At 38.9% G+C, this 230686-nt stretch carries 204 protein-coding genes and 1 riboswitch (2 of these 205 only partly in view); of the genes, 153 read left to right on the forward strand and 51 right to left on the reverse strand.

Annotated features, from left to right (window positions below; all coding sequences use genetic code 11):
• The 14 genes from CEY16_RS07715 to CEY16_RS07775 form a co-directional block, all read left to right on the forward strand.
• On the forward strand, positions 1–373 hold the 3' portion of the coding sequence (locus CEY16_RS07715) for a glycosyltransferase family 4 protein (RefSeq protein ID WP_238378796.1). The gene continues 890 nt to the left of window position 1, outside the view; the window shows 373 of its 1263 coding nt (coding positions 891–1263); its start codon lies off the left edge, out of view; it ends in the stop codon at positions 371–373.
• A gap of 22 nt (positions 374–395) precedes the next feature.
• Entirely contained in the window at positions 396–2300 is a 1905-nt protein-coding gene (locus CEY16_RS07720; protein WP_101331416.1) for a heparinase II/III domain-containing protein, read from the forward strand.
• Positions 2297–3517: a nucleotide sugar dehydrogenase gene (locus CEY16_RS07725; RefSeq protein ID WP_101331417.1), complete on the forward strand. Its 1221-nt coding sequence runs from the start codon at positions 2297–2299 to the stop codon at positions 3515–3517. Before CEY16_RS07720 ends, CEY16_RS07725 begins: the two co-directional genes overlap by 4 nt.
• A gap of 150 nt (positions 3518–3667) precedes the next feature.
• Positions 3668–4801, forward strand: coding sequence for a glycosyltransferase family 4 protein (locus tag CEY16_RS07730; protein WP_101331418.1), 1134 nt, complete (start codon positions 3668–3670; stop codon positions 4799–4801).
• Positions 4802–5015: 214 nt separating this feature from the next.
• Positions 5016–6329, forward strand: a complete 1314-nt coding sequence (locus CEY16_RS07735) for a nucleotide sugar dehydrogenase (protein ID WP_101331419.1) — start codon at positions 5016–5018, stop codon at positions 6327–6329.
• Between the two features lie 169 nt (positions 6330–6498).
• Positions 6499–7704 carry an O-antigen ligase family protein gene (locus CEY16_RS07740; RefSeq protein ID WP_101331420.1) on the forward strand — a complete coding sequence of 402 codons (1206 nt, stop codon included), beginning with the start codon at positions 6499–6501 and terminating at the stop codon, positions 7702–7704.
• 18 nt (positions 7705–7722) lie between these two features.
• The gene (locus CEY16_RS07745; RefSeq protein WP_162297892.1) at positions 7723–8955 is read left to right on the forward strand and encodes a glycosyltransferase family 4 protein; all 1233 of its coding nucleotides are present in this window, start codon (positions 7723–7725) and stop codon (positions 8953–8955) included.
• Positions 8956–9382: 427 nt separating this feature from the next.
• Positions 9383–10582 (forward strand): glycosyltransferase, encoded by a 1200-nt coding sequence (locus CEY16_RS07750; RefSeq protein ID WP_101331422.1) that lies wholly within the window; start codon positions 9383–9385, stop codon positions 10580–10582.
• A gap of 218 nt (positions 10583–10800) precedes the next feature.
• Positions 10801–12288, forward strand: a complete 1488-nt coding sequence (locus tag CEY16_RS07755; protein ID WP_101331423.1) for a flippase — start codon at positions 10801–10803, stop codon at positions 12286–12288.
• Between the two features lie 13 nt (positions 12289–12301).
• The gene (locus CEY16_RS07760; protein ID WP_101331424.1) at positions 12302–13144 is read left to right on the forward strand and encodes a sulfotransferase domain-containing protein; all 843 of its coding nucleotides are present in this window, start codon (positions 12302–12304) and stop codon (positions 13142–13144) included.
• Between the two features lie 34 nt (positions 13145–13178).
• Positions 13179–14156: a sulfotransferase family protein gene (locus CEY16_RS07765; RefSeq protein ID WP_101331425.1), complete on the forward strand. Its 978-nt coding sequence runs from the start codon at positions 13179–13181 to the stop codon at positions 14154–14156.
• Between the two features lie 48 nt (positions 14157–14204).
• On the forward strand, positions 14205–14351 hold the full coding sequence (locus CEY16_RS15210; RefSeq protein ID WP_162297876.1) for a hypothetical protein: 147 nt from the start codon (positions 14205–14207) through the stop codon (positions 14349–14351).
• Positions 14351–14515: a hypothetical protein gene (locus CEY16_RS15625; RefSeq protein WP_476625128.1), complete on the forward strand. Its 165-nt coding sequence runs from the start codon at positions 14351–14353 to the stop codon at positions 14513–14515. The genes CEY16_RS15210 and CEY16_RS15625 overlap by 1 nt, the downstream gene beginning before the upstream one ends.
• A gap of 126 nt (positions 14516–14641) precedes the next feature.
• Complete coding sequence (locus CEY16_RS07775) at positions 14642–17770, forward strand: M14 family metallocarboxypeptidase (protein WP_101331427.1); 3129 nt, start codon at positions 14642–14644, stop codon at positions 17768–17770.
• Positions 17771–17807: 37 nt separating this feature from the next.
• On the opposite strand, the gene CEY16_RS07780 is transcribed toward CEY16_RS07775, so the two are convergent.
• From CEY16_RS07780 to CEY16_RS07790, 3 genes are read right to left on the reverse strand one after another with little or no spacing between them, the layout of a single operon-like run.
• Positions 17808–18575 carry a tyrosine-protein phosphatase gene (locus CEY16_RS07780; protein WP_101331428.1) on the reverse strand — a complete coding sequence of 256 codons (768 nt, stop codon included), beginning with the start codon at positions 18573–18575 and terminating at the stop codon, positions 17808–17810.
• A 15-nt stretch (positions 18576–18590) separates the two neighbouring features.
• The gene (locus CEY16_RS07785) at positions 18591–19280 is read right to left on the reverse strand and encodes a CpsD/CapB family tyrosine-protein kinase (protein ID WP_101331429.1); all 690 of its coding nucleotides are present in this window, start codon (positions 19278–19280) and stop codon (positions 18591–18593) included.
• Positions 19281–20006, reverse strand: coding sequence for a YveK family protein (locus CEY16_RS07790; protein ID WP_101331430.1), 726 nt, complete (start codon positions 20004–20006; stop codon positions 19281–19283).
• An 880-nt stretch (positions 20007–20886) separates the two neighbouring features.
• Here CEY16_RS07790 and CEY16_RS07795 point away from each other — a divergent pair.
• The 16 genes from CEY16_RS07795 to CEY16_RS07870 all read left to right on the forward strand — a co-directional run bounded on the left by CEY16_RS07795 (position 20887) and on the right by CEY16_RS07870 (position 44175).
• Complete coding sequence (locus tag CEY16_RS07795) at positions 20887–22104, forward strand: ROK family protein (RefSeq protein ID WP_101331431.1); 1218 nt, start codon at positions 20887–20889, stop codon at positions 22102–22104.
• A gap of 21 nt (positions 22105–22125) precedes the next feature.
• Positions 22126–23001: a carbohydrate ABC transporter permease gene (locus CEY16_RS07800; protein ID WP_101331432.1), complete on the forward strand. Its 876-nt coding sequence runs from the start codon at positions 22126–22128 to the stop codon at positions 22999–23001.
• Positions 23001–23843 carry a carbohydrate ABC transporter permease gene (locus CEY16_RS07805; protein WP_101331433.1) on the forward strand — a complete coding sequence of 281 codons (843 nt, stop codon included), beginning with the start codon at positions 23001–23003 and terminating at the stop codon, positions 23841–23843. Before CEY16_RS07800 ends, CEY16_RS07805 begins: the two co-directional genes overlap by 1 nt.
• A gap of 32 nt (positions 23844–23875) precedes the next feature.
• The gene (locus CEY16_RS07810) at positions 23876–25132 is read left to right on the forward strand and encodes an ABC transporter substrate-binding protein (RefSeq protein ID WP_101331776.1); all 1257 of its coding nucleotides are present in this window, start codon (positions 23876–23878) and stop codon (positions 25130–25132) included.
• 67 nt (positions 25133–25199) lie between these two features.
• Positions 25200–28541 carry a glycoside hydrolase family 31 protein gene (locus tag CEY16_RS07815; protein ID WP_101331434.1) on the forward strand — a complete coding sequence of 1114 codons (3342 nt, stop codon included), beginning with the start codon at positions 25200–25202 and terminating at the stop codon, positions 28539–28541.
• Between the two features lie 8 nt (positions 28542–28549).
• Positions 28550–30835 (forward strand): glycoside hydrolase family 31 protein, encoded by a 2286-nt coding sequence (locus CEY16_RS07820; RefSeq protein ID WP_101331435.1) that lies wholly within the window; start codon positions 28550–28552, stop codon positions 30833–30835.
• Positions 30835–32511 (forward strand): glycoside hydrolase family 13 protein, encoded by a 1677-nt coding sequence (locus CEY16_RS07825; RefSeq protein WP_101331436.1) that lies wholly within the window; start codon positions 30835–30837, stop codon positions 32509–32511. Before CEY16_RS07820 ends, CEY16_RS07825 begins: the two co-directional genes overlap by 1 nt.
• Positions 32512–32860: 349 nt before the next feature.
• Positions 32861–33643 (forward strand): hypothetical protein, encoded by a 783-nt coding sequence (locus CEY16_RS07830; RefSeq protein ID WP_143484604.1) that lies wholly within the window; start codon positions 32861–32863, stop codon positions 33641–33643.
• A 1-nt stretch (position 33644) separates the two neighbouring features.
• Entirely contained in the window at positions 33645–34091 is a 447-nt protein-coding gene (locus CEY16_RS07835; RefSeq protein ID WP_101331438.1) for a GIY-YIG nuclease family protein, read from the forward strand.
• A gap of 133 nt (positions 34092–34224) precedes the next feature.
• Complete coding sequence (locus CEY16_RS07840) at positions 34225–35259, forward strand: Wadjet anti-phage system protein JetD domain-containing protein (RefSeq protein WP_101331439.1); 1035 nt, start codon at positions 34225–34227, stop codon at positions 35257–35259.
• 13 nt (positions 35260–35272) lie between these two features.
• Positions 35273–36772 (forward strand): hypothetical protein, encoded by a 1500-nt coding sequence (locus CEY16_RS07845; RefSeq protein ID WP_101331440.1) that lies wholly within the window; start codon positions 35273–35275, stop codon positions 36770–36772.
• 2 nt (positions 36773–36774) lie between these two features.
• Complete coding sequence (locus CEY16_RS07850) at positions 36775–37491, forward strand: DUF6063 family protein (RefSeq protein WP_143484605.1); 717 nt, start codon at positions 36775–36777, stop codon at positions 37489–37491.
• The gene (locus tag CEY16_RS07855; RefSeq protein ID WP_101331442.1) at positions 37491–41897 is read left to right on the forward strand and encodes a coiled-coil domain-containing protein; all 4407 of its coding nucleotides are present in this window, start codon (positions 37491–37493) and stop codon (positions 41895–41897) included. Before CEY16_RS07850 ends, CEY16_RS07855 begins: the two co-directional genes overlap by 1 nt.
• Before the next feature lie 189 nt (positions 41898–42086).
• Positions 42087–42557: a YkvA family protein gene (locus tag CEY16_RS07860; protein ID WP_101331443.1), complete on the forward strand. Its 471-nt coding sequence runs from the start codon at positions 42087–42089 to the stop codon at positions 42555–42557.
• Between the two features lie 404 nt (positions 42558–42961).
• Positions 42962–43861 carry a DMT family transporter gene (locus CEY16_RS07865; RefSeq protein ID WP_101331444.1) on the forward strand — a complete coding sequence of 300 codons (900 nt, stop codon included), beginning with the start codon at positions 42962–42964 and terminating at the stop codon, positions 43859–43861.
• A gap of 71 nt (positions 43862–43932) precedes the next feature.
• Positions 43933–44175, forward strand: coding sequence for a hypothetical protein (locus CEY16_RS07870; RefSeq protein ID WP_101331445.1), 243 nt, complete (start codon positions 43933–43935; stop codon positions 44173–44175).
• Between the two features lie 70 nt (positions 44176–44245).
• Here CEY16_RS07870 and CEY16_RS07875 read toward each other — a convergent pair whose 3' ends face one another.
• On the reverse strand, positions 44246–44659 hold the full coding sequence (locus tag CEY16_RS07875) for a DUF6438 domain-containing protein (protein WP_101331446.1): 414 nt from the start codon (positions 44657–44659) through the stop codon (positions 44246–44248).
• 187 nt (positions 44660–44846) lie between these two features.
• On the opposite strand from CEY16_RS07875, the gene CEY16_RS07880 reads away from it, so the two are divergent.
• Entirely contained in the window at positions 44847–45521 is a 675-nt protein-coding gene (locus CEY16_RS07880; RefSeq protein WP_101331447.1) for a hypothetical protein, read from the forward strand.
• On the forward strand, positions 45521–46753 hold the full coding sequence (locus tag CEY16_RS07885; protein ID WP_101331448.1) for an efflux RND transporter periplasmic adaptor subunit: 1233 nt from the start codon (positions 45521–45523) through the stop codon (positions 46751–46753). Before CEY16_RS07880 ends, CEY16_RS07885 begins: the two co-directional genes overlap by 1 nt.
• 126 nt (positions 46754–46879) lie before the next feature.
• Here CEY16_RS07885 and CEY16_RS07890 read toward each other — a convergent pair whose 3' ends face one another.
• Positions 46880–47581 (reverse strand): EAL domain-containing protein, encoded by a 702-nt coding sequence (locus CEY16_RS07890; RefSeq protein ID WP_162297893.1) that lies wholly within the window; start codon positions 47579–47581, stop codon positions 46880–46882.
• A gap of 293 nt (positions 47582–47874) precedes the next feature.
• On the opposite strand from CEY16_RS07890, the gene CEY16_RS07895 reads away from it, so the two are divergent.
• On the forward strand, positions 47875–48996 hold the full coding sequence (locus CEY16_RS07895; RefSeq protein ID WP_101331450.1) for a M14 family metallopeptidase: 1122 nt from the start codon (positions 47875–47877) through the stop codon (positions 48994–48996).
• A 135-nt stretch (positions 48997–49131) separates the two neighbouring features.
• Here the strand turns inward: CEY16_RS07895 and CEY16_RS07900 are convergent, their stop codons facing one another.
• From CEY16_RS07900 to CEY16_RS07920, 5 genes are read right to left on the reverse strand one after another with little or no spacing between them, the layout of a single operon-like run.
• A complete protein-coding gene (locus CEY16_RS07900) occupies positions 49132–49497 on the reverse strand; it encodes an AbrB/MazE/SpoVT family DNA-binding domain-containing protein (RefSeq protein ID WP_101331451.1) in 366 nt (121 codons plus the stop codon).
• A gap of 40 nt (positions 49498–49537) precedes the next feature.
• A complete protein-coding gene (locus CEY16_RS07905) occupies positions 49538–50494 on the reverse strand; it encodes an SDR family oxidoreductase (protein ID WP_101331452.1) in 957 nt (318 codons plus the stop codon).
• A complete protein-coding gene (locus tag CEY16_RS07910; protein ID WP_101331453.1) occupies positions 50491–51405 on the reverse strand; it encodes a bile acid:sodium symporter family protein in 915 nt (304 codons plus the stop codon). Before CEY16_RS07910 ends, CEY16_RS07905 begins: the two co-directional genes overlap by 4 nt.
• 2 nt (positions 51406–51407) lie before the next feature.
• Positions 51408–53255, reverse strand: coding sequence for a thiamine pyrophosphate-binding protein (locus CEY16_RS07915; RefSeq protein ID WP_238378797.1), 1848 nt, complete (start codon positions 53253–53255; stop codon positions 51408–51410).
• On the reverse strand, positions 53173–54327 hold the full coding sequence (locus CEY16_RS07920) for an iron-containing alcohol dehydrogenase (RefSeq protein WP_238378798.1): 1155 nt from the start codon (positions 54325–54327) through the stop codon (positions 53173–53175). Before CEY16_RS07920 ends, CEY16_RS07915 begins: the two co-directional genes overlap by 83 nt.
• Positions 54328–54570: 243 nt before the next feature.
• Here CEY16_RS07920 and CEY16_RS07925 point away from each other — a divergent pair, with 243 nt between their 5' ends.
• Both CEY16_RS07925 and CEY16_RS07930 read left to right on the forward strand, forming a co-directional pair.
• The gene (locus CEY16_RS07925) at positions 54571–55173 is read left to right on the forward strand and encodes a DUF2628 domain-containing protein (protein WP_101331456.1); all 603 of its coding nucleotides are present in this window, start codon (positions 54571–54573) and stop codon (positions 55171–55173) included.
• A 441-nt stretch (positions 55174–55614) separates the two neighbouring features.
• Entirely contained in the window at positions 55615–58194 is a 2580-nt protein-coding gene (locus tag CEY16_RS07930) for an EAL domain-containing protein (protein WP_162297894.1), read from the forward strand.
• Between the two features lie 229 nt (positions 58195–58423).
• On the opposite strand, the gene CEY16_RS07935 is transcribed toward CEY16_RS07930, so the two are convergent.
• Positions 58424–59782 carry a hypothetical protein gene (locus CEY16_RS07935; protein WP_101331458.1) on the reverse strand — a complete coding sequence of 453 codons (1359 nt, stop codon included), beginning with the start codon at positions 59780–59782 and terminating at the stop codon, positions 58424–58426.
• A gap of 238 nt (positions 59783–60020) precedes the next feature.
• Here CEY16_RS07935 and CEY16_RS07940 point away from each other — a divergent pair, with 238 nt between their 5' ends.
• From CEY16_RS07940 to CEY16_RS07990, 11 genes are all read left to right on the forward strand, one after another.
• Positions 60021–60482 carry a flavin reductase family protein gene (locus CEY16_RS07940; RefSeq protein ID WP_101331459.1) on the forward strand — a complete coding sequence of 154 codons (462 nt, stop codon included), beginning with the start codon at positions 60021–60023 and terminating at the stop codon, positions 60480–60482.
• A gap of 116 nt (positions 60483–60598) precedes the next feature.
• Complete coding sequence (locus CEY16_RS07945) at positions 60599–62266, forward strand: 4-hydroxyphenylacetate 3-hydroxylase N-terminal domain-containing protein (protein ID WP_101331460.1); 1668 nt, start codon at positions 60599–60601, stop codon at positions 62264–62266.
• A 29-nt stretch (positions 62267–62295) separates the two neighbouring features.
• A complete protein-coding gene (locus CEY16_RS07950; protein ID WP_238378799.1) occupies positions 62296–63063 on the forward strand; it encodes a dioxygenase family protein in 768 nt (255 codons plus the stop codon).
• A 75-nt stretch (positions 63064–63138) separates the two neighbouring features.
• The gene (locus CEY16_RS07955; protein ID WP_101331462.1) at positions 63139–64257 is read left to right on the forward strand and encodes a muconate cycloisomerase family protein; all 1119 of its coding nucleotides are present in this window, start codon (positions 63139–63141) and stop codon (positions 64255–64257) included.
• Positions 64258–64262: 5 nt separating this feature from the next.
• A complete protein-coding gene (locus CEY16_RS07960; RefSeq protein ID WP_101331463.1) occupies positions 64263–64730 on the forward strand; it encodes a DUF3237 domain-containing protein in 468 nt (155 codons plus the stop codon).
• Positions 64731–64741: 11 nt separating this feature from the next.
• A complete protein-coding gene (locus CEY16_RS07965; RefSeq protein ID WP_101331464.1) occupies positions 64742–65590 on the forward strand; it encodes an alpha/beta fold hydrolase in 849 nt (282 codons plus the stop codon).
• The gene (locus tag CEY16_RS07970) at positions 65590–66276 is read left to right on the forward strand and encodes a CoA transferase subunit A (protein ID WP_101331465.1); all 687 of its coding nucleotides are present in this window, start codon (positions 65590–65592) and stop codon (positions 66274–66276) included. Before CEY16_RS07965 ends, CEY16_RS07970 begins: the two co-directional genes overlap by 1 nt.
• Positions 66269–66922 carry a 3-oxoacid CoA-transferase subunit B gene (locus CEY16_RS07975; protein ID WP_101331466.1) on the forward strand — a complete coding sequence of 218 codons (654 nt, stop codon included), beginning with the start codon at positions 66269–66271 and terminating at the stop codon, positions 66920–66922. Before CEY16_RS07970 ends, CEY16_RS07975 begins: the two co-directional genes overlap by 8 nt.
• Before the next feature lie 432 nt (positions 66923–67354).
• Positions 67355–68329, forward strand: coding sequence for a Bug family tripartite tricarboxylate transporter substrate binding protein (locus CEY16_RS07980; RefSeq protein ID WP_101331467.1), 975 nt, complete (start codon positions 67355–67357; stop codon positions 68327–68329).
• A gap of 72 nt (positions 68330–68401) precedes the next feature.
• A complete protein-coding gene (locus tag CEY16_RS07985) occupies positions 68402–68887 on the forward strand; it encodes a tripartite tricarboxylate transporter TctB family protein (protein WP_101331468.1) in 486 nt (161 codons plus the stop codon).
• A 24-nt stretch (positions 68888–68911) separates the two neighbouring features.
• The gene (locus CEY16_RS07990) at positions 68912–70417 is read left to right on the forward strand and encodes a tripartite tricarboxylate transporter permease (protein ID WP_101331469.1); all 1506 of its coding nucleotides are present in this window, start codon (positions 68912–68914) and stop codon (positions 70415–70417) included.
• A gap of 415 nt (positions 70418–70832) precedes the next feature.
• Here CEY16_RS07990 and CEY16_RS07995 read toward each other — a convergent pair whose 3' ends face one another.
• Positions 70833–71960: a M20 family metallopeptidase gene (locus CEY16_RS07995; RefSeq protein WP_101331470.1), complete on the reverse strand. Its 1128-nt coding sequence runs from the start codon at positions 71958–71960 to the stop codon at positions 70833–70835.
• Between the two features lie 192 nt (positions 71961–72152).
• On the opposite strand from CEY16_RS07995, the gene CEY16_RS08000 reads away from it, so the two are divergent.
• The 12 genes from CEY16_RS08000 (at position 72153) to panD (ending at position 86513) form a co-directional block, all read left to right on the forward strand.
• Positions 72153–73502 (forward strand): M20/M25/M40 family metallo-hydrolase, encoded by a 1350-nt coding sequence (locus CEY16_RS08000; protein WP_101331471.1) that lies wholly within the window; start codon positions 72153–72155, stop codon positions 73500–73502.
• Between the two features lie 11 nt (positions 73503–73513).
• Positions 73514–74704: a M20 metallopeptidase family protein gene (locus CEY16_RS08005; protein WP_238378800.1), complete on the forward strand. Its 1191-nt coding sequence runs from the start codon at positions 73514–73516 to the stop codon at positions 74702–74704.
• Between the two features lie 51 nt (positions 74705–74755).
• Positions 74756–76366, forward strand: coding sequence for an ABC transporter substrate-binding protein (locus CEY16_RS08010; RefSeq protein WP_238378801.1), 1611 nt, complete (start codon positions 74756–74758; stop codon positions 76364–76366).
• A 405-nt stretch (positions 76367–76771) separates the two neighbouring features.
• On the forward strand, positions 76772–77689 hold the full coding sequence (locus tag CEY16_RS08015; protein ID WP_101331472.1) for an ABC transporter permease: 918 nt from the start codon (positions 76772–76774) through the stop codon (positions 77687–77689).
• A gap of 15 nt (positions 77690–77704) precedes the next feature.
• Positions 77705–78619, forward strand: a complete 915-nt coding sequence (locus CEY16_RS08020) for an ABC transporter permease (protein WP_101331473.1) — start codon at positions 77705–77707, stop codon at positions 78617–78619.
• 30 nt (positions 78620–78649) lie between these two features.
• Positions 78650–79657 (forward strand): ABC transporter ATP-binding protein, encoded by a 1008-nt coding sequence (locus CEY16_RS08025; protein ID WP_101331474.1) that lies wholly within the window; start codon positions 78650–78652, stop codon positions 79655–79657.
• Positions 79626–80636 (forward strand): ABC transporter ATP-binding protein, encoded by a 1011-nt coding sequence (locus CEY16_RS08030; protein ID WP_101331475.1) that lies wholly within the window; start codon positions 79626–79628, stop codon positions 80634–80636. Before CEY16_RS08025 ends, CEY16_RS08030 begins: the two co-directional genes overlap by 32 nt.
• 78 nt (positions 80637–80714) lie before the next feature.
• The gene (locus CEY16_RS08035) at positions 80715–81905 is read left to right on the forward strand and encodes a M20 metallopeptidase family protein (protein ID WP_101331476.1); all 1191 of its coding nucleotides are present in this window, start codon (positions 80715–80717) and stop codon (positions 81903–81905) included.
• 12 nt (positions 81906–81917) lie between these two features.
• Complete coding sequence (locus tag CEY16_RS08040; RefSeq protein ID WP_101331477.1) at positions 81918–83237, forward strand: amidohydrolase; 1320 nt, start codon at positions 81918–81920, stop codon at positions 83235–83237.
• A complete protein-coding gene (locus tag CEY16_RS08045) occupies positions 83234–84469 on the forward strand; it encodes a M20 family metallo-hydrolase (protein WP_101331478.1) in 1236 nt (411 codons plus the stop codon). The genes CEY16_RS08040 and CEY16_RS08045 overlap by 4 nt, the downstream gene beginning before the upstream one ends.
• A 1-nt stretch (position 84470) precedes the next feature.
• Positions 84471–85772 carry a helix-turn-helix domain-containing protein gene (locus CEY16_RS08050; RefSeq protein WP_101331479.1) on the forward strand — a complete coding sequence of 434 codons (1302 nt, stop codon included), beginning with the start codon at positions 84471–84473 and terminating at the stop codon, positions 85770–85772.
• 357 nt (positions 85773–86129) lie between these two features.
• Complete coding sequence (gene panD / locus CEY16_RS08055) at positions 86130–86513, forward strand: aspartate 1-decarboxylase (protein WP_101331480.1); 384 nt, start codon at positions 86130–86132, stop codon at positions 86511–86513.
• 57 nt (positions 86514–86570) lie between these two features.
• Here the strand turns inward: panD and CEY16_RS08060 are convergent, their stop codons facing one another.
• Positions 86571–87278: a metallophosphoesterase family protein gene (locus CEY16_RS08060; RefSeq protein ID WP_162297895.1), complete on the reverse strand. Its 708-nt coding sequence runs from the start codon at positions 87276–87278 to the stop codon at positions 86571–86573.
• A gap of 154 nt (positions 87279–87432) precedes the next feature.
• Between CEY16_RS08060 and CEY16_RS08065 the strand changes: the two genes are divergently transcribed.
• Positions 87433–88002: a hypothetical protein gene (locus CEY16_RS08065; RefSeq protein ID WP_101331482.1), complete on the forward strand. Its 570-nt coding sequence runs from the start codon at positions 87433–87435 to the stop codon at positions 88000–88002.
• Between the two features lie 43 nt (positions 88003–88045).
• Here CEY16_RS08065 and CEY16_RS08070 read toward each other — a convergent pair whose 3' ends face one another.
• Together CEY16_RS08070 and CEY16_RS08075 are read right to left on the reverse strand one after the other, a co-directional pair.
• Positions 88046–88849: a hypothetical protein gene (locus CEY16_RS08070; protein WP_101331483.1), complete on the reverse strand. Its 804-nt coding sequence runs from the start codon at positions 88847–88849 to the stop codon at positions 88046–88048.
• Between the two features lie 18 nt (positions 88850–88867).
• On the reverse strand, positions 88868–90298 hold the full coding sequence (locus CEY16_RS08075; RefSeq protein ID WP_101331484.1) for a TcaA NTF2-like domain-containing protein: 1431 nt from the start codon (positions 90296–90298) through the stop codon (positions 88868–88870).
• Positions 90299–90494: 196 nt separating this feature from the next.
• On the opposite strand from CEY16_RS08075, the gene CEY16_RS08080 reads away from it, so the two are divergent.
• The 3 genes from CEY16_RS08080 (at position 90495) to CEY16_RS08090 (ending at position 92741) form a co-directional block, all read left to right on the forward strand.
• Entirely contained in the window at positions 90495–90770 is a 276-nt protein-coding gene (locus CEY16_RS08080; protein WP_101331485.1) for a YhdT family protein, read from the forward strand.
• Positions 90767–92224 (forward strand): sodium/pantothenate symporter, encoded by a 1458-nt coding sequence (panF, locus tag CEY16_RS08085; protein WP_101331486.1) that lies wholly within the window; start codon positions 90767–90769, stop codon positions 92222–92224. Before CEY16_RS08080 ends, panF begins: the two co-directional genes overlap by 4 nt.
• 61 nt (positions 92225–92285) lie before the next feature.
• Positions 92286–92741, forward strand: a complete 456-nt coding sequence (locus CEY16_RS08090; protein WP_101331487.1) for a DUF2188 domain-containing protein — start codon at positions 92286–92288, stop codon at positions 92739–92741.
• 193 nt (positions 92742–92934) lie between these two features.
• Here CEY16_RS08090 and CEY16_RS08095 read toward each other — a convergent pair whose 3' ends face one another.
• On the reverse strand, positions 92935–93138 hold the full coding sequence (locus CEY16_RS08095) for a zinc ribbon domain-containing protein (RefSeq protein ID WP_101331488.1): 204 nt from the start codon (positions 93136–93138) through the stop codon (positions 92935–92937).
• A 166-nt stretch (positions 93139–93304) separates the two neighbouring features.
• Between CEY16_RS08095 and CEY16_RS08100 the strand changes: the two genes are divergently transcribed.
• Positions 93305–94927 (forward strand): gamma-glutamyltransferase family protein, encoded by a 1623-nt coding sequence (locus CEY16_RS08100; RefSeq protein ID WP_101331489.1) that lies wholly within the window; start codon positions 93305–93307, stop codon positions 94925–94927.
• Between the two features lie 318 nt (positions 94928–95245).
• On the opposite strand, the gene CEY16_RS08105 is transcribed toward CEY16_RS08100, so the two are convergent.
• Positions 95246–95695: an Lrp/AsnC family transcriptional regulator gene (locus CEY16_RS08105; RefSeq protein WP_101331490.1), complete on the reverse strand. Its 450-nt coding sequence runs from the start codon at positions 95693–95695 to the stop codon at positions 95246–95248.
• A gap of 110 nt (positions 95696–95805) precedes the next feature.
• Between CEY16_RS08105 and CEY16_RS08110 the strand changes: the two genes are divergently transcribed.
• From CEY16_RS08110 to CEY16_RS08205, 21 genes are all read left to right on the forward strand, one after another.
• Entirely contained in the window at positions 95806–96366 is a 561-nt protein-coding gene (locus CEY16_RS08110; RefSeq protein WP_101331491.1) for a chromate transporter, read from the forward strand.
• A complete protein-coding gene (locus CEY16_RS08115) occupies positions 96359–96892 on the forward strand; it encodes a chromate transporter (RefSeq protein ID WP_101331492.1) in 534 nt (177 codons plus the stop codon). Before CEY16_RS08110 ends, CEY16_RS08115 begins: the two co-directional genes overlap by 8 nt.
• Positions 96893–97191: 299 nt before the next feature.
• Positions 97192–98022 carry an aldo/keto reductase gene (locus CEY16_RS08120; RefSeq protein WP_101331493.1) on the forward strand — a complete coding sequence of 277 codons (831 nt, stop codon included), beginning with the start codon at positions 97192–97194 and terminating at the stop codon, positions 98020–98022.
• A gap of 101 nt (positions 98023–98123) precedes the next feature.
• The gene (locus CEY16_RS08125; RefSeq protein ID WP_101331494.1) at positions 98124–98372 is read left to right on the forward strand and encodes a DUF5683 domain-containing protein; all 249 of its coding nucleotides are present in this window, start codon (positions 98124–98126) and stop codon (positions 98370–98372) included.
• A 52-nt stretch (positions 98373–98424) separates the two neighbouring features.
• A complete protein-coding gene (locus CEY16_RS15505; protein ID WP_274379932.1) occupies positions 98425–98553 on the forward strand; it encodes a hypothetical protein in 129 nt (42 codons plus the stop codon).
• 261 nt (positions 98554–98814) lie between these two features.
• Positions 98815–99498: a CoA transferase subunit A gene (locus tag CEY16_RS08130; protein ID WP_101331495.1), complete on the forward strand. Its 684-nt coding sequence runs from the start codon at positions 98815–98817 to the stop codon at positions 99496–99498.
• Positions 99485–100138: a 3-oxoacid CoA-transferase subunit B gene (locus tag CEY16_RS08135; RefSeq protein ID WP_101331496.1), complete on the forward strand. Its 654-nt coding sequence runs from the start codon at positions 99485–99487 to the stop codon at positions 100136–100138. The genes CEY16_RS08130 and CEY16_RS08135 overlap by 14 nt, the downstream gene beginning before the upstream one ends.
• Before the next feature lie 13 nt (positions 100139–100151).
• The gene (locus tag CEY16_RS08140) at positions 100152–101210 is read left to right on the forward strand and encodes a TAXI family TRAP transporter solute-binding subunit (RefSeq protein ID WP_101331779.1); all 1059 of its coding nucleotides are present in this window, start codon (positions 100152–100154) and stop codon (positions 101208–101210) included.
• Between the two features lie 40 nt (positions 101211–101250).
• The gene (locus CEY16_RS08145; protein WP_101331497.1) at positions 101251–103221 is read left to right on the forward strand and encodes a TRAP transporter permease; all 1971 of its coding nucleotides are present in this window, start codon (positions 101251–101253) and stop codon (positions 103219–103221) included.
• A 20-nt stretch (positions 103222–103241) separates the two neighbouring features.
• Complete coding sequence (locus CEY16_RS08150; protein ID WP_101331498.1) at positions 103242–104087, forward strand: 3-hydroxyacyl-CoA dehydrogenase; 846 nt, start codon at positions 103242–103244, stop codon at positions 104085–104087.
• Between the two features lie 11 nt (positions 104088–104098).
• Entirely contained in the window at positions 104099–104878 is a 780-nt protein-coding gene (locus CEY16_RS08155; RefSeq protein WP_101331499.1) for an enoyl-CoA hydratase/isomerase family protein, read from the forward strand.
• A 14-nt stretch (positions 104879–104892) separates the two neighbouring features.
• Positions 104893–106041 (forward strand): acyl-CoA dehydrogenase family protein, encoded by a 1149-nt coding sequence (locus tag CEY16_RS08160; RefSeq protein ID WP_101331500.1) that lies wholly within the window; start codon positions 104893–104895, stop codon positions 106039–106041.
• Between the two features lie 15 nt (positions 106042–106056).
• Positions 106057–107244: a thiolase family protein gene (locus CEY16_RS08165; protein WP_101331501.1), complete on the forward strand. Its 1188-nt coding sequence runs from the start codon at positions 106057–106059 to the stop codon at positions 107242–107244.
• A gap of 96 nt (positions 107245–107340) precedes the next feature.
• Entirely contained in the window at positions 107341–108348 is a 1008-nt protein-coding gene (locus tag CEY16_RS08170) for an NAD(P)-dependent oxidoreductase (protein WP_238378802.1), read from the forward strand.
• A complete protein-coding gene (locus CEY16_RS08175; protein ID WP_101331502.1) occupies positions 108338–108724 on the forward strand; it encodes a PaaI family thioesterase in 387 nt (128 codons plus the stop codon). Before CEY16_RS08170 ends, CEY16_RS08175 begins: the two co-directional genes overlap by 11 nt.
• Positions 108725–108738: 14 nt before the next feature.
• Positions 108739–109713, forward strand: a complete 975-nt coding sequence (locus CEY16_RS08180) for an NAD(P)H-dependent flavin oxidoreductase (protein ID WP_101331503.1) — start codon at positions 108739–108741, stop codon at positions 109711–109713.
• Positions 109710–110474: a 3-oxoacyl-ACP reductase FabG gene (gene fabG, locus CEY16_RS08185; protein ID WP_101331504.1), complete on the forward strand. Its 765-nt coding sequence runs from the start codon at positions 109710–109712 to the stop codon at positions 110472–110474. Before CEY16_RS08180 ends, fabG begins: the two co-directional genes overlap by 4 nt.
• Before the next feature lie 16 nt (positions 110475–110490).
• Positions 110491–111561: a tartrate dehydrogenase gene (locus tag CEY16_RS08190; RefSeq protein WP_101331781.1), complete on the forward strand. Its 1071-nt coding sequence runs from the start codon at positions 110491–110493 to the stop codon at positions 111559–111561.
• Between the two features lie 107 nt (positions 111562–111668).
• Complete coding sequence (locus CEY16_RS08195; RefSeq protein ID WP_143484607.1) at positions 111669–112928, forward strand: hypothetical protein; 1260 nt, start codon at positions 111669–111671, stop codon at positions 112926–112928.
• Between the two features lie 64 nt (positions 112929–112992).
• Entirely contained in the window at positions 112993–113757 is a 765-nt protein-coding gene (locus CEY16_RS08200; RefSeq protein ID WP_101331506.1) for an IclR family transcriptional regulator, read from the forward strand.
• Positions 113758–113821: 64 nt separating this feature from the next.
• Positions 113822–114721, forward strand: coding sequence for a DMT family transporter (locus tag CEY16_RS08205; protein WP_101331507.1), 900 nt, complete (start codon positions 113822–113824; stop codon positions 114719–114721).
• A 136-nt stretch (positions 114722–114857) separates the two neighbouring features.
• On the opposite strand, the gene CEY16_RS08210 is transcribed toward CEY16_RS08205, so the two are convergent.
• The 3 genes from CEY16_RS08210 to CEY16_RS08220 all read right to left on the reverse strand — a co-directional run bounded on the left by CEY16_RS08210 (position 114858) and on the right by CEY16_RS08220 (position 118278).
• The gene (locus CEY16_RS08210) at positions 114858–115844 is read right to left on the reverse strand and encodes a nuclease-related domain-containing protein (RefSeq protein WP_162297897.1); all 987 of its coding nucleotides are present in this window, start codon (positions 115842–115844) and stop codon (positions 114858–114860) included.
• Between the two features lie 107 nt (positions 115845–115951).
• Complete coding sequence (locus CEY16_RS08215; protein ID WP_101331509.1) at positions 115952–117286, reverse strand: short-chain fatty acid transporter; 1335 nt, start codon at positions 117284–117286, stop codon at positions 115952–115954.
• 236 nt (positions 117287–117522) lie between these two features.
• Complete coding sequence (locus tag CEY16_RS08220) at positions 117523–118278, reverse strand: helix-turn-helix transcriptional regulator (RefSeq protein ID WP_101331510.1); 756 nt, start codon at positions 118276–118278, stop codon at positions 117523–117525.
• 297 nt (positions 118279–118575) lie between these two features.
• On the opposite strand from CEY16_RS08220, the gene CEY16_RS08225 reads away from it, so the two are divergent.
• From CEY16_RS08225 to CEY16_RS08240, 4 genes are all read left to right on the forward strand, one after another.
• Positions 118576–121503 carry a Cna B-type domain-containing protein gene (locus CEY16_RS08225; protein WP_162297898.1) on the forward strand — a complete coding sequence of 976 codons (2928 nt, stop codon included), beginning with the start codon at positions 118576–118578 and terminating at the stop codon, positions 121501–121503.
• A 67-nt stretch (positions 121504–121570) separates the two neighbouring features.
• Positions 121571–123184 carry a SpaH/EbpB family LPXTG-anchored major pilin gene (locus CEY16_RS08230; RefSeq protein ID WP_101331512.1) on the forward strand — a complete coding sequence of 538 codons (1614 nt, stop codon included), beginning with the start codon at positions 121571–121573 and terminating at the stop codon, positions 123182–123184.
• A 68-nt stretch (positions 123185–123252) separates the two neighbouring features.
• Positions 123253–124107 carry a class C sortase gene (locus CEY16_RS08235; protein ID WP_101331513.1) on the forward strand — a complete coding sequence of 285 codons (855 nt, stop codon included), beginning with the start codon at positions 123253–123255 and terminating at the stop codon, positions 124105–124107.
• Between the two features lies 1 nt (position 124108).
• Entirely contained in the window at positions 124109–124819 is a 711-nt protein-coding gene (locus CEY16_RS08240) for a class C sortase (RefSeq protein WP_162297899.1), read from the forward strand.
• Positions 124820–124929: 110 nt separating this feature from the next.
• On the opposite strand, the gene solA is transcribed toward CEY16_RS08240, so the two are convergent.
• Positions 124930–126057 (reverse strand): N-methyl-L-tryptophan oxidase, encoded by a 1128-nt coding sequence (gene solA / locus CEY16_RS08245; protein ID WP_101331514.1) that lies wholly within the window; start codon positions 126055–126057, stop codon positions 124930–124932.
• 138 nt (positions 126058–126195) lie between these two features.
• On the opposite strand from solA, the gene CEY16_RS08250 reads away from it, so the two are divergent.
• Both CEY16_RS08250 and CEY16_RS08255 read left to right on the forward strand, forming a co-directional pair.
• Positions 126196–127803 carry a glycoside hydrolase family 13 protein gene (locus CEY16_RS08250; RefSeq protein WP_101331515.1) on the forward strand — a complete coding sequence of 536 codons (1608 nt, stop codon included), beginning with the start codon at positions 126196–126198 and terminating at the stop codon, positions 127801–127803.
• Positions 127804–127903: 100 nt separating this feature from the next.
• On the forward strand, positions 127904–128773 hold the full coding sequence (locus CEY16_RS08255) for an ROK family protein (protein WP_338015911.1): 870 nt from the start codon (positions 127904–127906) through the stop codon (positions 128771–128773).
• Between the two features lie 94 nt (positions 128774–128867).
• Here CEY16_RS08255 and CEY16_RS08260 read toward each other — a convergent pair whose 3' ends face one another.
• Together CEY16_RS08260 and CEY16_RS08265 are read right to left on the reverse strand one after the other, a co-directional pair.
• Positions 128868–130142 carry a glucose-6-phosphate isomerase gene (locus CEY16_RS08260; RefSeq protein WP_101331517.1) on the reverse strand — a complete coding sequence of 425 codons (1275 nt, stop codon included), beginning with the start codon at positions 130140–130142 and terminating at the stop codon, positions 128868–128870.
• A gap of 70 nt (positions 130143–130212) precedes the next feature.
• On the reverse strand, positions 130213–131961 hold the full coding sequence (locus CEY16_RS08265; RefSeq protein ID WP_101331518.1) for a glycoside hydrolase family 13 protein: 1749 nt from the start codon (positions 131959–131961) through the stop codon (positions 130213–130215).
• 351 nt (positions 131962–132312) lie between these two features.
• On the opposite strand from CEY16_RS08265, the gene CEY16_RS08270 reads away from it, so the two are divergent.
• The 5 genes from CEY16_RS08270 (at position 132313) to CEY16_RS08290 (ending at position 139537) form a co-directional block, all read left to right on the forward strand.
• Entirely contained in the window at positions 132313–133653 is a 1341-nt protein-coding gene (locus tag CEY16_RS08270) for an extracellular solute-binding protein (RefSeq protein WP_238378804.1), read from the forward strand.
• A gap of 98 nt (positions 133654–133751) precedes the next feature.
• Positions 133752–135035: a sugar ABC transporter permease gene (locus tag CEY16_RS08275; RefSeq protein WP_101331519.1), complete on the forward strand. Its 1284-nt coding sequence runs from the start codon at positions 133752–133754 to the stop codon at positions 135033–135035.
• Complete coding sequence (locus CEY16_RS08280; RefSeq protein ID WP_101331520.1) at positions 135036–135878, forward strand: sugar ABC transporter permease; 843 nt, start codon at positions 135036–135038, stop codon at positions 135876–135878. It begins immediately after the preceding gene.
• A 37-nt stretch (positions 135879–135915) separates the two neighbouring features.
• The gene (locus tag CEY16_RS08285; protein WP_101331521.1) at positions 135916–138297 is read left to right on the forward strand and encodes a glycoside hydrolase family 31 protein; all 2382 of its coding nucleotides are present in this window, start codon (positions 135916–135918) and stop codon (positions 138295–138297) included.
• Positions 138298–138514: 217 nt separating this feature from the next.
• Positions 138515–139537: a LacI family DNA-binding transcriptional regulator gene (locus CEY16_RS08290; protein ID WP_101331522.1), complete on the forward strand. Its 1023-nt coding sequence runs from the start codon at positions 138515–138517 to the stop codon at positions 139535–139537.
• Between the two features lie 78 nt (positions 139538–139615).
• On the opposite strand, the gene CEY16_RS08295 is transcribed toward CEY16_RS08290, so the two are convergent.
• The 4 genes from CEY16_RS08295 to CEY16_RS15215 form a co-directional block, all read right to left on the reverse strand.
• Positions 139616–141244, reverse strand: coding sequence for an amidohydrolase (locus tag CEY16_RS08295; protein WP_101331523.1), 1629 nt, complete (start codon positions 141242–141244; stop codon positions 139616–139618).
• Positions 141245–141246: 2 nt separating this feature from the next.
• Positions 141247–142689 (reverse strand): sodium:solute symporter family protein, encoded by a 1443-nt coding sequence (locus CEY16_RS08300; RefSeq protein WP_101331524.1) that lies wholly within the window; start codon positions 142687–142689, stop codon positions 141247–141249.
• Positions 142690–143003: 314 nt separating this feature from the next.
• Positions 143004–144467 carry a sodium/proline symporter gene (locus tag CEY16_RS08305; RefSeq protein WP_101331525.1) on the reverse strand — a complete coding sequence of 488 codons (1464 nt, stop codon included), beginning with the start codon at positions 144465–144467 and terminating at the stop codon, positions 143004–143006.
• Positions 144464–144622, reverse strand: a complete 159-nt coding sequence (locus CEY16_RS15215) for a hypothetical protein (RefSeq protein WP_162297900.1) — start codon at positions 144620–144622, stop codon at positions 144464–144466. The genes CEY16_RS08305 and CEY16_RS15215 overlap by 4 nt, the downstream gene beginning before the upstream one ends.
• A 240-nt stretch (positions 144623–144862) precedes the next feature.
• Here CEY16_RS15215 and CEY16_RS08310 point away from each other — a divergent pair, with 240 nt between their 5' ends.
• The 5 genes from CEY16_RS08310 to CEY16_RS08330 all read left to right on the forward strand — a co-directional run bounded on the left by CEY16_RS08310 (position 144863) and on the right by CEY16_RS08330 (position 150480).
• Positions 144863–146575: a M28 family peptidase gene (locus CEY16_RS08310; protein ID WP_101331526.1), complete on the forward strand. Its 1713-nt coding sequence runs from the start codon at positions 144863–144865 to the stop codon at positions 146573–146575.
• The gene (locus CEY16_RS08315) at positions 146559–147569 is read left to right on the forward strand and encodes an NADH:flavin oxidoreductase/NADH oxidase (protein ID WP_101331527.1); all 1011 of its coding nucleotides are present in this window, start codon (positions 146559–146561) and stop codon (positions 147567–147569) included. Before CEY16_RS08310 ends, CEY16_RS08315 begins: the two co-directional genes overlap by 17 nt.
• A 120-nt stretch (positions 147570–147689) precedes the next feature.
• Positions 147690–148730 carry a ketopantoate reductase family protein gene (locus tag CEY16_RS08320; protein WP_101331528.1) on the forward strand — a complete coding sequence of 347 codons (1041 nt, stop codon included), beginning with the start codon at positions 147690–147692 and terminating at the stop codon, positions 148728–148730.
• Between the two features lie 102 nt (positions 148731–148832).
• A complete protein-coding gene (locus CEY16_RS08325) occupies positions 148833–149324 on the forward strand; it encodes an Lrp/AsnC family transcriptional regulator (RefSeq protein WP_101331529.1) in 492 nt (163 codons plus the stop codon).
• A 94-nt stretch (positions 149325–149418) separates the two neighbouring features.
• Positions 149419–150480 carry a M42 family metallopeptidase gene (locus tag CEY16_RS08330; protein ID WP_338015912.1) on the forward strand — a complete coding sequence of 354 codons (1062 nt, stop codon included), beginning with the start codon at positions 149419–149421 and terminating at the stop codon, positions 150478–150480.
• 166 nt (positions 150481–150646) lie between these two features.
• On the opposite strand, the gene CEY16_RS08335 is transcribed toward CEY16_RS08330, so the two are convergent.
• Positions 150647–151756, reverse strand: coding sequence for a M20 peptidase aminoacylase family protein (locus CEY16_RS08335; protein ID WP_101331530.1), 1110 nt, complete (start codon positions 151754–151756; stop codon positions 150647–150649).
• A gap of 130 nt (positions 151757–151886) precedes the next feature.
• On the opposite strand from CEY16_RS08335, the gene CEY16_RS08340 reads away from it, so the two are divergent.
• A complete protein-coding gene (locus CEY16_RS08340) occupies positions 151887–152612 on the forward strand; it encodes an AraC family transcriptional regulator (RefSeq protein WP_162297901.1) in 726 nt (241 codons plus the stop codon).
• A gap of 73 nt (positions 152613–152685) precedes the next feature.
• On the opposite strand, the gene CEY16_RS08345 is transcribed toward CEY16_RS08340, so the two are convergent.
• Positions 152686–153408 (reverse strand): Crp/Fnr family transcriptional regulator, encoded by a 723-nt coding sequence (locus CEY16_RS08345; RefSeq protein WP_162297902.1) that lies wholly within the window; start codon positions 153406–153408, stop codon positions 152686–152688.
• A gap of 489 nt (positions 153409–153897) precedes the next feature.
• Between CEY16_RS08345 and CEY16_RS08350 the strand changes: the two genes are divergently transcribed.
• From CEY16_RS08350 to rbsB, 6 genes are read left to right on the forward strand one after another with little or no spacing between them, the layout of a single operon-like run.
• Positions 153898–154890, forward strand: a complete 993-nt coding sequence (locus tag CEY16_RS08350; RefSeq protein WP_101331533.1) for a LacI family DNA-binding transcriptional regulator — start codon at positions 153898–153900, stop codon at positions 154888–154890.
• Between the two features lie 4 nt (positions 154891–154894).
• Positions 154895–155818, forward strand: coding sequence for a ribokinase (gene rbsK / locus CEY16_RS08355; RefSeq protein ID WP_101331534.1), 924 nt, complete (start codon positions 154895–154897; stop codon positions 155816–155818).
• Positions 155793–156185 (forward strand): D-ribose pyranase, encoded by a 393-nt coding sequence (gene rbsD / locus CEY16_RS08360; RefSeq protein ID WP_101331535.1) that lies wholly within the window; start codon positions 155793–155795, stop codon positions 156183–156185. Before rbsK ends, rbsD begins: the two co-directional genes overlap by 26 nt.
• Entirely contained in the window at positions 156185–157678 is a 1494-nt protein-coding gene (locus CEY16_RS08365; RefSeq protein WP_101331536.1) for a sugar ABC transporter ATP-binding protein, read from the forward strand. Before rbsD ends, CEY16_RS08365 begins: the two co-directional genes overlap by 1 nt.
• The gene (locus tag CEY16_RS08370) at positions 157656–158621 is read left to right on the forward strand and encodes an ABC transporter permease subunit (RefSeq protein WP_101331537.1); all 966 of its coding nucleotides are present in this window, start codon (positions 157656–157658) and stop codon (positions 158619–158621) included. The genes CEY16_RS08365 and CEY16_RS08370 overlap by 23 nt, the downstream gene beginning before the upstream one ends.
• Before the next feature lie 45 nt (positions 158622–158666).
• Positions 158667–159602 (forward strand): ribose ABC transporter substrate-binding protein RbsB, encoded by a 936-nt coding sequence (gene rbsB / locus CEY16_RS08375; protein ID WP_101331538.1) that lies wholly within the window; start codon positions 158667–158669, stop codon positions 159600–159602.
• An 83-nt stretch (positions 159603–159685) separates the two neighbouring features.
• Here the strand turns inward: rbsB and CEY16_RS08380 are convergent, their stop codons facing one another.
• The 8 genes from CEY16_RS08380 to CEY16_RS08415 all read right to left on the reverse strand — a co-directional run bounded on the left by CEY16_RS08380 (position 159686) and on the right by CEY16_RS08415 (position 166198).
• Complete coding sequence (locus CEY16_RS08380; protein WP_101331539.1) at positions 159686–160120, reverse strand: hypothetical protein; 435 nt, start codon at positions 160118–160120, stop codon at positions 159686–159688.
• A 294-nt stretch (positions 160121–160414) separates the two neighbouring features.
• On the reverse strand, positions 160415–161176 hold the full coding sequence (locus CEY16_RS08385) for a putative hydro-lyase (protein WP_101331540.1): 762 nt from the start codon (positions 161174–161176) through the stop codon (positions 160415–160417).
• Positions 161177–161194: 18 nt separating this feature from the next.
• A complete protein-coding gene (locus tag CEY16_RS08390) occupies positions 161195–162469 on the reverse strand; it encodes a TRAP transporter large permease (RefSeq protein WP_101331541.1) in 1275 nt (424 codons plus the stop codon).
• Complete coding sequence (locus CEY16_RS08395) at positions 162466–162924, reverse strand: TRAP transporter small permease (protein ID WP_101331542.1); 459 nt, start codon at positions 162922–162924, stop codon at positions 162466–162468. The genes CEY16_RS08390 and CEY16_RS08395 overlap by 4 nt, the downstream gene beginning before the upstream one ends.
• Before the next feature lie 67 nt (positions 162925–162991).
• Positions 162992–163984 carry a TRAP transporter substrate-binding protein gene (locus tag CEY16_RS08400; protein WP_101331543.1) on the reverse strand — a complete coding sequence of 331 codons (993 nt, stop codon included), beginning with the start codon at positions 163982–163984 and terminating at the stop codon, positions 162992–162994.
• Positions 163985–164002: 18 nt separating this feature from the next.
• A complete protein-coding gene (locus CEY16_RS08405) occupies positions 164003–164800 on the reverse strand; it encodes a carbon-nitrogen family hydrolase (RefSeq protein ID WP_101331544.1) in 798 nt (265 codons plus the stop codon).
• Between the two features lies 1 nt (position 164801).
• Positions 164802–165485 (reverse strand): DUF2848 family protein, encoded by a 684-nt coding sequence (locus tag CEY16_RS08410; RefSeq protein WP_101331545.1) that lies wholly within the window; start codon positions 165483–165485, stop codon positions 164802–164804.
• 47 nt (positions 165486–165532) lie between these two features.
• On the reverse strand, positions 165533–166198 hold the full coding sequence (locus tag CEY16_RS08415; RefSeq protein WP_101331546.1) for a GntR family transcriptional regulator: 666 nt from the start codon (positions 166196–166198) through the stop codon (positions 165533–165535).
• 135 nt (positions 166199–166333) lie between these two features.
• Between CEY16_RS08415 and CEY16_RS08420 the strand changes: the two genes are divergently transcribed.
• Together CEY16_RS08420 and CEY16_RS08425 are read left to right on the forward strand one after the other, a co-directional pair.
• Entirely contained in the window at positions 166334–167179 is an 846-nt protein-coding gene (locus CEY16_RS08420; RefSeq protein WP_101331547.1) for a fumarylacetoacetate hydrolase family protein, read from the forward strand.
• Positions 167180–167208: 29 nt separating this feature from the next.
• Entirely contained in the window at positions 167209–168102 is an 894-nt protein-coding gene (locus CEY16_RS08425; RefSeq protein ID WP_101331548.1) for an AEC family transporter, read from the forward strand.
• A gap of 172 nt (positions 168103–168274) precedes the next feature.
• Here CEY16_RS08425 and gltC read toward each other — a convergent pair whose 3' ends face one another.
• Positions 168275–169180, reverse strand: a complete 906-nt coding sequence (gene gltC / locus CEY16_RS08430; protein ID WP_101331549.1) for a glutamate biosynthesis transcriptional regulator GltC — start codon at positions 169178–169180, stop codon at positions 168275–168277.
• A gap of 163 nt (positions 169181–169343) precedes the next feature.
• Between gltC and gltB the strand changes: the two genes are divergently transcribed.
• From gltB to CEY16_RS08490, 11 genes are all read left to right on the forward strand, one after another.
• Positions 169344–173864, forward strand: coding sequence for a glutamate synthase large subunit (gene gltB / locus CEY16_RS08435; protein ID WP_101331550.1), 4521 nt, complete (start codon positions 169344–169346; stop codon positions 173862–173864).
• Positions 173865–173936: 72 nt separating this feature from the next.
• Positions 173937–175433 (forward strand): glutamate synthase subunit beta, encoded by a 1497-nt coding sequence (locus tag CEY16_RS08440; protein ID WP_101331551.1) that lies wholly within the window; start codon positions 173937–173939, stop codon positions 175431–175433.
• 135 nt (positions 175434–175568) lie between these two features.
• Positions 175569–176357, forward strand: coding sequence for a pyrroline-5-carboxylate reductase (gene proC / locus CEY16_RS08445; protein ID WP_101331552.1), 789 nt, complete (start codon positions 175569–175571; stop codon positions 176355–176357).
• Between the two features lie 1402 nt (positions 176358–177759).
• A complete protein-coding gene (locus CEY16_RS15220) occupies positions 177760–177897 on the forward strand; it encodes a hypothetical protein (protein ID WP_162297903.1) in 138 nt (45 codons plus the stop codon).
• A 310-nt stretch (positions 177898–178207) separates the two neighbouring features.
• Positions 178208–179995, forward strand: coding sequence for an SLC13 family permease (locus CEY16_RS08460; RefSeq protein ID WP_101331555.1), 1788 nt, complete (start codon positions 178208–178210; stop codon positions 179993–179995).
• 16 nt (positions 179996–180011) lie between these two features.
• A complete protein-coding gene (locus CEY16_RS08465; RefSeq protein WP_101331556.1) occupies positions 180012–180509 on the forward strand; it encodes a VanZ family protein in 498 nt (165 codons plus the stop codon).
• 112 nt (positions 180510–180621) lie between these two features.
• Entirely contained in the window at positions 180622–181584 is a 963-nt protein-coding gene (locus CEY16_RS08470) for an N-acetylglucosamine kinase (RefSeq protein ID WP_162297904.1), read from the forward strand.
• 172 nt (positions 181585–181756) lie between these two features.
• A complete protein-coding gene (gene murQ, locus CEY16_RS08475) occupies positions 181757–182662 on the forward strand; it encodes an N-acetylmuramic acid 6-phosphate etherase (protein WP_101331558.1) in 906 nt (301 codons plus the stop codon).
• 79 nt (positions 182663–182741) lie between these two features.
• The gene (locus CEY16_RS08480; protein WP_101331559.1) at positions 182742–184109 is read left to right on the forward strand and encodes an ABC transporter substrate-binding protein; all 1368 of its coding nucleotides are present in this window, start codon (positions 182742–182744) and stop codon (positions 184107–184109) included.
• 93 nt (positions 184110–184202) lie between these two features.
• Positions 184203–185096, forward strand: coding sequence for a carbohydrate ABC transporter permease (locus CEY16_RS08485; protein WP_101331560.1), 894 nt, complete (start codon positions 184203–184205; stop codon positions 185094–185096).
• A 15-nt stretch (positions 185097–185111) separates the two neighbouring features.
• Positions 185112–185954 (forward strand): carbohydrate ABC transporter permease, encoded by an 843-nt coding sequence (locus CEY16_RS08490; protein ID WP_101331561.1) that lies wholly within the window; start codon positions 185112–185114, stop codon positions 185952–185954.
• Between the two features lie 55 nt (positions 185955–186009).
• Here the strand turns inward: CEY16_RS08490 and CEY16_RS08495 are convergent, their stop codons facing one another.
• Complete coding sequence (locus CEY16_RS08495; protein WP_101331562.1) at positions 186010–186666, reverse strand: class I SAM-dependent methyltransferase; 657 nt, start codon at positions 186664–186666, stop codon at positions 186010–186012.
• A 169-nt stretch (positions 186667–186835) separates the two neighbouring features.
• Here CEY16_RS08495 and CEY16_RS08500 point away from each other — a divergent pair, with 169 nt between their 5' ends.
• The 9 genes from CEY16_RS08500 to CEY16_RS08540 all read left to right on the forward strand — a co-directional run bounded on the left by CEY16_RS08500 (position 186836) and on the right by CEY16_RS08540 (position 196551).
• A complete protein-coding gene (locus CEY16_RS08500; protein WP_238378805.1) occupies positions 186836–188005 on the forward strand; it encodes an anhydro-N-acetylmuramic acid kinase in 1170 nt (389 codons plus the stop codon).
• A 33-nt stretch (positions 188006–188038) separates the two neighbouring features.
• Positions 188039–188956: an N-acetylmuramic acid 6-phosphate etherase gene (murQ, locus tag CEY16_RS08505; RefSeq protein ID WP_101331563.1), complete on the forward strand. Its 918-nt coding sequence runs from the start codon at positions 188039–188041 to the stop codon at positions 188954–188956.
• 122 nt (positions 188957–189078) lie between these two features.
• On the forward strand, positions 189079–190146 hold the full coding sequence (locus CEY16_RS08510; RefSeq protein WP_101331564.1) for a serine hydrolase domain-containing protein: 1068 nt from the start codon (positions 189079–189081) through the stop codon (positions 190144–190146).
• Positions 190147–190164: 18 nt separating this feature from the next.
• Positions 190165–191745 carry an ABC transporter substrate-binding protein gene (locus CEY16_RS08515; protein ID WP_101331565.1) on the forward strand — a complete coding sequence of 527 codons (1581 nt, stop codon included), beginning with the start codon at positions 190165–190167 and terminating at the stop codon, positions 191743–191745.
• Between the two features lie 58 nt (positions 191746–191803).
• Positions 191804–192748 (forward strand): ABC transporter permease, encoded by a 945-nt coding sequence (locus CEY16_RS08520; protein WP_101331566.1) that lies wholly within the window; start codon positions 191804–191806, stop codon positions 192746–192748.
• Between the two features lie 35 nt (positions 192749–192783).
• Positions 192784–193614, forward strand: a complete 831-nt coding sequence (locus CEY16_RS08525; protein ID WP_101331567.1) for an ABC transporter permease — start codon at positions 192784–192786, stop codon at positions 193612–193614.
• A gap of 41 nt (positions 193615–193655) precedes the next feature.
• Positions 193656–194651 (forward strand): ABC transporter ATP-binding protein, encoded by a 996-nt coding sequence (locus tag CEY16_RS08530; RefSeq protein WP_101331568.1) that lies wholly within the window; start codon positions 193656–193658, stop codon positions 194649–194651.
• Positions 194644–195621, forward strand: a complete 978-nt coding sequence (locus tag CEY16_RS08535; RefSeq protein WP_101331569.1) for an ABC transporter ATP-binding protein — start codon at positions 194644–194646, stop codon at positions 195619–195621. The genes CEY16_RS08530 and CEY16_RS08535 overlap by 8 nt, the downstream gene beginning before the upstream one ends.
• A 51-nt stretch (positions 195622–195672) precedes the next feature.
• Entirely contained in the window at positions 195673–196551 is an 879-nt protein-coding gene (locus CEY16_RS08540) for a MurR/RpiR family transcriptional regulator (protein ID WP_101331570.1), read from the forward strand.
• A gap of 159 nt (positions 196552–196710) precedes the next feature.
• Here the strand turns inward: CEY16_RS08540 and CEY16_RS08545 are convergent, their stop codons facing one another.
• A complete protein-coding gene (locus CEY16_RS08545; RefSeq protein WP_338015914.1) occupies positions 196711–198012 on the reverse strand; it encodes a (Fe-S)-binding protein in 1302 nt (433 codons plus the stop codon).
• A 23-nt stretch (positions 198013–198035) separates the two neighbouring features.
• Entirely contained in the window at positions 198036–199442 is a 1407-nt protein-coding gene (gene glcD / locus CEY16_RS08550; RefSeq protein WP_101331571.1) for a glycolate oxidase subunit GlcD, read from the reverse strand.
• A gap of 138 nt (positions 199443–199580) precedes the next feature.
• On the opposite strand from glcD, the gene nagA reads away from it, so the two are divergent.
• Together nagA and nagB are read left to right on the forward strand one after the other, a co-directional pair.
• Positions 199581–200741, forward strand: a complete 1161-nt coding sequence (nagA, locus tag CEY16_RS08555; protein ID WP_101331572.1) for an N-acetylglucosamine-6-phosphate deacetylase — start codon at positions 199581–199583, stop codon at positions 200739–200741.
• A gap of 4 nt (positions 200742–200745) precedes the next feature.
• A complete protein-coding gene (gene nagB / locus CEY16_RS08560; RefSeq protein ID WP_101331573.1) occupies positions 200746–201450 on the forward strand; it encodes a glucosamine-6-phosphate deaminase in 705 nt (234 codons plus the stop codon).
• 45 nt (positions 201451–201495) lie between these two features.
• Here the strand turns inward: nagB and CEY16_RS08565 are convergent, their stop codons facing one another.
• The 3 genes from CEY16_RS08565 to CEY16_RS08575 all read right to left on the reverse strand — a co-directional run bounded on the left by CEY16_RS08565 (position 201496) and on the right by CEY16_RS08575 (position 204787).
• Positions 201496–202593 carry an ABC transporter ATP-binding protein gene (locus CEY16_RS08565; RefSeq protein ID WP_101331574.1) on the reverse strand — a complete coding sequence of 366 codons (1098 nt, stop codon included), beginning with the start codon at positions 202591–202593 and terminating at the stop codon, positions 201496–201498.
• Positions 202594–202708: 115 nt separating this feature from the next.
• Positions 202709–203563, reverse strand: coding sequence for a PucR family transcriptional regulator (locus CEY16_RS08570; RefSeq protein ID WP_162297905.1), 855 nt, complete (start codon positions 203561–203563; stop codon positions 202709–202711).
• Between the two features lie 129 nt (positions 203564–203692).
• On the reverse strand, positions 203693–204787 hold the full coding sequence (locus CEY16_RS08575; RefSeq protein WP_101331576.1) for an AI-2E family transporter: 1095 nt from the start codon (positions 204785–204787) through the stop codon (positions 203693–203695).
• Between the two features lie 225 nt (positions 204788–205012).
• Between CEY16_RS08575 and CEY16_RS08580 the strand changes: the two genes are divergently transcribed.
• Positions 205013–205450 (forward strand): IDEAL domain-containing protein, encoded by a 438-nt coding sequence (locus CEY16_RS08580; protein ID WP_101331577.1) that lies wholly within the window; start codon positions 205013–205015, stop codon positions 205448–205450.
• A 98-nt stretch (positions 205451–205548) separates the two neighbouring features.
• On the opposite strand, the gene CEY16_RS08585 is transcribed toward CEY16_RS08580, so the two are convergent.
• Positions 205549–205692, reverse strand: a complete 144-nt coding sequence (locus tag CEY16_RS08585; protein ID WP_101331787.1) for an anti-repressor SinI family protein — start codon at positions 205690–205692, stop codon at positions 205549–205551.
• 18 nt (positions 205693–205710) lie between these two features.
• Positions 205711–205794, reverse strand: a riboswitch (cyclic di-GMP riboswitch).
• Between the two features lie 152 nt (positions 205795–205946).
• Complete coding sequence (locus CEY16_RS08590; protein WP_101331578.1) at positions 205947–206558, reverse strand: hypothetical protein; 612 nt, start codon at positions 206556–206558, stop codon at positions 205947–205949.
• A 330-nt stretch (positions 206559–206888) separates the two neighbouring features.
• Here CEY16_RS08590 and CEY16_RS08595 point away from each other — a divergent pair, with 330 nt between their 5' ends.
• The gene (locus CEY16_RS08595; protein ID WP_101331788.1) at positions 206889–208349 is read left to right on the forward strand and encodes an APC family permease; all 1461 of its coding nucleotides are present in this window, start codon (positions 206889–206891) and stop codon (positions 208347–208349) included.
• Positions 208350–208453: 104 nt separating this feature from the next.
• Here CEY16_RS08595 and CEY16_RS08600 read toward each other — a convergent pair whose 3' ends face one another.
• Positions 208454–209908 (reverse strand): S8 family peptidase, encoded by a 1455-nt coding sequence (locus CEY16_RS08600; RefSeq protein ID WP_101331579.1) that lies wholly within the window; start codon positions 209906–209908, stop codon positions 208454–208456.
• 549 nt (positions 209909–210457) lie between these two features.
• On the opposite strand from CEY16_RS08600, the gene CEY16_RS15040 reads away from it, so the two are divergent.
• Positions 210458–211420: a CAP domain-containing protein gene (locus CEY16_RS15040; protein ID WP_238378806.1), complete on the forward strand. Its 963-nt coding sequence runs from the start codon at positions 210458–210460 to the stop codon at positions 211418–211420.
• Positions 211421–211571: 151 nt separating this feature from the next.
• Here CEY16_RS15040 and CEY16_RS08610 read toward each other — a convergent pair whose 3' ends face one another.
• Both CEY16_RS08610 and CEY16_RS08615 read right to left on the reverse strand, forming a co-directional pair.
• Positions 211572–212552: an LCP family protein gene (locus tag CEY16_RS08610; RefSeq protein WP_101331580.1), complete on the reverse strand. Its 981-nt coding sequence runs from the start codon at positions 212550–212552 to the stop codon at positions 211572–211574.
• A 22-nt stretch (positions 212553–212574) separates the two neighbouring features.
• Positions 212575–213213: a YigZ family protein gene (locus CEY16_RS08615; protein WP_101331581.1), complete on the reverse strand. Its 639-nt coding sequence runs from the start codon at positions 213211–213213 to the stop codon at positions 212575–212577.
• 223 nt (positions 213214–213436) lie between these two features.
• Between CEY16_RS08615 and CEY16_RS08620 the strand changes: the two genes are divergently transcribed.
• The 15 genes from CEY16_RS08620 (at position 213437) to hag (ending at position 225975) form a co-directional block, all read left to right on the forward strand.
• Positions 213437–214576, forward strand: a complete 1140-nt coding sequence (locus CEY16_RS08620) for a sensor histidine kinase (protein ID WP_101331582.1) — start codon at positions 213437–213439, stop codon at positions 214574–214576.
• Between the two features lie 118 nt (positions 214577–214694).
• Positions 214695–215381: a response regulator gene (locus CEY16_RS08625; RefSeq protein ID WP_101331583.1), complete on the forward strand. Its 687-nt coding sequence runs from the start codon at positions 214695–214697 to the stop codon at positions 215379–215381.
• Between the two features lie 561 nt (positions 215382–215942).
• Positions 215943–216827 (forward strand): nuclease-related domain-containing protein, encoded by an 885-nt coding sequence (locus CEY16_RS08630; protein ID WP_238378820.1) that lies wholly within the window; start codon positions 215943–215945, stop codon positions 216825–216827.
• Positions 216828–216862: 35 nt separating this feature from the next.
• Positions 216863–217708, forward strand: a complete 846-nt coding sequence (locus CEY16_RS08635; protein ID WP_101331585.1) for a DegV family protein — start codon at positions 216863–216865, stop codon at positions 217706–217708.
• Positions 217709–218068: 360 nt separating this feature from the next.
• A complete protein-coding gene (locus CEY16_RS08640) occupies positions 218069–219166 on the forward strand; it encodes a helicase-related protein (RefSeq protein ID WP_238378807.1) in 1098 nt (365 codons plus the stop codon).
• Positions 219167–219456: 290 nt separating this feature from the next.
• Entirely contained in the window at positions 219457–219885 is a 429-nt protein-coding gene (locus tag CEY16_RS15225; RefSeq protein ID WP_162297907.1) for a ComF family protein, read from the forward strand.
• A 75-nt stretch (positions 219886–219960) separates the two neighbouring features.
• A complete protein-coding gene (locus tag CEY16_RS08650; protein ID WP_101331588.1) occupies positions 219961–220386 on the forward strand; it encodes a TIGR03826 family flagellar region protein in 426 nt (141 codons plus the stop codon).
• A gap of 104 nt (positions 220387–220490) precedes the next feature.
• Positions 220491–220760, forward strand: coding sequence for a flagellar biosynthesis anti-sigma factor FlgM (gene flgM, locus CEY16_RS08655; protein WP_101331589.1), 270 nt, complete (start codon positions 220491–220493; stop codon positions 220758–220760).
• Positions 220761–220775: 15 nt separating this feature from the next.
• The gene (locus CEY16_RS08660) at positions 220776–221273 is read left to right on the forward strand and encodes a flagellar protein FlgN (protein ID WP_101331590.1); all 498 of its coding nucleotides are present in this window, start codon (positions 220776–220778) and stop codon (positions 221271–221273) included.
• 16 nt (positions 221274–221289) lie between these two features.
• Positions 221290–222840, forward strand: coding sequence for a flagellar hook-associated protein FlgK (gene flgK, locus CEY16_RS08665; protein ID WP_101331591.1), 1551 nt, complete (start codon positions 221290–221292; stop codon positions 222838–222840).
• A gap of 10 nt (positions 222841–222850) precedes the next feature.
• Positions 222851–223747, forward strand: a complete 897-nt coding sequence (flgL, locus tag CEY16_RS08670; RefSeq protein ID WP_101331592.1) for a flagellar hook-associated protein FlgL — start codon at positions 222851–222853, stop codon at positions 223745–223747.
• Positions 223748–223803: 56 nt separating this feature from the next.
• A complete protein-coding gene (locus CEY16_RS08675; RefSeq protein ID WP_101331593.1) occupies positions 223804–224358 on the forward strand; it encodes a DUF6470 family protein in 555 nt (184 codons plus the stop codon).
• A gap of 15 nt (positions 224359–224373) precedes the next feature.
• Positions 224374–224805, forward strand: a complete 432-nt coding sequence (gene fliW, locus CEY16_RS08680) for a flagellar assembly protein FliW (RefSeq protein WP_101331594.1) — start codon at positions 224374–224376, stop codon at positions 224803–224805.
• Position 224806: 1 nt separating this feature from the next.
• Positions 224807–225031 carry a carbon storage regulator CsrA gene (csrA, locus tag CEY16_RS08685; RefSeq protein WP_101331595.1) on the forward strand — a complete coding sequence of 75 codons (225 nt, stop codon included), beginning with the start codon at positions 224807–224809 and terminating at the stop codon, positions 225029–225031.
• 116 nt (positions 225032–225147) lie between these two features.
• Positions 225148–225975 (forward strand): flagellin Hag, encoded by an 828-nt coding sequence (hag, locus tag CEY16_RS08690; RefSeq protein ID WP_101331596.1) that lies wholly within the window; start codon positions 225148–225150, stop codon positions 225973–225975.
• Between the two features lie 723 nt (positions 225976–226698).
• On the opposite strand, the gene CEY16_RS15230 is transcribed toward hag, so the two are convergent.
• Positions 226699–226839, reverse strand: coding sequence for a hypothetical protein (locus tag CEY16_RS15230; RefSeq protein ID WP_162297908.1), 141 nt, complete (start codon positions 226837–226839; stop codon positions 226699–226701).
• Positions 226840–226962: 123 nt separating this feature from the next.
• Between CEY16_RS15230 and flaG the strand changes: the two genes are divergently transcribed.
• The 4 genes from flaG to fliT are packed head-to-tail and all read left to right on the forward strand — an operon-like array spanning position 226963 to position 229706.
• Complete coding sequence (gene flaG, locus CEY16_RS08700) at positions 226963–227337, forward strand: flagellar protein FlaG (protein ID WP_101331598.1); 375 nt, start codon at positions 226963–226965, stop codon at positions 227335–227337.
• 13 nt (positions 227338–227350) lie between these two features.
• Positions 227351–228919 (forward strand): flagellar hook-associated protein 2, encoded by a 1569-nt coding sequence (locus tag CEY16_RS08705; RefSeq protein WP_238378808.1) that lies wholly within the window; start codon positions 227351–227353, stop codon positions 228917–228919.
• Positions 228920–228957: 38 nt separating this feature from the next.
• On the forward strand, positions 228958–229356 hold the full coding sequence (gene fliS / locus CEY16_RS08710) for a flagellar export chaperone FliS (protein ID WP_101331599.1): 399 nt from the start codon (positions 228958–228960) through the stop codon (positions 229354–229356).
• Positions 229356–229706: a flagellar protein FliT gene (gene fliT / locus CEY16_RS08715; RefSeq protein ID WP_101331600.1), complete on the forward strand. Its 351-nt coding sequence runs from the start codon at positions 229356–229358 to the stop codon at positions 229704–229706. Before fliS ends, fliT begins: the two co-directional genes overlap by 1 nt.
• A 116-nt stretch (positions 229707–229822) precedes the next feature.
• Here fliT and CEY16_RS08720 read toward each other — a convergent pair whose 3' ends face one another.
• Positions 229823–230686, reverse strand: partial view of a YheC/YheD family protein gene (locus tag CEY16_RS08720; RefSeq protein WP_101331601.1) — the 3' portion only. It continues 1605 nt past the right edge of the window; the window shows 864 of its 2469 coding nt (coding positions 1606–2469); its start codon lies off the right edge, out of view; the stop codon is at positions 229823–229825.

The raw sequence follows: 230686 nt of genomic DNA on the forward strand, positions 1-230686 counted from the left end.
AAAAGGTTTTGTGAATAAAAGTTTAATACCGAATATACTGAGTAAATCATCTGTTAATATCCTTAATTATTCACAGACTCAGTATAACTGGACTAGGGGAAATAGCTCAAATAAATTATTTGAGTATATGGCTTCAGGGAAGCCGATTATTTCCACTGTAAAAATGGGTTATTCAATACTAGATAAATACAAATGTGGAATAGAACTTGAAAACAGTACACCTCAAGAATTGGCTAATGCAATTTTACAGATTAAAAAAAGTTCAGAGGAACAGTATGAATTGATGGCGAAAAACGCAAAAAAAGGTGCAGAAGATTTTGATTTTAAGTATTTAACAACAAAATTAATTAATGTTATTGAAAGTGTTAAATAATTATAGAAATTGAGGTATTGCAATGATTAAAGCACTAATAAATGAATATGGGTTGTCGTGGCTCATTAATCGCTCACTTTATTCAGCAAAGCTGAAAATGTTGAGAGCAATACCAACCAGTGATAGATTGTTTGAAAAAAGAGTCAATGTTAATAGGGTTAATATTTTTGATTTGAATGTAATGTGGATTGAAGAATTCATAAGAGGACTTTCAAGTGAAAAGAAAAAAGAAATTGAATCGATTGCTGACAAGGCTTTGATTGGAAAAATTATGGGTTTTTCTTCAGTTGAGCTGGACTATGGAAATCCGATCAACTGGCATATAAATCCAATAACAAAATTTGAGGTTAGTAAAGCATTAAAATGGTATCAAATTCCTGACTTTGACCCTCAGCGTGGAGATATTAAAGTGGTTTGGGAAGCATCACGCTTTACACATTTTTTCTATTTTACAAGAGCTTTTATGATAACTAAGAATACAAAGTATTATGACGGATTTTCACAACAACTTGAAAGTTGGTTGCAGAATAATAGTTATTCGTTTGGGTCGCATTATAAATGTGGTCAAGAGGCAACATTAAGAATGATTAATGCAATAATAGCGTTTGAAATTTTCAAGTCTTATAAATTAACATCGAAAAAAGATGAATTAAACATAAAGAAACTTATAGAAGGTAGTTATAAAAAAGTCCTTTCAAATTTTTTCTATGCCCATAAGTGTATAAAAAACAATCACACACTTACAGAAATAGTGGGTCTAATAATTGGTGCATGGAGTTGTAATGATCAAAAACGATTAAAAAAAGCGTACGAATTGTTAGATAAAGAGATTCAAAAACAATTCCTTTCTGATGGTGGTTATATTCAATATTCATTTAATTATCAAAGGTTTGCCCTTCAAATTTTAGAGTTAGTGATGAAAATTAGTGAAAAAACGCAATTAGCCATTTCAGATAGAAGTAAAAGTTTAATAAGAAACAGTGCTACTTTGATGTATCAAATGCAAGATGAATCAGGAGATGTACCTAATTTTGGCTCTAATGATGGAGCACTGATATTCCCTGTAACCACTTGTGGGTATAGAGATTTTAGAGCTGTAGTTAATACGATTTTTGTATTGGTTGATAGCAAGAGAGTATACAATCCTGGAGATTATGATGAAGAGCTGCTCTGGTTTGGAGATAAAAGACTAGAAGAAATACCGGTATCCATAATGGAGAAAGAATCCTCGGCATTTAATGCATCAGGATTTTATTCATTACGTACAGACACTAGTTTTATAATGACAGCCCTACAAAATTTTAATACTCGGCCAGCACAGATGGATCAGTTTCATATAGACCTTTGGCATAAAGGAAAAAATATTTTTTGCGATAGTGGGACATATTCCTATGCAACAGATATTGGGAAAGAGATGGCTTTAACAGCTGCACATAATACAGTTAAGGTCGATGGAAAGGAACAAATGAAAAAGTTTGGTCCTTTCCTTATATATGATTGGACTAAACGTAAATATGCCCTTTTAAGTAATGGTTTATTCAAAGGGAAAATGGTGTCTCAAAACGGTTATGAACATACAAGGCATATTGAAAAAAACGAGCAAGGATTTATTATTCTAGATGAAATATCAAGTGAAGGTGAACATTGTGAATTTTTTTTCCATACCCCATGCGAAGTAAAAAGAATCGAAAATGGTTTTGAACTATTTGATAAAGATAAGCTGATTTGCTTCGTTTCTATAGATGGAGATGCAGATATGGATGTGGAGTTTAAAAAATCCTATAGAAGCTTATTTTACCTTAACAGAGAAGAGATTAATTGTGTGATTATTAGAGGTTCACTAAACAAAAAATGCAATATTCAATTTAACATTCGATTGAAAAATTTAAATACGAATGGTGAAGTAGAAGGGGCGAATACTAAATGATTAATATTGTTGGACTTGGCTATATTGGTTTACCGACAGCTCTCATGTTTGCAAAAAGTGGAATTAAGGTAATAGGAACTGATTACAATGCAAATTTAGTAGACACATTGAACGATGGAAAATTAACTTTTGAAGAAAATGGATTAGAAGAACTTTTTCAAGAAGCACGTTCTAAGGGCATTGAGTTTTCAACAAAATATCAAAAGACACATACATATATTCTTGCAGTTCCAACTCCATATATAAAAAATAGTAAAAAACTCGATCCCAAGTATGTTATTTCAGCAATAAGTAGTGTCCTCGATGTTTGTGAAAAAGGTGCAGTAATAATTATTGAATCGACCATATCACCAGGTACAGTTGATAAGCATATTCGACCATATATAGAAAAGAGAGGCCACATTATTGGAAGCGATATACATTTGATGCATGCTCCTGAGAGGATTATTCCGGGGAATATGATTTACGAACTTGAAAACAATTCAAGGACCATTGGGGCGGATAATTTAGAAATAGGTGAAAAAGTAAAGGGTTATTACTCGAGCTTCTGTAAAGCAGATATCGTTGTAACTGATATTAGGTCAGCTGAAATGTCTAAAGTTGTAGAAAATACTTATAGAGATATCAATATTGCATTTGCTAATGAATTAGCTAAAATATGTCGAACTGATAATATGGATGTCTATGAAATTATCAAAACTGCTAATATGCACCCAAGAGTAGATATACTACAGCCAGGACCAGGGGTGGGGGGGCATTGTATTTCGGTAGATCCATGGTTCTTAGTTGGAGACTATCCGGATCTAACAAACCTTATTTTAACAGCAAGAAAAATAAATGATTCTATGCCAAGACATGTACTGGGACGTATTAGAGATATTATGAGAGAGCATGGTATTAAGGATATATCAAAAGTAGGCCTTTATGGATTAGCGTATAAAGAAAATGTTGATGATACAAGGGAGAGTCCATCACTTCAACTACTAGAAAGAATGGACGAGCATTTGGCTTTTGGCGTTAAAGTGTTTGATCCATTCGTAAAGGAAAGAATGGTAGATCACCAGTTTATGAATTTTGAGGATTTTATAAATGAAATAGAGATAGTTGTTGTCATGGTAGGGCATGATCATATCAAAAATAATATGGATCTCATTAAGAACAAACTTGTACTTGATACTAAGAATATATGTACTATTGACGCCGCGTATAAATTGTAAAATGAATAATATAATCATTAGATCATTGATAATTGGAATGCTTTTAAATGGGCTAAATGTAGTCTAAAAGATAAGCTTTTCATGAAAATTTATAACGAAGAATTTATTCTATTTAGTGACTATAGTTCCTAAAGTGTTTAGTAGGTGAAAATGTTGAAAAAAGCAACCATATTATTGTCACATATTCCTAATCCAAGAATGCTCAAAAGAATCAAAGCTGTGGAAAATGATTTTAATGTAGTATTAATTTATTGGGATAGAGGACAATTAGAAAATGAAACATTTGAAATTAACCACAATCATAAAGTTTTAAAGGTAAGCATAAAAGCTCCTCAAGGAAAGCCAATTAAAAAGTTAATACCGTTAGTGAGATATATGTTTAATGTCTTAGCTAAATTAAAAAATGAAAAACCTGATATAGTCCATGCAGGGAATTTAGATATGTTAATGATAGCTGCAATTTATCAAAAACATTTTAATAAGAAAACCAAGATTATATATGAAGTAGCCGATCTTCCTAAGTATTCCTTTATAAAGAAGGCTAATTCTCCTAAGACTATTCTAGCTAAACTATTACAAAGTCTAGAAAAAAAGCTTACATCTAGAGTATCTAAGATAATTTTAACATCTCCGTATTTTTGGGAGGAATATTTTTCAAAGTTTATTAAATTAGATAAATATCTATTTATACCAAACTCCCCCTCAAAAAAATTGTTTAGCAAATATGTAAAAAAGAAACATGATAACTTCACAATAGGATATATTGGATCAGTTAGATATATTGAACAACTTAAAATGTTAATTGATGTTGTAGAAGAAATGGACAAAAATATAAAAGTATTAATTGCTGGGAGCGGTCCGGGATACAGTGAAATTAAAGAGTATTCAAAAGATAAGAAATTTGTAGAAGTGTATGGCCCATATAACTACGAAGAAGAAATTGTTAGATTATATGAAAAGGTTGACTGCACATATGCTGTGTATAATACTAAGTTAAATAATGTAAAAATCGCTTTACCAAATAGACTATATGAGTCAATTGTGTGTGAGATACCTATAATAGGAACCAAAAATACTGAGCTTGGAAGTTTTATAGAGCAAAACCAAATTGGAATCAATATCAATGAGGATAAGCAAGAATTGAAAGAGGCGTTAATTATGCTGAAAAATTCCTCCGAACTTAACAATTTATATCAGAAAAATTGCAATAAGATAAAATCAGACTATTATTATGAAAAGGATAGTGAAAGACTACTGAATGAATATATAAAACTTACATCATAGATGGTGAACTAAATTATATGTCTATTTCGCTAAATTAGATATAGAGTAGGTTATAAAAAAATATTAAGAGAGACATTGATTTATAGATATGGTTAGTTAATTACAATAATAGAATAAATGTCTAAAAGTAATTAAACTAATAAGGATCGAATATGTCACTATTCCAAATTATCAGACAAGATATCAAATCAGATTAGTCGGAGGGAATAATTAAATGAACTTTACTAAAATAACCAACAAGGAAGAAGCAATTTCTATTATTGGTTTAGGTTATGTAGGACTTCCTCTTGCCATAGAGTTTGCAAAAAAGTTTGAAGTTGTTGGCTTTGACACTAATGATAACAAATTGGACAAGTACCTAAGTGGAATTGATGTAACAAATGAAGTTGGGGATGAGGCGGTCAAAAATACAACACTAGAATTTACTAATGAAGAAAGTAGAATAAGAAATTGTAAGTTTCACATAGTTGCTGTCCCTACCCCAATAAATAGTGATAAAACCCCTGACTTGAACCCTGTAATTAGTGCAAGTAAGACGGTGGGACGAAATCTGACTAAAGGGTCTGTAGTAGTATTTGAGTCAACTGTTTATCCTGGAACAACTGAAGAGATATGTATCCCTATCCTAGAAAAAAATTCTGGTTTAAGGTTTGGAATTGATTTTAAAGTAGGCTTTTCGCCTGAACGTATAAACCCAGGTGATAAAGTTAATACATTAACCAAAATTATTAAAGTTGTTTCTGGATCCGATCAGGACGCTCTTGAAATTATTTCGAATGTATATGAATCAATTATAGAAGCTGGTGTTCATAGAGCTGAATCAATAAAAGTAGCAGAAGCTTCAAAAGTTATTGAAAACTCTCAAAGAGATATAAATATTGCTTTTATGAATGAACTCTCTATGGTTTTTAATAAAATGAATATTGATACAAAAGCAGTATTAGAAGCGGCTGGTACTAAGTGGAACTTCTTGAATTTTACACCAGGTCTAGTAGGCGGTCATTGTATTGGTGTAGATCCATATTACTTCACATATAAGGCTGAACAACTGGGTTATAATTCACAAATAATTCTTGCTGGTAGAAAAATCAATGATGATATGGGTAAATATGTTGCAAGTAACATTATAAAAAAATTAATTAAAGCAGACCAGCCAGTTAAAGGAGCAAAAGTGGCAATATTAGGGATTACCTTTAAAGAAGATTGCCCAGATGTTAGAAATACAAAAGTAATAGATATTATTAATGAATTAGAAGATTTCGGAGTAGAAGTTCTAGTTCATGACCCAGTTGCTAATAAAGAAGAAGCTTGGGATGAGTATCGAATTAATTTAGTTGAAAAAGATACTTTAACAAGTTTAAATGGTATAGTACTTGCCGTTTCACACAAAGAGTTCAAAGAAGGTTATGGATTAGATTTCTATAACGACATATATGCAGATGATAATAATAAAGTTATGGTTGATGTAAAAAGTGTATTGAATAGAAAGGAATATGAAGGTAACGGTTTTACTTATTGGAGGTTGTAACATTTATTCAATCTTTTAAATTATAAATAGGGGTGTTTTACTTGGACGACGAGTGTTTCAAATTGTAATAAAGGTTATAAATGGTAAGTATAATGGAATTCCTTTTAGTGATTATCTGGAAATATAAGTAATAAAACTAATTAAGTGCAATCAATCAAGGAGATTAGCTATGGATCGAGCCCTTTATTATAAGGAAAACCAAATATCGACAAGACTGTTGAATACTCTATTTACATTAGTAGTTTTAATGACATTTTTCGCACCAAATTTATTCGGAAGAGATTATTTAGGGATCATATCATTAATAGGTTCGTTTTTAATAGTTTTGTTATTCGGGAGAATTAATATAAATAAATTAACAATCATGATTTTCTTATATGTAATATTTACAATATTTGTTGATCTTATTAATAATTTTATTTACCCAACATCGACTGTTTCTATTTTAAGAACGTTTGTTTATAGCTTGATCCCTTTGATGGCATTTTTATTAGGAAGTTACTTTAATAATCGTTTAAACAAAAACCTAGTAAATAAATTAATTCTAATTACGGGGTTTGGTCAAGTTTTAATAGGGATAGCACAAGTTTATAATAAGCCCTTTAGAATCGCTAGTTTAACTTATTACTCTGATTTCGAAAAATACAATTATGGGTTTGAAGCGTGGGAAGTAGGAAGAATTGTTGGTACAATTGGAAACCCCAATACTTTTGGTGTTTTTGTGGTGATATTTATTACTTACATATTAACAACATTGCTTTCAAATTATAAATATAGTACCAAATATAATATTATATTGATATTTATTTTATTGACTTCTTCATACGCAATAATTCTGTCTCAGTCAAGAACTGCATATTTATTGCTTGCTGTTAGTGTAGTGTTATCTTTACTATTAAGTAAAATAAACATCTTAATAAAATCAATGTTATTGTTAGCAGTTGTACTATCTTTTATATTAATTTTTACTAATAGTCTTTTGGGTACGCAAAGGTTTTTGGCGGAAAATACCAGTACGTTGGGTGGCAGAATACATATATGGACTACGTTTATAGAAAATCACCTTTCACCATTTACAATTCAAAACCTATTTGGTTATGGATTCTTTTATGTGCGTGATATTGGAAAAGCGGTAGATAATTATTATCTGCAACTTGTATTACAGTATGGGTTGATTGGTTTATTACTATATCTAAATATATTCTTGTATGCTATAAAGTCATTTTTGTCTACAGTAAGAGTTTCGGAAAATAGTATATTCATAATTGTTTCTATAATTATTATATTGATTTCAGACATCACAGGAACAATAAATATGTCTCTTAATATATCTATCTTCTTTTTCTTAATAATGGGATATTTCTTCAAAAAATAATTAATGGGAAGTGCTAATATGAAAATATTGATGATTACAACTTTATTCCCTAGTTACGATGGGCAGTCGAGAAAAGAAATATCATATGCATTACATTATTTTGCAAAAGATTGGGTCAGTATGGGGCATGATGTAAGTGTAATGAAGATTCATCCGAAATATCCAACTCTGTTTAATATTACAACAAAAGGTCAAGAAGCTAGAAGGTATGGTGAAGATACTACTTTTAAATTACAAGACGTAGAAGTGAATAGATTAACAATAAATAAATACCCAAAAATTGATTATTTTCAAAAAGATTTACGACTATTATATAGTAAGTTGCTAGAGAATATTAATAATTCTCCTGATATTATTGTTTGTCATATGATAAACCCTTCTCTTTATATATCTAAAATGTTAAAAGATAAATTGGATATTCCTTTGATTTTAACACTTCATCAGTCAGACATCTCTCAATTAACTAATATGAAGAAAAGGCTCAAAAAATATTCAGAGGTTGAGTCATTTATTGATAGGATTGGTTTTAGAAGTCAAAATCTAATGAATAAATACAAAAAATTACACCTTGCTTCAAAAAGTAACTTTATAATCCCCTCTGGAATAAATAGGGATTTAATTATTTCGGATTGCAAGCTTCAAAAGAAAATAAAGTCCAAATCGCAAGTTATTTTCATTGCATCCAGTATGATAGCGTTGAAAAATATAGATATAGTTATTAAGGCTTTTGAAAAAATAGCAGTTAGTAAAGAAGTGTATTTAAAGATAGCCGGCGATGGGCCAGAGAAAGATAGACTAAAAAAATTAGCTAAGGCTTCTAGGGTGAGCTCTCAGATAGAATTCCTGGGATATATTACACGAGAGTCAGTAATTGAGAAAATGGAGGAAAGTGATATTTTTGTAATGGTCAGTTCCCCTGAAACTTTTGGATTAGTATATATTGAAGCGATGTCTAAGGGCTGTATAACTATTGGTTCTATTGGAGAGGGGATAGATGGTGTTATAAAAGACAATCAGAATGGCTATTTATGTGAACCTAGAGATTTAGACGGATTAGCAAATAAGTTAACTAAAGTCTTAAATTTAAATAGGGATCAAAAAGAAAAGATAATTACTAAAGCTGTTGAAACTGCTCGGGGTATGACACAAGAAGCGTTGTCGAGGAATTACTTGGATGTATTGCAAGAAACCATTACTAGGTATCCAAAGAAAAGCAATATAAATGAGGTTCATATTAAACAACAAGAATAAGGTAACTGGAAAACTACTAAGAATGAAGTACAACCAAGTATACAAAGATCACTGTAATAAGCAAAGAACCTATATTAGCCTTCTCATAATAAGCAGTGTCTCAACCTTGTTCCTTATGAGAAGGCTAGCAAGCGAAATGCAGGAAAAATAGCACGCTATTAAATAATTGAAGTACGAAAATTATTTTGCCAAACACCGTAAATCTGGTTTGTAATGAATAGGTACACTTTATTAATGGTTACGCTATTAAAATTATTGGCTCACTAGAGTTCCATGATTATTTTAAAATCTCGGTATAATATGAAGTGCTCTAGATGTATGAATTAAAGTAGTGTTGAACACTTCTCTAATTATCTCTGTAATGGGATATATTTGCAGGTGAAAACATAATGCTTGAAAGGTAAACTCAAAAAAGAGTGGGGATTATATGAATATTTTTTTCATTACGAACATGGATATTGACAAAAGTAGTGGTGGTTTATTTAATGCGACGTACGAGCGTATTAAAAGGCACAAGAAAAAAGTTAACCAGATTTTTATTATTAACAATAATGTGTACCACAGCAAATTCATAAGATTTTCAGCTAAATATTTGTTTAAGAAAAATATTGAAAAAAAATCTTATGTTTATAAATGGAAGTACTATAATGACAACATTATATATAATCTCAATTTTAAGCATAGTGTATCTAGCTATTTTAAAAGGTACGTGTTAAAACAAAAAATAGAAGGTCTACTGTTAGAACAATATATCAATCGTTTTGATAATTTTCTTAAAAATTCAGATGCTATTCATGCGCATTGGGGGTGGCCTAATGGTTACATTGCTTACAGACTAAGTGAAAAGTACTCAATTCCCTATTATATTACATTCCATGGTAGCGACTTAAATTATTTAAGTGGAGAAAGGAAAGAAAAAGCACTGAGCGCCATGAAATTTGCCGAGAAATGTTTTTTTGTAAGTGAAGGTTTATATTCTACTGCATTGCAAATTGGTTATTCAGGACAAAATGCTGCAATTACTTACAACGGCGTTGATTTGGGAGCATTTCGGATCATGGACAGTAAAGTAGGTAAAAAAAAGACTGTCGGATATGTTGGCACACTTGAAGAAAAAAAAGGTGCGGATTATCTTATTGATATTTTTAGTGAGATTAATAGAAGGAAAGATGGGGTCGATTTCTTAATCGTGGGTGAAGGCAAACTGTTGTCTTACCTAAGAGGACAATTTAACCGTAGAGATTCAAATATTGATGTTAGATTTACAGGAGGACTCCCTCCTGAAGAAATTCCTGGTATAATGAACCAGTTAGACATTTTAGTAGTTCCAAGTAGAAATGAAGGCTTTGGTATGGTGGTACTTGAAGCGAATGCTTGCGGTGTACCTGTTGTTGGTTCTAATGTTGGTGGTCTTCCAGAAGCAATTGGGTACACTGAAAATATTATAAATATAGATGATCGATTTGCTTTTAATATAGCTAATAGAATCATTCAAATTCTTGAAGGAGATTGTCTAAGTAAAGAAGAATATCGAGAGAGAGTCGGAAAAAAATTTAATTGGGATCATATAACTGATCATGAATTTAAAATATATAACTCCGGAAAAATTAGTGATAAGGACATTTAATTTTAATGAGTGTTGATCTGTGAATAAAGAAAAAAATCTCCAATAAGCCTATTTTTTCTATAATAAGGCAAACAAAGGTAGGTATGTGACATATTTGAGGGTGACGATACTTAAAGTGAATTATATGTTTATGCTTTATAATTATTCTTCTATATAGGAAAAATGCTAGAAAATGACGAATCAGTTTTTAGTGAATTAATGTTAATAGGGATGTTAAAATGGATAAAGAACTAACAAATGTTACAAAACAGTCGGGTATAATATTTATTGGGAAAATAATTGGCCTTACATTTGGTTTGCTTTTTAATTTTGTAGCAGCCCGATTTTTGGGGGCAGAAGTATATGGGCAATTCATTTTTATTTTTTCGTTTATAGGCTTTTTCCCACTTTTAGTTTTATTGGGTTTACAACAAGGGTTAGTATACTTTATACCGAAATTTAACGAGAATGAAGAAAAAGATAAACGAAATAGTATAATTACCTTTAGCTTCCTATTGGTTCTTTTTTTCAGTTGCGCAATATCAATATTAATATTGATGAAGAGTGATTTTATTGCGAAAACTATTTTAAACAAGCCTGAATTGAACAACCTAATTAAGTTATTGTCTCCATTGATAATATTTACAGCTCTTAATCAGCTTTCTAAAGGAGTTTTTCAGGGGATAAAGAGGATAAATTATTTTGTTTTTAGTCAGGATTTATTAATACCTGTAATAAAACTTACAGTACTTTTAATCACTGTTTTGATTGGATATGAAATTTATAGTTTAGCTTTAGCAAGTTACATCGGTACTATCATAGGCACCGTATACTTGGTAACTGTAATCTATAAAGAGGGTCTATTTAGTAGGATTAGATTCAGGAAGCCAAGTCAATATAAAGAATTGATTAAGTTCTCTCTTCCGTTATTACTCACTGGTTATTTAGGCTTAATAAGTAATAAGACTGATATTATTATGATCGGCTATTTTCACAGTGAAGACCAGGTAGGTATATATAATATAGCATTAAGAATTGGAACTTTAAGTAGTTTTATTCTTGTTGCGTTTAATACTATGTTTGCTCCTACAATATCATCTTTGTATAGTAAGCGTGATATGGATACATTAGCAAATATGTATAAAGTTATTACAAAATGGATAGTCGGGGTAAATCTAATTGCTTTTGGTTTAATCCTAATTTTCAGTGAAGAAATTATGAGGGTTTTTGGTAGTGAATTTATTGTAGGCTCAACAACATTAATTTTAATAACGATAGGGCAGGTTATGAATGCAGGTGTGGGATCTGCGGGTTATATACTTATTATGACGGGTAATTCCCTTTATGCATTGTACATTAATTTTATGGCTGTAATAATAAATATTACTTTGAATTTTTTGCTTATACCAATATATGGAATAGAGGGTGCAGCATTTGCATCATTGATTTCAGTATTTGTTATAAATATATTAAGGTTACTATTAGTTTATAAACTACATAAAATTCATCCTTACGATGTTAGCTACTTTATATTATTAAAGACATTTATTATCTCTTTTGTAATTGTGTACTTATTAAATAACTGGATAAGTTTAATTTGGATTAGCCAACTAATCGGATTATCAATTACTTTTATAATATTATTTTGCCTAATTTATTATTACTTTGGTTTAACTAAACAGGACAATATCATTTTAAATGCGGTGTTAAAAAAAATAAAGAAATGAGGCTTTTAATTAAATGAATTTAATTAGTAAACAAGTTAGGAATATCCCATTCAAAGCAAAAAGGGTAGCTTGCACTTTCGGTTTAGGAAATCATCCTGATTTTCTCATTATTGGTGCTCAAAAGGCAGGAACTACATCTCTATTTAATTATATTAATGAATATGCACAAAACTTTATTTCACCAAAAACAAAAGAATTACAATTTTTTAGCGAAAAATATCAAAAAGGCGATTCGTGGTATAAAGCGCAATTTCCTTTAAAAATTAAAAATGGTTGTCTAACAGGTGAAGCTACTCCTGATTATTTGTTTTATCATAGATGTCCCGAGAGAATCTATGCCAAATATCCTAATGTAAAGTTTATTGTACTTTTAAGGAATCCAATTGACAGGGCATACTCTCAATATAATTTTCAACGAAACTCTAATAAAACAAAAGCATATAACCCTCTATCTTTTGAAGAAGCACTTCAAGAAGAACTTCAAGAAGAACTTCAAGAAGAACAAAGTCAAACTATAACAGAAGAATTCACTTACAAGTATAAGTATAGGTCCTATTTAAAAAGAGGGCACTATTATGAACAACTGCAAAAATGGCTCGAGTACTATCCTAAAGAACAGTTCCTCTTTATAGAATCCGAAGATTTTTATAAGAACACCGAAACTCATCTAAATGAAGTTTTCAGTTTTTTAGGTTTAGAATTTAAAGAAGGGATTGAACTTAATCTCAAAGCTCAGAACAAGACAGGTTACTCTGAGAGACTCAAAGGGGACACAAGAGAGTATTTACAAAACTATTTTAAACCACATAATGAAAAATTGTATTCATTAATACAGCGTAATTTTGATTGGGACTAAGTAATATTAAATTAATATAAGGGATTGAGAAAATATGAATCAAGAACCTATTTTTATTTTGGGTGCACATAAATCAGGAACTAGCTTATTAAGAAACTTATTTGACGGTCATAGTGAGCTTTTTGTTGTCCCTATAGAATCTCATTTTTTTCAGCATAATGGATATTGGGTTGATTATGGTATTAGAAGAAAGCTTCCGAAAGCCCTAGTTGGAAATGAAATAATAGAAAATTATATAAATTGGATAAAATATGTTAATTCATTGTCAGATCAGTATGCTGATAGTGACACCAAGGGTTTTTGGAACATTGAAAAATTTATAAATGAAATTAAAAGCTATTCTGATTATATGTATTTGAAAACATCAATCGAAAATTATATTCATGCTATGTATTATTCACTTAATAATAAGAAATTGGCTGACAATCTGAGAGTAATTGAAAAATCAGTTGAGAATGCAGAATTCGCAAATATTTTAAAAAAATTGTATCCAAATGCGAAGTTCATTCATATCATTAGAAATCCTTATTCAAATATTGTTTCAATGAGAAAGTTTAAATCTAGAAGTGGTTATCCTTTTTTAAAGCCAATAATTCAATCCCTTTATAACAATTATTATTACTTAGAAAAAAATCAGGTAACATTAGATAAAGATTATCTAGTAATTAAGTATGAAGACTTAGTTATGAAACCTAAAGAAAAGATTAAAGAAGTCATAGAATTTGCTGGAATTTCTAATGAAGAAATTACTTATACCCCCACTGTTAATGGTGAAATATGGGGAGGTAATAGTACAACAGATGTTAAATTTAAGGATCTTTCTAGCAATGGATTGTCTAGATGGATAACTGAAATAGAACCAATAGAGGTAAACTTGGTAAATAAGTTATTTAAATATACGTTAGACCGATATGGTTATGAAACGATTGAAAATAAGAGTTTGGTTAAGTTTGCAAAAGCAGAAAAGGTTAAGGTGTTTATTGGTAATAGACTTTTGATTAAATATTTATAACATATTGTAAAAAAATACATAAATGTTGTCCTCCATCGAATTGAATTGATGGAGAAAGACGAAATCTACTCAGCAGAATTGATTCGATGGGTGAATGAGGAAGTCGATCTTCCTTATATGGAAAAAAGTGGAGTAAACGAAGTGGGGTTAAAGCGGGTGAATCAGAAGTTATGGATATACCTAAAGCAAATGTAATGGAATTCAACGAAGATTGCTGGTGCTGCTTGCGCCCTTCTGGAACTGAACCGAAAATAAAATTTTATATCGGCGTTAAGGGAGCAGACAAAAAAGAAGCAGAGAATCGGCTGATCTCTTTAAAATCCTGTTTACTTCAGCGCATCGACAACATATTGAATTAAAGATTAGCGCCTAAATAAAGGTGCTAATTTTTTTGAAGTTCATTTGAAGTTTTTTACTATTATTCTTTTTATCTACTAAATTATTGATATACTAGTATTAATTAAATATTTTTAAGGAGGATTCGTTTGTACTCTAAATTATGTAAGATTTTTATTGGATTATTGCTTCTTAGCACGATATTTTCTAACGATTCTCATATTCAAGCTGAAGCTGACATGCGAGCGGTGGTCCAACAAGAGGGAACGGAAGTTTATGAGGAGAAAGATAACAAGTTTACTGTATTACAAGAGTATGAAGTAGGAGACATCATACAATATAAACAAGATTCTGAGGATTCAGAGTGGCTAGTTGTCAATCTAGATAATGATGAATCGACAGAAGGTTACATACATAGTGAGAATGTGGATGTTGTATCCGATGAGAGAGCTTCTTTTGAAGGGGCGGCTGTGGATGGTGAAGTCCAAGTTTTTAATAAGCCGAGTAGTAATGGAGACGTAATTAAAACTATTATCCAAGGTTCTGTGCTCGAAGTTCAAACTTTTGTCTCTGGATGGTACGAAATCAATGTAGATGTAGAAGGCGAACAGATCAAAGGTTATATCTCTCAAGGAACTATTGAGATTGCTGGTGATGACCAAGTCAGCTTAAGTGGAATAGCACAACAAAATCAGACCCATGTATATTCTCAAGTTTCTGGATCATCTGATGTTATAAAAAGTTACCCTAAAGGTAGTAAGTTATTGTACCGTTCATTCTTGTCTGGATGGTATGAAGCAATTGTTTACGTAGACGGTACTAAACACACAGGTTATATCTCTCAAAACGATGTAGAGGAACCAGTGGAGAAACAGGCCTCCTTGACAGGGGTGGCTTTAGGGAAGACTTCTGTTTATTCAAGTACGAATAAAAATAGTTCAGAAATAAAGAATTATAGTAAAGGTTCAATTCTAAAATACAAGACGTTTATCGAAGGTTGGTATGAAGCAACAGTTTTTGTTGACGGTGTGAAGTACACCGGGTATATACACTCTGGTGATGTCGAAGAACCAACGAGTAATCCTAAATCTTTAAGTGGTGTCGGAACTAAGCAAAAAACGAAAGTCTATGCAAAAGCTAGTGAAAGCTCGAGTGTTCTAAAAGACTATGGACAAGGAAGTACATTAAAATATAAGACATTTATCAATGACTGGTATGCAGCAGAAGTCATTTTAGATGGGAAGCGCCACACTGGTTATATTCATGTGAATGACGTACAAGAACCAACAAACGATCCTGTGTCTTTAAAAGGAGTAGCATTAAAAAATAAAACAAATGTATATGTTAGTGCCAACAAGGACTCAAGAGTTCTTAAAGATTACTCCCAAGGAAGTACACTGAAGTATAAGACATTCATAGATGGCTGGTATCAAGCGAGAGTAATTTTGGATGGCGAAGCACAGACAGGCTATATTGCAGCGTCTGATGTTGAACAACCAGTTGAGGACTCCGAAAACCTTCGAGGAGTATCAGTAAATTCTTCAACCAAGGTTTATGTCAGACCAAGCAAAACAAGCTCTGCTCTAAAATCATATAATGCAGGTAAAGTCCTTTATTATGAAACTTATTTAAATAACTGGCATGTCGCAGAGGTGATCCTGAATGGAAAACGCCAAACGGGTTATATACATGAAAAAGATGTGGAAGAGCCAGTGGCGGAACAAAAAAAATCATCAGGATATGCTTTGAAGAGTGAAACAGAAATATACTCAAACCCAACAAAGGATAGTAACGCTATAAAATCCTATGAACAGGGACAATTGCTATACTATAAAACATTTTTGAATAATTGGTATGAAGCGACAGTATATACTAATGGAAAAAAACGAACTGGATATATTTACGCTGGAGACGTGGAGGAGCCAATTAAGGATCAAGAGAACCTTAAAGGTTACTCCTATCACTCAAAAATCAATGTTTATTCCGCACCGAGCAAGAGACAGACGGTGCTCAAATCTTATGGAGAGGGCAGACTTTTAAAATACAAATCTTTTATGGATGATTGGTATGAAGCCGAAATTATCGTAAATGGTAATAGAAAAACAGGGTTTATACACAAAAATGATGTAATTGATCAGAATGCTTCTCAAGAGAGCTTTGACGGAATGGCTTACAGAGATGAGACATTTGTGTATTCTGCTACTAGTAGAGACTCAAAAAAGCTTAAAGGATATAGTTTTGGGTCTAGGATGGTTTATAAGACCTTTACATCAAATTGGTATGAGGCGACAGTATATGTAGAAGGTAAAAAACGTACTGGTTACATTCATAAGAACGATGTGATAAATGCAATGAAAGATTTAGGACCAATCGTTAATCCGAAAAGTGTTTATTCTTATAATCAAATGGTAAAAGACATCAATAAGCTTAAAAATGCTTATTCAGGGATTATTCGAACTGAAGTTATTGGCCAATCTCTACAAGGTCGAGACATTCATGTCGTGAAAATTGGAAATGGAGATAAGAAAATCACAATTAATGCTTCTCACCATGCTCGGGAGTGGATTTCTACTAATCTAGTTATGAATCAGATTGATGAATATAGTCGAGCATATGTGAACGGTTCTAAAATAGACGGTTATAATGTTCGTGATATCTTGGAAAAAGTAACAATTTACTATGTACCTATGGTTAATCCAGACGGTGTTACTTTAAACCAGTTCGGGCCGGATGGTTTCAGCAATCGGTCACAGTTAATTCGTTTGAATAATGGAAGTACAGATTTTACCTCTTGGAAAGCAAATGCTAGAGGGGTGGACCTGAATAGGCAGTACCCAGCTGACTGGGAAAATATCACGAAAGTTGCGTCAAACCCAGGTCCATATAATTATAAAGGGACTAACCCTTTAACAGAACCAGAAGTTAAAGCTTTATATAACTTCACAAAAAATAACAATTTTGAATCACATGTAGCATATCATTCATCTGGTGAAGTCCTTTATTGGGCATATAACTCGACAGGTAAGAAGAGAGAGGAGTATAGGCAGTTAGCCGATAAGGTTAGTAATAAAACAGGTTACAGCCTCGTACATCCTTCTTCTAACCCTAGTGGTGGAGGTTATACCGACTGGGTCATAGATTCAATTCAAAAACCTGGATTGACACCCGAGTTATCACGACATGTAGGGAGCCGCCCGGTACCGTTAAGTAATTACGAACGTATATGGAGACAAAATGATTCAGTAGGGCTCATGTTGGCAAAAGAAGCTTTGAATTAGAGTTAAGCAAAAACCCATCCAAACATTGGATGGGTTTTTAAAATAGATTGAAAAACTTGTTCGATGCAACTTTTTCCGGAATATTTCCAACGACTAATTCACTATTATGGAGAAGATTAGCATTTTCAATTAATTCTTCTTTTTTATACATTCCAAATTTCTGTTCAATCAAGCTATAAGCTTCTGGTAAGTTAAAGCTTCGAGAATTAGAGTTGTGAGCGTCTGATGCAATAAAGTGAGCCAAATTAGATTCAATCAATTTAAAACAAAACTTTTGAATCTTTTTTCCAGCGTATCCGCAAACACTTGAGGCAGTTAGTTGAGTTAATGCTCCGTTTTTAACTAACTGATAAAGCTTACTTGGATCTTGAATGATATCTTTATTTCTTTCGGGGTGGGCAATGATAGGTCTATGATTGTTTACTTGTAATTCGAAAACAATTTTTGATGTAAAACGGGGTACATTGTTTGATGGAAATTCAAGTAGTAGGTAGCTGGATTTATTATTTAAAAACAAAATTTCATCACGGTCGATTCTTTCTATTAAATCTCCGACTATACGAACTTCTTGTCCAGGTCTGACGGTAAGTGGAATCTGTTCGTTTTCTAAGTGTATTTGGAACATCTCTATTTCTTTTAAAATCTTGTCCTTTGGATTTTCAAATTGCGGGTTTAAATGGTGCGGCGTGACGTAGACCGTGTTGATTCCCATGTTTACAGCATCTGTTGCAAGCGATAAACTTTCATAAAGAGAAGAGGGTCCGTCATCAATGTTGGGTAATAAGTGATTGTGAATATCAATCAATATAATCGTCCTTCCCTATCTTCCATAGTAGTAATAATAATTGTCTTTTTTTACTTCGACATCATTTAATACTGTGCCTAATATGTTGGCATTGGCCTGATCAAGAAGCTCTTTTGCTTTTACTGCTACCTGTTTATTAGTTTGGCCGCTTCTGATAACTAATAATGCGCCATCAACATAGTTTGCTAAAAGCTGTGCATCCGTAACTGCAACCACAGGCGGAGTATCAAATAATACTAGGTCATAGGTTTTAGTAGCCTCCTCGATGAATCTACTCATTCTTCTGGAACCAATTAGTTCTGAAGGGTTGGGTGGGATAGGTCCACTTGGAAGTAAGTCCAGGTTAGCAATATGATCATGTTCAACTACTTCATCTAGCGATTGCTTTCCAATCAATAGACTACTTAAACCAGAAGTGTTACTTAAACGAAAGGTATAGTGCATAGTTGGTTTTCGAAGGTCTGCATCGACGAACAGAACCTTTAAACCTTGTTGTGCATATACAATTGCTAAATTGGCTGAAGTGATACTTTTACCCTCTTCTGGAGCAGTAGAAGTGACAATCATACTTCTTAATTCATTGTCGACAGAAGCAAATTGAAGGTTCGTTCGTAATGTTCTGAATTGCTCTGAAATAGGGGATTTTGGTTGATCTTTAGCAATTAGTGTTCTCTTCACATTCTTTTTTTTTCTTTTTCCAAACATTTATAAGATCCCCCTTCTATGCTTTTGATTCCGCTTCCTAATCTCTCTCTCATTAATTGTAGAAATACGCCCCATAATAGGTAGAGCCAATGTTCTTTCTATATCTTGTTCCTCTTTTAATGAAGTATCTAGAACCTCTTGCAAAAATGCTATACCCATGCTAATCATGAGTCCTAAGACAAATGCAATTGCAAGATTCAACTGAGTATTTGGACTTACTTTGTTAGGATTGGAGGTGTATTCAGCCTTGGAGAGAACGCTGACATTATCAACATTCAAAATATCTGGAATTTCGTCGCGAAAAGTTTCCACAGTTAAGTTTGCGATATGAGCGACTTGAGCCGGATCTGAGTCAGTAACTCTTACATTAACAACTTGGGACCCACTGGCGCTCGATACATTGATTTTAGAAGCTAGTTGGTTGCTAGTAATATCTAAATCTAGTTTGTTTATTACTTCGTTCAGAATAACTGGACTAGTAAGGATTACATTATAAGTATTTATTAGTTCAACGCTGGATCTTATTTCATTGACATCATAACGAGTAGATTCCTGTTCGACTGACTGGTTGACGATGAATTGTGAAGATGCTTCGTACTGAGGAGTTGTGAAAAATAAAGTATAGACTAAGCCTATTAATACAAAACTTAAAGTGATGATTATGATAATACCTAGTCGTTTCTTTAATGCTGCAAAAATCTCTTGAAGTGAAATTGATTCTTCCATTTTATGCCTCCAATTCTATGTTAGATATTAATTGTAACATATTGTCATTATAAGTGGTGCTATTTATCTACTTATTTCATAATTTACCTTTTTAAGTGGTTAAATAGTATTTTTGGGTTTTATACGTAAAGAATATTCTTAATTAAGAGACAGAGAATTCTATGTTGCAAGTTATAGAGTTTAGTCTGAATACTAAATTCTTATGATCATGACCACTTGATATCGAAAAACAGAGCCATAGTTCTCCTGATGAAAAATTTCAGTCGGCTTGCATGTCGTCTTATATTCCCTTCCTTAACGTGGCAAAAACTAAAGGTCCTTTCTGTGTTCGGTTTTGAACAAATATTGATTAACCATACAAAGGCTACCTTTGATTGAATAATGTTTTCAAAGGAGATATTGAAATTGCTAATAACTGTAATATAGATACAATTGGTATCATGCAGAAAATCTTAATGAAATTACAGAGAATACTGTTTGTCGGCCATTGGGGTCTTATTAAGTGTGGTAAGAGATTCATAGTTGATTGAAATCAGGGGCATTAACAGCCTCTTTAAGTGACCCCATAAACTATGAAATAGAAAACGAAAAGAAATACGGAAGCAAGATATTTTTACTGAGAGGGAAGAAGCGAATCAATTAAGCAAAGCAGAAATCCAGGACGTTAGCGGAAGAGAATTTAACTTTAGTGCTGTGGGGAACCCGTAGGATTTTTTCGGTTTTAAAGTTGCATGTTTAAACTTCACCACAAGAAAAGCCTAACAAATAGTTTTCAAAATTTTGTTGCAATTATATTTAAGATGATTTATATTATACATATACTTTATTCGTTCAATGAAAGAAGTAAGTTTGAATAACTTCTTGAGTCAGGAGTGATCGTTTGCGTGTACTTAGAAATGGCAGTAAAAAACTAATTAAGGAAATCAACCGCTTCAAGGTGCTGAACATCATTCGGCATCAGCATCCTATCAGTCGAGGGGAAATATCTAAACAGTACAAATTGGGTGTTTCAACGTTGTCGTACATAATCGAAGATTTGAAAAGCAGTGGCTTAATTTATGAAGTGGGTGAATCCACTTCTACAGGTGGAAGAAGAGCGAAGTTGATTGAATTTAATAAAGACTTTGGATCGATCATCAGTGTAAAAATTGAAGAAAAGCAAGTTTTGTTAGCGCTTACAAATATGGATGCAGAGATAATTGCTGAAAAAGAAATCTCTTTTGGTGACGATTCATCACCGGAATCAGTAGTAAATATTCTTGAAAAAGGTATCCATAAGGTTTTTGAAAGCTGTGATAAAGATATCAACAACTTATTAGGAATAGGGATTTTATCTTCTGGTTTAGTTAGTCAAAACGATGGAAGCATCATCCGCTCTTCCATGCTTGGCTGGAGTAATGTACCAATCACCAATATGCTTCAAGAGAAATTTGAAGATGTTCAGATTTTTGTTGATAACAATATCAACGGCTATACATTGGCTGAATTGTCTAATGGCGAAGGGCAAAAAAGTAATAATTTTCTAGTGGTTTCAGTAGGGGCTGGTATTGGTTTATCAGTAGTGATTGACCGGAAAATTTACTACGGTGCATTAGGTGGTGCAGGTGAATTTGGTCATACAAGCATCGTAATAGACGGATATGATTGCCATTGTGGACAAAGAGGTTGTTTGGAGATGTATGCTTCGGAGTTTTATTTTGAGAACAAGGGCAGAGAGTTAATTGAAAAATATCCAGATTCAAAAATAGAGAACTTTAATTTTTCAGAAGTTGCTGAAGTTGCAGAACAAGACGATGAACTTGCGAAAGTGTTGGTTGGTGAAATGAGCCACTACCTGGGGTATGGCGTACGCAACCTGATCAATACATTCAATCCTGAAAAGATTGTTATAGCTGGTGAAGGAATGAAATATGGTCATTTGTTCATGGACCATGTACAAGAGATTGCTCAAAAGAACTTTTTCTCGAAAGTTGACATGCCGACACAAATCGTAGCTTCCAAACTTTCGAAAGAATCTTGGCTCACTGGTGGGGCACTGTTGGCGATTAATCATATTTTTCAAGAGCCAGTTTATGAGAAAGAACAGACAATTATTTGATTCAACCAGGGGGTGCTTTAAATGGTAGGTATGACTAAGAAGAATACAATCTTTTGGTTGTGTATTTTCTTGTTACCAAATCTATTAGGATTTCTGATATTTATCGCAATCCCTATTGCGTCTTCTCTTGTTGTTAGTTTTACAGACTGGGATTTAGTAGGGTCGATCAATTTTACCGGTCTGGATAATTATATCAGGTTAATGGGAGATTCTGAGTTTTGGATTGCTCTTAGGAATACATTCTTCTTTATTTTGGGATACATACCACTTGTGATGATTTTTGGGTTACTATGTGCTCTTCTTTTAAACAAAAAGATGAAATTCAGAGCTTTTTTCAGAGCTACATACTTTTTACCGGTAATTACAAGCTGGGTTGCTGTTTCACTTGTTTGGAAATGGTTATACAACCCAAACTTCGGTTTAATCAATTACTTTTTATCGTTAATCGGAATAACAGGTCCAGAGTGGTTGAACGATCCTAATACTGCGATGATTGGGATTATTCTCACAAGTGCATGGAAAGATATTGGATTTGTGATGGTCCTTTTCCTAGGTGGGCTGCAGAATATATCTCCTACCTATTATGAAGCTGCATCGATTGATGGGGCGAGTAAAATTAGGGAGCTATGGAGCATAACGATTCCATTACTTGCTCCGACAACATTCTTTGTCACGATTATTTCTCTGATTAATTCTTTTCAAGTTTTCGATCAGGTGATGATTATGACGGAAGGAGGGCCAGGTGGTTCAACGACGGTTCTCGTTCAGAACATTTACAACTATGCCTTCCGCTATTATGAGATGGGTTATGCATCCGCGATGAGTTGGATTTTGTTCTTGATTATTTTCATAGTGACCCTGGTTCAAATGAAGTTTCAGAGCAAGGGGGTTAACTGATGAATGAACAACAATTGAAGAGACGAAATCTAATTAAGAAAATCTTATTTTATTTGGTTCTTATTGGAGGCGCTTTCATCATGTTGGTGCCGTTTCTCTGGATGTTGTCCACTTCCTTTAAACCGAGTGGAGCTACCATGGTTTTCCCTCCAGAGTTCATACCGGAAAATCCGACTACAGAAAATTATAAAGAAGTGACTGAAGTGTTCCCGATGATGCGGTTCTTGTGGAACTCCATATTCGTTGCCGTTCTTACAACCATCGGACAGATTATATTAAGTGCAATGGCAGCTTACGCTTTTGCTAGGATGCATTTCAAAGGTAGAGATAAGTTATTCCTATTGTATTTAGCGACTATGATGGTTCCTACGCAGGTGACTATGATCCCGCAATTTATCTTAATCAAGGAATTTGGTTGGTTGGATTCGTACCAAGCATTGATTATCCCGACGATGTTCGGGGTGTTTGGAACATTCTTAATGCGACAAGCCATGTTGAGTGTCCCTAGAGAACTAGAGGAGGCGGCATTTATGGATGGTGCCAATCATTTCAAAGTGTTTTTGAATGTTTGTTTACCAGCAGTCAAACCGACGATTGCAACTTTAGCTATATTTACTTTTATGCAATCCTGGAATAATTTCTTATGGCCTTTGATAGTGGTCAATTCGAATGACAAGGCAACTTTACCATTAGGTTTATCCCTTCTGGAAGGTAGGTGGGGAACTGACTGGAGCTTGATGATGGCAGGTGTGGTCATCAGTATAGTTCCAATATTAGCAGTCTATCTTTTCGCTCAGAAGTATTTCATTCAAGGAATGACGATGAGCGGAATGAAAGAATAAATAAAAGAAATGGAGTGGTTTTAGTGAGATCGATTAAAGTAGGGTGGTTATTGATACTTAGTTTACTTGCTGCAGTGGCATTATATGGTTGTTCATCTGACGAAGAGGGTGGAGGCGAAGAAGGAACGGAAATAACTTATTACAGCTTTTCAGCTTCACCGAACTATGAAGAAGAACTGGATCAAATGGTAAGTGATTTCGAGGAGCAAAATTCAGACATCACGGTCAATGTTGAGTTGGCCGCGTATGATGATTACTTCACAAAGCTTCAGACCCAAATTGCTGGAGATAATGCGCCAGATGTTTTCGAATTGAACTACGAAAACTTTGTACAGTATGCATCGAGAGGTTCGCTTGCTGATCTATCATCTTTTATTGAAGAGGACGAGGATTTTGACCCAAGTCAGCTGAATGAGGAAGCATACAAAGCGTTTCAGTATGATGGTAAGCAATACGGAATGGTTGAAAGTTTCTCGAATGTCTTAACTTTTTACAACAAAGAATTATTTGATGAAGCTGGAGTAGATTACCCAAGTGCAGATTGGACATGGGAAGATGAAATTGCAGCTGCTGAACAAATTACAGATGCTGACAACAACGTTTGGGGAACATTCGCACCTGTTACAATGAATGAATTTTTCAAAATAGCAGCTCAAAACGGTGGTCAGATTTTCAATGAGAATGGTGAACCGACGATTAATTCACCAGAAAATTTAGAAGCCCTTGAGTATATGGTTGGTAATGTAACAGAGCGTGGCATTGCCCCTTCACCTTCAGATATGTCTGGTCAATCGCCAGAAGACTTGTTCTTGAATGGTCAGTTAGGGATTGTTCACACAGGTATCTGGATGTTTGATGCTTTTGCAGATGCATCATTTGAATGGGATGTACAGCTTGAGGCTGGAAATACTCAAAAGGCTCACCATTTCTTTGCGAATGGAATTGCCGTTTCTGAAAACACAGAAAAGAAAGAAGCTGCATATAAGTTCGCTTCATTCATGAGTGCAAGCCAAGAAGTTGCAGAGGCACGAGTGGACGCATCATGGGAGCTACCGGCAATTACTGATGAGGAAATATTAGCTCCTTACCTAGAGCAAAGTCCTCCTGAAAATCGTCAGGCTGTATTCGATGCATTAGACTCTCTAGTATTACCTCCTGTAGTAGATAACTGGGGTAGAATCAGTGACACAACAAACCAAGAATTCGAAAAAGCACTGAATGGAGATAAGACACCACAAGAGGTACTAGAAACACTAGAATCTGAAATCGATAGTATTATGAGTGAATAAAATAATTAACAGAAGGATATATGTGTATTTATCTCGCATATATCCTTTGATTTGAGAGGAGCTAATTATGCATCCAGATCATAAATACACAGAATTAATGAATTTGTATGTGAGCCATCTTAAAGGTGAAAAAGAAAATGTAGAGAAAAACCTGATTGCATATACACCTAATGTAAATAATGATTCGATTTATATGATTGCTACTTGGTTATGGGTCTATCAAAAGCACGACGTTGATTCAATTTCTAATGTTAAAGGAGTAGATACCGGGCTTTTGATTGATTATTTAGTCAACCAATGGTCGAGGCCTCATTCGAATATATGGGAAAATAGTAAGGGCGATATCTATTTATCCAATATTTCTATGGTCTACGCTGCTCTTCAATCTACTAAAAATACACAAGGTCAATCCTATTTACAAAAAACGATAACGGAATTAAGAGATTATGTGTTCGATCACTTGCTAAGTGGGGGAACCGTCCTAGCTGGCGCTAACACACGTGAAGTTTCGGCGGATGAGCTTCTGGCAGTGGTTCCGTATGGATTATTTTCTCCAGAGGATTTGGTTATGGTAGAAGCAGTAGAAAAAATGGTTGATCAATTAGATAGTCCGGGGGGACTTTACCCCACTGCTGAAGCTGATGCTAATTCAGCTTCAGCAACAGCTATGTTAGCTCTTTATTATTTAGAGAAATCGGATAAAGAAAGGTCTTTATATTATGCAAACATCGCTCGCATACAAATGGAAAGCGATGAACTAGCAAAAGTGCTGATGGAATTATTCGATTTTTATGAACTAGCAAATAGAGAGAAAGATTATATTTTTCATGATCCTCTCGGAAACGAGAACGTATATATTTCTCAACTGACAGAACGGAATCCTCATTATCCAACTTTGGACGAATCACTGAATCTGAGGTGCCAAGTTGAGTCTGACGAGGAAATAAAAAATGTTCAACTCTTTATATCGAGTGAATCGAGGAAATGGGAAAAGCAAGAAGACATGAAGAGGGTAGAAGAAGAGAACATTCATTATTATGAAACGACGATTGATCCTCTTCCTGATCATGGAAAGTATCAGTATTACTATTCTGCAGAACTAGTTAATGGCAAGGAAGTCGTATCTGAAAAATTCCTTGTAACAACGAGATTAAATCAGCATTCAAGGAGTTTTAAGTTACTCAAGCAATCAGAGGAAGAAGTGATGATAGGATTTGGCCAGAATCGTAATTTAAACGGATTATCGTTTTCTTTTAGAGGAGAAGGTTTGGATTTCAACATTGTAAGAAATGTAGAATTGGAAGAGATCCCTCATCAAGGTTCAGTTGAACTATCTTCTGGTAACTACAAACTTATGATTGATATAGAAAGTCCTTCTATCAATCTATATAAGAATGAGGAGAGGATTATCGCAACCCACCCATCATCACCGGCTCTGGAGTGGAAATTGAATGTGAATGATGAAATAGAAGAACTAACCTTCAATTGGCACAGCCCTGAAACCGAGAAATTCTATGGTTTCGGTGAACGTTTCAATGCGATCGAACAACGTGGAAATGTGATCGATTGTTATGTATATAATCAGTACCGTGACCAAGGTACTCGTACGTACATACCGATTCCATTCTATATGACAAATAATCAATACGGTTGTTTTATTGATACGAATTTATATACTTCTTTTGACCTTGCGTCAAAAGAAAATGATCGATGTTCAGTCACGATTGAGCAAGCACCAGAAGTTTCAGAGACGAATATTCACTTCTACTTTGGCGAAATGAAGAAGCAAATTGCGTCTTATGTTCAAGACACAGGGGAGCCTACGATGGTCCCTGCGTGGGCACTCGGTCCATGGATGTCCAGTAACAATTGGGATCGTCAGTCAATCGTTACAAATGAAGTAGAGTTAACGAATGAGTACGACATCCCTGCAACAGTGATTGTGCTAGAACAGTGGAGTGATGAAGCGACTTATTACATGTTCAATGATGCAGAGTACGATTTGAAGCATCCAAGTGAGGCTCACCAATATGAAGAGATGCATTTTCCAGAGTGGGGTAGATGGCCAGATCCTAAAGGAATGGTAGAGTACCTTCACGAAAATAAATTAAAACTATTACTCTGGCAAATTCCAATCCAAAAATACTTGAACAAACAATATCATCCTTTAAATGCGCAAGACGAAGCATTCATGATTGAAAATGACTTCCTTGTGAAAAACGAAGACGGCACCCCATACAGAATTCCGGAAAACTGGTTCACAAAAAGTTTTCTGATGGATTTCAGTAATGAAGAAGCTTCTGAATGGTGGTTTAAGAAGCGTCAATATTTAATAGACATTGGGGTCGATGGTTTCAAAACGGATGGTGGAGAGTTCGTTTTTGGCAAAGGCTTGAAGTTTAGTAATGGTCAAACTGGTAAAGAAATGAGAAATCTTTACCCGAATGATTATATCGAAGCGTATTATGATTTCGCTCAACAGAACAATGGCATCACATTTAGTCGAGCGGGCTACATTGGTGCTCAAAACTTTCCGGCGCATTGGGCTGGGGATGAGCGCTCTACATTTGATGCATTCAAGAGATCGTTGATTGCTGGAATTAATGCTGGATTTGCAGGAATTACCTTCTGGGGCTGGGACTTGGCAGGTTTCAATGGGGAAATCCCGAGTGCAGAACTATTCATGCGATCATCATCAATGGCTGCGTTTTGTCCGATTATGCAATACCACGCAGAAAGTAAGGCTGAATTCAGCCAGGACCGAACGCCATGGAATATTGCTAAGAGAACAGGGCAGGAGCAGGTTATCGATGTATATAGATATTTTGCTAACTTGCGAATGAATCTATTGCCTTATATTTATCAGGAAGCAGAGAAATCCAGTTTTACAGGTATACCGATGATGAGGTCACTACTAATCGAATATCCTGAAGATAAAAATGTCGAAGGTCTGTATGATGAATATTTATTTGGCGATTCCCTATTAATTGCTCCTGTTATTGAAGAAGGAGCTGTTTCAAGAAAAGTATATTTGCCGGAAGGAACATGGTTTGATTTTTGGACAGGTGAGAAGTTCTTAGGTCCTATAACCATTGAAGCTGAAGCGGGAGTAGACCAAATCCCTGTTTACGTGAGAAGTAATCAAGCGATGTTACTGAATGTAGATAAAAGCGAGAAGTTAGGATCTTCAGTCGGAAATGATATAACAACATACGAACAACCACTTTGTAAAATTTATTATGAAAAAGCTTTTCGTCAAAAAGTTAGCGATCACTTAGGGAATCAATTAGAGTTGTCTGTTGAAGAAACTGAAGAAGATATCATTATTCAAGCTCAACATTCGATTGAACATCTTAAATTTGAAGTAATCGGTACTAATAAGAACGTTCAAATCAAGAATACAAGGTAGGTGACCACATGCTAGAAACAACAAGTTACGCTATATCACCTTCGAAGGTCAATGAGCCAAAGCTGGTCAATCATTCGGTGGGATCGATTCAATCCTTTGAATGGGATGGTGAAAAACTGAATGGAACTCTGTCTAAAGGTACATTTTTACTTTACTTCATCAATGAAAAAACCTTGAGATTTCACGTCAACCCATTTGGGGACCCTAAGACTGAATCCTCTGTCGCAGTAGTAGGTGATTCGGGTTCTATGGAAGGAGAATTGACCGAAGATGAAGTGTCTCTTTCTATTGATTATGGATTTGCAAAAGCCATTATGAATAAAAATCCATTCAATTTGGTTGTAAAAAGAGACGAAGAAGTCGTTTTTGAAACGTCATCGACTTGTGTTGGTTATACCTCGGAGAAGCATGTATTTTTTAACGTAAAAAAAGAATCGGATCGTCCTGTGTACGGACTGGGTGAAAAGAGTGGCTTTTTAGATAAAAGCGGATCGAAAATCAGTAATTGGAACACCGATGTCTATGCACCTCATAATAAAGATACGGTTGAATTGTATCAGTCGATTCCATTCGCTATTCTTCATCGACCCAAAATGCCAGTGGGTATATTTTTTGACAACAGCTACCGTACCGAATTCGATATGCAAACGTATCAAAACTCGGTTTCCATTATGGGTGAAGGTGGCGAGGTGAACGCGTATATCATACTAGGAACGGACATAAAAGATGTCGTCAAACTCTATACTGATTTGACAGGTAATACCCCCTTACCTCCAAAATGGTCTTTAGGCTATCACCAGTCAAGGTATAGTTACACCTCTCAGGATGAAGTAAAACAAGTAGTGGATTCTTTTAAGAAATACGAGATTCCATTGGATTGTGTTTTTCTAGATATTCATTATATGGATGGTTATCGTGTGTTTACGTTCGATGAAGAACAGTTTCCCGAATATGAAAAACTGATCCAAGAATTGCGTGAACAACAAGTGGATGTCGTTCCAATTGTTGATCCTGGGGTGAAGAAAGATGTTGAATATCCCATATATAGAGATGGTATTACCAACGATTATTTTTGTAATTATATCGATGGAACGATCTATCATGGGGAAGTCTGGCCAGGTGAGAGTGCATTCCCCGACTTTATGAATGAAAATGTTCAAAGATGGTGGGGCGACTTACATGCTTTTTACACGAAACTTGGCATCCGTGGGATATGGAATGACATGAACGAACCATCTGTTTTCAATGATACGAAAACGATGGATGTAAATGTGATGCACCGAATGAATGGAGAACTGATCTCTCACAGAGAAGGCCATAATTTTTATGGGCTCTATATGAGTATCGCAACCTTCAATGGACTGAAAGAACAAATGGAAAATACACGACCATTTTCACTAACAAGAGCTGGCTATGCTGGGGTGCAGCGATACTCTGCTGTTTGGACAGGAGATAACCGAAGTCACTGGGAGCATTTAGAGATGTCGATCCCGATGATAATGAACTTAGGCATGTCAGGAGTCGCATTTTCAGGAGCAGATATCGGTGGATTTTCCTCAGATACCACGCCAGAGCTTCTCATTCGATGGACCCAGGTAGGAGCGTTTTTACCTTACTTCAGAAATCATAGTGTTCAAGACTCTATTTACCAGGAACCTTGGGTCTTCGGCGAAAGCACCCTGCAATCAGTAAAAAAGTACATTGAGATACGCTATCAATTCATGCCTTATTTATATACTTTGTTTTATGAATCAGAGCAAACGGGGGTGCCGGTGGTTCGACCGTTAGTCATGGAATATCCCGAGGATGAGAATACCTTTCAAATTAGCGATGAGTTTATGTTAGGTTCACAAGTACTAGTTGCACCAATCCTCCGACCAGGGCAAACACACCGTTCAGTCTATCTTCCCCAAGGAGTTTGGTATGATTTTTGGACCAATGAACAATATCTTGGCGGACAACATCATCTGATTTCTGCTGATTTAGATACATTGCCTATCTTTATAAAAGGCGGTACGATTTTGCCTCTAGGTAGCCAGGTGCAAAATACGAAAGAAAAACAATCGGTTTCCCTACATGTGTATTTCGATGAAAATCGGCAAGCTTCTGGATTGTTATATGAAGATGACGGTATTTCCTATGATTATCGTGAGGAACATTATAGCCTAAGCACTTTTACCATGAAAAAAGGTGAAAAGTTGATTACTAAGCAAGGAGGACTTTTAGAGGCGGATACTACATTTGACCAAATAGTAATTGCTGAAACGAACAACGATGAAATGGGTGAGAGTTAATGGCAAAAAGTAGAAGTGATTGGTGGAAAACAAGCATCGTTTATCAAATCTATCCCAAAAGCTTTAATGACACCACCGGTAATGGAATGGGTGATATTCAAGGGATCATAGAGAAACTTGATTATCTAAAAAAACTAGGTATCGATGTCATATGGTTATCCCCAGTATATGACTCGCCCCAAGAGGATAACGGATATGATATTCGAAATTACCGAGAAATCTATGAACAATATGGTACGTTAGAAGATTTGGATCAACTTTTAGATGAGGTTCATGCTAGAGGGATGAAACTAGTCATGGACTTAGTTGTCAATCATACCTCTGATGAACATCCGTGGTTTGTAGAATCTCGCAAAGACAAGGGCAACCAATATAGAGATTACTATATTTGGAGAGATGGAAAGGAAGACGGGTCACCACCCACAAATTGGGGTTCTATATTCGGCGGTTCTGCTTGGGAATTTGATGAAGAAACTGAACAATACTATCTTCACTTATTTGCTAAAAAGCAGCCTGATTTGAACTGGGAAAATGAAGATGTAAGAAAAGACATTTATGACATGATGAAATTTTGGCTTGATAAAGGTGTAGATGGATTTCGTATGGATGTCATTAATTTTCTTTCTAAAGATACAAGATATCCAGACGGACAGATAGGGGAAAATGACACATATGGAGATGGAGGGCCATTTTTTGTTAATGGACCTAGGATTCATGAATTCATGAAAGAAATACATCAGGAAGTATTGTCTGATTATGATGTCATGACCGTCGGAGAAATGCCAGGAGCTTCACCTGAGGATGCGAAAGAATATACCGATCCTCAAAACGATGAACTGAATATGATCTTCACGTTTGAGCACATGAACCTTGATTGTGTGAATGAGGACAAATGGAATTTGAAAGACATTGACTTAGTTGAGCTGAAAGAGAACTTCGAGAAATGGCAAAAATCTCTGTATGGTGTGGGATGGAACAGTTTATATTGGAATAATCATGATCAGCCAAGAATTGTGTCGCGGTTTGGTGATGACGGTCAGTATAGAGAGAAATCTGCAAAAATGTTGGCTACTTGCCTGCACATGATGCAAGGCACACCATACATTTATCAAGGCGAAGAACTAGGAATGACGAATGTTCGTTTTGATCAATTAGAAGACTATCGAGATATAGAAATCTTCAATATGTATGACGAGAAGCGGGCTATCGGGTGGTCTCACGAGCGTATTATGGAAGCGATTCATGCTAAAGGGCGAGATAATGCTCGAACCCCTATGCAGTGGGATGACTCCAAGAGTGCTGGTTTCACTGATGGTGAGCCATGGATTGCAGTGAACCCACGCTTTAAAGAGATTAATGCAAGAGCTGCATTAGAAGACGAGAACTCTAATTTTTACCATTATCAAGCATTGATCGATTTAAGGAAAAAGCATGAGGTAATTACTGAGGGAAAGTTTGAATTAGTCTTACGTGATGACCCAAATGTTTTTGCTTATAAACGAGTTGGTAAAGATGAGGCATTATATGTGTTGTGTAATTTTTCGGATCGTACTGTGAAAATTGATGATGAAGGATTGGTTGAGAGCTTACGTGATGCTGAGGTATGGATCACAAATGAAGATCAAGGTGAGATCGGAAAGTTACAGCCGTATGAAGGTGTTGTATATGGAGTATAGTTAGAGTGAGAGCTTTTTTTGAAATTTTAGAAGTTAAATCCTGTGGGAAACCGCAGGATTTTTCTGAAAGAATGTTATATGGGCAACTAATTAAACTCACTACAATTCAATTGTGATTGGACCTAAAAGTACTTTATTAGAAATAATAAATAGTAAAATTATCTTAATTGATCTTTCATCTTTGGGAGGTAAAGAATATGTACACGTTCTAGATGACCATTTATTTGGTTAATATCAGAAGGTTTCTCAATCTGGCCCTATAAAAATTACATATCATCCGTGTCTCTGCAAATACTAAGATGGGTGAAGGCTCATGACATATAAAATAACAAGTAGACAGCAAGCGATATTGGATGAATTAAAAGCATTTCATTTTGATGAGTGTCCTTCTATTAATTGGAAAAGCAAAATCATGGAACCATTTCCATGGGATTCTGTTGGACCAAATGAACAAACTTGGATCCAGAAAGATAAGAAATTTGAATCAAATTTCTTTTCACAAATAGTAGTGATCAACTCAGTCATTAATAATTATTTCAGATTAAATAAATACAAATCAAGAAAAAGAGATACCCTTCTTTATCAACAATGGAAAGAGAACTATCCTTTTGCTAAAACTGTGGTGGAGGGTCATGAAGGAGCATGGAGAGAAGTAGTAAAGAAACATGCTTCGTTCCATCAGAATGGTGATATTGCACAAGCTTATGGTTTATATGTTTTTGATTCGAGAACAGTAGAGTGTGATGTTTTTCTTCATACTATAGAAAAAATAATTCCAAGTAAAATTGAAAAAACAACGAAACGTGGAAAAATTCGTTTTCACGATATGCCGAAAACAAAACGATATGATTTATACCAATATTATGTGTACAGTAGCTTAAACAAGATTATAAATGATTTATTTGCGGTTTTACCTTGTGAAAGAGTGTTTATCAATGGATTAATTGATTCTCATGAAAATCATCAGCCCGTTTTATCTTGTGTTGTGGAACGGAAGGAACATAAACAAAAGAGGTGTCCAAAACGAACACTAGAAAAACACCGAAACATGGTAACGTTTAAAAAGAGAAGTGGTTTCTATCCTTTAAATAGCGTTTATTCACCAGAGATCCTATTAAAGGAGAAAGAATAATATGGGCTTATTTGACTTAGCATGTGTGGTTATCATCGTTTTTTTCATTTACAAAGCACATACCGCATTTGTTAAAGAGAAAACCATTACGTCTAAAATACAAGAATGGCACCATTTAGCTCCTATAAGTCTGAGGTATGATTCAAAGGGACTGAACACTAGTTATGTTTATTTTATAAAAGAATCAGGGATGAATCGTATTAAAATAGGAAAAGCAATTGATCCTGAACAGCGGATAAAAGAGCTTAGCACCGGTTCTGCACACAATTACGAAATCGTCCACCTTATAAAAAGTGAAAACCCGTATAAAACAGAAAATTTATTCCACAAATATTTTAACGAGAAAAGGTGTAAAGGGGAATGGTTTGATCTAAGTGAGAAGGAGTTAAGGTGGATTCAAAGAGAAGATTATACAAGAGAAATTGAAGATTCAATAAAAGGATACTGAAGAGCGAATACTATGGTGTTCGCTCTATTTAGAGAAATTCAATAAATAAGAGAACACATCAAAGTATTGAAGCATCTGTCACTATTACATAAATTATGGTACAATAATCCAAATTACCGAAAGGGTGTTTTGTTTGTCGTCTACATATGATCTATTGAAAACTATATTGTTAAAAAGACGATCTAAAAAGTCACGAAAAAAGATAGATTTATCATCACTAGAGTGGGAAATTTCCGAACAATCGAATGATTACATGAATGAAGGAGGTTATTATGCCTTCTACATTGCAATTCAACGATTAGAGGAAGAATCGATCCTCACACCTCTTCAAAAGAAATCTACTAATGGGCGCTCCCCCTCTTTGAATAAGTATTATTGGTTGCTCCCAGCAACCGTGGAACCTACTTGGTCTAAACTTCAGTTTTTACAAGTGGAAGACCTTTTGAACTTAGCCTTCTACCATGACCATCCAGAATACCAGACAGATGAAGAATGGAAGAGAATACTTACTATTTATCAATTCATGAAAAATCGGGAAAGTCGTCGATACGTATCAGTTCCTGAGCGCAGTTTAGAGTTATTTGGTGACGAAAAAGCAATTACCAAAAGCAAACTTGGAACGGTTACAAGATTGGGATTAAACCTACAAGACTTGAAAGCTGTTTCTCATGGGGAACCTTTTGTAAGTTGGTTAAAGCCAGGAACTGAATTGAAAGGGATACAAAACATTTTAATTGTAGAGAATCTCTCTTTCTATCACACTGCAATTCAACTTCAGCTAGAGAACCGTCTTAATAGAGAATATCAATTGATTATATATGGAGAAGGAAACAAAATTAATAAGAGTTTTTCTTTTATGTACCATATGTATCCCGAAGGTGAGCATACCTTTTATTATTGTGGTGACATGGATCCAGAAGGTTTTAATATTTTTTCTCGCTTAGCAAACTCGTATGACGTAAGATTCACTTTGGCTGAAGAGTTCTATGTGTTTATGGTTAAAAAAATAGAGTGTGCTAATTCATACACAGATCAAGTGGAAAATGTAATCAACAGAAATCATTTCTTGTCTTTTGCCGAGTCTCATAAAATCGAAGAAACGGTAATGAAACTATGGCATAAGCGAAAAAGAATTCCCCAAGAGGTAATCACGGTAGAAAGCTGGTAGAGGTGAAGAAATTATGGATGGAGCATGGAAATCCTTTAGTGAACGGGTCGGAAGACTTAATCCACTAATGATGCTCGGAAGAGGTATGGATTTAGGAGAGGTGACCTCACTTGCTCCTCAAATTCTATTTCGGGTAATCATGGAAGTCTTTTTCAGAGAATTAAATGAGGATGAAAGACGTGATCGAGCTTCGATACATATAATCGTTAAAGAAACATGTGAGAGAATGCAGATTAAGGTGGAAGAATCGGTAGTTCAACGTTTATCCAGTGGCTTGCTTTATCGTGGTGATGAGAAAATGTCCGAGCCATTTAGAAGTCCATTATTTAATGAAATAGATAATCAATGGACAGAACAAATATACCGGTATTTGGAGATGGATCCTTTACATACCCATTTGGAATCCGGTGGTAATATTGTCTATCAATTAACGGATGTGTCTCAGGAAATAATTTTTATGAGTCGCGAAATATCAGAAGAATTTTCAATTAGTATTGAACAACTTTATAGTATGCAGTTGATTAGGAATGGTAACTTCCAAAAAGCTTCTGATAACTTGAACCATTTAATTGCTAAAGTTAGAAAGTTGAGTGATGAGGAAAAAAGATCGATTCAACAAATTCAACAAGATCCTAAGATTCTAGTGTTAGGAGGAGTTAAACAAAGACAATTTCATCAAGAAGAAATTGAATCCCAATTTGAAGATGAAAAGAAATACTTCCGACAAATTTTCTCTCTTATTCATAAAGTTAGCGGGGAGCAAGAAGATCCGGCTATTAAACATGAACTGTCAATCCTACTAGAAAGGGTTGAACATTCAAGAAAATTACATGATCGATTTGCGAATTTGGTCTTTCAACATATTTCCCTGGAAATGGAATTGAAAACGAAGAATCCCGCACTTTTTTGGGACAAATCAGTTGTTTCTTTTAAAGAGAACATTTATGAAGGTTGGGTAATGAAAGAAGGCATACATGACTTTGGTGTCGCCGAAGAGATTGTTAATGGTTTATTTTCACCTATAACAGAGTTTATGTTGCCGTTGGAATGGGTCTGGGGAGAACAGAAAAATATTTATATTATAGAGGAAACAGAAGAGGGAGAAGAAGAATTTGAAGAGGAATTTGAAAGAACCTCTGTTGATTGGAAGTCTGTTGCAAAAGCTTGGAATCCTGTGTTTGAACAACTCAAGGAGATTGGTGAATTCTCTTTGCACCAATTAAAAGAGTTACCACGGGAGGAACAGGACAACTGGTTCGAAGAAAGGATTACATATGATTTGTGGATGTTATTTGACCGGAAAGCATTCTCGATCGAACCCTTGGAAGGTGGAGTATGGAATGATGAGCGGGAGAAATTGTTTCAAGAGCTACTTAAATTGGATGAATCTTATCAGAAGTTAATCGGTAAAAAGATAGTGGCCGAGTATTCGGATGAAGAGCCAGATTTTGCTTGGTATGGTACTAGGATGACTCCATATAAATTGATTTTGAAGGGCCGTGACGAAGTATGAGTATGGAAAATTTGAAAAAAGCATCCGAACTCTATTTTCGATTATTAGAACAGAAAGTGATTAACGATGAAGAAGAGTGCTTTCATTATTTTTTTGAATCTGAAGTACGTGATCATCTACTCGTATTATTGGATGAATCAAATACTAGAATTGTCGAAGCAGAAAAACGCCTCCACTTGGTGACAAAACCAGAGGGGTCTACATTTGCTACACATTTCACCCATATGAAATCTAAATATAGCGAAATGGAGAGCAAGAAACGTTTTAATCTTATTACCATCATTATTATGACTTATTTAGCCGAAGTCGATCGAAGTAGTGTGGTTCAGGTGAAGTCTTCGAGGGAGGGGTTGACGTATCATTATTTGCATTCAAAAGTTCAGAAGCTGGTAGATCATTGGATTAGACAATTGGATGATAACCCAAACTTTGGTGTGGAAGAAGGCCTTGCTCTTAAAGAGATTATTGAGGAATGGACCAATATGGAAGTCACGCATGACCGAGAAAGTCATCGACCCAATAAACGGACAAGAATTGGTTTAATTCGATCAGCTATGAAGTTGTTGGAGAATGAAGGGCTGGTCTATATAGCGGATAAAGAGCAGATTGTTGAGATATTTGCAAGACAGGAATTGTTTGAACGACTTGAATACCTTTATCATCATCAAGAACGATATCAACTTATTAAAGAAATGATTGAACAGGGGAGGAATTCCTAATGCCTCGTATCAACCGGTTACGCATATCGGGTTTGCATTATGATTCGATGAAGAAAAAATATTTGGATCGGACATTTGATTTTAATGATGGATATGAAGCGGCAAACACCCTTATCTCCATGATTAATGGAGGCGGAAAAGGTGTTTTACTTCAGACGATTTTTCAGGTGCTTATGCCTGGTACCGCTTGGGGTGAAGAGGGAAACCGTAAATATCAACAATTCTTTTACAATGAACGTGAAACCTTCAAGCCTTATACGTTCCATGTACTGATTGAATGGCAGTTGGATGATGTAGAACAACAATCTTACTTAATGACTGGCATCGCCTGTTCTGCAGAAAAATATGTGACTTCAGATGAGGACGAAAATGATTATAAAATTGAAAAGAAATTTCTTTTTTATAACCAAGATTATACTCAGTTGAAAGGTAGCTTCATGAGTGGTGGTGAGTTATTAATCAATCAATCAGGAAAATCTGCCACTCAGCTGGAAGCTGAACTAGCTGTTTATGGTATCAAACCATATCGTAATGAAAAACAACATCGGAATGTTTTAGATAGCTATGGAATTCGAAGAGAGGACTGGAACATTCAGAAACAAATCAATAGAGCGGAAGGAGGGGTTGGGAAATACTTTGAAGGTGCGGAGAATGACCATGCATTATTTCAGAAAAAGATTATTCCCGCCATCAGTCAACGATTGAAAGAAGACTTTACTGGTGACGATTTGGTCGAAATTTTCATCAGCCAAGCTAAAATTGCTCAAAACTTACCAATCCTTCTCTCCAGAGAAACTTCCCATAGAAAATTCATAGATATCATATCTCCTTTTTTAGAGGCCGTGGAGAAAGGTGAAAATGTCGAGAATAACTCAGAAGTCCATGTTCAACAAGGAAAGTACTTAATGAATGCGTTACAGCATGTGTTGGAAAAAGAATCAACAGATTTACAGGACTATCAAAGTGAATTGAATAGACTGCAAGAAAAGGAGTCACAGTTTCGATTTGAATTGATGAATTTGGATTACGCAAAAAAAGAAACAGAGCACTTAGGTATTGATAAGGAAATTGAAGAAATTCAAAAGTGGCAAGAAGATATCCGACAGAAACACAAAATAACAGATGAAGAAGTACAGAAAATTAGTGCTTTAATCAAAAAGCTTAAATGGATGGAATTACAAAAAGAAGTGAAGGAACTAAAGAAAAGTGAGCTAAACATTCAAAACTCTCGTCAATTAAAAGACATTGAAGATAAAAAGCAAGAGATAGAAAAGAAAGCGATTCAAATCTGGGAAGAAGATGCAAAATCACAAATCCAGCATAACGATTGGTCTTTTGGGCAAAAGATGGAGGAGCTTGATGAGCAGGAAGATGAAAATACCAGAAAGTTAGATACTCTAAAAGATCAGAAAACAGATTTATTGTCTAATCAAAATAATTTAAAACAAAATGCATCAGAATTCCAGCAATATGAAGAGGAAATGATCGATCGATTTACAGCTTCTTTGCAGCTCGACCCTGAATATATATTAGCAGCTACTGATAAGGAATTAAATGAAACGTTGGCGAAAAAGAATCATTATACTGAATTAATTGAATCAGAAGAGCAGTATTTAGATGAAATGAAACAAGAAAAAACGGAAGTTATAAGCTTGATGCAAACTAAAGATGAAAAAATAAAAGAAGTGAGTTCTGAGCGTATTGACCGAGAACGGATAGAGGCCGAATTAGCTACGGAATTAGCGAAAGTAATTCATCAGGATTTCCAAGGCAACAGCCGAGTGTGGTTCAATAGAGCTAAAAAAGATGTGGGAGTAAAACTGGAAGGGTTACAAAAAAGGTTACATGAGGAACAAAAAGCTTTGTGGCAAAAGCAATTGGATAAATCCCTGAATAATAACGAATTTTGGATTGCAAATAAAGACTTAAAAAGAGTAAAAGAAAAACTGGATTCATATATGGACGTCACATATGGTACTGAATTTCTACAAAGCCTGCCAGAGAATCAAATGCTTCATGAATTAAAAGCTAATCCTTTGCTTCCTTATAGTTTAATAGTAGAGCAAGAGTATTCTGAAATCACTCATGGGAATGTGGAAGTGTTCCATTCGCCTGTTCCGGTTTATGTAAGAAGTCAAATGAACAAATCGGGAATAGAGAATCACTTTTTAGTGACGGGGCAAGAGACAAGTATTATAAAAAATCAATTCATTTTTTTAGAATGGAAAAATCAGTTAGATGAAGAACTGAAGACTAATCTTAGTTTGGTTGAAGAATTAGAGAAACAGATTACTTACTTGGAAGATTTAGGTGAACAAATTAGGATACGAGAGTCCATTGGGTTTGCAATTGATTTGATAGAGCAGGAAGAACAATTGCAAGAAGAGATTGAGGGATTTAGACTCAAACATGATGATCTACTTCAACAAATAAATAAATGTAAACAACAAATTTATGAAGCTGAGAAAACCTGTAAGAATCTAGCCGAGAAGGAAGAAAAACTTTTAAAGGATCAAGATGACCTGCGAAATTACCTAATTAAATTGAAAGGTTATGAAGTACAAAAAAAAGAATTGAAGAGATTAATTGAAGAAATAGAACGATTAGAAGACTCAATATTAGAACATAAGCATACGACTAAACAAATTCGTGAAGAAAGTAAAAGCTGGTCCGGAGAGTATCACAGCTGGAAAGCAATGGTTCAAAGTGATTTAGAGCGATTAAAGATACTTTCTAGTGAATTCAAATATCCAGAACCACTGGAAGTGACAGAAAGAACATTAGACCATTCAATAACTTTTTTACATGGTTTAAATGGATTAGGGGAACAATACCATGAATTGCTTAACCAACAAAATAGTGAAGATGCTCGTTTGATGGAAATTCGCGGTAAAATTACTATGTTAGGTAACCAGATCAATGATAGTGAAAAGGAATTAAATCATGAATTTAAGGATTGGAAGCGACTTGAGGTAACTACCTATTCGGAACTGGAATTAAGGAACCAAAAAGAGAGGGCTAATGATCGGTTAAAAAAATTAGCTGAGAAAGACAGGGAATTATACGGTCAGATATCAGCATCTCAAACAAGAAAAGAAAAAACTCAAGAAGAACTAACGGAAATCAGCGAGCAAGTTAGAGCAAAGTTTGGTAGAGAGCCAGAACCTGTTAAAGGAGAGTTACAAGTCCTAGAAAAGGATTTGAACAAATCACTACGAACTTTGGAGAATGAAATTGGTGAAGCAACAGCTGAAATTGAGCGTTTGGATAATTTGGTGACAATATATGAAAGAGAGAAGAATAGATTGATAGACCAAGGAATTAAAGAAGGTGATCACGGCTCTTTTGAACGAAGTCATACTTTACAAATTCAGCAGAATGCCGAGAAAACAACCACTAACTGGATAAATAACCATCATATATTCAGAAAGAAATTGAATGATATGAAAAAAGACGTATCTAGAAAACAACACTGGGTTCATCTCGAAATAGAACCAACAAACTGGGATTCTATGTTCAAAAATAGTGTGATGAATTCACTACAACGTTTAGATTTAAACAATTTACAACATGTTAAATCAACTGTAGAGGATATGGTTCGATTTTCACAAGAAAGTTTATTACAGCTACAAAAAGATAAGAAGAAGGGAGAAGATGCTAAAGACATATGGGCTTCCAGAGCTGCAATGAAGGTAATGAGTATTAGCGAAAATATTCGCAAAATGCTTGCTAAAATGAAAGTTCGAAATGAATTGGGCTTATTCCCACTCGTTCATTTAAAGGAAGATATCTTACCTCAAAATCAAGAAGAAGTAGAAGGATACTTGAAAGATTATTTTGTAACCACCATTGAGCAAATTCTGAATCGCTATCACGAGATAAATGAGATGAATCTTGAATTGAAGAAGGATATAAAAAATGAAGTCGGTGATGAAAAGTTATTCTATATCGCTTTAAGACGACGATATCCAGTATTGAATGTCTATAATATGCAAACCAATAATGCTTTTTCTTATGGACGTCCCAAAAAGGAATATTATTCAACTTGGAAAACTATCAACAAAGGATCCGAAACCAAATCGGATGGGAGTGGTGGTCAAAAACTTGCTGCACGCACAATAATTATGATGATGCTGTTATCGATGAAACATGAGACGGAAGAGTTTTGGACCCCATTGATCAACGATAATCCGTTCGGACAAGCTGCATCTGAGCACGTTTTAGATCCAATTTTTTCAGTTGCTAAGGAGTTAAAGTTTCAATTGATTATGGTCACTCCGCCTGAGCTTGTCAAAACGGAAATCAGTAAAAGGTTTCCAGCTTATTACAAGCTTGAATTTGAAAGAATAAAAGGTAAGGACGTTGTTACTGAAGTAGTTAGGGAAAGCCATCGTATATATGGGTGATATTATTCTGCAGCCTAAAATAGTTACTAAGGTATTCGTTTTTAAGTTTTTATTAGCCTGGGAATTCTATCTCCGAGAGCTCAAAAGCTTCCTTTCAATATACTATCCTTATACCGTTAATCCAGTTATGTTTTCTAGAGTTTGTGATTTCTCTATTAGGGGAATCATAAAAACTAGAGGTGATAGAACATGTTCGAACGAATACGAAATAAGTTTAGAAAACGTAATGAAATAGGTAAACAAGATATTTATACTGCTAAAGAAGAAGCGGATCAATTAAGTGAGGCAGAAATTCATGAGCATCAGAAACATTACTCTTCCTCTGACTTATGGGAAAAAGTTCAAAACGTAGCGAAAAAAGCTGGATCCAATGTGATTTATGCAGTACTTCTTTTATATTACACCCTCCAGAATAGAGACATACCGAAAAGACTCAAAATGACCATTTACGGTGCTCTTGGTTATTTCATCTTACCATTTGACTTGATTCCGGACTGGCTTGTGGGGGTTGGTTATGTCGATGACTTGAGTGTATTGGTATATGCCATTGGCCAACTCGTGCAATATATAGATGAGGATATTAAAATCATGGCCAAGCAGAAGCTTACCACTTGGTTCGGTGAAGATGTGGATACAAAGCTGGTGGATGACAATCTGTAGAAGGTTAATCCTGTGGGGAAACCTGCAGGATTTTTGTTTTGGATAAAAAATATCGATATTTAAGAATGTCACTATTTCAAAAATAAATTGGATGTGTTAATAAGAATAACAAGTACAGTTAGGTAGAGGGGTGAGACCACTGTGATTAATTTTCAAAGGGTGAACTCAATATGCAACGCCCATACACTTGTAAGGCTTGAGGATGGCCAATACGCAATGGTGAAAAATATACATACTGCTTCAAAAGTTGAAGAATTGGTTGAGTGAAAATTTTTAAGTATAATAATAAATGAAATAAGAGGAGTCTCGCATAGGTTGCTATCCAGTGCGAGATTTTTTAATTGCTTACTCCAGTTAAATTCAGTAGAGTAAGAGCAACATACATAGAAACTTGGTGGAGTATTATGATTAAAATTTACGGTCTTTTACTAATAGTCATGTTGATGTGGGGGTTGAATGTATCTGCACTGAAAGTACTGGTGGATGCAATCGACCCGATTTTGCTGACCTCAGTAAGAGTTTTTACTGCGGGTGTAGCGGTGTTAATCCTTTGTGCATTCATGGGAATCTTCCGTTTGCCTATGAAGCATGAGTGGCTTATTATATTTTATCTATCAATATTCAATGTTATTTTGCACCATACATTCATTGCAGTAGGTTTGGAGAGGACTTCAGGTGTAAATGCAGCATTGATTCTAGGATTGATGCCATTGGTTACAGTAGTGATGGCACTGATCATACTAAGGCAACGAGTGACCGTTGTGCGTGTAATTGGTTTCATTCTTGGTTTCGTAGGGGTTGCAATTACGACGCTAACTGGAGCAGAAGGGCTAGCAGGTGTTTCATTGGGTGACTTGATTGTATTTCTAGGTGTTGTCGTACAGGGATTCAGCTTCGTTTTAATCAGCAAGTTGAAGCCAACCTTCGATCCAAGGTTGATTACGGGGTACTTATTGGTCTTTGGATCACTATTCATTTTTGGTTTAAGTATGATTTTAGGTTCAGAACTGAAAGAAATCAATCAATTGTTTGATTGGAAACTGGGATCTGTGTTCCTATTCAGTGCAATTTTAGCCACTGCTTTTGGTCATATGACATATAATTTCGCGATTAAGAAAGTCGGCCCTGCTGAATCGGCCATTTTCATCAATCTGAATACGTTGTTTGCGATTATTGGTGCTTCGGTGTTTTTGAATGAAGTAATCACAATTTATCATTTTGCAGGATTCGTAATGATTCTAAGTGGTGTATTTATCGGAACAGGTGCATTGGAACATTTGATTAGGCAGCGAAAGGCTAGCTAGATTCACTATGTTTAACATTCATCTAAATCAGGAAAACTCATTGTACATCCTTTATTTAGGTGGTGACATTTATGAGTAAAGAAGATAAGAACAAAAAGGATCTTAAAAATAAAGATACTGAAGAGAATCAGCGCAAAAGTGCCTTTGACGAGAAGCGGACCGAGCTTCATAAGTTCAAGGACGAGCAGTTGGTAGACGATATTCCAATGGAAGATTTAGAGATTGAGGAAAAGAATACGAAAGATAAAACTAATAGTCAGAGTACTTCACAGACAGAAGAGAAGTATCGTAAAGCTGGTAAAGATAAGAAATAAGGAACAGAGTAGCCCCTAGGTCGAGATGTAAATTGCGCCGGGGGTTTTTTGTGTGGAAAAGAAAAGTTGGCTAATAAGGTTTAATTTCTACATATTTATCTGTTCCTACAATTTCCTCGATTCTCTTTTCGAATGTTTCAAGTTTCATTCGATGATTTTTTCGGTCGAATTTCACGGTATCGCCTAAGTAATGATCCATTTTTTTCTCAGTACCATCCTCGAAGATAATCTCGGTGATGCAACTCGGTAGATCTAAAGCGAAAATCATTTCAGTCTCATATTCGAAGTTTTTAAAGTTGAATCCTTCAATCAATTCAACTAAGTGCTTGACCTTTTCCTCGCTGATTGTCCATTGATGCTCTCCCATCTTCTCAACACCGTACCCACCATTGTAGTGAACTCTCCCATCTGGAAAGACCTCAATGTCATATGTTGGACCTGATCCGTCTCCCTCTGTTCTTGATAATTTGATCTTTTTAAACAAAGTACATCTCTCCTTGTTTTACTTTTAGATAGATTACCAGGATTTGTAGAAGATGTCATGTTTATAGCCCATCAAAGTATTTTGCTTTGATTATAAAAGTAAGATTATCTTCTTAAACAGCATGGATTATTTCCAATATATAGTTTAAAATGGAAATTATGATTCAAACAGAAAAGGATGTCGTTTAATGACTTATCGTAATCGATTGTTCAGTTTGTTTACGTCGATGGATGACGAAATCTTTCGGATCCAAAAAGCTGAACAGATAGAAAAAATGTGGCGGGTTCCGCTACTACTGATTGTAGCAACTGTAGTTTTATACATATGGATGTCTTACCTTGGAATGGGAACAAACATAGTTTCACCGAATATTACAGCGTTTTCGGTACAAGAATTTGAGGCGAGCAAGTTTTGGTTTATTGCCGGACGTGGGTTGTTTGCAATATTACTTGCAATACTCATTTTGTTCTTATCGAGTTTTTGGTTCTACATATGGATGGATGTTGGTTATAGAAAACTGATTATCATGCAACAGGTTGTGCTATTGGTCATGCTGTTGGAGCGGGTGTTATGGATTCCGCTAGCTTTGTACATAGGACTTGATTGGTATGTTTCTCCGTGGTCTTTCGGAATCATAGCTTCATATTTTACTAGCATGGAGTGGGTGATTGTTTTCTTCGGTACGATTACTCTTTTCCAGGTATGGATCATTTGGTTTCAAATTAAATTTTTATCTAAGGTTACAACGATGAAGATGTACTTGATCTGGATCGTTGTGATGATGTTGCACTTATTTGGATGGGTATGCGTCACGTTGATTTCTTATTTTGATGGAATTTTGATTAATGGGTGGTTTGGCTAATGAGAAAAAGATGGATGATGGTCATTGCCGTTTTGGTTGTTGGGATTAATTCGTTGCTGTTATTTTTTGATACTGAAGGAAAAGTGGACCGCATTTCTTACGTAAATGAATGGGTTCATGCCGAAGAGGCCGATATGGCTGAGAAGTTATATAAGTTTGGCGTGCTTGATGCCGTTGAAGATAACCATGTGTATTACAACGAAAGCTTGGGGGAATTCCAAGAGTTTTTGATAGATGAAGGAGAGGAAGTATCCGCGGGTGACCCTTTATTTACATATAATGTGGCAGATTTTTATGAAACGTTCAATACGTTAAATAGTGACTCACAACGGTTAGATGGAGAGATTGATGCGATTGAAGATGCGATCACTGAAATGGAACGATACCGTGTGCCGGATTCAGGAGGGGTCTCTAACTCAACATTCTCCTTAGATGAAGAAGGTTTAGAGATTGATTTAGCTGAATCGACGACAGAAGCAGAATTTATGAGAGAACAATATTTAATTGAAAAAGAGAAAGAGTTAGCACAAAAGGAAGCTCAATTGTCGAGTGTGGAAAGCCAGTTAAGTGAGCTTGAAAACACTGGGGACACAATTACTGTGGAAAGTTCATACGATGGCATTGTAAAAAATGTATCTTATGATTTAGGTGCGCCTTTAGTGACGATTGAGAGTTCTGAACTTGAAGTAGTCGGGGAGCTGACTGAAGAAGAACGTACTCGGGTCGAAGAAGGTATGGACGTTGAAATGACCTTGGGTGAGCAGGATGTTCTCGTTGAAGGAACGATCGTTTTCTTAAGTAAGACGCCTAAGGAAAATTCAATAGACGAAGAGCGTGTCTATCCATTCGCGATATCTGTCGATGGAGAAGAACTGGGAGAAAATGAAATGCTTGCTGGCTATCATTCGAACATGACAATCACATTGTTAGACTCACCTGAAACCGTTGTTTTGCATGAAGATGTAGTATTCATGAACCGTGTGTGGAAAATGAATGAAGAGGGACTTATGATTCAAAAACCGATTGATCGTGGTATTAAGATGCAAGAGCTCGTGGAAATTGCTGAAGGAATAGAAGTCGGTGATATCATTGCTAAGAGCCCTGAAGATGAATTTCGAGATGAAGCTCCTTTCATCACAAAGCTACAAAGTGATGACCTTACACGTGATGCAATTAAGGATGAGCGAAGCAATTGGAAGGAATTTCTCGTAACTGGTTTGATTTCAAGATAATTATTTTTAAAAAGATAACCTGTCACTCTATGGACTTTAAAAAGTTGATAGTGTGGCAGGTTTTTTTATTGGTAGGAATTCTCCTAAAATCGATTCATCGAGCTTTATACTTATGAAGAATATCTTTTAAACTCTGACAGGTTCGTTCAAATGCTGTGGTCTACCTAATATGTAGCCTTGCCCGTAATCGATACCCCATGCCTTTGTGAGTGCTAATCTTTTCGGACTGCTTATGCCCTCTATGATCAGCTTGATGCCTTGTATATGGCAGTAATGTTTCAGTAGATTGAGAAATAAATATTTTTTCTCATCAAAATGCTCTCCCTCTAAGAAAAATTTATCTATTTTTATGAAGTGAGCTTTACACTCAATCAATTTTTTTATATCAAGAGCTCCTATTCCAATGTTATCTAATGAAATTAGCACTCCGCTTCTCCTCAATTGATCAAGAGCATTTGTGAATTCAGAGAAGTTCTCGATTTGTTCAGTTTCATTAATTTCGCATACTATTTTTAATGATAAGGTTGATAATTTAGTGATTTCTTCAATGAAGTCTTTTGTGGTTAGAGTAGAGGGGTGTATGTTGATGAATAAATAGACTTCATGATTACTCGACTTCGAATAAGTGTGGGCGGCTCGAGTAAATGATGAGGTTGCGAGTCGGTTTAATAACTGGATTTGTTCAGCTTGTTCAAATATTTCAATAGTTTCAAGGTCATGGTTTGTTCGCAAAAGGGCCTCGTAACCGATGATTTTCCAGTTATTTAAATCGTATATGGGTTGATAGCAGTGATAGAAATCACCTTTTTCGATCAGTTGTTTGATCAATGTTGTTTTCACCTCCTTTGCTTTGCATGAATGTTTTTCCGAGTTCAAATACTTGTAGGACTTTTCGACTAAATGTAGAATCTATTTTCTTATTATCTACATTGTGTTGATTGAATTCAATATTTAATAAACATTCTGAATTTATAGTAATATCTTACATTAAAATGTCAAGGAATACTATACTTAAAAACAAAATTAATTTAATTGTAATCTATGTCTTCTCCCTCATAGGTTTATCCTTGCTTCAAACTAGGAATGAAATAGAATATGCTCAGTTTGGAGGGAAAAAGGAAATGAAAGATACAGAAATATATTTGAAAAATACCTATGAAGAATCCCGGGAAACGTTCCGAGGACATTTAGATAAAATCAAAGAGAATTGGCCTGAAGCGGAACTTTTCGCCGAGTCTATCGCTGAGGGATCTGATTATACGATTGATACGATTTACGCGGATGCTACTGAGGAGAACGAGCAGGTCATATTTTTTTCAACAGGCTTACATGGCATTGAAGGTTATGCTGGAGCTGCGATGGTCCATCTTTTCGTAGAAGAATATATGGATAAAGTCGACCCCGAAACTACTGGGATTTGTTTCGTGCACGCGATTAATCCGTGGGGGATGAAGAATTTGCGTAGGGTTAATGAAAATAACGTTGATTTGAATAGGAACTGTTTCTACAAGCCTTTAGATGTTCCACGAGACATCAATGTGAATTATTCGGAAGAACGAAATGTCTTTTTGCCGAATGGTCAATTGAAGGATGTTAAAAAAGAAAAGCAGGAATTGTACGAACAGCTGAGCAAAGGTGCCCTTGATGAAGGTTATAGTGGATTAAAGAGTGCTAAGGGCATGGGCCAGTTCGAGTTCGAAAAAGGTGTGTATTTCGGTGGGAATGGTGATGAACCATCTACTGAATTCGTGAAAAAGATGCAGCGAAAGTTATTGGAATCATTCCGACGTGTGATCCATATGGACTGGCACACAGCTCTCGGGCCGACCAATGAAATTACGATGTTGAATTCTGAAGTCGATTCACGCAGTGGCGAAGAGTTGAGCGAGAAGTACGGATTAGAAAATATCAGTAAGTTCTCGCCTGAAGATGTAAAGGGTGATTCGACTAATCACTTCAATGAGTTGAAGCGGGAAGAGTTTCCGGACAGATATTTAGTTTCAGCATTATTCGAATTTGGCACATTCGGAACGGATAAAATGGCTGAATTGCGTGAGTTTACGACGATTATATTGGAGAATCAATTGTACTGGGAAGGTGCTGAAAAGGAAGATGATCGCCAGTGGGTTCTGAAGGAATTCGAGAATATGTTTTATCCTGATGATGAAGAATGGCGTGAGTCTGTATTGAAGGAAGGTCGCCTCGGGATCGAAAAAATATTAGGTGAAGAGAAGGTTATTTAAAATATGCCTGTCACGGTTAATTTGCTCTAAGTATAAGTATGGAGCAAGTTTAATTGGTGGCAGGCCTTTTATGTGTATGTGTAAATTGAAAGGTAATTTTAATTTCGTAGAAGTTTAATTGGACGATTATTGTATTTAACTTGGAGATTGATCCTCATCATCCTCCAAGGCATCTAAATACTCATCTAAATCATCGGAAGAGTGAAAGGATGGACCTTTTTTTGCCTCCTCGACCATAATGTTTAATGCATTTGGGATTTGAGCTTTTATTTCTTCGAATTTGGTTATTAATTGTTTGCCTTCATAACCTTGTTCCACTAAATCTCTCAAAATGTCAGTGGAAAAGTCTACTTGTTCATATTCAGCTTTTCTAACGATAATCTCCTTGCCATTAAACTCAATGGTCACTTCATCAGTAATTCCGGAAGCATCATAAAAATCTTTAGGGATAGTAATTTGCCGCTGCTTCGAGACGCGAACACGTTTAAATTCTTGACTCACAGTTACACTTCCTTTCTAAGAAATATCTACTGCTAAAGGACTATAAATTCTTCGCAATATATCTCCTGAACACTTCCTCCGACATATACGTCGGTTCAAACCCGAAATCTTCTTTCAACCTCGTATTATCCAACACTGGTCGGTATCTCAGAAAGTTGACTTGCTCTTCACCGTATTGGGTAAGACCGAGTCTTTTTAAAAAGAACAGTGCACCCGCGATTACTCCTGCTGGGATACGGATCACGCGTTTGTTCAATATTTCACCCATCTGATCGATTGTCAGCGCACCATCCCCTGCGACATTGAATATGCCGGTCGTTTTTCCTTCAATTCCTCGAATAATGCACGCCACGACATCTTGATCCCATATGAAAACGAACGGACTGTTTGATCCGCTGATTCCAAGTAACCTTTTCTTTTCAAATAGTGAGGTGATCTGGTTATTGACGTTTTCGCCTAAAATTGTCCCGATGCGGAAGATCACTTGCTCTAGTTCAGGTTGTTCATGACGATAATCTTCTAGTAGTTCTTCTACCAACCTCTTGTGATGAGAGTAGGCGAATTCTTCATTTCCTCTCACGGGATGTGTTTCATCTATCCACTCTGGGTTATCAGCGTGATATCCGTATGCGGCTCCGCTGGATGTGACGACGATTCGATTAACATCACTTTCTACACATGCTTTCAATACATTTTCAGTTCCACCTACATCGACCGAGTATTCGAATTCACGGTTACTCTTTTTGCCTGGTGTCACGATCGTTGCGAGGTGAACAACGGTATCGATCGTATATTTTTTCATTAGTTCAGCGATTTCAGGTGAGCGGACGTCCATCTTTTCATAAAAGATATGGTCTTCCAGGGCAAAATTAGGTTCATCCCGGATATCAGTTGCAACAATTGTATGTGGCTCATCCATTGAGCGATTTCGTTCTATCAATTGTTGGACGAGCTGGCTCCCGATATAACCAATCGCTCCAGTGATTAAGATGTTCATGCTTGTTGACCTCCTTCTTTAGGGACTCTGCGCGACCAGAATCCGGCAAGTGTCAGCCCTGCGATGATATGCCAGATCGACCACCAGGCAGCGACGATCGCCATGCCTCCGAGTCCGCCGAAAAAGTTGAAGACTAGAATCAAACCGAGTCCTGAATTCTGGATGCCGATTTCGATGGCGATTGCCCGACGGTCTATTTCCGGGAGACCGAAAGTGCGTGCTGAAAAATAGCCGATACAGATGGCTAGTAGGTTATGCAAAAATACAGCAATGACGACCATGCCGACGAAATCGATAAAATAGGTAAAATTCGATGCTAGTGCACCAATGACAAACAGGATAAAGAAGGCGATAGAAAATTGCTTCATATGTTTACTTGCTTTGCGTGACCACTCGGGTTTGCTGTGATTGATGTACATTCCGAGCGTGAGTGGGATCCCAAGCAAGATAAAAATCGCAAACAGCATGTCTAGCGGGCTAATCGTGAATGATCTGAGCAACTCGTTCGTTGGACCATATAGTGAACCCCAAAATATCGTGTTCAAAGGTGTCAGGAAAATCGCGAACGCCGTTGATACTGCGGACATACTAATCGAGAGTGAAGTCCGCCCTTTTGCTAAATGAGTCAGGAAGTTAGATAGATTTCCACCTGGACAAGCAGCCACTAGAAACATGCCGAGAGCGATGCTCGGTCTAGGGTCTAGAATCGTGACTAAAACAAACGTCAGTGCTGGTAATAATAAAAATTGTGCAGTCAATCCGATGATAAATGATTTGGGTGTTTTGAGTGTTCGTTTGAAATCTTTTGGTGTCAGGTCTAGCGCGACTCCGAACATGATAAATCCGATTAAAATGTTCATAACCAGAGTCGTCGTTTCATTGAAGTTGAGTTGTACCTGATCGATTCCCATGGCTATTTACCTTTTGGCTCTGCGTGCATGTCTTTGAAATATTTCAGTCCTGGGGCCCACATGTGTTTGACTGGATCGACATCAACATGAATCACGGCACATTTTCCTGTTTCGAGTGATCGTTCGACTGCTTTTCGTAATTCAGACGGGTCACTCACGCGCTCGCCGTGTGCGCCCATGCTTTCTGCCAGTTTATCAAACTCGATTTCTCCTAGATCTGAGTTGATGTTCTCGTGCTCATCGAGTGATTTTTTCACTACGGTTTTGACCGGTCTTAGTGAGAAGTTCTGGTTCATTTTCACCATACCCCACTGCTTGTCGCATACGACTAGGTAAATCACCTGCATATTGTTGCGGACGGCTGTTTCGATTTCCTGTGGGTGAAAGCCTGCTGCCCCGTCGCCGATAATGCAGCATACGGGTTTCTCTGGTTTTGCAGCTGCTGCTCCGAGTGCTTGCGCCATTCCTGCGCCGAGCATACCAAATTTGAAAGTAGACAAAAGCGTACATGGTGTATTGATTTCTGAATAGAAATTCGCCCAGATTGCCGTGTTCCCGCCGTCTGCGACAATCGGTGAATCGATCGGAAAGAGTTCATTGCATACGGAAGCGACATGCGCTGGATTCATCGGCACATCCATGTCATCAAGCTTTTGGTTCAGTTTTGCGCGGTGTTTCTCTTTTTCTACCACAAATTTCTCAATCGTCGTTTTTCGTTGTTCGAGCTCGATTTCATCTTTTCGTTTAACCAAATGCTCATACAATTTCGTTAAAAATTTCTTGATATCTGCTTGTACCGCGAGCGAAACCGGCTTGTTAGCTCCCAGAATCGACGGGTCTAAATCAACTTGGACCACTTCTTGAGAGGAATTCCAATACGGCGCTTTCCCCCACCAATCGGTTTCACCTAGCCTTGAACCTAGTACGAGCACGAGATCTGCTTCATTACGGATTTTATTGTTCACTTCGATGTGTACCATCGGCATGTTGAGGTGATTGCTTTCACGCATAGCACCGCGTCCTGCCCAGCTTGTCGTGACCATTGATTGGAGGAGGTTTGCGACCATCTCCAATTCTTCATACGCCTGAGCGTGTATAACTCCACTACCTGCATGGATTATCGGGAATTTGGCCTTTAGTAGCATGTCCGCCGCGTGTGCAACTTGTTTTTCCGAAGGGTCGGGGTTGTCGGTAATCCGGTATTGATGCGGTTCTTGAAAAGCAAAGTTGCCTTTGAATTTCCCGTTCATGATATTCTCTGGAATGTCGATATGTACGACGCCTGGTCGACCTTCATAGCATTTTCGAAGCGCCATGCGCATCAGTTCAGGAATACGGTCCACAGATGGAACAGCTTCACTCCATTTGGCGAATTGCGAAATCGTACCCGTTTGGTCGAAGCACTGATACGTACCACCGCGGTCGGGATACATAATGCCTGTCCGTCTCGAGCTTGTGACGACGAGTACTCGGTTGCCTTCTGCTTGTTCGACGACGAGGCCGGGTAGGATATTGGCCACACCTGGTCCGTTACTTGCCATGCAGACGCCGAGATTGCCAGTGAGTCTTGCGTATGCCCCAGCCATATGAGCTGCACTTGTTTCATGGCGGGGGGTGATCAAGTCTATATTTTCTTTTTGTAATTTAGAATAGAATCCGAAATAGGTTCCGTCGATGATTCCGAAGAGCTTTTGTATCTTTTCTTTTGCTAGCATTTTTGCGACGATTTCTCCGCCAGTCATTTCTGCCATGTAATCACTCCTGTTTTTAGTTAAGTTTTTCAAGTAATTTTCGATAGATCTTTTCAACATCTGTGGCTTCAGGAACTTTTCGGTTCGTCTCGATGCCATTGCCTGATAGTGCATCCTGGACCATTTGTGGAATCTGTTGTTCGAGTTCATTGTGTTGAAAATACAATTTTCCGTGTTGATAGATGCCAAAAGTTTCGTTTAAGTGCTCGATGAAGTGTAAAACATCTTCAGGTTGGTCGCCTACTTTTAATACGTTGGCTAATTGAGCATAACGATCTCCTGCGAAAGGGAGTCCATATTCGATGACGAACGGGAGCACCATTGCGACGCTCAACCCGTGCGGAATATTGAACCTTGCTCCTAATGGTCGGGCTGCGGCATGCGCTAAATTCGTTGAAGAATTGGAAAAAGCGATGCCTGCACTACTGCTGCCGATCAACATATTTTCACGAGCACACAGGTTGTCCGGTTCTTGATAAGCGACGGGAAGATATTTTCCAATCAGTTGTATAGCTTGGAGCGCAAAGTGGTCCGTCATTGCTGTCGCACGTGTGGACAAATAAGCTTCTATCGCATGAGTGAGTGCATCCATTCCAGTAAATGCGGTGACGTGTGCAGGTAAGTTTGTTGTTAAAGTAGGATCAAGTATTGCTACATCTGGGATGAGCCTTGGATGGGCTGGATTAAATTTCACTTTCGTATCCTTGTCAGTAATAACGGTGATTTTAGTCACTTCAGAGCCTGTCCCTGCTGTGGTCGGAACTGAGATTAGATGTAGTCGGTTGAATGTATGTAGGTTCGGTATTTCCTGAATAGGAATGGATGTATTTTTTGCTTGGAATGCGACTGCTTTTGCAAGATCTAGTGCGCTTCCGCCCCCGATCCCAACGACCGTGTCCGCCCGCGACATAAGTGCCTTTTGCGCTGCCGAATCTAAATGGTCTGAGTTCGGTTCTCCGTGATACTCGCTGAACAAGGTGATCGAGTATATTCTTTTCAAAGCACGAATTTGCCTTTCTAACTGTGGGTTAGCATCCAAGGCGTTAGAGCTGACGATCATGAAGATGTTCGTGGTGCCGAGTGCAGTGGCGGCTTCTGCTAATTGGTCAAAGCTTCCGGCGCCTGAGTGAATCGTGTTGGGGAAGTGCAGACTGCTCGTCAAATCGTTCACCTACCTTAAAATATATGTGTATTTTCTAGTAATTAATTCCTATTATATAGAAGATTTATAGGAAACAAAAGGTGTTTTCAAAAAATTTAAAATATTGTGATGAGTGTTCGTTTATAATTGTTGATTAGTTACTTAATTTTGGAAATTACTTTAATAAAAACAATGATTTAGTATAAAAATCTTCTAATTATTGCTGAATTTTTATAGAATGGAGGTAGGAAGTCAGAAGGGGGTGGAGGAGTTATGTACTGTAATAAGTGTGGGGAGAAGCAGTTCGAAGGTGCGACATTTTGTCACTCGTGTGGGAGTAGGTTGCCTGATGGTGAAACGAATACTCAGAGAAACTACGCGGATGATCAACGTGTGGAAGAGAGCTCGAAGTATGAACCTTGGGAGCTGTTCACTCAAAAGAGAAGTGATTATTACATAGATAAATGGTTTAAAAAAGGTGTTGCTGAGAACAAAACTAGTTGGAACTGGCCGGCATTTTTCTTAGGGATTTTCTGGCTAGGTTACCGGAAGATGTACGAGATGATCTTCGCTATTTTAGGCATTTGGTTAGCGCTTGATTTCTTTGCTTATGCGACAGGGATTTATACGACCGGGTTCGACTATTTAGTTGCGATTATTTCTTATGTCTTATTTGGAATTTATGGAAATTACTTTTATTATATGAGAGCCGAGAAAAAGTTGGAAGCGGCGAAAGATTTGGATGGTAGTTATAATCGCCAACAGTTGAAGACGAGTGGCGGCACGAGTGGTTTAGGAGTGCTGGCTGCGCTTAGTTTGTTGGTCGTTTACGCGGTTATCTCAACTGCGCTATATGATTGGATTTTATTGATGTAGAAACGGAAGCGTCTGGTCCTTGTTGTGAAATTCACCCTATAAAGTAGACACTTTGAAAATGTCTGCTTTATAGGGTTTTTTATTATATAACAAAATGTTTAAAAATGGTATTTTATTTTACAAGACCAAAGCCCATAGTGACGCACTTCTCTCGTTTTGAATTTGTGACTTTTATGTAAAAAATAATAAATATATTGAAAAATAAACCAAATATATTATAATTATTGTAAATATACATAATAATTTTTATAAATATTATAGTCACAATTATTTGTTTTGTGAATTTAGACAGGCATAACAACTCAAATTAGTAATCATAAAATTATAATCGTTGATTGAATTTGGTAGCCGGGATCGAATCTGAAATTTGTCACTCAGTTGTGAAATGCATGTTTTCATTGTACAGATAAACAATTTTTCAAAATGAGGGAGAAGTTTTTAATGAAGTGGGTAAAAGAGATGAAAAATGTTTTCTATCAAACAAAAAAGGAGAATCTCGTTAAACAGAACCAAAAGAGTTTTGAAGAAAATCATCTTATCATTCGGTCACTAGTACATAATTATAAAGATGCTGCTTGTTATTTTGACTATAAAGGTGATGTACTAATTTACAATACTAAAATATCTGAAATGATAGGTTTGAATTATGAAGATGGAGCTGTTCTTCAACAGATGTTTACACATTTGTACAAACACTTTGACCCTGAAGTATCTATGGATTGTTCACCTCAACTCGCTGAGGATATTATGACTCACCAAAACGGGAATTGTTTTCCGATTAACATTGTTCACACCCCCCTATTTTTTGATGGGAAAATGGTAGGGACGTTTTGTTCGGTTAGCCCTAAGATGGAAATTATTAATGAATCAGAAAATCCTAAAAATAATTTGAAGAGGGAATATCAAAATTACTTGAACAGACTTGGTGTTGCATTGTTTTCTGTTAATACTGCTGGGAAGTATATGGAATATATCACAGATGCCATTGAAGATATCTATGAAATATCCAAGGACGAGGTAACAATTGACACGTGGCAAAGAATCACACATCCAGATGACTATGAAGAGGTTCAAATGCGTTTTTCCAAGCTCTTAAAGGGAGAGACTTTTACTCATAATTTTAGAATAATGACCTTAAATGGAAATTATAAATGGATAAAAGCAAAAGCGATTGCTGTTAAAAGTGAAGAGGGCCAAGTAACAAGTGTCATCGGGACCATAGAAGACTATACGGAGATCATGGAGCTACAGAAAAAATTAGAAAGAAGAGCATACACAGATGTATTAACTCAACTACCTAATAGATTCTCTGGACGAGAGTATATTAAGCACTTGATTGAGGATTATTCTGCAAAAAATAAAACCTTTGCTCTAATTCTTTTGAACTTAGATGGTTTTAATCGTGTGAATGAAGTCTTTGGTCATGATATTGGGGATGAGACTCTCAAACGAATTGCTAACAAAGTTAATAATGCTATTAAAGATCGTGGTTATTTGTGTCGAGTTTCAGGGGACGAATACTTAGTGGTCATGCATGAACAGGTAAACATAAATGGATATTATCAGTCTGCAAAGGACCTACTGCAACAAATCGAAGAACCTCTAAATATTAATGACTACAATATTCACCTCACAGCTAGTATAGGTGTTAGTATTTTTCCTACAGATGGTGGTAATAATGAAACATTAACCAATAGAGCTAGTAAGGCATTAAGATGTGCTAAGCAACTTGGTATAGGGGAGGTACAATTGTTCTCATCATCCATGAACATTGAAACGTTAAAATCCTTTCAAATAGAAAATGATTTAAGAAATGCAATAGAAAATAATGAATTTTATTTGGAGTATCAACCTATCATAGATGTTTACACTCAAAAGGCTGTTGGGGCTGAAGCCTTGATCCGTTGGAAACATCCGGTGTGGGGTAAAATATCGCCGGGTGAATTCATACCAATAGCAGAAAATAGTCCTATCATACAAGATATTAGTGAATTCGTTATTAAGGAAGTCTACAGACAGACAGCTGAATGGATGAAAGAAGGAGTCAAATTTAATCATATATCTTTTAATCTATCACCTAAAAACTTTTTAAAAAATAACCTTTTCAATATCATCAAAACAAATGTTGAGAAATATAATATTCCCCAGGACGTAATGAAAATTGAAATTACCGAAGGGTTGTTATTAAGAGAAACAAATGTAGTTCGTGATCAGATAGAGAAATTAAAAGCTATAGGGGTTAATATTGCATTGGATGATTATGGTGTGGGTTACTCCTCAATCAACTATCTTAAACAATATCCAATTGATACTTTGAAAATAGACAAATCTTTTATTCGTCACATAGAAGAAGAAAGTGTGGATTCAGTAGTAGTTCAGTCTATCATCGACCTTGCTAAAGGTTTGGGTAGAAAGGTAGTAGCAGAAGGTGTTGAAAACCGTGTTCAATTCGATATGTTAAAGAAAATGCGATGTGATTTTATTCAAGGTTACTTGTTTGGTAAACCAGTATCGGAAAATAAAATGAAAGAAATATTTAATTTGGAAAAGGTTCACCCAACAGTAACTAACAATCAAGTATCTGTTGAACGGCGCAAATACTTTCGTGTAAATCTCCCTTACCCCTTAAGAGCTGAAATGACCATATTGTCTATAAATCAAAAGAAGGTAACGTTAGGAGAAACAGAGACGCTAATACAAGATATTGGGTTAGGAGGTCTAAAGTTCATAAGCCATCTGCAACTCATGCCAGAGGCAGAAATTTTGTATGAGTTTAAAACCACTCTTTTAGAAAATCCTCTTACTTTACATGGGAAAGTGGTTTGGCGGGGCGAAAGAGCGCAAGAAATTTTTGAATATGGTGTTGAATTTTCTATAGATGAATATGAACGAGACCATTTAGCTACAATTTTGAATAAGCTAAGCACAAAGTTAAGAACTAATCCAGAATTCATCGATGATCAATTCATTAAGCAACAAGCAATTTCATATATTAGGAATCAGCATTTTAAAGATATGTAAAACTTATAGGTCTAAAGCGAACGAGGGTAGCTTTCGAGTTTATATAAGAACTAATTTCACGAGATTAGTAATTTAATTTACTTTTTTATAAAAAGTGGCCCGATAAACAATGAAAGTAACACAATACATAATAATAAATTCCAAAAATTAGACCGAGTACATAGGAACAATGGCACAATCAACACAAAAAAAAGCAAGGCTGTCGCATACTTTCGACAGCCTTCCTAAGTTAAAGCACAAAATATAACCCAACGATAATCAAGTAAAAAATCATCCACAAAACCAGTGCATACAACCCATTCAACTTCAATCCGATCTTAACCGAATTGCTGTTTACTAAGCTTGCGATCATGAGATTCGTCGCTGAGAATGGAGACGCCATGACAGTGACCATCCAACTGCTTAGTAAGCCGAGACTCAAGACTAAGTGATCGCCTTCGAATATCGGTGTAGAGCTTAATGTGATCGCCATCGCAGTAATGGTGATAATGGGATGGATACCCACAAATGATAGTGCATTGATGACGATCGCGAGAATTGGAATCAGCACTAGTACGTGGGTGATTCCGCTCGCTTGCAACGAATAGATAATCCATTCGCTCGCGCCAGCGTTCAGGATCGCAACCCCGAAACAACCCGCCGCTATGAATAGTGACAACTCATTCCCCATTTTAGGAAGTCTATTTTGAGTGTAGCCAAGAAGTTCTTTTCCAAAAGATTGAATCGATTGATAGAATAGTGACCAGCCCGTCGAGATGATGATTGCGATGACCGGTATGATTGTGATGACAGATAGGTCGACGTTGTACTCGATTGTCATCGTCACAGCCGTCATAGATACGATAATGATGACTAGCTCTATGAGTTTCCGCTGAGCTTTTTTTATTGGGATTGCATCTGTCTGATTCTCCGTGATTTCAATCGGATGATTCAAACGCCCTTCCATCACAACACCAAGCAATAACCCGATGATCGCCATCGAGATACCAAATGGAAACAACTGGATCCAGGTGACATCGAAATAAGATAATATGAGAGCGAGTGAAATGAAATACGGTGACCACATGAACGACAAGGAAAATCCTCTATTCATCGCTTTCAGACGCGTCTTTTCATAAGATTCTAAGGAAGGTGTGTTCGTCAATTGATACATAATCGGAATGGTACCTAAGTTCACAACCGAACCAACACCCATCAGTGTCATTTTCAAATATAGATAGAGTTTTCGTGATGTCTTGATGTAGTGGTTGAAGATCGTTTCCATATAGTCTAAGTATTTTCCCGACTGGATCGGTAATGATAGAAGCGGTACGAAAATGAAGATGGCTAACAGTCCTACATTGGACCTTAAACCCTCACCAACCGCAGACCAGCTCCCGTTTTGGAAAAAGAGAATGGCTGATAATATCAACAAGGTGCTGATCAGAATTCTCGGGACCTTTCCGAGGTATGGTACAAAAGATAATATCGTCGTCGCCGCAAACACACTGACCAAAACCGGCAGAAAAGGATGATCAACGAATTGCGACAATAAATATGTAAAGCCCATTAACAAGGTGGACAGTGGGCGAAAGATGACTGGTTTCATATGGGGTGACTCCTTCTAAGAAAATCGATATGACTATTATTATAGGGATTTGACTATGGAATGTCACATAGTTGGAATATTTCTTTTCTATCATAATTGGTGGTTAAAAACGATATAGATTAGATATAAGTGCTATTTGTTTAAGAAGGTTCGACAATGACAAAGGTATGAAAAAATATGGCTTCGCTATTAGAACTAGGAGAAAAGCCAAGTCTTTCACAAAAAGGTGGGATAGTTAATGGATGCACGTGGTTTCAGAAATTGTATGGGGCATTTTGCGACTGGTGTAACGGTGGTTACGTGTGAAACGGACGAAGGGAGACATGGATTTACTGTGAATTCGTTCACTTCGGTTTCACTGGATCCTCCGTTGGTTTTGGTGTCTGTGGACCGGAATACAAAAGCTTATCAGAAGCTTCAAGATAATCATTTCATCGTAAATGTGTTGACTGCTGAACAAAAAGATACAGCGCTTCATTTTGCAGGTAAACCTCAAGAAGAATATCCATTTGAATGGGACAAGGGTGATTTAGGACCAAGGATCAAAGATTCTTTGGCTTATATTGAGTGTTCCCCATGGGCAACCTACGACGGTGGGGATCATGTTTTATTTATTGGTGAAGTAAAAAATTTCGAGTACAACTCTGGGGAACCGCTTGGCTATTATTGTGGGAAGTTTTCTCAAGTGATCCCTGAATAGAGCAATTGGATGTTTGATTTTAATTTAAAAGATAGATGTTACATGAGGGCGCATGATTGTGCGCTCTTTTTTTATGCTCAACTAGAACTCTATGAGAATTCTATAGAAGGATAACTATGTTTGTAGTCTATTTTTTATATGGTGTACATACATATAAAACATACAGGGATGTAAGCAACTTCATCTTACTGGAACAGGAATTTGAAGGAGGAATAGGTTTGAGTAGAGCTAGGAATAAGAAACGACCGTTAACGGGTGAAGAGTATTTAGAGAGTTTAAAAGATGGACGAGAAATCTGGATTCATGGTGAAAAGGTGGACGACGTAACGACGCATCCAGCTTTCCGGAACTCTGCAAGATCGATCGCACGTTTATACGATGCGTTACATGATGAAGAGACAAAGGGCATTTTGACACAAGAAACTGATACAGGAAATGGTGGATTCACTCAGCGGTATTTCCGCTATGCCACTAGTTCTGATGACTTGATCAAAGACCGCGATGCAATCGCAGAATGGGCAAAATTAACTTACGGACAAATGGGGCGCTCGCCTGATTACAAGGCAGCATTTTTAGCGACATTAGGTGCTGATCCTGATTACTACGCACCTTATGAAGATAACGCGAGATTCTGGTACAAGGAAGCGCAGGAAAAGAACTGGTTCTTCAACCATGCGATCATCAATCCGCCAGTTGACCGGAACAAACCGACAGAAGCGGTAGACGATATATTCGTGCGCGCGGTTGGTGAAACGGATGAAGGAGTCATCGTCAGTGGTGCGAAGATGGTTGCGACAGGCTCTGCGCTTACCAACTATAACTTCGTTGCACATTATGGTGCTGCTCCAATCACATCTGAGGAGATGGCGTTAGTGTTCGTCGCTCCAATGGACACGCCAGGGGTCAAGTTAGTTTCGAGACAATCCTACGAGATGAGCGCTGCAGTGATGGGAAGTCCGTTCGATTACCCATTAAGCAGTCGTTTTGATGAGAATGACGCAGTACTAGTTTTCGAAGAGGCCGTGATTCCTTGGGAAAATATTTTAATATATAAAGATATTGAAAAAGCGAATTCGTTCTTCCCTGAAAGTGGATTCTTGAATCGATTCACGTTCCACGGGGTGACTCGTTTGGCGGTCAAACTAGATTTTGTTTCGGGACTGTTGATGAAAGCAGTGAAAACGAACGGAACAGATCAATTCCGCGGTGTTCAGGCGAATGTTGGAGAAGTCTTGGCATGGAAGAATATGTTCTGGTCGCTCAGTGATTCGATGGCGATGAATCCTCATCCAGGAAAAAATGGTGTCATGTTGCCGAATCTAAATTATGGATTGGCCTACCGCGTATTTATGGCAGAAGGTTGGCCACGCGTCAAAGAGATTATTGAAAATGTCGTTGCTGGTAACTTGATTGTACAGCCGTCGAGTGCGCTTGATTTCAAGAATCCAGAATTGAGAGGAACGATCGATAAGTTGTATCGCGGGTCGAATGATATCGAATCTTTAGAAAAGATCAAGCTGATCAAGCTGTTATGGGATGTCGTCGGCTCAGAATATGGTGGAAGACACGAACTGTATGAACGTAATTACTCAGGCAACCACGAAAATATCCGTTTGGAGAATGTGATTACGGAGGAAATGTCTGGTCAAGCGGAAGCGAATATTCAGTTCGCAGAAGCATGTATGGCAGATTATGACTTGGATGGTTGGGTCAATGATACGTGGATCAACAACGATGATGTCAGCTTCTTTCAGATTTTTAATAAAGAAAAAACGATTAAATAAAGATTAAACACGAATTTAGGAGGATGGTTATGTCTGAAACAATTACGAAACAAAAGCGAGTAGCGGCAATTTTTGAAAGTTTTAATAAGCATTTAAAGAATTTTTTAGAGGAAACGAAACCAAATCACGAAGAGTACACAGAATTCGTGAAATGGGCTGATCGACTAGGAAAAACAGGTGAACTTCCATTATTCATGGATGTATTCATTGAAACACATGTCCTACGGTCGATGTACTCAGATAAGCCAGGTACAGAACCTTCTTTACTCGGGCCTTTCTATCTTGAGGATGCGCCTGTATTGGAGAAACCTTATAAACTGCCAATGCGTGACAATGAAAAAGGAGAAAAATTGATCTTCTCTGGTACTGTACGAAACATCGATGGAGAACCTTTAGCCAACACGTTAGTCGATATGTGGCACGACGATGCTGATGGAGAATACTCGGCATTTGGTGCTGATGCGCCAGACTATAATCTACGCGGAAGATTTTATACCGACGAAAATGGCTATTTCGAAGTAGAATCGATTGTTCCGATTCCTTATCAGATCCCAACCCAAGGGGCGACTGGGGAGTTTTTAGAAATCATGGGTCAGCATCCATATCGCCCAGCACATCTTCACATTATGTTCGAGCAAGAGGGCTACGAAACGTTGATTACTCAAGTATTTTTTGAAGGTGACGAATGGCTAGAGTCCGATGTGGCTGATGGAGTTCGATCTTCCTTACTGACGAAGTTACACGACAACGGAGATCATAAATCTGCTTCGCTCGATTTCGTCATGCGTAACAAGTAATTAGTGAACCAATAAAGGGGAGGTGGCTTAGCAATACAATAGCACCTTCCTTTTATTTATTTAGGGGTGAAATAGATGAAAAAGTATGTGATTCAGTCGCTCCAGACAGAAATTGTAGATGTACCGATCAAGCGTCCGCATCAGTTCTCGGTTACGAAAGTATCTTCGAAGAGTTTTGTGATTTTGAAGATGGAGTTGAATGATGGTCTGATCGGAATCGGGGAAGGCACAACGCCGGGAATTTGGTGGAATGGTGAAAGTGTCGAAACGATGCAACTCGTGATCGATCAGTATCTATCACCTTTAATTACTGGAAAAGACCCTCGTGATATAGAAGCTATTCTTCAGTTGATGGACCGACATGTAAGAGGTAATTCCTTTGCCAAAGCGACTGTGGAAATGGCGTTATACGATTTAGTTGGAAAAATATATGACGTTCCTATCTATCAGTTGCTCGGGGGCAAGTGCAGGGAGGTTCTTCCGGTTCGCTGGGCATTAGCCTCAGGAAGTGTGGATGGAGATATTTCCGAAGCAGAAGGATTGGTGGAAAAAAATGAATACACGAATTTCAAAATAAAAGCTGGTAAAGAAGATCCGGCAGCGGACGCTGAACGGACAGTGGAAATTGCGAAAGGTTTAGCTGGAACGACTACAATCGGGGTCGATCCGAATGGTTCATGGAATCGTCTGGTTACAAAGCGTTGGATGGAAGAGTTCTGGGAATCCAACGTCGATTTCCTGGAACAGCCTTTGCCACCTGAAGATTATGAAGGTTTATCGCAACTGGTAGCGATGAAACGAGTGCCAGTGATGGTGGATGAAAGTCTGGGATCATTATCTGACGCGACGAGAATTATTCGAGAAGGGGCAGCAGATATTTTTTCCCTTAAAATTCATAAGCTCGGTGGACTTCGGAATACGAAAGCAGTTGCCAATATTGCCGAAGGAGCGGGAATTCCTTGTTTTGGCGGGACGTCCCTTGAGAGCTCGATTGGGACTGCTGCCTGTCTTCATGTTTATAGTACGGTGAAAAATTTGGATTATGGAACGGAACTGTTTGGGCCGGACTGGTTGGCAGATGACCTCGTTATAAATCCATTGAAGTCGATGAATGGAGAGATGCAGGTGCCTGAGGGTCCCGGATTAGGTGTGGAACTGGATGAAGAAAAGGTTGAGAAATACCGACGGAGGTGAAAGGGATGCAGCATATGGAGGCGCCAGAACTAAATTTTTTATTCGATATGGAGCTTGAAGTCGAAGCTCCTCATTTGCCAGGAAAGACTCCTGTTGGGAATCGAAGAGTCATCAGAGTAAGTGGTGGATATTTTCAGGGAAAAGAATTGAAAGGGGAAGTCGTGCCTGGTGGAGATGACTGGATTACCGTCCGTGAAGACGGCACGATTATACAGGATGTAAGGATTCTATTAAAAACCGATGATGGTGAGTTGATCATGATGACTTATCGCGGTATTCGAACAGGTCCTAAAGAAGTGTTGGAGCGGTTGGACCGAAATGAAAAGGTGGATTTAGACGAGTATTATTTCAGTACGCAACCGATCTTCGAGACAAGTTCTGAAAAATATTCGTGGCTGAATAATCGACTGTTTGTATCACGAGGCGTCCGGCTTGAAGGGAAAGTGAATTATTCAATCTATAGTGTGGGATAGAGGTGAAGCGGATGGAATACGATGTTCAGCTCAAAAATGATCGTCTGCTGCATGTGAACGATTCCGGTGGTGAGGGCTTAGCGGTTATAGGTGTACATGGGCTTACAGGGAACCATAAGCAGTTACAATTTTTTTATGAAGCTATCGGTGAAAATTACCGGATGATCACATATGACCTGCTTGGGCGTGGGCTTAGTAGTGAAGCGGGTGAGGAATCTAGTATCGGTGATCATGCGAGAGATTTAATCGATTTAATAGAAACGTTGAAGTTGGAAAAAGTGGTTCTGTTAGGTTATTCAATCGGTGCGTTCATCTGTAGTCAAGCAGCTTCGCAATCGGATAATGTTGAAGCGTTGATTCTATTAGACGGAGCGGGGGTTCCTGATAAAGGGCAGAAGGATATGATTTTACCGTCTTTAAGTAGAGTTGAGAAAAGATATTCGTCGCCTGAAGATTATATCGAGCAGACGAGAGAAGCTTACGAGAAGATTGGTATTGAATGGACTAGCCATCATGAAACGATTGCAAGATATGAGATTCAAGAGGTGAAAGGTGGTTGGATACACCGATCGAAAGCTGATGTTTTGAAAAGTGATTTTGATAGCTTTTTCACTTTTGATCATCAAAAGGTTTTCGAGAACATCTTTTGTCCGACTCTATTGATCATTGCCACAGGAAAGATGAACGGGCAACGACCTCTATTTTTAAAAGAATCTTTCAATATATTGGAGGAGCTTATAGAAAATTTAAGAATTAAGCATACCAAGGCGAATCATCTAACCTTGGTGTTTAATAAACAAACTGAAGTTAATGAAAGTGTTATGACATTTCTCCGAGAAGTAAGAAAAGGAGGGCAGTAATGACAAAATTAATTGATGCAAGTGAAGCGGTATCGAAAGTGAAGTCGGGGGACCGGATTATGGTCGGAGGATTCGGATTAATCGGATCACCCCTCACTTTGATTGATGAATTGACGAAAAGAGAAGTAAAAGACTTAACTGTGATCAGCAATAATGTCGGAGAAGCGGGTAAGGGCCTGGGGTTGCTTTTAGACCAAGGAAAATTGAAAAAAGCGATCGGTTCTTATTTTACAAGCAACCGAGAAGTAGCCAAGTGGTATAACGAAGGAAAATTGGAACTTGAATTGTTACCACAAGGAACGTTCTCTGAAGCCATTCGAGCTGGAGGAGCGGGAATTGGTGGTTTTTATACAAAAACGGCTGTTGGTACAGAACTAGCAAGTGGGAAAGAAACGAAAGATATTGACGGGGAAACTTATATTTTTGAAAAAGCGTTGAAGGCAGATGTAGCCTTTATCAGAGCGAGGAAAGCTGACCGAAAAGGGAACCTCGTATTTTACAAAACGGCCCGAAATTTCAATCCAATGATGGCTACGGCGGCAAAATATGTTGTGGTTGAAGTCGATGAAATAGTGGAAAACGGCGAGCTTTCACCAGAAGAAATTGTCACGCCACATTTATATGTGGATGCAATCGTCAAGAGTCAGTTAATTTTAACGAAAGATGGGGTGAGGGAAGTTGGGTGATTCCAAGGAATTGATTGCTAAACGAGCTTCAGAAGAGCTTGGACCTGATTCTATCGTGAATTTAGGGATTGGGATACCAACTCTCATACCGAATTATTTGGATGAAAACCAATGTGAACTTCATACGGAGAATGGATTGCTAGGAGTTACTTCTGTGGAGGATGAAGAGGTTGACCCTTTGAGAGTGAACGCTGGAAAACTACCTGTTGGCGAGAGTATAGGAGCTTCCTATTTTCATAGTGCTGATTCATTCGCGATGATTCGTGGCGGACATGTGGATGTGGCGATACTTGGAGCGTTGCAGGTAGATTCGAATGGCCATGTAGCGAATTGGGCCATTCCTGGTAAAGATATTATCGGGGTCGGTGGTGCGATGGATCTATTGGTTGGGGCGAAAAAAATCATCATCACGACTCAACATGTTTCTAAAGATGGGTCACATAAATTAGTAGATGAATGCAGTTACCCAATTACTTCGACGAGAGTTGCAGATATGATCATCACTGATTTAGCAGTCTTCGAATGGAAAGATGATGGGTATGAGTTGATTGAACTGATGGGTGATACGGAGCTTGATGAGGTAAGGGAGAAAACGTCATTTAAGTTCCAACTCGGCGAGGAATTACAAAGGAGTTTGTCGTTGTGAAAGAAGTTGTGCAAAGAAGCTCATAGATTTCCAATACAGTATGGTTACGATATGTATTGAAGTTGGACAAGGCCTATCTGTGGTAGTGGGAAATATATAATTAAAAACTATTAAAGGAAATGAATATATATTCATTTCCTTTTGTTTTGTCACACACAGTTTAATTAGGTATTTTTAATTATAATCTGATTTTTTTGACGTTATTAATCAAAATGATAGATTATTTTATTATATTTTCCCAAAAAGAAAGCGTTTTCTTCAAAAAACCGATTGACTGTTAATAAATATTGAATTATACTCATATGAAATATTCAGATAATTTTTAATTAAAAGACACTCGCAAAATCATATCTGAGAGGTGATTCATCAAGAGTAAGTTACATAGTCGTTGCGAGTTATTTTTCTTCAATTGTCTAAAAGGGGTTGGAACATATGGGTAAAACAAAATTGTTAATAGTGTCTATCATATTAGGCTTGCTTTCTGTTGCTTTGGTTGCTTGTGGCGGAGGCGACGAAGAGTCGGCTGATAACTATCCGGATCGCGAAGTGGAAATGGTGATTCCATGGTCTCCGGGTGGAGGTAGCGATACTGAAGGTCGTGTAGTTGTGGATCATTTATCAGAAGCGATTGAGCAAGATATGGTCGTTGTCAATCTACCGGGTGTGGGTGGAACGGTTGGAATGGAAGAGCTTTCGGAAAAAGAAGCGAACGGGTACCATTTAGGACAAATTCACGAAGGTCACTTAGTGGCTCACCACTCAGGTGTATCGGATATCAATTATGATGATTTTGAACCGATTGCTTCCATGTCATCATCAGATCAGATCTTAGCTGTTTCATCAGAAATGGGAGTTGATAGTCTTGAAGAGTTCGTTGAATATGGTCAGTCCGAAGAGATCGACTTCGGTGGGACAGTAAGTGGAATTCCACGAGTTTGGGTAGAACAACTTGGTGGAGAGTTGGATATCAACTACAATCTTGTAGGCTATGAAGGTCTAGGTGAAGCGATTCAGGCTCTTGCAGGAGGACACATTGACGCAGCTATTGTGGACTACCCTTCAGCTATAGAATTTGTTGAAGCAGGTCATATGAAATTCATTGCGGTTGGCACGGAAGAACGGAAGGACTCATTGCCAGATGTACCAACGTTCGTGGAATCTGATTACGATTTGACGATGGGAATTAATCGTGGATATGTAGCTCCGGCTGGTACAGATGAAGAGATCATTGACTACCTAGGTGAAAAACTTGAAGAGGTCGCAAATAGCGATGCTTATATCAAAGAGGTTCAAAAAATCGGAGCAAGTGTCAACTTCATGGGACCGGAAGAATACTCAGATTACTTGGATAACCAGAACGAAGTGATTGAAGATATCGTTTCGAACATTGATTCAGAAGAAGAATAAGCATTTACTAGGAGAAGGCGTAATCTGCCTTCTCCTTACATAATTTTTACTTTCGGTAAGAGGAGGGTGACTATGGGTGAGTTGGTAATAGGGATAGTGGTAGTCCTTTTTTGCGCGTTGATCTATTTTAATTCAGGAGATTTCCCTGAGTATAACGAGAGTGTGATGGGGGCAGGAAGTTATCCTAAGTTGATTGCTGGTGTGTTAGCATTCTTGTCGATTATTTTAATTGTGAAGAAAATAGTGGCTCTTATACGTAATGGAGCCAAACGGTCTAACACATCAGTTTCTTCATATATAAAAAGTTTCCTAACCGAGTACAAAATTGTCCTTTATGTAGTTGGGTTACTAGCACTATATATTTTTTTGATGGACATCGTAGGGTACATTGTGATGACTTTGATCTTCATCGTTGCTACGGGTTTGATTATAGGATCGAAACGTAAAAAAGATGTCCTTGTTATGAGTGTGATTTCAGTGATTGTCACTTTCGGCATGTACTTCTTTTTCGAAAATGCATTGAACGTAAGGTTTCCTTCGGGGATCTTTTTCAACTAGAGAATAACGAGGGAGGGAATCTGAATGGCTGAATTGTTTTTATCTGGTGTAGCAGAAATTTTTCAAATAAGAGTATTAATTATTATCTTCTTAGGGGTTATTGCGGGGATTCTGGCTGGATTGATTCCAGGTTTTACTGTGACGATGGCGATCGTCCTAACCTTGCCACTTACGTTTGGACTTGATCCTGTAGCGGGTGTAGCTGCAATGATTGGTGTGCTCGTCGGTGGAATGTCTGGTGGTTTGATTACAGCTGCTTTGTTAGGGATCCCGGGGACGCCTTCATCGGTAGCGACAACATTCGATGCTTTTCCTATGGCTCAAAAAGGTCAACCAGGTAAAGCGTTGTCGATTGGTATTTGGGCTTCGTTTTTAAGTTCAATTGTAAGTTTAGTCTTGCTTATATCGATTGCTCCACAAATTGCGAACATTGCGTTGATGTTCGGTCCGTGGGAGATGTTCTCATTAATTGTGGCAGCGTTAACCATTATCGCGAGTGTTACGGGTGATTCAATCTTGAAAGGGTTGATCGCTGGCCTGTTCGGAATGCTGATTGCTACTGTAGGTGCTGATCCGATCATTGGTGTATCACGATATTCTTTTGACATAGACGCACTTAGAGCAGGAATCCCGTTCCTTGTCGTATTAATCGGGATGTTTGCTATTTCTAGGATACTTGTGTCCGTTGAAAAATCTGAGATGGAGAAAGATTTTGAGAAAAAGCAACAAGAAAAAATTGATGGAATTCAATTTGTATTAAAGCCGAAGGAAACATTTATGGCGGTGGTAAGAAAGCCTGCGAACTTGATCCGATCTTCCGCTATTGGTGCTATTATTGGTGCAATACCTGGTGCTGGTGGAAGTATTGCAAATATCATTGCGTATGATCAGGCGAAAAAATGGTCCAAAACACCGAAGAAGTTCGGCACAGGACATGAAGAGGGTGTCGTAGCTTCTGAAGCAGGAAATAACTCAACCGTCGGAGGAGACTTGATCCCTACCATTGCACTGGGAATCCCTGGTTCTGCTGTAACTGCGGTGCTGTTATCGGCTTTAATGGTTCACGGTATATCACCCGGACCTCTGCTGATTTCGAATGAACCGAATATTGTCGGAGGGATGTTCCTAGCATTCTTAGTTGCGTCATTTTTCATGTTGATCACCCAATTCCTAGGAATTAAATACTTTGTTAAAGTGACTGAAATTCCTACGCATATATTAGTCCCAGTAATCTTAGTTCTATGTGTGATCGGTACATTCGTACTGAATAATCGGGTAACAGATTTATACTTATTATTTTTTATTGGATTGGCTGGATACTTTTTTGCTAAATATAAATTTGCTCTAGCCCCAATCATCATCGGAGTAATATTAGGACCGATTGCGGAAGTGAACTTACGAAGAGCTTTCATGTCAGATCCCGAATGGACGTTGTTTTTTACACGCCCGATTTCAATGGTTTTCTTAGTACTTGCAGTTCTTTCAGTTGTCATCACGATTTGGCAGACTAAACGGATGAACTCTAAATAATTTTAAAAAACGTGCGGTTGGTATGAGGTTGATAAAGAAGCGGGCGAAGTTACTGATTTCAGGGGGTAAAATCAAGTGCCTGTCACTTTTGCATATTGCAAAGGTGATGGGTATTTTTTATGGGGTAAATGTACAGCATTTTAAAGATTTAGATGCATTGGTTCAAAATGGCATCAGGAAAATTTTACTCGCTGAGAAAGTACATCCCGCTACCGTAGTTTTGGTGATAACATTTTATCCGTAACTATTTGAGTGAAATCTCTTGAAATAATGGGTTATTTGTTAAAAATTAGGTTAAATTTGATGCTTATCCGTAACTATTTTGCGTTTATCCGTAACTATTTACATTTAATCCGTAGCAAATCATTCACTCTTCAAATAAAATCAGCCGGACGGTTAAATCCGGCTGATTTCTTTAAATCTTCTTAAGTAAATGTGCGACCATTGCGGCTCTTTTGGGTAGTTCATCTATGATGATATGCTCGTATTCTGCGTGGGGGCCTTCGCCCAGTGCGCCTAACCCGTCTAATGTCGGGATACCTAAGATTGCTGTGAAGTTCCCATCGCTTCCACCTCCGGCATGATCCTCGCCTATCTCAAGTCCGACTTCTTTTCCTGCTTCTTGAGCTTTTTGGAATAACTCCTCAGTTTCATCGCTTTTTACCATTGGTGGACGATTGAGTTCGCCTGAAACTTTCAAGTCGACATCATCACTTTTAGGTTCCAGTCCTTCTAGTAACTCGACCATCTTATCTGCTGCGTCTTCTGTTTCGACGCGGAAATCGATCAGAGCTTCTGCATGGTCAGGAACCACATTTCTTTTAGAACCTCCGTTGATTACACCAACATTTACTGTCGTTCCTTCGTCATAATCGGTCATGTTTTCTAAATGAATGATTTGGTGGGCTAGCTCTTTGACTGCGCTTTGACCGTCTTCATGGTGGTTACCGGCATGTGAAGGTGTACCTTCAACCTCGAGATTATAAATGCCCACACCTTTCCTTGCTGTTTTTAAATCCCCGCTCTTAGCGACTGGCGGCTCCGTGATCAAAACTAAATCACTCATTTTCGCTTCTTCTTCTATGATAGGACGGGATGTTTGGCTTCCGACTTCTTCATCAGAATTAAAAAGAAAGACCAGCTCTATATCTGGCATTTCGTCCAACTGTTGTAAAGTGTGTACAGACCACAGGGATTGGATGATTCCGCCTTTCATGTCAATCGCACCGGGTCCATAAAATTTATTACCTTCTTCTTTCATAGGCAGGCGTCCTTTATCCCAAACGGTGTCAAAATGAGCGCTGATCAACACTCTTTTCTTTCCGCCTTTTCCGATGGTGACTTTGAAGTGGTCACCCCGATCTTTTTGAGGGAAGTGTGTAACCTCACCTCCGACCAATCTACAAGCAATAGTTTCTAGTGTTTGTCTACATTGATCTACCAACTCTTTGTTTTCGGAAGGGGAGTCAGCCGCAACCAACGCCTTTAAATCGTCTAAAATCTCACTTTGTTTTTTCTGTAAAAATGGAAGCAAATTACTCATTAATGAAAGTTCCTCCTTAAATGGTTTTTAAATTTTAAATAGTAAAAAGAATTATTAAAAAATTTATACTATTTGCAATTGACAAAAGATTAATAATGTCATATAGTCATACTAACATATTTAAGGAACCATTACGGACATTTTCCTTAATATTTTTCTAAAAATTCCAAAATTACAGAAAGGAGTGAATAAATGAAGGAAGTTTTCGATTATATCGATGCTCATCAGGAGCAGTACATACAGTGGTTACAAGATCTTTGCCGGATGCCGAGTGTCGCAGCTCAGAACCGGGGAATGAAAGAAACTGCTGATCGAGTGATGAGTGATTTGCAGAAAAATATCAGCGCTGATGTCCAGTTAGTAAGCACGGATGGCTATCCAGTTGTTTTCGGTGAAGTAAAAGGGTCGGGCAAAAAAACGTTATCTTTTTACAATCATTATGATGTTCAACCTGAAGATCCAATTGAGATGTGGGACGAGCCTCCATTCGCGAGTAATATCGTGGATGGAAAATTGATCGCACGTGGGTCTGCTGATAATAAGGGAAATCTCGTGGCACGGATTGCGGCAGTACATGCTTATCAACAAGTTCACGGAGAGTTGCCTTTATCAGTGAAATTTGTCGTTGAAGGTGAAGAAGAAATCGGAAGTCCGAATTTGGAAGGGTTTGCCGAAAAGAATAAAGAGTTACTAAAAGCGGATGGCTGTGTTTGGGAGTTCGGTTATAAGAATGCTGATGGAAGACAACAAGTCAGCTTAGGTGTCAAAGGTATGGCTTATGTTGAGCTGGTTTCCAAAGGAGCTAACACAGATCTACACTCAGCGAATGCAGCAGTGGTAGAAAACCCAGCTTGGCGACTTATTTGGGCTCTACAATCGATCAAAGATGATTCGAATCATGTGAATATTCCTGGTTTTTACGAAGATGTTGTTGCTACAACTGATGAGGATGATCAATTGATTGCAGATTTGATCTACAGTGAGGAAGAAACGAAGCAACAATTAGAGATTAATAAGTTCGTAGGAGATGTAACGGGCGATCAATTAAAAGAACAGTTGATCTTTTCTCCAACATGTAACATTTGCGGAATCGATTCTGGTTACACGGGTGAAGGTGCCAAAACCGTATTACCTTCAGAAGCACGTGTGAAAGTCGATTTCAGGTTGGTTCCGAATCAAGATCCGTACAAGGTGGTCGATCAACTTCGTAAACACCTGGACGCCCATGGTTATGAAGATATTGAAATCAAAACAATGGGGCTTGAACATCCTGCGAGAACAGAGCCGAGTGACCCGTTAGCCAAAAGCGTGATTTCAGCTACAAAAGAGGTCATGGAAATGGAGCCCACAGTAATGCCGATGTCGCCTGGGACAGGCCCCATGTATGAATTGTGTCAGAAGTTAGGTATTCCTGCGGTTTCCGTCGGTGTAGGGAATTTCGCATCGAACAATCATGCCCCGAATGAAAATATTCTCATCGAGGATTATATAAGTGGTATTAAAGTGATTGCTCAACTTATGGAGGAATATGCAGAAAGTTAGGAGGTGCTGGTTTGCCAGTATCTGATGTACAAAATGATTTATTGCAAGAAGCTCAGAAAATGCAACAGAAATTGACCGAGTGGCGTAGAGATTTTCACCAGCATCCAGAACTCGGATTTGAAGAAGAGCGCACATCGAATATTGTCGCGGATTACTTAGAAACTTTGGGACTCGATGTACAAAGAAATGTGGCAGGTACCGGAGTGATCGCCCTTTTGAAAGGTGAAGCGGAAGGGAAGACAGTGGGGCTTCGTGCTGATATGGATGCCTTACCGATCCACGATCAAAAAGATTCACTGTATCGTTCGACTGTTGATGGAAAAATGCATGCTTGTGGGCATGATGCACATACGACAATCCTAATGGGCGCTGCTACTATTCTTTCCAAAAAAGGTGTCAAAAAAGGAAATGTGAAGTTCATTTTCCAACCTGCTGAGGAGGGTAGAGGCGGCGCTGAAGCAATGATTAATGCAGGGTGCTTAGAGAACCCGAAAGTCGATGTCATGTCGGGTCTTCACGTCAATACAGGTATTGACACAGGCAACATTACTGTTACGACAGAACGTGTAGGCTGTGGTTCCGCTGACTTTTTCACATTAGAAGTTAAAGGAAGTGGTGGACATGCAGCACACCCTCATCAAACCATCGATTCTGTTGCTGTAACTGGAGAAGTCATTACCGCTTTGCAACAAATTGTTAGTAGACAGGTTGCTCCAGTTGATTCAGCTGTGCTAACCATCGGAACGATTGAGGGCGGTTCAGCAAGTAATGTCATCGCACCATCTGTAAAGATGACAGGAACCGTTCGGACATTGAATCCAGAAGTAAGAGAAATGATTCCAAAGAAAATGGAACAAGTGGTGAAAGGTGTCACTGACGCGTTTGGTGGATCTTACGAGTTGGACTACGAATACAAGTTTCCATCCATTTTGAATGATTTGGAATTAAGAAGTGTCGTAGAAGAAACTGCAGATCAGGTTCTTGGTGAAGGACATTGTTCTCAAGAGAAACCAAGTCTTGGCGGGGAAGATTTTGCATTCTACACCGAAAAAGTTCCTTCAATCTTTTTCAGGTTGGGTGTAGGGAATGATCAGATGGTTCGCTTCCCAGGACATCATCCACAGTTTGATATTGATGAAAATGCGATGCCATATGGCTCCGCAATGCTTTCACAATTCGCATTAAATTACTTGGATCAATAACTAACTTTAACAACGTCTTTATTATAAAAATTTTTAGAGGAGGAATTACCATTGAAGTTTAGACTTAGTCTATTGTTATTTGCTTTTATCGTATTGCTTTTAGCGGCATGTAACCCAGATAGTTCAGAAATGGACAATGGGGAAGGCGGCACAGACAGTGAAGGAGAAAGTGGTGAAGAAAGTAGTGAGGAGGGTGGAGAAGAAGCCTCCGGCGAAGAGACCGGTGATGATGAATTAGTAATTGCTACAGGTGCTGATATGGTCACATTTGATATTCATGATCACAACAACACTTCAACAGAAGCGATTCATGTCAATATGTTCAACTATCTCGTGAAAACAGATGGTGAAGGTGGCTTCGTCCCTGACTTAGCAACTGAGTGGGAAAACGTAGATGACACTACATGGAACTTCACCCTTCGTGATGATGTAAAGTTCCACAATGGTGAAGATTTTACTGCAGAAGATGTGAAATACACACTAGAACGGGTAGCAAATGATGATTCTTTACTAGAACATGGAAACTACAACCAAATTTCAGAAGTAAATGTTTTAGGCGATTATGAAGTTGAGATTGTCACAGAGAGTCCAGAACCAGCGATGTTGAACCGTCTATCTCGTCTTGGTTCTGGTATGCTTCCATCTCAATACATCGAAGAAAACGGATTTGATCATTTCTTAGAAGAACCGGTTGGGACTGGCCCATACCAGTATGTTGAATGGGTAAGAGATGACCGAGTTGTGTTGGAGCCGGCTGAAAATTATTTTGGTGAAGAAGCTCAATACAGTCAGTTAACTTTCCGTGCAATTCCTGAAGATTCAACTCGTGTATCTGAATTGATTACAGGTGGTGTGGATATTGCGACAAACATCCCACCGAACGACTGGGAAAGAATTGAAGAGGAAGAAGGACTTAAACTAGGTCAAAGCCCTACCCAACGTGTCATGATGTTGATTATGCGTACGGGTGAAGGTGAAGTTACAAGTGACCAGAAAGTTAGAGAAGCTATTGATCTTGCGATTGATAACGAAGCTATTGTAGAAAGCCTTTATGAAGGAGCTGCTACACCGACTCGTACTCGTGTGACTCCTGGTAACACTGGCGCAAACAAAGATTTATATGACACTAGTGTATATGATCCTGAAAAAGCAAAGGAATTACTTGCTGAAGCAGGTTATGAAGATGGAGTAGAAATCAACTTCGCCGCACCAAGTGGTCGTTACTTGAAAGACCGCGAGAGTGCTGAGTTGATTCAAGCAATGTTATCAGAAGTCGGAATTACAGCTAATCTGGAATTCAAAGAGTGGAGTTCTTTCGTAGAAAACTACACTAGTAAAACCTTTGATGAAATGTTCATGATTGGATATGGAAATTCTATGTTTGATGCAGCATTAGCATTAGACCGTTTGACTCAGGATCAAAATGAAGGTGAAACAGACTACATGAACGAAGAGGTCGAGGAATTATTAAACGAGGCTGAGTCAAATATGGATCCAGAAGAACGTGTAGAACAATATCAACGTGTTCAAGAAATCATTGCTGAAGAAAGACCACAAATCTACTTATACCAGTTGGATGCTGTTGTCGGTATGCAAAGCAATGTAGATTTCGAACCACGCCTTGATGAGATGATCTATGTAAAAGATATAACGAAAGAATAGACTATTAATTTTATAAGTCACAAATTTCAAAGCAACAAGGAATAGGCAATGATAAATAAGCTGTCTGTAATTCTTGATTGTTACAGGCAGCTTAAATCATAAGATAAAGAAGTAAAAAGTTTGGATCATTGTCTAGCGAAAGCGCCCATCAACTAGTCAATTTCGAAGAGTACCAGTCAATAAGTCAACATCCGTTCGCTTGCTCACGGTGTTTCCTTTATTTCACTTTAAGGTTTATTTCTTTAAGGTATAAAGTATGTGAAAAACAAGGCTTTCGCCATTAGACCTTGGCGACAAGCCAAGTTTTTCTCACTGTTACTATTCTCCAATTGATACGTTGATAAACAGGCGCTTCCGCTTTTCTTATTCAATCTATCAAAATGAAGTCCAAGGAGGTATGGGAATATGAGGTTTTTACTCTACAGCATACTGAAAATTATTCCTGTCTTATTTATCATTACATTCATCGTATTCTTCTTAGTACGTCTAACAGGGGATCCTGTTGCCCTCATGCTTCCAGAAACAGCTACAGACCAGCAGCGAGAAGACCTACGGAATTCGATGGGATTGAATGATCCAGTATACATACAGTATTTCACTTATATGGCTGACGTAGTGCGAGGAGACTTTGGTGATTCATTCAGATACAATCAACCAGCAATAGATATTGTGCTGGAGCGTTTACCAGCAAGTTTCACCCTTGCCATTTCTTCTATGGTAGTTGCGACTTTGATTGCAATTCCTGCAGGTATTTATTCTGCGATCAAAAGAAATACAGTCATTGACGTTTTTATTACAGGTGGTTCGGTTTTAGGAAAGGCGATGCCTAACTTTTGGCTTGGTATCATGTTGATTCTATTGTTCGCTGTTCAGGTCAGGATCTTTCCGGTATCCGGTTCGGGGACGTTGATGCACTTAGTGTTGCCTTCAATAACCCTAGGGACGGCAATTGCAGCTGAAATGACCCGATTGATTCGTTCGAGTATGTTAGAGGTTCTGAACATGGAATATATCCGAACGGCACGAAGTAAAGGTCTTAGAGAAATGTTTGTCGTCAACAAGCATGCCCTGAGGAATGCGTTGATTCCCGTCGTTACGATCATGGCCCTTCAGACAGCTACTTTAATCGGTGGAACATTGATTACTGAAACGGTCTTCTCTTGGCCGGGAATGGGTCAGCTTTTAGTACAAGCGGTCAACACGAGAGACATGGCAGTTGTTCAAGCGGCTACATTTATCATAGCGATTTTAGTTATTTTAAGTAATCTACTAGCGGATCTGACCTATCGTTATCTGGATCCTAGGATTAAATATGATGACTAATGGAGGTGGCGTCAAATGAGTACAAATACACAGCAACCCGACCAAGCTTTGGATAAGCAAGCTCTAGAGCGACGTCCATCCAATGCAGCTAGGTGGGTGAAACTACTATTAAAAAGCAAAACGGGCATGGTAGGTCTGACTATAGTTACATTAGTGGTTCTCATGTCTATATTCGCTGATTTTCTTGCCCCATATGACCATAGCCAAACACATATATCTAATCGATTGCTGCCTCCGTTCTGGATGGAAGGTGGAACTACAGAATTTCTATTAGGTACAGATAACTTAGGAAGAGATATTTTAAGTAGAATCATTATCGGTTCAAGAGTTTCTCTTTTAGTCGGAATATGTTCGGTCATCGTTGCTGGTACGATCGGTTTATGCTTGGGACTTCTATCTGGATATTACGGAAAAGCATTAGATCAAATCATCATGCGATTGGTTGACTCATTCCTGGCTATTCCTAATATTCTTTTCATGCTGATCATTCTTGCGGTAATCGGACCAAGTTTAACCTCAATTATTATCGTATTGGGTGTGACAACTTGGGTAGTTTATGCTCGGATGGTGCGTGGGGAGACGTTGAGTATCAAGGAACGTGACTATCTTAAGTCTGCTCGAGCAATTGGTGCGAATGACTTCCGGATCATTACGAAATATATTTTGCCGAATGTCATTTCTTCATTTATTGTCATTGCGACGTTGAATGTAGCAACGACTATCATCTTGGAGTCTTCCTTAAGTTTCTTAGGGCTAGGAATCCAGTCACCTGATGTTTCATGGGGTCTGATGCTGAGTGATGGACGTGAGTATTTAGCGACGAGTTGGTGGGTAGCTACATTCCCTGGTATTGCAATCACAGTTACGGTACTAGGAATTATTTTTCTAGGAGATTGGTTACGTGATGTACTTGATCCTAAAACGAAATAACTTGATCGGATTAGAAAGTGAGGGAGAGAAATGACGGAACCTTTATTGGAAATAAAAGATTTACAAGTGCGCTTCAAATCAGATGAAGGAAGCGTTACTCCTGTAAACGGCGTATCTTTCAACGTAAAAGAAGGTGAAACAGTTGCGGTGGTTGGCGAGTCAGGTTGCGGAAAAAGTTTGACCTCGCTATCGATCTTAGGTTTGATTCCACCACCTGGCGAAATAAGTGATGGCTCGATCCATTTTCAAGGAAAGGATCTAGCTTCTTTAAATAAAAAACAAATGAGGAAGCTTCGAGGAAACGAAATATCGATGATTTTCCAGGAGCCTATGACTTCCTTGAATCCCGTATTCACTATCGGCAATCAAATGCTTGAGGTCATTAAATTACATCAGAATTTAGAAAAGAAACAGGCTACTAAGAAAGCGGTAGAGATGTTGGATTTAGTAGGAATCCCTGATCCTGAAAAAGTGATTAAAAGATTCCCGCACCAATTATCCGGTGGGATGCGGCAAAGGGTGATGATCGCCATTGCACTTTCTTGTAATCCGAAGTTATTAATAGCAGATGAACCGACGACTGCTTTAGATGTTACGATTCAAGCCCAAATTTTGAACTTGATGAAGAACTTGAAGGATAAATTCAATACCGGAGTCGTTTTAATCACGCATGATCTCGGGGTTGTGGCGGAAGTCGCAGATAGAGTAGTCGTCATGTATGGCGGAGAAGTTGTTGAAGAAGCAACTGTACATGAACTTTTCGAAGACCCTGTGCATCCTTATACTCGAGGGTTACTATCATCAGTACCGAAGATGACGGGTGCGGTTGAAGAATTAGGAGCGATCAAAGGATCGGTACCAAATCCTTCTTCCATGCCGAAAGGTTGTAAATTCCACCCCCGATGTCCACTGGCTACTGATTTATGTGTGGAAGAACACCCGAAACTAGAAGAAACAACGCCGAACCACTTTAAACGCTGTTTTCATACGGAAGGGGGAGTGAAAGATGACCAGCACGAAAGAGAAACCGTCCAATAGTTCTGTATTGATGGAAGTTAAAGGGTTGAAAAAGCACTTTGAGATTAAAAAAGGTTATTTTAAAAAAGAAATTTCTACTGTTCGCGCGGTAGATGGAGTAGATGTGAAAATCTATGAAGGTGAAACTCTAGGAATCGTCGGGGAATCAGGGTGTGGTAAATCAACGACCGGTGAAATGCTGTTAGGATTACTTAAACCTTCTGATGGCTCTGTCGAATTCATGGGCAAGGACTTGACGAAAATGAATAAAAAAGAGCTGCGGGAGATGCGTAAAGACATCCAAGTCATTTTCCAGGATCCCTTTGCTTCCTTGAATCCACGTATGACAGTTGAAGAACTCGTGGGGGAGCCGTTGCGAATTCACACGTCAAAGTCTAGAATGGAAATTAGAGAAGAAGTTATCGAATTATTGGAAATTGTGGGACTTAATCGCGAACAATTGAAAAGATACCCACATGAATTCAGTGGAGGTCAGCGCCAGCGTATCGGAATCGCAAGAGCGTTAGCGCTGAAACCGAAGATGATCATATGCGATGAACCTGTTTCGGCATTAGATGTGTCGATTCAAGCTCAAATATTGAATCTATTGAAGAAATTACAAAGAGACTTCAATTTAACACTCGTGTTCATTGCTCACGGTTTACCAGCGATTCGGAATATCAGTGATCGAATTGCTGTGATGTATCTAGGTAAAGTGGTGGAGATCACAGATCGTGACAAATTATTTGAAGAGCCACTGCATCCTTATACGGAAGCATTATTGAACTCGATTCCTGTAGAAAATCCAAGTTTACGAAAAACATATGAACCATTGAAAGGTGATTTACCTAATCCATCGAACCCTCCTAGTGGCTGCTCTTTCCATACGAGATGCCCGTATGCACAAGAACATTGTAAAGAGATCGAGCCACAACTGGAAGAACATAAAAAAGACCATCTAGCTGCTTGCCACTACCCCCTTATAGAAAAGGCGCAGTAAGAAGGTTGATCAAAGGCATCTCTGTTAAGGGGTGCCTTTGATTCTGTAAGTACATAATAATTAACAGGAGGTAGCATTTTGTCCATTCCTACTAAAGATATTTCTGAAAGTCTATTAAATGAAGTGATCCAATTAAGAAGAACATTGCATCAGAATCCTGAATTGAGTGAACAAGAATATGAAACTTCTAAAAGGATTCAAGAGTACTTGAAATCTTACGGGATCCCTTTTAAATCTGGGTTCGGCGAAACTGGAGTCCTTGGGGTCATTGAAGGCGAAAAACCAGGAGGAGTCGTGTGCTTGAGGGCAGATATCGACGCCTTGCCAATTCAGGAGAAGACTGACCTGGAGTTCAAGTCCGTAGTCGAGAATCAGATGCATGCTTGTGGACATGACGCACATACCGCGATGTTGGTGGGTGTTGGAAAAATGCTTCACGATATGAAAGCTGAAATAGAAGGAACTGTTTTGCTTTTATTTCAACCTGCTGAAGAAAATGCACCTTTTGGTGGTGCACAACAAATGATAGATGATGGCGTGTTTGACGAAGTTGAACCCGATGTAATGGTCGCTCAGCATGTCTGGCCGGATTTACCCGTTGGCAAATTCGGGGTTGTGCCAGGGGCAATTATGGGCAATTCCGATCGATTCACGATAAAAGTTAAAGGGTCAGGTGGGCATGCTTCCATGCCACATCAGACCGTGGATGCTATTATTGTTGCCACGCATATCATACAGGCCCTGCAAACGATCATCAGTCGTAACGTCGACCCAGCTTCTCCATCAGTAATCACAGTAGGCAAAATGGAAAGTGGTTACCGTTACAATGTGATTGCGGATGAAGCGACACTAGAAGGAACCGTACGATCTTCGTCAGATGAAACAAAACAACTGTTGAAGCGGAAATTTTTTGAAACGGTAGAGGGAGTGGCGAAGACAATGGGTGCGACCGTTGAGATAGATTATATGGACGGGTATCCTGCCACGATCAATACACCTGAATGGGCTGAGCAAGTGAAAGTATCTGCTAGAAATAAATACGGGGAAGGTAGTGTACCTAACGTGAACCCTAGTTTAGGTGGAGAGGATTTCGGGAGATTCTTGCAAAAGTATCCTGGAGTTTATTACTGGTTAGGTGTCAGAGTCGGAAAAAATCAAAAACCTCTTCATGATCCGGGCTTTAAAATGGATGAGGATGCGATGGAGTACGGAGTTAACTTTATGGTGCAAGCCACAGTAGACATATTAGAACAAATCAATCATAAATGAAGGTGATCGTAGATGAGTTCAAAGATTGCAAGATTTATAGATGATAATGAAGAAAAGTTGGTGCAACAACGTCGTCTTTTCCATCAACACCCTGAAGTAGGATTCACTGAATATATAACGACTTATGAAATCTATCATTTTTTGAGGGGGATGGATTGTGATTTGGCGATTGGAAAATCTGTTCTTTCGTCAGACGAGCGTATGGGAGTCCCAGCATCTGATCTATTAGAATTGAGCGAGCAGCGGGCAAAAGCGTATGGCGTTCCAGAAGAGTTTTTGGAAAAAATAAAAGGTGGCCACACCGGGGCTGTCGCAACATTTGATACAGGCCGAAAAGGTTCACACATCGCGTTGCGTTTTGATATTGATGCCTTACCTGTGAAAGAAGCGGGTAGTTCTGGACATATACCGAAAAACGAAGGATTTAACTCGTGTCATAATGGTGAGATGCATGCGTGTGCTCATGATGGTCATGCTTCGATTGGGCTTATGGTCGCCAAATTTTTGAATGAGAATATGGATGATTTGAGTGGGAAATTCACTTTAATCTTTCAACCAGCTGAAGAAGGAGGCAGAGGCGCTGAGCCGATTGTTTCGAATGGTTGGCTAGACAATGTCGATTATTTTTTCAGTGGACATATTGGGGTAGAAGATTTACCTGTTGGAAAAGTATCGGCTACCACTGCTGGATTTTTAGCAAGTTCAAAGGTTGATGCTTATTTTATAGGAAAAGCAGCCCATGCAGGACTTGAACCCAATGCAGGGAAGAACGCATTGTTAGCGGCCTCTGCTTCTTCTATTCATTTAAATGGAATCGCAAGACACAAAGACGGATCGACTCGCATTAACGTCGGGAAGATCGAAGCTGGAAGCGGACGTAACGTGATTGCGGATTCGGGGAAAATAGAATTTGAGACACGCGGAAGTACTTCAGAACTTGACGACTACATGATGTCTGAAGCTGAAAGAATCATACATTCTACTGCTGGTTTATATGGGGTTGAAAGCAGTCTGGAGACAGTTGGAAAGGCATTGAATGTCTCTTGTGATGACGATTTGATTGAAGTGGTTAGAGATTCGGTAAAAGAATCCAGCTTGATAGATGAAGTGAGGGATGTTGCCAACCTAGGAGCTTCAGAAGATGTCACTTTCATGATTGAAAAAGTACAGAAGGAGCACGGGAAAGCGACATTTATGGTTTTCCATTCGCCACTAAAGGCGGGACACCATCAATCGGACTTTAATTTTGACGAAAAAGTCCTTTCAGTAGGGTTAGAAACTTATTTATCAGTGCTTACACATTTAAACAACAAGGAGTCTAGTTCATCATGATCAATTGGATAGAGAGAATGTTAAAAGAATTGAATCTAGTGGAGTCAATGGATCAACCGAATGGCTTCACACGACTGTCCTACAGTGAGGGAGAAGACCGTTCGATTGAAGTGTTTAAAAAAGAAGCGGAGTCACTAGGATTACAGGTGAGCGAAGATTCCGCTGGGAATGTAATCGCGCGCTGGGAAGGTAAACGTAAGGACGCGCCGATCGTTGCAACTGGTTCACACTTGGATACCGTCTCTCAAGGTGGAGGCTACGATGGAGTTGCAGGAATCATCAGTTCTTTAGGTGGTGTCAAACAGTTGATGGAGGAAGGTTTTGAACCGGATTGTCCGATTGAAGTATTGAATTTCCGGTCAGAAGAGTCTTCTAGGTTCGGTGTCTCAACAATTGGCAGTAAGGCGATGAGTGGGAAGTTGGACTTGTCGATTGGAAAAGTTGAAGATGCAGAAGGGATAACGATCAAAGAAGCTGCCGAGAGCCGCGGCTACGTATGGGAATCTTTTATTGAAGCGGATAAAAAAGAGGATATAAAAAGTTTTGTCGAATTACATATAGAGCAGGGTATGAATATAGAAGAAAATGAAAAGGACTTTGGGGTCGTTCGTTCAGTGGCTTGTCCTGTAAGACTTAAAGTGACGATTGAAGGGAAGGCTTCGCACACTGGAACGACTCCAATGAATCGTAGACAAGATGCTTTAGTTGCGGTTGCTCCGCTTGTCTCCTTTGTATCTCAGAAAGCAGGAAGTATTGCAGGAGACGAGGGCGAGCAACTGGTGGCAACGGTCAGTACAATTGATCTAGTGCCAAATTCTATGAACGTCATTCCTGGAAAAGTCGAGCTTGGTGTCGATATTCGTAGTGTAGATGATTCGTTGAAACATGAAATTAAAAAGCAGATTGAAGATAAATGCAGAGAAATAGAAGATCAACATAAGGTGGCAATCTCAACAGAAGTACTCGTTGATAACGACTCTATTGACCTTGATGAAGGTGTTCAGAGTCGACTGATGGAAGCTGGTGAAGCATCCGGCCTAGAAGGGTTGATGATGAACAGCGGTGCAGGGCATGACGTCATGAATATGCAGGCTAAATGTCCATCAGGTTTGATTTTTATCCCTTGTAAAGATGGGCTGAGTCATCATCCAGGTGAGTTTGCGTCCTTAGAAGATATACAAAAAGGAATGCATGTACTAACAAATTTCTTAAGAAATGAAGCGAGTGAGTAGTATGAGAATCCAAATTGGAGTGGTAGGTCCACAAGATTCGATTGCAAAAGTGATGGATGCAGGTGAGGAATTCGAAGATTTGAACTTGCAACCATTCCCATATAAAAAAACGGAAGAAACACATTCAATCATCGAATCGAACCGAGAACAAATCGATCAATGGTTTTTTACGGGACCTGTACCATATAAGTTTGCGATAAAAAATGAATTGATTAAAGAGAGGGAAGCGGACTATGCCCACTTGCATGGATCCAGTCTGTTCGGAACTCTTCTTGAAGCGAACTTGAAAGAGAATAAAGTAGTCACAAAAATAAGCTTGGATTCGATCGGTGAGAAAGAACTGAATCAAATCAAAGATTCATATGCACTTCAAAACATTTCGATCGTGTCGGAATTCACTAGTGACTATGTTCCATATAAACAGTTGGTGGAGTTTCATGAGCGATGTTACTTGGAGGGAAATACGGAAGTTGCTTTAACATGTATCCAATCTGCATATAAAGAGCTGAAAAAACGAGGCGTTCCAGCGTATAGAATTTCTCAATCAGATCTCTCCATCAAACGAGCATTGATGTCAATTCGTGAAAAAGCACTCGCTAAAAGTTATCGAAAAAAACAATTAGTGATTTTCGGGGTAGAGGTACTGTATCCGGAGACCTCTGAACTCTCTAGTGAAACTTTTAAAATTAGGCATCGTGAACTTGAATTGAACAGGGTGCTTCTAGAATTCGTAGAATTGATCAACGGATCGCTCGTAAATATCGGTAAAGGACTCTATCATGTCTATACGACGAGAGGAGAAATCGAATTATTCCAAAAGTATCATTCACCCTTCCAGTGGGTAAAAGATTTGCAATCTGCTAGTCAGTTAGATGTCCAAATAGGTGTTGGGTACGGCCATAATGTGTTGGAAGCGAATGAAAATGTCGGAATCGCTTTTGATTATGCGAAAAGTAATGATGAAGCATCTATTGTCATTATTAATGAAGAAAAAGAAGTGGTTGAATACCGCACGGATGATCAAAACCTGACTTACCATCTAAGAAACTCCTCTTCTAAATGGGACGGGCGTTTGAAAGACGCAAAGGTCGGTGCGCAAACTCTTTCAAAGATTGAATCACTGGCCAACCACTATCAAAAAACAGAAATTACTTCTAGTGAACTTGCTAAATGGCTCAAGAGCACCGAGCGAAATGCTAGAAGAATTCTAGGCGAAATGGAAAAGATCAATCTGGCTAAAGAAGCTGGGGAAGAAACAGGCCAACGTGGCAGACCGAGAAAAGTTTACCGGCTGGAGTTTTAAAAATATGTAAGCAAAGAAAACCAGGAATGGCATGATGCTAAATTTCTGGTTTTTTGTTTGATTTTTTTGTTAAGTGAATGTGACTAAGTCTTGGAATCCAGTCAAACGGTAAGAATTTTTGAGAATATAAGTTCTTTAATAATTGGACATGGGAATTACTTAAGAAGAATTGCGTCATTATTTTATATATTTTCTTTGAAAAGGGCTGAATTAGTCGTAAAATAGGAAATTATAGGTCAGATTGCGTCACTTTTATTAATAATTGCGTCACTATTGAATTCATAGATTGGAATTTTAGTAAGTAAATTGTTAAAATCAATAACAGAAAGAAGGAAAAATACCGAGGGAGGCATTCATATGCAACGTATGATGTGCAAGGGGAAAATCCACCGCGCGACTGTAACTGAAGCGGACTTGGATTATGTAGGAAGTATTACGATTGATGCTACACTAATGAAAGAGGCGAATATCAAACCTTATGAAATGGTTCAGATAGCTAATATCAGAAATGCGGCTCGTTGGAAAACTTATGCGATTCCAGCGCCAGAAGGATCTGGTCGCATCTGCTTGAACGGTCCGCCGGCTCATATATTCGAACCGAAAGATATCGTCATCATTTTGAGCATGGGGCAATTCACAGATGAAGAAATCGAGGATCTTGAACCAAAAGTTGTTTTCGTTGATGAGAATAATCAAATTACTAGTGTAGAAGAACATCACCTGCATTGGCCAGAGCAATAATTAAAAATTGCCAACTGTCAGGTTGAGAGAATTCATTAAAATAGCCAAGTACTGAAGTTATCTTTTCAGTGCTTGGCTTTTCATTTTTCCATCTTCTAATATAAGAGCATTGAGCTGGTGGCCGAACGTATACCCACCGTCAATACCGATTTTATTTTTACCAAAGTAAACATCTGCAGAATGGTGAAGGTTAGGAGTTGGCGTGTGTCCGAAAATAACCGGTTTATCTAAGTGAGGAAGATCATTTTTTATGAATCTCTCCCGGATCCACAAAAGAACTTGTTCCTCTGACTCAGACCAATCATCTTTATCAGGATCCACTCCGGCGTGAACAGCTATGAATTCATCACCCTCGTAAGTGAGTGGTAACTGTTCTAAAAATTCGATGTGGTGGGAGTGCGTTTCCAAAATGTTTTCTGACCACAGTTTGAATTTTCCTCCATCGAAATCTGATTCGCTTAAATCCCCTAAGTAAGATTCAATTGTTTCGACTCCACCGTGAATTAAGAAGTTAGTAGATACCGCAAAAGGATCTCGTACCCATTTTGCAAACCAGTCGTCGTGATTGCCTTTAAGTGCAATGGCCCCTTCTTCAACGAGCGACATGACAAAATCGATGGTTTCTTTACTTTGAGCTCCGCGATCCACATAATCCCCGACTAATATCAGTTGATCTTTGGAAGAGTCGTATTGGATTTGATCTAATAATTTTTTGAAAGGGTCTAGGTGTCCGTGAATATCACTGATGAAAATTGTTCGTTGCAAGATTACACCCCAAAACATTATAAGATTCAGCTTATATCATTAAAAATTGTTTAATATATCCTAACGTATAGTGTATCATATTCTTAGGTACAAAGTCTTACCATTCTTTTATTAAATAATTAACGGAAGAATTCAATAAAATGGAGGTGAACAAATGATTCAGTGTCCAAATTGTAAGAAACAAGTTAGTGATGACCCTTTTTGCGAACAATGTGGTAGTCAGCAAAAATGTCTGGAATGTGGGAAACGTTTTGTACATATTGAAAATTTTTGTGGCGAATGTGGTACTGAAAGGAAATTGAATAATTCAGCAAGTACCTCAAAGAATGTAATTGGAACAGGGAATAGAAAATTTCTGGTTGGGGTAGGGGTCCTCATCTTAGCAATATTTTTTATGTTGAATCCACCGGGTAGTCTTTCAGGTGAACCGACTTCTCCTGCGGAAATCGTAGAAGAATTCTATAATTTAATACAATCTGCCAATGTTGCCGAAGCTGGCAAATATCTGCATTCTTCAATTCCTTGGAATGTAGAGGATGCAGAAATTCCTGAGGGAGCTTCCATAACCGTACTTAGCTTAGAAGAAAAGATCCACGGAGATTATGCCACTGTTGAAGCAGTTCTAGAACTTTACCCTGAGCCATACTATTATGATGGTCCAGAAGTAGTGTTCGTCGATCTTGAAAAAGAAGGCGGAAAATGGCTGATCACTGATATGGAATGAAAAAAGACTCTTTCGCTTAATTGCGAGAGAGTCTTTTGCTGTTTTAGTATCCGTAAACCATGCGTTCTAGATTGTCGATGAATTCAGTGATGAAAGCGTCTCCGATGAAATATACCAAGATTGATGTGATCAATACTGCTCCGATACTGAAGTAGATGTTTTGACCATTTCGGTTGATCGTGGAAGTTTTATCGTAGACCAGTAAACTTGGAATCACAAACAATAAAATAGAATAAGAGAAACCTAGCAAAATTAACGTCAACTTTGCAGAACCTGCAAGGCCAGTTAAAATAGCTAGCACGTTCACTGCTGTAAAAGGTGCTGCTAGACTTCCGAATTGTGCAAAGATGGAAGTTATGTTCATTGTAGACTGTGCTACCTTCAACATAACGATGATCCCCACTGCTGCACAAGCTAATAAAAGTAATACAAAGAATACAATTCTAGCATTCACAGAAAAGAAAGGGACAGAGGTATCTGTCATGAACCCACCCATGTACTCGTTGAATAATGAGCTTACCAGAAAATAAATGCTTAACGAAAAGGTTAAGGCATACAAAAATAATGTAACCATTCCACTCGTGAAATGTTGTTCGTTCGTGTTCAATGAAGCTGTTGGATTTTTCAAAAGCTCTAAAAAGTAATTTCCGTAATCCTTTAATCCGTTTTGGATTTGGCTCATCGTCTCGTTAGTTGTTTGAGCGGTTGAAGCATTGGAAGTTGCCGCAGCCTCTTGTTGGAATTGTGTTTGATCTGGTGTTTGAGATGATTCCACTAATGGACCACCGCAGACGCCACAAAATTTTCCTGAATCATGTACTTGATTACATTTCTCGCATATTAACAATTTTCATTCCCCCTAAATTTAGTCACGATTTGTCTCGTTATATTCGATTTTTTCAATTGAAAAATCATCATTTTTGTAATGTAAAGTATATGTCTTAGTGCGGTCGTATTCTGTCTGTTCATCTAGGTGGTTGGTGAAAACAAATAATTCATTAGTAGTCACTTCGTACGTTTCCGCATCCATTTCATAAACTTCAATGATTTCATTACTAGTGAATTCATAGTGGTAAGCGGAATCTTCTAGGTCACTGATATAAGTGGAGAGTTCTGCTTGTGCTTCACCTTCGTCCTGTAAGTAACTATCAATCATCGAGTAATCTTTTGTATTAACCGCTATTTCGTAATCATCTCTGAAGCTGAGAACAAAATCAGAGATTTCCTCGTAAAGATTATCATTTTCGGTGGATGCTAAGTCGATATCTTCATCTGCTTCGTCCTCGAAAGCATTATCTTCTTCAAGTGCATATTCATCAAAATAGAAGTTCAAGCCATACCAATCCGAGTCTTCTAGTGTCATTGTATCTGTTTTCAGTACCTGTCCATCTGGAGAGGTCCATTCGCCGTGGAATTCCATGTTGCTGTCTTCTGGGAGGGGGCCGAGATACTCAAAATCACCAAGAATATGCCCTGTATCTTCTCCATTGATGAAAAGTTTAGCGTCTGACTTGTTGGTGTCGACATAAACACTTTCCCCGTAAAAATCCATTCTTACTTCGTTCTCTTCTAAAGGCAAAATTTCAATTGTTTCATCATACTCGAAGTTACCGAACAACGTTTCCGCTTCACCGGTCAAGTTGTAACTTCCTGGGTAGATCTTAGTGAATCGAATAGGCTCGTCCATTGGTAGGGTTTCTTCGATATCATTCAGTTTCACTAAGGTTTCATTCATAGAACTCGATACGATTAAATCAGTTGGTTCTGCGTGTAATGAGTAGCTTGTAAACAGTCCAAATAGTTCTTTTTCCGGTTTGACCGTAAATATCTTTTGTCCATTCATGCTGTTGAATGCCTGTGAAAGACCTTTTGCAGATGAATTTTCATTTTCAATCAAGCTGATATACTGGCTTCTTACAGATTGCCATTCATACTCTTTTATGTATTGAAAGTAATCCTCTTTATGTAATACTGCCTTCTCATCAAATTTGACGAACTCATTAAAACTCTCTGCATCATTTGAAGAAATTGCTTGATCCATGTCCTGCAAGTCATTCATCGGATCATAAAAAGCTTCAAGTCCTTTGTAGCTTCCGAATAGAATTAAAATAAGTGCTGCTACTGAGCTGATCCAGATTTTTGTGGACTTCTTCATTGGATTCTTCTGAGGTGAAGTAGTTCTTCTTCGTTGTGGCTCGTTTTTAGCTAGCGGTGTGGTTTCGTATTTCGTTCCACAGTTGCTACAAAATGAGCTTTGTGGATTCTTTTTTTCACCACATTCTGTACAAAAATTCATTACCATCCCTTCTTCCTACTAAGATTTTATGCCTAAGACAAATGTCTTACTTTGTCTTATTATAGCAAATCTTGTCATATTTGAAAGCTCGTTTTACAAAAATAAACTTTCCTCATGATTTATCGGGAAATTTAAGTTAAACTTTAGGGAAATTGAATTTTCAAACGATTATATATGGTTTTATAGGGGTGTGAGAATGATGGATCAACAAAAAAGCTTTAAAATTGCTCATAAGGAAGCGTTGATCGGGTGTGCTTTGGTAATCTTCAATATCGCTTGGTGGTATGGTTTCGCATATACTTTAGGGTCCAAAGCACCTGAAGATTATTCATACATATTAGGTTTTCCGGCATGGTTTTTTTGGAGTTGCATTGTGGGATTCGTGGTCATGGTGATTCTCGTTGTGTTTGTTGTGAAATTTTTGATGAAAGATGTGCCTTTTCCTGATGAGGAAGTTGGTGACGATTCATGAATTGGGAAGTGATGATTCCGTTATTATTATTCGTTCTTTTAATCTTTTTCATCGGTATATGGTCTAATCGCAAGATGAAGGTTTCGTCATCATTTTTGACCGACTATTTCTTAGGGAGCAGAGAGTTAGGTGGGTTGGTCCTTGCTATGACGATGGTGGCTACTTATGGAAGTGCTTCGAGCTTTCTAGGAGGACCTGGAGCGGCTTATTCGATAGGTCTCGGTTGGGTCCTTTTAGCGATGACACAGGTAGCTACGGGATATTTCGTATTATTGATTTTAGGGAAAAAATTTGCGATTGTAACGCGTCGTTTTAAAGCGGTCACGTTAATAGATTTTTTGCGTGAAAGATACAAAAGTACGACAGTGGTCATGTTGTCGGCTTTGAGTATCGTCATCTTTTTATTTTCAGCGATGGCAGCCCAATGGATCGGGGGAGCTCATCTGATTCAATCGTTGACGGGCCTTTCGTATACGGGTGCTTTATTTATTTTCGCTGCAACTGTTCTATTGTACGTCATCGTCGGAGGTTTCCGAGCGGTGGCTGTTACGGATGCACTTCAAGGGATCGTCATGTTCTTCGGTACGCTTGTGCTATTGATTGGAGTTGTGATAGCTGGCGGAGGGCTTGATCAAATTTTCAATGACTTGATGGCTGAAAATCCGAACCTGGTAACTCCTTATGGACAGGACGGCCAGTTGACAGCGTTATACGTTTCATCTTTTTGGCTATTAGTTGGTGTTGGAGTGATCGGGCTGCCTCAAGTGGCTGTGCGCGCGATGTCTTACCGGGATGCAAGGTCGATGCATCGAGCATTAATTATTGGTACGATCGTTGTCGGTTTTATTATGTTAAATATGCACTTGATCGGGGTATTTGCTCGACCGGTTTTACCAGGGATTACAGAAGCGGACCAGGTGATCCCACTCATTGCGCTTGAGACATTACCGCCGTGGGTAGCGGGGTTAGTGCTCGCTGCACCTCTTGCTGCCATCATGTCGACGGTAGATTCACTGCTGCTACTAGTCAGTTCTTCGGTCGTCAAAGATGTGTACTTGAATTACTGGAAAAAAGATGCGACAAGAAAGCATGTGCAGACCGTTAGCTTCGGGTTTACTGCATTAATCGGAACAATTGTCTTTTTAATGGCGATCAATCCACCAGATCTGTTGATATTCTTGAATCTTTTCGCGTTCGGAGGCTTGCAATCAGCCTTTATATGGCCAGTGGTGCTCGGTCTTTACTGGAAATATGCCAATAAACATGGTGCCATAGCTTCGATGGTAGTCGGAATCAGTTCATATATTGCGATTTACAATTATAATTCAGCGAATGGTGAATTATTCGGGGTGCATGCGGTCACTCTACCAGTGTTCATTGCACTGATTACGTTCGTGACGATCAGTCTCATTTTTAAAACGGAACGCTATTATTTTCCAGGAGAAGTCCAGTAAGGTTGTTTAAATTCCAGCACTTTAAGGTAAATTAATACTATAAAATGTTGGAGGTGTTAAGATGCCTTGGGATACGAACGATTATCCAAGCTCATTGAAAAATTTAAATGAAGCGACACGGAATAAAGCGATTGAAATTGCCAATGCGATGCTAGAGGACGGTTATACAGAGGGTCAGGCGATACCTATTGCCACAAGCCAGGCGAAAGAATGGTACGAAGAAGCTGATTCATCCGAGCGGAAAGAGATGCGAAATACAGAAGATCAAGAGTTGAAAGAGCACGATGAAGAAGATTTGGGCGGCCGCCCAGAATTGCTGGACCACGGTGTTATGGTCAAACCTCATGAAGATGGATGGGCTGTAGAAACTATCGGGGCGAAGCAACCATCAGATGTTTACGATAATAAAGATGAAGCGGTCGATCGAGCGAAGGAAATTGCGAAAAACAAAGACACCTACGTCCAAGTGAGAAACAAAGATGGAGATGTCCAGAGAAATTATTCATATGATGAATAAAGAAGAAGCGCTCCCTTTTTATTAGGGGGCGCTTTGTGTTTACTTGTCTAGCATATTGCGCCCATCAACTAGTCAATTTCAAAGAGCACCAATCAATAAGTCAACATCCGTTCACATGCTTACGGTATTTCCTTTATTCCCTCTACTCTTCTCCAATTGATACGTTGATAACAGAGCGCATGCGCTTTTCTTACTATCCTCCGAAAAAGAAGTCAATGACATTCCCTGCTGTGGAGGATTTCTTATTATAAAATTCTGAGTACCCACAGTTGGTACAATACACGACAGTGAACTTATTTGCCTGTACGTCAAACATCTTCGACAAAGCTCCACCAGTCATAGAAACATCCTTTGTCTTTGCATCAGTACTTCCGCATTTCATGCAACCTTCAGCCATATAAATCACTCCTTTAATAAACCTTATTCGAGAAGATAAGTTCCTTTTCCTTTTTCAAAAATGAATTCATTTACGTAAAAATAACTTCTTTTTGTCAGAAAAATTAATGAATTGAACTACTTATTGTGTTAATATAAAGTAAATTATTAATTAATCGAAAGGGAGGATGAATGATTTGGTACAATATGATCCGTTATATTATCCATATGCTTCAAGAAGAAATGCCGTCTATGGACGAAACGGCATGGTGGCTACATCCCAACCTTTAGCCGCGCAGGCTGGTTTGGACATTATGAAAAAAGGTGGGAACGCAATTGATGCTGCGATCGCTACAGCTGCAGCGCTTACTGTTGTCGAACCTACTTCAAATGGGATTGGTTCCGACGCATTTGCCCTAGTCTGGGTCGATGGAAAGATGCATGGTTTGAATGCCAGCGGTTCAGCTCCACAGTCGATTTCAGTAGAAAAGTTGAAGGAGTTAGGATATGAAGAAATGCCGACTTTCGGGAAAGTTCCCGTTACAGTGCCAGGTACACCTGGAGCCTGGGCAGAGCTTTCGGAAAAGTTCGGTAAACTTCCTTTCGAAGAACTGATGGAACCAGCTGCAAAATATGCAGAAGACGGTTACCCCGTCTCACCTACACTAGGTTTTCATTGGGAATCAGCGGCTAAAAAGTTCAACCAAATTTTTAAAGACGATATTTATAAACATTGGTTTGAAACATTCACTCCAAATGGGCACGCTCCAAAAATCGGAGAAATGTGGTCATCTCAAGGTCATGCTGACACGCTTCGTGAGATTGGTGCTACCAAAGCGGAATCTTTTTATCGAGGGAAATTAGCAGAGAAAATTGATGAATTCTTCAAAGAACATGAAGGGTTTTTATCGAAGGAAGATTTAGCTGCTTACAAACCTCAGTGGGTCGATCCGATTAAAGTCAACTACCGTGGCTACGATGTATGGGAAATCCCTCCAAACGGGCAAGGATTAATTGCATTGATAGCCTTGAATATGTTGAAAGACTATTCTTTTACAGAAAAAGATTCAGTGGACACTTACCATAAGCAGATCGAAGCAATGAAGCTAGCATTCTCAGACGGGTTGAAGTACATTACTCAGCAAGACCAAATGGACGTGTCCGTCGATGACTTGCTATCGCAACAATATTCGGATGAACGCCGTAAGCTGATCGGAGAAGAAGCACTTGAACCATCAGCCGGTGAGCCACCTCGTGGAGGTACTGTTTATTTGTCTACCGCAGACGGAGAAGGCAACATGGTTTCATTTATTCAGAGTAACTACATGGGCTTTGGCTCAGGAGTTGTTGTTCCTGGGACTGGAATCGCGATGCAAAACCGTGGTCATACGTTCTCCTTCGATTCTGATCATGCGAATTCTTTGGAACCTGGGAAGCAGACGTATCATACGATCATCCCTGGATTTTTATCAAAAGGAGACCAACCAGTAGGGCCATTCGGTGTCATGGGTGGATTCATGCAGCCTCAAGGGCATGCCCAAGTCGTGATGAGTACAGTCGACTTTCATTTGAACCCTCAAGCCGCGTTAGATGCACCACGTTGGCAGTGGATGAAAGACAAGGTCGTCAAAGTCGATCCATCATTCCCTGATCACATTGCGCAGGCACTTCAACGGAAGGGGCACAAGATTGAACGAAGTCTGTATCATAATGAATTTGGCCGTGGGCAGATCATTTGGCGCGATCCAGAGACAGGTGTACTATGCGGCGGTACTGAACCACGCACCGACGGCGAAGTAGCGGCTTGGTAAAATAATTTGAGAGCATAGTAATTTTTTGGATCTGTTAAAGTTGGTATATAAGAATATTGCTAAAACTTAAAAGAATCGCGTGAGGCAGGAACGCTAAAGGATCAGCGTAGTCTGAAAATCCATTTTTTCAACTTTATAAGTTTAAAAAATTAGTTGAAGACAAGCCCTTAGGGTCGGCTACAATCCGATACGTCCTGTATCGAATGCCGACATTAGACCATCCGGGTCGTCACAAGCATCTGCCTCTAAGTGATTCGGTAGATTCAACAAATTAAAAAAACCTCAGCTATCAATAAGCTGAGATTTTCATCAAGTTAATTAGAGTTTTAATCCGGTACGGCTCTTGAAACGACGCAATAAAATATGACTTTCAACACGGGTGATACCGTCTAATGCGTACAATTCTTCGTTGATGAATTGTTCGAGCTTCTGGAAGTCTTCGACCAATACATGGGTGTGAAGCGTGCTCGGTCCGGTCATTTGGTAGCAGCTAGCCACTTTAGGATTCTCTGCTAATTTTTCTGCTACATGAACAAGTGCGTTCGGGTCACAATCAACATTAAAGAAAGCGGAAACACCTTTACCGACTTTCTCAGAGTTGATGACTACGCTGAATTTTTCGATGATTCCTTCGTTTTGCATCTGTTGAATTCGGTCACGTACGGCAACACGAGAGAGGTTCAATTCTTTCGCCAGGTCGACGTAGGACATTCTTCCGTGGTCGCTCAACATGTTCAAAATCTTGAAATCTGTCTCCGTTAATTTCATTGACGTTCACCTCGGCCCATTATTTTCCTTCATTATAGGTGAAAATATATCATTTGTCATCCCGGAAATTCGCAATAACGAACAAATTTCTCGTCAAGGAGGTGAGAGGAATGAATTTTTCATTACAAAAAGATTTGTTTATCAGTTTTTTTCGTGCAGGAATGCTTGGGTATGGAGGCGGTCCATCAACCATTCCTCTCGTGCATAAAGAAGTCGTAGATACATACAAGTGGATGACGGAAGAAGAGTTTGGTGATGTCCTTGCGATTGGTAACACTTTACCAGGACCAATTATGACGAAAATGGCTGGTTATATAGGTTATCAAGTGGGGGGAGTTGCTGGTTTGATTTCTGCGATGCTGGCAACTGTCATCCCAACGGTATTATTAATGATTGCTCTTATCAGTTTTTTATTCAGTTTCAGGGATTCACCAATCGTGCAAGGAATGACGAATGCCGTCTCCCCTGTTGTTGGTGTCATGCTTCTGTTATTGACTTATTCTTTTATAAAAAATTCGAAGCGTGACCTCGGATGGGTTTTAGCCAGCGTTTTAGGGTTGATCAGTGTTATTACGTATGTATGGCTCGATCTGCATCCAGCTATTCTGATTGGGGTACTGATTGTGATTGCATTGATTCCTCGAAGAAATAAGGGTGATTCTGATGAGTGATTTGTGGGATCTGTTCGTTGCGTTTTTCATCCCAGGAGTTGTCGGTTATGGTGGCGGTCCTGCTTCGATTCCATTGATTGAACATGAAGTGGTGGAGCGGTTCGGTTGGATGACGACGAATGAATTCGGAGAAGTGTTGGCGATGGGTAATGCACTTCCAGGCCCGATCGCAACTAAGATGGCTGGGTATATCGGATTCAATGTGGCCGGAGTGTTAGGGGCTACAACTGCCTTGGTAGCGACCGTAGTTCCTTCATTATTAGCGATGCTATTATTGCTCGGTATACTGCATAAGTTCAAAGATTCGCCGAAAGTAAAAAGAATGACGGCGTTTATCAGGCCGACCATTGCTGTTTTACTAGGGGCTTTGACTTTCCAATTCTTCGAAACTTCTTACCAAGGAGCCGGACTTGTACAAACGCTGATACTCATTTTTGCTAGTCTTTTGTTGCTCGAAAAATGGCGGGTGCACCCTGCGTTAGTGATCGCTGGTTCTCTAGCTTATGGCGCTATATTTTTATCCTAAAAAATGTTTATAAAGGAATCTATCGGGTATTACATTACCAAACCACAATAGGTGGTAAAATCCATATCTTATAGGAGGTATTGTCAATGGCTGATAACAATAACCAAGGTAAGAGTGGAGAAGAGCGAAACAAGGATACGAATAGGGAGTACGGCCGCCAAGGCAAGTACGCAAAAGGTAACAATGAAAATAAAGATGATAAGTAATCCCTAACTCCTGGCAATATTAAGTTGCTAGGAGTTTTTTATGTTTCTGAGCGTATGATTTAGGGTATTTTCTTGGTATCGGAGGGATGTAGTATGATCAAGAATTTACAAGATACTTATACATTGAATAATGGAGTTCAGATGCCAGGAGTAGGTCTTGGCGTATATAAGGCAGATGACGGTGAAGAGGTAACTTCTGCCGTTAGGACTGCAATCGATCATGGTTATCGATTGATCGATACTGCTTCTTTTTATGGGAATGAGCGAGGTGTTGGTGAAGGAATCCGTGAATCTAGCATGAACCAGAATGATATTTTCTTAACTTCGAAGGTTTGGAATGATGAGCAAGGATATGATGAAACGTTACGTGCATTTGAAGCTAGCCTTGGCAGATTCGGTTTCAATAACCTTGATATGTATTTGATTCATTGGCCGGTTCCAGGGAAATTCAAAGAGACTTGGAAGGCGCTTGAGCGTTTATATGATGAACGTGTCATCCAAGCGATTGGAGTCAGTAACTTTCACAAACACCACTTAGAAGATTTGATGAAGGATGCGAACGTCAAGCCGGCGGTTAATCAAGTGGAGTATCATCCTCATTTAAGTCAAGGTGAATTGAAGCCGTTCTGTGACAAGCATGATATTCGTATGCAAGCTTGGTCTCCTTTGAAGCGCGGGAAGCTTTTCGATGAACCGACAGTTGCAGATATCGCTCGGGAACACGGTAGGACACCTGCACAAATCATCTTGAGATGGGATTTGCAGACAGGAGTTGCGACCATTCCGAAGTCGACGAACAAAGAGCGTATCGTTGAAAATGCTGATATTTTCAATTTCGAATTGAGTGAACATGATATGACGCGATTGAAAAATATGAATATCGACGATCGCACTGGACCGAATCCAGATGAAATGTTCAAGTAAGTAATTAATGAGAACCTAGTCGAATCAGGGCTAGGTTTTAATTTTTTATATTTGCGGGTATATATAGAATATAGTGTTAAGAAGGAAAGGAGAATGTTGAAATGGGTTCAGGAAAAAGTCCAGGCCTAGCCGTAGTATTGAGTTTCTTCATTTCAGGTGTAGGTCAAATTTATAACGGTCAAATTATGAAAGGCCTCATAACGATAGGTATTCAATTTATAAATGGTTTATTGATGTTCGTGTTAATCGGTTTCGTCACTTACTTTATAGTATGGGTGTGGGCAATGTACGACGCCTATAAAGTCGCCGAACGGATAAACGCAGAGGCCGGTGCAAGTAGTAGTTTTTAAGAGTTCGTAGGGAATGACAACATGAAATATTTTCTTCAAAAGGGTGATAGAAATGACCAAACTATTGATTGGTTTATTGAGTGTATCTCTCGTCCTGGGTGGTTGCGGAAGCAGCGAAAACCCGAATGGTGACCAGAATTCTTCTGGAAGTGAAGAGGTAAATTATTCATACAACCAGTAAAGGTATTTATGCGAAGGAATTTTTGATAACCGCAAAAATATGAATTAGAAAAGAATTTAATATTTGTCGTAACTCCAAAAGGTTGCTATTGCAACCTTTTTTTTATACATAAGTTAATTGATTAATAAAAATTATCGAAAAATTGTTGCATTTCAAAATTATATTCGTTAGAATAAGTTTAAATTAAAAAGTGAAACAATTATTCCGTATAACGGAATAACAAGAAAACGCTTTCACATTTCAGCTGAGAGAGGTGTTTAAATGCAGAAATTCATTGACTATAGTCAAGCTATCAGCCTAATTAAAGATGATGACACATTGTTAGTTGGAGGGTTTGGGCTATCTGGAACCCCACTTTCTTTGATAGATTACCTTTCCGAATCGGGTAAACAAAGGTTGACCGTTATAAGTAATAATTTAGGAGAAGTAGGAAAAGGTCTTGGTAAACTCCTTGTGACGGGTAATTTAAGGAAAGCATGTGGGTCATATTTCACTACTAATAGAGACGCTGTTAAGGCATGGTCAGAAGGTGATTTAGAAATCGAGCTGATTCCACAAGGAACTTTAGCTGAAGCGATAAGGTGTGGAGGAGCTGGTATCGGTGGTTTTTACACAAAGACAGCCTTGGGAACTGACCTTGCAAAAGGTAAAGAAGAAAAAGAAATAGACGGTGAAAAGTACATATTAGAGAAAGCAATCCGTGGCAATGTTTCTATAATAAAAGCTTTGAAAGCGGATACATTAGGTAATCTCGTATATGACAACACTGCTAGAAATTTTAATGCTGTTATGGCTACAGCAAGTGATATTGTTATCGCTGAAGTTGATGAAATAGTAGAACCGGGAGAACTAGAACCACTGGATATAGTTACTCCTCATTTGTTTGTAGATTATGTAGTGAAGACTGAGTATGTTAAGAAAGGCGGTGTATATGTTGAGCAATGATCAAAGGGTAAAGATAGCCAAGAGGGTAGCCGAGGAACTGAAAAATGGTGAGGTTATCAATCTAGGTGTTGGAATTCCAACATTAATCCCGGATTATTTGAGTGATAAAAAGGTTTATCTTCATTCTGAAAATGGTTTGCTGGGAATGGGTCCAACTCCTCCTGAGAACGAGCAAGATATGGATTTGATCAGTGCTAGTAAAAAGCCAATAACTATGGAAAAGGGGGCTTCATTATTTGATAGTTCAAATTCTTTTGTGATGATCAGAGGTGGACATGTAGATACTGCAGTACTTGGTGCCTTACAAGTAGATGAAACCGGTGAAATTGCTAATTGGGCAATACCTGGTAAAACAATCTTAGGTGTTGGTGGTGCGATGGATCTTGTAGCAGGTGCAAAACAGATTATTATTGCTTCAAGCCACCTTTCCAAAAATGATGAGCCCAAATTAGTAAAGGAACTAACATTTCCTAGAAGCGGTGTTCGCAAAGCGGATATGCTTGTGACTGAACATGCTGTATTTAAATTTCAAAATAATCAGTGTGAGTTGATAGAAATATTATCGGATATCTCTTTAGAGGAACTAAAAGAGATTACTGATGCGAACTTTATCTATAATGAAAAAATTACTCAAAAATGAGGGGGAAGTATTAATGAAGAAAGTTAGTTTTCTGCTTGTATTGTTAATGTCTCTAATGTTGTTGGTTGTTGGTTGTGTGTCTGAAGGAGGAGATGAAAGCGGTGGTGAAACAGATTCCGATTCATCATCGGGTGAAGAAGAGGAAGAAGCTGATGTAGAAACGGAAGTTGAACCTACAGATGTTGAAACACCTGATGAATTCACTTTTGGTGCGGCTACAGTAGGTGGCTTCTGGTACACTTTGGCTGGTGCGATGAGTGACGCAATGTCTGACAAATTCGAAGGAACTTCTACAACTGTTGTTGAAGGTGGTTCAGTATCTAACTTATTAGGTCTTGGTGAAGGTACGTTCCATATCGGTTTTAGTAATGGACAAACTGTTCCTGAGGCATTGAATGGAGAAAAAGCTTTTGACGAACCTATCGAAAATGTAAGTACATTAGCAACTTTATATCCAAACGTTTTTCATATCGCGGTTAGAGAAGACTCTGATATTTATTCAGTAGAGGATTTAGAAGGTAAAACGGTTAGCCCGGGTATTAAAGGGTATAGTGGTGAACTTGCTTTCCAAGAAATCTTAGAGCTGAATGGTATGAGTTATGACAGCTTAGACGGTATCGAGTACATCGGAACTGCAGATGGTGCTGATCTATTAAGAGATGGGCATATTGATGCGATTGCAGGTATGTTAGCTGCACCAGTTTCAACATTTCAGGAATTAGATACTACTGTAGGGATCCGCTTGATTCCTTTATCAGAAGAAACGGTGACATCATTGAACGATGCTAATGAAGGGTATCTACCATTCTCGATTGAAGAAGGAACGTATCCAAACACTGAGGAAGCTGTAAATACTGTTGCTGGTTACACAGTCTTACTAGCTAATGATGACATGATCAGTGAAGATGTAGCGTACGAATTGACCAAAATGGTAGTTGAAAATCAGGGAGCTTGGGCGAATATTTCAAACGTTATGTCAGAGTTCAATGCGGAATTTTCAGTTGAAAATAACGTAGGTAATCTTCACCCGGGTGCTGAAAAATATTATAAAGAAGTCGGAGCACTAGAGTAAAGCTGTGGAACTACAGATCACATAGTGAAGGAGTGGAGTTATGTCTACTCAGGAAAAATACGACAATGAAACCTACATCAATTCTTCATCTGAAAGTTATGCGGATGAGGCAGTAAAGAATCCTAAAATTAGAGAGATGAAAGGAGTTGTAGCAAGGGTTGTTTCCCTTGTTGCAATTCTTATGTCTCTTTTTCACTTATACACTGCATTTTTCGGTGTATTTCCTTCAATATTTCAAAGATCAATGCACTTAGGGTTCGCATTGATATTAGTATTTGCAATCTACAAACCTTCCAAAAAACTTACTAACTCTGTACATATCGGTTGGTACGACTGGATTTTAATGATTTTATCAGGAGTATGTTATTCATATTTTGTTATGAATCATCAAGAGATTGCATCTAGAATGAGCTACATTGAAGATCTAAAAACTTATGAAATTGGCCTTGGAGTATTGGCCGGAATATTACTCATAGAAGCAACTAGAAGAGTTGTAGGTAATGCGTTAGTGATTATCATTTTATTCTTCTTGGGTTATGGATTTTTTGGGCATCATTTAACAGGAGCAATCGGGCACAGAGAATTTGACTTAATGTGGATTATTGACCACTTGTACTTTACAACTACTGGAGTTTTTAGTACCCCGCTCGGGGTATCGGCCACATTTATTTTCTTATTTATTCTATTCGGGAAGTTTCTTGAAGTATCAGGAGCTGGCCAATTTTTTATTAATTTATCCGTAGCAGGGATGGGGAAATATCGGGGTGGACCGGCAAAGACGGCAATAGTTGCCAGTTCAATTCTAGGTACCATTTCTGGAAGCGCAGTGGCTAACACAGTAACAACCGGAGCATTCACTATTCCTTTGATGAGGAAGACAGGTTACAGGAAGCATTTTGCGGCGGCCATTGAATCGGTCGCGTCAACTGGTGGGCAAATCGTTCCTCCGATTATGGGTGCTTCTGCATTCATCATTGCTGCTTATTTAGGAGTACCTTATCTTGAGGTAGCTGCCGCAGCTATCATCCCAGCAGTTTTGTATTATGTCTGCTTGTTCATTCAGGTGGACTTGAGAGCCCGTCGGAACGGTTTGGAAGGTTTGCCGAAAGAACAAGTGCCAAAATTCTGGCCAGTATTTAAGACAGGATTCTTGTTCTTTATCCCGTTAGCACTAATTGTGTATATGCTAGCAAACGGTAGCTCCCCTATGAGAGCTGGTCTATATGCGATTATTGCAACGATTTTAGTAGCTGCATTAAGCAAAGTTCACAGATTAAAATTTAAAACTATTGTTAAGGCTTTGGATCTCGGAGCAAAGGCTTCACTAGAAACAGCTGTTGCTTGTGCTGCGGCTGGCTTAATTATTGGTGTAATTGGGTTGACAGGTATCGGACTTAAGTTCAGTGGTATGATCATCGACATTTCAGGCGGAATTCTGATTGTCACACTCATCTTTACGATGATAACGAGTATCATCCTAGGCATGGGGCTTCCTACGGTGGCGGCATATATTGTGCAGGTGCCATTAACTATTCCTGCTTTAACTGAGATGGGTGTAGCACCTATTGCTGCCCATTTGTTTGTCTTTTATTTTGCAACATTATCTGCAATTACCCCTCCAGTCGCATTAGCTGCATTCGCAGCTGCGGGAATAGCCGGATCCGAACCGATGAAAACAGGTATGACGGCTGTAAGGTTAGGTTTAGCGGCATATATCGTACCTTATTTATTCGTTTACGGTCCGGAAGTATTAATGATTGGAGATATCGGAACCATACTATTGTCTGTTCTGACGGCTATTATTGGAATAACTGGTTTAGCAGCAGCAACGGAGGGCTGGTTATTACGTGACTCTTTCTGGTATGAACGTTTGGTTTTATTCGGAGGATCACTTTTGATGGTGGTTCCAGGAATATGGTCAGATGTCGGTGGAGTACTTACCTTAGCATTAGTATTCATATACCAGAAGCGTTTCAATACACATCTGCTAAAAAATCAATTAACTAACTAAATTCATTAAGGAGTTGTCATATGAAACAAATAACTGTCGTCGGTTCTGGGGTTATGGGAAAAGGTATTGCGTATACCGCCGCGATCGCTGGCTTCAAAGTTTATTTGAACGATCTAAAAGAAGAAATATTACAAGAGGCGAAAAAAGAAATTGAAAAACTATTAAATGGAAGCATTGAAAAAGGCTTTATAACAAAAGGTCAATTCAATCATGCTATGGAAAATATTCAATATGAAACTAGTCTTGAAAAAGCTGCTAAGAATGCAGATTTAGTAGTTGAAGCTGTATTGGAAAAAATGGAGTTGAAGGTTGAAATTTTTCAGAATCTGGATGTTTTATGTAGCAAGGAAACTGTCTTAGCTACTAATACTTCAACAATGAGTCCTACAGAAATAGGAGCTCAAACTTCTCGCCCAGATAAAGTTGTTGCGATGCATTTCTTCAATCCGGTTCATAAAATGAAGCTGATTGAAATCATCAGAGGGTTAGAGACTTCTGATGAGACTATGGCATTTGTAAAAGGCATTTCTGATCAATTGAATAAAGAAGCTGTTGAGGTCAATGAATTCCCAGGGTTCGTGACTTCTAGAATGAATTGTTTGATAGGAAATGAAGCTATGAACCTATTGATGGAAGGTGTAGCTAGTGCAGAGGATATTGATAAATCTATGAAGTTAGGGCTGAACCACCCTATGGGGCCATTAGAACTCGCAGACCTAGTAGGGTTAGACAGTCGTTTGCGGAATATGGAGTATCTATATGAAACGTTAGGTGAAAAATATCGACCTTCGCCACTTTTAGTCAAATACGTAAAAGCTGGACGTCTTGGCAGAAAAAGTGGAAAAGGCTTTTATGACTATCAATAAGGAGGCCGACCTTGAAAGAATATCAAAATATCAAAGTAGAAAATGAGTCTAGTGTCTGTTGGATTACTTTAAACCGTCCAGATTCACGCAACGCATTGGATGGCGTGATGTTAAGTAACATCGAAGAAGCTCTGATTGATGCTGAAAACGACGATCAAGTTAAGGTCATCGTCTTTCAGGGTGCCGGCGAAAAGTCTTTTGCTGCAGGGGCTGATATTAATCAATTGAAGGAAAGAACTTCGATAGAAGCTTTGGTTCCGGGGATGCAGGCTTTATATACAAAAATAGAAAACTGCAAAAAAGCCACCATTGCTGCTGTAAAAGGATTTGCACTCGGTGGGGGATGTGAACTTTCCCTTGCATGTGATATTAGAATAGCAACTAAAAATGCAAAGTTTGGCTTGCCTGAGTTGAATTTGGGGATTATTCCCGGGGCAGGAGGCACACAACGACTTACGAGAATGGTTGGTAAAAGTCGTGCACTAGACATGATTTTGACAGGAAAAATCATCGATGGTGAAGAGGCTGAGCGAATTGGTCTTGTGAACTACTTCGTCGATGGTGAAGATTACATTGGAAAAGTCGAAGAAGTAGCAGCTTCTATTGCTAAAAAGGGACCGATAGCTATTCATCTAGCAAAATTTGCAGTCCATAAAGGCTCCGACCTTTCGGAGGATGCTGGCATGTGGATCGAAAAGCTATCGCAATCAATTGTGTTCGGTACTGAGGATAAAAATGAAGGCACCAGCGCTTTTTTGGAAAAAAGAAAGCCAGACTTTAATAATCGCTAAGGAGTTGAGCATACGTGGATTTTAATTTTTCAGAGGATATAGAATTTCTAAGATCGAACGTTCGAAAATTTGTTAAAGATGAAGTAGAAGCAGTAGCTATGGAAATTGAGGAGAATAATCAAATTCCGGAAAAGATTGTAGAACAGTCAAAAGAAATGGGTCTATTCAGCCTTAGCATACCTGAAGAGTATGGGGGTCTCGGGCTGGATATGGTTGGTAAATGTGCCATTTATGAAGAGTTAGGTAAAACGCATAATGGTTACACCACACTTATTGGTGCTCATACTGGAATCGGTACTGCAGGGTTGGTGGAGCTCGGTACAGAAGAGCAAAAGCAAAAATATTTACCAAAGATGGCAACAGGTGAATGGATTGGTGCGTTTGCGCTTACTGAACCTAGTGCTGGATCGAACGCAGCTAACCTTAAAACCACAGCTGTAAAAAAAGGTGATAAATATATTATCAATGGTTCTAAACATTATATTACAAATGCGATTGATGGACATGTTTTCACTGTTATGGCTGTAACCGACCCCGAAAAAGGAGCAAAAGGAATAACGTCCTTTATTGTCGAGAAAGATTTCCCAGGATTCATTGTAGGTAATGTGGAAGAAAAGATGGGGCTGAAAGGGTCACATTCCGCTGAGCTGTTCTTTGAAGATATGGAAGTTCCTGAAGAGAATGTGCTTGGAGAAGTAAATCGTGGTTATGTAAATGCTCTCAAAATTTTAGCGAATGGTCGAGCGGGGCTTGCAGCAAGAAACTTAGGGTCCTGCGAGAAATTATTGGAACATTGTCTTTCTTATGCTCAGGAGAGAGAACAATTCGGCAAACCGATTTTAGAAGTGCAAGCGATACAGCACATGCTTTCAGAGATATCCATGCAAATTGAAGCATTGAGGTCACTGACTTATCGTGTTGCGTGGAAAGCGGATCAAGGGCATCGTGTTGTTAGAGAGGCGGCAGCTGCAAAGTTATTTGGATCTGAAGTCTATAACAAAGTAGCTGACCTAGCTGTACAAATACACGGGGGCATCGGTTATATGAAAGAATACCCTATCGAGAGGTATTACCGTGATGCAAGAATCACGAAAATCTATGAGGGTACATCTGAAATTCAAAGAAATATCATCGCTGGAGAATTAATACGAGAAATGAAATAGAAATGAGGTTTTCAAATGAATGAAGCTTATATTGTTGGCTCAGTAAGGACAGCAGTCGGCAAGCTGGGTGGAGCACTCAAAGATGTTGAAGTTGATGTACTGGCTGAAAAGGTTATAAGAGAAGCACTTGCAAGAACCTCTCCTTCAGCAAAAGTAGATGAAGTCATCATGGGCCAGGCTAAACAAAGTGCGGATACATCCAATTTAGCTCGATTGGCTGCATTAAAGGCAGATTTACCAGAAGAAGTGACTGGATACACTGTTCATCGTCAATGTGGATCTGGACTTCAAGCTATTAACAATGCTGACATGCAAATTAAAATGGGGCTTTCGGATGTAGTGGTTGCTGGAGGTGCTGAAAGTATGAGCACGGCGCCATATTATATTAGACATGCTCGATTCGGTTATAGGGCAGGTAACGGATGGTTACTAGATCCTAACACGGAGAGCCAGCCTTGTTCTCAGCCCAGAGATCAATACGGTGATTTGACCATGGGTTATACGGCTGAGAATTTGGCTGAACAGTATCAGGTGAGCCGAGAAGATCAAGATGAATTTGCTCATAGAAGCCAAACGCTGGCAACGGAAGCTATTGAATCTCGACGTTTCGATGATGAAATCTTACCGATTGAAATCAAAGAAAGGAAATCTAGTTTCGAGTTTAAGAAAGATGAACACCCTCGTTTGACCTCTTTAGAGAAGCTAGCAAAGCTACCAGCTGTTTTTAAAGAAGGTGGCTCTGTCACCCCTGGTAACGCGAGTGGAAGAAATGATGGCGCAGCAGCTGTCGTGATGATGAATGAAGCAAAGGTGAAAGAATATGGCATTAAACCGAAAGCAAAAATCATCGCGCAAGCAGTCAGTGGTGTAGGACCTGATGTCATGGGAATCGGTCCTGTTTCATCAACTGAAAAAGCTTTAAAGCAATGTAATCTGACAATTGACGATATAGGTTTGATTGAATTGAATGAAGCTTTTGCTGCGCAGGCTCTTTCTGTAATCAGAGAAGCGAAGATGGACTTAGAAAAGGTGAATGTCAATGGTGGAGCGATTGCGTTGGGTCATCCGATAGGTGCTACTGGAGCAATCTTGGTGACTAAACTTCTTCATGAGATGGAAAGAAGAAATGAAAAGTATGGATTAGTCACACTTTGTATCGGTGGAGGTCAAGGCATCTCTACTATCATAGAATATTTAGATTAATAGTAAAGAAGCCAGTACATGAGTTACTGGCTTTTTTACCACATTTTTTTCTCAAATACATAGCTATTTTAGTGATAACATCAGGAGGTTTTCTTAGTGGCGAACATTCTTCAAATATTGCCCATGTATCATTCTTCAGGCGAGGAAGTATTACACGCAAATGACAACGTTATCAAAACAAATGATTACAGTGAAGAAAATATCACAAAAATTCTAAAGCAGAACGATATAGACGGAATAATTTTGAGGGCACCTGCGAGGATCAATTCGAAGATTATTGATGCGTGTGGGCATTCAGTCAAGGCTATATCTGGAGCAGGGGTCGGGCTCGATAATATTGATGTCGAATACGCCTCTAAGATGGGGATAAGAGTGCTTCATGCCCCGAAGATTAATAGTAATGCTACCGCTGAGCATACTGTAAGTTTTATTTTAGCTTTGTATAAACATCTTCTACCCTTTCATACCGAAACCCGAAAAGGTAATTTCTCAATCAGAAATGAAAGGTTCACCTACGAATTGAAAGGGAAGCAACTTGGGTTGGTCGGCTTCGGTTCGATTGCCCAAAGGGTAGCTAAGATTTTAAGAAATGGATTTGAAATGGAAGTCAAAGTCTTTGTTAGAGAAATTAAAGAGAAGCACAAAGAGGCAGCAGATAAGCTTGGGGTACGATTGACGACATCTATGGAAGAAGTGTTCAAATTCAGCGATGTCGTATGTACGCATATTCCTTTGACTAACGAGACTGAAAAGATAATTAATGAATATTATTTCCAGATGATGAAACCGACATCCGTATTCATCAACACAGCTAGAGGTGGAGTTATTAATGAAAAAGACCTTGCATATGCACTTGAAAAGAAGTGGTTGATGGGAGCGGGTATAGATGTATTCTCCAATGAACCACCTGAAGCAGACCACCCTCTCTATAAGTTGGATAATGTGTTATTGACACCTCATATAGGTGGAATCAGTGAGGAAGCTGCGAGGGAAACCTCTTGCATTATCACGAAAAACCTATTGAAAGTGATCCGAGGAGAACAAGTAGCAACGGTGGCTAATTTGAAAATGTTAAAGGAAGAGGGATTTAAAAGTGGACCATAGCAAATTAAGAACGGATTTCGAGGGGAGCAATTTTTGGAATTTTATAGGCCTTGAAATTGATAGCTTAGAAGTTGGAGCTGTCAAGTTACGATTACCTTATAATGAGAAATTCGTCAATGTAAGAAACACGATCCACGGTGGGATTTACGCTTCATTGCTAGACACAACGATGGGAATGACAGCGAGGTCGCTTGGGTCAAGGGAGGTTGCTACCCTCCAATTGAGCATAAATTTTCTTAAATCATTGAAGGAAGAGAATCTATACTCCGCAGCAAATGTTGTTAAAAAAACGAATAGCACAGCTTTGATTGAAGCGAAAATATATGATTCTAATAATGAAACTGCCGCTCACGCAACAGGCACCTTTAAACTTTAGGACGGAGTGAGGAAATGATACGTACTGCAATAACTGATTTATTTAATATCAAATATCCGATTATTCAAGGTGGCCTCCAAGGGCTAGGTACGTCTGAACTTGTGGGCTCAGTGTCCGAGGCAGGTGCATTAGGATTAATTACGGCTGGCAGCTATAGAAACAAATTTGAAATGAAGCGAGATATTGAAAATGTCCGGAATAAGACTGATAATCCGTTCGGGGTGAACATTGCAATTGGCATCAGACGACCGATGGATGAATTCGTTGAAGGAGTTATCGAAGCCGGTGTTCCAATTGTGTTCACTTCAGGTAATAATCCCCAAAAGTATATGAGTAAGTTTAAGGAAAATCATATCACTGTGGTCCATGTGGCACCGAATTTGAGATTTGCTAAAAAAGCGGAAGAGATTGGCTGTGATGCCGTAGTAATCAATGGTTATGAGGGTGGAGGACACCCTGGACCTGAAGATCATTCGTCATTGATTCTGCTTCAAGAAATCGTACCGAAGTTATCCATCCCAGTTATTGCAGCAGGGGGCTTTGCAACAGGGAAATCACTTTTAGCTGCACTGTCGTTAGGTGCGTCTGCTATTCAGATGGGCACGAGATTTTTATTCTCCGAAGAAAGTATTTTACATCCAGTAATTAAAGAAGAGCTTCTACATGTTGATATTTCAGATACTACTATCGTAAAGAAGTCGATAAAAAAACACAATCGTGTATGGTCTACCGATAATGCCCAGCGACTTCAAGTAATCGAAAGTAATGGTGGAACGCTGGAAGATATTCTGCCTTTTATAAATGGAGAAACATATAAAGAGTTGATATATAAGGGGAACAAAAATAGCGGAATTATGTCTTTAGGTCAGTCTGTTGGGCTGGTTCAAAAAATAGAACCTGTTAAGCAGATAGTAGATTCAATCGTTGAAGTTTGCGAGAAGCAACTTGAGAGATTGAATCAAACAAGTAGTGAGAAGGGGTTAAATTGATGAAAACTTTTGAAGGAATGATTGCAATAGTAACGGGAGCTGCAAGGGGAATCGGACTAGAGATTGCTCGTACCTTAGGCCAGAACGGAGCAAATGTTTATATTCTAGATTTGGACGAAGTTGCCTTGAATGAAGCTTCTGAGTTTTTATCAGAAGAAAATGTGAAGCACGATACTAGAGTGATGAATGTTACTGATGAAAAACAAGTTTCTGAGGTGATAGACGGCATCGGAAAAAAGAATGGAACAATCGACATTTTAGTGAATAATGCAGGTATTACGAGAGATAATCTGCTTTTTAAAATGAATGTTGATGAGTGGGAAAGTGTAATGGATGTTCACTTAAAGGGTGCTTTTCTTTGTACGAAATATGCTCAGAGATGGATGGTAGAAAATAAATATGGAAGAATTATAAACTTATCATCTGCTTCTGCACTCGGTAATCAAGGTCAAGCAAATTATGCAGCAGCTAAAGCAGGTATGCAAGGCTTCACTAAAACTTTGGCTTTAGAATTGGGAAAATTCAATATTACTGCCAATGCAGTTGCTCCTGGCTTTATTGAGACAGAAATGACAAAAGCAGTAGCGAAGCGGTTGAATATTTCCTATGAAGAATTGAAGAGTGAAAAAGTAAAAGGTATTGCAGTAAGAAGAACAGGATCCACTGAGGACATTGCACATGCAGTAGAATACTTTGCCCATCCAAAATCCTCTTTTGTTTCTGGACAGGTTCTCTATGTTGCAGGAGGACCTAAAAATTAAATCTGGTGGTGGTTATTTGAATAAGAAAAAAATTGCGTTGATTCCTGGCGATGGAATTGGGCAGGAAGTCATCAAGCAAGGGGTTAAAGTTTTAAAAACAGTTGAATCGTTAGATGAAAATATAGAGTTTGAGTTCACGGACTTTCCTTGGGGATGTGAATATTATCTTGAAACAGGAAAGATGATGGCTGAAGATGGTTTGGATCAACTCTCAAGTTTTGATTCTATATATCTTGGGGCTGTAGGTTACCCTACAGTGCCTGATCACATATCACTCTGGGATTTGCTTCTTAAAATCCGAAAAGGGTTTGATCAATATGTTAATCTCCGACCAGTCAAGCTACTTCATCCAGGATTGACCCCTTTGAAAGGGAAAAGTAGAGAGGATATCGATTTCCTCGTCATCCGTGAAAACAGTGAAGGTGAGTACTCAGGAAAAGGGGACTGGTTATTCGAGGGAAATCCAGAGGAAGTCGTTTTACAAACAGGTGTATTTTCACGTAAAGGGACGGAGAGAATTATTCGTTATGCTTTTGAAGAAGCGAGAAGACAGAAGAAGAAATTGACGAGTATCAGTAAGGCTAATGCACTGAATTATTCCATGGTCTTCTGGGATCAAGTATTTAATGAGGTCGCTACTGATTATCCTGAAGTTGAAACTGAATCATATTTAGTCGATGCTGCGAGCATGTTTTTCGTAAGGGAACCTGAACGTTTTGAGATAGTGGTAACTTCAAACCTGTTCGGAGACATTTTGACTGATCTTGGTGCGGCTATTACTGGAGGACTAGGCGTAGCAACTGGAGCCAATATTAATCCTGAGAAGAAGTATCCGTCCATGTTTGAGCCGGTTCATGGCTCTGCCCCAGATATTGCTGGAAAAGGTTTAGCAAACCCTTTAGCTGCTATTTGGTCAGTTGCACAAATGATGGACTTTTTTGGAGAGAAGCAATGGTCTGACAAGATTGAAAAAACGCTAGAGGATGTATTAGTTCATGAAAGTGAATTGACTCCTGATATGGGTGGAAAATCAACTACAGACGGACTAGGCGATTTCTTCTGTCTTAAATTGAAAGAACTAAAATAATTTTTGAATTGAAAGCCGGGTAAAAAATGAAATATTTTGTGCTCGTCATGATAATGTGTGGATTTTATATCATTTATAATCTATTAGATTTGAGCGAGTGGGAAGGCTTGTACCAAATCCTATGTTTTGTTGTATTCATGAGTGCCTTTTTAAGACTAAAGGTGAAGGGGAAGCTGTTAACGGGGTTGTTATTGTTCGGTGGAAGCCTAATACATTTTTATTATGGGAATAGTGGAGTGGAGCTGTTAGAAGGCATAACTCAAAACTTGGCATTGTTGTCGATTATCCTTCTTGCACCGCTCATTTCTATCCCTTTAAAACAAGAGGGAGTTATCCAGTCAGTCGTCTCAAAATTGGTTCAGGTACAACATGAACCAAAGAAGATGTTCTATGGAATCTCCTCTTTTGTGTTTCTTATGTCTCCTATTTTAAACATGGGTTCTTTGAGAATTGTACACAGTTTCATCGGTGATATAAAGGTCAACCGAAAGTTACTGTCAAATGCCTATTATCAAGGGTTCACACCAGCTGTACTTTGGTCACCTTTTTTCGCTTCGGTCGGGATGGTTTTGTATTTGACCGAGATTTCGTACTTATCATATCTTCCAATCGGTTTAGTCTTTGTAGTGATTCAAATTATATTAGCTGTTCTTCTGTTGAATTATTCAGGTGAAAAACTTTCTACGGAGGCTGAAATCAGTTCTGTCAAGTTCAGAGATTTTTATAATACTAAACTCGTACTCTATGTAATAGGTCTTATCATGTTACTAGTATCATTAGAGCTGATGACTAATTATTCCATGTTATTATTGGTTTCGATCATGTGTGTGAGTGTTCCGATTGTCTATAATTTAATAGTGAATAAGTGGGGCGTCTTCTATAAAGAATTCCAACTTTATAAGAAACACGTTTCAAGTTTTTCAAGCCTAGAAATTTCACTATTTTTAAGTGCGGGGCTATTTGGAAATGCACTATTACATACACCAATCACCGATATATTAAAAACGGCCATCATTTGGTCGACATCTAAATCTGTTTTTCTTCTCTTCTTTTTAATCATAGTTTTAGTGACATTAGTCGCTATGATGGGGATTCATCAAATCGTTATCATACCTATTATCCTGACACTTTTAATCTCACCCGATGTAGGGGTTAATTTATATTCTGCCGCATTCATGTGCATTTTCACATGGATGTTTTCAGCCGCACTCAGTCCATTGAACGCTCTGAATATAATAATTAGCCAGTGTGTAAGGAATAATGGATTAACTGTAGCCTACAGGTGGAATGGATTATTTTTTGCGGGAGTCTTTGTAATGGCTTTTGTGTTTGTATATCTAATCGATATTCTTCAATTACAGCCATAACTTTGATTCATTCAACAATTAATGGTACTTTGGAAGTATAAAAGAATTAAGGAGTTTCTTAAATATGAGCAAGAGTTTAGTAAAGGCGATCGGTTTATTGGACTATTTTAAAATTAAACAAAACCTTTCTTTAGTGGAGTTAGCACAATTGACTGGTATGCCTAAGACAACTATATACCGATTGGTCAATTCACTTGAAGAGGCGGGTTTGTTGATTAAAGATCGCAACTCTCAACATGATGTGCAATATCGTTTAGGGATTAAACTTCTCGAACTAGGTAAGTTGGTAGAAAAACAGTTAACATACAAGAATATTGCCTTGCCCTTTATGAAAAGACTGAACGATGAACTGGAAGAATTGGTGCATCTGACAATAATCGAGGGCGATGAAGCGGTATATATAGAGACCATTGGAAGTAAGAAACACATCCGACTAGTGGTTAAGGTGGGCGAACGTGCGCCATTGTATGCGGGCTCTGCTCCGAAATTGCTTTTGTCCAGCAAGACTGATGAAGAAATATATGAATATTTCAAGAGGGTTCCTTTAAACAAGAGGACACCAAATACAATAGATAATGAGAAAGAAATTATGAAAGAAATTTATAATATCCGGGAAGAAGGTTATTCGATTAGCCGTTCAGAAAGCTTTAAAGATACAATCGGATTTTCTGCACCAATCTATGACTTTACCGGAAAGATTGTAGCTGCACTTGGAGTGAGCACGGTTTTGACAACGTTTGAAAAAGAAAAACAGGATTTGATTCTTGAAAAGGTTCAATCAACTGCTGAAAAAATATCTTATGAGTTAGGTTACAACCGAATCGATTGATTAGAGGGAGAGGTTGCTGAAGGCAGCCTCTTTTTCATTTATAATGTGGGGTAGGAGTGGTTTTATGCAGTCATCATTTATACATACAATCAGTGAACGAAAATGGGCACAATGGCTGCTCATTTTATTGATAACTTTAATTTGGGGGTATTCATGGGTTCTCATGAAAGACGCACTTCGCTATATGGGTCCGTACACATTTTCGGCGTTACGTTTTGGAACGGGGGCCGCAACTATGTTGACCATTGTTTGGCTGTTACGAGTGGGTCGCCCGCCAAAGTCTGCGATTTCACATTTAATTGTCGTCGGCATATTGCAAACGAGCGTCGTCTTTTTACTAGTTATGTATGCTTTGAAATTTATCGATGCTGGGAAGTCTTCGCTCTTGTTATACTCAATGCCTTTGTGGAGTGGGTTACTTGCGGCTTTCTTTTTACGGGAAAAAATATCAGCGCTTCGTTGGGGCGGAGTCGGTTTGGGCGTAGCGGGGCTCCTCGTTGTAATGGGGGCGGATGCGCTCAGTCGTCAGTCAGCGGAAGTGCTGTGGGGAGAGTTTCTAATCGTTTTGGCTGCAGTGTCATGGGGCGCTTCGAATATTTACTACCGTTTGAAGCTAGGCGAGTTGTCGAAGCTCCAAGTTAATGCATATCAGATGTTGTTCGGTACGATCGGAATCACGTTGGTGGCTTGGTTTGCAGAAGGTGGAGAAACTGTAGTTTGGACGGCCGAGAGTGTCTATTATGTGCTGTTCACTGGTGTGTTGGCGAGTGCACTGTGTTTCACGGTGTGGTTCATGCTATTGAGCGTCGTCGATATGATCGGTGCGACCATGCCATCTTTGCTGGTGCCAGTGTTCGGACTATTTTTTGGCTGGTTGTTGTTGGGTGAAGTTCTGACGGCGAGCGTGTTGATAGGATCTACGTTGATATTGAGCGGAGTTTGGCTGTCGAGTGTGCGGCGTTAGAGTTAGTGGGTGTGAAGGGATCCACCCCAGTTTATCCGTAACTATTTTTAGAAATTCGGCATATTTTCACCTATTTACACACCATAAATGGGATATTTTATGTATTTATCCGTAACTATTTATAGTTTATCCGTAACTATTTCAGTAAATAGGTGAACTCTTTAGTACGATCGAACCTCATGTGATAGATACTTCCTTTTCCTCTACCTAACTTTTTGAAGTTCATTGATTTAATAAGATAGTAAGCAAAATCATTAGAATCGATATCAAAAAATTCACACACTGATTTGTTGTTGAAAGTAGGTCCATATAATAGATACATATCTTTAAAGGTATTGATTTGCGCAGTGTGTGTTCTGGCTTTGCAAAAAGAACATTCCCAACGAAGTTTTATTCGTTTCATACTAATTCTGTTACACTCTGGACATCGAACTCCTTTAATTATTTGAGAGGGTGGAATCGATAAAGCTTCTAATAAGCAGGTTTCATTCATCACGCAATGAGAGTCTATCAATTTCCCCAGTCTATGACACTCGCTTAGAAGAATCCTCTTCCGGTCGTACTTTTCATTCAACTCACGCATTTTTTCGTTGAAAAGATTAATTGGAATCACTCGATCTAAGTGGTGAATCTGGGAAGGATCAATTTGAAGGTGAGAGTTGGAGTTGCCCATAACGACGAGTGTCTCAAGCGGATAATCAGTATAACCGCGTTCATCTAGCCAAGCTCTTAATAATTCTTTTTGTTCATTCACTTGAGTAATCGGGTCGTCATAAGATTCGGTGGTTCCATTATAATCTTGATGCATTTTTCCTGAGTGGAATCGAATGGTTCCTGAATGATTTTTGATTTCAACAAGTGTTATAAAAGTTGGGGTTATCATTAAGGTGTCGACTTGGAAGTGGACTTGATTCTGAGCGAGGCGTACGCTATGTAAACCTACGTAGGGGAATTGCAGACGGTGTAAATAAAAATCTATCTTTTTCTCTCCTGAAAAACCTGATTTCTCGCGACGCAAGGTTTTGAGTATTAGAGGGTAGAGCGGGTGATGGGTAGGAAATCTTTCTTCTAAACTTAGTGCCTGCAACAGCTTTTTTGGTGGATGATGCTCCCGTATTTTCAACACAACAACTCCTTTTAGCAAAATAACTATTATTATACATGAAAAAGACTTCCAGCGTTCACTGGAAGTCTTCATATTTATTGCGTCACTTTTCCGTTCAAATTCTACTAAAACAACAATAGTGCTAATGCGATTGGGACGAAGCTCCAAATTAGTATTACCATACAGAAGCCCATGATGTCTTTAACTTTAAGTCCCGCGATAGCGAGTAATGGTAGGGCCCAGAATGGCTGGATCATATTCGTCCAAGCGTCACCCCATGCTACTGCCATTGCAGTTTTAGCAGTGTCTACTCCAAGGTCTGAAGCTGCTCCAATCATGATTGGACCTTGTACAGCCCATTGGCCTCCACCTGAAGGGACAAAGAAGTTTACAATTCCTGCGCTTATGAATGCAAATAATGGAAATGTTACTTCATTCGAAATGTTGACGAACCATAATGACATTTGTTCGGACAATCCTGAAGCGACCATCATGCCCATGATCCCAGCATAGAATGGGAACTGAATGATAATTCCTCCAGCGTTTTTAACGGCGTCATTGATTACATTCAAATAGCGTCGAGGGTTGACGTGTAAGATGATTCCAAGGAATAACATGATGAAATTAACGATGTTGATATTCAAGTCAAAACCGTTGTTGATGAAATGGATAAAGATGAACGTAAGACCGAGTAAACCAATAATCATTGATACGGCTTTACTGTTCTCTAGTTTTTCTGCAGGAGTCATCTCCTCTTTTTTCGGTGCATCTTCCACTTTAGTTGACTCTGTTTGTGCATTTAAAAACTCAGGATCCAATGTGCCGGTGTAATCACTTGATCGGTTCATCAACCAGTTCATTAAAGGCAATGTTACAAGTAATACAAAAACGATGAATAAGTTCATTCCACTGAATAATGTTTCAGTGATAGGTATGCTTCCCACTGAGTCCATCAAAAAGTGATCATCTGTTGCAATCGTGAGGGGAATGGACCCTGATAGACCACCGTGCCACAATAAGAAACCACTATACGCTGCAGCAATTAATAAACGATAATCTACAGAAGGGATTCTCTTTGCTACGTGCAAAGATAGAAGTGCCCCTACAATCAGTCCGAAACCGTAGTTGATCAAACATGCAATTGACGCCACGATTGTAACAAGGACAATCGCTTGGCCGGGAGTATTAGCTAGATTGCTTAATTTTTGCAGGAACCCTTTCACTAGCGGGGTGTTAGCCAATATGTAACCCGTCACAACGATTAGCGACATTTGCATGGCAAATTGAAGCAAGTCCCAAAATCCGGTACCCCAATGCTCGACCATTTGTACAGGTCCACTATCAGTGAAAAGAACACCTAGAATGTACACGATAAACGTTAAAATAAGTGCAAATAAGAATGCGTCCGGTAAATAGCGTTGGACGATTCGGTTAAAAAATGAGGTCATTCCTTTTAACATAATATTCCTCCTTATTCTATTTTAGTAACCAAATTGAAGCATAAATAACAGAAAGCGCTTACAATTTGAAAACTCAAGTTTCATTATATTTAAAAATATTACTGAATTCAATGAATTATTACAATATTGTGAACTAAATTAAGCTTTATAATGAGAAAAAACCACCCAACTTTTAACGGTCGGGTGGTTTTTGCATTTTCCTAAAGATATTAGTGCATTCAAGCTTTTCAGTCATTCTATTTTGTCTCTTTCAACTCCTCAAAATGATTCCGTTTATACTTAAGCGGCGTCGTGTCCATATATTTACGGAAAGTTTTGATGAAATAGCTTTGGCTTCCATAGCCGTATTTTATCGCTATTTCAGACAAAGTGAGTGAAGTATGTTTGATATCATATGCTGCTTCTTGGATTTTTCTCCGATTAATAAATGAACTTAACGTCTCATCCATATCTGTTTTGAAAATATTACATAAGTGAGATGGGGAGATTTTTAGTTCAGCAGATATCCACCTAAGTGACAAATGATTACCTTCGAGATTATCATTTATTAGATTTAGAATTCGACCCATAGTAGGTGTAAATTCGACAATCGCTGTTTCAGCAATTACATATTTGATAGCTTTGTCGACAAACCATGGAATCGAGGATAAATACTCTGCTACTGTTTCCCAATTCTCCACGGTTGCAATGACTGCCCAGCCGTTCGATAGGTGCTGGGATTGCAACCTTCCCCTAAGTGTGAATCTTCGGATGATTTCAGTAATCAGGCTCGTGAAATAAATTCTAAATGTAAATAAATGATCTTCCTCAGGTATATCTAATAAACGGAAACACAGCTCGGTAAGATAATTCTCAGCCGCAATCTGATTCTTTTGTTCCAAGCTGGCTAAGACCTTTGGATCGAATTCCTCGATCGTTTCCTTGATAGCGAACAAAAGGTAAAGCTGCGAATCCTGTTTAGTGTTTGCAGTGTACAACAGGTCATTTGACATTGTTAGTATCACCTCGATACACGCTATAGATATTTTCCCCTATAGAAAGACCACCCAAGCCAATCCGTAAAAAATTCACCTCCTAATCTTGTCGAAATAAAAAGATTCTCTTTTTCCGGTAATTATTTCAGTTTTCGAAGTAAATAACTGAAAATTACCAAAGTTCACAATATTGAAACTTTTGTACCACTATTATATGCTATTTTGTCCCTATTTTACAACTTATATTTTCTGAAAAATCTAAACTTAGCACTATGAAGGGGAAAATAATCCAATTTTATGAAAGGAGGAAGAAGAATGAAGAGTTTGAAGGTAATTTCTTTGTTTTCGATTTTCTTTCTGATGGTGAATCCGATATTACCGTCATTCATGAATTCTGCGTCTGCTTCATCAATGTATAGTTCTGATGCCAGCAAATTCAAAGTGCAGGTTCAAGAAAAAAACAACGATTCAATCAGATGGAAAGTCACCGTTTTTTTGCAAGAGGAATTGGACGAACCTGTAAATGGATCATTGAATCTATCCTCAGGTCTAGGGCACGGCCAAGTCGGAACTAAGCTATTAAACGGTTCACCTTCAGATTTCGGAGTACATTCATCGTCTAGTGGCTATCAATTTTCTCTATCAAATGGACCTGGCACTTATGAATTTGAAATTACGACTCTTATTAACCAGCCAGACGTGATGAATTACAGACTCTTAGGTAGAGCCGAAATAGCTGGTCAAACTTATGAAGCGTTTGATGAAGTATTTATCGTTCCGGATACAAAAGTGGAGCTAACAGTACAGCAAAGTTTCTTAAATGCTCCAACAGACTTAGCACTTCCTAGCGTGAATATACATGTGATGGATAGTGCAGGTCAAGTGGTTGACTCTTCGACCATATCAAACGGTCAAGCAAGTCACACATTTAACGAACTACAAAAATATGCTTCAGATGGATCTGTTAGACAATATTCCGTCTACAGCGAACCACTCGAACAATTCGATACGGTCCAAAATGGTACCACTTTTACACACACATATATCGTCCCGAAAGAAGAACTTCAAGAAAATACGTCAGGTGGTGATGATGGTGGAGAAGGAACGTCAGATGATGACCCCGACCCGGAAAGAGAAAATTCTGAAGAAGATCAACCAGAAGAAAAGAACGGAGATGAGGGAGAGTCGGAAGGAGAAGATTCTGAAAAAGATCAATCTAGAAATCAGTCAGGATCTGAAGACTCCACAAAAGACAATGAGAAGAAAGATGCTGAAGAAGTAGCAAAAGATAACTCTGAGGAAAAACAGGAAGATACTCAGGAAAGTAGTAAGAAAAAAGACGAAGAAAGTAATGACTCAGAAGAGATTTTGTCTATGCAATCGACAGGTAATTTCGGTATTTTGACACATCAAGCTTCGAACGAGTATCACATAGATTCAAATGCAATTGTAGCAGAAACTGTTCTTAGTGGAGCATCTCAGAATCAGCATACGTATCCTGAGTTGCTTTGGTCCTACCAAGGAACTGTCTATATAGCTGTTGAATCTACTCATGGTGTAGAAGAAGTCGTTATTAATGGTATTTCCTCCACAGATATTGATGAGTTTGCACCAAGTGTTGACTTGATAATAGGCGGTACCACTTACGAACACGTCGACCCTCAAGGAAACAAGAAGGATGCACACTGGGCGGTCGCCAAATTTCCACTTAGCAGTCTTGGACTACTTGATGGAGGGCAATATGTCATAGAAATAAATAGTCAAGTCGGTAAGGGCCATGATGTTGAAGGAACCATAGAGATTATTGTCCCGAAAATCGATGTTACTGGTGAAAAATTATGGGTTGGTGGAGATACAAGACCTGCAGTCGATCTTGTTTTATTCCACGGGGTGGATGGTGAACCGGCTGTGGAAGTGGCTACAGGGGTAGTTGACGGTACGGAAGACCCTGCTTGGAGCTACACTTGGGAAGATGTGAATAAGTATGACCCTTATGGTCGTTTATATGAATTTTTCGTAGATGAGGTAGAAGTGCCAGTGAACTATGATAAAACGTTAAATGGTATGACTGTCACCAACACTTACAACCCTGATCAAATAAGTATCCCTATCACCAAAGAATGGATTGGTGAAGGTTTAGAAGAAGCCACGTTCAAGCTTTTTGCTGATGGTATTCATACTGGACTAGAGCTTGTATTAAATGATTCAAATAATTGGCAAGGCTCATTCGAAAACCTGAATAAGTTCGATGATGCGACTGGTGTAGAGATTCAATACACTGTTGAAGAAGTCGAATTGGATGACTACTCAACAGAGGTTGAGGGTTCGGTTGAGGAAGGATTCGTTTTCACGAATACGAATGACACTACTACAAGTTTGCCAGTTGAAAAGGTATGGGAGGGGCCAGAGTTAGAATCAGTTACGGTTGAATTGTTGGCTAACGGAGAAGCAACCGGAGTGACGATGATTCTTAACGAAGCTAACTCGTGGTCAGCCACATTTACTGATTTAAGAAACTTTGATGCCACAACAGGAGAATCGATAACTTATAGTGCAATAGAATTAGATGTTTCAGATATCTATGACGTAAGCTACAGTGCTGTATTTGGAGGAAAGCTTACGATCACAAATACAATAAAAGCCGGTGGAGACGTTACAGCAAAATACGAGGATGAAGATGGGAATGAGATAGCTGATTCGGAAGTCTTCAGTGGTAACATAGGGGATTCTTATAACACTGAGCAAAAAGAAATCGATGGTTATAGATTTAAAGAAGTGATCGGTGATCCTTCTGGAGAGTTTACTGAAGACCCTCAAACAGTCACTTACGTTTATGAAAAAATTATCGGTTCACTGACCGTAACAAAGGTGGATGAAGAAGGAAACGTAATTACAAGTGACTACGCGACATTCGGTCTTTACGACCTACAAGGTAATTTGATTGAAACAGTAGACACTGTAGATGGAATAGCAGTTTTCGAAGATCTTGAACTAGGAGATTACGAATTATTCGAATTGAAAGCTCCTAGTGGTTACCGAAAGCTTATTTCTCCAATCGACGTGTCAATTACCGGAGATGAAGTTGGTGACGAGCACGTAGAAAAAGATGTAGTCAATACGCTTCAAGGATGGGAAATTCCAGCTACTGGTGGAATAGGCTCCGTTGGCTTCTATACGATCGGTATCATCATCATGATGCTAGCCATGTGGGCATTGCTCAGACGAGGAAAGCACGTTGATTAAGTTATTAACACAACTACGAAGTGACAACACGAAGCCAAAACTTATTAAAAAATTGGGAGGGAAGATAATGAATAAAAAATGGTTTTCCGTGTCGATGATTCTAGCGTTGATTTTCAGTTTGCTAGTACCTGTTGGAGCATTGAGTGCAGTTGATAATGACAATGTGTACCAGAGGGAAACCGGAAGCTTGATGATTCATAAATATTCTTTGGAAGCTGATGAAATGGATGATGGTGTTGAAGGAAATGGGGAGGTCGAACAGTTTGTACCTTCAGATGCAGAACCTTTGGAGGGTGTCACGTTCAAAATAACCAGAACCCATTCTTTTAACCCTTTCACAGATGAATGGAGTGAGGATCCAGGGGCACCTATTGAAGTTATAACAGACTCTACGGGAGTTGCGCTTTTCGGTAACCTTCCATTAGGGCGATATATGGTAGAAGAGACGGATGGTCCTGACTTTGTGAACCTTAATGAGGATACCTACTATGTGGATATCCCTATGACTAATGAAGAAGGAACCGAACTGAACTACGATGTTCATATTTTTCCTAAAAATGATGTGATCAGAGGTTCAGTCAACTTGTTTAAGATGGATAGATACGAAAGTGCATTAGAAGGTGTGAAATTCGCCCTTTATAAAGTTGTTGATGATGGAGAAGATCAGTTGATCAACGGCGAACTGATGACTGATGCCTACGGAAAAATTCATGTGGATGAATTGATGTATGGGGATTATTATTTCATTGAGTTAGAACCAGCAAATGGTTATGTCGGAACTGGAGAAACAATGCACTCTTTCAGTGTTGAATCTAGTGGTGAAGTTGATCCAGTTTGGGTTACAAACTACAAAATCCCTGAGATTGATAAGCAAGTGAATGGCGGTGACTCTTTAGAAATCAATAGAGAGGAGAATTTCACATATACACTTCACATTGATTTGCCGGGAGATATCGGATCCTATAATTCCTTTGTCATTTCAGACCAGTTAGACCCAATGCTTCACTTTGAAGGTGTTAATTTTGTAGAAGCAGATGGTGTGGACGTTGAAAGTGCACTAAGCTTTGATAACACGAATAATTTACTAAGCTGGAGTGCGACAGATTTCTCAGCTTTATCAGGAAAAAGCGAATTAATCATTAGCTTTGATGCATCCATCATGAACGATGCTGAAGGGGCCATTGAAAACAAAGGTGAATTGGAATTTGAAAATGAATATGAAGTTGATGGTGACGTTGAGTCTGACATTACAACCGTCACTCCAACAATCGGATCGATCCAAGTAACGAAATTCGCAAAAGATGATGATCCAGAAACAGCTAACCCATTAGATGGAGCTAAATTCCAGCTAAAAGACTCTGAAGGGAACGACGTCGATGGAGTTCACTCAGGTGTAAATGGTGTCTTCAATTGGGATCGCTTAGATTATGGAACTTACTACCTTCATGAAGTAGAAGCTCCAGATGGCTATCGCTTACTGACACAACCGATTGAAATTATTGTCGGAGAAGGCGATGGAGCTGATGGTGTAGATGTAGAGATGAATGTCTTTAACTCAGAAAGTGACTGGGAACTTCCTGCAACTGGCGGTATCGGTACTTCGATCTTCACAGCAATCGGTCTAGCTCTGATGGTTCTTGCTCTAGGTCTTTATCTTAGAAGAAGAAATCAAATGGCTTAACTGAATGAAAGAAGGAGGGCTTCGGCTCTCTTTCTTTATACATACACTATTTGAGGAGGTTGGATAGGATGAAATTCAAAATGGTATTAAGTCTGATATTCATCATAGGCCTAGGTGTTTTTTTCTATCCAATCATCGGAAATTGGTTAGCCACTCAATCTCATTACGAAATTATCGAAAATGATGAAAAAGTTATAGAATCACTCGATGAAAATATCATTAACGAGGAAAGGATTCAGGCTGAGGAGTATAACCGGGAAGTTGGAAGTTTATCCGATCCAATTCTAGATCCATTTGCAGAGGACTACGAGGAGGAAAACTATCAAAGTTATTTTTCCGTATTAAATTTGGGTGAATCTATGGGAAGCCTTGAAATCCCAGAAATAGACGTAAAACTACCAATCTACCACGGGGCGAGTGATGAAGTGCTGCAAAGAGGAGTAGGGCACCTATCAAATACTTCTCTTCCGGTCGGTGGAGAGGGTAATCACTCTGTCCTGACAGGGCACCGGGGGTTACCGAGTGCTAAGCTTTTCAGGGAATTGGATGAATTGGAGATGGAGGATAAATTTTTTATCAAGACGCTTGGAGAAACATTAGCCTATCAAATCGATGATATTCAAATTGTTGAGCCTCACGAAGTTGACTGGTTGATTTATGAAAAAGATCAGGACTATGTCACCTTGATTACCTGTGACCCTTACATGCTCAATACACACCGCCTTTTGGTCAGAGGTCATCGTATACCACACGATCCTATGGTCAATGATGAGGAATGGGTGATGGAAGCGCCCGAGGGATTGAGTCAGATAGAAGAAGAGAACGATTATTTCTGGTATGTAATGGGCGGAACTTTCGTAGTCGGTTCAGTAGGAAGTGTCTATTTTTACCGCAGACGAATCAGAAAGAATGTGGGTGAATAATATGAAAAGAAATTTACCTATTATCCTGATATTTTCGGTGGGGCTTGTTCTTCTGACTTATCCTTATATTGCGCGATTGGTCAATGAGGAAGTTGCTGAAGCAAAAGTGTTCGAATTACAGGAATCGTGGACCGAACTTTCTGACAAAGAAAAGGTGGAGCGATTCGAAGTAGCAGAGCGTTATAACGATGAATTGTCTGCCCGTGGAAGGTTAGGAGTTGAGCTTACGGATATTGATTTCACCGATTCTGACGGTGTGGAGCAGATGGCAACTAGTCCGAGCGAAGAGAATGGAAATGATGATAGTGCCACAAATGCTTATTCATATATAGAAATCCCACGACTGAACCTGAATTTGCCTATTTACTTGGATTCTAGCCGCTGGTCTTTGGCGAACGGGATTGGACTCGTTCCGGGTTCCTCTATGCCAGTCGGTGGTGATAGTACGCATTCAGTTTTGGCCGGCCACCGTGGCATGGCGACAAAAGAGATGTTTCAGCATTTGGACCGCCTAAGAGTGGGAGATGAGATCCACATCCATAGCGTAAATGGGAAAATGACTTACCGAGTCTACCGGACGGATGTTATTTTGCCGAATCAAACAGGAGCGCTCGAAATTCAACCCAGCAAAGATTTAACCACTCTTGTGACGTGTCATCCATATGGATCGAATTCGCATCGATTGATCGTGCAAGGTGAGCGAGTAGATTAGTTTATTGCGTCATTATTAGCTTCATTTTTTAAAAAAGATGTCTTTTCTACTTGAATTAGAAGTGAATTAAGAGATATTGTGCCAATATTGTTATTTATTGCGCCATTATTTTATTCGAACCGATCGATTCTGAATGGAACAATATCGAGCTTTGTCTTCTCATCTAATACGATTTCGCTTAAAATTTCTCCGATCACACTTGAGAACTTGAATCCGTGGCCGGAAAAGCCGCATGCTACAATGATATTTTCTCGCCCTGGTAAGTGATCGATAATGAAATCTCCATCAGGTGTGTTCGTATAGGTACACACCTTTCCTTCTGTAAGCTCGTGGCTTTGTGACAATAAATGACTTTGTATGGTTTCTACATCATCCTGGTCGGATTCGAAAGTACCGAACTCCTCCAAATTGTCAGCATCTTCAACCACTTCACCTTTGTCATGTCTCCCAATCTTCAGACCTTTGCCTTCAATGCTAGGGAAGCCATAATACGTCTGGTTTCCATTATCGTAAGCCCATCCTGGGAATTCGCTAGATTGGTAAATCGCTTCGTTTGTTTCAAACCAAGAAAACGTTTTGCGAACCGTCGTTAACGGGAGTTGTTCGTTTAGAAGTGAAAGAACTTTATTAGTGCCTTTCCCAGCAGAAATAATCAACTTAGATGCGTTAACTTCCATATCATTGAATGTTATTCGAATGCCTTCTTCATCTGAACAAATCGATTGCACTTCAGTATTTGGTAAGTAGTCGATTTCGTATTCCATCGCCAACTTTTTATAAGATTCGATGATATTTTCACTCATCAACACGCCAGAATCCGGTTCAAAATAACCCATCAAGTTTTCGTGTAGAGCGAATCCCGGCCAACGATCGTTCACTTGGGAATGTGTCAGTTTTTCCAATCGTAAATTATAACTCTCGGCACTCTGTGCGACATTTTTGAGGAAAGAAGAATTCTCTGTTCCAACATTCAACACACCAGTTTTGTGAAAAATATTTTTGTCGGAAATTTCGTTTAGTTCTTCCCATAATTCTTGTGCACGTAAAGCCATTGGAACGTAGCTTGAACCTTCGCCATACGCATGTCTGATGAGGCGTGTGTCTCCATGATGGGCCCCTTCAGAATGTGGTGGATCGTACCGGTCAATCATTAATACGCGAGCTCCCCGTTTTGCTAGATAGTAACTCGCGGACATCCCCATCGAACCAGCGCCGATGATTATTACATCGTAAGCCATGTTATCGCTCCCTTTACCGCTCAGTATAATTTCCAAAACTATTATCTTGTATTCTACAACTTTTTAAGAGGAGGTGCCAAATCAAATCAACTATTGTTATACTAATAGAAACTTTAATGTGATAGGAAGGAATTTTTGATGAGTGAATGGTGGAAAGACTCGGTAATTTATCAGATTTATCCTCGTAGTTTCAATGACTCTGATGGAGATGGAATCGGAGACCTTCAAGGAATCATTGAAAAGCTGGATTATCTGAATGAGTTAGGGATTGATATCATTTGGTTAAGTCCAGTTTATGATTCACCGAATGATGATAATGGTTATGACATAAGGAACTATTACGAAATCATGGAAGAGTTCGGGACAATGGAGGATTTTGATCTACTATTAAGCGAAGTACATGCTCGAGGAATGAAGTTGATCATGGACCTCGTCGTCAATCATACATCGGACGAGCATGAATGGTTCAAGAAGTATCCTGATCATTATTTCTGGCGCGATCAGCCGAATAACTGGAATTCTGTATTTGGTGGTCCTGCTTGGGAATATAGTGAAGAGCGAGATCAGTATTATCTACATATTTTTTCAAAAAAACAGCCGGATCTGAACTGGGAGAATCCAGTTGTTCGAGAAAAGATATACGAAATGATGCGTTGGTGGTTGAATAAAGGGATTGACGGTTTCCGTATGGACGTCATCAATTTCATATCAAAAGATCCGACACTTCCAGACGGACCGGATGGAGATGGTAGCCGCTATTTCATGAACGGGCCGAGGGTACATGAATTTTTACGAGAAATGCATGAAGAAGTTTTGCAGCATTATGATTGTATGACGGTTGGCGAGATGCCAGGAGCGACACCTGAAGATGCGCAAGTTTATACGAACCCTGATAATCATGAGCTCGATATGATCTTCACTTTCGAGCATATGGATTTGGATCAACATTCACATGAGAAGTGGGATTTTAAGAAGTTGGATTTAATAGATCTGAAAGAAAATCTAGAAAAATGGCAACATGCACTTCACGGTTGTGGTTGGAATAGTCTTTATTGGAATAATCACGACCAGCCTCGCGTCGTATCCAGGTTCGGAGATGACGGGAAATACCGCAAGGAGTCAGCGATGATGTTAGGGACATGCTTGCATTTTTTACAGGGAACGCCTTATATTTATCAGGGAGAAGAACTTGGAATGACCAATGTCACATTCGACCATATTGATGACTATCAAGATATAGAGACATTGAACATGTATGAAGAGAAAAGGGCTGAGGGGATTTCTGAGGAGTCTATCATGCAGTCGATCCACGTAAAGGGAAGAGATAACGCGAGAACTCCTGTGCAGTGGTCAGATGCACCGCATGGAGGTTTTACCACAGGAACTCCTTGGTTAAAAATGAATCCGAATTATCATGATGTTAACACGGAAAAAGAACGGACGGATCCTTATTCTGTGTTCAAGCATTATCAGGAACTGATCAAGCTTAGAAAAAATTATAGTCTTATAAAAAATGGAACGTTCGAATTGTTGCATCGTGATCATTCTGAAGTATTTGCGTACGAACGGTTAATTATAGATGAGAAAATGACTGTTTACTGTAATTTCAGCGATTCACATCATAAGTTCCAACGACCTGAAGGAGATGTAATTCATTCGAATTATCAAGGGGCGGGAGATGGAGACGAAGTATTCGAATTAAGACCATATGAAGCAGTTGTTTTTTATTACTTTAAGAATGTTTAACTTTGTTAAAGGACAAAAGTATGTGAAAAACTAAGGCTTTCACCATTAGGATTTGGTGAGAAGCCAAGTTTTTCTCACAATAAATCTAGGGGTTGAAATGATGAAAGTACTAGGAGTGGATATTGGCGGTACGAAAATTCGTTTCGGGATCGTCGATGAGAAAGGGAAGGTTTATGTAGATGAGCGAGTGGAAACTACTTTTCCACTTTATGAATTGTTAGAACACCACGTCATGCGTTTAATTGAAAGTTACCCTGAAATTGAAGCGATTGGGATTGGTACAGCAGGGTTCGTCGACGCAAAGAACGGCAAAATCATATATATGTCAGAAACGCTACCTGGTTGGACAGGCACTGAAGTGAAAAAGCAATTGGAGAAGGCAACGAACTTACGTGTTGAAGTCGAAAATGATGCCAACTGTGCGGCGCTTGCTGAAGCGAAGTTCGGTTCAGGTAGAGGGTATGAACGGATGGTATGTCTGACGTTAGGCACTGGGCTTGGTGGCGGAATTATCATTGATGATGAAATCTTATCCGGCGGGCCGAATGGTGGCACCGGTGAAATCGGTCATATGATCCTTTACCCGAATGGACAGAAATGTTCTTGCGGGCGTAATGGTTGCTATGAGCAATACGTGTCTGGCACAGCGATCCAACGTCGGATTAAAGAAGCGGGTCTCGAATTGAGTCCGTTTGAATTATTCCCTAAAGCAAGTGAGGACCCACAAGCAGCAAAAGTTGTAAAAGAGTTCACTTTTGACCTAGCAGTGATTATCAGTACACTACAGGCAGCACTCGATATGGATGCTGTAATCATTGGTGGCGGTGTGTCAGAGTCAGCTTCCTATTGGATGGATGACTTGATGAATCAAGTGAAACCACTGCTATTGAATGATTTAGATATCGAATTAGCTTCATTCGGTAATGAAGCTGGAATTTTAGGTGCGGCATTATTAGTTTTGCCGGAATAAAAAAGCGCGTGGCTCTTGGTTAGAGTTCACGCGCTTTTACTGTGTTAAGTTGGTTTTCGATGGGTATGTTGATTAACAGGTCACTTGTACTTTCCTAGTAACCTGGTTTTTTCAACAGTTTGAAAATGTTCGTCTTATAAGCTTCTACACCTGGCTGGTCAAAAGGATTAACGCCAAGCAAATAACCACTGTAGGCACAGGTCAACATATAGAAATATAATAAATACCCTATGTTATATTCATCGATTTTCGGTAGGCGAATTGTCACTTGTGGTACTCCACCTGATAGATGAGCTTCTGATGTTCCTTTGTAAGCGACCTCATTGAATTCGTGTAAAGAAAGCCCTGCAATATAATTCAGCTGATCTTCATCTGTCTCAGAAGAAATTAAATTCAAGTCTTCATCCACTTGATCTACCATCAAAAATGTTTCAAACAAGTTCCGTTTTCCATCTTGGATGTATTGTCCAAGTGAGTGTAAATCGGTCGTGTACGTCACGGAAACAGGGAAGATGCCTTTACCATCTTTACCTTCGCTTTCCCCGAATAATTGTTTCCACCATTCTTGGATGTAATGAAGCTTCGGCTCGAACGAAGCGAACACTTCGTTGGTCAGACCGTCTTCATACATTGAATGACGGATGGTAGCGTATTGGATAGCGGGATTGTCTTCAAGTAACGTTTCTTCTAACTCTTTTTCAGCATCCTTAGCACCGGCTAATAATGTTTTGATATCATAACCTGCGACTGCGATCGGAAGAAGGCCGACCGGAGTGAAAACAGAATATCTACCACCAATGTCATCCGGTACGACGAAACGTTTGTAACCTTTTTCTTCAGCGACTTTCAATAAGGCGCCTTTTTCAGCATCCGTTGTAGCAAAAATGCGAGAAGATGCTTCATCTCCGTAACGCTCTTCCATGTATTTTTGCAAGAAGCGGAAAGCCATGGCTGGTTCGGTCGTTGTGCCTGATTTCGAGATAACATTCAAAGACACATCTTTGTCATCGATATACTCGATCAATTCTTTTAAATAGGCCCCACTCACTTGATGTCCAGCGAACAATACCTCTACATCATTTTTTTGAAAATAGGGGTTCATCGCTTCAATCACTGCACGTGCCCCGAGATAGGAGCCTCCGATCCCGATCACTATTAGTACCTGTGATTGCTTTCTGATTGTTTCAGCAGTTTCTATCAACTGGTTAACTAGCTCCTCATTCGTTTTAGAAGGAGCATCCACCCAGCCTAAAAAGTCTGAGCCTTCACCTTTTTTCTCATATATATTTTGATGGATCTGTTGCAATTGGTTTCTGTGTTCTTTTGTAAATAAAGATTTCATATTGCCCGAATATTGTACGGTCAGCATACTAGTTCTCCTTTTGAAAAAATATTGTACCTTTTATCATACTAGATTTTTTGCCGAAATTGAGAATATTTTAGAAAGTTTCCTTAATTATTGTAAATCCTTTTCCACCTAAAGTTAAACGTTTTTCATTGATTTGGCAGCCTTCACTTATCAAAATATCTGAGTGAGAATAAGGAAGTTCAACCACTTTTTCATCATCGTCTGGGTTTATGACAACAATGATCGATTCGTCTTCAGTTGAACGTTCGTATGAGACTATTCTTGGTTGTGCTTCCAAGGTTAGAAATCTAAATTTACTAGCAGGATGCAAAGATTTCTCGTCTTTTCGTAATTGAATCAAGTTCTGTACAAAGTGAAATAAATCAAGGTCCTGCTTCGATTCATCCCATTCCATACATTTTCTGCAACCAGGGTCTTGGCCGCCTGTCATACCAATCTCATCTCCATAGTAAACACAAGGCGTTCCGACAAACGTCAACTGAAAGAGCATCAGTTGTTTGGCTGATTGAACATCGTCATTACACCTCGTCAACAGGCGAGGGGTGTCGTGGCTTCCTAACAAATTAAAGGCTACTTCGTTGACGTTCTGAGGGTAGGAGGCCATCACATGATTGATTTGGTTTTTGAATTGTCCTAAGTTCATGTTTCCTCTTGCGAAAAAATCTAGAGAAGCTTCGGTGAACGGATAGTTCATGACTGCATCAAATTGGTCTCCTCTCAGCCAAGGCATCGAGTCGTGCCAAATCTCTCCTAGAATATAAACATCTTCTTTAACTTGCTTGACTTCTTGACGGAACTCCCTCCAGAATTGGTGATCAACTTCATTGGCTACATCTAACCTCCATCCATCAATATCGAACTCTTCCACCCAATATCTTGCAACATCTAATAAATAACGTTTCAGCTCAAGGTGTTCTGTATTAAGTTTTGGCATTTTCGGCTCATAAGCAAAGGTATCGTAATTCGGGATTGGTTCTGTTTTAAGTGGAAATTCGTTGATGTAAAACCATTCGACATATTTAGAGTTCTGACCATGTTCAACGACATCTTGGAACGGTTCGAAATAATAACCGCTATGATTAAATACGGCGTCCAACATCACCTTGATGTCGCGATTATGACATTCTTTTACCAGGCGCTTGAATGTTTCTTTATCTCCGAACTGAGGGTCGATCTCGAAATAGTCCATCGTGTCATACTTGTGGTTCGTTGTTGCTTTGAAAATAGGAGTGAAGTAGATTCCGTTGATTCCTAATTCCTTCAGGTAATCTAGCTTCTGGATGACTCCTTCAAAGTCACCACCAAAAAAGTTGTCATACTCTGGTTCTGTACTTCCCCATGCTAGGGTTCCAGGAGGGTTCAATTTTTCATCTCCATTATTGAAACGTTCAGGGAAAATTTGATACCATACGGTGTTTTTAACCCATTCCGGGGCTTGGAACACATCTACCGCATTCAAGAAAGGAAATTTGAAGTAAGCTGTCGGAATGTCATAAGGAATTTCTTGAAGAAACCCTTTTTCTGCAAAATATACTTGTTCGTTATGATGATCTTTCAAGGAAAAAAGATAGTGTGTCCGATACCTGATCGGTTCAATTGCAATAAACCAATAGTCAAAGAACTCGTCATGGCGAATAATGCGCATTTCTGAATGGTGAAGCACGGGTTTATCTTCGTAGTATTCGAAAGGATCTCCGTGAATCAAAGTAACTTCGTTCAAATCACCTTTTTTGGCTCGAAGCTGGATGTGCAGGGTGTCTTTATCATAAGCATAGGAATAATTATCTTTCGGGCGATGATGAATCGCTTCTTTAAGCATAATACTACCTCCAAGTTAATTAATTTTGTGCAACCGTTTTCACTTCGTATCATCATGCCATAATTTTTTTGATAATTCAATAAGATGTTTCGGGCCAGTGTTGATGGTGCTTGCGGAAGTTCAGCCGATTTATAGGATTGAATTTTTTGAAAAATCATATTGCATAAGTTGCTTGTAAATGATTTAATAAGAATAATTAGTGCAAACGCTTTCATTGAAGAAATTGGAACGTAACTTCTTGAACAAGGCGTTATTTATTTTTTGTAATTTGTGCAAACGGTTGCGCAATTTACATAACCAAGCAATAATCAATGAGCGAACGCACTTAATTAAAATCAAGGGGGAAAAGAAATGTTGAACAAGCGTATGTTACTTCTGTTAGGTATCATTATGTCCATGGTGTTAGTTTTAGCAGCATGTGGACCTGACCGTGAATCTTCTGATGATTCAGAGTCGAACGATACAGAAGACACGGAAGAAAGTGAGAATTCTGAAGAAACATCTGATGATAGTGGGGAAGAATCAAGTGACGGAATCTCAGCTGAAAAACCTGAAAAATTAGTGGTTTGGGCGGACGAGGAAAAATCTGTCGGTATTGAAGATGCGATTGCTGCTTTTGAAGAAGAGCATGGAATCGAAATCGAAGTATCTGAATTAGAAATGGCTACAAAACAAAAAGAACAATTACGTCTTGATGGCCCTGCAGGAACTGGCCCAGATGTATTGACTCTACCTCATGACCAAATTGGGCAAATGGCAAAAGAAGGTTTGGTTGATCCAATCAGCGTTGATGACGAAACACTTGGAATTTATACTGATTCTTCAGTCCAAGCAGTGACGTTTGAAGGTGAAACTTATGGTATTCCTAAAGCGACTGAAACTCCAGTGTTAATTTACAATAAAGAACATATGGAAGAAGCCCCTGAATCAATGGAAGAGCTATACGAAATGTCTCAGGAATTCAATGGTGATGGGAAGTACGCTTTTCTAGCACTGTTCGATAACTATTATTTCGCTCATTCCATTTTAGCCGGCTATGGCGGATATGTATTTGAAGAAAACGATGGAACAATGGATCCAATGTCACTAGGGTTAAATACTGAAGGTGCCATCGAGGGTGGAGAATACATCCAAAAGTGGTACGAAGAAGGTTTATTCCCTGAAGGAATCATCGGTGAAAGTGGTGGTTCTACGAAGACAGGTTTAATGGAAGACGGCCAGGTGGCAGCAACTATGGATGGACCATGGGCAGTTCAAGGTCTTCGTGATGCTGGAATCGATTACGGTGCAGCACCAATGCCTAAACTTCCGAATGGTGAATATCCTCAGACATTTGTGGGGGTAAAATCATGGAACGTAAGTGGTTATTCTGAAAATAAAGAATGGGCTACTGAGTTCATCAAATTCATTGCAAACAAAGAAAACTCTAAAGCTCGTTTCGAAGCAGTAGGGGAAATCCCTCCAGTTCAATCATTGATTGAGGATCCTGTAATTGCAGATGATCCAGTATCAAAAGCAGTTGCGATTCAATCAGAGCGTGGCGTACCAATGCCGAACATTCCTGAAATGGGTCACGTTTGGGAACCGATGGCAGGTGCATTACAGTTGATTGCAACAGGAGAACAAACTCCTGAAGAAGCTTTAAATGAAGCGGTAGATACAATCAAAACAAACATTGAAACCAATCAATAATAGTCAATAAAAAGATTGGCAGTGCACGAGCTTAAATGCTTATGCACTGCTGATCATTTATACATAATCTTTTAGGTGTTCAGAAAGGAAGTTACCCGATGGAAGGAAATGAAGTGAAAACGAATCATCGCAAAGTAGCGCTGTATTTATCAATCTTTCCTGGCGCTGGACAATTTTATAACAAACAATACATAAAAGGCTTCTTTTTTCTCATTCTGGGGGCCTCATTCCTTGCAGTGTTTTATGACCTACTGAACATCGGTTACTGGGGTTTGATCACTTTAGGTACAATTCCGATGGAAGACCATTCAATCTTTTTGATGGTCCAAGGTATCATCGCTTTATTGGTGACTGTTGTAGGGTTAGGTATTTATGCTTTGAATCTATTGGATGCTTACAGAAATGGTAAACGTCGGGACGAAGGTACAGAAATTCAGTCTGTATCAAAGCAATATCACAATTTGGTTGATTCTGGCTTTCCTTATTTAATGATTACTCCAGGTTTTCTGTTATTAATATTCGTAGTTATTTTTCCGATCTTATTTGTCATTCTATTATCGTTTACGAACTATAGCGCGAATAATTCGCCTCCAGCGAACCTGGTCGACTGGGTTGGCTTTAAAAACTATATCGAGCTTTTCCAGTTGGATATATGGCGTAATACATTTTTAAATGTATTTTCTTGGACGATTGTATGGACTTTCCTAGCAACTACTTTGCAAATAGCTGTAGGGATATTCTTAGCTGTTCTTGTAAATCAGAAAGAGCTAAGGTTCAAAAAGACAATTCGTACTATTTTTATTTTACCTTGGGCGGTTCCAGCGTTCGTTTCTATTTTGGTGTTTGCAGGAATGTTCAATAATACATTCGGTGCAATCAACACAGACATACTAGCCTTTTTAGGAATGGATCCTATTCCTTGGTTGACTGATCCTTTTTGGACGAAATTCGCATTGATCATGATTCAGTCTTGGTTAGGGTTCCCATTCATATTTGTAATGGTGACAGGTGTACTTCAATCGATTCCGAATGATTTGTTTGAAGCAGCAACAATCGATGGCGCTTCCATGTGGCAGAAATTCAAACAGATTACGTTCCCGATTGTTATGTATGCAACTGCGCCAATCATGATTACGCAATATACATTCAATTTCAATAACTTCAATGTCATCTTCTTATTTAATGGAGGTGGCCCTGCTGTTCCAGGGCAAAATGCTGGCGGAACTGATATTTTGATTTCGTGGATATACAAATTGACGTTGCAGCAGTCACAATATGGAAAGGCTGCAGCTATCACAATGATTCTTTCGTTGATCGTTATCACTGTTGCGATTTGGCAATTCAGAAGAACTAAAGCTTTTCAAGAAGAGGATATGATGTAAATGGATATGAAAACGAGTAAGTGGATCAGACTGACAATAACATATTTCGTTATCTTCATGGTGATGGTCGTTATTCTTTATCCTGTACTATGGGTCTTCGGCTCTTCATTGAATCCAGGGAACAGTTTATCTGGCTCGAGTATGTTTCCTGAGGATGCAACGTTCAAGCATTACAAAGAGTTATTCGATCCAGAAAAAAGTGATTATTTGATTTGGTATTGGAACACGTTGAAGATTTGTTTCTTAACCATGATTATCACCGTTGCCATGATCGCTTTCATGGCATATGCGTTCTCGCGTTATCGATTCGTTGGTAGAAAGTATGGATTGATGACGTTCTTAATCTTACAAATGATCCCCAACTTTGCAGCATTGATCGCGATCTATGTATTGGCTGTTGTTTCAGGACTAATCGATACACACATCGCACTGATTTTGATTTATGTTGGTGGATTGTTACCGATGAATACCTGGTTAGCAAAAGGTTATTTTGAAACAATTCCTAAAGAATTGGATGAATCAGCGAAAATGGATGGCGCAGGTCACTTCAAGATTTTCTGGAGTATCATATTGCCATTAGTTAAACCGATCTTGTCGGTTATAGCGTTGTTCGCATTCATTACGCCATTTACCGACTTCATTCTCGCAAGAGTAATTTTGAGAAGTGAAAGTAATTATACGTTAGCAGTAGGACTTTACGATATGGTAGCTAACAACTTCGGTGCGGAGTTCACTAAATTCGCAGCAGGAGCTGTTCTGATTGCGATACCGATCTCCATCTTATTCTTATCTCTGCAGCGTTACTTGATTTCCGGTTTAACATCTGGAGGAACTAAAGGGTAAAAAAACAAACAAACGACTAACAAAAGTAGGTGAAGACATGGAAGATACGAGCTTTGCAATCCATCCAGGAAATGATCCAGAAAACAACGTACAAGGCTTTTACGATATTGGTGATGTTCTCTCGACTGACATCAGCGATCAAAAGCTATCATTCAAGTGCCAACAAGGCTATATATCAGTCCTGTTTTATAAGAATGATATTGTTCGAATCATCATGAATCCTCAAGAGGAACCACTTCTTGAGGAGAGCTTCGCCGTTGATCAGGCGCCAGAAAATATAAAAGTACATATTGACGATAGCCCAGAAAAGGTTGAAGCATCGACAGATTATATGAAACTGACCATTTCAAAGCACCCATTCCGAGTAAGTGCGTTTGATATGAAAGGAAATTTATTAGTATCAGAAACGGACGATGGAATGGCTGTTGGCAAAAAAGAGGGTGTCATTTGTTACAAAGATGCGAATGAAGAAGATCACTATTTCGGTTTCGGTGAAAAATCAGGCTTTCTAGATAAGCGTGGGGAAAAACTAACGATGTGGAATAGTGATGTTTATGCTCCTCATAACCCTGAAACAGACCCTTTATATCAGTCGATTCCTTTCTTTATGACTTTAAGAAGAGGGTTGGCAAGTGGAATATTTTTTGACAATACATATCGGACGACTTTCGATATGGAGGTTGAACAGTTAGGTAAGTATTCCTTTCACTCGGAAGGTGGTCAACTAGATTATTATATTCTTGCAGGTCCAACTCCTAAGAAAGTCGTTGAGCAGTATACTTCGTTGACTGGAAGAATGCCATTACCACCTAAATGGGCAATTGGATATCACCAATCTCGTTATAGCTATGAATCAAAAGAAGAAGTTGAAGAGCTGGTAAGAAATTTCAAGGAAAAAGATATCCCACTTGATGCTGTTCATTTCGATATTCACTATATGGAAGGATATCGTGTTTTCACTTTTGATGAAGATCGTTTTCCTCAAGCTAAAGAATTGATCCGGTCGCTTGATGAGCAAGGTGTAAGAGTCGTACCGATTGTTGATCCTGGTGTGAAAGCTGATGCTCAGTACTCGATTTACCAAGAAGGCGTTCAGAAAGGTCTATTTTGTAAATATTTAGAGGGAAATATCTTTTTTGGAGATGTTTGGCCAGGAAAAAGTGCTTTTCCGGACTTTCTAAATCCCGAAGCGAGAAAATGGTGGGGAGACAAACACCAATTTTATACGAATCTTGGCATTGAAGGAATATGGAATGACATGAATGAGCCTGCTGTTTTCAATGAAACGAAAACAATGGATACTGATGTGATGCATCGTGGTGACAAGAAGAACCGTTTGCACATAGAAGTTCATAATGTTTATGGGAATTTGATGGCGCAAGGTACATATGAAGGTCTAGTGAACCAGTTAGATGGCAATCGTCCCTTCTTGTTAACACGGGCAGGCTATTCAGGAATTCAACGTTATGCGGCAGTGTGGACGGGTGATAATCGGAGTTTTTGGGAACATCTAGAGATGGCCATTCCGATGTGCCTGAACCTTGGCGCATCTGGAGTTCCATTTTCAGGCGCTGATATCGGTGGGTTTGCTCACGACTCCAATGGAGAGCTCCTTGCAAGGTGGACACAACTCGGGGTCTTCACACCTTATTTTAGAAACCACAGTGCACTTGGGTTTGCTCGTCAAGAACCGTGGGCATTTGGTGAAAAATATGAGAAGATAATAAGTAAATATATCAAACTTCGTTACAGATGGATGCAACACATGTATAAATTGTTCAAAGATGCTAGTGAAACTGGTGTCCCGGTGATGAGACCGATGTATATGGAATATCCATCCGATCAGGAAACGTATAAGCTTTTCGACCAATTCATGATTGGAGAAAGTGTGTTAGTGGCACCGATTTTACGTCCAGGAATCAAGGATCGTTTGGTTTACCTACCAGAAGGAACATGGTATGACTACTGGACTGATGAGACATTTGAAGGCTCTCGAAAACATATCATCCATGCTGAATTGGACCAATTGCCGATCTTCATCAAGCAAGGTGCGGTTATTCCTGAGTTAGATGCTACTTCATCAACTGCTAAACCGTCTAAGAATTTGACCGTTCATGTTTACCCAGGTCAGGATTCTTCATCGTATAAGTTGTATGAAGATGATGGGCGTACTTTCGAGTATAATGATGGTAAGTTTTTTGAATGTGAACTTGTGATTCGTAAGGAAAATGGAAAGCTAGATATTCAATCCCATATTATAAAAGATGCTTTTCAACCTACTTGGGAACTCGTTGAGTTCGTCGTTCATTCTGAAGACTCTGATTTGGATATTAGTTTTAACGATCAAGCAATTGAATCGAAATTGAAAGATAAGGTAAGAACCTTCGGGGTTGAACCTTCAAATCTTTTTAATAGGTAAGATAGTATAAAAGTTTGGCACATAATTGTTTAGCTTGAGCGCTCTTCCTAATCAATAAGTTCTCAATTGAAAAATTGATAAGAGAGCGCTTGCGCTTTTCTTATCCTTTAAGAATGTTTAACTTTGTTAAAGGTTTAAAGTATGTGAAAAACAAAGGCTATCGCCATTAGGACTTGGCGATAAGCCAAGTCTTTCTCAAGATCAAGGAGTATTTCTCATGACACCAACAATAAAAGATGTAGCTAAACTAGCGAAGGTTGCACCCTCTACGGTTTCCAGAGTTATTGCGAATAATCCAAGAATTAGTAGCAAAACAAAAGATATCGTGAGGAAAGCAATGGATGAACTTGGGTATCATCCGAATTATACAGCAAGAAGTCTCGTCAGTAAGAGTACGCAGACAATTGGTTTAGTGATGCCAAGTTCGGCTGAAAATGTATTCCAAAACCCGTTTTTCCCAGAAGTTATTCGTGGGATCAGTACGAAATCCCATGAGAAAAAATACGGGCTATATATGACCACTGGTGATTCTCAAGAGGAAATCTTCGAGGGAGTTTGCGACATTGTCCGAGGTAGAAGGGTCGATGGGTTGATTCTCTTATACTCTGCAGTGGACGATCAGATGATGGACTATTTATTGGAGAAAAAATTTCCTTTTACCGTCATTGGTAAGCCTTATGAACATGAAGAAGAAATCACTTTCGTCGATAATGATAATAAAAAAGCCGCTTTTGATGCTACGTCGCATTTACTTGAGTTAGGTCATGAAAAAGTCGCCTTTGTTGGTGGTGGGATGGAGCTTGTCGTTACGATCGAACGTATTGCGGGCTATGAGAAGGCATTGATGAGTCAGGGCATAGACATGGTGGACGACTATATAGTTCACCACGAATTCTTGCAAGAAGGTGGACGTGACGCGATTCAAGAGCTCATGAACCTTGAACAACCACCAACTGGATTGGTTGTTTCGGATGATGTCATGGCTTTCGGTATTGCTAGTCGCTTAGATGAAATGGGGCTGGATGTTCCTGGAGATATTTCTATTGTAAGCTTTAATAACGTAATATTTTCTGAGTTAGCAACTCCATCATTGACGTCAGTCGATATCAATATATTTCAGTTAGGATATGAAGCGGCGGAATGCTTATTCGAAATTTTAGGGGAAGAAAAAGTTCTTCCTAAAAGAATTACGATCCCTCACAAGCTGATCGTGCGAAATTCATGTAGCCAATTAGATTAAAAAGGAAGCCAACTCTAATGAGTCGGCTTCCTTTTTTTCTTGTGGTTTTTTAATCAACACTTTATCTTAAAGAATATATTACTTTTCAAAAACAACTTTTCCATCAATTATGGTTTTCAATACTTCAATATCCTTGATTTTCATCGGATCGATGGTTGTAGGGTCATCACTCAGCACTGCGAAGTCTGCTCGCTTGCCAACCTCGATGCTTCCAACTTCATCTTCCTCAAAATTCAACCGGGCCCCATCAATGGTCATTGATCTTAAGGATTGAAGCGGTGTGATCTGTTGCTCCTCACCTAATACTTCACCATTTCTCGATTGTCGGTTGACGGCAGCCCAAATGCTGAATAGTGGGGAAATAGGTGTAATCGGGCAATCCGAGTGTAAAGTAAATAATAGGTTTCTATCAACGGCATCTTTCAATGGATTCAATCGTGCTGTACGCTCTGGTCCAAGAAAGATATTCTTGTGCCTGTCACCCCAATAGAATACATGATTAATGAAGAAAGAGGCGATGATGCCTTGTTCTTTCATAGTATCTAAGTCTTGTTCGCTTGCCGTTTGTAAATGTTCAATTCGGTGTTGGTGATTCTTCTTCGGTTGTTTTTCTAAAGCATTTTTATAAGCTTCGATAATGGAACCGATTGCGCGGTCACCGTTCCCATGGGTCGCTATTCTAAAGCCCCTAGAGTGAAGATCGAATATTTCTTGGTTGAAGTCTTCCTGATCATGAAGGAGCTCGCCGTATAAGTTCTCATCACTATAATAAGGTTCGCGTAGAGCTCCAGTTAGTCCTTGTATAGAGCCGTCCTGAAACATTTTTGCACTGTCCAGGCGTGCTCGCCCGTTAGTTTCATTTCTGATAAGTTCATCGAGTTGTGAAGCTGAATATTCTTCAAAACGTCCATTTTTCCCTAGTAGGTGATGAAGAACCAAGAACCTCATATGCAAAGGGTTGACACCTTTTTTAAGTGATTGGATGTGTGCGTCGAATTCCTTTGCACCATAATCCAAACCAACTCCAGCATCTGAAGAAGTGGTAATCCCCTCAACCAAATAATCCTCTGTCGCCTCACCAATATATTCTGCAAGTTCATCAGTAGTCGGAGTCGGTATATGCTTTTGAATGAGTTCTAGTGCTGGCAATTCATGAAAGACCCCATCTAGTTGCCTGTTCTCATACCTACCAAGGTGTCCACCTTTAGGATCTTTTGTGTTTTGATCGATTCCAGCTATCTCCAGCGCCTTTGAATTGGCGACACCGAAATGGACACTGATATGTCTTAAAAAGACTGGGCGATCCGATACGACTGAGTCCAGTTCTTCGCGAGTAGGGTGACGATTTTCTTTTAATAAAGTATTGTCGTAACCCCGTCCGAGAATCCATTCTTTTTCATCAGTAACTTCGGCTTGTTCTTTAACCCGTTCCAAAATATCTGCAATAGATTCGTTTGGTGGGGTGCTACAATCAGCCTGCTTTCGGAACTGTGCGTACATTAATAAGTGGTTATGCGTATCAATAAATCCTGGAATTAATGTTTTTCCGTTAAGATCGATTGTTTCTTGTGCAGAAAGGGAGGGAGCTGACTCAAGCCAGCACCCAATAATTTTTCCGTCTTTTATAGCAACAGACTGCGCGATTGTATTTTTTTCATCAAGCGTTAAAATATTCGCATTTGTGATCAATAAGTCTGCTTCAGTCATTGTTAGTCTCCTTTTTGTTGGGGTTCAAATTTCGCAGAGTTCAAATCTTTCCAAAATACAGCGCGAATTTGTTCCGTCTTATCGTGTTGTGTCAATAAACTGATGATGATCAAACTTGAAATAGATAGTAGGAATCCGAAAATGGTATGGTTAATCGGAATGTTCAACCATGGCCACAGCAGGGTTCCTATTAATGCAATAAACATACTTCCAAGTGCCCCGATTTTAGTTACCCGTTTCCAGAACATGATTGCTAGGAATGGGAAAAGTAATACGGTTGCTGACAGTCTGAGTGCCCATCGGTAGGTTGATGCAATGTCGGTTAATCCGTAGGCCACAATCAGACCGAGAACTGAAATGATTACAACGGTCAACCTAGAAGTGAACATCAATTGTTTATCGGTTGCCCCTGGTTTCATCAAACGCTGGTATAGGTCACGAGTTAGGTTCGAACTACCTTGTAGAATGAATGAGTTCGCACCTGTCATAAGCGCAGCAAGTAAACCGACTAGTACGATACCACCGACTGCTGGCGGTAATAGTTCAGCTGTTACATATGAGAATAGTAGGTCTGGATCCATATCAAGAGGGACATATTGTCTAGCTATGACCCCGATCGTGAATGGTAAAATTGATATCGCTCCGGCAATCAAGAAGCCGGTTGTTCCCGCACTTTTTGCAACCTTTTCACTTTTTGAAGCGAAGATACGTTGCCAAGTCGACTGCCAAATCATATAGAATGGCCCGACGGAAAGTGCATATAATAACACTTCTCCTGCCCCGAAAGGACCAACTGGGCTCAGATATTCAGTAGGAGTATTTTCCAAAATAGCTCCGAAGCCATCTGCGTACATGACACTGGCTACGAATAGAATGACGATACCAATGACAACTACTACTGATTGGATGGCATCAGTAATAATAGTAGCTGGCAAACCTCCTAATATAGTGAATCCTAAAATGAGAACGAATGATAGAAAGATTCCAGTACTGAAGTCCATACCAAGCGCGATGTTAAAAATAGTAGACATACCAACGATTTGTAGTGCAAGTGTCGGTACAGAGTAAATAATAGCTGATAGAATCGAAGGAATTATCCCAGTTCTACCACCGAATCGTTCACCGAATAAATCAGCGAGCGTGTATAAGCGTTGTCTTCTTAAAGGCGCTGCGAATAATAGAATAAGAATTAAACAGAAAATAATTCCTGGTAGGGCGAATTTGAAAAATCCTGAAAGCCCAACGGTGAAACCCATGCCAACCCAACCGATGAATACGGCTGCGCCACACCATGTACTAACAATCGTACCAACAATTGACCAGAAACCCATGTTCCATGAACCGATTAGGTAATTGTCGTACGTCTTTACCTTAGTGAAATAATAGAATCCCATTGCGAACATGAACGAAAAATAGACGATCATGTATGTTAAATACCAAGCCATGCTGAAATCTCTCCTATTAATTTAGTTTTGTAGAGTTGATAATTTTTAAACAAAAAACATCAAAATTTACATAAATTAGTGCAAAATGTCGACTGATTTTGCAACTATATAGAAAACATGTTACATGAAATGGATAATAGATGAAAGAAATGTTGCTATTTTAATAGTATTGAATTTAATAGAAGAAAATGTAAGGAAATATTATTCCTTAATAATTGTTAAAAATATGCTGAATTGTAATCGTTTATCCGTAATAAGCTAGCAACGCATCAAAAAAGCAGCCGCTCTCGTGCGACTGCTTTCCTCGAATATTATTATTTCCATACATATGCTACTTTTTCTAATTCTCGGCTGATTTCTTGTTTATGTGGTTGACTCGTAAACAAACTTACGACTATTGCGAAAAAGAAGGAAGCTACGAATCCTGGTACTCCTTCAACGACAATACTACTCAAACCTGCCTGGTACCAGATCACTACTGCTAATAAACCTGCAAGCATTCCTGCCATTGCTCCTGCGTTCGTGAGCCCTTTCCAATAAAGTGACAAAATCAACACCGGTGCAAAGGTCGCTGCAAGTCCAGCGGAAGCGTAGACAGTGAGCCAGAATACGGACTCGGGTGTCGTCACAGCTACAATGGTAGATATGATTCCGATGATGATGACGACGATACGAGTGATCATGACGTTCTGTTTTTCTGTCAGAGAACGATTGAAATATTTCGAATAAATATCCTCTGTTAAAGTTGAAGAAGCTGATAGTAATTGTGAGTCAGCGGTAGACATGAGAAGTCCAAGAAAGATTGCTAACAAAATTCCACCGAAGATCGGGTGGACTAGTTCAGTCAGTGCCATCGGGAAAATCATTTCCGGGTCGGCAACTTCTGGGAAGATGATTCTTCCAGCATATCCAACAAGGAATGCTCCCCAATAAGTGATCGTTAAGGCTGCTAAACAGATAGCAGCTGATTTTTTAACCTCAGCAGAACTTTTCAAAGCGAAAAAGCGAATCGTGTCATGCGGTCGACCGATTACGTTCAAGCCTAAAGCTAAGAAACCTAAAATTGCACCAAGTAATGCTGAACCTGTAGCACCCATGTTGGCCGATACCATTGTCGGACTGATCTCAGCTGCTTGGCTGACGACTTCTCCCCAACCTCCAGCAAAAGATACCATGAAGATTCCGAGAATGACTGTTCCAATTACTACTCCAAGGCCTTGGAAGTAGTCGGTCAAAGAGACTCCCATGAGTCCACCGAACAAACAATAAGCTGTGACGACAATTCCAGATATAATGATTGCTGTAATAGGGGTGAATCCAAAAGCTGTCTCTAATGTTTTACCAGCAGCAGCTAACTGGGCTGCAGTGTAAGCGGACATGAAGATTACGATAGAAAGAGCGGCAATAATACGGATCATATGTGGATTGCCGCGCACTCTCTTCACAAAGAAGTCTGTATATGTAACAGAATCAAGTAGTTGAGAGTAATTACGTACTCTTTTAGCAATAACGACATAAGCGAAAAGGAAACCCAAGTTGAACCCGATTAAAATGTAAAATACGGAAGGTCCGAGTGCATATACGAGTCCTACATACCCGATCAGGACCCAAGCGCTCATTCCTGAAAAGGCATAGCTGATTGCTGATACCCAACTACCTAATTGTCTTCCGGCAATATGGAAACCTTCTTTCGTTTTCGTAAAGCGGAAAGAATAGACCCCGATACCGACCATCAATAGAAAATAAATAACGATTGGAACGATTAATGCTAAGTTCATCGCAATTCACCTTCTTCCGAATTGTAGTGTTTGAAATAGTGCTCATCTCTCTTTGATGCTTTGTTTTCTCTGATAAGTTGCACGATTGGAATCGCCGTCAAAATGGCAGGGATGACTACGACTACCAACCATGCTCCAAGGGTCCACCCAAGCATTGTCCCACCTCCGTATAATTATCTGAACATTCTTAATTAGAAGAATATAATTAAGTATTATAAACGCAATATTCGACAATGTAAACGGGATATTTTTAAAAAAACAAATTATATATGATTTTATGAAAAATATTATCTTTAAATGATGAATTTATGATAAATTATATAAAATAACCACTTATTATTAATTTTTTTATAAAATAAACTACAAGTTGAAATAAATTCCTCAGGAGGGGTTGGATGACAACAAAAAGTTTGATAGGTGAAGTCGATCAACATAGGTTGATGGAGTACACTTCTTCGATTGCACAATATGAACGTTTATCGGGTACAGAAGACGAAATGAAAGCGTTCGAATACATAAAGGAAACGCTCGAATCATTCGGGTTATTTCCAAATCTTGTCGAACAACAGGCTTACATTAGCCTTCCGAGAAGTGCTAGTTTATCCTGCGATAGTGAATCATTCGAATGTATTACCCACTCAATGGCTCCGTCGGCAGACCGCTGGAACGGGCGCCTAATCAGAGTGGATGCTGAGAATTTGGATGAAAGGTTGCCGGCTGATCGTTATGAAAGTATTGCACTTATAGATGGAATAGCTACACCTGGAGTCGTCAGAAAAATTCAAAATTTAGGCTTTATTGGTTGCATTTTTATCAATACTTCATTAACTTATGAGATGATTGTATCGCCTGTCTGGGGAACACCGACCCCGGAAAAGTTGAAAGACTTACCGAAGATTCCAGTCGTTTCAGTAAATGAAGAAACAGGAAAGAGATTGATCGAGTTATCTGAAAAGGTGTCCTTTGTAGAAATGACGACAAGGGTTGAAACGCGGGTCAGACCGATTCCTCTTTTGACTGTAGATATTGAACCCGGAAAAGGTGATGATACATTCCTTTTGTTCAGTGGTCATGTAGATTCATGGCATTTTGGTGCGATGGATAATGGAACCGCAAACGCTACCATGCTAGAAGTGGCTCGTATTTTTTCTAATAAAAAGGACGAACTTTCACGGACATTACGACTAGCCTTCTGGTCGGGGCATTCTCATGGTCGATATGCTGGGTCGGCCCAATACTGTGATGAAAACTGGCTAGAATTGCATAACCACTGTGTGGGGCACGTCAACATCGATTCTGTAGGTGGAAAAGGTGCAAGTATTCTTTCTCAAGCAAATACTATGGAAGAGATGAAATCCGTTGCATCTTCATCAGTTAAAAAAATAAGTGGTCAAGACTTTGAAGGGAAACGATATGGAAAAGCGGGTGACCAATCTTTTTGGGGTGTCGGAATTCCTTCTTTATATATGGGGCTTTCTGAACAACCTCCTTCAGAGAGTGATGAGCTGGATGCCCGTGAAAAAATGTTCGGCGGCGGAGGAAAGTCTGCTGGCTTTGGCTGGTGGTGGCATACTGTTGAAGATACGTTGGATAAAATTGATCCAGATAACTTGAAGAGAGATTGTGAAGTATACCTAGACTCTATTTCACAAATAGTTTGTGAGAATAAGTTGCCAATCGATCAAGCAGCTGCTATTGATGACATATTGCTAGGTTTGAATGAATGGTCTTTGAAGGCAGGTAATGCACTTGATTTTGAAGAAATCATGAGTCGGCTGAAAAAGGTGAAATCCCTATATCAGGAAGCAACTTCGAATCTATCGGATCAAGTGTTCAACCAATTAGCTATGAGGATGTCGCGAAAACTTGTTCCGTTCAATTATGTCGCAGATAGTAGATACGAATATGATACACTCTTCGCCTTACCTAAAGTCCCGGCATTGATGGATTTCAATCGTTTGGTAGAAATGCATAAAGGCAATGAGGATGAATTTTTCCTGAAAACGAAACTCAAACGGAAAATGAATGAATTATTGCACACTGTTTATGAACTAGAAAGAGATATTTTATTTTACTATAGGAGTGGAGAAAATGACGAAATTACTTAAACCATACAATTTAAAAGGACTAGAGTTGAATAATCGGGTGATGTTGTCACCGATGTGTCAGTATAAAGTCCAAAAGAATGACGGAACACCGACTGAATGGCATTATGTACATTTAGTCAGCCGCGCGGTTGGAGGTGTTGGGCTGATTTGCTTTGAAATGACCAACGTCGAATCTAATGGACGTATTACTGAAAATTGTCTTGGACTGTGGAGCAAAGATCAAGTTCCAGCTTACAAACGAATCGTAGACGAATGTCATAGTTACGGTTCTAAGGTTGCGATCCAAATCGCACATGCAGGGAGAAAGTCTACGGTCAAAGATGAGGAAACAGTCGGTCCGAGTGCGATTGCTTTTTCTGAAAAAATGGACACTCCACGTGCTCTAGAGATAGAGGAAGTCGAGGAGATGGTTCGGAAGTTCGGTGAAAGCACGAAGCTCGCTGTTGAAGCGGGATTTGACTCGATTGAACTGCACGGAGCTCATGGATATTTACTTCATCAATTTATATCGCCAAGAAGTAATCTGCGTGATGATATTTATGGAGAATACGACCGCTTCCCTCTTGAAGTAATAAAAGAAGTACGTAGTCAAATGCCTGAAGACATGCCATTAATCCTTCGTGTTTCAGCAATTGAACACGGGGAAGACGGCTATGGTCTGGACCACTTGATGCCGATGCTCAAAAAGTTTGTCGATGCAGGTGTGGATGCTTTTGATGTAAGTACTGGAGGAAATTCTACGAATAGACCTGAAGTCTATCCTGGATATCAGGTTGATTATGCTGAGGCGATAAAAAAGGAAATAGGCGTACCAGTTATAAGTGTCGGCGCCTTGGAAGATCCGGAGGTGGCGGCAAAAGTTGTGGATGAAGGTCAAGCAGACATGGTAGCGATTGGAAAAGGTCTTCTACGTCAGCCATACTGGCCGAAAGAAGCGGCTGAAAAGTTAGGCGTGGACTTTGATTTACCAGGAGTCTATAACGTAGGATATTAGGTTTTGAGTTGTTAACGTTTATTGTTGCTTTGGCAAATCATATATAGGTGATCGCTTATTCGCTAATAACAACAATGAACTTTAAAAAAGCTTAAATTTTTAAAAAGTGGAGGGGATCAGTTGAAATTCACATTCATTGGCGCCGGTGCTATTGGAGGCGTGGTTGGTGCGTATTTAGCAAAAGCAGGTGAAGATGTCACACTTGTTGATATTAATGAAGCTCATATTAAAGCCATACAAGATAAAGGATTAGCGATCGAAACTCTAGATGAAACTTTTGTTGTTGATGTGAAAGCAAAAACTGTAAATGAGTTACTTGATGAAGGTGGAGAGCTTGATGTGGTAGTGCTGGCGGTGAAAGCCCAGCACACACAAGCTGCTGTAGAAAATATTGTGCCATTATTGACTGAGAATTCCGTAGTTGTTTCGATGCAAAACGGGCTTACAGAAAATGTTATTGCTGAAATAATCGGAGAAGAACGCACAATTGGAAGCTTTGTGAATTTATTTGCGGATTACCAAGAGCCAGGGCTTATTCAATATGGAGGAGTCGGAGCTATGTATATCGGCGAATTAGACGGTGCTCGAACCGATCGAATCGTTGAAATCGAACGTCGGCTTCAAGCCTGGGGTAATGCTGAAGTCACCGATAATATCTATGGATATCTTTGGAGTAAGCTTGCGTATGGTGCGATTTTGACTGCAACCGCTACAGTGGACGAAAAAATGGCAGACACATTGGATCCGATTGATAACCGAGAGATGTTTGTTGAAGTAGCAACGGAAGTATTGAAAGTTGCAGAGAAGGTAGGAGTGGAACCATTAGGATTCAACAACTGGGAACCGAACACAGTTTATCCCAAAGGCAAAGAGAGAGATTGGGATGCAATTAATGAACAATTCGACCGAATCGTTGGGCTACTTCGCACATATAAAAAGGTCAAAACCGGTATTTGGAGAGATCTTGCCGTCCATAAAAGAAAAACGGAAGTACCCTTCCATCTAGGACCTGTCATTGAGAAGGGTGAAAAATTCGGTTTGGACATGACATTGACCCAAAAAATTCTCGATATGATCGTTGAGTTGGAAGAAGGCCGCCGTGAAATGACAAAGGAAAACATCGAAGAGCTAAAAACGTTATCAGAAGAAAAATATAGTTAATATGGTAATAGAATGTCTTTTTTTAGATTTATAGCGACTTATTTGGCTGATTATGGTAATATAGATGTTGAGTCAATATTGAAAAGATAGGTGGTCACTCAAATGTTTGGTGAAGTACGAGAAGACTTTACAATTGATCAGTTAGATAGTGATATTGTCAAACTACTACAAAAAGACGGTCGTTTGTCATACACTGAATTAGCAGAAATCCTAAACACAACAGCCAGCACGATTCGTAATCGTGTGCAGCGTTTAACAGAAAATAATTTTATTAAAGTCGTAGGTGTAGTAAATCCTTTCATGACAGGCATGCCAACAGTGGCTTTCTTAGGCTTGAAAATCGATTTTCATCGCTACGATGCAATTGTCGAATCATTGGAAGCGATTCCAGAAGTTCGTTTCATCGCTGGTTCTTCAGGTGGTTATGATTTATTCACTCAAGTAATTACTTCAACGAATATGAACCTCTACAAAATCATACGTGAACAAATCGGACAAATTGATGGAATCCTTTCAATCGACACAAATATGCTTTTCGACATCCACAAGCAGACATATGATTGGGGTGCCGGACAAGGAGCTACAAAAGAATAGTTTAACTAAAGGATTCTCTATTAAGAGGATTCTTTTTGTTTAATAAATAAAAATTGAAAATATTAGAGGTTATAAATTATCTGGGAGGGATTCGATGTTGGAAAATCTATTAAAAGACTTGACTAACATTCATGGTCCTTGTGGCTTTGAAGAAGATGTAGCTACATACATAGCTAAACGTTTGAATGATTCAGTTGACTCCATAGAGGTTGACGGGGTAGGTAATCTTACTGTTCGCAAAAAAGGAAGGAAAGACGGACCTAAAATAGTTGTGGCCGCCCATATGGATGAAATAGGATTTATCGTAAAGAAAATAGAAGAGAACGGCTTGCTTCGATTTGAAAAGCTAGGTGGTCATGATGACCGAATTCTACTTTCACAACGTGTGCAGTTAAACACAAGTAAAGGTCTACGTAATGGAATAATTGGTACGATTTCAGCTCACATGAAAAAATTTGACGAGCCGAATAAAATACGGTCTCATCAACAGTTATATATTGATATTGGTGCTAACTCTAAGCAAGATGCAGCTGAACTAGGCGTCAAAGTGGGAGACACGGTTACTTGGCATCCTTATTACGATCGATTGACTGAGAATCGAGTAATGGGTAAGGCTTTTGACGACCGTGCTGGCTGTGCTGTATTGATTCAAGCGTTTGAAGAGCTGGAGGCAAACGATTTTTCTGGGGAAATGGTTGGTGTCTTCACGGTTCAGGAGGAAGTTGGATTACGTGGAGCCCGTGTAGCCAGCCGTCAGCAGAATGCAGATGTCGCTATCGCCTTAGATACAACTGCTGTAAGCGATACTCCCGAGGAAATGATGGATCAGACGTTGGCGATTGGTGGAGGTACAGGGATCAAGGTGTTAGACTTCAGTTTAATCGCTAACAAAAAGGTTAGGAATCATTTAGTGGAAATTGCTGAGAGAGAAAAGATTACTCATCAGTTGGAAGTCTTTCCGGGAATCGGGACAGACGCAGGTGAGCTAAGCTTGGCGCACCAAGGCGTACCGACAGGAGTGTTATCGATTCCCTCCAGATATGCTCATTCTTCGGTAGAGGTCGTTGATTTGAATGATATTGAGGCAACGAAGAATCTATTAGTTGCTTTTGTAAAAGAGATGAAGGCAACTGTGGAATATAAGTTTAATATTTAACAAAAGGAGACTTCCACCAATAGCGGAAGTCTTTTCATCGTGAGGTAAGGGCTCACTTAGTAGGTGATTAGTTAGACCAACAATTAGTTTTAACAATCAATTAGGGGTGCAAATTGTATTTTTTACATCAAAACTGAATCACTCAGCAACGATTCAGGTAGCTTTGTTAGGTTTGTTTTAAAGTATTCAATATAGTTGAAGTCAGAATATCAACTGCATCCGTTATCGACTCATGATTAAAAGTCATATTTGGATGATGCAATCCAGGTTGGAGGTCACACCCAATTCCTAACATCGAAGCTTTTAAATGTGGACGTTCAATTGTGTAAAAATGAAAGTCGTCCCCGCCTGTTGTTGTTATCATCGGACTTAGACGCTGTTCCCCGAATTTATCCAAAATTCCTTGCTCTATAAAATTAAGGGCATCCTCATTGACTTTGGCTGCAGCTACGTTGGCACCTATAGACAAATTGATTTCTACTTGGTGTAACTGTGCCAACAAGGTTGTGATCTGTTCTAATTTCGTCATCATCGCGTCCATCAAGTCATTGTTTTGAGCACGCATATCGATAGCGAATTGTGCTTTTCCCGGAATGATATTAGTGCTTTTTCCACCACTTTGGAATGAAGTGACTTTCATTGAATGAGGCACCATCGGGTCTAGGTGTGTATTATTGATATGCTGAACTAATTCTGCACCTATCTGAATCGCATTCACATTCAAATGAGGGCGTGCACCATGTGCATCCTCACCTATAATTTCACCTGTTACAAAGCGAGCGGCCCCATGTTGGATTCCTGGAGAGAACTGACCATAGGAAAGTTCTTGTATTGGTCTTAAGTGCATCCCATATAGATAGTCAACATCGTCGACGATCCCTTTATCCACCATTTTCAACGCACCTGTACCTTTTTCTTCAGCAGGTTGAAAAATAAAACGGACCGTTCCTTCGAATTCATCCAATTGATTAACTAGTCGTTGAAATACTCCGAGTACGATGGTCATGTGAGCATCGTGTCCACAAGAGTGGTTCGCTTGTAACTGTCCATTTACTTCTTGCCAAAGTGCATCAATATCTGCTCTAATTGCAACGACTGGTTTGCCAGAACCGATATCAGCGGTTAAACCGGTACAGTCCTCAAATGTAGTGATGGCACATGGGTATTTCTCAAGTTCTGTTCTCAAATATGAAGTTGTCTCAGTTTCTTCCCAACTGAGTTCAGGATTGTTGTGTAAATGTTGAAAAATTCCTTGTAATTTCTCTTTATTATTCATAGCCCCAAACCTCACTTTCTGTTTTTCCTATTATACTAAACTATTTCGCAAGTAGAAATAACGAGTATATTTTTATATATATGAAAGTACTATCTGATATACTAGGCAATAAGTCAGGGGGGAGATGGTCTTGTCATTTGAAGAAGTGAATGAGGAGATAGAGCAATTGAAGCTCAAGTATCGTAGAGAACGACTGCGGCATCATTCCTATGAAGAAGAGAAGCATTTTTTCGATTTATTCAAAAAAGGTGACCCTGCTGCATTGAGTCTTTTAGATGAGTTCGATGACTACCCACACGTAGATATAGGCGCCGGTGATGAAGTGCGTAGTTATAAAAATAGAATGATTATTGCGGTCGCTTTTATGACTCGAGCAATGGCTGAAGTAGGCGTAGATCATGAAGACCTTTTCATCGAGAGTGATGGATGGATTGATAAAATTGAACGGACAAACAACTTGGACGAACTAAAGTCATTAGAAAAGTTCTTTTTCAAACGTTGCCTGTTACTTGTTCAAAATCATCTAACCGGGAAGTATGGTGAAATAGTTCAGAATTGTATACGTCTAATAAATCAACATTTGTCAGAGCCAATGCCTCTCACTTGGTTAGCGGATCAAGTAAATGTACACCCTAATTATTTGTCGACTCTATTCAAAAAAGAAGTAGGACAGACGGTGACAGAGTATATAACTATGACAAGAATAGAAGAAGGAAGACGTATGCTTAGATACTCTAACGATTCAGTCGCAATGATTGCTAATATTCTGGGCTTCTCTCAACCTAGTTATTTTTCCTACCAATTCAAGAAACATACCGGTCAAACCCCAAAAGAGTACCGTACCAATATGACGTGACTTTCTAAAGCGTGAACGAAATAAAAAAATCGATGATAGGAAGTCACCGACTGGAAGTCATGTACTCAAATTCTTATGGGGTGTACATATCCCTTATATAATCCGGAAGAGGATCTATTTCAGCTAAATCTTTGTGAATTTCTATCTTTTTCCTTTTTGGAAACCGGACCAAGCCTTCGTTAGATAGCTTCTTTAGTGTACTTGAAACAGCCTCTCTACTCACGCCGATCATATTGGAAAGCTCTTGTTGGGTCAGTGGGAATTCGATGCAATAAAATTCATCGTTTTTTGTTGGCTTCCCATAACGGTTGAATAACGTCTGTAATAAATAAATCAATCTCTTCCGAACATCCCCTAATGCTAAGTGTTTCATCATCTCCTCACGTTCATGAAGTCGTTCTCCTAACAAATAAACTATTCGTTGTAGTAGAATTGGGTACTTTTCTGAAAGATACTCAAATGAGTCCTCTTTCAATGTACATAGATGAGTTTTTTCGAGAGTTTCCACATAGAGTTCTTCTAATCCCAAACTGAAAGACCCAATCTTCCCATATGTGCTACCGGGACCGAGCATGCTATATGTAAACTGTTTCCCGTCCTCATCCACTGTATAAAAGCGTATACTTCCAGATTTAATGAAGTATAATTCATTTACTGGATCCTCTGGTCGTTGAATAACCGTATTTTTTTCTAAATATGAATGTTCAATATGTTCAAGCGCTTCTATGCTGGCAGGTGAGGGTAGTGCTTCCAAAAAGCCGATTTTCGATAAGTACCATAACTTACTGTAGATCATTAACCTCACCCCCATTATTCGATGTGATAATTAGTATACGAAATATCTGAATATTTTGTCATATGATATGCGTTAAATAGTGGGAAGTCCTTAAAATAATGATAGTTTTATTAATATGCTGATATAACGAACAAAAATAGTAAAAAAATACCTGTATTACAGAAAATTCGAGGAATTTCTTAAAAAAAGTTCGTTATTGTGAACTAGATAACAGATTTTTCGTCAGTTTCCTTTTATTATGAATATACAGATCACCCCAGCAAGTGATTTGTAGCCAATTGAATAAGTTTTCTTCGGTGCCTGCCAATTCCCCTAATTCCGCTGTCACATATGTGCCAGTCCGCAGGCGCTATTTTTTTGTATAAATTTCCTGTTGACAGTAGTAGGTTATACATTTTAAACTTTTGTGTAACGGGTTACATAAAAGATAAACCCTTTTTATTTTCTGACAAATGTAAACGGTTACACATTTGGTGAGGAGAATTCATTATGACCACAATCAAAGATGTTGCCAAAGAAGCAAATGTTTCTGTTGCAACAGTTTCACGGGTGCTTAACCAATCTGGATACGTGAATAACAATACTAAAAAAAGAGTAGAACAAGCGATTGAACGACTTGACTATCAACCTAATTCAGTCGCAAGAAGTTTATTTAAAAAAGAGTCTAAAACGATTGGCTTCATCGTACCTGACATATCAAACCCATTCTTCCCGATGCTTGTCCGAGCCGCGGAGGATTATTTGAACAAGAAGGGGTTCACAATCATTTTGTGCAATTCTGATGAAGAAATTGAAAAGGAACAGGAATATTTGAATGTGATGAAACAAAAATATGTAGACGGGGTCATCGCTGTCTCTAATCATCTAACAAAAGAGCAAGTTGAATCATATCCGATGCCGATTGTTGCATTGGATAGGCCGATTGAAGGGGATATACCTTCTTTTTCAGTTGATAACCGAGCAGGAGGCGTAATGGCAACTGAATATTTGAAGGAAATAGGTTGCCGTAAAATTGCCCATATTCGTGGACCGGAACAGGTGCTGAATGCCACTGAACGCTATAAAGGTTATGTAGATGTGGTAGGAAATGAAAAATGGTTTTCATCGAGCTTGGTAGTCCACGGCGAATATGATAAAAAAATTGCAACACAAGTAGCGAAAAAATTACTTCAAGAGCAACCTGATATTGACGGGGTTTTCGCAGGAAACGACATGATGGCCCTCGGTGTTCTCAAAGCGGCTGAAGAATTGGAACTTCATGTCCCAGAGGATGTGGCTGTTATAGGGTTCGATGGAATTGATTTGACTGAAATGACATCACCAGAATTATCGACTATTTCCCAACCTTTATTCGATGTTGGGACGAAAGCCGCTATGGCTTTGGTAGATATGATTCAAGGAAGAAACCTATCAGAAACAAAGAATCTATTTCCACTCACATTAATGAAAAGACAATCGACCATTTTCAGAAAGGAGGTCTAAAAGCATGAAGCAGCCTAAAATCACTGTCATCGGGAGTGTGAATATGGACCTGGTGACTGCAACAGACCATTTTCCTTCCAAAGGTGAAACGTTATTGGGTAAGTCGTTCTCTACAATTCCAGGTGGTAAAGGGGCGAATCAAGCTATCGCAGCATCCAAATTAGGTTCCGATGTGACGTTTATCGGGTGTATAGGTGACGATACATTTGCAGATCCTCTGATCGAAAACTTTCGCCATAACAAAATACATACAGATTTTGTTGAAAGAATTAGTACTGAACCGACAGGGATTGCATCAATTACGATAGCAGAGAACGATAATACGATTATTGTTGTTCCTGGTGCGAATCATTCAGTTTCTCCTACGTTCGTTGAGAAAAGAGAGGATGTGATCGCCAGCAGTGATGCGATTATCGTCCAGCTTGAAATACCACTAGAGAGTGTGAAGAAAGCAGTAGAGCTTGCGTATCGTAATGGAGTGAAAGTCATTCTTAATCCTGCGCCAGCTCAGCAGGTCGATTTAGAAATACTTCGGAAGGTAGATTTTATAACACCGAACGAACATGAATTGCCGATTTTATTAAACAATGAGGCAAAAAGAGAATTCTTCAAAAATAATAAAGAAAAATTCATTGTAACTAAAGGTTCTAAAGGAGTTCAGCTTTTTTGGGGGGAGACTTCCCTGATTCCTGGATTTACAGTGGATGTCGTTGACACGACTGGGGCTGGAGATACATTCAACGGTGCTTTTGCGAGCGCGATCAGTTCAGGTCAAAGTATAGAACAGGCTTGTTTATTCGGGAATGCTGCTGGTGCTCTTTCAGTTATGCAATTGGGAGCACAAACCGGAATGCCAACTCGAGAAGATGTGTTGGATTTCATGAATGAAAGGGGCGTCAAACATGAAACGTCATGGAATTTTGAATAGCGAAATTTCATCATTATTGTCCAGTTTGGGTCATACCGACACTATCGTCATAGCCGATTGTGGTTTACCTATACCGGACAATGTAAAAAGAATCGACTTAGCGCTGAAGCAAGGGACGCCTGGTTTCATAGAAACGTTAGAAACAGTTTCTGATGACATGGCTATTGAGAAAATGACACTTGCAAATGAAATTAAGATGAAGAACTCTAACTTGCAGGTGAACGTTGAACAATTAGCTGAGCAAGAAATCGAATATATTTCACACGAAGAATTGAAAGAAAAGTGCAAAGAAGCGAAAGCGGTCATTCGCACAGGGGAAGCAACACCGTTTGCGAACGTCATTCTGCAGGCTGGAGTGATCTTTTAATGAGCGAAAAACCATTAGTTGAAATGAAAGGGATTTCAAAATCATTCGGAGCCGTCAATGTTTTGAAGGGTGTAAACCTTGAAGTTCTACCAGGGGAGGTACACGCTCTCCTAGGTGAGAATGGAGCAGGAAAGTCGACACTGATGAAAATATTGACTGGTATATATAGTCGAGATGATGGACAAGTTTTCGTAAAAGGTGAGGAAGTTCGTTTCAAGGAACCTAAAGAATCTGAAGAAGCTGGTATTGCAGTCATTCACCAAGAGTTAAATATAATTCCTTATCTATCAGTTATGGAAAATATGTTTCTGGGACGCCCAATCACCTATGGGAAAACGGGTGTAATCAATGCAAAGAAGATGAGAGAGAAAACGAAGGAATATTTAGAGCGCCTTGGTGTTTACTTAGATCCTATGGCCAAAGCGGGTTCTTTATCTGTAGGTCATCAACAGATGATTGAAATTGCCAAAGCTATCTCTACAAATGCTCAAGTGATTGTAATGGATGAGCCAACGGCAGCTCTAACCGACCGTGAAATTGAGCGGCTGTTTGAAGTGATTGAAAGACTTCGCTCCCAAGGTGTTGGGGTTGTTTATATATCCCACCGTATGGAAGAAATATTCAAGATTTGCGATCGGATTTCAGTTTTAAGAGATGGTGAATATATAGGCACCCGTGAGGTGAAGAGTGTCGAATATGATGAGATCATCCGGATGATGGTAGGACGTCAATTGGGAGAGCTTTTCCCAGAACGTGATGTCACTACTGGAGATACGCAATTCAGGGTAGAGAACTTATCCTCGGATGTATTCAATAATGTCAGCTTCGAAGTGAAAAAAGGTGAAATATTCGGAGTTGCAGGACTGATGGGCGCTGGCCGCTCTGAAATTATGCAGACATTATTCGGCGCTAGAAAGCTGAAATCCGGAAAAATTTATATAAACGAGCAAGAAGTGAAAATAGATAGTCCTCACGATGCTATTAAAGCAGGGATTGGATATGTAACTGAAGATCGAAAAGATGAAGGCTTAATCCTAGGAATGACCGTACGTGAAAATACAACGTTAACAAACTTAGGGGAGGTCTCTTCCAAATCAATCATTTCAAATAAGAAAGAGAAAATGATGGCAGACGAAACGATCAAAAAGTTCAATATCAAGGCTTCGAGCATGGAACAAGAGATAAAGTCCCTAAGTGGTGGTAATCAACAAAAGGTCGTCATCGGAAAATGGCTAAGTCTTAATCCGAAAATTTTGATCTTAGATGAACCAACTCGTGGAGTAGATATTGGTGCAAAGAAAGAGATTTATCAAATCATGAATGAATTAACTGCTGCAGGAGTCAGTATCATCATGATTTCGTCTGAACTACCAGAAGTATTGGGGATGAGTGACCGAGTGATGGTTGTTCATGAAGGTAGCGTTTCTAAAATAATCGATCGAGCAGATGCTGACCAAGAGAAAATTATGCATGCTGCGACAGGAGGGGAGTAAGGTGTCAAAACAATCTGTCGGTAACTTATTACAAAAACTAGGACCGCTACTTGGTTTGATTGCTATTGTTATCGGTCTAAGTATAATGAGTCCTAACTTTTTAGACCTTGGAAACATCTTAAATGTTTTAAGACAGGTCACAATCATTGCTTTGCTGGCATTTGGAATGACTTTTGTCATTTTGACAGGAGGAATTGACCTATCCGTTGGTTCAATACTAGCTTTGGCTGGTGCATTAACGGCTGGGTTCATTGCTAGTGGCATTGACCCTATTTTGGGTGTGTTGCTAGGTGTCTTAGCAGGTGGTTTGATGGGTGCTTTCAATGGATTTATCATCTCAAAAGGGAAAGTGGCACCCTTTATAGCTACACTTGCTACGATGACGATATTTAGGGGGCTGACCTTGGTTTATACAGATGGTCGCCCAGTATCAGGTTTCACAGATAGCGCAGCCTTTGAAATGATCGGACGTGGATACTTCTTAGGTATTCCTATCCCGGTGATCATTATGTTTATTGTTTTCTTCATTTTATTCTTTGTATTGAAACAGACAGTATTTGGTCGTCAGGTTTACGCATTAGGTGGCAATGAAGAAGCGTCTATTTTATCAGGTATCAAAGTGAATCGAGTGAAAATTTGGGTTTATTCTTTAACAGGAGCTTTATCCGCTCTAGCTGGAATCATATTGACTTCAAGGTTGAACTCAGCTCAACCCAACGCGGGTTTTACGTATGAATTGGATGCGATCGCAGCGGTTGTTTTGGGTGGAACGAGCTTATCCGGAGGAAGAGGTTGGATATTCGGAACGCTAGTTGGTGCCCTTATTATCGGGGTTTTGAATAATGGTTTGAATCTGCTGGGGGTATCATCATTCTACCAGCAAGTTGTTAAAGGGGGGGTTATCTTACTAGCTGTCTTACTAGATCGCCAGAAGTCATCGTAGGTTAAGTTAATTCCCAGTTTCTAAAATTAAAGGAGGAAAATTAAAATGGCTAAAAGCTTAAAGATGTTATTCACTTTATTAGTTTTATCGGTATTGGTAGTGGCATGTTCTACAGAATCACCTGCATCAGATAATGGTGAGGAAAGCGAAGGGGAAGATAGTGGTGAAACGACAGTAGGTTTATCTGTTTCCACGCAAGGTAACCCTTTCTTCGTAACATTAGTTGATGGTGCTAAAGCAAAAGCAGAAGAGCTAGGTGTAGAGTTGACAGTTGTTGACGCTCAGAATGATGCAGCAACACAATCAAATGACATTGAAGATTTAATCCAGCAAGGCGTTGATGTATTGGTAGTCAACCCAGTTGACTCATCAGCAATCAGCTCCACGATTGAATCAGCTAACGATGCAGATATCCCGGTTATTACAGTAGACCGTAGTGCCGAGGGTGGAGAAGTTGTGACACATATCGCATCCAATAACGTATCAGGCGGCGAAATGGCTGGAGACTACATTGTAGAGCAACTCGGTGGAGAAGGTAAGGTAGTAGAACTAGAAGGTATTCCTGGATCTTCAGCTGCGAACGAGCGTGGTGAAGGGTTCCATAACGTTGTTGATGAAGAAGATGGAATTGAAGTCGTTGCTCAACAACCAGCTGACTTTGACCGCTCAGAAGGTTTGTCGGTAATGGAAAACATCATTCAAGGTAACCCTGATATCCAAGCTGTATTCGCTCATAACGATGAAATGGCATTAGGTGCGGTACAAGCTCTAGAAAGTGCAGGTATGGAGGATGTCATGGTAGTAGGATTTGATGCTACTGATGACGCTGTTGCAGCCGTAGAAGAAGGTACAATGGCAGCAACGATCGCTCAGCAGCCGACAATTATCGGTGAAGAAGGTATTCAAGCTGCATATGATGTGACTCAAGGTGAAGAGCCTAAAGAATCCATCTCAGTAGAATTGGAATTAGTTAACGAATAAAAAGTAACATTCTCCCAGTAACTTTATAGTTGCTGGGAGTTTTTTTATTTTTAACAAATGTTAGCTGATTTAGCGCCCCTCTATTAAAATAACTTTCCCACTTCCTTTTTAAAATCTTTCATCGCGAAGTATTCGTCTTTCATGAGAGGTTTAAGGTCATACATTCTACCTTTTTCCGTTTCAGTGATTTCTAAATAAAGGGATTCAAGTATTTGATACGCATTGGAAGGTGTATCGAGTTGGAGGAACCATTGAGTTTGATCAATGGAGATGTACTGGTCGATGAGTAAGCAATATTCAACTAAGGAGTCGATGTGAGCAGATCCGTCAAATGTATGACATTGTTCACAAAACCAACCGCCATTATCTTGTTCCTTCATTGATGGAACTTGACATCTCGGACAAACCACACCAGGCAAAATTTCTTCTATTAATATATCAAGTTCTTCAAAAATATTTCCTCCTCCATAAGGTTCACGGTTTACTCGGAGTGTTTGGGCAATCATTTCACTATTCAAATGCATAACCTCTTTTCTGTAGTTTTTCAAATTATAATCTAAGTAGGAGGTTCAAAGGAAATAGGCATAATTGCTAAATACATAGGATGCATGGAGGTTAATGATCGTTTTTTTGTAAAATTGACAAAATTAAGTAAGATAATTTAAAATCGATAGTTTTTCTCAAATATTTATATGAAAAAGGGAAGGTTCTTCTCATATTCAATAGGTAGGGAGTTATCATTTAATACTTGAAGATACTCTTGTTTAATAAAAAAAAGTCTGATACCAAAATGTATCAGACGTTATATCACATTATTTGTATTCCTCTAGTTGGTCAGTAATGAGCATGTGTCCAGGAGAATGGCTGATCATTATTGATGGCTTTGCGCTTACTCCGACATTTTGTGGAGTGACACCACACGCCCAGAATACTGGAACTCTATCTGAACCGAACTCCACATTCTCACCGTAATCAGGCTTTTCTAAATCACTAATGCCAATTTCTTGAGGGTTACCGATATGTACGGGTCCACCATGAGATGATTGGAACCGTTCAGTTATCCGCACACTGTCATCAATTTCATCTTGAAGGAGAGGCCTCATACTAACGACCATATTCCCTGAAAAAATACCTGCTTTCTCACAAGGGATATTCGTTTTATACATTGGGACCACTTTGTTCTGTTCATGATGAAGCATTCTCACACCTTGATTTAGTAGAGCTTTTTCAAAAGTGAAACTGCACCCGATCAGAAAGGTGACAAAATCATCCCGCCAATGACTCTGGATATCCGTCACTTCTTCTTCAAATACGCCATTTCTGTATATTCTGTACCTGGGTAGGTCTGTTCGTATATCCGAGTCCTTTGCTAGCTTGGAAGTAGTTTGTCCACGCTCCATAACTTCAACAAGCGGACAAGCTTTTGGGTTTCTAGTACAAAATAACAGAAATTCGAAAGCGTATTGAGAAGGTAATGTGATCAAATTGGCTTGTAGATAGCTCAGACACATGTTTGCAGTAGTTTCGGAACTGATTTTATATCTGAACATTTCTCTTGCTTCTTTTGGATTCATCACTTTATGATTCCTCACTTATTCAAATAATTCCACAGGGAATAAAACAACGTCTGGTAGGTATGTGATGATCAGTAGAACAACAATCAGAATACCAACCTGCGGGAATAAAAACTTTAACATTTTAGGTACACTTATTTTTGCAATTGAAGAAGTTACGAACAAGCATACACCTAATGGTGGTGTAACCATTCCGATAGACAAATTCACTGCTAAAATAATACCGAAGTGAATAGGGTCGATGCCCGCACCTACCACTAATGGTAGAAATAGTGGTGTGAATATGGAAACAGCACTTATCGTGTCAATAAACGTACCTGCTAGTAACAGAACAATATTAATAATCAGTAATAATAGGATTGGGTTCTCAGAAACTCCACCTAGAACCTCAATTAACTGATTCGGTATTTGGTTGAATGAAAGGAACCAAATGAAAAGTGACGCACTACCGATCAAGAAGATGATAGCAGATGTGGTTTTAGCTGTAGCTAAAAGTATAGGTAGGAAATCTTTATAAGTAATTTCCTTATAAACGAACATACCTATGATGATTGCGTAAAATACAGCAATCACACCTGATTCAGTAGCCGTAAAAATTCCAGAAACAATACCACCGATAATTATAACAGGCATGATCAGTGCCAATACAGCATCTTTAGCCCCTGTCAAAACTTCTTTGAGCGTTGATCTTCTGGAACTGGAGCGATAATTGTACTTCTTACCGATGATGAAGCTGTATATCATCAGCCCTACTCCCATCAGGACACCTGGCATCACTCCAGCTATGAATAAATCACCGATCGACACACTGGCAATTACTCCGTACAAAATCAAGACTATACTCGGAGGTATGATAGGACCGATCGTTGCAGAAGTAGCAACAAGGCTTGCAGAGAATCGTCTATCATAGCCTTCTTTATTCATAGCAGGGATCATCATTCCACCAATAGCAGCAGCTGCAGCGATTGCAGTTCCTGTTAGAGCGGAGAAGAATATACTTGCTAGAACAACTACCATAGCCAGTCCACCTGGTAAAGGTCCTACTATGGTTTTAGAAAAATTGATTAACCGTTGTGAAATGCCACCCTTTGTCATGATTTCCCCAGCTAAGATAAACAAGGGTACGGCTACTAAAGTAAAATTATCTACACCATTAAAAATATTTCTAGGTACATTGATTAAAAGATCTGTATTACTTAAAACGATACCTAATATCGAAACAAAACCTAGGGCGAACGCGATTGGGATTCTTAAAATAATTAATATGAATAGTAATACTATCAGCCAGATCATCTAAACACCTTCTTAATGTGAAAATAAAACATGAGAAATGCACTTATTGGTATGATCAAATAAACATATGCTTTTTGAATCTTTAAGAATCCTAGTGTTTGTCCAGAAGCGAAATTGTTTGATACTAACTCTAAACCGAAGTAAAAAAGTATGACAATGACTACTCCTACAACGATAAACTCTAGAATACGAAGAATTGTTAAAAGCATTTTACCAGCATTTTCAAATAGATCCACAGTAAGGTGTTCTCTACTATTAATAATCAATGCTGCACCTAAAAGGACGCTATAGACGAAACAGATCATCAGTACTTCTTGAGACCAGCTCAGAGGGCTGGAAAGTACATAACGGAATATGACTTGAAGAAATGTAACAACAATAGCAGTTGCCAAAAATAAAACGGTCAAAACTTCAATTGACTTTACTAAAATCGCGTCTATCTTTTTTAAAAGCAAAAGAGCTCACCTCTTTTAAAATAAACTAGTCCACTAGCCATCAAGTGGTGTGGACTAGTTTAACCTATTATTCTTGAATACGTTCGATCAGATCAGAAGGAACCTCTTCAGATAATGCGTCTTTAACATCTTTCGTAGCTTCTCTGAATGCGTCACGATCCGGCTCTGTAATGGTTACATCATTTTCTTTAAGCGTTTCAACGATTTCTTCTTCTTTTTCAGCAAGTGTTTCTCTGTGGTATTCAGTTGTTTCTTCAACTGCGCTTTGTACAGCTTCTTGCTGATCTTCATTTAAGCCATCATATACGTCTGAGTTCATAACGACGATTGCAGGTGAATAAGTGTGTGCAGTCATTGCTACATATTTTTGAACCTCGTAGAACTTCATCGAGTCAATCGTTGGTAATGGATTTTCTTGGCCATCAACTACACCTTGGTCTAAAGAAGAATATAATTCGTTGAAGTCAACTGGTGTGGGGCTCGCTCCTAGTGCTCTCATATGCTCCTCCCAGACAGGTGAAGGTTGAACGCGAATCTTAAGACCTTCTACATCTTCTGGTGTTTTGATTTCTTTTTCGTTATTTGTCAGGTGACGGAAACCAACTTCCCAATAACCTAGACCTTTCATATTGTGTTCTTCTGTTAAATCTAATAATTCTTGGCCGATGTCTCCATCTAATGTGCTATAAACATGCTCTTCATCTGTAAATAGATATGGAATACCGAAAACATTCATTTCTGGAACTGTATTAGCGAAAGAACTATCTGCAGCAACTGTCGTCATTTCAATAGAACCATCCATTACTTGTTCGATCGCTTCTGCCTCACTACCTAATGTTGCATTTCCATGAATTTCAACTTCAACAGATCCGTCAGTTTTTTCTTCTACTAGATCCTTGAACTCTGTTGCAGCAATGTGGTACTGGTGTGATTCAGAACCTGAGTGTGCTAATTTGATTGTAGTTGCATCCTCAGAAGATCCAGAACCTGAGTCAGAACCACAAGCTGCAAGGATTGTAAGCAAGATTGTGAACATTACTAAACTTAATTTTTTCATCATGTGAAACTCTCCCTTGAATTATTGATTATTTTTGTATATATGAGGTACTCTGCTAGAAAAGATAGGAACATCTTTTCTGACCTGGTCAACTTTACTGATTTCTAATGATGTGGAAATCGTTTGTTCGTGGTTCTTACTTCCTTCAAATAAAATGTTTCCCCATGGATCTATGCCCATCGATGTACCACTGAATTCCACGCCATCATAAGAACCCACTCTATTCGCAGATAAAACAAACATTTGATTCTCAATAGCTCTTGAGATTAAAAGGTTTCTCCAGTGATCGCGACGAGCCAACGGCCATTCTGCAACCACGACGAGTACTTGCGCACCTTCAATCGCGAGTGGTCGAATCAATTCAGGGAATCTTAAATCATAGCAAATGATTGCCCCGAATTTTAAGCCATCCAATTCAAATATTTCTGGGGGCTTACCACCTCCTGTTAAATAGTGATGTTCTTGCAACATAGGCACTAAATGTGCTTTGTTATATTCATAGACTAATTGACCCTTTCGATCGATAACATAAGTCGTATTGAAAATTTGCCCATCATTTTTATTTGCAATGGAGCCACCGATGATATTGATGTCATGTTTGGTAGCTTGTTCTTTTAGAAAGGAAAGAGTCGGTTCACCATTAACGTCTGATAATTCCTGTAAATCCTCCAATGTGTAAGCTGTGGTCCACATTTCGGGTAGGATGATCGTGTCAGGATTGTTTTTCGCTACATCTGAATCTATCCAAGTTTTCACATTTTCTCTATTGGATTTTGGGTCTCCAGGAACGATATCCATTTGATAGATTGAAAATTTCATTTTATTCAACCACCTCTAAGTTTTTAATTTCATAAGTAGAAGTAATGGTGCGTTTTCTTACAGGATCTATAAATTTCATCTCAAATTTTTCTCCGAATTTGAATCCATTCAATAACGGAACGGTTCCAGCGAAAATGATTGTGTTCTTCATCTTGATATTCTTTTCTTTTACATAATCTATTATTTCTTCTAATGGCATAATGGCTGAAATCGCATGATTTTGATAATCTACCCATTCATCATTGATCTGAATAGAAGAGGACAATTCAAGTTGATCCCAATGGTCTTTGATGTCATCCAGCTTCCATACCTCTTGTGCAAAAGGCTTATCACACACTTGTTTCGATTTGTTTATGTCCACTGTTTCTAATGAACGATCAGTATGGTCACTTCCCACTGTAATGTAAATGTCGTTCTCGTCTTCACCGAAAATTATGGCAATTTCTGCTTCACCGCTGGTTTCATTCCCTAACACGTCTATTTTTCCTGAGCGATTTAAACACGATTGCCTCACAGGATAAAGAGCAGGAATTTCTTTAGGTTCTGGAACGCCGATTTCTTTCAATTCTTTGACGTGTTCCAAGGTCTTCTCTTTATTTCTCCCTGTATAACCGATGCAGTAGGCTTCGTCTAATTGCACGGTAAAAGTGTTACCTTCATGTTCTAAGTTGAATTCTTCTATCATGATCAACCTCCTAAGGATTTGTTAACGCTTTCATTTTGATAAAAAAATTATTTACCTATTCGATTTACGACTTCTTCTGTATGTCCTAAGTGATAAAGGAGGGCAGAGGCGGCCTTTTCGGCATCTTTTTCTTTCAAGCCAATGATGATGCCTTGGTGCTCTTCCAACACTTCTTCCATTCTGCCTTCTTTCATAAGAGCTTCATGGCCTATGACTCTTGTTAAGTTATACAAGTCCAAGAAGATTTTTTTGAACATACTTTGATTAGCGAACTCTAGCAACGTCTTATGGAATAGTTGGTCTAACTCAATATTTTCTACGCGATCATTGCGTTCGGTTGCACTTTTCTGTTGCTGTAAAATATCTTCTAGTTCATTGATTTGTTCTTGCGTAATTGTGGAGGCGAGTTTCTTTAGACCTTCAGCTTCCATCGTTTTACGTAAGAACATAATTTGCCTCTTTTCTTCGTCAGTAATTTGACGAATCTGAAAACCTTTTCGTGGAATGTGTGTTAAAAGGCCCTCTTTAGCCAGTTCAGCTAAACTTTCGCGAATTGGGGTTCTTGAGGTATCAAAAACTTCCGATAAAGAAATTTCCGTCAAGACCTCTTCCGGTTTGATCGCTCCATTAAGAATCGCCTTTTTCAGTTCATCGTAGACTAATTCCTTAGATGTTTTTTTCTTTTTAATTGGCTTTAAATTAAAATTATTCATTTTCAACCTCACCTAATGTGTGATGTATACATTACACACAATACATAAATCGACATGAATTGTCAAACTACTTTTTATATTTTTTTATTTAAAGAATTTGAGTGTATAATACTAATTACTAAGGAGGGCGAACGGATGAAATTCATTTCTTTTGAGTTAGACGATTCAATCTATTGGGGCAAGTTACAAGGTGGTTATATTTATTACTCGGAACGGCTCATGACACATTTTCCTACACTATTGGTAGCTATAGAGAATTTTCGATATTGGGAAATTGAAGATGAATTGACAGAGAGCGTAGCGCTTAGTGAAGTTCGAGTGGTGGCACCGTTTATTCCTAAGAAAAATGTGATGTGCATTGGGAAGAATTATCGTGAGCATGCTTTAGAAATGAGTGAGGGGGATCCTGGAGCTATTCCAGATGAGCCTGTCATTTTTACAAAATCACCAACATCTGTAATCGGATGTGGAGAATCGATCGAATTAAATTCAAGTATTACTAAACAACTGGATTATGAAGGTGAATTGGCAGTTGTAATCGGTCGAAAAGGTAAAAATATATCACGTGATCAAGCGATGGAGCATGTTTTCGGCTTTACAATTATTAATGATGTTACTGCTCGAGATTTGCAAAAGAAGCATAAACAGTTTTTTCGAGGGAAATCTTTGGATACCTTTTGTCCAATGGGGCCGGTGATTGTTCATCGAGATGCTATTCCTGATGTTCAAAATTTATCGGTGCGAACCATTGTGAATGGAGAAGAGCGACAAAATGGATCAACGAAAGACATGATTTTTTCTGTGGATGAATTGATTGAAGTTCTATCTGACGGTATGACACTTGAACCTGGTGATGTAATTGCTACAGGAACACCAAGTGGAGTTGGGAAGGGATTTAACCCTCCAAAATTTTTGAAAAGTGGCGACGAGGTACGTATATCAATTGAATCTATTGGCGAACTCGTCAATAAAGTGGAGTAAGTGAAATGAATTAAAACGGGGATGACAGTGTGAGTGTTTTCATAGAGGTTGTTTTACCAATCATTAGTATATTTATAATCGGATATGCGTTGCAAAAGTGGAAGAAGTTAGATGTGCGATCGGTTTCCGCTGTGACGATCTATGTCTTCATTCCTGCATTAGTCTTCCAAACATTTTTGGACGCTGAGTTGAACGAAGATTTTCGTACAATTATTATATTTTGTTTTCTGCTATTATTTTTCTTGATTTTATTAAATAAATTGATAGCACTTATTTTCAAGTGGGATCAGAGTAGTGAAGGAGGCATGATTCTCGCTACTGCTTTCATGAATGCTGGCAATTATGGGGCTCCTGTGGTTTTATTCGCTTTTGGTGAAGAAGCGTTCGTATTAGCGGTCATCTTCATGTCGATTCAAACGATGATTATGAACTTTTTTGGTGTTTATTACGCTTCGCGTGGAAAAAGTGGAGTTCGTTTCGCCATCATTTCTGTTTTGAAGATGCCTGCAACTTACGCAATGATTATTGCGCTGAGTATGCAATTCCTGAACGTTGGAGTTCATCCAACAGTGATGGAGATGGTTGATTTCCTTGCTGCGGTAGCTATTCCGTTGATGATGATTGTTCTTGGAATGCAACTTGCGAACATTTCATTTAAAGAGTTCGAGATTGGACACGTGGCATATGGTACGGTAGTTCGTTTGATAGTATCTCCACTTGCCGCTTGGTTATTGGTCACGTGGATGGATGTCGATCAACTGCTAGGGAATGTAATCATTCTTCTTTCAGCTATGCCAGCTGCTGCAACGACTACGATGTTTGCTTTGGAATTTCGGGCGAGGCCAGATCTTGTATCGAGTATAACCCTAGTAACAACCGTGTTGAGTGTAGTAACAGTCTCTGTTTTGCTGATGATTCTTTAGATTTAATGGGGTCGAGGAGGAAATGTTAGTCATAAGCTGAGGTTTACTAGTCGCGAGAAGAAAATTGTATAATAAATTAAACTCCGAACTGATCCAATCATACAAGTGGATCTCGTTCGGAGTTTTTTGTGTAGAGAAAATATGATTCTCCAACTCTTTTGCTTCAATATAATTACCACCCGAATTGATCGAGCTTCTTATAATAGTCCTGCAGAAATCCGAAGAAAATCTTTTCTGAGGGAGCTAGTTCCCGGTTACGAGGAAGAATCAATCCGACCGTACGTGTAACATCTGGCTCAATGATATCGAGGGCGATGGTGTCACGCCTAGAAATATCGCTTAATGTAATCTCAGGCAATAAACTTACACCCAAACCAGCAGACACCAAGCCTTTGATGGTGTCTACATCCTCACCTTCAAACGCAATCCTCGGATTGAACCCCACTTGTTCGCAAGCTCGAGTGACTAAATCTCTTAAAATATATCCTTGGCGAAAGACCACGAATGCATCTTGGCGCAGTTGGCTCAATCTTATATAAGGTTCATGAGCCATGATGTGATTTTTCGGCAAGAGAGCTCTTATATTTTCTGTAAAAAAGATATGCCCTTCGATATCTGAAGGATTTTCTGGAACTGGTGAAACGAAAGCGAGATCAATCAGTCCTTGTCTCACAGATTCGGTCAATTCATTAACGGTTCCTTGTTCGAGTTGGAAACCAATTTGTGGATGCTCGCGACGGAAAGCTGCGATAACGGTCGGAAGTGTCTTAGCCGCTAAGCTGGTTGGAAAACCTAGGCGGATGGTTCCTGTTTCAGGATTCAAGAATTCATATACTTCTTGTTCTGCTTTTTCAACTTCAAGTAAGGCAATTTTGATTCGCTCTAGAAAAACCTTACCAACAGGTGTCAGTCGGATCTGTCTTCTACCTCTTATAAATAGCTGGACGCCCAATTCTTCTTCTAGGTTAGCTATTTGTCTACTGACAGCGGACTGTGCCACGTGTAATTCGGCAGCGGCATCACTCATATGTTCTAATTCAGCCACTTTTTTAAAGTAATGAAGTTGTCTTAGTTCCATTTCTGTACACCTCAAAATCCTCATATATCAATATGAGATCAATTCGATCGAATATATATATTGAAAGCATAACAGAAAGAGCATAGAATTAAAATAGATGAATGTCTGAAAATTTAACCAATTATTTGGAAGTATATACGAAACTATAGATAGAGGTGATCGCATGATTCGAACGGGAATACCTAACAAACAAGGCTTGTATGATCCGAAGCATGAGAGTGATGCTTGTGGAATCGGATTTGTTGCACAGATAGACGGTAAGCAAACGCATGAGATGATTCAAGATGCGATAACTATTTTAGAACGTTTAGAGCACCGAGGTGGTCGAGGTTCTGACCCGAATACGGGAGATGGTGCAGGTATCATGATGCAAATTCCTGACCAGCTTTTCCGTGAACAGTGGAATCAAATGCTTCCAGATCAGGGTGAATACGGCGTAGGGATGGTCTTTCTTCCTCGTGATAAATCCCTGCGAAATAAAATAGAATCGATTACTGAACAGGTTTTAGAAGAAGAGAATCACCCATTAATAGGGTGGAGAGATGTTCCTGTTGATGAATCGATTGTGACATCTGATGCGGCACGTACGATGCCGTATATCCGACAGCTCTTCATCAAGCGTCCAGAACATATTTTTACTAAAAAGAAGTTCGACCAGTCGCTATATCTGGTAAGAAGAATGATTGAGAAGCGTGTACTTAATTTAGACGACCTTGGAGAGGGTCCTTTCTATTTTGCCAGTATGTCGCCTGACGTCATTGTTTATAAAGGAATGTTGACGCCTGAGCAAATGGACCGTTTTTATTTGGACTTGGCTGATGAGCGAGCGAAAACCGCTTTTGGTATGGTGCACTCACGATATAGCACGAATACCTTCCCGTCCTGGGAACGAGCGCATCCGAACAGAATGGTCATGCACAACGGTGAAATTAATACGATCACGGGTAACGTGAACTGGATGAAGGCTCGCCAGGAGGCAGGTGTATCGCATGTTTATGGTAAGCGACACCATGAGTTACTGCCTGTCATTGCGGAGGATTCGAGTGATTCGGGCATGCTAGACCAAGCATTCGAGTACTTCGTTATGAATGGTCGCTCGATTTCACAGACGGCGATGATGATGGTTCCAGAAGCTTGGGATTTTAATCATCAAATGAGGGATCCAGAACGTGCTTGTTATGAATATTTGAGCTGTATCATGGAGCCGTGGGATGGACCGACAGCTATTGCATATACAGATGGTGATCAAATCGGTGCGTCTATTGACCGTAACGGTCTACGTCCTGCACGTTATTATGTGACAGATGACAACCGAATTGTATTTTCTTCAGAGGTTGGTGTATTAGACATAGATCCAGAGCGTGTTGTTCAAAAAGGACGTTTGGCTCCTGGACAAATGATCTTAATCGACTTTAATGAAAAAGAAATCGTATTAAATGATGATTTGAAGCGGAGACTAGCTGAACGTGCGGAATTCCGTAAATGGTTAAATGATTCACTGATTCAATTAAAAGGTGATACGGAAAGTGATCCTCATGAAGATCTGACAGATGAACAATTATTAGAACAACAATTAGTCAATGGATATACAAAAGAAGAATTAATGAAGAATTTACTACCGATGGTCAACGAGAAGCGTGATCCGATTGGTTCGATGGGGAATGATACGCCACTCGCGGTGTTATCTGACCAACCGCAACTATTATTCAATTACTTCAAACAGTTATTTGCGCAGGTGACAAACCCACCAATCGATGCGATTCGGGAGAAAGCTGTGACATCGACGACTTCCTACTTAGGACCTCGTCCGAATGTGCTGGATGATGGGCCCGAACATTGTAGAAGAATTCGTTTATACACACCTATTTTAAAGAAACAGGAATTTGATACAGTCGTACACAACAGTCGTAGTGAGTTCCGTTTCGAACGAATTTCTATTACTTATCCGGTTAGCCAAGGTGGAGCTGGATTAGAGTCTGCTTTGGAAAATCTTTTCTCAAAAGTACAAAACACAATCGAGCAAGGTGTTTCGATGATTGTACTGACTGACCGCGATATTTCTGAAGAGCGTATTGCGATCCCTTCACTATTAGTCGTAAGTGGTCTACATCACTTTTTAGTGAAAAAAGGATTGCGTACGAAGGCTAGTTTGATTGTTGAAACTGCTGAAGCTCGCGATGTCCACCAGTTTTCAATGTTGATCGGTTATGGGGCAGATATGATTTACCCTTATTTAGCATATCGTTCGATTGAGCAACTCGTCGAAAAAGGGCACGTTGAAGAAGAATTTTCTTATGAAAAAGCTATTGACCGTTATCGCGATGCTGCCACATCTGGAATCGTCAAAGTCATGTCTAAAATGGGGATTTCGACCATTCAAAGTTATCGTGGAGCCCAGACATTTGAGGCTATCGGTCTCGATGAAAAGTTAGTCGAACGTTATTTCAAAGGAACTTCATCTCAATTAGGCGGAATTGATCTGGCAACGATTGGTGAAGAATCAGTCATGCGACATCAAAATGCTTTTGTGAAAAAGATGACGCGTCTTGATTCAGGTGGAGCGATGCAGTGGAGAACAGATGGTGAATATCACGCCTTCAATCCACGCACGATTCATACACTGCAACACGCAGCTAAAACAAACGACCGTGAAAAATATGATGAGTTTGTCCAGTTAGTCTCGAAGGAGAAGCTTACATTTTTAAGAGATTTAGTAGACGTGAAAATAGATGAATCAAAATCAATTCCACTGGATGAAGTAGAACCTGTCGAGAATATTTTCAAGCGCTTCAAAACAGGTGCGATGTCATATGGTGCATTGAGTAAAGAAGCGCACGAGATGCTAGCTGTAGCTATGAACCGTATCGGTGGTAAAAGTAATAGTGGTGAAGGTGGAGAAGACACCGATCGCTTTACTAGAGACGATAACGGGGACTTGCGTAAGAGTATGATTAAGCAGGTTGCCTCTGGACGCTTTGGTGTCACGAGTCATTACCTGACGAATGCAAATGAAATCCAAATCAAGATGGCACAAGGTGCGAAACCAGGTGAAGGTGGGCATTTGCCCGGAAAAAAAGTACACCCATGGATTGCTGAAGTACGTAAATCAACACCAGGTGTCGGATTGATTTCACCGCCGCCACACCATGATATATACTCAATCGAGGATTTGGCTCAATTGATTTATGATTTGAAGCATGCGAATCCTGAAGCGAAAATCAGTGTGAAACTAGTTGCGAAATCAGGAGTAGGTACGATTGCAGCTGGTGTAGCAAAAGGTAAAGCTGATGTCATTTTGATCAGTGGTTATGAAGGTGGAACAGGTGCTTCGCCGAAGACGAGTATCCGTCATGCTGGGTTACCTTGGGAGCTTGGATTAGCAGAAGCTCACCAGACGTTGGTCTTGAATAATTTGCGTGAAAAAGTTCGTCTCGAAACGGACGGGAAGTTGATGACAGGTGAAGATGTCGTAAAAGCAGCTCTATTAGGTGCAGATGAATATGGATTTTCAACCGCACCACTCGTGGTACTTGGTTGCATCATGATGAGAGCGTGTCATTTAGACACTTGCCCAGTCGGTGTCGCAACACAAAACCCTGAACTACGTAAAAAGTTCATGGGTGATCCAGGCCATGTTGTCAATTACATGCGTTTCATAGGCGAAGAAGTTCGTGAGTATATGGCTAAACTAGGTGTTCGTAATTTAGATGAGTTGGTCGGTCGCACTGAATTTTTACAAGTTAGTGAGAAGAAAGAGTCTCACCCTAAAGCAAAACAATTGGACTTGAAGCCATTGCTCGTAGAAGTGGACCATAGCTGGATTGAATTAGAACGTCCAGACATTAATAAATATGACGATGAACATCTAGATGAAGTAGAGTTGATTCCAGCTGCTAGGGAAAGTATCGAAAATGGTACGAAGACTCAATTGGATCTTCCTATTAAAAATACGAACCGTACAGTTGGAACCCAGTTAGGGCATGCTGTGACGAAGAAATACGGTGAAAAAGGCTTGCCTGAAGATACGATTGACATCCAATTCGAAGGGTCTGCTGGTCAAAGTTTCGGTGCTTTCGTACCGAAAGGTATTACACTCCGTGTTAAAGGAGATGCCAATGACTATGTGGGTAAAGGATTATCAGGTGGTAAGCTGATCATCCAACCTCATCAGCCGCCGAGCATCCATCGAATCGCCGAAGTGAGCATCGGAAACGTTGCTTTATTCGGTGCAACAGATGGAGAAGCTTATATCAACGGTGCAGCAGGTGAACGATTTGCGGTCCGTAATAGTGGCGCTCGAACAGTGGTCGAAGGTGTTGGAGATAATGGATGTGAATATATGACAGGTGGTCGCGTAGTCATTTTAGGAGAAACAGGTAAAAACTTCGCTGCCGGAATGTCAGGTGGAATCTCTTATATCTGGACGTCAGATCGACGCGCGATGAAGAGTCGATGTAACAAAGAGTTAGTCTCTATTGAAGGGCTAGAAGATTCTGATGAACAAAATGAAGTTCAACAAATGATCATGAAGCATTTGAAATATACAGGAAGTAAACGCGCGAAGTATGTGCTGAATCACTGGGAAGAAGTGGTTGGCCAGTTCGTGAAGATCATTCCTAAAGAATTCAAGGAACAACTGATGAAAGAAAAAGAGGCAGAAAAAGAAGATCAGCCAGTCGTTTAATGGGAGACTGACGCAATTAAGACTAAAAGTGACGCAATTAGTCATTAAACTAACAACAAAAGGAGGGTGATCATGGGATATATTAGAGGATTTCTTGAGTTTGACCGTAAAGAAAATCCAAAGCGTGATCCAGTCGAACGAATTAAAGACTGGGGAGAATATGTGATGCGCCATAGCGATGAAGATATGAAAGAACAAAGCGCTCGTTGCATGGATTGCGGAACCCCGTTCTGTCATACAGGCGCAGAATGGGATCGCGATATGGTAGGTTGTCCTGTGAACAACCTGATTCCTGAATGGAATGAACTTGTTTACGACGGACAATGGAAAGAAGCGCTCGACCGTCTAGAAGAGACAAATAATTTTCCGGAATTCACTGGTCGTGTTTGCCCTGCTCCGTGTGAAGGATCATGTACACTAGCAATCAATGACGATCCTGTAACGATCAAGTCCATAGAAAATGAGATTATCGAACGTGGTTTTGATAATGGGTGGGTGACACCTAACCCACCTCAACATCGTACGGGCAAGAGGGTAGCGATTATCGGTTCTGGTCCTGCGGGACTTGCTGCTGCAGACCAGTTGAACCAAAAAGGTCACACTGTCATCGTTTATGAACGTGATGACCGTGCTGGCGGTCTATTGATGTACGGAATTCCGAATATGAAGTTAGAAAAAGAAACAGTAGAGCGCCGAGTACATCTTTTAGAAGAAGAAGGTATTGAATTCAAACTGAACACTGAAATTGGTGAAGATGTGACTTATGAAGAATTGAAGCGGAATCACGACGCTGTCATCGTATGCACAGGTGCTCAGCAGCCACGTGATGTACCTGCTGAAAATCGTGAAAGTCAGGGGATCCATTTTGCGATGGAATATCTGACTGAATCGACAAAAGCGCTTGAGACAGATCCTCAAAAAACACCGATTTCAGCAAAAGGTAAGAACGTGATCGTGATTGGTGGGGGAGATACGGGGGCAGACTGTGTGGCGACAGCATTACGTCAAGAATGTAAACGTGTCGTTCAGTTCGGTAAACACCCTGCAAGTCCCGAAGATCGTGATGAGGATAATCCGTGGCCACTTTTCCCGATGACCTATACCTTGGAATACGGGTACAAAGAGTCGTTAGAAGCTTATAATGAAGACCCTCGAAAATATGAGGTTCTGACTCAATCATTCCAAACGGATGATGAAGGGAATGTCACTTCACTCAACACGTTGAATGTTGAAAAAGTAGTGGAGAATGGACGATTAGTCACTAAAGAAATCCCAGGTTCTGAGCAAGAATGGGAAGCTGATCTCGTATTGATCGCAATTGGATTCACTGGTCCAGAACCTGAGTTACTTGAACATATGGGGCTTGAAACAGACGAACGAGGACGTGTTTGGACGGTGGATGGAACGAAAGACTACACCACTTCCGAGCCCGGGGTATTTGCCGCCGGAGATTTGCGAAGAGGTCAAAGCTTAGTCGTTTGGGCTATCCGAGAAGGCAGAGAAGTCGCTGAACAATGTGATGCATACCTTGAAAAAGACAGCAGTCTTAAATCTTCTTTTGCTGTATAAAATTATATTTCAATTTTTCAAAAGTGGGGGGTTCCCCACTTTTTATTTTTATACCGTTCAGTTGTTATTCGCTTCAAAATCATCTACAATTAGATAACAAAAAGCCATTTACCAGTGGTGAAGGAGGGACCGAACATGACAAAGAAGATAGGTTTTATCGGCTGCGGAAAAATGGGCCAAGCTATCATTAATGGAATGATTGAATATGGTGGTATTTCACCTGACCATATCATTGCTACAGCAGTTACTGATAAAACGATTGAATACGTAGAAGATACCTACGGAGTGCAGGTGACCCACGATAATAAGAAGGTTGCATCAGAAAGTGATGTGCTATACCTTGCAGTGAAACCTTACCATTACCCGAAAGTAATCGATGATATTCGCAAACATGTACGTGAAGAAACAATTATAGTAACGATAGCATTAGGTGTTTCATTAAAAGATACGACGCTCATGTTCGGAGAAAAAGCAAAAGTCATCCGCACGATGCCAAACACACCATCCCACGTTGGGGAAGGGATGACAGTCATTTCGCCTAATGATAATATAACTGATTCTGAGTTGGCTGACATGAAATCATTATTCCAAGGTTACGGACAAGTGGCTCAGGTAGATGAGAAAATGATGGATAAAATCCCAGCAGTAAGCGGTTCGTCACCTGCTTATGTGTACGTATTTATTGAAGCAATGGCTGATGGAGCTGTGAAACAAGGAGTACCAAGAGATCTTGCATATCAGCTATCCTCACAAGCAGTGCTGGGAGCAGCTAAGATGGTCTTAGAAAGTGGAAAACATCCAGGCGAGTTGAAGGATAATGTATGTACACCAGCTGGTTCAACGATCAAAGCAATCGACGCTTTAGAACAAAGAGGTTTCAGAGGAACAGTTATGCAAGCCATGGAAGAATGTCTGAAAAAATAAATAGTGTTTAATAAGCACCATGCTCACTTCTTGCCCCTGACTTTATGTTCGATAAGTTAGGGGCAAGTTTTTTATAAAGCAAGTGTCCAAACAATATTAGGATAGACGTACAAAATAGAATGAAGACGGCCGAATTTGAATAGACCTTTCTTTGAAAGGCCTATTTTTTAGTAGAAAAGTAATGTGGAAAAATTAACTACTTTTGGTATTATGATTACTGAACAAACAGATTTTAAATCGCAGGAACTAAGTTGAGATTTCTATAATAGAAAGTATATTAGATTGATCGAGATTGAGAAAAGGAGGTGTTGATTAATGCAAAAGGAAGTAACCTTCAAATAGTAGGATTATTCAAACCTCCTTCTTAATGTTTATGTGTGGATTTATTTTTAGCTTTATCCCTCAAGAAAACTATACGTTATTAGGCATTAATCTGGTGCTTGCAACCTTTTGTTCAATTTTGTTTTTAGTTATTTGGAAGTTAAATCGAAACCACAGCAAAAGATATTTCTCTTTACTTAGCCACGTGATGATGAATGGACTAGGAGTATTTTTTGCTATACCTCTTTTCGAACACTGTATGGTCACTTTGCTTTTTGGATAGGTGTGGTAGCAATTTCAATTATGCTGGTTTTACCATATTTATTTAACGAAGAGATTGCCTTTGGTGCGCAAAAACCTTATAAGTCTAAGCTAGGTAAAATTTATTTGGTCTATTCTATGCTATTTATACTTTTTGCAGGGTCAGTTTTTAGTAGCTCTCTATTTACGCAAAACCCTTATCCCTTAATAGGTAGCTTGATAGCTTTCTTTGCAGCCCTTCTATTCTTTTTCTTAGCTCCGATATTACTCATTAAACCTAAACGAATGGATGAAATTATGGAACGAGTGTGAGGTTCCGTGAATCCTCTTATATGAAGAGGTCTGAGAGAAAAAATTTAAAGTGTAGGTGAGCAACTTGTCCACTAAAGAAGTAACTTTTAAGAACAGTAGAATTATACAAACATCTCTTATGCTCTTTTTTATTGGTTTAATTGGCGGTTATCTTCCCGAAGAAAACTTTACGATAATTTTCCTTAATTTTGGTATAGCATTCATTTGTACCATCCTCTTTTTCTATATTTGGAAAAGATACAGATATGAAAGCAAACGTTATTTTTCCCTATTTAGCTATGTAATGATAATTGGAATTTCAATCTTTTTTATCATACCTATTTTGAGGACGACATATAGTCATTTTGCTTTTTGGATTGTCTTACTGTTAATTAGTATAATGATCCTTTTACCACACTTATATCACGAGCACATCTTTAAAGTTGTTCATAAGCCCTATAAATACAAGCTTGGAAAGGCTTTTACAATTGGTTTGTTTCTCATCTTTACTTTTGGTGGGGGTGTTTATATGGCGATTTTGACGTCGGAAAGTGTAAGTGGATTGATTGCGAGCATCGCGACTTTTTTAATATCAACCCTTTTATTATTTCTAGCACCTATTTTGTTGGTGAAGCCTGATAAAGTTGAAGAGCTTAAAGCTCGATAGAATAAGATTGTAAGGTAGGAGAGTTAGACAGGAGAATTAACAGACCAAAGCTGTTCCAAAGTATTTGTTTGGAACAGCTTACTTATATTTGATACATTTTATATAAAAATATTGATATCTGTATTAATATTAAATATAAGATTATGTGTTACCATAATTAAAATGGTAGTTTCTTTTTTTAGCTTAGGGTTTAGAGTAATAGTATGGAATTTGGAAATCTTTAATAAGATTATTGTATCAGTTGAAAAAGTATATATTTAAGTAAAAGATTATAGTTTTATTATACTCCCAAGGGTCAGGAGGGGACGATATGACGTTTGAAATGGTGTTTGTAGGCTTCGTCATTTTTGTGATGTTATTGGCATTGCTTGCTGAAGCAGCACGCCCGGACGTCATTGTTCTTCTGGCTCTTGGGATTTTTATTGTGACCGGAATTTTATCTCCCCAGCAAGCCTTAAGCGGATTTGCTAATGAAGGGATGCTCACGATCGCCCTGTTATTTATCGTGGCTGGAGGGATTCAAAAGAGTGGCATCATTAACCGGTTCATGATCCAGTGGCTCTCTTCTTCACAAACAAAAAGTGGGCTGGTGACCCGTTTCTTTGCACCAGTTTCATTGGCTTCTGGTTTCTTGAACAATACACCAATCGTTGTGACATTTGCACCAATCATCCGTGAGTGGTGTGAAGAAAATGATATCTCTCCTTCTAAGTTTTTGATTCCTTTATCGTACGTGACGATCTTAGGTGGAACTATTACATTGATCGGGACTTCTACTAACTTGGTCGTACATGGTTTGTTACGTAGAGAAGGGTTAGAGGGGTTCTCTTTTTTCGAGTTAGCGATCATAGGTGTGCCCATTACAATAGTAGGATTCATCTATCTTTTTACAATCGGGTTGAAAATTTTGCCTGCTCATCGTGATTTTGCTCAAAAAGTTCGTGAACAAACGAAAGAATATTTAGCTGAAATGGTGGTCGATGAAGGGTTCCCTTATATAGATCAACCTGTCCGAGATGGGTTGTTTCAACATCTGGAAGGGATTTATCTAATTGAAATCATGCGAGGGAATGAGAGAATTTATCCGATTTTACCCTCTACGAAAATAAGAAAAGATGACCGCTTGATTTTCTCAGGACAAATCTCTACTATTGCAGACTTGGAAAAAATAAAAGGTTTATATGTAGAGACGGGTTCAGACCTGAAACTGGATGACTTGAAAAAGAGTAACGGTGATACGCAGTTGATAGAAGCCGTCATTTCACATGAATCATCCCTGAGCAATCGCACGATTAATCAGTTGAATTTCTTGTCGAGGTTCAACGCAGGTGTCATCGCGGTACACCGGAAAAATAAGCGGATTAAAGGGAAGATAGCAGATATTATCCTGCGCCCAGGTGATACATTGCTGCTACTCACCAATAAAGACTTCGTTCGCCGCTATCAACATTCAAATAATTTTTATGTATTATCTTCTTTGGAACCTCCAAAAGAATTACGCGAGGATAAGCGGAAAGGTATGTTTTCTATCTTTCTATTAGTCTCAATGATTATTCTAGTATCTTTAGGGTTCCTGACAATGTTTACTGCAATGACTTTTGCTGCAGTAGTCTTGTTTTTGACGAGAATAGTTACCCCGGAAGATGCAAGGGAATACATTCATTTCCCGATTCTTCTTTTGATAGCGGGAGCGATTGGCGTAGGTGCTGCTATGACTGAGACCGGGCTGGCTGAATTGGTCGCTGAAAGACTCTTATTATTTGCTGAGCCGTTAGGGTTGTTCGTAGTCATTCTATTAATATATTTTCTAACGAATGTATTTACCGAGTTGATCACCAATACGGCAGCAGCAGTATTGATGATTCCAATCGGTCTGGACATTGCTAGTATGCTGGATATTGATCCAGTGGGCGTGGCCGTAACGATTGCAATAGCTGCATCAGCTAGCTTCGTGACACCAATCGGTTACCAAACCAACCTGATTGTTTACGGGCCAGGGGGCTACTCTTTTTTGGACTATGTTAAAGTTGGTTTACCATTAAGTTTAATCGTAATGTCTGTTACGACAACCATCGTATATATTGGTTGGTACATGTGAGAATAGGTGTGATTTTTTGAAGAGAAATGTTTTATATTGGTTGCCGCCCATGGTATGGATGGCGATTATTTACTATACATCTTCACAGTCTTCTAGTGAACAAGACGTGAAACCATTCATCTCGGAAAACTTTGATTTAACAGTAATAGAGCCCTTGGTTAACTGGATGTCGTTCAGTTACTATGGAAGTGAACGCAGTGTCGAAGCGATGGGATTAGAGCCTTTTTTAGAATTCCTTATACGTAAAGGCGCGCACTTAGGCGTATATTTGGTGGCGGCTTTTCTTATTTATTTTGCGATTGCTAAAACGACTAGACTAAGAGGAAACTACAGGGTGGTAATAACTTTCTTTCTAGTTATTCATTTCGCGCTGGTCGATGAACTGAACCAAAGTTTTACAGCTGAACGCACACCTTATATTTATGATGTGATGCTCGACGGTTTCGGTGCGTTGGTCGGACTAGGGATGATTTTATTGTTCAGAAGAGTGAAAGTGAAGAAGGTTAGTAGGTAATTCATTTTGGTGTTCATCAATAGGATTGATAACTTATAAAAAAAGCGATTCATATAATTAAAAATCATAGATCAAAGATTGCCTGTAACTTATAGTGAAAGGAGTTCAAAATGTGACGTATTTGATAGGCATTGATGGTGGAGGAACTAAAACAACTGCTATTTTAGCAACAAAGCAAGGTGAAGTGTTAGCTGAAAGCAAGACTTCATCTACCAACCCGAATTTAATTGACAACGAAGAACTGGAGAAAAGAATCACACATTTATTAAATGAATTCAGAAATCACGACAGAAAAGTATTCAGTAAGGTTTCTAGTGTGTTCGCTGGTGTATCAGGCGCAGGTAATAGCGATGCTAAAAATAATTTCGCTACTATTCTAAGGAAAAAATTACCTCGCACTAAAAATATTTCTGTAGAAGCAGATACAATTAATGCTTTGTATTCTGGCACATATGGGAAGCCAGGAATCATTCAAATTGCAGGCACTGGGGCCACCACTTATGGAATTAATGATGAAGGTGACAGTTGGAGAGTCGATGGGTGGGGTTACTTATTGGGCGATGAAGGTAGTGGATATTACATAGGTGCGGAAGGCGTCAAATCAGTATTAAAATCTGCTGATGGAAGAGGTCCAGCAACGAATCTGAGTGAAAAAATAAAGCATTACTTCAACTGTAAGAACGAATTTGATCTTGTTAGAAAAATATACAGAGCTGAATATCCAAAAAACCAAATTTCCTCTATTGCAGTATTGGTTTTTGACTCTTATAGAGAAAATGATGAGGTTGCAATCAATATTATGGAGGGTGCTGCGCAGAAGTTGTGTAAAAGTATTCAAACAGTAAATGCAAAAGTATTTCAAGGATATGAAGATGTCCCAGTAATTTTATGCGGTGGTTTATTCGAGAAATCCAATAGTCTTTCTGATTTGTTGAAGAAACATTTAGCAAAGAATAATATCTTGAAACCATCAATCCCCACTTTTTCCCCTGTAAAAGGCTCCATTATAGGTGCAAAATTAAATATTAGTCGGAATATTGATGATGAATTTATTGAGGCATTAAGAGCGAAATAAGGTTAATGCCTTTTTTTTATGTTCATTGAAATATTATTACGAGAATTTTCAAAATAATTTGACACATTATAACGATGACATTATAATAAAGAAAATTACTAATCGTTCAACCTAATATTTTTTATGAAAAAATGTAAGCGCTTTAATTTGTGAGCAAGGAGAATTTAATTTGATGGAACTTTCAAACTTGGTTACGGAACAAAGAAACGAAAATAGTAAAAAAATTGATCAGATGTCCACGACTGAAATGTTGCGAACGATTAACCAAGAAGATCAAAAAGTGGCTTTGGCAGTAAACGAAGTGTTATCAGAGATTGAAGAAGCGGTAGATGTAATTACAGCACGCCTTAAGACTGGAGGAAGGTTATTCTATGTGGGGGCTGGTACAAGTGGAAGATTAGGGATATTGGATGAGGCAGAGTGCCCTCCTACTTTCATGACCTGCCCAGATATGGTTCAAACTTTGATGGCTGGCGGTAAACAAGCTTTCTTTGAAGCCATTGAAGGCTCTGAGGATAATGAGACACAGGGTAGACTGGATTTAAGAAGTAAAAACATCTCAAATAAAGATGTGGTGGTTGGTATTACTGCTAGCGGAAGAACCCCTTACCCAATTGGGGCCTTAAAGGAGGCGGGGGAAACTGGTGCATATACAGTATCACTATCTTGTAATCCCAATTCTTTTATTAGCCGATATGCTAGAACTCCAATTGAGGTAATTGTGGGCCCAGAAGTTCTTACAGGTTCTACCCGTATGAAGGCCGCTACCTCTCATAAAATGATTCTTAATATGATAAGTACTTCAACGATGATAAGGCTTGGTAAAGTTTTTGAGAATTTAATGGTTGATGTCCAAGCGAGCAACTATAAGCTAAAAGAACGAGCAAAAAGTATAATTATGGAAATTACTGGAGTAAATGAGAGTGAAGCGCTGAAAACTCTATCAAAAACAAACAATCGTGTGAAGCCTGCAATAGTCATGTTGAAAGGGGGAGTAGATTTAGGGGAAGCTCAAAAAGCACTTGATAAAAATGAAGGTTACGTGAGAGAGGCAATAGAATACACTTTTCAAGGATAATATTGAAACCATATTAATTAGGGTTATCTAATTAATATGTTTCATATAATTATTAATATTATTAAGGGGGATTAATTTGATGAAAAAAGTGAGTTGGAAATGGCTCATAACGTTTTCAGTTTTACTCCTTCTAGTCTTCTCGGTCGCATGTGCGCCGGATGAAGCACCAGTTGGTGAGGACGATGATGAAAGTGAGGAAAGTTCTGGTGAGTCTGAGGATAACACTTCAAGCGATGGAGAAATTAGTGGCGAATTGGAAATTCAATATTTCGTAGGGGGATACGGTGATTCCTGGTGGAAGGAAGTTATTGGTGACTTTAAAGATGAATACCCAGATGTTGAAATAGTCGAACACGCCGGTCCTAATATCAACGATGAAATGAGATCTCGTTGGGTATCGGGCGATCCGCCTGATGTAGTGTACATTGACGGAGCTGGATCAAGTGAAACTCAAATGGTTGAAGATGGTCAGCTTATGAACTTGACTGATTGGGCTGGAGAAATTGAACTTGAAGATGGTAGTTCATTGGTGGATAGTTTTATTGCTGAGCCTGCAACATATGATGGAGAATTATATAGTCTGCCTCTAGTTTTTGATACATGGGGTACATGGTACGATATGGCATGGTTTGATGAGGGAGGATATGAAGTACCTTCTGATTTTGAGAGTTTCATGAGTACGATGGGTGATATCCAAGATTCAGAAGATATTGCGCCTTTCGTAACTACTGGTCAACACCCTTATTACTTCTTAAGAGGAATGCTTTACCCAGCGTTTGGAGCCCAAGGCGGCAATGAATTACTTGAAGATGTAATCACTGGAGCGGAAGGTGCTTGGTCAAGTGACGAGGTTGCAGAAGTGATGAATAAGGTCGCAGATATGCAAGAAGCAGGTTATATCGATTCAGATTTTGGAGCATATAACCATACTCAATCTCAAATGAACTTCTTATTGCATGATAATGCGTTCATACCTGTTGGTTTCTGGTTACCAAATGAAATGTCAGGGGATACTCCAGAAGATTTCCAATATGGTTTCATTCCATCACCAATGAACGATGCGGGTGAACCAATGGCGATTGTTCCTGACTTAAGACCTTTAGCCATTGCTGAAGAAGCAGAGAACCCTGAAGCTGCTAAAGCATTTGTGGACTTTGTTTTTACTAGAGAATACGCACAGTTATTCTCTGAGCATACTGGGGCAATTATGAATGTGGAAGGTGTAGATTTATCCGCCTCAGATGAAGTACCTGAATATCTAATTGAAGCGAATGAAATGATTAATGACCCAGAACAAGTTCAGATCTATCACAAGCCGCATCCGATGAGTTCTGACCTAGAAACACCAATAAGTAATGCACTTGTTTCTCTTATGTTAGGTAATATTACGGTTGAAGAATTTGCTGAAGAAGCAGAGGCTGCCGCAGAAGAATATCGTGGTGAATAAATTCTGACATTGGTAAAAAAAGTATGGAATGCAGGGTAGATAATCTACTCAGCGTTCCATACATTTATTTACACTTAAAGAAAGAGTGATCATATGGTACAAACAAAAAAACAAAGATATTTATTTTTAGCCTTTTGCTTAGTCCCTACTTTCATTATGTTTAGTATCTTTACACTCTATCCTTTATTCAGTGGTTTGTATTATTCCTTTTTTGAATGGTCTGGTGCCTCGCAAACAAGGGAATTTGTGGGTTTCGATAATTACATAAAATTGTTTAATGACGATATAATTCCGGCTACGATTTGGCATGATTATTTCTTAGTGATTACTAAGGTGATCGGGATTATGGCCATGGCCATGTTCATAGCTGTTGCCTTAACACAGTTGAAAATTAAAGAAGCACCTTTCTACCGGATTGTATTTTTCTTCCCTAACATCATGTCTGTGGTAGTAATAGGTATTCTTTGGATGTTCATTTACAACCCTAGTCTAGGTTTAGTGAACTCAGGTCTAGAATTTATAGGATTGGAGTCATGGACCAGACCATGGCTAGGTGATGAGGATTGGGCTCTTACTAGTTTAGTGCTACCGTCTATTTGGGCTGGAATCGGCTTATTTATGCTTTTATTGATGGGTGGTATTGCTAACATTTCTAAAAGTTATTACGAGGCTGCTAGAATTGATGGCGCGAACGAATGGGAGCAATTTAAAAAAATTACTCTTCCATTAGTTTGGCCCCAGATCAAAATATCAATTTTATATATCGTTATAACAACTTTGAACGGTTCATTCATTATAGTGCAAGTAATGACAGGTGGTGGACCAAATAATTCTACCCACGTTATGGGTTCCTATTTATATCAGCAAGCATTCAACCAATATAATTTTGGTTATGGAGCTACGATAGGTGTCATGATATTGGTCATTTCACTAATAACGGTTTTCATTCTTCAATTTTTCCTACGCCGAGATCGGGTTGAGTACTAGAAGGGAGTGTAAAAAATGAAACGGACTGTCGGTCAATTAATGGCCAGAACTGGAATCAGAATCCCTTTAATTTTATGGTCTTTAGCAGTATTGTACCCTATTTTCTGGATGTTTCTCGGGTCTTTTAAAACGAATGCTGAAATCTATGCGAATCCCTGGGGCTTCCCAGAAACGTTCAATTATCAAAACTTCATCATAGCTTGGACTGAATACAATATTGACACAAGTGTTTTCAATAGTTTGATTGTGACCTTCTTAGGTGCTCTTCTGTGTCTGGTCTTAGCGGTTCCGACTGCGTATGCATTGGAAAGAATAAGGTTCAAGGGCAGTTATATGTTATTTACTTTATATATTTCTGCGATGATGATTCCGATGGTGCTAGGTTGGATTCCTTTATTTTTCTTATTAGCTCAGTTTAATATGCTTGATAACATATTTGGTTTAGCAGTAGTTTATGCCATTTCCCAACTACCGTTTTCTATATTTGTGCTTACCAGTTTTATGGGGACCATACCCAAGTCCTTAGAAGAATCGGCGGCAATCGATGGGATGTCACCTTATGGAATCTTGTGGAAAGTGATTACCCCTTTGTCTATGTCGGGAATAATTACAGTGACTATTATGAATTCCATCCAGTTTTGGAACGAGTATTTCATGGCATTGATCTTTTTGCAGTCAAGCGAAAATTATACATTGGCTTTAGCAATTGATTTCATCAGTAGTGAAGCACAGTACACAAATGCTTGGGGTACGTTGTTTGCAAGTCTGGTAATAGCTATAGTACCAGTAATCATACTCTATGCAATTTTCCAAAGAAGAATTTCCCAGGGAATGACGGAAGGCGCAATAAAAGGTTAAAACGCAGAAAAGGTGTTTCGATTATTATTCGAAACACCTTTCTTAGTATGATTCATCATTTCAGTACAAAAATGAAAGACATTGGTTGCTTTTTTTCTGGATGGACAGGTTCGAAAATATCTACTAAATCTAAATCAGATTCTTTGAAAGTTCTGTACCATGAACTGACTGTTCTGAAATACCATGGCATTGACATTTCATAATCGTCTCCCATTTGATCGAATGTTTCTACTCTCCAACCGTCTTCATATGTTTCTGAGGAGAAGGGATGCAGAGTTTGAATAACGATGGTGCCATTTTCTTTTAAGACTTTTTTTGAAGCGTTCAGGATTGGTAGAAGGTCTTCGGAAAGTAGTGAAAAATTATAAGCAATAACATCATAGTTTTTACCGACTAATTCAGGGTTAGCTGAAAATTCCTCGAAACTTAATTGATGAAAGGTTTCACCAGACTTTTTCGCTTCAGATATTAAGGATGCGCTGTAATCCACCCCTGTAACTTCTATCCCAAGAGGCGAAAGCTGACGGGTCATCCATCCCTCACCGCAGCCTAAATCTAATACTTTATTAGGGTTCAACTCCACAATAGAATCGAGAATCGCTTTATTCGTTACCAAATTTCTGCTTTCAATTTTTTCTTCTCTTACAGATCGAGTCCACGCTGGTGCGTTTTTCTCCCAACTTTCTCGTAACTGGTGATTATATTTTTCCATACTTAAACCCCTTCCATTTCAAGATTACTTTCTATCTATCCTATAGAGAATACAAACACTTGTCTATTATTTTAAAAAAATATTTCAAAAAAATTATATAATTATTGATATATTATTTTAATTCACTTAAAATATGAATAAGCGCTTACATAACGAAGGGATTGTGGTTATGGGAAACAACAATCGAATGTTAGTTTGTGGGGTGATGTCAGGTACTTCACTTGATGGAGTTGATGTAGCGATCGTTGAATTTGAAATGAAAAACGAAGATATACTTTTCAATCTGAAATTTTTCACAACAGTTCCTTATAGTGATGAACTGACTGAACGCCTACAAGCAATTGTGCAACCAACAAGTGAATCTCCAGAAATTTCATCCATGAATATGTTACTGGGCGAAACATTTGCTGAGGCTGTTAACCAAGCGATTGAAGAATCGGAACTGTCTAAAGAGGAAATCGATTTAATAAGTTCACACGGACAAACGATTTTTCATGACCCTGTACAAAGTGAAAAGGATCCTCTACATCGACCGAATACACTTCAAATTGGTGATATTAGTGTAATTGCTGAACTGACAGGAATTACGACGATGGGAGATTTCAGAACAAGGGATATAGCAGTTGGCGGACAAGGAGCTCCTTTAGTCCCTTTTGCTGATTTCAAGCTATTTCGTTCAGACGACGTAGGTAGGATATTAGTGAATATCGGCGGAATTTCGAATCTGACACGTTTGATGAAATCTTGTTCTTTAGAGGAAGTCATTGCGTATGACACAGGCCCTGGAAACATGTTGATTGATGCTTTTGTCAATTGGCATACAAGAGGGGAACAAACTTTTGACGAGGATGGCAAACTAGCCGAAAAAGGTCAGGTTCATGAAGAATGGTTAAACCAATTATTGAATCATCCATACTATTCAAAAGTCCCTCCTAAAAGTACAGGTAGAGAGCAGTTCGGAATGGATTATGCTAAGTCCATGTGGTATGAGGCTGAGAAGTTAGGGATTTCTGAGGTAGATAGAATATCAACGGCCACGGCCCTTACAGCATACACTCTCGGTTCGTCTTTGAGGAATCATGTTGAAAAAGACGGTGTTTCAGAGATTTATATCAGTGGTGGTGGTTGGAGAAATCAGTATCTTATGAAGATATTAAAAGAACAATTACCTGAACATATCACTATGGAATCCACTGAAAGCCTTGGTATCGATAGCGATGCAAAAGAAGGTATTGTGTTCGCATTACTTGGTTACTTAGGAATCAATAAAATCACAAATAATTTACCAGCAGCCACTGGGGCTAACAAAAATGTTGTGATGGGGAAAATAGCTTGGTAACTAAAAATTTTAATTTACTAGGAAGGTTTTATGATGGATCGACTTACAAAATTAACTACAGAATCGCAGAACTCCAAATCATTGAACTTGGATATGATGACAACAGAGGAAATGTTGCAGCTTATGAATGAGGAAGACCAATCGGTACCTTTTGCTATCAATGAGAGCCTGCCTGAAATCGTAAAAACGGTGGATTTCGTTTATGAGTCCTTTATGAATGAAGGTAGATTATTTTATGTAGGCGCGGGCACTAGTGGAAGAATTGGATTATTAGATGCCGTGGAATGTCCACCTACGTTCAGCACTTCTTCAGAGAAAGTTCAGGCATTATTAGCTGGTGGACCTGGTGCGATGATGGTAGCGGTAGAAGGTGCTGAGGATGATGAAGATCTTGGGGCACAAGATTTGAAAGATAAAAATCTGACTTCAGACGATGTCGTCATCGGGATTGCAGCTAGTGGAAGAACACCTTATGTAAAAGGTGCTTTGAAATATGCTCGATCGATTGGTGCTAAAGCGGTCAGTCTTTCAAGTAACAAGGACTCTGAGATCAGTGAATCAGCAGACGTTGCTATAGAAATAGTGACGGGACCTGAAGTGCTGACAGGATCTACTAGACTTAAAGCTGCTACAGCTCATAAGATGGTTCTTAATATGATTTCAACTGCATCAATGGTCAAATATGGAAAGGTTTATCAGAATTTAATGGTAGATGTAAGTGCAAGCAATTTTAAGCTTAGAGAAAGAGCAAAAAAAATTGTCTGTGAAGCGACCGGTACAACCTATGAGGAAGCTGAGCAAGTCTTGGAACAAACTGATTGCGAAGTAAAACCGGCTATTGTAATGATTTTAGCAGAAGTAGATTTCCAGACTGCGAGAGAATTATTAGAGAAAGCAGATGGATTTGTAAGAGAAGCAATCAAAAATAAAACAAACATAGCGGACAAATAATCTAAAATATAATTTCACAATAAACCATTGTTATTTGTAATAAAATTTTATATAATGTAATTGTAATTGTCAGAAAAATAAAACTGTTATTCGTAAACGCTTTCACTATTTGAGGTGAGTCAATGAACAACCTGAAACAAGAACTGAACGAATTATTGGAAGAACACTTGAATGAAGAATTCTATACTGGTGCCGTTTGTTATGTGAAAGTCGGGGACGAGGAAATATACCTTCAACCCTTTGGTTATACTGATCGCTCAATGAAGCAAGAAGTTACAAATGAAACGGTATTTGACTTAGCAAGTCTGACGAAGATTTCCTCTTCCACACTAATTTTAAAATTAATTACAAGTGGCAAAATCAAGTTGGATTCCACTCTAGGTAATTGTTTGCCTCAAGTGAAAAATCACCCTGCATTGTCAGGAATAACGATTTTTCAGCTTTTGACACATTCATCTGGTTTGAAAGCTTGGCATCCATTTTATTCACACTTACCAAATGAAGATTTGTTTGAAATTCTGGAAGGGATAGAATTGTTACACGAAGAATCTACTGAAGTCCTATACAGTGATTTGAATTATATCTTACTAGGTAAGGTTATTGACTCCCAGTATTCAAAAACGATTGACCAAGTTGTCAAAGAAGAGTTGGCAGAGCCTCTTGAAACTGAAACTCTATCGTACGGGCCTGTTTTTTTAGACAATATTGCTGCTACGGAATTTGGGAATCGCACAGAGATGAAAATGTGCCAAAAAAGAGGAATTGAATTTAATGGCTGGCGTTCAATCTCTGAAGAAATCATCGGAGAAGTGAATGACGGCAATACTTATTATTTCCTGAATGGTCGATCAGGCCATGCAGGGTTATTTGGAACAGTCTTCGATGTGAGTAAGTTAGGTGAGTTGTATCTGAAGGATGGTACTTTTAATGATAAACAGCTTATAAGCTCAACGCTCACTCACGAATCAATGGTTCAACAAATTGGAGACCGGGGATACGGTTGGCATATGGGCCGCCCTTTTCCTTCAGGGGCAGGACATACTGGATTTACCGGAACTTCATTGTGGGTCGATCCAGATCTACAGCTCAACGTTGTTCTCCTTACAAATAGGTTGAACGTCGAGGAGCCGAAGAATATCCAAGAATTTCGTTTAAAAGTGTTTAACACTATTAAAAATAATTTAAATTAATTTTTAGGGGGATAAGACATGTTGAAACGTAAATGGTTTTTGGTTACATTAATTTTGTCGCTTGTAGCTTTGCTATTAGTAGCATGTTCAAGTGATGATGGAGAAGAAGCAGATGGAAATGAGGGCTCTGATAACCAAAGTGAAGAAACTGAAGGCGAATCAGATGCAGAGCAAGTATTGAAAATAGCGAATGACCAGGAACCAGCTGGTTTGGACCCGCATAAAACTCCTGCTCATTCATCCGTTCGTATTTATTCTCAAGTATATAGCGGACTAGTTGCTTTTGATGAAAACATGGAAGTAGTCGGTGACTTGGCATCTGAATGGGATCAGCCAGATGACACTACTTATGTATTCACTCTTCGTGAAGGAGTTAAATTCCATAATGGGAATGAAGCTACTGCTGAAGATGTGAAATATAGCTTTGAAAGAATCCTAGATGAAGAAACGGCCTCTCACATTGCTTCATATTTTTCAAATGTTGAAAGTATCGAAGTAAATGGTGATTATGAAGTACAATTCAACCTTAGCAGTCCAGATGCAACATTCTTATCGAATCTGACAAATGCTAGTGCAGCGATCGTAGATCAAGAAGTTGTTGAAGAAAACGAAGATTTACAGCAAGTTGCTATTGGAACAGGACCATTCAAGTTTGATGAATGGGTAGCAGACAATAGAGTAAACCTTTCTAAAAACGAAGATTACTTCATGGAAGATTTACCAAAGCTAGATGAAGTTATTTATTATACAATGACAGAAGAATCTGCAAGACTATCAGCTATCCGTACTGGCGAAGTTGATTTGACTACTTTGACAGCTCAATCATCTGAATTATTAGAAGGTGAAGAAAAACTCGAAGTAATGGATTATCAATCTCTTGAGTATAGCTATGTGGGCTTCAATAATGAATCTGAACCATTGAATGATGTGAAAGTTAGACAGGCTTTAAGTTTAGCTACTGACCGTCAAAGCATTGCTGACATCGTTTGGAATGGAGATGCGGTAGTATCAGGTCCAATCGCTCCTTCAATGGGTGAATGGGCAATTGATGTTAAAGAACATGAATTATACCAAAATGACCTAGATAAAGCTAAATCACTATTAGAAGAAGCTGGTTATCCAGATGGTTTCGAAATTACAATCACTACAGCTTCTACTTATTCTGACATGGTAGATACTGCACAAGTTTTACAGCAACAGTGGAAAGAAATCGGTGTAGACGCTGAGATTAATCAAATTGAATGGGGCGAGTATATCGACACTTGGGTTAATAAGTCAGCCGATGTATTGGTAGGACGTAATGGTTCAGGTACCGATCCTGATCGTGCAATGAACTACTTCTTTAACACCGAAGGTTCTGCAAACGTTTGGAACTTCTCTAATTCAGAATATGACGAGTTAGTAGAAGAAGCTAAAGTAACTACTGATCCTGAGAAGCGTAAAGAAATCTATAATGAAGCTCAAAACAAACTATTAGATTTATCACCAAACTTATTCTTGGTGTCACCAATGAAATACGTAGCAGTAAGAGACTCAGTTGAAGGATTTACTCCTTATCCACATGATGGGGAATATATTCTAGAAGTATCAAAACAATAAAACAATATGAGGCTGCTTAAGCTTAAGCAGCCTCTCATTATTATTAAGGGTGAGCACGATGTATGCATATATCATTAGACGTTTATTGATGTTGATACCTGTGCTGTTCGGTGTCTCTGTCGTCATATTTTTCACCTTAAGAATCATTCCTGGTGATGTAGCGCAAACCATTTTAGGAACGGATGCTACGGAGCAATCACTGGCTCAGCTGAGGAAAGATTTCGGGTTGGATCGACCTATCATTGAACAATATTTTACTTGGATAGGTGGCGTACTTGTAGGTGATTTCGGAGAATCGATGCGTACAGGAAGAGAAATACTACCAGACATTTTAAGTCGATTCAAAATTACATTTGAACTGACTATCTTATCTGCAATAATCTCATGGATCATTGCTATTCCATTAGGAATCATTGCAGGTATAAAACGAAACACGAAGACGGACTTCTCAGTAAGAATCATTTCTTTGCTAGGAGTATCGGTGCCAAACTTTGCCTTAGCTACGGTATTGATTTTAGTACTTGCTTTAACATTTTCCTATAGTCCACCTGTTGGGTACGTGGGTTTTTTCGAGGATCCTCTTAAAAACTTGCAAATTATGATTCTACCAGCATTTGTACTAGGAACTGCTATGGCAGGAGCGGTCATGAGAATGACTCGTTCTTCTATTCTAGAGATACTTAGACAAGACTTTATCCGGACGATTCGTGCAAAAGGAGCAAAAGAGAAAATAGTGATATTCAATCATGCCCTTAGAAATGCGATGATTCCAATACTTACGATTATCGGTATGCAAATTGGCGTCCTTCTCGGTGGTACGGTTATCATTGAACAAATTTTTTCCTTGCCTGGTTTAGGTCAGTTGGTTCTGACAAGTATTAACCAGCGTGACTTCACAGTGGTACAAGGTGCTATTTTATTCATAGCATTTGTGTTTGTTCTTATCAATTTGCTTGTCGATCTACTTTATTCATACTTAGACCCGAGAATTACGTATAAGTAATGAGTTAATTATTTTAAGGAAGTGTGTGATGATTCATGAAGGATTTTGCCCGTCGTTTAATAGATGACAAAGTCGGTTTAACCGGTTTTATAGGGATCTCAGTCGTAATATTGCTTGCAATATTCGCACCCCTTATAGCTCCATATGAACCCGATGAAATGTTTACACAGCATGTAATGGAAGGTCCAAGCGGCCAATTTCTGTTCGGTACAGATGAATTCGGTCGGGATATTTTTTCTAGAATTGTCTATGGTGCTCAAGTATCACTGCAGGTAGGTTTGATTGCTGTTGGTATTGGAGCAATTGGAGGTCTAATTTTCGGGCTGATCAGTGGATATTTCCAAGGAAAAGTAGACCAGGTGATTATGAGAGTCATGGACGTCTTCTTTGCTTTTCCTGACATCTTGTTAGCTTTGACGATTATTGCTGTTTTAGGTCCAAGTTTAACTAATACGATGGTTGCAATTGGAATTGTGTTCATGCCAGTATTCACAAGGCTAGTAAGGTCTGCAGTCATGACTGTTAAAGAGAATGAGTATATTGTGAATGCACAAGCGATTGGTGTTAAACCATCACTTATCATTTTCAGACATATCACTCCCAATATCATGGCGCCATTTATCGTACAAATAACTCTAGCATTATCTGGGGCTATTTTAACTGAAGCAGCTTTAAGCTTTTTAGGCTTAGGTGTACAACCGCCGAACCCTTCTTGGGGAGTAATGTTGAATGATGCGAGAGCCTATATGGAGTTCGCTCCTTGGACAATTATTTTCCCTGCAATTGCAATTGTTCTGACTATCTTCTGCTTTAACTTATTGGGAGATAGTTTAAGAGATATATTGGATCCTAAATTAAAGCAATAGATCACTCATAGAAAAATGTCGTCCCTTACAGGAGGTTGAATATGAAACCTTTATTAGATATGAATCATGTATCCATTGATTATAAAACGGATAAAAAAGAATTTAATATCGTTAAAGATTTGAATATTAAAATTGAAGAGAAAATGAAATACGGAATTGTTGGAGAATCTGGTAGTGGTAAGAGTTTAACATCTCTAGCAATTATGAATTTACTTCCAGACGTCCTGGACATCAGTAAAGGGTCAATCGACTTTAATACTGAAGAGTCTAGAGACTTGTCTAAACTCAACAAGAAACAGATGAGAAAAGTTCGAGGAAACGAAATATCTATGATATTTCAAGAACCGATGACCGCCTTGGACCCTTTATATACCATCGAACATCAACTGCTGGAAGTTCTAAGGATACATAAGAACTATAGCAAAAAAGAGATGCATAAGATGGGTGTCGACATGCTAAATAAGGTCGGAATCTCTCGGCCAGAGCAAATTATGAAGGATTATCCTCATCAATTATCTGGTGGGATGAGACAGAGAGTCATGATTGCGATGGCTTTGATCTGTGAGCCGAAACTATTGATCGCAGATGAACCGACAACAGCTTTAGATGTTACGATCCAAGCACAGATACTCGATCTAATGAACGATCTGTCTGAGAAGAATAACACTGCAATTCTGATGATTACACATGATTTAGGTGTCATTTTAGAAACATGTGAAAGAGTAGCAGTCATGTATGCCGGGCAGATTGTTGAGGAATCGACAGTTGAAAAAATATTTGAACAACCAGCCCATCCCTATACAAAAGGGTTGTTATCTTCAATTAAATCGTTAGGGGAGCGATCCAAAGAATTATATTCGATCCCGGGTAATGTTCCGACACCAGATAACTATCAAGAACTTGGTTGTCGTTTTGCTACTAGGTGTCCATATGCGATGGATAAATGTTTTGAACAAGAACCGCCAATGTATGAAGTAGAAGAGGATCAATTCAGCAAATGTTGGTTGCATGATGAGGAGGTGCAAGTTGATGAGTGAGGAGCAAGTAGTACTTGAAGTTAATCACTTAAAAAAATATTTCCCTATAAAAGGCGGTATTTTGAAACGTACCAAGAATCATGTAAAAGCTGTGGATGATATCAGTTTTAAAGTTAGGGAAAACGAGACTTTCTCTCTAGTTGGAGAAAGTGGTTGCGGAAAATCAACAACTGGTCGTTCCATTTTGCGCTTACTAGAACCAACAGATGGCGAAGTGATCTTCAAGGGTGATAACCTTCTTGATGTGAATAAGCGTACATTCAGACATATGAGAAAAGATATGCAGCTGATTTTCCAAGATCCTTATAGCTCATTAAATCCTAGAATGACTGTCAAAAAGTTATTAGTCGAACCGTTGTTGACACATAAATTGGCTACCAAAAAAGAAGCAGAACAAAAAGCTGAAGAAATGATTGAAAAAGTAGGGTTATCTAAAGAACAATTAAATAGATACCCTCACGAATTCAGCGGCGGTCAAAGGCAACGGATCAGCATCGCCAGAGCATTGATTGTGAATCCTAAATTAGTCATCTTAGATGAAGCGGTATCGGCATTGGATGTCTCGATTCAATCTCAAATTTTAAATCTATTGATGAGATTACAAGAAGAGTTCCAACTTACGTATGTGTTTATTTCCCATGACTTGAATGTCGTCAAACACTTGAGTGATAGAGTGGGAGTTATGTATCTTGGCCAGATGATGGAACTTGCATCCACAGAAGAATTATACGAAAATCCTCTTCATCCTTATACGAAAGCGTTATTGTCAGCAATTCCAACGATCGATCCAAAAGAGAAGAAGGAACGTATTATTTTACAAGGGGATGTACCAGATCCAAGTGATCCGCCTTCCGGTTGTCCTTTCCGACTAAGGTGCCCGATGGCTCACAATCGATGTGCGGAAGAAAAGCCGAAATACATTGAAAAAGAAAAAGACCATTGGGTAGCGTGTCACCTTTTTGATGAATAAATGGTAAAATAGTATTTATTAAACAATCATTTGGTTGAGAGTGGTGAATGTATGTCCAAATCTAACGCAGGAATTTTTATGTTGAAAGAGATGAAAGAGAAACTTCCGCCTTCTGAACGGAAAATAGCTGATTTCATACTGGAGCATCCCGAGCGTGCGATTAGAATGACAGCAACTGACTTAGGAAAAGAAAGTCAGACGAGTAGTGCAGCCGTGATTCGGTTATGTAAGTCATTGAACTTAAAAGGATTCCAGGACTTGAAATTGCGTGTTGCAGGGGATTTACAACGAAATGAGGAAGAGGAATTTCGTGATATTGAACCGAATGAGCCGTATGCTTCGACGATTGAAAAGGTGACATCACATAGTGTCCAAACGATCAGGGAGACAGCTGACTTGCTTAGTAGTGAGGAGTTAGAAGCTGCGGTGCAAGCGATGTTGACCGGCAGAAGAATCCACTTCTTTGGCGTAGGAGCTTCGAGCATCACAGCTATGGATGCGCAGCAGAAATTCCTTCGTATTAATAAGGCTGTGACAGCTTTCACAGATCTACATATGGGGGCTACAGTCGTAGCAAATGCTAATGAAGAGGATGTCGTTGTCGGGATCTCATTCTCAGGTGAAACTTATGAGGTGGCAAAAGTATTGGATATTGCTCGGGAGAATGGAGCTAAGACAATCAGTTTGACGAGATATGGAAGCTCACTCGTTGCGGATTGTTCTGATATACGTTTATATACTTCTGCCAATCGAGAAGCCACTTTTCGAAGTGGAGCAACTTCTTCGCGTTTAGCGCAGTTACATGTGATCGATATATTATTTATGAGTGTAGCTTCCCACTCCTATGATGAAACTGTTAGATACCTCGATTCAACAAGAGAAGCCATCAGTTCTTTGCATCAGCCGAGAAATAAGAAGCGGAAGAAATAAGAAAAGTGCCTATTCCATAGCGGTGGAAAGGCACTTTTTTCGTTGTAAGGATGTATTGATAATGAGCTATAGTATGAAAGCCTGACGATAAGCCAAGTTCTTTAAATTTAACCGAACCTATCTTTGAATTAACTGAACCTATTCAATATTTAGCGAAACCTATACTTCGATCGCTTCCAATAAGAAATCGGCTAAGTGCATCGCGCGAACTTCATTGGTCAATCCCTCTCGTTCAATGCCTAACTTCATTTGGAGCAGACATCCTGGATTGGTTGTTAAAATAGTAGTTGCGTTTGTTGCCTTCGCCTTTTCCATTTTATGATCAAGGATCTGCATGGACATTTCTGGTTGTGTCAGGTTATAAATTCCAGCTGAACCACAACATTGATCTGCATCCTTCATTTCTTGGTAGTTAGCACCTTCGGTCGAAAGAATCAGTTGACGAGGCTGTAACGAGACGCCTTGAACATTTCTTAAGTGACAGGAATCTTGGTAGGTCACAATTTGTTCGTCCACGTTAAGAGAATGTTCTTCATGAAATTTCAATTTAACTAAAATAGAGGTGAAGTCGACGATTTTATCACTGAACTCTTGCGCACGGCCGGACCATTCTGAATCATTTTTAAGAAGGTGCTTATAATCATGTAGAAAAGCTCCGCAACCTCCTGCGTTTGTGATGATATAATCCGCTTCAACTTTTTCAAAGGCTTCGATATTCTTTTTGGCTAAATCGATGGATCCCGATTTCTCTCCACTGTGACCATGAAGAGCTCCACAACAATTTTGTGAGTCAGGTACAACAATTTCACAGCCGGCCTTTTGTAGTAGTTTAATAGTTGATCGGTTCGTTTCTTGAAATAAGGTATCCATCAAGCACCCTCTGAACATCGCGACTGTAGCTTTGGTTTCACCTTCAGCAGGAAAAATCGCTTCTGCTTTACGTTTGCCTGATTTCTTTGGAACCTTAGGAAGTACTCGCTCCATCTGTTGCATGTGCCTCGGAAATAGCTTCATGAAACCAAGTTTACGTGTGGTTTTTTGAAGGCCTGAACGTTGGTAGAAACCTAGAAGGCTAGTTGCTTGTTCCATTCGCTTCTGATTCGGGAACATCCCTTCGAATACCGTTTTGCGTGTCAATTTTTCTTTTGCTGAATGTTCTTTGTTCTCTTGAAAAATGGCTCGTGCTTCTTCTAACATATGTCCATAATTCACCCCTGCTGGGCAAGCAGGTTCACATGCTCGGCATCCAAGACAAACTTCCAGTGAGTGTTCAACTTCTTCATATGAGTGAATATCACCATCTCGTACAGCCTTCATCAAGGCGATACGACCTCTAGGAGAGTGAACTTCGTCCTGAGTCTCTACATAAGTTGGACAAGCTGGTAAGCAGAAGCCGCAACGCATACAGTTCAATAATTCATCTTCACCGATGCGATCTTGAAAATCTTTTTGTATTGTCACGTTATCACCGCTTTTGAAAAATATTATAATACTATTCTTTTGCGTGTTTCTTTAGCGAACATTTTTCTAGGATTCATAATGTTATTTGGGTCGAAAGATTGTTTAAGCGTTTTCATGATTGCTAAACCTTCTTCACCGACTTTCCAAGCTAGATATGGAGACTTCATTTCTCCGACTCCGTGTTCGCCAGTAATTGTTCCACCTAATTTAATGGCGTGGGCAAAGATTTCTTCAAATGCTTGTTCGACTCGCTCCAATTCGTCTTCATCCCGGGCATCTGTCGTACAGGTTGGGTGGAGGTTTCCATCACCTGCATGGCCGAACGTAGCAATTCGTACATTAAATTTATCTGCGATTTCGTTAATTGCTCGAACCATCGCTGCAATTTCAGAACGAGGGACCGTTGCATCCTCGAGAATGGTTGTCGGACTCAGACGTGCTAGAGCTGATAAGGCAGTACGTCTGGCCGAACGCAAAGCTTCAGCTTCGATCTCGCTTGCTGCTGTTTGAGCTTGGAGTGCCCCGTGTTCTTTACACAGTAATTCTATTTTTTCCATGTCTGCTAATACGACTTCTTCTGGACCATCTTGCTCAATTAATAGAACTGCTTCAGCTTCAGTCGGCAAACCGACGTGAGCATAATCTTCGACGGCCCTGATGGTTGGTTGGTCGATGAATTCTAGTGTAGCAGGAATGATTCTATCAGAGATGATCGCTGAGACCGTTTCGGCGGCTCTTTCCATTGAATCATAGACAGCTAGAAGCGTTTTTTTAGATGATGGTTTGGGTATGAGTTTAAGTGTAGCCTCAGTAACGATACCTAGTGTTCCTTCAGCTCCAACGTACAATTTGGTCAGGTCATAACCTGCGACGTCTTTTGCGAGTTTACCACCCGTGTTGATGAGATCACCATTAGGGAGGACGATTTGGAGACCAAGTATATAGTCTTTAGTAACTCCATATTTCAACCCTCTTAATCCACCAGAGTTCTCACTGATATTTCCGCCGATCGTTGAAATCTTCATAGAACTCGGATCAGGAGGATAAAATAAGTTTTTCTCTTCAACTGCATCTATGATTGTTTGAGTAATCACTCCAGGTTGGACAGTTGCGGTTAAATTTTCCTCATCGATTTCAAGAATTTGATTCATTCTATGGAATAGTAGGACGAGACCACCTTGTGTGGGGGTTGTTCCAGCTGCAAGGTTGGTACCGGATCCTCTTGGAACAATCGGTACCTGATATTCGTTACATGCTCTTACAATCTGTTGGATTTCTTCGGCATTAGCAGGGCTGACAACAATATCTGGCATGGCCTGAAAATTAGGAGTCGCATCAAATGAGTATGCGAGCCTGCTTGATTCGCTATGATTTACATGAGATTCACCGACAATCTCATATAAATTTTCAATAAAATCAGTTGGAAGCATGATTTTCCTCCTAAAAGTTCTTCGTGTTACTTTAATAATCCTACTATTTATTATAATATGAATAAGTAGATATTGAAATAATATTACGGATTTTATGTTTTTATTATAAAATTTTAGTTCAAAGGAAGTGTAAACCTTATGAACCCTAATTCCCTATTAATAAAAAATGTAACTATTGAGTTATCTGATGAAACCTTATCTGATGGCTCGGTGTTGATTGAGGATGGCGTCATTCAGAAAATTAGTCAAGATACGATCAGTATCGAAACTGAGCATATGGTAGATGGAAATGGACTTAGACTTATTCCTGGTTTTATCGACGGCCACATCCACGGAGCAGTAGGGTGTGATGTAATGGATGCTACTGATGAATCGTTGAGGAAGATGGCTCAAGCGTTACCAAGTGAAGGCACAACATCTTTTGTTGCAACGACTATCACTAGCCCTCACGCAGAAATTGCCGCGGCTATCGAACAGGTGGCTGCATTTCATGGTGAAAAAGGTGAAGCGGAAGTGCTCGGTCTTCATGTTGAAGGGCCGTTCATTAATGAAGAAAAAGCGGGTGCGCAACCAAAAAGTGAGATTTATTCACCAAACTTAGCGTTGATGCAGAACTGGAACAGTCGAGCGGCAGGAAAAATAAAAACGGTCACTTACGCACCTGAACTGGACTCAGAAGGTGAATTTCTGGGCTGGCTACAGGAAAATGGCGTAATAGGTTCTGCGGGACACACAGATGCTACCTTTAGAGATATTGAAAAAGCAGTGGGTCAAGGATTGACTCAAGTGACACATCTTTGCAATGCCATGAATGGTGTTCACCACAGAGATGTAGGAGCCGTGGGAGCAGCGATGCTATTGGATGAAATTAAAAGTGAACTGATCGCAGACCGAATCCATGTCTCAGATCAAATGCTACAGTTGCTCTTCCGCACGATTGGTCCAGACAGACTCATGTTGATTACAGATGCAATGAGAGCCAAAGGGATGCCTGATGGTGAATATACACTTGGCGGGCAAGCAGTTTCAGTAAAAGAGGGTCAGGCGACCTTGGAAGATGGAACTCTTGCTGGAAGTGTACTTCGTATGGATGAAGCAGCCCGTAATATGATGGACGTAACAGATGCAACAATTAGAGACATCATTCAGATGGCTTCAGTCAATCCTGCTAAACAACTCGGGATTTTTGATCGAAAAGGTAGTATTGAAGTAGGAAAAGATGCAGATTTAGTAATAATTGATGAAAACTTTCAGATACAGCAAACATATTGCAAAGGACAACTAGGATATTCGAGGTGAGAAAATGAATCAGATAGAAGTGAATAGCTATGAGCAATTAAGCGAGCAAGCAGCGAAAATAGTAGAAAGCCAACTTCAGAAAAAGAAAAACAGCGTGTTAGGATTAGCTACTGGAAGCACACCAGTAGGCATGTATAAACAACTAATAGAGAAATATGAAAAAGGCGATATCTCTTTTGCTGACGTGACATCATTCAATTTGGATGAATACGCAGCGCTAGAAAGGACGCATCCTCAAAGCTATTTTCAGTTCATGAAGAAGCACTTATTCGACCAGGTCGATATGAAACCTGGTCAAATACATATACCAAATGGAACAGCTGAAAGCCTCGTTCAGGAGTGCAGCAGGTACGAGGAAGATCTAGCCGTACATGGACCAATTGATTTGCAGGTGCTTGGACTTGGGATAAATGGTCATATTGGGTTTAACGAGCCAGGGACAAGCTTTCAATCTCGAACACATGTGGTGGATTTAGCAGAATCGACACGAGAGGCTAATGCACGTTTTTTTGAACGTAAGGAAGATGTACCAAGTCAGGCCGTGACAATGGGAATCGAGTCAATTATGAAAAGTCGTAAAATTATATTGTTGGCATATGGTGAAATGAAGCGCACGGCGATTGACAGATTATTTTATGGAGAAGTTAGCGAGGAGTTTCCTGCAAGTATCTTGAAAGAACATCCTGATGTCACTGTCATCTATGGATAGAACAAAACCCTCACATCTGTGAGGGTTTTGTTGTGACTTAATACATTATTTAATTCGTTCTTCTGTCTCCGGATCAAAAAAGTGCGTTTTATTCATATCCATTGCAAGCTTGAGCGATTCCCCAGCTTGAATATCTGAACGAGCATCCACTCTTGCGATGAATTCCTGTTCCCCTAAACGTGAGTATAGGTAAGTCTCTGCGCCCATCAATTCAGCAACTTCGATGTCGGTTTGAAAACTAGTATCTCCTGACGTCTCAACAAATACTGGTTCGTCATGTAAATCTTCCGGACGGACCCCTAGAATTAGTTCTTTTCCAACATAATCTTGGTCACGTAATGTTTTCATGCGCCCTTCAGGAATAGCGATTTTTACGCCTTCTACAATGATTGCATTTTCTTCGACTTGTCCTTTGAAGAAATTCATTGCTGGTGATCCTATGAACCCTCCAACGAAAGTGTTATTCGGTTTGTCGTACACTTCTTTTGGTGCACCAACTTGCTGGATGAATCCATCTTTCATTACGACCAGTCGGGTAGCCATAGTCATCGCTTCAGTCTGATCGTGTGTAACATAGATTGTCGTTGTTTGTAAGCGTTGGTGTAGCTTTTGAATCTCTGCTCTCATCTGAACTCGAAGTTTAGCATCTAAGTTGGAAAGTGGTTCGTCCATTAAGAATACTTTTGCATCACGGACAATTGCGCGACCTAATGCCACACGTTGACGTTGACCACCAGATAATGCTTTTGGTTTACGATCCAACAATTCTTCTAAGCCAAGTATTTTTGCTGCTTCTTGTACTTTTTCTTTAATCTCAGCTTTTTTAACTTTACGCAACTTCAAACTGAACGCCATGTTGTCATAAACGGACATATGCGGGTAAAGAGCATAGTTCTGGAAGACCATCGCGATGTCTCTGTTTTTTGGAGCGACATCATTCATTCGTTTGTCCTCAATTAATAAGTCACCGCTAGTTATTTCTTCTAATCCAGCTATCATTCTAAGTGTCGTTGATTTACCACAACCAGATGGCCCAACAAACACGATGAATTCCTTATCTTTAATATGTAAATTGAAATCAGTTACGGCTTGAACATCTTTATCATACACTTTGTTGATTTTCTCTAGTTTCATTTCCGCCATAAAAAACAGCTCCTTTACTTGGGATAATTCCAGTGTAAAGAAGCTTCGGGTTTTATGAAATGGACAATGTGCACAAAATTAGATTTCTAGATTCGTGCACTCTGTTGATTGGAAATTAATCAGTAATAAGGAATGCAAGGTAGACATGGAACATATCTTCAAAACTTCTCAAGTCATAACCAGTTAGCTCAGAAAATTTTTCTATTCGGTATTGCAAACTATTCCTATGCATGAATAATTTTTTGGCTGCAAGTGATACATTCCCCTGACATTCGATGACTACCCGGATGGAACGGAGTAATTCTGGGTCATTCAAAGTATCTTTTAAAATAGCCTCTGAAAAGAACAGTCGATCTTCCTTGGTAAATAGGTGGGGCATCAGGTGCCGCATGGCCTCTGGTTGTTTCACTACACGATTCGACGGCCCTTTCCATATTTCCCGGGAAATAGATAGGGACCAGTGGAATAAATCTGGAGCTCGTTTAATATCTGTTTGAATATCAGTGACGAATATCCTTAGTTTCATATCAAGATCATCGCTCATCAAATCGATGATTTCTTGAAAATTCACTACATCTTGCTCACTATGAATCTCTTCAAATATGCAAACATGATTAACTTCATTCCATAAGAAGAGAAGGTTTTTACCCAGCATGGTTTCGACCGATTCCCGGAATAATTCCTGATTGATAGAGGAGGTTTCCATTTGGATGTGGACGAAGCGATACAGGTCAATTTCGTGTGGCACTTCTTTGGAGTAATTATTCAAATAGGATAGCCATTTGGTTTCTTTACTCGTATGTATGGGTTCTGAATTTATTGCATCTAATAACTCACGTTGGTCTTCATTCACCTCATTTGAAGGGATAAAATATACTTTCCCTTGGTGATGAATTGCAACATCTTCGCCTAAAGTTGAAGGTTGTTGTGAAATTGAAGGGAAGATTTGCTTTAGCTTTAGTAAGTCCATTGTAGGCCTCCTCATGTTAATGGCCGATTTGAAAGTTATGGATATTATATCATTTTCAAGTTACTACGTTTAGTATAAAACAAAAGCTTGGGTAGTCTGCTGATTAGCAGGTCCCAAGCTTTTTTCGTGTTAAGCATTTTCTTCAAATGCTTTACGATTTCTAAGTTTGATGATGCGGTAGATGTGACTGACAATCACTTTACCCACCGCATAGGCGGGAACAGCAATGATCATGTACACAATACCACCGAATTTAGCTGCGAACAGTAATAAGAAAATAATTGTGATCGGATGAATCTGTAATTTTTTCCCCATAACTTGCGGAGAAATTAAATTACTTTCAAGTTGTTGTACGATTACAACGATGATAATAACCAACAATGCTTGGAAAGGCGATTGTAATACCCCGACAATGACCGCTGGGAACGTTCCGATCCAAGGGCCAATAAATGGGATGAAGTTCGTGAACAATGCCACGAGCGCGAGTATCAATGCATATCGAAGATCGATGATCATAAAGCCAATGTATACAAGAACCCCGACACATAAACTTACAATAATTTGTCCCTGGATGTATGAACTGAGTGCATCATCCATTTCATCTAAAATATCCCCGACTTCCGTGCGGTATTTTTTCGGCAAAAACCCAAGAATTCTTTTTGGTAATCTCTCGCCATCTTTCAGCAAATAAAACAACACGAAAGGTACAACCACCATGATAATCAAAATGCTGGCTATCACACCTATGTAAGTTGTTAGGTTTGAAGCGATAGTTGTCAAGAATTCAGTAACTTGCCCTTCTAAATTACTTAAGTATGATTCTATTTCTGCTTGCGAAGGCGCGATTCGGGAGAACCATTCGCTATTCTGAATAGCAATTAAATACTGGTTAGCACTTTCAATCAAGTCAGGCACACTATTAACTAAGTTATCGAACTGACGTTGTAACTCAGGTGCAATCAGTGTGATTAATAATGTTATCAAGCCTATTCCCGATAGAAAAACAATAAGAATCGCCACAGGGCGCGGCATTTTTCTATCTAGTAAGTCGACGATTGGCCGAATTAGATAATACAAAATCCCTGCAATGATCAAAGGTGTAAATATTGTTTGAAATAATACGAAGATCGGTTCGAATATAAACTGGACCTTTGTTGATAAGAAAATGATCAACATGATGATTATTATTGCGTAGCCTATTCTGAACCATTTGGTATTTGGCACCAATTCCACCAACTCTCTATATCTTTTCTATTATTGTAATATACGACCTCTGCAATGTCTAAGATAGTAGGGAAAATTCTTCTAATAGATTGCTAATATCAGTTTTACCATTAGGTTAAATAATAAACTATAAATTTCCAGATACATTTCACTTTAATTTTTGAGCAGAATAGTGCATAATAATATTTAATAAACAGAATTTTCAAACTATATGGGGTGGTGAGTGTGCAAACAGTAAAATTCTTGAAACCGTACTACGTGAAAAAGGATGAGCGTTTCGTAAGAGTCGTTTTAGCTTTCCAGTATTTCTCTATTGAAATGGATGATCGAGTGTATCAGTTCATACCACTCGATGCTCGAGAAATTGTCATTGATCGAACGAACCGCAGTATCGTTAATTTACATGATTTATTCGTTTTCCAAAAAGGAGTCCGGTATATCAAGTTGCCACTCCAAGAATTGATGAAGTTTGAAGCGTTTGAAGATCAGATGCAACAGATTATTGAGGAATTCTTAGATGAGGATTTAGCTGTATCAAAATTAGAAGCAGAGTTAGTTTGTGGTGAATTAGAGCTTGCAAATGTGCATCGATTGATAGATCAGGCATTATCTGTAGGTGATGAGAAGTCTTTTATTGAACTGACTGGCATGCTTCAAAAATAAGTTCCATGAAAAAATCGCGGCGTATGTTTTTATCTGCCGCGATTTTTACATTTTTTTTATCTCTTTCAAGTAAATCATGTAGCCCCTAACTCCTTACTTCAGATTCTCGGTCTTTCTTTCTGTAAAAACTGTTTTACTTCTCTCTTACTAAGGCCCATCTCTCTAGCTTCTTTCATTAATTGGACCCACTCACGATCTAAACCCTTAGAAGAATAATTGCTTTGAGCTGATACACCTCTCATGTTCTCCTCCTCGACTTCTAAGGCAGCTGTGCTGTCATAGGAGGCTCCCGTAGACCACTCGCTTTGCGCCCCAACTTTTCAGTAGGTTTGCCTTTATCTATCGTATTTTCCCCTTGGTTATATTGTAATAGATTACCACAAAAAAACTAGTCCTATTTTATCAAAAAATTTCGATAATTTATGATGGATAATCTCTTTAATTACATTAAAATTGTCGATTAACGTTGGACAATAGCGAAGAACTACTACTTGGGTCAGTATTCTTCTGATGGAGTTTGGAGCCACTGATTCACCTCTTGGACAAATGCATCTTTTATTTCCTTTTTGGTGGAGTTATATGTTAATTGCAGGTCACTTATGATTTCTTTGGAATCATCATTACCTTCAAGTTCTAATTCCAGCTCTGATAATAATTCGTGGAAAGTGACATCAGCTTCGTCTTCCAAGTCTGCGGCTTGACGTTCATATTTCAGTAAAAGTAAGCCACGTTTGATCAAATTATTTTCGTTTTCATACTCTTCAGCTGCTTCATTTTTCAGCTGTTGGATTTCTTCCATAATTTCTTCTTCGAGAGATATGAATCTTTTTTCGTATTCTTCAGGGATCTCTTCTTGGAATGAATCATCTAACTTTTCAGGTGCGCTTATCGTCCAACTTTCATCATTAACCATTATTGAATTACTTTTTTCTTCGCTGGATGGCAACGAATTTTCCTTTTCAGGAGTATCAAGAGGGAGAGGGTCTGCTATAGAATCCTTACTGATTGATGTCTCGAAACTGTTTTCCCATCTTTCATAAAAGTCCAATCCATTGGTAAACAATACGTATGTAATGAATAAAAAAAGAATCAGTAGTACTTTGCGCATCTTGTTTCACACTTTCTATTGGTGTTTGGGTGTAAATGAAGTCCTATTCTCAATATTGTCTCTGAGCACAGATTCTATACGTATTGTTTGCTTGAATTTGCTTAAAATCGGACTTTTAGGGTTCCCTCATTAATTCGTGGGATAAATAGTCGCTATTTACTGCCGAATGTTCGCTATAAAGAGTAGATTTGATTTTTTTATATAGAAGTTGACAGTGGTAGAATGGGGTTTGTCTCTAAAAGGTGATTATTCTGCGACACTTTAGGGAATTATATCTAAAACTTAAAACAAAAAGGGGTTTTAAAATTGAGTGGTAGGACAACAGATCAAATGCAAAGAAAGAAGCTAAGTAAGACACTTAAACCGCATTGGGTATGGGCTATCGCACTTGGTTCTTCAATCGGGTGGGGTTCATTCGTACTACCTGCTGATTGGATGAATCAAGCCGGGCCAATGGGTGTTATTTTAGGTTTAAGTATCGGTGCCGTATTAATGGCGATCATTGCGATCAGTTACGGTGTCCTGATTAAAAACTATCCAGTCTCTGGTGGTGAATTTGCTTATGCTTTCTTAAGTTTGAACCGTGTCCATGCATATATTAGTGGTTGGTTCTTGACGCTTGGGTACATATGTATTGTAGCGTTGAATGCCACAGCTTTCGCATTGATGTTGAAATTCTTGCTTCCTGATTTCATACAACAGATGAAAATGTATGAAGTAGCAGGGTGGGACGTTTATTTCACTGAAGTTATCATTGTAGTTTTATTAGTGTCAGTATTTACGATATTGAATATCCGCGGCTCTGGATTATCAGGTCGCTTGCAATTTATTTTCTGTTTGATTTTAATTGGAGGAGTATTCACTCTTACTGGTTGGATGGCTTCTGATACAGCAACGTCTTTCAGTAATTTGCAGCCAGCTTTCAACCCAGAAGTGACACCTCTTGCTGCGATATTAACTATTGTTGCGATATCACCGTTCGCATATGTCGGATTTGACAATGTGCCACAGGCTGCTGAAGAATTTAATTTTTCTTCTAAAAAAGCATTGTCGCTTATCATGTTCGCGCTTGTTGCAGCAGCAGCGATCTATTCCTTGATGATCGTGACAACAGCACTTCCAGCCCCTTGGCAAGAAGTAGCTGGTGCTGGGTTACAGTGGGGAACTGGTGAAGTGGTCCGAGAAGTGTTAGGTACAGGTGGAGTAGTCATACTTGTCGCTGCCTTATCTATGGGTATCTTCACTGGTTTGAATGGTTTCTTAATTTCAGCAAGCCGTGTACTATTCGCGATGTCTCGTGGTTTAGTACTGCCAAGAAAATTTTCTGATTTACACCCTAAATACAATACTCCGACATTCGCAATTATTTTCGCAGCGATTATTGCAATGATTGCTCCTTGGTTTGGTCGAAATGTATTAGGTTGGATTGTTGGTATGTCTTCTGTAGGTGTGTCAATCGCATACTTCTATACAACTTTCACTGCTTTCAAAATGTTGAAATGGTCAAAGAATGACCCAGGGTTCGATGAAACAAAACACATCGTCTCTCCATGGAGAAAAGTTACGGCTGTACTAGGTATGGCGTCGTCGGTAGGGTTCCTAGGATTATTATTGATCCCAGGTTCACCAGCAGCTCTTGGTATCGAATCACTTGTTGCATTAATTGTCTGGATTGTCATTGGTGTAGTGTTCTATATGATCCGAAGAAAAGATTTGATGAGCCATGACCGAGAAGATTTAGCGTACTTGATCTTAGGAGATAAGAAGTTTGATATCCAAGATAAAGACTAATATTTCTAATAGAAAACCCGCTAAACGCCTTGTGGGCTAGCGGGTTTTTAGTGTAAAAAAAGAGATGCGATTTTGACGTCGCATCTCTTTCTAATTTTTCTAGCTTACTGTAATGCGTTTACGGCGTTCAAATGGCCTGCACCGAAGTATTTCTTTTCTTCACCTGCGACACCTTCAACACCATTTTTCAATAATTGATGTTTTACTTGTGCTGGGCTAAGTTCTCCGTCATGCTGATCAATAATCATACCAACAACGGCAGAAACTTTAGGCGTAGCCATTGAAGTACCTACACTGAAGTAATATCCATCGTCTGAGCGGTTGTCAGCGCTTAAGTTGAACTCCCAGTAGTGCATTCGGTTAGCGAGGTACTCGTCTAAGCGACCTTCTGAAGCATATTGAGTGTACAGACGAGTATCACCACCGACAGTAGCTAGGTCAATAGCACCCGCGCCGTAGTTTGAGTAAATTGAAAGAATGTCTTCAGGACCAGTTGCGGAAACATTGATGACTCCTGATAAGTTAGCAGGAACCACTTCGCCAGATCCACGGAATTCGATGTCTTCAGTTCCGTAATTGTCGTTCATGAACTGAGTAACTTGGTTTTTCTTGGTAATATCAAGTGCATCATTTCCTGCTGATGTAACGATGATCGCGCCTTTGTCGTTCACATATTGAACAGCACGTTTATACGCGACGTAATCAGCTACGTCGTTACCAGCGTTCTCCATTTTACCTGTTTCAGGGTTACGTACAAAAACCTGGCCTAAAAGATCCATGCCGCCTAAGCTCATGGATAGAACGTCGTTTCCATCATCTGCTGCAGAAATCATTGCATTATAGATCCAGCCTGATTCAGCTGAGCTTGTTCCGAATACGCGGTAAGCACGTAATCCTAAGTCAGGTGCTACACCAAGCATTCCGTTTCCTGCTCCAGCGATTGAACCAGATACATGACTTCCATGTCCATGCAAGTCGACGAAATTACCCGGATCTCCAGTTTCATTTGGTTCAGTACCACGGAATCCTCCAGCTGGAACAAAGTTCTTAGATCCATCTAGAAGGTTTGGAGCCAGGTCGATATGAGTCGGGTTGATCCCAGTATCAATCACCGCTACTGATGTATCATGTGAACCTGTTGATATGTCATAGCTCGCTCCGTTTTCAGTGATACGCTGGATATCCCACTGAATTGGCCAGAAGCCAGCTTCTTCTGTATTTGCATCATTAATAATATTAGAAGCTTCTTCTTCACTTAACTCAATGCGTTCAGTTTCAGTTACATCCCATGAAAAAGATTCGTTTGCTAGTGATACTGATTTGAAACCCTTGATTTCTTTTAAATCTCCTTTTGAAGCTTTAACCTGATAGTATCCTATTTCAGGGACTTCATACACAATCTCTGCATCGGTAAGAGAAAGATCCCCTTTAAAAGCTTCAGCTTTCGCATTGTTCTTCAAGACAACCGAATAATAGTCTTCTGAAGCAGCTTGTCCAAAAGTGGTAAAAGAAAATGTTAATACAAGTAATGTGATAATTGTTGATACAATATAACGCATCCAATTCCCCCTCGATTTTTTTAAATATTCTCACAGTTATAGTTTACTACATTAGTCAATAAATTCCCTTGGGGAATGTGTACTGTTTTTCTACTAGGAAAATATGTTCAGTAAAAAATGTTGATATTAGTCGGAAGGTTATCATATAAAGGTTTAAGTGCCCGGGTAATTTGAACTGTATTAGGAATAGTTGAGCTTTATTATAAATCAATAAGTCTTATGGGTGGTACATAATAATTATTATAAATAAAAAATAATTATCGAAACTTGAATTAAAAATATTCGAAAATAGCGAGTTAATCGTGTATTTCTAATTTTATTTCTCAACCTCCAACCTATTGTAAAAGTTATTCAACTATAATAAACTATAGTTAACCTCGATCATAAAGGTTATTTAGACGCTATCTTTTTGCCACCTTCTTATTAGAAGGTGGTCTTTTTTTTTTGCCTAAAAACAATAATTGGAATAAAAGCGGTTATCTACGCCTATTGCGGTTTTCTGAACGATACTAGATACTTTTCATAATAAATGATAAGGGGCTAGTTCTCGTGAATAAAGGGATTATATATTTAATCATGATGTTTGGATTGTCGTATCTATCAACTGGTTATTCAATAGATGAATATCTAGCAAATCATACGGAAAATTTTGAATTGATAGAGGAGACTTTTGAACCAAACAGAAATCAACTGATGTATTCAGAACAATTGAGTACATACAAGTTTCCGCTGGTATCTAATAAGACATCGGATAGTGGTGAGAAACTGAAGGAGGATGCTGACACATCATCTTCTAACGAAAGTGTCCCTGAAGATGAGATAAGTAATAGAGAAACTGAAGAAAAAAATGAAAATAAACCACCTATATCCGAAGAAGAGAAAGCAAATGAAAATAAGGATGAAAGTAACTCCGATGAGCAAAAAAGTGATAAAGGTGAACCTGAGAGTAACACTGAAAAAGATCAAGCGAAAAAAGAAAACGATAACTCTGGTGAAGTAGAAGAAAGTGAAAAAGAACAAAAGAATCTTGAAGAAGAAGTAACCGAAAAAGAAAAAGTCCCTGAGGAAAAGGATATAGAAGAAGTCGAGGAAGAAGAGACACAAGAAAAGGAGACCCAATTAGAATCGAATCCAACTTTTGAAAAACAAGTCGTAACATTAGTGAATCAGGTAAGAAAAGAACACGGTCTTGACCCTCTTCAACAAAGTCAACGAGTTGGTGGAGTTGCTAGAGACAAATCTATAGATATGGCAGAGCATAATTATTTCAGTCATCAGTCCCCTAATTACGGTTCTCCATTCGATATGTTGGAGGCTTATGGGATCAGTTACCGTGCAGCAGGAGAGAATATCGCTATGGGCCAAGGAAGTCCTGAACAGGTGATGGACTCATGGATGAATAGCGAAGGGCACAGGAAGAATATTTTGAGTGAGAATTTTAACCAACTGGGAGTCGGTTTCATCAAAGAGGATGGCCAGACCTACTGGACACAAATTTTTATAAGTAATTAAGGGAGAAACTTGTTACATTACAAAAATCCGAACTATGATTCGAAATTCCAAAAAAGGAATCCGAAAAAGTTCGGGTTTTCTTTGTGTTTGATAGTAATTCAACTATAGAGGGGTGGAGTAATTAGGATTCAAAAAAGAAATTTGAATGAAATCAAATCTCTTCGCTTTCTTTATCGTTCGTTACAGTAGATGGGTTAATCTCTAAATGGTTTTGAAGTTTTTGCTTTATGTCAGTAACGCTTTCTTGGTTTAATTGGAAATAATAAACGCCATCTTTCATCAAATCAGATCCATCCAGTTGATGTTTATTAATATCTAAAGAGTTTGATGAAGATACATAATTGTGAAATTTGACCATTTCATCAAAAGTAATATTGGTCGTCATGTGATCCCCGACGGACTGAATTAACGATTTGTATTTGGTGACTGATGAAAATGATAAGGTTTTATTTATAATTGTTTGTAAAATCTTCATCTGACGTTCACCTCTATAAAGGTCGTTATCATATTTGCGTGTCCTCGCCAAGGCTAGAGCTTCTTCCCCGTTTAATACTTGCTCCCCCTCTTGTAAGTAAATCGCGTTCTTTTCATCTTCGCTGTTAAATTCGGTTAAATTGTAAGGAACATCAAAAGTAATGCCGTTCAAATTGTCAACGATTTCGACGAATGCTTTAAAATCCATTCTTACATAATAATCCACAGGAACATCCAGTAAATTTTCGACAGTGGATACGGTGTTATCGAGACCTGCTATCGCATGTGTGTGCGTGATCTTATCCTTTTCTTGTTGGTAAGTGACATCGACATAAGAATCTCTAGGGATACTCACAAGATTTATAGACGACTCCTCTTTGTTCAAAGTAGCTAAGACCAAAGCATCTGCGAGACTAGATTCATCTTTTCTGTTTTCATTGTCATCGATTCCAACAAATAGAATGGAAACATTATCAACCTCAGGGTCTATCTTTTCATCACGCTTTTCGGATACATCTCCTCGCTCCAAGGGTTCGTGTGATTCATTAACAACCCTTTCAGCTTCTTGAAAAAGATCGACAGCATAGATTGTAGCTGCGCTGAGTCCAGCTATTAAAATGGTTATGACTGAGAGTATGACTTTCTTTTTCTTGCTCATTGATCGTTCTCCCTTATAAGTTTTATAGATTTAAAGCCTTTTCGACATAGGCCTGTTTATCTGTGTTGATGACTGCTTGCCCGCTGGTGATATCAGTTATCCATGTCGTGAAGGCTTCTTGTTTAGAGATAGGGACATACATATGGAAGGCGACATTTTCTTCATATCGAATATCATCTAATATGTATTCGCTATTACGTAGTTCGTTTTCCACTTTTCCAATCAGACCATAATCCACAGTAATGATGACCTCTTGCATGAGTGAGCGTTCAACTACGCCGGTGTGTTTAATCGCTTCAGAAGTTGCATTCGAATAAGCTCGGATTAAACCACCTGCACCCAATTTCACACCGCCAAAATAACGGGTAACCACGACAGTCGTATCTTTCAGGTCCATTCTTTTCAAAACTTCTAACATCGGAACGCCTGCAGTTCCGCTAGGCTCTCCGTCGTCATGTGCTTTTTGAGTCAGGTTTTGTTCTCCAATCATGTATGCTGAACAGTTATGATTCGCATCTTTATGTTTTTTCTTGATCGATACTATAAATGCTTGCGCTTCTTCTTGGGTTTCTGTACGTTTAACATATCCGATGAAGCGAGATTTTTGAATGGTGATTTCGTGACTGCCTTCTTGCTTCACAGTTATATATTTTTCCAACATGTTCGACAAATCCTCCTAAAACTTTATTATATATTAAATGAGGTTCGTCCGGCAATTTAATTAATTGTGAACATTTGGTTGTTTCCCCACTTGAAAGAATGGGAAATAGTGCTAACATAGGGCTTTTGACAGCACTAAAAAAATTCTTATGATAAAATATATCCATAACCCCCATGAAAAAAGTCTTAGGACCGAATTGTGTGGTTATATTGGAGGTAGTTTAATGTCCGATACGAAAGTAAATGACAAATCATTAGACTCAATAATAGGCGATATGGTCAGTGTCGTTACCAATAGTAAAGAGGAAATTTTTGAATTAGGTGAAGAAACCAGAAATCAAGAAGAGGCATTACGAGAAGAAATTGACCAAATTAAAAAAGAAGTTACTCAAACTATAGAAGAAAATGACCGATTAGAAAAGAAGATGAAACTTGCTCGCAAGCGTCTGTCTGAAGTAAGTAAAAACTTTGATCAATTTACTGAACAGGAAGTTCGGAAGGTTTATAACAGCACACATGAGATTCAGACTCAGTTAATAGTTACACGGCAGAAAGAAGTACAATTGATCAAACGACGTGATGAAGTAGAAGCTCGGCTGAAGTCTTTGGGCAAAAGCATAGAACGGGCTGAAAACATCATGAGTAAAATCAATGTGATCCTGAGCTATTTACAAGAAGACTTTCGCGACGTGAACAAAACACTCACAGCAGCCAAGGAAAAACATGAATTCGGACTTCAAATCATTGATGCCCAGGAAGAAGAGCGTCGTAAGCTTTCTCGTGAAATTCATGATGGGCCAGCTCAGATGCTGGCAAACGTTTTGATTCGATCTGACATTGTCGGGAAGACTTTCCGTGAGCGCGGTGTGGATGAAGCATTGGGTGAAGTGAAGGAAGTAAAGGAAATGGTTCGAAGTGCGCTCTATGAGGTTCGCCGCATTATTTATGACTTGCGACCAATGGCACTTGATGATCTAGGTTTGATTCCTACATTGCGCAAGTATTTAGGCACAACAGAGGACTATCACGATACCAGAATCGAATTTTTACCAAAGGGTAAAGAAAAAAGATATACTCATAAATTCGAGGCTGCCGTATTCAGACTTGTGCAAGAGAGCGTCCAAAACGCTGTGAAGCACTCAGACGCCAGCTTGATCCGTGTCATATATGAAGAAACGAGTACACATTTAAACGTCCACATCATTGATAATGGAAAAGGCTTTGACACAAGTGAAAAAAAGGCAGGGTCTTTCGGTCTTGTAGGCATGCGCGAGAGAATCGAAATGCTAGAAGGCGAGATTCAAATAGAATCGAACGCCGACCAAGGAACGAAGGTTAAAATTTCCTTGCCATCCGTATATTAGTTGTTATTGGGTATATCTCAAATAAGTTCTTTGTAGTACAATTGTAAAGAAATTATAAAGTGTAAAAGTTTTAATAGAGGGTATAATTGAGTAAACCACGTTTAGGAGGGTTCTAGTAATGACTAGTATCGTTTTGATTGACGACCACAAACTATTCCGTGAAGGAATTAAACGCATATTGGAATTCGAAAAAGAATTCGATGTAGTAGCAGAAGGAAACGACGGATCCGAAGCAGTAGATTTAATAGAAGCACATTCACCAGATATCGTAATCATGGACATCAATATGCCGGACATGAACGGTGTGGAAGCGACACGCAAATTGATAGAGAAATATGAAGATTTGCGAGTAATTATCCTGTCAATCCATGACGATGAGTCATACGTTACGCATGCCTTGAAGTCAGGCGCGCTAGGTTATATGTTGAAGGAAATGGACACAGACGAGCTAGTCAACGCAATCAAAATCGTCAGCGACGGCGGATCATATGTCCACCCGAAAGTAACCCATAATTTGATCAAAGATTACCATCGTCTAGCTTCTGGAGGCGGTGCTGAACAAGCAGCGAATGGCTTCCAAAGAGTAGAGTATCGTAAACCATTGCATCTGCTGACTCGCCGTGAGTGCGAAGTCCTACAACTGATGACAGATGGAAAAAGTAATAGAGGCATTTCAGAAGTGTTGTTTATTAGTGAGAAGACAGTAAAGAACCACGTATCGAACATTTTGCAGAAAATGAACGTAAATGACCGTACCCAGGCTGTTGTAACAGCTATTAAAAACGGCTGGGTGGAAGTTGAATAGAACTTATATGTGAAAATCCCGCTTCGGCGGGATTTTTTTCGTTATAGAGGGTGGAGTTGGATGCTGAGTGAGGATTTAACTGTCTCGAGTCAGAATTTATTTGTTCTGAGTCTGCGTTTATCCCTTTTGAGTCTGCATTTACGCCTCAAGAGTCTGCGTTTATCCCTTTTAAGTCTGCATTTACGCCTCAAGAGTCTGCGTTTATCTCTTCTGAGTCTGCGATTACGCTTCACGAGTCCACAAATAATGATCTTTATGAGCGAAGAAAATTTTCAAAAAAATTTTTCAACCTTATCTTTATTTAATTATTTGAGGATATGATTCAACGGTTGCAAATTAGTCACACATATTTTAAGTATCTCTATATGAAGGAAATTCTTCATCGCTTTTCTTTTAAATTCTATTGATTATAATAGAATCATCTCGCTATTGGAGGTGCTCAACATACTCATAAAAGACCACGAAAAACCTCATCGCCTGCTTCAATCTCTGGTGATGCTCCAACGTATGGAGTTGAACGAAAGGGAGTTCGATGAGGTCAATCGAATCATGAGAACAGAGATGTCCGGATACAAAGGGGAACTTAAACTCGATTATCCTCTGAGTCGTGTCCATTTTCCCAACCACATTCTCCACAGCATTAGACTCAGAAATCATGGAAGCCCATTTCAAATGGACAGTTTATTATTGACTCCAAGGTTTCTACTAATTATCGAAGCAAAAAATACTCCTGGAAAAATCTACTTTTCCACTCAGAATGATAAAATGGAGCGAGAGCTAGATGGCGAAATCTCCAAGTATGACAATCCAGTCACTCAGGTAGAAGAACAAAAATATCAACTCGAGCATTGGTGCTCTAACAGGAACCTTCCACCCATCCCGATAGAACACCTCGTAGTATTCACGAACAAAAATGTAGACCTTCAATTGAATGACTTCCCTTCCCGTGACAGGGGTGTCGAACTATTTTCATTGAACAAGAAAATTCGTGAACTCTCCTCACAATATTCCCACTCTCTTACCTCGATGCATGGCTTAAAATCAATAGGACATCAAATTGCCCATTCCCATAGTCCAAAAAAAGTAGACTTAATCAAAGAGCTCGGCCTATCTAAAAATGAAATCAAAAAAGGTGTCATATGTCCCTCATGCAACTATTTACACATGTATTATCAAAAAAGAAAATGGTCATGCCCAAGGTGTTCCTATCGATCTGCCTCTGCATATATCGAAACATTAAAAGACTATTATATACTTGAATCAGATAAGATTAATACCTCTACATTCCAAAAAATCACTAAGCTAACAGCACGTCACCACGCCTACTATTATTTGAACAAGTTAAACCTTTCTGTAATTGGGGGAGGTAGATCACAAAAATACAAACTGGAGTTTAAAGGTGAGGACTTCAATTATTTGATAGCCCCCTCCCATTCACTTCCTTAATATAGTAAAATAACTATCAAAGGGAGGTTAGAGATATGAAGACAGCCGTAGTCACGGATAGTACAGCCTACATATCTGAGTTCGAGCTTGAGCGATTCAAGATCCACGTGGTGCCGCTTAGCGTGAATTTCAGTGATGGGACATACCGTGAACAATTGGACATCACCACCAAAGAATTTTATGAAAAGGTGAAGTCAGAACAAGATCTACCAAAAACGTCGCAACCATCAATCGGAGATGTGACGGATAAATATGAGGAACTCGCTGAAAATTATGACGCAATTATATCTATTCATTTATCCAGTGGTATCAGCGGGACTTATCAAGCGGCCGTTTCAGCCGGAGACATGGTTGAAAACGTCGATGTCTATACATTTGATTCTGAAATCAGCTGTAAACCGCAAGGATATTACGCGATTGAAGCGGCAAAACTTGCTCAAGAAGGTGTAGCCCCTGAGGAAATCATCGAGAGACTCAACCAAATGAAAGACGACATGCGCGCGTATTTCATGGTAGATGATTTGAGTCATCTTGCACGTGGCGGCAGACTTTCTGGGGCATCAGCAATGGTGGGTAGCCTGCTCCAAGTAAAGCCACTTCTACACTTTGAAGATAAGAAGATCGTACCTTTCGAGAAAATACGTACGAGCAAGAAAGCGTTCAAACGCATGGAGCAGCTATTGAGCGAAACAGCGGAAGAAGCTGACAAAGTACAAGCAGTAATCATCCATGCTGAACGTGAACAAATCGCTAATGACTGGAAACAAGATCTCGAGTCGCGATTAGATAACGTCGATTTCGAAATCAGTTATTTCGGTCCCGTCATCGGAACGCATTTAGGTGAGGGTGGCATCGGCCTCGCATGGTATAAGGTCAAGTAATTTTTATGAAAAGATTTGGCTGCACCCATCAAGCATAATTTTAAAATTTATAATAGTGGAGCAGATGTGTTTGGCCATCTGCTTCCAAAAATGAAAGGTGATTGTTATATGGAAGGAACGCTCACTGCAGGGTTCCTGCAACACCTGTCTCAGCTTTACTCCGGAAGACTTTTGCTCCGACAAGAATACGATTTAACCCCTATAATCTTCAAACAGCTACTCCAAGAAAGATACCTCAGAGAAACTCCAGGAATAATCTACAAGTTTGGCTTCCCTCAATGTCAGCGATGTCTCAATATACAATCTAAATATTTTGGAAGACTGCCTGATCGGTCAATCTATTGCCGGAAATGTATTCAAATGGGTAGAGTGAGTGAAAAAGAACCTTTATTTGAGTGGATTAGTGATGTTCCTGCTATGACAAATGTTGAACAACCGTGTCAGTGGGAAGGTGAACTTACCTTGCTACAAGAAAAAGCTTCCCTAGCAATCGCCGAAACGATCCGAAAGAATGAACAACTTTTGATCGAAGCTGTTTGTGGAGCAGGGAAAACCGAAATGCTTTATGCGGGAATCGATTTTGCAATCAGGGAAGGTAAGCGAGTTTGTATAGCAACTCCGCGGTCAGATGTCGTCCGAGAATTAGCTCCACGATTAAGAAGAGATTTCCCCCGAATTAAAGCAGCCGCTTTGTACGGAGGTTCAACCGAAAAAGATCAACAAGCACATTTGGTCATTGCAACTACTCACCAACTTTTAAGGTACAAAAATTCATTCGATGTTGTGATTATAGACGAAGTCGATGCATTTCCATTCCACCACGATAAAATGTTACCGAAAGCAGTAGGTAGAGCAGTCAAAGATAACCATGCAAAAATCTACCTGACAGCTACCCCTAGGCTGGATATGAAACTTGCTTCATTGACAAGAAAAATCCCAACTGTTTCAATCCCTCAACGATTTCATGGCCACCCGTTACCTGTACCTCAGTTCAAACAAATATTCCGACTGAACAAACATTTAGATGAACAAAGCTTGCACCCGAAAATCAAAGAATGGATGAAAGCTAGGGGCGATAGACGTTACCTATTGTTCGCGTCAACTGTCGCTATGGCTAAGAAACTATCAGATGAATTAGGCGACGTGCCTTATGTCCATTCCGAAAGCCCCAACCGGAAAGGGCTCATCCAAAAATTTCGTAATAAAGAAATGCAGGCCTTAATCACCACCACGATTTTAGAAAGAGGGGTGACTTTCCCTTCAATTGATGTTGCTGTTATTCAAGCTGATCATAAAGTATTCGACGAAGCTGCCCTCGTCCAAATTGCAGGACGTGCTGGAAGAAGTGCGAATGATCCAACGGGGGATGTCACTTTCTTTTTCGAAGCGAAAACACATGCAATTGTCCAGGCGAGAAAGTATACATTAAATAAAAATCGAGAAGCGGGTTTAATGTGAGTCGATAAAATAACTCATTAGTTAGGAGTGTGCCTGTGCATTGTCATTTATGTATGGAAGATGTGATTCAAGAGTTTACCTGGAAGGACCTTTTCCAAGTGAATTACCTTTATTTGTGTAAATCATGCGAAGGTCAGTTTGAAAAATTAGATGTTTTCAAGTTGAGGTGTGAAAAGTGCTCTCGCCCGCTAGAACAAGGGGGTATATGCCGAGACTGTCATGAATGGGAAAATAGATTCGGAAAAGACCCTTTAGATAGGAATTTGTCCATTTTTACTTACAATGAGTTTATGAAGGAACAAATTGCGATATATAAGTACCGAGGAGATTACGAGATTGTCTTTTCATGGCAAGAGGAACTAAGGAGAGTATATCTAAAACATTATAAAAAAGATAAGTTCACCCTTATTCCAATCCCTTTATCCGAGGAAAGGCAATTTGAAAGGGGGTTTAACCAAGCTGAAGGAATTGCTAGATGCATAGGAACGAACATCAATCAGAGTCTTGTTCGAACTCAACATACTGAAAAGCAATCGAAACGGAAAAAGAGGCAACGGATGGAAGCCACGAACCCTTTCCTGATAAATGGAGAAGTCCCAAAGCGCGCATTGATTATTGATGACATTTACACGACTGGAACGACGATTCGTCAGGCCGCACAGTGTTTAAGAGAAGCGGGTGCTGAAGAAGTAGAGTCCCTGACATTGATTCGTAGCTAGTTTTTCGCTCCAAACCCTTTGTAATCGAAAACTTCTGCCGATATAATATATAAAAAGGAAGTCGAGGGGATCATCATGGGTGAACTGGCGAATTGTCCGGAATGTGGGACATTGTTTGTCAAAGGTGCACAGACCGTTTGTCGCGATTGTTATTTAGAAGAGGAAGATAAGTTTCAGCGAGTTTACGAGTTTTTGCGTAAAAAGAAAAATAGAACAGCGACATTGAATGAAGTTTCAGAGAAAACAGAAGTGGAAGAGAAGCTAATATTAAAATTCATGAAACAAAAGCGTATTCATGCTTCTTCTTTCCCAAATTTAATGTACGATTGTGAACGTTGCGGGAATAAAATATATGAAGGAAAGCTATGCAAAAACTGCATAGGCGAAATTCAGCAAGACTTAGACACAGAAGATCAAGGCCAGACGATTGCAGAAAAAGAGAAAAGTGATACGACTGGTGCTTATATAAATGTGAACAAAGAGAACCGCTGGAGTAGATAGAGGGAGAAAAGAACTAATTTTCGGCTCAATATTAAAGAAGCGTAAATATTTGCCGATATAATACATGAATAAAAAGCTCGTTCGAACGAAGGGGTGAACAAAAAATGAAAATTAATCCATTGAAAAACACGACTTTTAATCCTTATCAAAAACAAATACAAAAATCAGAAGACATAAAAACTAACGTTCAGCAACCAGATAAATTAGAAATTTCTTCTCAAGCGAAAGAACTTCAAAAAGGTAATGAAATTGAAAAAGCCCGCCAGGAGAAGGTAGAAGACTTAAAACAACAAGTTCAGGACGGTAAATACAACGTAGATTCACAGAAGACGGCGGAGAAAATGGTTGATTTCTGGTCTAACCGCCGCATGTAAAGGAGGCTTTAACCTTTGAGTGTTCAAGCCATTATCGAAAAACTAGAGAAAATCTATCAACTACATGAAAGTCTTTTAAAGTTATCAAAGGAAAAAACAGAGCAGATCAAATTGAATGAGATTGAATCTTTCAATCAGATACTGATGACGGAACGTAAGCATGTTCAGGCAATTGAACAGCTCGAGGCAAAGCGGGTCGAGGAGACACAAGCTTGGTTCCAACAAAACGCTCCAGATGTTCGAGAGCAGACAATTAACTCGCTTATTGGACAGTTAGAAGACTCCGACGAAAAAAATAAGTTAGAAAAACTATATGGCGATTTCATCATATTGCTAGCTGACTTGAAGCAGCAAGAAAAGCTCAATCATGATTTGACTCAGCAGTCACTTCAATTTGTACAGCTATCTTTAGAGATGATCCAGCCAAAATATCAATCAGATTTGAATTATAAGAAACCGACCAAGAGTCAGGGTCAACGTGGAAATACATCCGCGTTCGATTCGAGAGCATAGCGAGAGGAGCATTTGCATGACGTCTACATTTCATGGTTTAGAAGTCGCACGCCGGGCGTTGTTCACACAACAGTCCGCACTACATACGACAGGTCACAACATTTCCAATGCGAATACGGAAGGTTACTCAAGACAACGAGTCAACTTCGAAGCAACGAGCCCTTTCCCGACACCTGGACGAAATCGTCCCGAAATGCCAGGTCAACTAGGAACAGGTGTAACTGCGGCAGATATTGAACGTGTTCGTGATGAATTTTTAGACTATCAGTATCGTACAGAGAACACGAAGTCAGGGTACTGGACAGAACGTTCAAGTGCATTGAGCAGAATGGAAAATATCATGAATGAACCGAGTGAAAGTGGACTAGGCGAGGCGATGAACCAGTTCTGGAACTCCATTCAGGACGTGGCGACGAACCCGGAAGATGGCGGTGCTCGTAAGGTCATGCAACAACGCGGAGTTGCTCTTGCAGACACGATGAATTACTTACATAATTCTCTTTCTGATGTTCAAGGTGAACTGAAGAACCAAATGGATACAGGCGCTAAAGAGGTTAATGCCCTTCTAACACAAATCGGTGATCTGAACGCTCAAATTGCTCGTGTAGAACCGAATGGATACCTACCGAACGATTTATATGATAAGCGTGATCAACTAGTCGATCAGCTATCTGAGTTTGTAAATGTTGATGTTTCTTATGAATCGAACGGGGGACACTCTAAGAGCAGTGCGATGGGACAAGCCGTTATCACTTTAGTTGATAATAATGGCAATGACATGACTACAGGTGGTAATCCTGTAGAGCTAATTAACGGAGATAATGAATTAAAAGGTTTTTCTTTTGAATATTCTGATGAAAATGTATCAGGAGTGAGTGTTGGTGACTTGAATGACGGTGAAGTTACGAACACAGACACGATAGCCGCAGCAGACTTCACTTCAACAGGAGCATTGCAAGGATTAATGCATGCGAATGGTTATGTAGATGAAAATGGTGACATCAAAGGTGACTATGCAGACATGATTAGTGACCTGAATACATTGGCTTACGAATTTGCGACGGAATTCAATAATATTCACCAATCAGGTTATGACCTTAATGGAGATGCAGGAGTCGCATTTTTTGACACTACAGGTCTCGACGCAACGAATGCAGCGGCGAACTTGGATCTCACCGATTCACTGAAAAATAATGAGAACTTGATTGCAGCTTCAAACGAGCCAGGCGGCGTCGCTGGTAATGGCGAGAATGCCTTAGATTTAGCGAATATAAAAGATTACTCTTCAGGCAATTTAGATGGGAATTCAGTCAGTAAATTTTATGAAGGGATGATTGGTGAGCTAGGTGTTAAAGCTCAAGAAGCTAATCGCCTTGTCAACAATAGCGAAGGTTTGAAACAATCAGTCGAAAACAGTCGTCAATCTGTAAGTGGTGTTTCTTTAGATGAGGAAATGTCGAATATGATCAAGTTCCAACATGCTTATAATGCAGCTGCACGTAATATGACAGCTGTCGATGAAATGTTAGACCGAATCATTAATCAAATGGGAATCGTCGGAAGGTAGGTGACAATTGATGCGCGTAACACAAGGAATGTTAAACAATAACATGCTTCGTAACGTAAGCCAAAGCTATAACCAAATGGATAAGTACATGGATCAACTGTCAACAGGGAAAAAGATCAACCGTCCTTCTGATGATCCGGTGGTTGCCATGCGAGGAGTCAGCCATCGTGAAAGCCTGGCTAAGGTTGAACAGTTTGAACGAAATATTTCTGAGGTCAATAGCTGGATGGATAACTCTGATGCGACGATGAATGAAGCAGGAAATGCTCTGCATAAAGTGCGTGAACTAGTTATCCAAGCTAGTAACGACACTTATGAAGAAAGCCAAAGAGAAAACATTAGTAAAGAAGTCTCTCAACTTCGTGATCATCTAAAAGAGTTAGCTAATACTAAAGTGAATAATAAATATATTTTTAACGGGTCTAACACTACTGAACCTCGTTTTAATGAAGATGGCACATTGAATGTACCTAATCCGGGAGATGCTCCTAATAATCAACCTGTGAATATTGAAGTATCTGAAGGTGTTAGACTTCAGGCAAACGTTAACCCAAATGAAGTATTCAGTCAAGATATGTTCGATGATTTAGATGATTTGGTTGCAAAACTTGAAGATGAAAATGCAACACCAAAAGAATTAGATTCATTTATTTCAGATATGGATCAACATAGCCAAAACTTAGTTAATGAACGCGCGGACCTTGGCGCTCGGATGAATCGAGTGGAAATGGTCGAAGATCGCCTCGGTCAACAAAATGTCTCTGTATCAAAATTGATGTCTGATAACGAAGATGCAGATATAGAAGAAGTAATCATGAACTTGAAAATGCAAGAGAGTGTCCACCGAGCATCATTAGGTGCTGGAGCCAGAATTATGCAACCATCGTTATTGGACTTTTTAAGATAAAGTTAAGAAGCTATCTGTGAGGAGCAGATAGCTTTTCTATTAAGTAGGTGAATGAAGTGAACTTCCCACAAATTACGATGCAATCCCAAATGGCGAAAATAGGTATCAATACGACACAAGGTCAGCAGTCGATCCAACAACCGAAAGCACAATTATCCATTCAACAACCAAAAGCAGAAGTATCTATAGATCGCCGTCCACCGCAGTTATCCATTGATCAGTCACAGGCGTGGAAGGACATGGAGATATACGGGCCGCTTGAAGCTTCAAAAAGGAGTGCGCAAGCTGGTAAACAAGCCTGGTTACAATCAATGGCTGATGATTCCCGCGAAGGAGATCAGCTGATGAAAATCGAATCAGGCGGAAAACCGATTGCTTTGATTGCTCAAAATAAGGCTAATCCTCCGATGAAAGAATTCAACGTAGGATGGATCCCTTCACATGGATCAGTTAAAATTGATTATGACCCTGGTGATACAAACATTCAGGTTCAACAGAATGAACCTATTATTCAGGTGACCGCACAAAAACCTATGATCGACTACCAGGGTGGTAGTATAGAAACCTTCATAAGACAACCAAACGATTTACAAATAGATGTTGAGATTTAGAAAGGATGAAATACTTTGAATGTAAGTACAGTTTATTTTGGAGAAGTGACAGTCGATTCATCAAAAATTATTCAATTTGAAAATGGATTGCCAGGGTTTAACGATGCAAAAGAATTTGTGTTAATAGACATTGAAGGTAACCCAACCTTCCAAGTGCTTCAATCAATAGGTAAAGAAGATTTGGCATTTGTTGTGACAAACCCATTTCTGATTTATTCGAATTATGAATTCGATGCAGACGATCAAGCGCTAGAAAAATTAAAACTAGAAACGAACGAGCATCTAGTAGTCAAATGTATTTTGACGCTCGAAAAACCGTTTGAGCAATCTACCATAAATCTTAAAGCACCGATCATTATCAACGCCCAAACTAGGCAAGCTAAACAAATTGTACTTAAAGAGGATAAATTCCATACAAAACATCCAATACAACAAGGAGGGGAGTAACATGCTCGTACTGACACGCAAAACTGGCGAAGCCATACATATTGGTGATGATATTCAATTGAAAGTTATTGCAGTCGATGGCGACCAAGTCAAAATCGGTATCGATGCTCCCCGAAATGTAGATATTCACCGTTCAGAAATTTATGAACAAATCTTAGAAGCGAACCAACAAGCTGCCCAGACAAAAAATACCCTAGACCTGTTAAAAAATTTCAAAAAGGACTAAACAATTGTCTTCCCCTGACGATATATGTAGTATAAATGGAGCTTATGGCGGCCGACATAAGTTTCATAAGTCACAAGGATGTGACAAATACAAACATTCAGGGAGGAATTACCGTTATGAGAATTAATCATAATATTGCTGCGTTAAACACGCACAACCAATTAACAAACAACACAAACAACACACAGAAGTCTTTGGAGAAATTATCTTCAGGTCTTCAAATTAACCGTGCAGGAGACGATGCTGCAGGTCTAGCGATTTCAGAGAAAATGCGTGGGCAAATCCGCGGTCTTGAGCAAGCTCAAACAAACGCTCAAGATGGTATCTCTTTAATTCAAACTGCTGAAGGTGCTTTAAATGAGTCTCACTCAATTCTACAGCGTATGCGTGAACTTTCAGTACAATCTGCCAACGATACGAATACTGATGCAGACCGTGCTGAACTTCAAAAAGAGGTTGATCAGTTATCACAAGAATTAACTCGTATCTCTGATAACACTGAGTTTAACACGCAATCACTTTTAGATGGAACTTTTGAGGGTACTTTCCATATTGGTGCTAACGAAGATCAAAACATTTCACTTGAAATTGATGCAATGGATGCGGAGTCATTAGGTGTTCAAGGGGAAACTGCAGAAGATGGAATTGATGTTTCAACTCAAGAAGCTGCTAACACTGCTATAACGGCTATTGATGACGCACTTCAATCAGTATCTGAACAACGTTCAGAACTTGGTGCTTCCCAAAACCGCTTAGAGCACACAATCAACAACTTAAGTGCTTCAGCTGAGAACTTAACGGCTGCGGAATCTCGTATCAGAGACGTTGATATGGCGGCCGAAATGATGGAGTTCACTAAGAACAACATTCTTTCACAAGCGTCTCAATCAATGTTAGCTCAAGCCAATCAACAACCTCAAGGAGTACTTCAGTTACTTCAGTAATAGGTTCATTCAAAAGGTCACCTTTTCAGGTGGCCTTTTTTTCGTATTTCACGGATTTTATACACTATCGACCAGTAACTTCTCCCTAATTCATCAGCAATCTCTTGGTCAGATGCACACATATTTTTCATTACAATGATTTTATCAATTTCATCATTGGTATAGTTTCTATTATGTGAAGAGTTTGTAGCAAATACTTCTTAATTCGGATAGAACTCGATTAAACTTTTCCTTCTCTTTCCTTAATCTATATTCCCAATTTGTTTTGTAAAACATTGAAGTCCAAGTCTTAGAGGACGACTTTATAAGGCTTAAAGAGCTATATGTGTCTAATGAAGACGTTAGCTTTATAATCCATCATTGTGTTTCTGGGATGTGAAGTTTAAACTATATTTATTTTTACAGGTAGCTTCTCTAATGCCTCTTTGACATAACATTGTAGGTAGAGAACTATGCAAGAGGAAATATAAATTTTCTTAAGTCTATGATTTATTCGCTTTGATAAGATAAGGGAGCTGTCGTCCATATATAGAGCTGATAGAAATAACGGAGTCATATATTTTTCTAAGAGAGTAAGAGGAAGATGTTTGAGCCAGTCATTATCATAATAAAATGGAAAGTGTTCGGTAATCATTGGGCTTAATAAAGTTCTTAGTGTCTGGTGTCCCTTTGAAGGGATCATGTAACCTCCAAAAAGAATCGCTTCCACTTTCGATATAAATACTATTCTTCACCAAAATGCTCACGGTAGTTCAGATTGATTCTCCTAGAATTTTTATATGGCTTTGTAATTTCTCCATCACCACATATGCTTGCTAATAACACTTCAATTTGTTCAGAAGTTAATTTTTGTTCAATTAACATAATCCCGTTCTCTCAAATTTAAAGGAACATATGTTCTTATCACGCTATATTTCTATCAAAAAAACTTAACTTATCTATCAATCAACCGATATAATATGAAAAGAATTGAGGAGTTGTTTTTGGATGAACTTAGAGGGTATCATTACAAATTCCCAACTCCTGCAGCGATCGGGGCAGAATAGTTTAACAACTGAAGATATATCAAAAGCGAAACCGAAATTGCAGGGCATGCAAGAAGAGGGTGAAACTCATCGTCAATCTGGAGAAGAAATTTCTAAAGATCGAGCGATGGAGTTAGTAGATGGGTTAAATGAATTCATGGAACCGATGAATACTTCTATAAAATTCGAGTTTCACGATAAATTAGATCGTTATTATGTATCAGTGATAGATTCAAATACTGATGAAGTAATAAAGGAGATTCCTCCGAAAAAAATGCTTGATGTATATGCAGCAATGGCCGAATTTATGGGCTTTATTGTTGATGAACGCATATAAAAGGACGGTGTAAATGATGATATCTAATAACATGCGAATTGGTGGATTAGTCTCAGGAATGGATATTGATAGCTTAGTTGGGGATTTAATGAAGGCTGAACGTATTCCAATGCAAAAAATGGAACAGGATCAGACCTGGATGACATGGCAAAGAGATGCCTACCGAGAAATGAACACGAAGCTTTCAGAATTTCAAAATCTATTTTCCGATATGAAACTTTCCAGTACTTATGAATCGAAAATAACGAGTTCTTCTCAAAGTGATGCTGTGACAGCAACGGCTGGACCACAGGCTCAGGATGGTAGTTATTCAGTTGAGGTTAGTGCTCTAGCTTCTAAAGCAACGAATGTGAGTCAAGGGGGCATTTCAGCTGATGGTGAAAAAATCGACCCTAGTAAAGCTTTAAAGGATCAACCGTTTAAAAATAATTTAGTTACGGGTCCCCTTGAGTTTTCTTATTTTAATGAGGCCGGAGAGCAAGCGGTTTCAGTCACAGTTAATGATACCGATACGCTGAACGATGTTTTCGGTAAGATCAATGAAGCAAGTGATGGTGCTGTACGAGGATTTTATGATGCGAATTCAGATAAAGTTTTCTTGGAAAGAACCGACTCAGGAAACTTTAATGACGGAGATATGTTCTTAGGAGCTGAAATAGGATTTAATGGAGGTACAGCATCAGGGTTCTTTACTGATACATTAAATATAAAGAATGGTACTCAACAACCTGATGGTTCATGGGTAAAAAATGAAGTCGGCGGAACTGATGCTACATTTAAATATAATGGGATTGAAATGACTTCTAAATCTAATTCATATGATTTGGGTGGAGTTAAACTTCAATTTACTAACACAACTAATGGTGCTGCTACCATTAATGTACAAAATGATGATGATGCATTAATGGATAAGATCACTGCATTCGTTGATAAATACAATGAAGTTATAGAGACAGTGACAGAGAAAACTTCAGAGGAACGTTTCCGTGACTATCCTCCATTGACAAAAGAGCAAAGAGAAGAGATGTCTGAAAGTGAAATAGAGCTGTGGGAAGAAAAATCTCAGAGCGGAACACTTCGTAATGATCAGATTTTAGCACGGGGACTTTCAGGGATGAGAACTGCTTGGTACTCTGACGTGAATACAGGGGACCCAAATTTTAATCTCCTAGCTGACCTTGGTATTACGACATCTTCGAATTATCGCGATAATGGAAAACTGGAAATTGATCCAGCAAAGTTGCGTGAAGAAATCCAAAATGACCCTGGTAAAGTAAAAGAGATCTTATCGAACAGCTCAGAAGGAGATTCGCGAGGGTTAATTAACCGGGTGGAAGATCAACTGAAGAACGTGATGAGCCGAATTACTGACAAGGCTGGTAACGAATTCAGAACGGGACAACAATACACAATGGGTCGTCAGTTAGAATCGATGGAAGATCGAATAGGTGACTTTGAACGACGTTTGCAACAGACAGAAAACCGTTACTGGGACCAGTTCACTCAGATGGAGAAGGCGATCCAGAGAATGAATCAGCAGTCGTCTTACATGATGCAGCAATTCGGTGGCGGCGGTCAATAGTAAGGAAGCAATACTAGAAATAGGGAGTGTTCTTTTATATGGCTTACAATCAACCATATCAAGCATATCAACAGAATTCGATTCAAACGGCATCACCTGGTGAGCTTACTTTGATGTTATACAATGGATGTCTCAAGTTCATCAAGTTGGCGAAACGTGGAATCGAAAATAACTCAACAGAAGATAAGAATGTGAACATCCAAAAGGCTCAAAAAATCATCAACGAGTTGATGGTTACGCTGAATTCAGAATACGAGATTTCAAAACAAATGATGCCTTTATATGATTATATGAATCATCGTTTAGTTCAAGCTAACTTGAAAAATGATACTGAAATTTTAGATGAAGTAGAAGGAATGGTAGCTGAATTCCGTGATACTTGGAAGGAAGTTATTAAGCTCAATAAACAGCCTCAAAAAGTTAGTGTGAATCAATAATGTCAGCACTTCATAGACTCCATGATCTAACAGAAAATATAATTGTTCGTATAAAAATGGCGGACAAAAATAATCGGGAAGAAGTCGTTAGTGAGTTCGATCAGTTTGTTGAAGAGCGGGAGAAGTTGTTGAAAGGCATAAAAGGCCCTTATACTGATGAAGAAAAAGAGCTGGGCTCGAGGTTAGTGGAACTCGATCAACAGCTTCAATCATTGGTTCAAAATTATTTAAGCTCTTTCCGCACGGATATGGTTTCTTTTCAAAGGAAAAAGGTCTCGAATAAACGGTATACGAATCCGTACGCCAGTCTTTACGGCAGGGATGGCAGTTTCATAGACAAAAAGAATTAACTGTCTTTATTTATATTGAGAGTAGTGACAACACTAGGGGAAGCTTCAACAATAGAAAGAGAGCGCCGGACATAAAATTCAATTTTTATGTCCGGCGCTCTTTTTGAAAGGTGTTCTTATATTTGCATTAAATTTACTGCGTTTTTTACTTGGTTCTCAACAAAACCTAGCTCATTAATCAAACCGTATTCTGGGGTAGTTTTGATATTGAATACTTTGAACTCGCTCGATTGCAAAACGAATTCAACTGAAAGGAATGAAATATTCTTATCTAATTCTTGATTAATGACCTCCCCTATACCTTTACTCGATTTCTCCAGTTTGCTTATTTGACTTTTAGAGTTATAAAAAGTTTCATTTAATACATCAATTAGAGAGAATTGATGGTGTAGGTAATGATTCATTAAAAATTCGTTTATACTGCTGAAGAGTTTCGGGTGTTTAGCAATTAGTTCCCATTCTCCATTTAAGTTTTTCTGTAGTTGGATACTTGCAACAAAGAGATTATCTTGAAAATGATGCATCTCGTCTAAGTATTGAATATAATAAGATTTATTTTTAATCAGGTCACTTATTTGATGTGAGAGTTTTAATTGATTCATCATTTCCTGTTTGTTTTCGGAAACGAAGCAATAGTCATGACTTTCTCTTTTGATTACTTTAGATGAATTAAAAGAGTTGGAATCGCAGTCTCTTAAAATCAATTGTTTATGATTCTTAAGTTTACTTAATGTGTCTTTTGTTGAAATTAATTGATCACTTTCTATCAATAATTCCTCCAGCCCCTCTTTTCTTAATACTTTCAAGACCTCTAAATTATTGAGTTCTTTATTTTCAATCATTGGGATGCCTTCAAAATCATCTAATATGTGCTTAACCATAGGGGGAGTGTGGTTTATATTATTTATTAACACATCAGGATATCTAACCACATACTCTCGCCACTCGGATTCCTCAAAAACCTTACCTTTGATTAACAT

It is taken from the genome of Halalkalibacillus sediminis (assembly GCF_002844535.1).
In the GTDB taxonomy this organism is placed as follows: Bacteria; Bacillota; Bacilli; order Bacillales; family Alkalibacillaceae; genus Halalkalibacillus_A; species Halalkalibacillus_A sediminis.

Bases quoted from the DNA above. Each gene is read 5' to 3' on its own strand.
- CEY16_RS08045 (WP_101331478.1), top strand. From the start codon at position 83,234: ATGATCAATTGGATAGAGAGAATGTTAAAAGAATTGAATCTAGTGGAG.
- CEY16_RS08205 (WP_101331507.1), top strand. From the start codon at position 113,822: ATGCAGTCATCATTTATACATACAATCAGTGAACGAAAATGGGCACAA.
- panF (WP_101331486.1), top strand. From the start codon at position 90,767: ATGAATTGGGAAGTGATGATTCCGTTATTATTATTCGTTCTTTTAATC.
- flaG (WP_101331598.1), top strand. From the start codon at position 226,963: ATGAACTTAGAGGGTATCATTACAAATTCCCAACTCCTGCAGCGATCG.
- CEY16_RS07940 (WP_101331459.1), top strand. From the start codon at position 60,021: ATGGATGCACGTGGTTTCAGAAATTGTATGGGGCATTTTGCGACTGGT.
- CEY16_RS07910 (WP_101331453.1), bottom strand. From the start codon at position 51,405: ATGGGAATCGATCAGGTACAACTCAACTTCAATGAAACGACGACTCTG.
- CEY16_RS08300 (WP_101331524.1), bottom strand. From the start codon at position 142,689: ATGGCTTGGTATTTAACATACATGATCGTCTATTTTTCGTTCATGTTC.
- rbsD (WP_101331535.1), top strand. From the start codon at position 155,793: ATGAAACGTCATGGAATTTTGAATAGCGAAATTTCATCATTATTGTCC.
- CEY16_RS08110 (WP_101331491.1), top strand. From the start codon at position 95,806: ATGAATTTTTCATTACAAAAAGATTTGTTTATCAGTTTTTTTCGTGCA.
- CEY16_RS07905 (WP_101331452.1), bottom strand. From the start codon at position 50,494: ATGAACATCTTAATCACTGGAGCGATTGGTTATATCGGGAGCCAGCTC.
- CEY16_RS08330 (WP_338015912.1), top strand. From the start codon at position 149,419: ATGTTGGAAAATCTATTAAAAGACTTGACTAACATTCATGGTCCTTGT.
- CEY16_RS07965 (WP_101331464.1), top strand. From the start codon at position 64,742: ATGGAATACGATGTTCAGCTCAAAAATGATCGTCTGCTGCATGTGAAC.
- CEY16_RS07800 (WP_101331432.1), top strand. From the start codon at position 22,126: ATGGTAGGTATGACTAAGAAGAATACAATCTTTTGGTTGTGTATTTTC.
- CEY16_RS08415 (WP_101331546.1), bottom strand. From the start codon at position 166,198: ATGAATAATTTTAATTTAAAGCCAATTAAAAAGAAAAAAACATCTAAG.
- CEY16_RS07745 (WP_162297892.1), top strand. From the start codon at position 7,723: ATGAAAATATTGATGATTACAACTTTATTCCCTAGTTACGATGGGCAG.
- CEY16_RS08265 (WP_101331518.1), bottom strand. From the start codon at position 131,961: ATGCTTAAAGAAGCGATTCATCATCGCCCGAAAGATAATTATTCCTAT.
- CEY16_RS08530 (WP_101331568.1), top strand. From the start codon at position 193,656: ATGAAACCTTTATTAGATATGAATCATGTATCCATTGATTATAAAACG.
- CEY16_RS07845 (WP_101331440.1), top strand. From the start codon at position 35,273: ATGGATGGAGCATGGAAATCCTTTAGTGAACGGGTCGGAAGACTTAAT.
- CEY16_RS07790 (WP_101331430.1), bottom strand. From the start codon at position 20,006: ATGGAAGAATCAATTTCACTTCAAGAGATTTTTGCAGCATTAAAGAAA.
- CEY16_RS08140 (WP_101331779.1), top strand. From the start codon at position 100,152: ATGAAGAAAGTTAGTTTTCTGCTTGTATTGTTAATGTCTCTAATGTTG.
- glcD (WP_101331571.1), bottom strand. From the start codon at position 199,442: ATGCTTCCAACTGATTTTATTGAAAATTTATATGAGATTGTCGGTGAA.
- rbsB (WP_101331538.1), top strand. From the start codon at position 158,667: ATGGCTAAAAGCTTAAAGATGTTATTCACTTTATTAGTTTTATCGGTA.
- nagB (WP_101331573.1), top strand. From the start codon at position 200,746: ATGAATCAGATAGAAGTGAATAGCTATGAGCAATTAAGCGAGCAAGCA.
- CEY16_RS08165 (WP_101331501.1), top strand. From the start codon at position 106,057: ATGAATGAAGCTTATATTGTTGGCTCAGTAAGGACAGCAGTCGGCAAG.
- gltC (WP_101331549.1), bottom strand. From the start codon at position 169,180: ATGGAACTAAGACAACTTCATTACTTTAAAAAAGTGGCTGAATTAGAA.
- CEY16_RS07895 (WP_101331450.1), top strand. From the start codon at position 47,875: ATGAAAGATACAGAAATATATTTGAAAAATACCTATGAAGAATCCCGG.
- CEY16_RS08315 (WP_101331527.1), top strand. From the start codon at position 146,559: ATGACGAAATTACTTAAACCATACAATTTAAAAGGACTAGAGTTGAAT.
- CEY16_RS08440 (WP_101331551.1), top strand. From the start codon at position 173,937: ATGGGATATATTAGAGGATTTCTTGAGTTTGACCGTAAAGAAAATCCA.
- CEY16_RS08285 (WP_101331521.1), top strand. From the start codon at position 135,916: ATGGAAGATACGAGCTTTGCAATCCATCCAGGAAATGATCCAGAAAAC.
- CEY16_RS08115 (WP_101331492.1), top strand. From the start codon at position 96,359: ATGAGTGATTTGTGGGATCTGTTCGTTGCGTTTTTCATCCCAGGAGTT.
- CEY16_RS07835 (WP_101331438.1), top strand. From the start codon at position 33,645: ATGGGCTTATTTGACTTAGCATGTGTGGTTATCATCGTTTTTTTCATT.
- CEY16_RS08100 (WP_101331489.1), top strand. From the start codon at position 93,305: ATGAATGATTTGGTACAATATGATCCGTTATATTATCCATATGCTTCA.
- gltB (WP_101331550.1), top strand. From the start codon at position 169,344: ATGATTCGAACGGGAATACCTAACAAACAAGGCTTGTATGATCCGAAG.
- CEY16_RS08610 (WP_101331580.1), bottom strand. From the start codon at position 212,552: ATGAGCAAGAAAAAGAAAGTCATACTCTCAGTCATAACCATTTTAATA.
- CEY16_RS08080 (WP_101331485.1), top strand. From the start codon at position 90,495: ATGATGGATCAACAAAAAAGCTTTAAAATTGCTCATAAGGAAGCGTTG.
- CEY16_RS07980 (WP_101331467.1), top strand. From the start codon at position 67,355: ATGGGTAAAACAAAATTGTTAATAGTGTCTATCATATTAGGCTTGCTT.
- CEY16_RS08490 (WP_101331561.1), top strand. From the start codon at position 185,112: ATGAAACGGACTGTCGGTCAATTAATGGCCAGAACTGGAATCAGAATC.
- CEY16_RS07945 (WP_101331460.1), top strand. From the start codon at position 60,599: ATGTTTGTAGTCTATTTTTTATATGGTGTACATACATATAAAACATAC.
- CEY16_RS07995 (WP_101331470.1), bottom strand. From the start codon at position 71,960: ATGAGTAATTTGCTTCCATTTTTACAGAAAAAACAAAGTGAGATTTTA.
- CEY16_RS08365 (WP_101331536.1), top strand. From the start codon at position 156,185: ATGAGCGAAAAACCATTAGTTGAAATGAAAGGGATTTCAAAATCATTC.
- CEY16_RS08065 (WP_101331482.1), top strand. From the start codon at position 87,433: ATGATTCAGTGTCCAAATTGTAAGAAACAAGTTAGTGATGACCCTTTT.
- CEY16_RS08585 (WP_101331787.1), bottom strand. From the start codon at position 205,692: ATGAGAGGTGTATCAGCTCAAAGCAATTATTCTTCTAAGGGTTTAGAT.
- solA (WP_101331514.1), bottom strand. From the start codon at position 126,057: ATGGCTTACGATGTAATAATCATCGGCGCTGGTTCGATGGGGATGTCC.
- CEY16_RS07755 (WP_101331423.1), top strand. From the start codon at position 10,801: ATGGATAAAGAACTAACAAATGTTACAAAACAGTCGGGTATAATATTT.
- CEY16_RS08335 (WP_101331530.1), bottom strand. From the start codon at position 151,756: ATGAATAATAAAGAGAAATTACAAGGAATTTTTCAACATTTACACAAC.
- CEY16_RS08220 (WP_101331510.1), bottom strand. From the start codon at position 118,278: ATGTCAAATGACCTGTTGTACACTGCAAACACTAAACAGGATTCGCAG.
- CEY16_RS08625 (WP_101331583.1), top strand. From the start codon at position 214,695: ATGACTAGTATCGTTTTGATTGACGACCACAAACTATTCCGTGAAGGA.
- CEY16_RS08590 (WP_101331578.1), bottom strand. From the start codon at position 206,558: ATGCGCAAAGTACTACTGATTCTTTTTTTATTCATTACATACGTATTG.
- CEY16_RS08040 (WP_101331477.1), top strand. From the start codon at position 81,918: ATGAGTTCAAAGATTGCAAGATTTATAGATGATAATGAAGAAAAGTTG.
- CEY16_RS07870 (WP_101331445.1), top strand. From the start codon at position 43,933: ATGAGTAAAGAAGATAAGAACAAAAAGGATCTTAAAAATAAAGATACT.
- CEY16_RS08020 (WP_101331473.1), top strand. From the start codon at position 77,705: ATGAGTACAAATACACAGCAACCCGACCAAGCTTTGGATAAGCAAGCT.
- CEY16_RS08705 (WP_238378808.1), top strand. From the start codon at position 227,351: ATGATGATATCTAATAACATGCGAATTGGTGGATTAGTCTCAGGAATG.
- CEY16_RS08105 (WP_101331490.1), bottom strand. From the start codon at position 95,695: ATGAAATTAACGGAGACAGATTTCAAGATTTTGAACATGTTGAGCGAC.
- CEY16_RS08290 (WP_101331522.1), top strand. From the start codon at position 138,515: ATGACACCAACAATAAAAGATGTAGCTAAACTAGCGAAGGTTGCACCC.
- CEY16_RS08305 (WP_101331525.1), bottom strand. From the start codon at position 144,467: ATGAACTTAGCATTAATCGTTCCAATCGTTATTTATTTTCTATTGATG.
- CEY16_RS08385 (WP_101331540.1), bottom strand. From the start codon at position 161,176: ATGAATCCAAAAGAAGCAAGAGAAATGTTCAGATATAAAATCAGTTCC.
- flgL (WP_101331592.1), top strand. From the start codon at position 222,851: ATGCGCGTAACACAAGGAATGTTAAACAATAACATGCTTCGTAACGTA.
- CEY16_RS08015 (WP_101331472.1), top strand. From the start codon at position 76,772: ATGAGGTTTTTACTCTACAGCATACTGAAAATTATTCCTGTCTTATTT.
- CEY16_RS08650 (WP_101331588.1), top strand. From the start codon at position 219,961: ATGGGTGAACTGGCGAATTGTCCGGAATGTGGGACATTGTTTGTCAAA.
- CEY16_RS07750 (WP_101331422.1), top strand. From the start codon at position 9,383: ATGAATATTTTTTTCATTACGAACATGGATATTGACAAAAGTAGTGGT.
- CEY16_RS08120 (WP_101331493.1), top strand. From the start codon at position 97,192: ATGATCAAGAATTTACAAGATACTTATACATTGAATAATGGAGTTCAG.
- CEY16_RS07935 (WP_101331458.1), bottom strand. From the start codon at position 59,782: ATGAAACCAGTCATCTTTCGCCCACTGTCCACCTTGTTAATGGGCTTT.
- CEY16_RS08500 (WP_238378805.1), top strand. From the start codon at position 186,836: ATGGGAAACAACAATCGAATGTTAGTTTGTGGGGTGATGTCAGGTACT.
- CEY16_RS15215 (WP_162297900.1), bottom strand. From the start codon at position 144,622: ATGCTTGGGTGGACCCTTGGAGCATGGTTGGTAGTCGTAGTCATCCCT.
- CEY16_RS08050 (WP_101331479.1), top strand. From the start codon at position 84,471: ATGAGAATCCAAATTGGAGTGGTAGGTCCACAAGATTCGATTGCAAAA.
- CEY16_RS08325 (WP_101331529.1), top strand. From the start codon at position 148,833: ATGTTTGGTGAAGTACGAGAAGACTTTACAATTGATCAGTTAGATAGT.
- CEY16_RS08295 (WP_101331523.1), bottom strand. From the start codon at position 141,244: ATGACTGAAGCAGACTTATTGATCACAAATGCGAATATTTTAACGCTT.
- CEY16_RS08640 (WP_238378807.1), top strand. From the start codon at position 218,069: ATGGGTAGAGTGAGTGAAAAAGAACCTTTATTTGAGTGGATTAGTGAT.
- csrA (WP_101331595.1), top strand. From the start codon at position 224,807: ATGCTCGTACTGACACGCAAAACTGGCGAAGCCATACATATTGGTGAT.
- CEY16_RS08130 (WP_101331495.1), top strand. From the start codon at position 98,815: ATGCAGAAATTCATTGACTATAGTCAAGCTATCAGCCTAATTAAAGAT.
- CEY16_RS07915 (WP_238378797.1), bottom strand. From the start codon at position 53,255: ATGGCATCGAGACGAACCGAAAAGTTCCTGAAGCCACAGATGTTGAAA.
- CEY16_RS07760 (WP_101331424.1), top strand. From the start codon at position 12,302: ATGAATTTAATTAGTAAACAAGTTAGGAATATCCCATTCAAAGCAAAA.
- proC (WP_101331552.1), top strand. From the start codon at position 175,569: ATGACAAAGAAGATAGGTTTTATCGGCTGCGGAAAAATGGGCCAAGCT.
- CEY16_RS08600 (WP_101331579.1), bottom strand. From the start codon at position 209,908: ATGCGTTATATTGTATCAACAATTATCACATTACTTGTATTAACATTT.
- CEY16_RS07850 (WP_143484605.1), top strand. From the start codon at position 36,775: ATGGAAAATTTGAAAAAAGCATCCGAACTCTATTTTCGATTATTAGAA.
- panD (WP_101331480.1), top strand. From the start codon at position 86,130: ATGCAACGTATGATGTGCAAGGGGAAAATCCACCGCGCGACTGTAACT.
- murQ (WP_101331563.1), top strand. From the start codon at position 188,039: ATGGATCGACTTACAAAATTAACTACAGAATCGCAGAACTCCAAATCA.
- CEY16_RS08620 (WP_101331582.1), top strand. From the start codon at position 213,437: ATGTCCGATACGAAAGTAAATGACAAATCATTAGACTCAATAATAGGC.
- CEY16_RS07765 (WP_101331425.1), top strand. From the start codon at position 13,179: ATGAATCAAGAACCTATTTTTATTTTGGGTGCACATAAATCAGGAACT.
- CEY16_RS07785 (WP_101331429.1), bottom strand. From the start codon at position 19,280: ATGTTTGGAAAAAGAAAAAAAAAGAATGTGAAGAGAACACTAATTGCT.
- CEY16_RS08075 (WP_101331484.1), bottom strand. From the start codon at position 90,298: ATGAATTTTTGTACAGAATGTGGTGAAAAAAAGAATCCACAAAGCTCA.
- CEY16_RS08240 (WP_162297899.1), top strand. From the start codon at position 124,109: ATGAAAAGAAATTTACCTATTATCCTGATATTTTCGGTGGGGCTTGTT.
- CEY16_RS08025 (WP_101331474.1), top strand. From the start codon at position 78,650: ATGACGGAACCTTTATTGGAAATAAAAGATTTACAAGTGCGCTTCAAA.
- CEY16_RS07970 (WP_101331465.1), top strand. From the start codon at position 65,590: ATGACAAAATTAATTGATGCAAGTGAAGCGGTATCGAAAGTGAAGTCG.
- CEY16_RS08390 (WP_101331541.1), bottom strand. From the start codon at position 162,469: ATGATCTGGCTGATAGTATTACTATTCATATTAATTATTTTAAGAATC.
- CEY16_RS15225 (WP_162297907.1), top strand. From the start codon at position 219,457: ATGAAGGAACAAATTGCGATATATAAGTACCGAGGAGATTACGAGATT.
- CEY16_RS08405 (WP_101331544.1), bottom strand. From the start codon at position 164,800: ATGAAATTTTCAATCTATCAAATGGATATCGTTCCTGGAGACCCAAAA.
- CEY16_RS08630 (WP_238378820.1), top strand. From the start codon at position 215,943: ATGTCCGGATACAAAGGGGAACTTAAACTCGATTATCCTCTGAGTCGT.
- CEY16_RS08030 (WP_101331475.1), top strand. From the start codon at position 79,626: ATGACCAGCACGAAAGAGAAACCGTCCAATAGTTCTGTATTGATGGAA.
- CEY16_RS07855 (WP_101331442.1), top strand. From the start codon at position 37,491: ATGCCTCGTATCAACCGGTTACGCATATCGGGTTTGCATTATGATTCG.
- CEY16_RS07735 (WP_101331419.1), top strand. From the start codon at position 5,016: ATGAACTTTACTAAAATAACCAACAAGGAAGAAGCAATTTCTATTATT.
- CEY16_RS07820 (WP_101331435.1), top strand. From the start codon at position 28,550: ATGCTAGAAACAACAAGTTACGCTATATCACCTTCGAAGGTCAATGAG.
- rbsK (WP_101331534.1), top strand. From the start codon at position 154,895: ATGAAGCAGCCTAAAATCACTGTCATCGGGAGTGTGAATATGGACCTG.
- fliS (WP_101331599.1), top strand. From the start codon at position 228,958: ATGGCTTACAATCAACCATATCAAGCATATCAACAGAATTCGATTCAA.
- CEY16_RS08540 (WP_101331570.1), top strand. From the start codon at position 195,673: ATGTCCAAATCTAACGCAGGAATTTTTATGTTGAAAGAGATGAAAGAG.
- CEY16_RS08635 (WP_101331585.1), top strand. From the start codon at position 216,863: ATGAAGACAGCCGTAGTCACGGATAGTACAGCCTACATATCTGAGTTC.
- CEY16_RS08615 (WP_101331581.1), bottom strand. From the start codon at position 213,213: ATGTTGGAAAAATATATAACTGTGAAGCAAGAAGGCAGTCACGAAATC.
- CEY16_RS07880 (WP_101331447.1), top strand. From the start codon at position 44,847: ATGACTTATCGTAATCGATTGTTCAGTTTGTTTACGTCGATGGATGAC.
- CEY16_RS08460 (WP_101331555.1), top strand. From the start codon at position 178,208: ATGACGTTTGAAATGGTGTTTGTAGGCTTCGTCATTTTTGTGATGTTA.
- CEY16_RS08515 (WP_101331565.1), top strand. From the start codon at position 190,165: ATGTTGAAACGTAAATGGTTTTTGGTTACATTAATTTTGTCGCTTGTA.
- CEY16_RS08535 (WP_101331569.1), top strand. From the start codon at position 194,644: ATGAGTGAGGAGCAAGTAGTACTTGAAGTTAATCACTTAAAAAAATAT.
- fliT (WP_101331600.1), top strand. From the start codon at position 229,356: ATGTCAGCACTTCATAGACTCCATGATCTAACAGAAAATATAATTGTT.
- CEY16_RS08400 (WP_101331543.1), bottom strand. From the start codon at position 163,984: ATGATGAAAAAATTAAGTTTAGTAATGTTCACAATCTTGCTTACAATC.
- CEY16_RS08520 (WP_101331566.1), top strand. From the start codon at position 191,804: ATGTATGCATATATCATTAGACGTTTATTGATGTTGATACCTGTGCTG.
- CEY16_RS08485 (WP_101331560.1), top strand. From the start codon at position 184,203: ATGGTACAAACAAAAAAACAAAGATATTTATTTTTAGCCTTTTGCTTA.
- CEY16_RS07815 (WP_101331434.1), top strand. From the start codon at position 25,200: ATGCATCCAGATCATAAATACACAGAATTAATGAATTTGTATGTGAGC.
- CEY16_RS08180 (WP_101331503.1), top strand. From the start codon at position 108,739: ATGATACGTACTGCAATAACTGATTTATTTAATATCAAATATCCGATT.
- CEY16_RS08280 (WP_101331520.1), top strand. From the start codon at position 135,036: ATGGATATGAAAACGAGTAAGTGGATCAGACTGACAATAACATATTTC.
- CEY16_RS07825 (WP_101331436.1), top strand. From the start codon at position 30,835: ATGGCAAAAAGTAGAAGTGATTGGTGGAAAACAAGCATCGTTTATCAA.
- CEY16_RS08255 (WP_338015911.1), top strand. From the start codon at position 127,904: ATGAAAGTACTAGGAGTGGATATTGGCGGTACGAAAATTCGTTTCGGG.
- CEY16_RS07860 (WP_101331443.1), top strand. From the start codon at position 42,087: ATGTTCGAACGAATACGAAATAAGTTTAGAAAACGTAATGAAATAGGT.
- CEY16_RS08565 (WP_101331574.1), bottom strand. From the start codon at position 202,593: ATGGCGGAAATGAAACTAGAGAAAATCAACAAAGTGTATGATAAAGAT.
- flgM (WP_101331589.1), top strand. From the start codon at position 220,491: ATGAAAATTAATCCATTGAAAAACACGACTTTTAATCCTTATCAAAAA.
- CEY16_RS08420 (WP_101331547.1), top strand. From the start codon at position 166,334: ATGAAATTCATTTCTTTTGAGTTAGACGATTCAATCTATTGGGGCAAG.
- CEY16_RS07730 (WP_101331418.1), top strand. From the start codon at position 3,668: ATGTTGAAAAAAGCAACCATATTATTGTCACATATTCCTAATCCAAGA.
- flgK (WP_101331591.1), top strand. From the start codon at position 221,290: ATGACGTCTACATTTCATGGTTTAGAAGTCGCACGCCGGGCGTTGTTC.
- CEY16_RS08370 (WP_101331537.1), top strand. From the start codon at position 157,656: ATGCTGCGACAGGAGGGGAGTAAGGTGTCAAAACAATCTGTCGGTAAC.
- CEY16_RS15210 (WP_162297876.1), top strand. From the start codon at position 14,205: ATGGAGAAAGACGAAATCTACTCAGCAGAATTGATTCGATGGGTGAAT.
- CEY16_RS08125 (WP_101331494.1), top strand. From the start codon at position 98,124: ATGGGTTCAGGAAAAAGTCCAGGCCTAGCCGTAGTATTGAGTTTCTTC.
- CEY16_RS07725 (WP_101331417.1), top strand. From the start codon at position 2,297: ATGATTAATATTGTTGGACTTGGCTATATTGGTTTACCGACAGCTCTC.
- CEY16_RS08200 (WP_101331506.1), top strand. From the start codon at position 112,993: ATGAGCAAGAGTTTAGTAAAGGCGATCGGTTTATTGGACTATTTTAAA.
- CEY16_RS15220 (WP_162297903.1), top strand. From the start codon at position 177,760: ATGGCGATTTTGACGTCGGAAAGTGTAAGTGGATTGATTGCGAGCATC.
- CEY16_RS15625 (WP_476625128.1), top strand. From the start codon at position 14,351: ATGGAATTCAACGAAGATTGCTGGTGCTGCTTGCGCCCTTCTGGAACT.
- CEY16_RS08215 (WP_101331509.1), bottom strand. From the start codon at position 117,286: ATGTTAAAAGGAATGACCTCATTTTTTAACCGAATCGTCCAACGCTAT.
- CEY16_RS07885 (WP_101331448.1), top strand. From the start codon at position 45,521: ATGAGAAAAAGATGGATGATGGTCATTGCCGTTTTGGTTGTTGGGATT.
- CEY16_RS08510 (WP_101331564.1), top strand. From the start codon at position 189,079: ATGAACAACCTGAAACAAGAACTGAACGAATTATTGGAAGAACACTTG.
- nagA (WP_101331572.1), top strand. From the start codon at position 199,581: ATGAACCCTAATTCCCTATTAATAAAAAATGTAACTATTGAGTTATCT.
- CEY16_RS08135 (WP_101331496.1), top strand. From the start codon at position 99,485: ATGTTGAGCAATGATCAAAGGGTAAAGATAGCCAAGAGGGTAGCCGAG.
- CEY16_RS15230 (WP_162297908.1), bottom strand. From the start codon at position 226,839: ATGTTAATTGAACAAAAATTAACTTCTGAACAAATTGAAGTGTTATTA.
- CEY16_RS08230 (WP_101331512.1), top strand. From the start codon at position 121,571: ATGAATAAAAAATGGTTTTCCGTGTCGATGATTCTAGCGTTGATTTTC.
- CEY16_RS08525 (WP_101331567.1), top strand. From the start codon at position 192,784: ATGAAGGATTTTGCCCGTCGTTTAATAGATGACAAAGTCGGTTTAACC.
- CEY16_RS08275 (WP_101331519.1), top strand. From the start codon at position 133,752: ATGGAAGGAAATGAAGTGAAAACGAATCATCGCAAAGTAGCGCTGTAT.
- CEY16_RS08235 (WP_101331513.1), top strand. From the start codon at position 123,253: ATGAAATTCAAAATGGTATTAAGTCTGATATTCATCATAGGCCTAGGT.
- CEY16_RS07720 (WP_101331416.1), top strand. From the start codon at position 396: ATGATTAAAGCACTAATAAATGAATATGGGTTGTCGTGGCTCATTAAT.
- CEY16_RS08145 (WP_101331497.1), top strand. From the start codon at position 101,251: ATGTCTACTCAGGAAAAATACGACAATGAAACCTACATCAATTCTTCA.
- CEY16_RS07740 (WP_101331420.1), top strand. From the start codon at position 6,499: ATGGATCGAGCCCTTTATTATAAGGAAAACCAAATATCGACAAGACTG.
- CEY16_RS08250 (WP_101331515.1), top strand. From the start codon at position 126,196: ATGAGTGAATGGTGGAAAGACTCGGTAATTTATCAGATTTATCCTCGT.
- CEY16_RS07805 (WP_101331433.1), top strand. From the start codon at position 23,001: ATGAATGAACAACAATTGAAGAGACGAAATCTAATTAAGAAAATCTTA.
- CEY16_RS07960 (WP_101331463.1), top strand. From the start codon at position 64,263: ATGCAGCATATGGAGGCGCCAGAACTAAATTTTTTATTCGATATGGAG.
- CEY16_RS07955 (WP_101331462.1), top strand. From the start codon at position 63,139: ATGAAAAAGTATGTGATTCAGTCGCTCCAGACAGAAATTGTAGATGTA.
- CEY16_RS08095 (WP_101331488.1), bottom strand. From the start codon at position 93,138: ATGGCTGAAGGTTGCATGAAATGCGGAAGTACTGATGCAAAGACAAAG.
- CEY16_RS08495 (WP_101331562.1), bottom strand. From the start codon at position 186,666: ATGGAAAAATATAATCACCAGTTACGAGAAAGTTGGGAGAAAAACGCA.
- CEY16_RS08150 (WP_101331498.1), top strand. From the start codon at position 103,242: ATGAAACAAATAACTGTCGTCGGTTCTGGGGTTATGGGAAAAGGTATT.
- CEY16_RS07950 (WP_238378799.1), top strand. From the start codon at position 62,296: ATGTCTGAAACAATTACGAAACAAAAGCGAGTAGCGGCAATTTTTGAA.
- murQ (WP_101331558.1), top strand. From the start codon at position 181,757: ATGGAACTTTCAAACTTGGTTACGGAACAAAGAAACGAAAATAGTAAA.
- CEY16_RS08595 (WP_101331788.1), top strand. From the start codon at position 206,889: ATGCAAAGAAAGAAGCTAAGTAAGACACTTAAACCGCATTGGGTATGG.
- CEY16_RS07985 (WP_101331468.1), top strand. From the start codon at position 68,402: ATGGGTGAGTTGGTAATAGGGATAGTGGTAGTCCTTTTTTGCGCGTTG.
- CEY16_RS08000 (WP_101331471.1), top strand. From the start codon at position 72,153: ATGAAGGAAGTTTTCGATTATATCGATGCTCATCAGGAGCAGTACATA.
- CEY16_RS08410 (WP_101331545.1), bottom strand. From the start codon at position 165,485: ATGATAGAAGAATTCAACTTAGAACATGAAGGTAACACTTTTACCGTG.
- CEY16_RS15505 (WP_274379932.1), top strand. From the start codon at position 98,425: ATGACCAAACTATTGATTGGTTTATTGAGTGTATCTCTCGTCCTGGGT.
- hag (WP_101331596.1), top strand. From the start codon at position 225,148: ATGAGAATTAATCATAATATTGCTGCGTTAAACACGCACAACCAATTA.
- CEY16_RS08350 (WP_101331533.1), top strand. From the start codon at position 153,898: ATGACCACAATCAAAGATGTTGCCAAAGAAGCAAATGTTTCTGTTGCA.
- CEY16_RS08345 (WP_162297902.1), bottom strand. From the start codon at position 153,408: ATGATCTACAGTAAGTTATGGTACTTATCGAAAATCGGCTTTTTGGAA.
- CEY16_RS08270 (WP_238378804.1), top strand. From the start codon at position 132,313: ATGTTGAACAAGCGTATGTTACTTCTGTTAGGTATCATTATGTCCATG.
- CEY16_RS07865 (WP_101331444.1), top strand. From the start codon at position 42,962: ATGATTAAAATTTACGGTCTTTTACTAATAGTCATGTTGATGTGGGGG.
- CEY16_RS08480 (WP_101331559.1), top strand. From the start codon at position 182,742: ATGAAAAAAGTGAGTTGGAAATGGCTCATAACGTTTTCAGTTTTACTC.
- CEY16_RS08090 (WP_101331487.1), top strand. From the start codon at position 92,286: ATGCCTTGGGATACGAACGATTATCCAAGCTCATTGAAAAATTTAAAT.
- CEY16_RS08570 (WP_162297905.1), bottom strand. From the start codon at position 203,563: ATGGACTTACTAAAGCTAAAGCAAATCTTCCCTTCAATTTCACAACAA.
- CEY16_RS07990 (WP_101331469.1), top strand. From the start codon at position 68,912: ATGGCTGAATTGTTTTTATCTGGTGTAGCAGAAATTTTTCAAATAAGA.
- CEY16_RS08225 (WP_162297898.1), top strand. From the start codon at position 118,576: ATGAAGAGTTTGAAGGTAATTTCTTTGTTTTCGATTTTCTTTCTGATG.
- CEY16_RS08260 (WP_101331517.1), bottom strand. From the start codon at position 130,142: ATGCTGACCGTACAATATTCGGGCAATATGAAATCTTTATTTACAAAA.
- CEY16_RS07925 (WP_101331456.1), top strand. From the start codon at position 54,571: ATGTACTGTAATAAGTGTGGGGAGAAGCAGTTCGAAGGTGCGACATTT.
- CEY16_RS07930 (WP_162297894.1), top strand. From the start codon at position 55,615: ATGAAGTGGGTAAAAGAGATGAAAAATGTTTTCTATCAAACAAAAAAG.
- CEY16_RS08310 (WP_101331526.1), top strand. From the start codon at position 144,863: ATGACAACAAAAAGTTTGATAGGTGAAGTCGATCAACATAGGTTGATG.